The 230,686-nt window shown below is 33.8% G+C and carries 196 protein-coding genes, 1 tRNA gene and 1 pseudogene (2 of these 198 only partly in view); 97 read left to right on the top strand and 101 right to left on the bottom strand.

Translation table 11 applies throughout. The features are described 5' to 3' along the window. From porW to PQ463_RS18120, 3 genes are all read right to left on the bottom strand, one after another. Window positions 1-2,353 carry the 5' portion of a type IX secretion system periplasmic lipoprotein PorW/SprE gene (gene porW, locus PQ463_RS18130; protein ID WP_274254882.1) on the bottom strand. Its footprint begins 260 nt before the window's first position, so 2,353 of the gene's 2,613 nt are visible here — the first part of the coding sequence; its start codon is at window positions 2,351-2,353; its stop codon lies beyond the left edge, outside the window. Window positions 2,354-2,443: 90 nt separating this feature from the next. Then, window positions 2,444-3,139 (bottom strand): ABC transporter ATP-binding protein, encoded by a 696-nt coding sequence (locus PQ463_RS18125; protein WP_274254881.1) that lies wholly within the window; start codon window positions 3,137-3,139, stop codon window positions 2,444-2,446. A 45-nt stretch (window positions 3,140-3,184) separates the two neighbouring features. Next, complete coding sequence (locus tag PQ463_RS18120) at window positions 3,185-4,645, bottom strand: DUF5687 family protein (RefSeq protein WP_274254880.1); 1,461 nt, start codon at window positions 4,643-4,645, stop codon at window positions 3,185-3,187. Between the two features lie 128 nt (window positions 4,646-4,773). Here PQ463_RS18120 and PQ463_RS18115 point away from each other — a divergent pair, with 128 nt between their 5' ends. The 3 genes from PQ463_RS18115 to PQ463_RS18105 all read left to right on the top strand — a co-directional run bounded on the left by PQ463_RS18115 (window position 4,774) and on the right by PQ463_RS18105 (window position 6,885). After that, window positions 4,774-5,826, top strand: coding sequence for a 2Fe-2S iron-sulfur cluster-binding protein (locus PQ463_RS18115; RefSeq protein ID WP_274254879.1), 1,053 nt, complete (start codon window positions 4,774-4,776; stop codon window positions 5,824-5,826). A gap of 175 nt (window positions 5,827-6,001) precedes the next feature. After that, window positions 6,002-6,310 carry a hypothetical protein gene (locus PQ463_RS18110; RefSeq protein ID WP_111378759.1) on the top strand — a complete coding sequence of 103 codons (309 nt, stop codon included), beginning with the start codon at window positions 6,002-6,004 and terminating at the stop codon, window positions 6,308-6,310. Between the two features lie 140 nt (window positions 6,311-6,450). Then, window positions 6,451-6,885, top strand: coding sequence for a hypothetical protein (locus PQ463_RS18105; RefSeq protein ID WP_274254878.1), 435 nt, complete (start codon window positions 6,451-6,453; stop codon window positions 6,883-6,885). A gap of 42 nt (window positions 6,886-6,927) precedes the next feature. Here the strand turns inward: PQ463_RS18105 and PQ463_RS18100 are convergent, their stop codons facing one another. After that, window positions 6,928-7,938, bottom strand: a complete 1,011-nt coding sequence (locus tag PQ463_RS18100; RefSeq protein WP_274254877.1) for a glycosyltransferase family 9 protein — start codon at window positions 7,936-7,938, stop codon at window positions 6,928-6,930. Between the two features lie 43 nt (window positions 7,939-7,981). Continuing rightward, complete coding sequence (locus PQ463_RS18095; RefSeq protein WP_095930592.1) at window positions 7,982-8,587, bottom strand: DUF4254 domain-containing protein; 606 nt, start codon at window positions 8,585-8,587, stop codon at window positions 7,982-7,984. Window positions 8,588-8,697: 110 nt separating this feature from the next. Here PQ463_RS18095 and upp point away from each other — a divergent pair, with 110 nt between their 5' ends. Next, complete coding sequence (upp, locus tag PQ463_RS18090; protein WP_274254876.1) at window positions 8,698-9,351, top strand: uracil phosphoribosyltransferase; 654 nt, start codon at window positions 8,698-8,700, stop codon at window positions 9,349-9,351. Here upp and PQ463_RS18085 read toward each other — a convergent pair. Continuing rightward, entirely contained in the window at window positions 9,346-10,275 is a 930-nt protein-coding gene (locus PQ463_RS18085; protein ID WP_274254875.1) for a DUF6427 family protein, read from the bottom strand. The two genes, upp and PQ463_RS18085, sit on opposite strands and share 6 nt — an antisense overlap. Before the next feature lie 141 nt (window positions 10,276-10,416). Here PQ463_RS18085 and PQ463_RS18080 point away from each other — a divergent pair, with 141 nt between their 5' ends. Next, window positions 10,417-10,647 carry a DUF6341 family protein gene (locus tag PQ463_RS18080; RefSeq protein ID WP_029271378.1) on the top strand — a complete coding sequence of 77 codons (231 nt, stop codon included), beginning with the start codon at window positions 10,417-10,419 and terminating at the stop codon, window positions 10,645-10,647. A 42-nt stretch (window positions 10,648-10,689) separates the two neighbouring features. On the opposite strand, the gene purD is transcribed toward PQ463_RS18080, so the two are convergent. Then, complete coding sequence (gene purD / locus PQ463_RS18075; protein ID WP_274254873.1) at window positions 10,690-11,964, bottom strand: phosphoribosylamine--glycine ligase; 1,275 nt, start codon at window positions 11,962-11,964, stop codon at window positions 10,690-10,692. 135 nt (window positions 11,965-12,099) lie between these two features. On the opposite strand from purD, the gene PQ463_RS18070 reads away from it, so the two are divergent. Together PQ463_RS18070 and PQ463_RS18065 are read left to right on the top strand one after the other, a co-directional pair. After that, window positions 12,100-13,410, top strand: coding sequence for a phenylacetate--CoA ligase family protein (locus PQ463_RS18070; protein WP_274254871.1), 1,311 nt, complete (start codon window positions 12,100-12,102; stop codon window positions 13,408-13,410). A 43-nt stretch (window positions 13,411-13,453) separates the two neighbouring features. Next, entirely contained in the window at window positions 13,454-13,975 is a 522-nt protein-coding gene (locus PQ463_RS18065) for an ORF6N domain-containing protein (RefSeq protein ID WP_274254869.1), read from the top strand. Between the two features lie 199 nt (window positions 13,976-14,174). Here the strand turns inward: PQ463_RS18065 and PQ463_RS18060 are convergent, their stop codons facing one another. The 12 genes from PQ463_RS18060 to PQ463_RS18005 form a co-directional block, all read right to left on the bottom strand. After that, entirely contained in the window at window positions 14,175-14,942 is a 768-nt protein-coding gene (locus PQ463_RS18060) for a glycosyltransferase family 2 protein (RefSeq protein ID WP_274254868.1), read from the bottom strand. 26 nt (window positions 14,943-14,968) lie between these two features. Further along, window positions 14,969-15,952: a UDP-glucuronic acid decarboxylase family protein gene (locus PQ463_RS18055; protein ID WP_274254867.1), complete on the bottom strand. Its 984-nt coding sequence runs from the start codon at window positions 15,950-15,952 to the stop codon at window positions 14,969-14,971. Window position 15,953: 1 nt separating this feature from the next. Further along, window positions 15,954-17,078: a glycosyltransferase gene (locus PQ463_RS18050; RefSeq protein ID WP_274254866.1), complete on the bottom strand. Its 1,125-nt coding sequence runs from the start codon at window positions 17,076-17,078 to the stop codon at window positions 15,954-15,956. Continuing rightward, on the bottom strand, window positions 17,065-18,261 hold the full coding sequence (locus PQ463_RS18045; RefSeq protein ID WP_274254865.1) for an O-antigen ligase family protein: 1,197 nt from the start codon (window positions 18,259-18,261) through the stop codon (window positions 17,065-17,067). The genes PQ463_RS18050 and PQ463_RS18045 overlap by 14 nt, the downstream gene beginning before the upstream one ends. After that, a complete protein-coding gene (locus PQ463_RS18040) occupies window positions 18,254-19,051 on the bottom strand; it encodes a glycosyltransferase (RefSeq protein WP_274254864.1) in 798 nt (265 codons plus the stop codon). The genes PQ463_RS18045 and PQ463_RS18040 overlap by 8 nt, the downstream gene beginning before the upstream one ends. After that, window positions 19,044-20,435, bottom strand: a complete 1,392-nt coding sequence (locus tag PQ463_RS18035; RefSeq protein WP_274254862.1) for an O-antigen ligase family protein — start codon at window positions 20,433-20,435, stop codon at window positions 19,044-19,046. The genes PQ463_RS18040 and PQ463_RS18035 overlap by 8 nt, the downstream gene beginning before the upstream one ends. Continuing rightward, window positions 20,436-21,602 (bottom strand): hypothetical protein, encoded by a 1,167-nt coding sequence (locus tag PQ463_RS18030; RefSeq protein ID WP_274254861.1) that lies wholly within the window; start codon window positions 21,600-21,602, stop codon window positions 20,436-20,438. A gap of 135 nt (window positions 21,603-21,737) precedes the next feature. Continuing rightward, a complete protein-coding gene (locus PQ463_RS18025; protein WP_274254860.1) occupies window positions 21,738-22,274 on the bottom strand; it encodes a hypothetical protein in 537 nt (178 codons plus the stop codon). A 54-nt stretch (window positions 22,275-22,328) separates the two neighbouring features. After that, entirely contained in the window at window positions 22,329-23,312 is a 984-nt protein-coding gene (locus PQ463_RS18020; protein WP_274254859.1) for a hypothetical protein, read from the bottom strand. A gap of 8 nt (window positions 23,313-23,320) precedes the next feature. Further along, window positions 23,321-25,000, bottom strand: coding sequence for a DUF6909 family protein (locus PQ463_RS18015; RefSeq protein ID WP_274254857.1), 1,680 nt, complete (start codon window positions 24,998-25,000; stop codon window positions 23,321-23,323). Window positions 25,001-25,139: 139 nt separating this feature from the next. Then, complete coding sequence (locus PQ463_RS18010) at window positions 25,140-26,624, bottom strand: GH3 auxin-responsive promoter family protein (RefSeq protein ID WP_274254856.1); 1,485 nt, start codon at window positions 26,622-26,624, stop codon at window positions 25,140-25,142. An 11-nt stretch (window positions 26,625-26,635) separates the two neighbouring features. Further along, a complete protein-coding gene (locus PQ463_RS18005) occupies window positions 26,636-27,142 on the bottom strand; it encodes a peptidase (protein WP_274254855.1) in 507 nt (168 codons plus the stop codon). 213 nt (window positions 27,143-27,355) lie between these two features. On the opposite strand from PQ463_RS18005, the gene PQ463_RS18000 reads away from it, so the two are divergent. After that, a complete protein-coding gene (locus tag PQ463_RS18000; protein WP_008465789.1) occupies window positions 27,356-27,535 on the top strand; it encodes a Sec-independent protein translocase subunit TatA/TatB in 180 nt (59 codons plus the stop codon). Window positions 27,536-27,695: 160 nt separating this feature from the next. Here PQ463_RS18000 and PQ463_RS17995 read toward each other — a convergent pair whose 3' ends face one another. Next, window positions 27,696-29,819: a Tex family protein gene (locus tag PQ463_RS17995; protein WP_274254853.1), complete on the bottom strand. Its 2,124-nt coding sequence runs from the start codon at window positions 29,817-29,819 to the stop codon at window positions 27,696-27,698. A 116-nt stretch (window positions 29,820-29,935) separates the two neighbouring features. On the opposite strand from PQ463_RS17995, the gene PQ463_RS17990 reads away from it, so the two are divergent. Beyond that, window positions 29,936-30,205, top strand: coding sequence for a DUF1294 domain-containing protein (locus PQ463_RS17990; RefSeq protein ID WP_274254852.1), 270 nt, complete (start codon window positions 29,936-29,938; stop codon window positions 30,203-30,205). A gap of 139 nt (window positions 30,206-30,344) precedes the next feature. On the opposite strand, the gene rpiB is transcribed toward PQ463_RS17990, so the two are convergent. Beyond that, window positions 30,345-30,776 carry a ribose 5-phosphate isomerase B gene (rpiB, locus tag PQ463_RS17985; protein ID WP_132988251.1) on the bottom strand — a complete coding sequence of 144 codons (432 nt, stop codon included), beginning with the start codon at window positions 30,774-30,776 and terminating at the stop codon, window positions 30,345-30,347. A gap of 805 nt (window positions 30,777-31,581) precedes the next feature. Then, entirely contained in the window at window positions 31,582-31,815 is a 234-nt protein-coding gene (locus PQ463_RS17980) for a putative signal transducing protein (RefSeq protein ID WP_111378735.1), read from the bottom strand. 110 nt (window positions 31,816-31,925) lie between these two features. Here PQ463_RS17980 and rnr point away from each other — a divergent pair, with 110 nt between their 5' ends. Genes rnr through PQ463_RS17965 form a run of 3 tightly spaced genes read left to right on the top strand, consistent with a single transcriptional unit; the run spans window position 31,926 to window position 35,494 of the window. Then, the gene (gene rnr / locus PQ463_RS17975; protein ID WP_274254850.1) at window positions 31,926-34,109 is read left to right on the top strand and encodes a ribonuclease R; all 2,184 of its coding nucleotides are present in this window, start codon (window positions 31,926-31,928) and stop codon (window positions 34,107-34,109) included. A gap of 22 nt (window positions 34,110-34,131) precedes the next feature. Beyond that, complete coding sequence (locus PQ463_RS17970; protein ID WP_274254849.1) at window positions 34,132-34,800, top strand: head GIN domain-containing protein; 669 nt, start codon at window positions 34,132-34,134, stop codon at window positions 34,798-34,800. Window positions 34,801-34,813: 13 nt separating this feature from the next. Then, window positions 34,814-35,494 (top strand): LysE family translocator, encoded by a 681-nt coding sequence (locus PQ463_RS17965; RefSeq protein ID WP_111378732.1) that lies wholly within the window; start codon window positions 34,814-34,816, stop codon window positions 35,492-35,494. Window positions 35,495-35,759: 265 nt separating this feature from the next. Here PQ463_RS17965 and PQ463_RS17960 read toward each other — a convergent pair. The 4 genes from PQ463_RS17960 to PQ463_RS17945 form a co-directional block, all read right to left on the bottom strand. Further along, window positions 35,760-35,830, bottom strand: a tRNA-Cys gene (locus PQ463_RS17960). Between the two features lie 94 nt (window positions 35,831-35,924). Next, a complete protein-coding gene (gene folB / locus PQ463_RS17955; RefSeq protein ID WP_125718486.1) occupies window positions 35,925-36,284 on the bottom strand; it encodes a dihydroneopterin aldolase in 360 nt (119 codons plus the stop codon). A gap of 2 nt (window positions 36,285-36,286) precedes the next feature. Then, window positions 36,287-36,598, bottom strand: coding sequence for a hypothetical protein (locus PQ463_RS17950; RefSeq protein WP_111378730.1), 312 nt, complete (start codon window positions 36,596-36,598; stop codon window positions 36,287-36,289). Further along, window positions 36,589-36,804 (bottom strand): hypothetical protein, encoded by a 216-nt coding sequence (locus PQ463_RS17945; protein WP_274254848.1) that lies wholly within the window; start codon window positions 36,802-36,804, stop codon window positions 36,589-36,591. Before PQ463_RS17945 ends, PQ463_RS17950 begins: the two co-directional genes overlap by 10 nt. A gap of 151 nt (window positions 36,805-36,955) precedes the next feature. Here PQ463_RS17945 and PQ463_RS17940 point away from each other — a divergent pair, with 151 nt between their 5' ends. The 5 genes from PQ463_RS17940 (at window position 36,956) to PQ463_RS17920 (ending at window position 41,871) form a co-directional block, all read left to right on the top strand. Continuing rightward, entirely contained in the window at window positions 36,956-39,073 is a 2,118-nt protein-coding gene (locus PQ463_RS17940) for a glutamine--tRNA ligase/YqeY domain fusion protein (RefSeq protein WP_274254847.1), read from the top strand. A gap of 1,217 nt (window positions 39,074-40,290) precedes the next feature. Continuing rightward, window positions 40,291-40,770 carry a hypothetical protein gene (locus PQ463_RS17935; protein ID WP_111422887.1) on the top strand — a complete coding sequence of 160 codons (480 nt, stop codon included), beginning with the start codon at window positions 40,291-40,293 and terminating at the stop codon, window positions 40,768-40,770. Window positions 40,771-40,863: 93 nt separating this feature from the next. Further along, window positions 40,864-41,190 carry a YtxH domain-containing protein gene (locus tag PQ463_RS17930; protein WP_111422885.1) on the top strand — a complete coding sequence of 109 codons (327 nt, stop codon included), beginning with the start codon at window positions 40,864-40,866 and terminating at the stop codon, window positions 41,188-41,190. 73 nt (window positions 41,191-41,263) lie between these two features. Then, the gene (locus PQ463_RS17925; RefSeq protein WP_198855072.1) at window positions 41,264-41,614 is read left to right on the top strand and encodes a competence protein; all 351 of its coding nucleotides are present in this window, start codon (window positions 41,264-41,266) and stop codon (window positions 41,612-41,614) included. A gap of 2 nt (window positions 41,615-41,616) precedes the next feature. Next, window positions 41,617-41,871, top strand: a complete 255-nt coding sequence (locus PQ463_RS17920; RefSeq protein WP_111378724.1) for a DUF6327 family protein — start codon at window positions 41,617-41,619, stop codon at window positions 41,869-41,871. Between the two features lie 20 nt (window positions 41,872-41,891). Here the strand turns inward: PQ463_RS17920 and PQ463_RS17915 are convergent, their stop codons facing one another. Then, window positions 41,892-42,875, bottom strand: coding sequence for an SPFH domain-containing protein (locus PQ463_RS17915; protein WP_274254846.1), 984 nt, complete (start codon window positions 42,873-42,875; stop codon window positions 41,892-41,894). Window positions 42,876-43,130: 255 nt separating this feature from the next. After that, window positions 43,131-44,636 (bottom strand): glutamate--tRNA ligase, encoded by a 1,506-nt coding sequence (gene gltX, locus PQ463_RS17910; protein WP_274254845.1) that lies wholly within the window; start codon window positions 44,634-44,636, stop codon window positions 43,131-43,133. A gap of 162 nt (window positions 44,637-44,798) precedes the next feature. Between gltX and PQ463_RS17905 the strand changes: the two genes are divergently transcribed. The 7 genes from PQ463_RS17905 (at window position 44,799) to PQ463_RS17875 (ending at window position 56,578) form a co-directional block, all read left to right on the top strand. Continuing rightward, window positions 44,799-48,200 carry a DUF4175 family protein gene (locus PQ463_RS17905; protein WP_274254844.1) on the top strand — a complete coding sequence of 1,134 codons (3,402 nt, stop codon included), beginning with the start codon at window positions 44,799-44,801 and terminating at the stop codon, window positions 48,198-48,200. Further along, a complete protein-coding gene (ybeY, locus tag PQ463_RS17900) occupies window positions 48,197-48,616 on the top strand; it encodes an rRNA maturation RNase YbeY (RefSeq protein WP_274254843.1) in 420 nt (139 codons plus the stop codon). Before PQ463_RS17905 ends, ybeY begins: the two co-directional genes overlap by 4 nt. A 757-nt stretch (window positions 48,617-49,373) precedes the next feature. Beyond that, window positions 49,374-51,245, top strand: a complete 1,872-nt coding sequence (gene mnmG / locus PQ463_RS17895) for a tRNA uridine-5-carboxymethylaminomethyl(34) synthesis enzyme MnmG (protein ID WP_111377752.1) — start codon at window positions 49,374-49,376, stop codon at window positions 51,243-51,245. Between the two features lie 440 nt (window positions 51,246-51,685). Next, on the top strand, window positions 51,686-52,534 hold the full coding sequence (locus tag PQ463_RS17890) for a class I SAM-dependent methyltransferase (protein ID WP_274254841.1): 849 nt from the start codon (window positions 51,686-51,688) through the stop codon (window positions 52,532-52,534). 236 nt (window positions 52,535-52,770) lie between these two features. Next, window positions 52,771-53,355 (top strand): OmpH/Skp family outer membrane protein, encoded by a 585-nt coding sequence (locus tag PQ463_RS17885; RefSeq protein WP_066033199.1) that lies wholly within the window; start codon window positions 52,771-52,773, stop codon window positions 53,353-53,355. Window positions 53,356-53,458: 103 nt separating this feature from the next. Continuing rightward, the gene (locus PQ463_RS17880; protein ID WP_274254840.1) at window positions 53,459-55,738 is read left to right on the top strand and encodes a helix-turn-helix domain-containing protein; all 2,280 of its coding nucleotides are present in this window, start codon (window positions 53,459-53,461) and stop codon (window positions 55,736-55,738) included. Window positions 55,739-55,816: 78 nt separating this feature from the next. Continuing rightward, complete coding sequence (locus PQ463_RS17875) at window positions 55,817-56,578, top strand: hypothetical protein (RefSeq protein WP_274254839.1); 762 nt, start codon at window positions 55,817-55,819, stop codon at window positions 56,576-56,578. A gap of 248 nt (window positions 56,579-56,826) precedes the next feature. On the opposite strand, the gene PQ463_RS17870 is transcribed toward PQ463_RS17875, so the two are convergent. Next, window positions 56,827-57,264, bottom strand: coding sequence for a hypothetical protein (locus tag PQ463_RS17870; protein ID WP_274254838.1), 438 nt, complete (start codon window positions 57,262-57,264; stop codon window positions 56,827-56,829). A 121-nt stretch (window positions 57,265-57,385) separates the two neighbouring features. Next, complete coding sequence (locus PQ463_RS17865) at window positions 57,386-58,357, bottom strand: HU domain-containing protein (RefSeq protein WP_274254837.1); 972 nt, start codon at window positions 58,355-58,357, stop codon at window positions 57,386-57,388. Window positions 58,358-58,594: 237 nt separating this feature from the next. On the opposite strand from PQ463_RS17865, the gene dprA reads away from it, so the two are divergent. Beyond that, on the top strand, window positions 58,595-59,695 hold the full coding sequence (gene dprA / locus PQ463_RS17860; RefSeq protein WP_274254836.1) for a DNA-processing protein DprA: 1,101 nt from the start codon (window positions 58,595-58,597) through the stop codon (window positions 59,693-59,695). Window positions 59,696-59,946: 251 nt separating this feature from the next. On the opposite strand, the gene trpS is transcribed toward dprA, so the two are convergent. Then, window positions 59,947-60,921 carry a tryptophan--tRNA ligase gene (gene trpS, locus PQ463_RS17855; RefSeq protein WP_274254835.1) on the bottom strand — a complete coding sequence of 325 codons (975 nt, stop codon included), beginning with the start codon at window positions 60,919-60,921 and terminating at the stop codon, window positions 59,947-59,949. A 123-nt stretch (window positions 60,922-61,044) separates the two neighbouring features. Continuing rightward, window positions 61,045-61,422 carry a GxxExxY protein gene (locus PQ463_RS17850; protein ID WP_274254834.1) on the bottom strand — a complete coding sequence of 126 codons (378 nt, stop codon included), beginning with the start codon at window positions 61,420-61,422 and terminating at the stop codon, window positions 61,045-61,047. Between the two features lie 254 nt (window positions 61,423-61,676). Here PQ463_RS17850 and PQ463_RS17845 point away from each other — a divergent pair, with 254 nt between their 5' ends. Beyond that, window positions 61,677-62,420, top strand: coding sequence for a lysophospholipid acyltransferase family protein (locus tag PQ463_RS17845; protein WP_274254833.1), 744 nt, complete (start codon window positions 61,677-61,679; stop codon window positions 62,418-62,420). 566 nt (window positions 62,421-62,986) lie between these two features. On the opposite strand, the gene recA is transcribed toward PQ463_RS17845, so the two are convergent. The 4 genes from recA to PQ463_RS17825 form a co-directional block, all read right to left on the bottom strand. Further along, window positions 62,987-63,994: a recombinase RecA gene (recA, locus tag PQ463_RS17840; RefSeq protein ID WP_111368298.1), complete on the bottom strand. Its 1,008-nt coding sequence runs from the start codon at window positions 63,992-63,994 to the stop codon at window positions 62,987-62,989. Between the two features lie 145 nt (window positions 63,995-64,139). Next, entirely contained in the window at window positions 64,140-64,649 is a 510-nt protein-coding gene (locus PQ463_RS17835; protein ID WP_274254832.1) for an acyl-CoA thioesterase, read from the bottom strand. 32 nt (window positions 64,650-64,681) lie between these two features. After that, on the bottom strand, window positions 64,682-65,065 hold the full coding sequence (locus tag PQ463_RS17830; protein ID WP_111368295.1) for a DoxX family protein: 384 nt from the start codon (window positions 65,063-65,065) through the stop codon (window positions 64,682-64,684). Between the two features lie 6 nt (window positions 65,066-65,071). Further along, window positions 65,072-66,220 carry a DNA polymerase III subunit gene (locus tag PQ463_RS17825; RefSeq protein WP_274254831.1) on the bottom strand — a complete coding sequence of 383 codons (1,149 nt, stop codon included), beginning with the start codon at window positions 66,218-66,220 and terminating at the stop codon, window positions 65,072-65,074. A 449-nt stretch (window positions 66,221-66,669) separates the two neighbouring features. On the opposite strand from PQ463_RS17825, the gene PQ463_RS17820 reads away from it, so the two are divergent. The 12 genes from PQ463_RS17820 to PQ463_RS17765 all read left to right on the top strand — a co-directional run bounded on the left by PQ463_RS17820 (window position 66,670) and on the right by PQ463_RS17765 (window position 100,518). Next, the gene (locus PQ463_RS17820) at window positions 66,670-67,122 is read left to right on the top strand and encodes a hypothetical protein (protein ID WP_095930184.1); all 453 of its coding nucleotides are present in this window, start codon (window positions 66,670-66,672) and stop codon (window positions 67,120-67,122) included. Window positions 67,123-67,302: 180 nt separating this feature from the next. Then, window positions 67,303-68,595, top strand: a complete 1,293-nt coding sequence (locus PQ463_RS17815) for a beta-helix domain-containing protein (RefSeq protein ID WP_274254830.1) — start codon at window positions 67,303-67,305, stop codon at window positions 68,593-68,595. 100 nt (window positions 68,596-68,695) lie between these two features. Further along, window positions 68,696-69,103, top strand: a complete 408-nt coding sequence (locus tag PQ463_RS17810; protein WP_274254829.1) for a hypothetical protein — start codon at window positions 68,696-68,698, stop codon at window positions 69,101-69,103. Further along, window positions 69,100-70,566, top strand: a complete 1,467-nt coding sequence (gene sprC / locus PQ463_RS17805) for a gliding motility protein SprC (RefSeq protein ID WP_274254828.1) — start codon at window positions 69,100-69,102, stop codon at window positions 70,564-70,566. The genes PQ463_RS17810 and sprC overlap by 4 nt, the downstream gene beginning before the upstream one ends. 1 nt (window position 70,567) lies before the next feature. After that, on the top strand, window positions 70,568-75,256 hold the full coding sequence (locus tag PQ463_RS17800; protein ID WP_274254827.1) for a PorP/SprF family type IX secretion system membrane protein: 4,689 nt from the start codon (window positions 70,568-70,570) through the stop codon (window positions 75,254-75,256). 133 nt (window positions 75,257-75,389) lie between these two features. After that, the gene (locus PQ463_RS17795) at window positions 75,390-93,731 is read left to right on the top strand and encodes a T9SS type B sorting domain-containing protein (protein WP_274254826.1); all 18,342 of its coding nucleotides are present in this window, start codon (window positions 75,390-75,392) and stop codon (window positions 93,729-93,731) included. Window positions 93,732-93,774: 43 nt separating this feature from the next. Continuing rightward, window positions 93,775-94,755, top strand: coding sequence for a PorP/SprF family type IX secretion system membrane protein (locus PQ463_RS17790; RefSeq protein ID WP_274254825.1), 981 nt, complete (start codon window positions 93,775-93,777; stop codon window positions 94,753-94,755). Between the two features lie 158 nt (window positions 94,756-94,913). Continuing rightward, entirely contained in the window at window positions 94,914-96,101 is a 1,188-nt protein-coding gene (locus tag PQ463_RS17785; protein ID WP_274254824.1) for a phosphoglycerate kinase, read from the top strand. 110 nt (window positions 96,102-96,211) lie between these two features. Then, window positions 96,212-98,020: a LysM peptidoglycan-binding domain-containing protein gene (locus PQ463_RS17780; RefSeq protein ID WP_274254823.1), complete on the top strand. Its 1,809-nt coding sequence runs from the start codon at window positions 96,212-96,214 to the stop codon at window positions 98,018-98,020. Between the two features lie 46 nt (window positions 98,021-98,066). Then, window positions 98,067-99,032, top strand: a complete 966-nt coding sequence (locus PQ463_RS17775; protein WP_274254822.1) for a DUF4837 family protein — start codon at window positions 98,067-98,069, stop codon at window positions 99,030-99,032. A gap of 235 nt (window positions 99,033-99,267) precedes the next feature. Further along, window positions 99,268-99,909, top strand: coding sequence for a DUF1579 domain-containing protein (locus PQ463_RS17770; protein ID WP_274254821.1), 642 nt, complete (start codon window positions 99,268-99,270; stop codon window positions 99,907-99,909). Window positions 99,910-100,071: 162 nt separating this feature from the next. Next, window positions 100,072-100,518, top strand: coding sequence for a GNAT family N-acetyltransferase (locus PQ463_RS17765; protein WP_274254820.1), 447 nt, complete (start codon window positions 100,072-100,074; stop codon window positions 100,516-100,518). Between the two features lie 76 nt (window positions 100,519-100,594). Here the strand turns inward: PQ463_RS17765 and PQ463_RS17760 are convergent, their stop codons facing one another. From PQ463_RS17760 to rnpA, 4 genes are all read right to left on the bottom strand, one after another. Then, window positions 100,595-101,398, bottom strand: coding sequence for an OmpA family protein (locus PQ463_RS17760; RefSeq protein WP_274254819.1), 804 nt, complete (start codon window positions 101,396-101,398; stop codon window positions 100,595-100,597). Between the two features lie 3 nt (window positions 101,399-101,401). After that, entirely contained in the window at window positions 101,402-103,039 is a 1,638-nt protein-coding gene (locus PQ463_RS17755; RefSeq protein WP_274254818.1) for a S41 family peptidase, read from the bottom strand. A gap of 2 nt (window positions 103,040-103,041) precedes the next feature. Beyond that, window positions 103,042-103,887 carry a DUF4349 domain-containing protein gene (locus PQ463_RS17750; protein ID WP_274254817.1) on the bottom strand — a complete coding sequence of 282 codons (846 nt, stop codon included), beginning with the start codon at window positions 103,885-103,887 and terminating at the stop codon, window positions 103,042-103,044. Window positions 103,888-103,957: 70 nt separating this feature from the next. Beyond that, entirely contained in the window at window positions 103,958-104,362 is a 405-nt protein-coding gene (gene rnpA / locus PQ463_RS17745; RefSeq protein WP_274254816.1) for a ribonuclease P protein component, read from the bottom strand. A 125-nt stretch (window positions 104,363-104,487) separates the two neighbouring features. Here rnpA and PQ463_RS17740 point away from each other — a divergent pair, with 125 nt between their 5' ends. From PQ463_RS17740 to PQ463_RS17730, 3 genes are all read left to right on the top strand, one after another. Continuing rightward, a complete protein-coding gene (locus PQ463_RS17740; RefSeq protein ID WP_111377725.1) occupies window positions 104,488-105,234 on the top strand; it encodes a lysophospholipid acyltransferase family protein in 747 nt (248 codons plus the stop codon). A 45-nt stretch (window positions 105,235-105,279) separates the two neighbouring features. Then, window positions 105,280-106,275 (top strand): acyl-ACP desaturase, encoded by a 996-nt coding sequence (locus PQ463_RS17735; protein WP_111425406.1) that lies wholly within the window; start codon window positions 105,280-105,282, stop codon window positions 106,273-106,275. 168 nt (window positions 106,276-106,443) lie between these two features. After that, window positions 106,444-107,097 (top strand): HD domain-containing protein, encoded by a 654-nt coding sequence (locus PQ463_RS17730; RefSeq protein ID WP_274254815.1) that lies wholly within the window; start codon window positions 106,444-106,446, stop codon window positions 107,095-107,097. Between the two features lie 370 nt (window positions 107,098-107,467). On the opposite strand, the gene PQ463_RS17725 is transcribed toward PQ463_RS17730, so the two are convergent. The 5 genes from PQ463_RS17725 to PQ463_RS17705 form a co-directional block, all read right to left on the bottom strand. After that, window positions 107,468-108,388, bottom strand: a complete 921-nt coding sequence (locus tag PQ463_RS17725; RefSeq protein ID WP_274254814.1) for an alpha/beta fold hydrolase — start codon at window positions 108,386-108,388, stop codon at window positions 107,468-107,470. A 138-nt stretch (window positions 108,389-108,526) separates the two neighbouring features. Then, on the bottom strand, window positions 108,527-108,652 hold the full coding sequence (locus PQ463_RS17720; protein ID WP_111425403.1) for a FeoB-associated Cys-rich membrane protein: 126 nt from the start codon (window positions 108,650-108,652) through the stop codon (window positions 108,527-108,529). 6 nt (window positions 108,653-108,658) lie between these two features. Then, window positions 108,659-110,758 carry a ferrous iron transport protein B gene (gene feoB, locus PQ463_RS17715; RefSeq protein WP_274254813.1) on the bottom strand — a complete coding sequence of 700 codons (2,100 nt, stop codon included), beginning with the start codon at window positions 110,756-110,758 and terminating at the stop codon, window positions 108,659-108,661. After that, the gene (locus tag PQ463_RS17710; protein ID WP_111368256.1) at window positions 110,758-110,997 is read right to left on the bottom strand and encodes a FeoA family protein; all 240 of its coding nucleotides are present in this window, start codon (window positions 110,995-110,997) and stop codon (window positions 110,758-110,760) included. Before PQ463_RS17710 ends, feoB begins: the two co-directional genes overlap by 1 nt. Window positions 110,998-111,100: 103 nt before the next feature. Next, window positions 111,101-111,766, bottom strand: coding sequence for an SCO family protein (locus PQ463_RS17705; protein ID WP_111377720.1), 666 nt, complete (start codon window positions 111,764-111,766; stop codon window positions 111,101-111,103). A gap of 225 nt (window positions 111,767-111,991) precedes the next feature. On the opposite strand from PQ463_RS17705, the gene PQ463_RS17700 reads away from it, so the two are divergent. Further along, window positions 111,992-114,046 carry a M13 family metallopeptidase gene (locus PQ463_RS17700; RefSeq protein ID WP_274254812.1) on the top strand — a complete coding sequence of 685 codons (2,055 nt, stop codon included), beginning with the start codon at window positions 111,992-111,994 and terminating at the stop codon, window positions 114,044-114,046. A 106-nt stretch (window positions 114,047-114,152) separates the two neighbouring features. Here PQ463_RS17700 and PQ463_RS17695 read toward each other — a convergent pair whose 3' ends face one another. Together PQ463_RS17695 and hemB are read right to left on the bottom strand one after the other, a co-directional pair. Continuing rightward, on the bottom strand, window positions 114,153-114,551 hold the full coding sequence (locus PQ463_RS17695; protein WP_274254811.1) for a c-type cytochrome: 399 nt from the start codon (window positions 114,549-114,551) through the stop codon (window positions 114,153-114,155). A gap of 1 nt (window position 114,552) precedes the next feature. Next, window positions 114,553-115,548 carry a porphobilinogen synthase gene (hemB, locus tag PQ463_RS17690; RefSeq protein ID WP_274254810.1) on the bottom strand — a complete coding sequence of 332 codons (996 nt, stop codon included), beginning with the start codon at window positions 115,546-115,548 and terminating at the stop codon, window positions 114,553-114,555. Between the two features lie 267 nt (window positions 115,549-115,815). Between hemB and PQ463_RS17685 the strand changes: the two genes are divergently transcribed. Both PQ463_RS17685 and PQ463_RS17680 read left to right on the top strand, forming a co-directional pair. Continuing rightward, window positions 115,816-116,448 (top strand): hypothetical protein, encoded by a 633-nt coding sequence (locus PQ463_RS17685; RefSeq protein WP_274254809.1) that lies wholly within the window; start codon window positions 115,816-115,818, stop codon window positions 116,446-116,448. A 4-nt stretch (window positions 116,449-116,452) separates the two neighbouring features. Next, on the top strand, window positions 116,453-118,330 hold the full coding sequence (locus PQ463_RS17680) for a hypothetical protein (protein ID WP_274254808.1): 1,878 nt from the start codon (window positions 116,453-116,455) through the stop codon (window positions 118,328-118,330). Between the two features lie 151 nt (window positions 118,331-118,481). Here PQ463_RS17680 and PQ463_RS17675 read toward each other — a convergent pair whose 3' ends face one another. The 10 genes from PQ463_RS17675 to hemA form a co-directional block, all read right to left on the bottom strand. Continuing rightward, window positions 118,482-119,378: a fructose bisphosphate aldolase gene (locus tag PQ463_RS17675; RefSeq protein ID WP_274254807.1), complete on the bottom strand. Its 897-nt coding sequence runs from the start codon at window positions 119,376-119,378 to the stop codon at window positions 118,482-118,484. 82 nt (window positions 119,379-119,460) lie between these two features. Further along, window positions 119,461-120,399 (bottom strand): DUF4421 family protein, encoded by a 939-nt coding sequence (locus tag PQ463_RS17670; protein WP_274254806.1) that lies wholly within the window; start codon window positions 120,397-120,399, stop codon window positions 119,461-119,463. 143 nt (window positions 120,400-120,542) lie between these two features. Continuing rightward, window positions 120,543-121,448: an oxygen-dependent coproporphyrinogen oxidase gene (gene hemF / locus PQ463_RS17665; protein ID WP_274254805.1), complete on the bottom strand. Its 906-nt coding sequence runs from the start codon at window positions 121,446-121,448 to the stop codon at window positions 120,543-120,545. Beyond that, window positions 121,445-121,990, bottom strand: coding sequence for a GNAT family N-acetyltransferase (locus PQ463_RS17660; RefSeq protein ID WP_274254803.1), 546 nt, complete (start codon window positions 121,988-121,990; stop codon window positions 121,445-121,447). The genes hemF and PQ463_RS17660 overlap by 4 nt, the downstream gene beginning before the upstream one ends. Before the next feature lies 1 nt (window position 121,991). Continuing rightward, the gene (locus PQ463_RS17655) at window positions 121,992-122,369 is read right to left on the bottom strand and encodes a hypothetical protein (protein WP_274254802.1); all 378 of its coding nucleotides are present in this window, start codon (window positions 122,367-122,369) and stop codon (window positions 121,992-121,994) included. 76 nt (window positions 122,370-122,445) lie between these two features. After that, complete coding sequence (hemE, locus tag PQ463_RS17650; protein ID WP_229353715.1) at window positions 122,446-123,471, bottom strand: uroporphyrinogen decarboxylase; 1,026 nt, start codon at window positions 123,469-123,471, stop codon at window positions 122,446-122,448. A 54-nt stretch (window positions 123,472-123,525) separates the two neighbouring features. Beyond that, window positions 123,526-124,191, bottom strand: a complete 666-nt coding sequence (locus PQ463_RS17645) for a uroporphyrinogen-III synthase (protein ID WP_274254801.1) — start codon at window positions 124,189-124,191, stop codon at window positions 123,526-123,528. Continuing rightward, window positions 124,191-125,114, bottom strand: coding sequence for a hydroxymethylbilane synthase (gene hemC, locus PQ463_RS17640; RefSeq protein ID WP_274254800.1), 924 nt, complete (start codon window positions 125,112-125,114; stop codon window positions 124,191-124,193). Before hemC ends, PQ463_RS17645 begins: the two co-directional genes overlap by 1 nt. A 96-nt stretch (window positions 125,115-125,210) precedes the next feature. After that, window positions 125,211-125,615: a GxxExxY protein gene (locus PQ463_RS17635; protein WP_274254799.1), complete on the bottom strand. Its 405-nt coding sequence runs from the start codon at window positions 125,613-125,615 to the stop codon at window positions 125,211-125,213. 154 nt (window positions 125,616-125,769) lie between these two features. After that, window positions 125,770-127,020: a glutamyl-tRNA reductase gene (hemA, locus tag PQ463_RS17630; protein ID WP_274254798.1), complete on the bottom strand. Its 1,251-nt coding sequence runs from the start codon at window positions 127,018-127,020 to the stop codon at window positions 125,770-125,772. Between the two features lie 227 nt (window positions 127,021-127,247). Between hemA and PQ463_RS17625 the strand changes: the two genes are divergently transcribed. The 7 genes from PQ463_RS17625 (at window position 127,248) to PQ463_RS17595 (ending at window position 133,456) form a co-directional block, all read left to right on the top strand. Continuing rightward, window positions 127,248-128,123 carry an AraC family transcriptional regulator gene (locus PQ463_RS17625; RefSeq protein WP_111368228.1) on the top strand — a complete coding sequence of 292 codons (876 nt, stop codon included), beginning with the start codon at window positions 127,248-127,250 and terminating at the stop codon, window positions 128,121-128,123. Between the two features lie 204 nt (window positions 128,124-128,327). Further along, entirely contained in the window at window positions 128,328-129,347 is a 1,020-nt protein-coding gene (hemH, locus tag PQ463_RS17620) for a ferrochelatase (protein ID WP_274254797.1), read from the top strand. Window positions 129,348-129,353: 6 nt separating this feature from the next. Beyond that, complete coding sequence (locus tag PQ463_RS17615) at window positions 129,354-129,926, top strand: hypothetical protein (RefSeq protein WP_274254796.1); 573 nt, start codon at window positions 129,354-129,356, stop codon at window positions 129,924-129,926. Continuing rightward, the gene (locus PQ463_RS17610) at window positions 129,926-130,474 is read left to right on the top strand and encodes a CopD family protein (protein ID WP_274254795.1); all 549 of its coding nucleotides are present in this window, start codon (window positions 129,926-129,928) and stop codon (window positions 130,472-130,474) included. The genes PQ463_RS17615 and PQ463_RS17610 overlap by 1 nt, the downstream gene beginning before the upstream one ends. A 190-nt stretch (window positions 130,475-130,664) precedes the next feature. Then, window positions 130,665-132,080, top strand: coding sequence for a sensor histidine kinase (locus PQ463_RS17605; RefSeq protein ID WP_274257971.1), 1,416 nt, complete (start codon window positions 130,665-130,667; stop codon window positions 132,078-132,080). A gap of 11 nt (window positions 132,081-132,091) precedes the next feature. Beyond that, window positions 132,092-132,874: an enoyl-CoA hydratase/isomerase family protein gene (locus PQ463_RS17600; protein WP_274254794.1), complete on the top strand. Its 783-nt coding sequence runs from the start codon at window positions 132,092-132,094 to the stop codon at window positions 132,872-132,874. Between the two features lie 183 nt (window positions 132,875-133,057). Continuing rightward, window positions 133,058-133,456, top strand: a complete 399-nt coding sequence (locus PQ463_RS17595; RefSeq protein WP_274254793.1) for a hypothetical protein — start codon at window positions 133,058-133,060, stop codon at window positions 133,454-133,456. A 292-nt stretch (window positions 133,457-133,748) separates the two neighbouring features. Here the strand turns inward: PQ463_RS17595 and PQ463_RS17590 are convergent, their stop codons facing one another. The 3 genes from PQ463_RS17590 to PQ463_RS17580 all read right to left on the bottom strand — a co-directional run bounded on the left by PQ463_RS17590 (window position 133,749) and on the right by PQ463_RS17580 (window position 136,840). Continuing rightward, entirely contained in the window at window positions 133,749-134,402 is a 654-nt protein-coding gene (locus tag PQ463_RS17590) for a metal-dependent transcriptional regulator (RefSeq protein WP_274254791.1), read from the bottom strand. Window positions 134,403-134,504: 102 nt separating this feature from the next. After that, window positions 134,505-136,373, bottom strand: a complete 1,869-nt coding sequence (locus PQ463_RS17585; RefSeq protein ID WP_274254790.1) for an Nramp family divalent metal transporter — start codon at window positions 136,371-136,373, stop codon at window positions 134,505-134,507. Between the two features lie 74 nt (window positions 136,374-136,447). Then, window positions 136,448-136,840 (bottom strand): Fur family transcriptional regulator, encoded by a 393-nt coding sequence (locus PQ463_RS17580; RefSeq protein ID WP_274254789.1) that lies wholly within the window; start codon window positions 136,838-136,840, stop codon window positions 136,448-136,450. 93 nt (window positions 136,841-136,933) lie between these two features. Here PQ463_RS17580 and PQ463_RS17575 point away from each other — a divergent pair, with 93 nt between their 5' ends. From PQ463_RS17575 to PQ463_RS17540, 8 genes are all read left to right on the top strand, one after another. Next, window positions 136,934-137,287, top strand: coding sequence for a MerC domain-containing protein (locus PQ463_RS17575; RefSeq protein ID WP_274254788.1), 354 nt, complete (start codon window positions 136,934-136,936; stop codon window positions 137,285-137,287). Window positions 137,288-137,297: 10 nt separating this feature from the next. After that, a complete protein-coding gene (locus PQ463_RS17570; protein ID WP_274254787.1) occupies window positions 137,298-138,203 on the top strand; it encodes an NAD(P)/FAD-dependent oxidoreductase in 906 nt (301 codons plus the stop codon). A gap of 373 nt (window positions 138,204-138,576) precedes the next feature. After that, window positions 138,577-140,829 carry a TonB-dependent receptor gene (locus tag PQ463_RS17565; protein ID WP_274254786.1) on the top strand — a complete coding sequence of 751 codons (2,253 nt, stop codon included), beginning with the start codon at window positions 138,577-138,579 and terminating at the stop codon, window positions 140,827-140,829. A 287-nt stretch (window positions 140,830-141,116) separates the two neighbouring features. Next, the gene (locus tag PQ463_RS17560; protein ID WP_274254785.1) at window positions 141,117-141,578 is read left to right on the top strand and encodes a thioredoxin family protein; all 462 of its coding nucleotides are present in this window, start codon (window positions 141,117-141,119) and stop codon (window positions 141,576-141,578) included. An 18-nt stretch (window positions 141,579-141,596) separates the two neighbouring features. Further along, complete coding sequence (locus tag PQ463_RS17555) at window positions 141,597-142,781, top strand: lycopene cyclase family protein (protein ID WP_274254784.1); 1,185 nt, start codon at window positions 141,597-141,599, stop codon at window positions 142,779-142,781. A gap of 3 nt (window positions 142,782-142,784) precedes the next feature. After that, window positions 142,785-143,582: a tetratricopeptide repeat protein gene (locus tag PQ463_RS17550; RefSeq protein WP_274254783.1), complete on the top strand. Its 798-nt coding sequence runs from the start codon at window positions 142,785-142,787 to the stop codon at window positions 143,580-143,582. Window positions 143,583-143,746: 164 nt separating this feature from the next. Further along, window positions 143,747-144,178, top strand: coding sequence for an ArsR/SmtB family transcription factor (locus PQ463_RS17545; RefSeq protein ID WP_274254782.1), 432 nt, complete (start codon window positions 143,747-143,749; stop codon window positions 144,176-144,178). A 128-nt stretch (window positions 144,179-144,306) separates the two neighbouring features. Continuing rightward, complete coding sequence (locus PQ463_RS17540) at window positions 144,307-144,717, top strand: BrxA/BrxB family bacilliredoxin (RefSeq protein WP_111284876.1); 411 nt, start codon at window positions 144,307-144,309, stop codon at window positions 144,715-144,717. Between the two features lie 160 nt (window positions 144,718-144,877). On the opposite strand, the gene PQ463_RS17535 is transcribed toward PQ463_RS17540, so the two are convergent. Genes PQ463_RS17535 through PQ463_RS17525 form a run of 3 tightly spaced genes read right to left on the bottom strand, consistent with a single transcriptional unit; the run spans window position 144,878 to window position 150,575 of the window. Beyond that, a complete protein-coding gene (locus PQ463_RS17535) occupies window positions 144,878-146,245 on the bottom strand; it encodes an efflux transporter outer membrane subunit (protein ID WP_274254781.1) in 1,368 nt (455 codons plus the stop codon). Continuing rightward, window positions 146,238-149,411 (bottom strand): efflux RND transporter permease subunit, encoded by a 3,174-nt coding sequence (locus PQ463_RS17530; protein ID WP_274254780.1) that lies wholly within the window; start codon window positions 149,409-149,411, stop codon window positions 146,238-146,240. The genes PQ463_RS17535 and PQ463_RS17530 overlap by 8 nt, the downstream gene beginning before the upstream one ends. Window positions 149,412-149,429: 18 nt before the next feature. Further along, window positions 149,430-150,575, bottom strand: coding sequence for an efflux RND transporter periplasmic adaptor subunit (locus PQ463_RS17525; protein ID WP_111377688.1), 1,146 nt, complete (start codon window positions 150,573-150,575; stop codon window positions 149,430-149,432). A gap of 259 nt (window positions 150,576-150,834) precedes the next feature. Here PQ463_RS17525 and PQ463_RS17520 point away from each other — a divergent pair, with 259 nt between their 5' ends. From PQ463_RS17520 to PQ463_RS17495, 6 genes are all read left to right on the top strand, one after another. Next, window positions 150,835-151,797, top strand: a complete 963-nt coding sequence (locus tag PQ463_RS17520; protein ID WP_274254779.1) for a polyphosphate kinase 2 family protein — start codon at window positions 150,835-150,837, stop codon at window positions 151,795-151,797. 63 nt (window positions 151,798-151,860) lie between these two features. Further along, window positions 151,861-153,528, top strand: coding sequence for a SulP family inorganic anion transporter (locus tag PQ463_RS17515; protein WP_274254778.1), 1,668 nt, complete (start codon window positions 151,861-151,863; stop codon window positions 153,526-153,528). Between the two features lie 179 nt (window positions 153,529-153,707). Further along, window positions 153,708-155,066 carry an oxygen-dependent tRNA uridine(34) hydroxylase TrhO gene (gene trhO / locus PQ463_RS17510; RefSeq protein WP_274254777.1) on the top strand — a complete coding sequence of 453 codons (1,359 nt, stop codon included), beginning with the start codon at window positions 153,708-153,710 and terminating at the stop codon, window positions 155,064-155,066. A gap of 22 nt (window positions 155,067-155,088) precedes the next feature. Then, a complete protein-coding gene (gene tnpA / locus PQ463_RS17505; protein WP_274254776.1) occupies window positions 155,089-155,520 on the top strand; it encodes an IS200/IS605 family transposase in 432 nt (143 codons plus the stop codon). A 309-nt stretch (window positions 155,521-155,829) separates the two neighbouring features. Then, window positions 155,830-157,071 (top strand): peptidase U32 family protein, encoded by a 1,242-nt coding sequence (locus PQ463_RS17500; RefSeq protein ID WP_274254775.1) that lies wholly within the window; start codon window positions 155,830-155,832, stop codon window positions 157,069-157,071. Further along, complete coding sequence (locus tag PQ463_RS17495; protein ID WP_111377683.1) at window positions 157,071-157,301, top strand: ferredoxin; 231 nt, start codon at window positions 157,071-157,073, stop codon at window positions 157,299-157,301. The genes PQ463_RS17500 and PQ463_RS17495 overlap by 1 nt, the downstream gene beginning before the upstream one ends. Before the next feature lie 56 nt (window positions 157,302-157,357). Here PQ463_RS17495 and PQ463_RS17490 read toward each other — a convergent pair whose 3' ends face one another. From PQ463_RS17490 to PQ463_RS17470, 5 genes are all read right to left on the bottom strand, one after another. Then, window positions 157,358-158,110, bottom strand: a complete 753-nt coding sequence (locus tag PQ463_RS17490) for a hypothetical protein (protein WP_274254774.1) — start codon at window positions 158,108-158,110, stop codon at window positions 157,358-157,360. Window positions 158,111-158,171: 61 nt separating this feature from the next. After that, complete coding sequence (locus tag PQ463_RS17485; RefSeq protein ID WP_274254773.1) at window positions 158,172-159,236, bottom strand: ankyrin repeat domain-containing protein; 1,065 nt, start codon at window positions 159,234-159,236, stop codon at window positions 158,172-158,174. Window positions 159,237-159,279: 43 nt separating this feature from the next. Continuing rightward, the gene (locus PQ463_RS17480) at window positions 159,280-159,819 is read right to left on the bottom strand and encodes a hypothetical protein (RefSeq protein WP_274254772.1); all 540 of its coding nucleotides are present in this window, start codon (window positions 159,817-159,819) and stop codon (window positions 159,280-159,282) included. A gap of 17 nt (window positions 159,820-159,836) precedes the next feature. Beyond that, window positions 159,837-161,189 (bottom strand): ankyrin repeat domain-containing protein, encoded by a 1,353-nt coding sequence (locus PQ463_RS17475; RefSeq protein WP_274254771.1) that lies wholly within the window; start codon window positions 161,187-161,189, stop codon window positions 159,837-159,839. A gap of 28 nt (window positions 161,190-161,217) precedes the next feature. Further along, the gene (locus tag PQ463_RS17470) at window positions 161,218-162,399 is read right to left on the bottom strand and encodes an ankyrin repeat domain-containing protein (RefSeq protein WP_274254770.1); all 1,182 of its coding nucleotides are present in this window, start codon (window positions 162,397-162,399) and stop codon (window positions 161,218-161,220) included. Between the two features lie 357 nt (window positions 162,400-162,756). Here PQ463_RS17470 and PQ463_RS17465 point away from each other — a divergent pair, with 357 nt between their 5' ends. The 8 genes from PQ463_RS17465 (at window position 162,757) to PQ463_RS17430 (ending at window position 173,268) form a co-directional block, all read left to right on the top strand. Then, window positions 162,757-164,157 carry a PSP1 domain-containing protein gene (locus tag PQ463_RS17465; RefSeq protein ID WP_274254769.1) on the top strand — a complete coding sequence of 467 codons (1,401 nt, stop codon included), beginning with the start codon at window positions 162,757-162,759 and terminating at the stop codon, window positions 164,155-164,157. Beyond that, on the top strand, window positions 164,141-164,620 hold the full coding sequence (locus PQ463_RS17460) for a gliding motility lipoprotein GldH (RefSeq protein WP_111377678.1): 480 nt from the start codon (window positions 164,141-164,143) through the stop codon (window positions 164,618-164,620). Before PQ463_RS17465 ends, PQ463_RS17460 begins: the two co-directional genes overlap by 17 nt. A 10-nt stretch (window positions 164,621-164,630) precedes the next feature. Then, a complete protein-coding gene (locus PQ463_RS17455) occupies window positions 164,631-166,937 on the top strand; it encodes a penicillin-binding protein 1A (RefSeq protein WP_274254768.1) in 2,307 nt (768 codons plus the stop codon). Window positions 166,938-167,102: 165 nt separating this feature from the next. Further along, window positions 167,103-167,804 (top strand): CoA transferase subunit A, encoded by a 702-nt coding sequence (locus tag PQ463_RS17450; protein ID WP_274254767.1) that lies wholly within the window; start codon window positions 167,103-167,105, stop codon window positions 167,802-167,804. Window positions 167,805-167,875: 71 nt separating this feature from the next. Continuing rightward, window positions 167,876-168,757 carry a class A beta-lactamase, subclass A2 gene (bla, locus tag PQ463_RS17445; RefSeq protein ID WP_274254766.1) on the top strand — a complete coding sequence of 294 codons (882 nt, stop codon included), beginning with the start codon at window positions 167,876-167,878 and terminating at the stop codon, window positions 168,755-168,757. Window positions 168,758-168,858: 101 nt separating this feature from the next. Further along, entirely contained in the window at window positions 168,859-169,515 is a 657-nt protein-coding gene (locus PQ463_RS17440; RefSeq protein ID WP_274254765.1) for a CoA transferase subunit B, read from the top strand. A gap of 162 nt (window positions 169,516-169,677) precedes the next feature. After that, window positions 169,678-170,109 carry a hypothetical protein gene (locus PQ463_RS17435; RefSeq protein ID WP_274254764.1) on the top strand — a complete coding sequence of 144 codons (432 nt, stop codon included), beginning with the start codon at window positions 169,678-169,680 and terminating at the stop codon, window positions 170,107-170,109. Between the two features lie 375 nt (window positions 170,110-170,484). Then, entirely contained in the window at window positions 170,485-173,268 is a 2,784-nt protein-coding gene (locus PQ463_RS17430) for a M4 family metallopeptidase (protein WP_274254763.1), read from the top strand. Window positions 173,269-173,371: 103 nt separating this feature from the next. On the opposite strand, the gene PQ463_RS17425 is transcribed toward PQ463_RS17430, so the two are convergent. Both PQ463_RS17425 and PQ463_RS17420 read right to left on the bottom strand, forming a co-directional pair. Continuing rightward, a complete protein-coding gene (locus PQ463_RS17425; RefSeq protein WP_111425348.1) occupies window positions 173,372-173,899 on the bottom strand; it encodes a DUF6646 family protein in 528 nt (175 codons plus the stop codon). A gap of 50 nt (window positions 173,900-173,949) precedes the next feature. Beyond that, entirely contained in the window at window positions 173,950-174,684 is a 735-nt protein-coding gene (locus tag PQ463_RS17420; protein ID WP_274254762.1) for a metallophosphoesterase family protein, read from the bottom strand. Between the two features lie 140 nt (window positions 174,685-174,824). Between PQ463_RS17420 and dinB the strand changes: the two genes are divergently transcribed. Both dinB and PQ463_RS17410 read left to right on the top strand, forming a co-directional pair. Continuing rightward, the gene (gene dinB, locus PQ463_RS17415) at window positions 174,825-175,907 is read left to right on the top strand and encodes a DNA polymerase IV (protein ID WP_274254761.1); all 1,083 of its coding nucleotides are present in this window, start codon (window positions 174,825-174,827) and stop codon (window positions 175,905-175,907) included. Between the two features lie 101 nt (window positions 175,908-176,008). Beyond that, window positions 176,009-176,509: a PAS domain-containing protein gene (locus PQ463_RS17410; RefSeq protein WP_274254760.1), complete on the top strand. Its 501-nt coding sequence runs from the start codon at window positions 176,009-176,011 to the stop codon at window positions 176,507-176,509. A 146-nt stretch (window positions 176,510-176,655) separates the two neighbouring features. On the opposite strand, the gene PQ463_RS17405 is transcribed toward PQ463_RS17410, so the two are convergent. From PQ463_RS17405 to PQ463_RS17350, 12 genes are all read right to left on the bottom strand, one after another. Beyond that, window positions 176,656-178,260: a fumarate hydratase gene (locus PQ463_RS17405; protein WP_274254759.1), complete on the bottom strand. Its 1,605-nt coding sequence runs from the start codon at window positions 178,258-178,260 to the stop codon at window positions 176,656-176,658. A 79-nt stretch (window positions 178,261-178,339) separates the two neighbouring features. Then, window positions 178,340-179,083: a hypothetical protein gene (locus tag PQ463_RS17400; RefSeq protein ID WP_274254758.1), complete on the bottom strand. Its 744-nt coding sequence runs from the start codon at window positions 179,081-179,083 to the stop codon at window positions 178,340-178,342. Between the two features lie 21 nt (window positions 179,084-179,104). Next, entirely contained in the window at window positions 179,105-179,764 is a 660-nt protein-coding gene (locus tag PQ463_RS17395; RefSeq protein WP_274254757.1) for a hypothetical protein, read from the bottom strand. A 214-nt stretch (window positions 179,765-179,978) separates the two neighbouring features. Beyond that, entirely contained in the window at window positions 179,979-181,418 is a 1,440-nt protein-coding gene (locus tag PQ463_RS17390; RefSeq protein WP_111377754.1) for a spore maturation protein, read from the bottom strand. A gap of 342 nt (window positions 181,419-181,760) precedes the next feature. Next, complete coding sequence (locus tag PQ463_RS17385; protein ID WP_274254756.1) at window positions 181,761-182,834, bottom strand: winged helix DNA-binding domain-containing protein; 1,074 nt, start codon at window positions 182,832-182,834, stop codon at window positions 181,761-181,763. An 83-nt stretch (window positions 182,835-182,917) separates the two neighbouring features. Beyond that, window positions 182,918-183,631: a 3'-5' exonuclease gene (locus PQ463_RS17380; RefSeq protein ID WP_274254755.1), complete on the bottom strand. Its 714-nt coding sequence runs from the start codon at window positions 183,629-183,631 to the stop codon at window positions 182,918-182,920. 201 nt (window positions 183,632-183,832) lie between these two features. Next, a complete protein-coding gene (locus PQ463_RS17375) occupies window positions 183,833-184,309 on the bottom strand; it encodes a methylated-DNA--[protein]-cysteine S-methyltransferase (protein ID WP_274254754.1) in 477 nt (158 codons plus the stop codon). 92 nt (window positions 184,310-184,401) lie between these two features. After that, complete coding sequence (locus PQ463_RS17370) at window positions 184,402-186,270, bottom strand: DUF2207 domain-containing protein (RefSeq protein ID WP_274254753.1); 1,869 nt, start codon at window positions 186,268-186,270, stop codon at window positions 184,402-184,404. 98 nt (window positions 186,271-186,368) lie between these two features. Next, entirely contained in the window at window positions 186,369-186,944 is a 576-nt protein-coding gene (locus PQ463_RS17365) for a hypothetical protein (protein ID WP_274254752.1), read from the bottom strand. A gap of 125 nt (window positions 186,945-187,069) precedes the next feature. Beyond that, window positions 187,070-187,885: an SDR family oxidoreductase gene (locus PQ463_RS17360; protein WP_274254751.1), complete on the bottom strand. Its 816-nt coding sequence runs from the start codon at window positions 187,883-187,885 to the stop codon at window positions 187,070-187,072. A gap of 235 nt (window positions 187,886-188,120) precedes the next feature. Then, on the bottom strand, window positions 188,121-188,570 hold the full coding sequence (locus PQ463_RS17355; protein WP_274254750.1) for a GNAT family N-acetyltransferase: 450 nt from the start codon (window positions 188,568-188,570) through the stop codon (window positions 188,121-188,123). Next, window positions 188,555-189,457, bottom strand: coding sequence for a LysR family transcriptional regulator (locus PQ463_RS17350; RefSeq protein WP_274254749.1), 903 nt, complete (start codon window positions 189,455-189,457; stop codon window positions 188,555-188,557). Before PQ463_RS17350 ends, PQ463_RS17355 begins: the two co-directional genes overlap by 16 nt. A gap of 147 nt (window positions 189,458-189,604) precedes the next feature. Here PQ463_RS17350 and PQ463_RS17345 point away from each other — a divergent pair, with 147 nt between their 5' ends. Next, window positions 189,605-190,000, top strand: a complete 396-nt coding sequence (locus PQ463_RS17345) for a rhodanese-like domain-containing protein (protein ID WP_274254748.1) — start codon at window positions 189,605-189,607, stop codon at window positions 189,998-190,000. 126 nt (window positions 190,001-190,126) lie between these two features. Here the strand turns inward: PQ463_RS17345 and PQ463_RS17340 are convergent, their stop codons facing one another. From PQ463_RS17340 to PQ463_RS17325, 4 genes are read right to left on the bottom strand one after another with little or no spacing between them, the layout of a single operon-like run. After that, window positions 190,127-190,546 (bottom strand): SRPBCC family protein, encoded by a 420-nt coding sequence (locus tag PQ463_RS17340; protein WP_274254747.1) that lies wholly within the window; start codon window positions 190,544-190,546, stop codon window positions 190,127-190,129. Window positions 190,547-190,567: 21 nt separating this feature from the next. Further along, complete coding sequence (locus PQ463_RS17335; protein ID WP_274254746.1) at window positions 190,568-192,961, bottom strand: M28 family peptidase; 2,394 nt, start codon at window positions 192,959-192,961, stop codon at window positions 190,568-190,570. A 15-nt stretch (window positions 192,962-192,976) separates the two neighbouring features. Beyond that, entirely contained in the window at window positions 192,977-193,324 is a 348-nt protein-coding gene (locus tag PQ463_RS17330; RefSeq protein ID WP_008465546.1) for a hypothetical protein, read from the bottom strand. Next, the gene (locus tag PQ463_RS17325; protein ID WP_274254745.1) at window positions 193,324-194,850 is read right to left on the bottom strand and encodes a bifunctional GNAT family N-acetyltransferase/carbon-nitrogen hydrolase family protein; all 1,527 of its coding nucleotides are present in this window, start codon (window positions 194,848-194,850) and stop codon (window positions 193,324-193,326) included. Before PQ463_RS17325 ends, PQ463_RS17330 begins: the two co-directional genes overlap by 1 nt. A 177-nt stretch (window positions 194,851-195,027) precedes the next feature. On the opposite strand from PQ463_RS17325, the gene PQ463_RS17320 reads away from it, so the two are divergent. After that, complete coding sequence (locus PQ463_RS17320; RefSeq protein ID WP_274254744.1) at window positions 195,028-195,360, top strand: single-stranded DNA-binding protein; 333 nt, start codon at window positions 195,028-195,030, stop codon at window positions 195,358-195,360. 134 nt (window positions 195,361-195,494) lie between these two features. Here the strand turns inward: PQ463_RS17320 and PQ463_RS17315 are convergent, their stop codons facing one another. From PQ463_RS17315 to metG, 8 genes are all read right to left on the bottom strand, one after another. Continuing rightward, the gene (locus PQ463_RS17315; protein WP_274254743.1) at window positions 195,495-196,187 is read right to left on the bottom strand and encodes a DUF2461 domain-containing protein; all 693 of its coding nucleotides are present in this window, start codon (window positions 196,185-196,187) and stop codon (window positions 195,495-195,497) included. A 354-nt stretch (window positions 196,188-196,541) separates the two neighbouring features. Beyond that, window positions 196,542-197,060, bottom strand: a complete 519-nt coding sequence (locus PQ463_RS17310; RefSeq protein ID WP_008465537.1) for a ferritin — start codon at window positions 197,058-197,060, stop codon at window positions 196,542-196,544. 190 nt (window positions 197,061-197,250) lie between these two features. Next, the gene (locus PQ463_RS17305) at window positions 197,251-198,384 is read right to left on the bottom strand and encodes an OmpA family protein (RefSeq protein WP_274254742.1); all 1,134 of its coding nucleotides are present in this window, start codon (window positions 198,382-198,384) and stop codon (window positions 197,251-197,253) included. A gap of 174 nt (window positions 198,385-198,558) precedes the next feature. Beyond that, window positions 198,559-199,953, bottom strand: coding sequence for a hypothetical protein (locus tag PQ463_RS17300; RefSeq protein WP_274254741.1), 1,395 nt, complete (start codon window positions 199,951-199,953; stop codon window positions 198,559-198,561). Between the two features lie 33 nt (window positions 199,954-199,986). Continuing rightward, window positions 199,987-200,616: a chloramphenicol acetyltransferase gene (locus PQ463_RS17295; protein ID WP_274254740.1), complete on the bottom strand. Its 630-nt coding sequence runs from the start codon at window positions 200,614-200,616 to the stop codon at window positions 199,987-199,989. Next, complete coding sequence (locus tag PQ463_RS17290; protein WP_111425328.1) at window positions 200,616-201,323, bottom strand: HAD family hydrolase; 708 nt, start codon at window positions 201,321-201,323, stop codon at window positions 200,616-200,618. Before PQ463_RS17290 ends, PQ463_RS17295 begins: the two co-directional genes overlap by 1 nt. A 316-nt stretch (window positions 201,324-201,639) precedes the next feature. Next, on the bottom strand, window positions 201,640-202,527 hold the full coding sequence (locus PQ463_RS17285; protein WP_274254739.1) for a DMT family transporter: 888 nt from the start codon (window positions 202,525-202,527) through the stop codon (window positions 201,640-201,642). Between the two features lie 105 nt (window positions 202,528-202,632). Beyond that, complete coding sequence (metG, locus tag PQ463_RS17280; RefSeq protein WP_274254738.1) at window positions 202,633-204,768, bottom strand: methionine--tRNA ligase; 2,136 nt, start codon at window positions 204,766-204,768, stop codon at window positions 202,633-202,635. 378 nt (window positions 204,769-205,146) lie between these two features. On the opposite strand from metG, the gene PQ463_RS17275 reads away from it, so the two are divergent. Together PQ463_RS17275 and PQ463_RS17270 are read left to right on the top strand one after the other, a co-directional pair. Continuing rightward, window positions 205,147-206,649 carry a family 43 glycosylhydrolase gene (locus tag PQ463_RS17275; RefSeq protein ID WP_274254737.1) on the top strand — a complete coding sequence of 501 codons (1,503 nt, stop codon included), beginning with the start codon at window positions 205,147-205,149 and terminating at the stop codon, window positions 206,647-206,649. Between the two features lie 191 nt (window positions 206,650-206,840). Continuing rightward, entirely contained in the window at window positions 206,841-207,068 is a 228-nt protein-coding gene (locus PQ463_RS17270; RefSeq protein ID WP_111377641.1) for a CDGSH iron-sulfur domain-containing protein, read from the top strand. A gap of 65 nt (window positions 207,069-207,133) precedes the next feature. Here PQ463_RS17270 and PQ463_RS17265 read toward each other — a convergent pair whose 3' ends face one another. Both PQ463_RS17265 and PQ463_RS17260 read right to left on the bottom strand, forming a co-directional pair. Beyond that, window positions 207,134-207,769, bottom strand: coding sequence for a DUF4304 domain-containing protein (locus tag PQ463_RS17265; protein WP_274254736.1), 636 nt, complete (start codon window positions 207,767-207,769; stop codon window positions 207,134-207,136). A 57-nt stretch (window positions 207,770-207,826) separates the two neighbouring features. Continuing rightward, window positions 207,827-208,729: a PhzF family phenazine biosynthesis protein gene (locus PQ463_RS17260; RefSeq protein WP_274254735.1), complete on the bottom strand. Its 903-nt coding sequence runs from the start codon at window positions 208,727-208,729 to the stop codon at window positions 207,827-207,829. Window positions 208,730-208,973: 244 nt separating this feature from the next. Between PQ463_RS17260 and PQ463_RS17255 the strand changes: the two genes are divergently transcribed. Continuing rightward, window positions 208,974-209,540: a hypothetical protein gene (locus PQ463_RS17255; RefSeq protein ID WP_274254734.1), complete on the top strand. Its 567-nt coding sequence runs from the start codon at window positions 208,974-208,976 to the stop codon at window positions 209,538-209,540. Between the two features lie 19 nt (window positions 209,541-209,559). Here the strand turns inward: PQ463_RS17255 and PQ463_RS17250 are convergent, their stop codons facing one another. Continuing rightward, entirely contained in the window at window positions 209,560-210,009 is a 450-nt protein-coding gene (locus PQ463_RS17250; RefSeq protein WP_111425320.1) for a protease complex subunit PrcB family protein, read from the bottom strand. 308 nt (window positions 210,010-210,317) lie between these two features. Between PQ463_RS17250 and PQ463_RS17245 the strand changes: the two genes are divergently transcribed. The 9 genes from PQ463_RS17245 (at window position 210,318) to proC (ending at window position 219,642) form a co-directional block, all read left to right on the top strand. Further along, window positions 210,318-210,857: a DMP19 family protein gene (locus PQ463_RS17245; protein WP_274254733.1), complete on the top strand. Its 540-nt coding sequence runs from the start codon at window positions 210,318-210,320 to the stop codon at window positions 210,855-210,857. A 76-nt stretch (window positions 210,858-210,933) separates the two neighbouring features. After that, window positions 210,934-211,857 carry a hypothetical protein gene (locus PQ463_RS17240; protein WP_274254732.1) on the top strand — a complete coding sequence of 308 codons (924 nt, stop codon included), beginning with the start codon at window positions 210,934-210,936 and terminating at the stop codon, window positions 211,855-211,857. Between the two features lie 159 nt (window positions 211,858-212,016). Then, on the top strand, window positions 212,017-213,288 hold the full coding sequence (serS, locus tag PQ463_RS17235) for a serine--tRNA ligase (protein WP_008465517.1): 1,272 nt from the start codon (window positions 212,017-212,019) through the stop codon (window positions 213,286-213,288). Window positions 213,289-213,373: 85 nt separating this feature from the next. After that, entirely contained in the window at window positions 213,374-214,219 is an 846-nt protein-coding gene (lgt, locus tag PQ463_RS17230; RefSeq protein ID WP_274254731.1) for a prolipoprotein diacylglyceryl transferase, read from the top strand. Window positions 214,220-214,318: 99 nt separating this feature from the next. Continuing rightward, window positions 214,319-216,100 (top strand): tetratricopeptide repeat protein, encoded by a 1,782-nt coding sequence (locus PQ463_RS17225; RefSeq protein ID WP_274254730.1) that lies wholly within the window; start codon window positions 214,319-214,321, stop codon window positions 216,098-216,100. A gap of 100 nt (window positions 216,101-216,200) precedes the next feature. Then, window positions 216,201-216,512, top strand: coding sequence for a DUF4286 family protein (locus tag PQ463_RS17220; RefSeq protein WP_274254729.1), 312 nt, complete (start codon window positions 216,201-216,203; stop codon window positions 216,510-216,512). 123 nt (window positions 216,513-216,635) lie between these two features. Further along, entirely contained in the window at window positions 216,636-217,421 is a 786-nt protein-coding gene (rsmA, locus tag PQ463_RS17215; protein ID WP_111377753.1) for a 16S rRNA (adenine(1518)-N(6)/adenine(1519)-N(6))-dimethyltransferase RsmA, read from the top strand. Then, window positions 217,405-218,754: a magnesium transporter gene (gene mgtE, locus PQ463_RS17210; RefSeq protein ID WP_274254728.1), complete on the top strand. Its 1,350-nt coding sequence runs from the start codon at window positions 217,405-217,407 to the stop codon at window positions 218,752-218,754. Before rsmA ends, mgtE begins: the two co-directional genes overlap by 17 nt. 111 nt (window positions 218,755-218,865) lie before the next feature. Next, on the top strand, window positions 218,866-219,642 hold the full coding sequence (gene proC / locus PQ463_RS17205; RefSeq protein WP_008465511.1) for a pyrroline-5-carboxylate reductase: 777 nt from the start codon (window positions 218,866-218,868) through the stop codon (window positions 219,640-219,642). Window positions 219,643-219,800: 158 nt separating this feature from the next. On the opposite strand, the pseudogene PQ463_RS17200 reads toward proC, so the two are convergent. Then, window positions 219,801-220,052 (bottom strand): annotated as a pseudogene (locus PQ463_RS17200) (c-type cytochrome); the annotation flags it as partial. Window positions 220,053-220,295: 243 nt separating this feature from the next. After that, entirely contained in the window at window positions 220,296-221,453 is a 1,158-nt protein-coding gene (gene nhaA, locus PQ463_RS17195; RefSeq protein ID WP_274254727.1) for a Na+/H+ antiporter NhaA, read from the bottom strand. Between the two features lie 210 nt (window positions 221,454-221,663). Here nhaA and PQ463_RS17190 point away from each other — a divergent pair, with 210 nt between their 5' ends. From PQ463_RS17190 to PQ463_RS17170, 5 genes are all read left to right on the top strand, one after another. Then, entirely contained in the window at window positions 221,664-222,614 is a 951-nt protein-coding gene (locus PQ463_RS17190; protein WP_274254726.1) for a 2-hydroxyacid dehydrogenase, read from the top strand. 190 nt (window positions 222,615-222,804) lie between these two features. Further along, the gene (locus PQ463_RS17185) at window positions 222,805-223,182 is read left to right on the top strand and encodes a DUF4234 domain-containing protein (RefSeq protein ID WP_008465507.1); all 378 of its coding nucleotides are present in this window, start codon (window positions 222,805-222,807) and stop codon (window positions 223,180-223,182) included. Further along, a complete protein-coding gene (locus tag PQ463_RS17180) occupies window positions 223,157-223,621 on the top strand; it encodes a DUF2752 domain-containing protein (RefSeq protein WP_274254725.1) in 465 nt (154 codons plus the stop codon). The genes PQ463_RS17185 and PQ463_RS17180 overlap by 26 nt, the downstream gene beginning before the upstream one ends. 77 nt (window positions 223,622-223,698) lie before the next feature. Next, window positions 223,699-223,971, top strand: a complete 273-nt coding sequence (locus tag PQ463_RS17175) for a TM2 domain-containing protein (RefSeq protein WP_111377626.1) — start codon at window positions 223,699-223,701, stop codon at window positions 223,969-223,971. A 202-nt stretch (window positions 223,972-224,173) separates the two neighbouring features. Then, window positions 224,174-224,545 carry a DUF805 domain-containing protein gene (locus PQ463_RS17170; protein ID WP_274254724.1) on the top strand — a complete coding sequence of 124 codons (372 nt, stop codon included), beginning with the start codon at window positions 224,174-224,176 and terminating at the stop codon, window positions 224,543-224,545. 96 nt (window positions 224,546-224,641) lie between these two features. On the opposite strand, the gene PQ463_RS17165 is transcribed toward PQ463_RS17170, so the two are convergent. Continuing rightward, window positions 224,642-226,444 (bottom strand): GNAT family N-acyltransferase, encoded by a 1,803-nt coding sequence (locus PQ463_RS17165; protein ID WP_274254723.1) that lies wholly within the window; start codon window positions 226,442-226,444, stop codon window positions 224,642-224,644. 118 nt (window positions 226,445-226,562) lie between these two features. Here PQ463_RS17165 and PQ463_RS17160 point away from each other — a divergent pair, with 118 nt between their 5' ends. The 3 genes from PQ463_RS17160 (at window position 226,563) to PQ463_RS17150 (ending at window position 229,680) form a co-directional block, all read left to right on the top strand. Continuing rightward, entirely contained in the window at window positions 226,563-227,324 is a 762-nt protein-coding gene (locus PQ463_RS17160; protein WP_008465497.1) for an exodeoxyribonuclease III, read from the top strand. Window positions 227,325-227,434: 110 nt separating this feature from the next. Then, window positions 227,435-228,379, top strand: coding sequence for an OmpA family protein (locus tag PQ463_RS17155; protein WP_274254722.1), 945 nt, complete (start codon window positions 227,435-227,437; stop codon window positions 228,377-228,379). Window positions 228,380-228,642: 263 nt separating this feature from the next. Continuing rightward, a complete protein-coding gene (locus PQ463_RS17150) occupies window positions 228,643-229,680 on the top strand; it encodes an aldo/keto reductase (RefSeq protein WP_274254721.1) in 1,038 nt (345 codons plus the stop codon). Window positions 229,681-229,973: 293 nt separating this feature from the next. Here PQ463_RS17150 and PQ463_RS17145 read toward each other — a convergent pair whose 3' ends face one another. Continuing rightward, window positions 229,974-230,686, bottom strand: the 3' portion of a protein-coding gene (locus PQ463_RS17145; RefSeq protein ID WP_274254720.1) for a transglycosylase domain-containing protein. The gene runs 1,252 nt beyond the window's last position; the window shows 713 of its 1,965 coding nt (coding positions 1,253-1,965); its start codon lies off the right edge, out of view; its stop codon occupies window positions 229,974-229,976.

Below are 230,686 nucleotides of genomic sequence, written 5' to 3'. Positions count from 1 at the left end.
CAATTCTTTTAACTGCTTTTGTATCGCTGTTAGAAATACGATATAAGATTTTCCAGTTTTTAGTATCGGTTGTTGTGAAACTAAGTTTCTCCAAAACAGGAACTTGTTTCTCTAGAATTTCTCTGGCATTTTTACCTTCTTCACTGTTTGGATAATTATCTGCCACATTCTCAAGTCCTTTTTTATACGCTTCTAGACCATTTACTTTTCCTAAAGTATTGGCTTTTAATAATTCATATTTCGATACGATGTCATCTCCTGAATATTGATTAATCAGATTGTCAATATTGGCTAAGACTTCGTCGAATTTTTCTTCTTCAAAAAGTTTATACCATTTTTGATATTCTTTATCGGGACTAGAATTTGGATCGTCTTCTTTATTATTTAAAATGTGAGCATATCTCGAATCTGGATATTTCGTAGAAATCTCTGCCTTTATGGCTTCTGCTTTTGCCGGATTTGTAATCTGATAAATTTTGTACAAATTATACATAGACGGCAATACCAATTTTTCTTCAGGATTATTTTTAAGCAACTGTTCTAGTTTATCACTTGCTAAATTGTATTCTTTAAACTTCTCCTTATATATAAGTCCTAATTGATAGTATGAAAAATTGCGCTCTTTGCCAATACTATCCATAGCAGTTTGCGAAGTTGGAAGCTGTTCTACATAATATGCCACAGTATATTTTTCAGGAACAATTGTGTCTTTCAACGCATCGGCAACTTCTTTTGTATTAATGGTGTCTTTCATTGCAGCATCGTTTGCAGCTCGTACTCCTGCCAATCTCCAATTTCCGCCCAATGTTCTACTACCCCACATTTTTTTAAACTGAAGTTTTCCGTAAGCAACAGTTGTCGGATTGTAAAAATAAAATGTACTTGCATTATCATTTCCGCCTGGAGGCATGCCAATTCCTTCTGGTTCTACTGGCTTACCTAAAGAATTAGGATTAACAGCTCCGTTTCCTGAAAAATCTGCTTGAGAATTTCTATCAATATTGGCCAATCGCTCTTTTTCTTTTTCTTCTAAAAGACGTTTTGCTTCATCTTTCTTTTTAAGCTCGGCAATATAATTTTCGAAATAATCTTTCTTTTCATTCGGCGGCAAGTTATATACCTTAATAATACTGTCATTGCGTTTTGCAATGGCTTCGTATTTAATTACGTCGTCAAGATTTTTTCTGTTTTTTTCTATAAAAGCATATTCTCTGGTTTTAGGATCCAGTTTTACCAAAGTACTGTCATAATATTTGGCTGCCATTGTATAGTTTGTATTTTTAAAATACATGTTTCCAATATTTCTATAAGCCGAAGCCATCAAATACGGATCTTTAGATTTTCTGCCTAAAGATTTATTGTAGAAGAATAATGCATTTTCTTGATCTTTCTTTTTGTCGTAATAAACTCCCATTTCATAAAAAAGAACATCATAATAAGGACGATTTTCACGATCGGTTACCAGTTTATTAAATGTTTTTAAGAAAATCGTATCATTATCTTTCCCATAATCAAACATTTGTGCTTTTTTCGCGTAAGCGTGCATCATATACTTACGATCTGCCTTTCTGTTTAAATCGATAACAGCATCATAGAAATAAATGGCACTGTCACGTTTTCCTTCTGCCTGATACATTTGTCCAAGGATAAAACGATATCTTGCACGTTCTTCGTTGCTTTTTGTAAATTGCTCAGCAACTCTCAGTCTAGAGACAGCGCTATCTTTCTGTTCAAGATTAATAAAGGCTTCTGCCAAAAGCGCATTGGCATCAGCATAAGTCTGTTTATCTAAATCTGTTTTTTTAAGTAAGATTTTGATGTTTTTAAGAGCAATTGCATCATTGCCTAAACGCATGTTGGTTTTTTCGCGCCAGATTTTTGCGGTATAAATATTATTGCTTTCTGGATATTTGTATAAAATGTAATTGAATGCCTCAATTGCTGGAATAAAACGCTGATCATAATATCTTGCTTTTCCTAGCATAAGATACGCTTCGTCCATCTGCCAGTTTCTTTCCCTTCCGCCAATATTCATAGAGTGTTTCTGAATGGCTTTTGTAGCTTTAGTTTCTGCTTTTTCAAAATCAGGATTTTTAGCTTTTTCGCCTTCAGAAAAATTTTCATCAAACTGCATTTTTTCAATTGGCAGCTGTTTCCAAAAATTATCTTCATTATTGGCCTGAATAGACTTTAAACCTTTATCAAGGCCAATTCCTCCGTTATAAAGAATATTATATTTGGTCCCAATCGAGTGAGAACTTCGAGCCAAAAAGGTATTCTTTTTGGTAGAACAAGCTATCAAAAAGAATAAAAAAATCGGAATAAAACTATATTTAAGAGTATTCTTTTTCAATAGAAAAGAGTTTAAAACACATAACTACTAAAAACTAATTTTAGTATAATTACTTGTAAAAATACGGTTCTTTTTGAAATATAGAAATTCTTACACAGCAAAAAATAATTCTAATTCTTGTAAGGTTTCTTTTGAGGTCTGAATATCTTTAACAATTTCTCCTTTATTAAGAGCAACAATTCTATCACAAACCTCCACGGTATGCTGTAAATCATGGCTTGAGACCAAAACAGTTACATTTGGATCATCTGCTAATTCTCTGATTATTTTTTTTAATCGGCTAACTGTTGTTGGATCTAAATTTGCAAAAGGTTCGTCTAAAATTACAACTTCAGGATTACCAATAAGTGTGGCAATAATACCTACTTTTTTCTGATTTCCTTTAGAAAGGTCGCGTAGGTATTTTTTGTTCTTTAAAATTTCTCCATTAAAAAACTCTTCGTGTTTTGCTAACAATGCATCAATATCTGCTTTGTTTTGATTTCTTAAATCTCCAATAAAATAAAAATATTCTTCTGGAGTCAAATATCCAATAAGGAAGTTTTCATCTAAAAAAGAACCTGTAAAAGATTTCCAATTTTCACTTTTATTTACTTGAATATCATTGCTTTTTATATATCCTGTTGATGGTTGGATTAAATCTAAAAGCAAACTGAAGAAAGTTGTTTTTCCTGCTCCGTTATTTCCTACCAACCCAAAACTTTGCCCTTTTGGAATTTCTAGATCACTAATATTTAAAACTGTTGTTCCGTTGTATGTTTTTGAAAGCTGATTTACTTGTATCATAATAATTTTAGATTGTTGATTTCAGATTTTAAATTAATTATCCTATTAACCCTTTTGTTTATAAGCACTTATTGTACTGTATTTCTCAATTTTATATCTTCTTTCTATTAATGAAAACACTTTTTCTTTAAATATAAAACCCAAGATACCAGCTCCCGCAACCAAGCTTAAAGCCACTGTTTTATCTGCGAAACGTAATCCTATCCAATACAATACTAAAGGCAGAAATATTTTTGGCAAAGACAAAAGCATCGAATTCACATTAAAGGCTTTTTTGTCTCCAAAAGCTCCACCGGCGTTACTCAAATCAATTGGCGTTTTTGTAAAAGCTCCGCCTAAAAGTACCAAATGAGAATTGACTCCAATATTATAAATCGCTCCAACAACAATAGTTAAATATACTTCCCATCCATACAAAAGATAAAAAGAAGCCAAAATGGTAGAAATGAAAGTAGCAATTACAATAAGCCACCATTTTGCGGTAATATAACCTCTATACGGAATATTCTGGGTCATCATTAATTGATAATATGAACTGTCCCAGCTTGGTACAAACTGGCCAAAAACAAATAGAAATCCTCCTGAAACAAATATTCCAGCAAAAATTTGCATAGCAGGTGGCTGATGCGTATTTCCAAAGAAAATTAATCCGTAGAATAAAAAGATTACACTCATTACTATAGTGGTTTTTGACCTTTTATTTCTTTTAATGAGTTTAATGTCGTTTTTAAGAAAAGTTCCTAAAGTCCCAAATTGATTCAGCCAAGCCAGATTTTCTGTTGATGCCACATCGTGTTTTACAGAAAGACCTGTGTCTAGGTATAAATTCTTTTCGAAATATTTAAAAGTAAAAATATAAAGTCCTATTAGTATTAAAATCGGAACTAAGAACACTCCATCAGTATCGTAGAAATTTTGAAAAAATGGAGTTGTAAATATAGTGATATCAAATAATTTATAATATTGTGCACCTCCTAAAACTACTATCAATACTACAAATACAGCAAACAATTTGTCAATATTACTCAAGATAATATTCAGGAAATTATTGATGTATATCATCGCCATTATTCCTAAATGCCAAAAAATAATTTCGACAACATCATATCCATTCAAAATTAACACAACTGAAAATGGAATAAAAAATAAAGCATGTACCCAGTTAAAAAAAGACAAAGCCGTTTTGCCCAAAGAAAAATGAACAATTGTTGGTTTCTGAAAAGGGAGAACCAATAAAGGTTTAATATTCAAAACAGGAATTGACTGTAATAACAATCGAATTATTAAATCTAAAAGGAAATAGTAAAAAAGAAATTTGTTAACCGTTACTAATGGTTCCAATTTCATATCCTTTAGAACATAAAATGCTCCAACGCCCATACCAATAAAAATTAGTGAAAAATAGATCATCAGAAAACCTATTATAATTTTCATTGCCAGGTTTTTACCGAAGGATGCCGACCTAATAAAAGCCTTCCATTCGAGGTAAATAAACTTCTTAATCATGGTTTTTGGTTTTAATATTTTTGTAGTAAGAGACCAAATGTAGGAAAACGTTACAAAAAAAGTTAAAAAAAATAATTTCGTGCTAAAATTTTAATAGTGGTTTGCTACTTTTGCATAAAAATTCTATCATGCCTTCATTCTTAAAACTTATAATTAAAGAGGTTAAACGCGAAACTGCAGATGCTGTTTCTATCCTTTTTAATGTTCCCGAAGAACTAAAATCTGACTATAATTTTATAGCAGGTCAATATATAAATTTAAAACTAACTCTTGATAACCAAGAAATTAGACGTGCTTATTCTATTTGCTCTGCACCAGACAGCGGCGAATTAAGAATTGCTGTAAAAGCAGTAAAAAATGGTCTTTTTTCTCAGTTTGCCAATACTACATTAAAAGCTGGAGATGTTCTTGAAGTAGGTCATCCAGAAGGTAAATTTACTTTTGAACCAGATGCTGAAAGACAAAAAAACTATGCTGCATTTGCTGCAGGAAGCGGAATTACTCCAGTTCTTTCTATTATAAAGTCAGTTTTAAAAAATGAGCCAAAGAGTTCATTTGTATTGGTTTACGGGAACAAAACTCCTGAAAGTACAATCTTTCACCAAGAACTTCACGATTTACAATTACAATATGTGGGCAGATTTTTTGTGCATAATGTGTACAGCCAAGCAAAAGCCGAAAATGCTTTATTTGGAAGAATTGAAAAATCTGCTGTGAATTTTGTTTTAAACAACAAACACAAAGAACTTCAATTTGATAAGTTTTTCCTTTGCGGACCAGAAGACATGATTAACACTGTTTCTAATGTTTTGAAAGAGAAAAATGTAAAAGAATCTGCTATCAAATTTGAGTTGTTTACTTCTTCTTCTGAAGAACATGCAATCCAAGGTTCTCAAGAAGGACACACAAAAATTACTGTTTTGGTAGACGATGAAGAAACTACTTTTGAGATGTCTAAAAAACAAACAATTCTTGATGCAGCTCTAAAACAAGGTGTTGACGCTCCTTATTCTTGCCAAGGCGGAATCTGCAGCAGCTGTTTAGGACGCGTTACAAAAGGAAGTGCCGAAATGACGAAAAATTCTATTTTAACAGACGGCGAAATTGCTGAAGGATTAATTTTAACATGTCAAGCGCATCCAACATCAGAAACTATTTATGTTGATTACGACGACGTTTAGTCTATAAAATTCCAATATCAAAAAATTCCAAATTCCAACTTTACAATTGGGGTTTGGAATTTTTTTTTCTCCGATTCTTATTTTTAATTTTTGTTAAAGTTTAAATCCTTGATAAAGATAAAACTACATTTACATTCCTTTAAATTGGAATTTAAAAATTGAAAATTAATTGTTTATGAAATCGGTACGAGAAATTTTTAGAAACAAAGAATATCTTCTGGACGAACCTGAAGTTATGAAACTGGTTGATTACTGTGAAGAACTTCAGGATGATATTGTTGAACTTAAATTTCAAAAAACTGACAATAAAGAGCTTGCTTTGCTTGACATGATCAAAGAAGTTATAAAAGGATGTGATGCCATTGAAAGAGAGCAAATGGAACATGAACGATATGGTTATGACGCACCCAATTACCAAGAAACCATCGCAAATCTAAAAAGCTATATTTACCGTCGCTGCCGCGATGAGAAGATTTGGCTCTGATTGAAATAAAAGCAAAATTTTATCAAAATATTGCCGATTTTTCATTAAATTAGAGGTATAATTATGGCAATCTCAATCTAATGGTTTGAGATTTTTCAGAGCTAAATCAAATTTTGTCAAACATTTAAACATTAAATATCATGACAGCTCACGTTCACCACTTTCATTTATATCTATTTATTATGCTGGCTGTAACTGCTTCGCTATGCGTTCTGGCAGTTATTATAAAAATGAAAAACAAAAAAGGTCCTAAATTGCTCGAAAGAGAAAAATACAATTCAACTTTGACCGAAAAAATGGTAGAAATAAAAAAGACAGATTCGAATATTTTTAATATTTGGCCTTATGTAAGTAAACTTAAATCGGCGAAAGTCTTATCTAAAAAAATTAAAGATCATGACTTAATTTATAAAATTTACAGAGATTCATCCAATAAATTCGAACACATTCTATTGTCAACCGAAGACAAAAATAACTTTGTCTCCATTATAGTAAACAAAAAAAGAAGAAAAACGATAGGATATTCTTTCCTCGATTCTAATGAAAGATATGTTTTAAACAAAAATATTGCTTAAAGATTAAAAAAAAACTTCTCATAAAAAGAGAAGTTTTTTATTTTATGAAAGTTGCTCTACAACCTTGTCAACGACCTGTTGTGGTAAAATTGTCCTCATCGCATCCTCATAACCTTCAACAACTTTATTTCCATAAACAGAAGTCGGTAATTTTGGATATTGATTTCGGTCTGAAGTCAGTGCATTTTCTAAACTTTGATTAAAAGGCAAAAATCCTGAATAAGGATGCGTCGCACCCCAAAGTGTAATGACTTTTACACCCAACATTGCTGCGATATGCGCATTACCAGAATCCATAGAAAGCATGACATCAAGATTGCTGATCAATTGTAATTCCTGCTGAAATTTGATTTTTCCAGCCATATTTATTACATTTTTAAAAGGCTCAGAAATTGAGTCCAAAATTTCAATTTCTTTCTTTCCTCCGCCAAAAAGTAAAATTTTACAAGATGGATTTTCAGCCAATTTTGTAATTACCTCTTTCATTAAATCTAAAGGATAAACTTTAGAATCGTATTGAGCAAAAGGTGCAATTCCTATAAGTTTTTGATTTTCATTTCCGATAATTTGTACAATATCAGAACTTAAAACTGCTTTTTCAGGAAATGTTGGTTTTGATAAATCTAAAGGAAAACCAAGTGCTGAAAATACTTTTACATGTCTTTCAAACATCGTTGGCAATTGTTTGAAAATCTTGTTTTCTTCACGCGTTAATTCTTTTTTTCCTTCGCGACCTTTATCTACGGTTGCTCTTTTTTTTCCGCTTAAAGCGAAAAGCAAACTCACAACTTTAGATCGTAAAACATTATGAAGATCGGCAAAAGCATCAATCTTCAATTTTTTCACATCTTTAAACAAGCGTAAAAGCCCCAGAAATCCCTTATGTCTTTCTTTTTCATCAAAAGCAAAAAATTCCAGATTCGGAATTCCGTCAAAAAAGGGTTTGAAAAATGGACGAGAAATCACGGTTAGTTTTACCGTTGGATATTGTTTTACAAAAGCGCGTAAAACAGGAACCGTCATGGCGACATCTCCCATTGCGGATAGTCTCATGACGGCTATATGCTTAATTTTGCTAGACAAGTCTGCCAAATTATTATTTTTTATTTTGATATAAAACTGGGTTCAAATCGTCGTCGTTGTACATTTTCATTTGTTTGTACACTTTCATGAATTTATCTCCGTTTTCGATATCTGTCAATAATTCTTCAATTGCTGTAGATAAGTCTGTTCTTTGCTCTAAAAGGATATTTAATTTTTCCTGGCATTTATCTCTGTGTTCCTGAGAAGCTTCTGCACGATTTGCTTCCTCATGCATGTGATAAATTTTTAAAGCCAAAATCGATAATCTGTCAAAAGCCCAAGCTGGACTTTCAGAATTGATTTTTGCTCCGTCTTTTACTTTTACATTGCTGTATTTTTGTAAAAAATAACTATCTATATATTCCACCATATCAGTACGTTCCTGATTTGATGCATCAATTCTTCTTTTTAAAGTTAAAGCCGCTACAGGATCAATCTGCGGATCACGAATAATATCTTCAAAATGCCATTGAACTGTGTCAATCCAATTTTTTAGATATAACAAATGTTCGAATTTATCTTTTGGATATGGATTATTTATTGGCTGATCTACATTATCAAACTGGTGATAATCTTTAATGCTTTGTTCGAAAACAGAATATGCTAATTTTGAAAACATGTCTTTATTTTTTTATAGATACAAAGATACTTTTTATACTTTTATGCTGCGAAGAAAAGGAATTATTTTTCGTTTCATCATTATATCTCTAAATAAATTACAATTTCATCATGAAAATTCATTATATCTCTGAAAATAATAGCGTTTTAAATCATTTCTTAGGACAAATTAGAAATGTAAATGTTCAAAATGACAGTATGCGTTTTCGTAGAAATATTGAGCGTATCGGAGAAATTATGGCTTATGAACTGAGCAAAATTTTGCCATATAAAAATGTTGATATTCAAACACCTCTTGGAATTAAGAAAACAACAGAAATTGATGCAGATTTAGTTTTATGCCCTATTCTACGAGCTGGATTACCGCTTCATAATGGTTTTTTAAATTATTTTGATCATGCAGAAAACAGCTTTGTTTCTGCATGTAGATTTCACCCAAATAATGATGACGAATTTGAAATTCGGGTTGAATATCAAGCTATTTCAGACTTAAATAATAAAACGGTTTTATTACTTGATCCTATGCTGGCCACAGGACAATCGATTGTAGCAGTTCACAAAAAACTAATCGAGAATGCTACTCCAACAGAAATGCATATTGTTGTTGTTATTGCCGCTCCTGAAGGAATCAAACATCTAGAGGAAAACCTTCCTGAAAACTGTCATTTATGGGTAGCGTCTTTAGACGAAAAACTAAATGAGAAAAACTACATTGTTCCTGGTCTTGGCGATGCTGGCGATCTTGCTTACGGAAGCAAATTATAATTGAGAGAAAAAAGTAAATAAACTACACACAATCAGTGTATAATAAACAATTTCGTTATTAAGTTTCTGTTGCATATATTCTACATGGCTCGTTGCCATAATACTTAATGGTGCAATACTAAACAATAATAAATCGTTGCTTTTGTTTGGCGAAATGATGAAAACAAAGACTGCTATAAAAAAACAAGCCACTACTTTCTTATACGAAGAATGTACAATTTGAGGTCTATTTGACAGGGTCATTAACATCGAAGTAACAAAAAACAAGGCTACTGCTGTATATATCGAAAGTGCGGCATTTTCGTAATTATTCTTAAAATAATCAATTCTAAAATCGATTACAGCTCTTTCTTGAATAAAAGCTAGGGCATCAAAATTTAGAATTAATGATGTCATATAGAATAAAATTGTTACGCCCAAAAGTGCAATAAATGGCAAAACCCAGTTTCTATAATCTCTTGAGACGTGAAAAATAATCGAAATGTAAACCAATATTAAGAAGAGAATACTCCAAAATTGAAATAAAGAAGCTACAAAAATCCAAAACGCGGCATCAAATATTTTTTCTTTTGAAGCTTTTAGAGATTGCAGTGAAATTAATCTTCGAAGTGCCAATAAAATGAAAAAATTGGCATAGATAATATTTGAGTTATTAAATATGGTCGGAAAAAATAAAATAAACAACAAGTAAAAAAGTATCGCGTAACCATTGTCTTTACTGAGTCCATTCTTTTTTACAATGAAATTAATCATAAAAAAAGAAGCCAAAATAAAGCACAACAAACTCACTTTTTGAAAAGCCAAAAAATAAGAAGTAACCCAAGATGGGTCTTTAATTTGGAACATAAAAAAGAAAACCAGTATTAAAATTACAACCAATGAATAATTTAATGGCGTAGATTTTTTAAAAACACTTGTTATCATAAGGATATTTTATACTTTTGTGATTGTAAAGATAATACTTGTTTAAAAGGAAAAACCTAACAAGTTGAAAAAAGATTTGGTTTACCGAATTTTATCTTCAAGGCATTACACAACAATAAATAACATATAATTTTTAAAATTATGACAGCTTTTTTTGAAGGAATTCAATACCTATTTGTTAACATTTTGTTTGCTCCTCTTGACTTTTTACGTCGTTTAGAATTAATTACATGGTTTGGTGCAAACACTATTAACTGGATTTTTATGATCATCTGTGCATGCGCAATCGTTTATTGGATTAAACAATTACGTATTTTTGATGACGCTGGAACAGAAAACCAAGATACAACGGCTCATTCATTTTTAAAATAAAAAACCAAACCCTTTAATTAAAAAGGGCTTGTGTATTTATTTTTAGATTAAATCGAAACCGATATCTTTTCTAAAATACATCTTATCAAAGCTTAGTTTATCTATGTTTTGGTAAGATTTTTTTATGGCCTCTTGGAAATTATCTCCGTAAGATGTTACAGCAATTACACGTCCTCCATTAGTAACGACATTTTCGCCATCTAATTTTGTTCCCGCGTGAAAAACAATTGAATCTGTAATATTTTCTAAACCAGAAATTACTTTTCCTTTTTCAAAATCTTCAGGATATCCGCCAGAAACAACCATTACAGTTGTTGCACTTCTTGGATCAACTTCTAAATTAAAGTCGCCTAATTTCTGATCTGCAACAGACAAAAACAATTCTACTAAATCTGATTTTAATCTCGGAACCACAACTTCAGTTTCAGGATCACCCATTCTCACATTGTATTCAATAACAATTGGTTCTCCTTTTACATTGATCAGACCTATAAATACAAAACCTTTGTATTCAATTCCGTCTTTTTGGAAACCTTCGATTGTTGGTTTTACGATACGAGTTTCAATTTTTTCCATCAAAACTGCATCTACATAAGGAACTGGAGAAACCGCTCCCATTCCGCCTGTATTTAAACCTGTATCTCCTTCTCCAATTCTTTTATAATCTTTTGCAGTTGGAAGAATTTTATAACTTTTTCCGTCTGTTAAAACGAAACAGCTCAATTCGATTCCGTCCAAGAATTCTTCAATAACCACTTTTGCACTTGCTGTTCCAAATTTTGCATGAACCAACATGTTTCTTAATTCTGTTTTTGCTTCTTCAAGATCCTGAATAATCAAAACACCTTTTCCAGCTGCTAATCCATCTGCTTTTAAAACATATGGAGGTTGTAGTGTTTCAAGAAACTTACATCCTTCTTCAACTGTTTCGGCAGTAAAACTGTCATAAGCCGCTGTTGGAATATTATGTTTCATCAAGAATTCTTTTGCAAATTCTTTACTTCCTTCCAATTGCGCACCTAATTTTGATGGTCCGATAACTGGGATATTTTTTAAACTTTCGTCGTTTTTAAAATAATCATAAATACCTTTTACTAGTGGATCTTCAGGTCCTACGACTACTAAACTTATATTTTCTTTAAGTACTAATGCTTTTACCGCTTCAAAATCTGTCGCAGATATTGCAACATTTTCAGCAATTGCAGCAGTTCCCGCGTTTCCAGGTACTACAAAAAGTTTTTCGCAAAGCGGACTCTGTGTCATTTTCCATGCAAATGCATGCTCTCTTCCGCCTGATCCCAATAGTAAAATTGTCATGGTGTTGTTGTATTTTAGTTGTGGTGCAAAAATAATTGCTTTTGAACGTAAAAAATAATTAAATCTCAAAAACTTCGTGATTCTTGATTGTTAGTAATTGGTAAATACTATTTTTGACGAAAATTATCCCGAAAAATGATTCGCCTTTTTGATCTTTCACTCAAGCTAAATGGTTTTCCAATTAAGGAAGCCAAAGCTGAATTGGATAAAATTGTTCATTTTTCAGAAGAAGAATATGCTTCGTTTCTTCAAAACAAAAAAGCAGAAATTGTTGATTTTCATCTTAAAAAGAATTCTTTTTACAAAGAATTGGCTGGAAATGCAACCGCACAAAATTGGGAAAGTCTTCCAGTTTTAAACAAACAAAATCTACAAAAACCTCTGGAAGAAAGACTTTCAAAAGGCTATTCTAAAAAATCAGTTTACCTCAACAAAACATCTGGATCCAGCGGAACTCCTTTTGTTTTTGCAAAAGACAAATCTTCGCACGCCTTAACATGGGCTTCAAATATTATGCGTTTTGGCTGGTTTGGGATAGATTTTAATCATTCGTATCAAGCACGTTTTTATGGTATTCCGATGGATTTTATTGGATACCAAAAAGAACGTTTCAAAGATTTCCTGACGCATCGTTTTCGTTTTCCTGTTTTTGATTTATCTGATGAAGTTTTGGAGAAATTCCTAAAAAAATTCAAAACCAAAAAATTCGATTACATTAACGGTTATACCAGTTCTATTGTATTATTTGCCAAATATTTAGAACAGAAAAATATCATTTTAAAAGAAATTTGTCCAACTTTAAAAGCTTGTTTCGTAACCTCCGAAATGCTTTTTGAAACAGATAAAAAACTGTTGGAAAAACAATTTGAAATTCCAATTATCAGCGAATATGGCGCTTCTGAACTAGATTTAATTGCTTTTGAAAATCCTCAAGGAGAATGGCAGGTAAATGCTGAAACACTTTTTGTAGAAATTTTAGATGAAAACAATAATCTTGTTCCACATGGAACGGAAGGAAAAATTGTAATTACTTCCTTATTCAACAAAGCAAATCCATTTATTCGATATGAAATTGGCGACATTGGTATTTTAGACGAAAAAAGTACGCCTCAAAAACCAATTCTAAAAAAATTAATTGGAAGAACCAATGACGTTGCAATTCTTCCAAGTGGTAAAAAATCTCCAGGTTTGACATTTTATTATGTGACCAAAAGCATAATTGAAGATGATGGAAATGTAAAAGAATTTATCATCAAACAAAACAAAATTGATACTTTTGAAATTGAATATGTTGCTGAAAAAGAATTAGTTTCAGAACAAATTCAAAGAATAAAAGAAGCCATCAATTTGTATTTAGAACCCAATTTAAACTTCACTTTTACTAGAAAAACAGTTTTAGAAAGAACCAATCGTGGAAAACTAAAACAGTTTAAATCTTGTTTGTAAATATAAATAAAATCTTACATTTGTTTTGTTAAATTAAAAACTCATGAAAGATCAATCTTTACTTGCTGAAGAAACAATTTCTAATAAAATATATTTTATCCGTGGTCAAAAAGTGATGCTTGATCGTGATTTGGCTTTGCTTTATGGAATAGAAACCAAAGTTCTTAAACAATCTGTGAAAAGGAATATTTCAAGATTTCCTGATGATTTTATGTTTGAGTTGTCTCAAAATGAATTTGAAAACTTGAGGTCACAAATTGTGACCTCAAGTTGGGGAGGAACTCGAATATTTCCTTTTGCATTCACTGAACATGGAATTTTAATGCTTTCAAGTATCCTAAAAAGCGACAAAGCGATTCAGACAAACATTCAAATCATGAGGATTTTTACGAAAGTAAGACAAATGCTTCTAGATACAACTGAAATTAAAGTTGATATACTTCAGATTCAGAAGAAGTTAGAAAATCATGATAAAAATATTGAATTGGTATTTTCTTATTTGGATGAATTAACTGAAAAGAAAGAAAATGAGTCTGAACGAGCGAAGATTGGTTATAAAAAATGATTCTTTAAGATCACAAATTGTGATCTTAAATTCTAAATGAAATTCTTTAAGGCCGCAAATTTCGACCTTAGAAATCGAAACGTGCTTTAAAAAAATTGGAGGTCGCAAGTTGCGACCTCCAATTCTATACTAAATTCTTCAAGGTCACAAATTGTGACCTTGAAACTTGAAGTCGCAATTTGCGACTTCAAGTTGAATTTTAAATCTTCTTTATATACTTTGGTTTGATTATCAACTGAGTAAATAAGAACCTCATCATTAATAAAACAGAAAAAATGAGATTGTACCCGTGAAAATCGCGATAAACCCCAAAATTGTGTTTTATCAATTTAAATTTTGAAGATGAAATAGAATCTTTTCGAATTCTATAAAAAGCCAGACTTTCTGGAACCGCTTTTGCCGTTTTTATTTGTTTTAAAATGGTAAGCCATATTCTCCAATCTTGTCTCTTTTCTGAAGATTCTAATTTGATTTTTCCAAAATATTCAGCATCGTAAATAGCCGTAAGATTACCAACGTAATTACAGAAAAACAATTCTTTGTAAGTTAAAGGATTTGGTGATTCAACTCTTCTGTTTAAACTATTTCCTTCTTCATCAATAGAATCGTAATAACTAAAAGTAAATGGCTGATTATTTGCTTTTAAAAACTGAATCTGTTTTTCCAATTTATCCGAAAACCATATATCATCGGCATCGAGATAGGCAATGTATTTTCCGGAAGCTTTTTCTAAAGCTTCATTTCGGGCAAAACCATTTCCTGAATTTTTGGATAATTTGAATAATTTTATTCTGCTATCATTTTGGACAAATTCTTCTATAACAGAAACTGTTCCGTCTGTAGAAGCATCATCAATCAGAATCATTTCCCAATTTTGATAGGTCTGATTTTGAACTGATTCGATAGTCGCTCTAATGAACTTTTCAGTATTGTATGTTGGTGTTAAAATAGATACTAAATCGTTCATTAGATTTATTCTTTCAGAATCTTAATTTATTTTATATAGTTTGAAAAGTCTTTATGTTCTTCTTTTGCCAGTTCTTCTGGAGATAATGATTTGAAATACTCATACGTGATTTTCATACCTTCAGCACGGCTCACTTTAGCTTCCCAACCCAACAATTCTTTTGCTTTTGTTGTATCTGGCTGACGCTGCAATGGATCGTTTATTGGCAGCGGATGATAAACCACTTTCTGACTTGTTCCTGTCAGTTTTATGATTTCTTCCGCAAAATCTTTGATTGTGATTTCGTCTGGATTTCCAATATTTACTGGATAAACGTAATCTGAGTGCAGTAATCTGTAAATCCCCTCAACTTGATCGTCAACATAACAGAAAGAACGAGTTTGCATTCCGTCTCCGAAAATAGTTAAATCTTCTCCGCGTAATGCTTGTCCAATAAATGCAGGAATTACACGTCCGTCGTTTAATCGCATTCTTGGACCGTAAGTATTAAAAATACGCACGATTCTAGTTTCTACGCCATGAAAAGTATGATATGCCATTGTTATTGATTCCTGAAAACGTTTTGCTTCATCATAAACGCCTCGAGGACCAATTGTATTTACATTTCCGTAATATTCTTCTGTCTGTGGATGCACTAAAGGATCTCCATAAACTTCAGAAGTTGATGCAATCAAAATTCTTGCTTTTTTAACTCGCGCCAATCCTAATAAATTATGCGTTCCTAAAGATCCTACTTTAAGAGTTTGAATCGGGATTTTTAAATAATCGATCGGACTTGCCGGTGAAGCAAAATGCAGTATATAATCTAAATCACCAGGAACGTGAACAAATTTGGTAATATCATGATGATAAAACTCAAAATTTTCCAGTTTGAATAAATGCTCAATATTTTTAAGATCTCCTGTGATTAGATTATCCATTCCAATTACAAAATAACCTTCTTTAATAAATCTGTCACATAAATGCGATCCTAAAAATCCTGCAGCTCCAGTAATAAGTATTCTTTTCATGTTAATTTAATTGTGCTTTGTAAATACTTTCGAGATCATTTATTTTTTGATAAATATTATGGTTCTTTTCAAAAGTCTCCTTGGCATTTTTTGAGAATTCTAGATATTTATTTTCATTTTGAAGTAATTCAATTATTTTTTGACTGAATTCTTCCGTATTGTTTTCTTTAATACAGTAACCATTAAATCCATTTATGATTAGATCTCGGTTGCCGTCACAATCAGAAACTACGCCTGGAATTGATAATGCTAAACTTTCAATCACAGAATAAGGCAATCCCTCATATCGTGCAGTAGAAAGATATAGTTTTGATTCACTTATAATATTTAAAACATCTTCTCTTGAAGTCCAACTCAATAATGTCACTTTATTTTTTAAACCTAGTTTATCTATTAGATCTTCAACTTGTTTAATATGATCTGCATGATGTCCTAAACCTAAAATTACCAAATGAACATCTATTGACTTATTGACTTTATATAAAACTTCAATTAATTCTTCTATGTTTTTTTGATAACAAGGTCTTCCAACCGTACAAAGATATTGGTCTGGCCATGTTTTAGGTATTGATAAATCAAAAATCTTTTCAATTGGTTCTATAGCATTATTAAAAAGATTGGTTTTTGATTTTGGAAAACCAACTTCATTTATCGCTCTATTTAGCTCAGATTGAGAAGAGGCTAATAAAATTGTTCTCCCTTTTGAAAGCACTTTTTCAATTATTAAAAAAAATACTTTTTTAATTTTACTTTCCGCACTCAAAAAAGAAAACGCTTGTGGTGTGTGCAAAACTTTTGTTCCTGTTAAAAAACCAACTATTCTCCCTGTAACACCACCTTTTGTACTATGTGAATGTATCAAGTCTGGTTGTTCTTTACGAATGATTTTCCAGGTCTTTAAAATTGCCTGAAAATCACTTTTAAAAGATATTTCTCTGTAAATTGGAAGCTTATAATCTACAATTGGTTTAGCATCTTTATCTACAAACCCATTTATAGTGTCCGAATCCCCATGAATTACAATATTCTCAAAAGTCTTATTATCCAAATTGTGAAGTATCTGTCTCAAAGAGACATCAACTCCTCCAACTGAATGTAGAATATGAGCAATTTTAATTTTCTTCATTTATTTTATTATGGGCCAAAATTAGTATAAATATACCAAACAAATAACATCCAAATTGTCTATAAAATATATTTTCTACTATAAAAAAAAGTAAGAACGAAACTACTGTTGCTACTTTGAAAAAATCAGATTTAGATTCAGATATTAATTTTACAAAGAAAACAACAAACAATAAAAAAGTTGTAATTCCTCCAATTAAATAGAAATCGATAAACTGGTTATGCGAATTAAATTTCTCTGATAAAAAATATTCTCGTTTTGATTCATTTTCAATCTTTGAGGAATAACAATTCAAAAAAAGTTCTCCTATTCTTTGATAACCTTCAAATCCAATTAAAATTTTAAAATCACTTTCTTTTGTCATTTGATAGGCACAATCCCAAATCACGATTCTTGGTTCATAATCTGATGCTGTCTTCAAAGACTCTGAAAAATTACTTTTTATAAAAAAACGCTCAGATATATTTTTATTAATAAAAATTAAAAGTACAAATCCAATGGCTAAACTTATTAAAACAAGAGCCTTTTTCAATTTACTAATTTTAAAATAAAACATTAGATAAACTGTTGCTAATAGGAATATTGTTATAATGGAAATTCTTGCCGAAATTAAAACTATAAATAGAAATAATATTAATCCATTAATAATCCATACCTTTTTTAAAGGTGGATCTGAAATTGCTTTTTCAATAGCGAGAAAAATTCCCAAAACAGCAATAAATCCAATATAGGGACGCTCCAATAACAACAATTGATTAACCTCAGCTGTATTTGAAAAAGGAAGATTTTTGTTTTTAAAATAATACAAAGCAATTAAAAAAAGTGAGCTTACAACGACAAGAGTTATTGCACATAAAATAACTGTCTTTAACTTATCTGTAGATTTAATTCTCTGAAAAACGATTGAAAGCCAAAAGATTAATAATAATCCTTTATAAACTTTCAAATCATAAATTATAGTTCCGAAGAGAAGCGACTTAAAACTTAAAAAAATTAATATTGCTAATAAAAAATTGCTAGAAGAAAACCTAAATTTTGGTTTTTGAATTGATCTAAAATCAATAATTGTCCATAAAGATAAAACCGCTAAAATAATATTAGGAATCGCTTTTGAAAAAAAAAGCGACAATATTAAACCATAAGCAAGGTATTCAAAACCGTTCTTTTTTAATATATTAAGCATTTTTCTTCATTTTTTTAATCGCTAAAATTATATTATATGGCAAAATAAGGAGTATATAATTTCTAAAAAGACCATAGATTGGATACCATCCGAAATAAAAATTGTCTTTTATGATTTGAATTCTGCTTTTTACCTGCTGCTGTCTTTTTTGCAAAGAAATCCCTTTTTCATTAATTTCAATTTGGGTCAAGTACTCTTTTATATTTGCCATCTTATGCTTTTTTAGAATAGCAAAAAAGAAAGCATAATCTTCAGCAGATTTATAATGAGTAGGATAATATCCAATTGTTTCAATTATTGACGTGCAAAACATTACAGCAGGATGTATGAGCATCGAATTGAAGTACATTTTTTTTTCTATTTCTTCATGATGTAATGGAAGGTTAATTGCATATAAAAATTTGTCATCGCAATCTACAGCCAATACATTTGTACCAACAATTTTAATTTCGAGATTTTCTTTTAAAAATTGGTGCTGAATCTGAAATCTTTTTCCTAAACAAATATCACCACAATCTAATCTTGCAATATATTCATATTTTTTAGCTTGAGCTATTTCTAACCCTTGGTTTAATGCTGATTCTATTCCTCCATTTTTTTCTAAAATCTTAAAAAAAACTTTTCCCTTTGCTTTAAAACTTTCATAAACTAAATCTTCATTTAGCTTAATTGCACTTCCATCATCAACAATTAGCACATCTGATTCTTCATCAGGATCTATTGACCTTAAAGACTTTAATAATCCTTCTATATTATTATAATATGGAATTAAAACAAGAATTTTATTCATCTTTAAATTTTAATGGTTTGTATCTCATTCTTATCAAAATAGCCAAACTTAACCAAACACCATACATTCTAAAAGTATCTATTTGCAACCAGTTTACATATAGCCCTGAAAGAGATATCAAAATGATTATTAATAGAATTTTATCTTCATCTTTGGCAGTTTTCATTAGTTTTCTAACCTCAACCAAAGAGAAAAAAATAAGCATTAAAAATAAACTAAAGCCAATTAATCCTGTCTCTGCGAGCAATCTGGTGTAAATATTATAACCTGGCGGAAATGATTTTTCGTTTTTATTTTTATACAGTAATTCAAATTCATAATTATTTCTTGTTGCCCAACTTGGGTAATGTGTTCGAACATGATACCCTTGCTGTCCAAACCCAACACCAATAATCGGATTTTTACTAAAAACTTGTAAAGCAGCATATTGCATTCCAAATCGAGATTGATTGGATACGTTTTTAGTTAGATTTTTTCTAAAATCCAGCGAATCTATTTTATCTCCTATGGCGTTAACAATTTTAGTTCCATTCAAAAGAAGCAAAAAACAAAATACAATAGTAAACGCAAGGAATGATTTTAAAAGATAAGATTTAAAACGCGGATCTCGATATAAGAAAACACAAAATATACATACTTGAAAAAGAACAACTATAAGTCCTGTTCGTGATCCTGAAAAATAAGTAAGAAATAAAACAGCAAAAGCTGGCAAAAATTTTACTAGGCCTTTTTCTGTAAGTATATAACTAAACATCCAACCAGAAATAGTAATAAGGTAAATAGCTAAAAATGGCGGTTCATAAGCAATGGACGAAATCCTTCCTCCTGTTTGAAGAGACACTTCTAGAAAGGGGAAAAAATCGAATAGTTTTAAAACTGAATATAGTTTTCCGAAACCAAAAACTACAACTAAGACTTCAAAAAACCCGTATGTAAAAGCTATAATTAATGAAAGTAGAAATACCTTTCTTATTTTTAAAAGAATATCAATGGTCTTCATTTTATAGATTACATTCCAATAAAATAAAAAGAAAACAACGCAGGATAATATCATTGAAAAATATTGTCTCACAAAACGGTTAATTCCGCTAGTGTGTTTAAAATAATTTGAGACAACGGTATTTGCATTTAAAACAGTAGTTATGAAACACCATATTAAAAAAAAGACAAGTATTTGGAAGATAGTGCTTTTATAAGGAATTGAAATTTTACCTTTTGCAATAGATTCAATACCTAATAGTAAAAAACCTAAAAGAAAAAAAAGTGCTCCAGATTCTGTTTTAAATTCTCCCAAAAAAGAAAGCCCTTGATATTCATTAAATGAAAAAAAGAAAAGTCCGAGAAAGAAAAAAAACAGATATATTTTTGATAATGGTATTTTCATTTACTCATCATTTTTTATTTGATTAAGTAATAGCTTTTTACAAATAATGCTTCTTAGCAACCAAATGAGTGTCATATTAAGAATTATTATTTCTATAGCATTAACGAAAATAAAAGTAAACAATAAAATTACTATTGTTATCAAAACTATTATCAAGTTTGATTTTCTTAAAGTTTCTATTGATGTTTTTGCCTCAAAAGCAGAACTTATCGACGAAGAATATAATCTTATTATACCCGAAATTAAAAACATCGCAATTACGCTTAAATATTCGTCAAAAGGAAAACTTAGCCATTTGAAATAGCTCAGAAAAAAAGTAACACAACACAATGCTAAAGCCATTAAAAATCCCAATAAAATGACTTTCTTTCTAAATTTTAAAAAATAAGATATCGTGAAATTGTTTTTGAAAAAAATTAACTGTTTAAATCCAATATAATTCTGTAAAATAGAAAAAGGTGACAAAAAAAAGCTTGTTAAATAAAAGAAATTACCAAACTGCTCAAAACTATATTTATGTTCTACAATAAAGCGATCTGCAAAAACAATAAGTGAAAAAGATGAAATTGAAACAAAAAAATGAAAAGAAGATTCTAACATTCTATTGTTTGATATTATCGAATTAAACTCGAATTTTATTTTTTTTAAAATATAAAAAAGAAAGAAAAAAAAGCAGGATATAGTAATAAGAGAAACTAAAAGTAAAAATAAAGAAAGATCTGAGTATTTGTATATCAAAAAAAAGATTGCCAGCAAAAACATTGCAATCTTCCAAACATTTGATAATAACTGTGATAACACAAAATTTGAATTTAATCGAAATGTTGATACCAAAAAAGTAGAACCAATTATACTTAAACTTACTAAAATTAAAACAAAGAAATTAAGCTGTATTTCTGGATATAAATTTCTAAATAAAATTGTCCCCGTTACCGAAGAAAAAAGAGCAAAAAATAGAATTAAATAAAGTATTGATTTTTGAGTCAAAATCTCATTTTTGTTTTCGACTCTTGAAAAACGAATAAAAACTTGCTCAGTTCCAAAAATTCCGAAAACATATATAAATGAAAAATAAGTAACAAAAACAGATAAATATCCATACGTCTCAGCGCTCAGAATTTCCTTCATAATAATATTTGAAGCAAAAAAACTTAAAGCTCCAAACATTAGCACTATTAAAGAGGCATGCTGAAAAAAATATTTTCGTAAAATAAATATCAATACTTTCTTTATATTAAAAAGGTTAATTCATAAAAAATGAATTAACCTCTATATTTTAATTTATAATTATCTATCTAGAACTTATAACTGTTTCCCTTCAAGTTTTTCAAGCTCAACATATATTGCTGGCTTTGTATTAAAAATTGGATCATAATTACCTTCTTTTTCTGTAAAAGAAGCTGTTCCAGTTGCAGCATCAAAATTTATAAATTCATTTGGAGTAAAATATTTTAATAAATCTTGCTGTTCTACTTTAAAAATTTTACCATTATAACTTAAAGCAATTGAATTAATTTTGATTGGCTGTTGTTCTTTTTTTGAACTAATATCAAAACGAATATCATTTGGCAAAATTCCTTCAGGTATACTAAACGTAATTGTTTGCGCTTCTGCTTTTCCTTTTACACCATAATACACTGTGTTTTTTGCATCAAAATAAGCAATAGACGCATCTTTGTAAAAAAGAATCAATTCGTCATCTTTTTGAATATTCAAATCAACAATAACATTAAAAGTATTTGCTTTAACTTCCTCAACAGGCTCCTGCACCTCCTTATTTTTGCAAGAAATAAAACATACAATTGCAAGTAAGTTTATTAAAATGTTTTTCTTGTTCATTATCTTAAAATTTTGACAAATGTAATTTTTTTTGATTTAAATAATAGTAAAAAATTAATTACTCAAAAGACTGTTTTGCCTTCTATAAAATGACATAAAAGATCTATAAAATATAAAAAGTAAAACAAATAAAACTGGCAAGATAAATTTCAAATACTTTTCTGTAATTTTTTCATACTCTATATTAGTTGTAATACTGCTTTCTTTAATTATTTTGTCATAAGCGATCAATTCTATTTTATGATTTGCCTGCTCATTAATTAATGTTTCTTTTGTTTTAATAATATCATTTAATTGAGTATTTTCATTGTAATACACCAATTTATCATTTTTAGCACCGCTATTTGTTGATTTCGAAAAGTTATCTAAAAGACCATCAATTTGTTTAATAATCGTATCATTTTTTCTCATTTTTAGCTGAATATTTTCATACGACTCTTTTTGGATTTTACTATAATAATCAGATGCATTAAAATATTTCAAAAATGGTTTAACCAGCTTTTCTTCAGATGTTTTGTTTTTTGTTGTTAAAACTATAGTTTGATACGTATAATTTTTACTTGTTATATTTTCCTGAAGCACTTTTTTAATGTCCCCGTCTTCGGCCATTAATTTTATCAATTCAAAATTTTCTGGTTTATTGTTAATAAAATTGTATACATCTGCAATTGGTTCAATTTCGATCTTTTTCAAGTTATCAGGATTTTGGATTCCCACTATATTTTTTAAAAATAAAGTATCTCCTTCCTTAATCTTAGCATCAATTAACTCGATTTTAGAATACAGATAATCTGTACTCCCAAAATTTGGTGCCACAATAATTTGATGCTGATAGTTTTTTTTATAGCTTTCTAATAAAAATCCTGTCCCAAAACCCACAACAATTAAAATAAGGACAGTAACCCAATTCTTTACAAAAAATTGAATACTTTTAAAAATAGAAGTACTAACTCGGTCAAAAAAAATGCCGATTTTTTTTGAAATCTGAGCCAAATCAATCTCTTGATCTTCTGTATTCTGAGGTACTTTTGTACTCATTTAAAGTGTTATTTTATATTAAAAATCTGCTCTAAAATTTTAATAGTAATCAAATAAGTTGGTTTTACACCAGTTGTTCCTAATCCACCTGAAGCCAGCGTGCTTCCTGTTTCCAAAGGATTATCTGATGCATAATAAGCGTAACGAACTTTGATATCATGCGGAACGCTTTTTCTAATTTTTGATGCCGACTGAATCGCTTTTTGGTAATATGATCCTTCCATTTCAAGACCAATTACACCCCAAGTAGATTCGTGGAAGAATTTCAATAAATCTCTGTTTTGCAATGAAGTTCCTAAAACGGTAACCATTGCTCCTTCATAAATATCTATATCATTTCCTTCGAACATTGCGCCTGTTAGTTCGTTTTCGAAGAAATAATTATCTGCTGTTCCTTCGTTAATATGTGCCGTCGGAATCATGATATCTCCTTTTCCTCCTTCCAGAATTCCAGCTTTACCCATAATCGAAACCGATTTTACATTCAGTAAAGTTTCTTTTTTGAATGGTTTTAAAAGTTCGTCGATAGTCTCGTAAGCTTGTTCTCCAAAAGCATAATCCATTACGATTATAACTGGTTTATCTTCACCAACATTTGCATGCGAAAAAGCTGTTTTTGACCAGTCAATTTTAGCCGTATCAAAAATCTGAACATCGATATTGGTTCCTGAACAATCTGGCAACGAAATCATTCCATTTTTTAAAGCCAGTTCTTCAACCTGTCCTCTTATTTCTTTTGAACCAGAACCGCTTAATTCTTCATAAATAAAGAAATCTGTTTTTCCTTTATATTTTGTTTTCAGCAAAGGTGTTGCAAAAATCGAATTCATCACACTGTGCATATTGGCACTGATAACGTGAATTGGTCTTTTCAGCAAATCGTTTGCTTTTAAAACTTCTTTAATATTTGTTGCCCAAATTTCTCCGTGAATGTGATGTCCTAATCTTTCACGTAAAACAGGACTAAAAGTGATAGTTCGTTTATTGTTTTCAACAATTTCCTCGATTGCCAATTTTCCTAACCAGTAAATAACGTGCAAGAAACGATCTGGCGCTGATTCAGAACCAAAAGCATCATAAATATCTAAAACTTCTTCGAAGGTTCTAGCCAAAATGTTTGCTACGTGAGAAATCGCTTTTTCTTTCTCAATCTGCGTCAGCTTTTTGGTTTGCATTACAGATTGCTCTAATTTCTGCCAATCGCGCGAAACTTCTCCTCCATCGTCTATCAAAACTCTGTTTTTAATTTTATGAGATTCGATGAAAATGAAAGTCAAATGCGTCAAAATATCATAAATATCCGAACGTCCACGAGTGATTTCAACATTCATTTGTTCTTCATCGATTCTGTAGCAATTTCTTCTTCTTTTTGGAGGAACAATTGGCTGAAAATGCGATTTAGAATATCCTTCGTCTGATGTTAAATTAATAAAACGGCACTGCTCGATTCCAATTGGAAGACGTTCTATAACGTACAAAAGTCCGTTTAGTTCTACTTTCTCTTCGGCAATGTTTCCATAAATTTCTGGGCGTAAAGCCAATAATGATTCGCGTAAGCTATCGCCAGAAACTCCCATTGGTTTGTAAAAACCACGGTTGAATAAATGGCGCATTGTAATGTACATTTTTTCTATCGCCGCAGAAGATTCTTGCGCTCTAGATCTTGATATATGTTTAGTTTCTTTCATGTCTTTTTAATTTTAAAATCATCTTCTTTTGTAAAGAAGATGTCAATATTTCAATAAACGAAAGTAGGAATTATATATATAACTTTAATAAATTTCCATTTAACAAATTGTTAGACGGCGATTTTAAAAATGCTAAATCCTACTTCAAATTATCTGCAATATCTCTATTATTTGATAATCTCGGAATCTTATTCTGTCCTCCTAGTTTTCCTTGCGATTTCATGTAATCTTGAAATCCGTTTTTAGAAACTTTAGTGATTACTACCTTTCTTAAAACATTTCCGGTAATTAAATCATCGTAATAGATATTCTGCTTTCGCATTGAACTGTCAATCGTTTCAGCAAAAACTTCCATATTTTCAGGCTCTTTTTCAAATTCAATTAGCCATTCGTGGTACGGTAATCCGGTGGTAGGCGTGATTTGTGGAGCTACAGTAAATTCATTGATTACTATATTAGTTGAATTTACGGCTTCTTTCATCGCATTTTCAACCTCATTGGCAATAACATGCTCTCCAAACGCCGAAATATAATGTTTAATACGACCTGAAACTATAACACGATACGGCGCCAAAGATGTAAATTGAACGGTATCGCCAATATTATAACGCCAAAGCCCTGCGTTGGTAGAGATAATCAAAACATAGTTTACTCCTACCTCAACTTCACCAATCGTGTATACTTTCGGGTTTTCACTAAAAAATTCATCTGCTTTTATAAACTCATAGAAAATTCCTGAATTCAAAAGTAATAACATTCCTTTTTCTTTCTGCGAATCTTGGTACGCAAAAAATCCTTCAGAGGCAGGAAACAATTCAATGCTATCTACTTTTTTACCTATCATCTGTTCAAATTTCGCTCGATAAGGCTCGTAATTTACTCCGCCGTAAATAAACAGATTAAAATTTTTGAATATCTCGCTAATCTTTTTCCCTTCGCTTTTTTGCTGTAGACGTTCAAAATACATCTGTACCCAAGACGGAATTCCAGAGATAACCGACATGTCTTCTTTTATGGTTTCGTCTACAATGGCATCTACTTTGGTTTCCCAATCATCAATGCAATTGGTTTCCCAAGATGGCATTCTGTTTTTCTGCAGGTATTTAGGAACAAAATGCGCCACAATTCCAGAAAGTCTTCCAAATTTAATTCCGTATTTTTCTGTGAGGATTGGGCTACCTTGCAAAAAGATCATTTTTCCGTCAACAAAATCTGCTTTTCCAGTCTCGTTAATATAATGCAGAATGGCATTTCGGGCCGCTTCTATATGATAAGGCATCGATTCTTTGGTCAGCGGAATAAATTTCGCTCCCGAAGTTGTTCCCGAAGTTTTAGCAAAATATAATGGTTTTCCTTTCCATAAAATATCTGCTTCGCCTTTTACAACCTTTTCAACGTATGGTTTTAAGTCTTCGTAATCTCTTACAGGAACTTGTTTCTGAAAATCTTTAAAAGTTTTTATTTGATTAAAATAATGATCTTTTCCAAATTCGGTGTCTTGAGCATTTTCAATCAGACTTCTAAAAACCTTTTGTTGCGTTTCAACAGGTTTTTCAGCCCATCTAAGCGTTTGTTTATATATTTTTCGGGCAAAAATTTTCGCCGCAATTGACTTAATTGACATTTTCAGTGGTATTATTTTTTATCACTTTTCTTTTTGTCTTGAGATTTTGCCTTCAGTTCTTTTTCTGTTTCAGCGACATCTTCTCTCAGTTTCATTTCAGCATCAGATGCTTTCATATTTAAATCTGAAGCATCTTCAACCGATTCTGCTAATATAGAATCTTTATTAAATTTTGAATATTCTAATTCGCCTTTTAAAACTTTTTGAATTCCTTTTATATAAATTTCATTCTGTTTTAAAGCTGTTTCTAAAGAATCCGATTTAATTGCTAGTCTTGTAGCGTTTCGCTTCAGTTCTGTAGAAGAATATCCAGGAATAAATTCGCGAAGGGGCGTAAAAGCAATAATGAAAGTAGTAACCAAAATTAGAAATATTCCGCCTAAAGTAAACGTTACAAAGACATTCATTAAAGTAAGCCTAAAAGAAAATATCTCTTCAAAAGTGTCTTCATTTAAAATTACTAATCGGTTTTTAATGAACAGTTTTTTCCTAAAATTCCTTTTATTTGTTTTAGTCATTATGCTTCTTTATTCTAGCAAATATAGTAATTAATCGTCATGAAATTTGTTCGAAAAATTTCATGACGACCTATAATTTACGATTTTATAAAATATTTAACGCGGTCTAATCGAAATATTTTAAACTAAAAATACTTCTATTTCGTATATTTCTATATACCTTTGCGGAATAATTAAGAAAAACAATTTGCTTCGGCATTAAATATATTAGTCATGGGAAGATTAGGTCTTACAGAAATCCTTGTTATCGTAGGTATTGTGATATTACTTTTTGGAGGTAAAAAAATTCCAGAATTAATGAAAGGTTTAGGAAGTGGAATTAAGGAATTTAAAAACGCTGCTAAAGACGATCAACCTGCTGCTTCTAAAAAACAAGAGGAAGAAACGAAATAATAAATTCGAAAAAATTAAAATCCCAGATTACAATGTAGTCTGGGATTTTTTTATGGATTATAATGAAACTACTCTCAATAGTTTTGTGATTTCTCCCTTCGGTCGAAATGAAAAGATTACGGAAGTTTTTGGAATTTGGAATTTAAAAAAATTGGAATTTTTACAAAACCATCGTCAACTGAATTCTCTTTCTATCTTCATCAACCTCAGTTACTTTTACATCAACATGCTGATGTAATTTCACCACTTCGTTAACATCACTTACAAAACCAGCTTTCAATTGCGAAATGTGAACTAATCCGCTTTCTTTGATTCCAATGTCAACAAAACAGCCAAAGTTGGTGATGTTATTAACAATACCTGGTAAAATCATTCCGGTTTTCAAATCTTTGATTGATTTTACGTTGGCATCAAATTCAAAAACCTTAGCCGATTTTCTTGGATCTAATCCCGGCTTTTCAAGCTCTTTTATGATATCTTTTAGCGTAAGTAAACCAATTTCAGGTGTTACATACTTTTCAGCTTTAATAAGCGCTGTTTTCTCTTTATTTGCAATTAATTCATTTAAAGAAATGTTCAAATCCTTCGCCATCTTTTCAACAACCGGATAAGCCTCTGGATGCACTGCCGAATTATCCAACGGATTTTTAGCATTTGTAATTCTAATAAAAGCCGCTCCCTGCTGATACGCTTTGTCTCCTAAACGAGGCACTTTTTTCAACTGTTTTCTGTCTTCAAAAGGTCCGTTTTCAGAACGGTATTGTACAATATTTTCAGCAAGCTTCTCTCCGATTCCACTTACGTAACTTAGTAAATGTTTACTAGCAGTGTTGATATTAATTCCAACCGAGTTTACGCAACGAATTACGGTGCTATCCAATTCTTCTTTAAGTTTCGTCTGGTCAACATCGTGCTGATACTGTCCTACTCCAATCGCTTTAGGGTCGATTTTTACCAATTCGGCCAAAGGATCTGAAAGTCGTCTTCCGATAGAAACCGAACCACGAACAGTTACATCATAATTCGGAAATTCTTCCCTCGCAATTTTTGAAGCCGAATATACCGAAGCACCTGCCTCAGAAACCACAAATACTTGAATTGGTTTGTCAAACGCGATTTTTTTGATGAAAAATTCCGTTTCGCGCGAAGCTGTTCCGTTTCCGATAGAAATCGCATCAATTTGGTACGCATTTACCATCGAACGGATTTTCTTTATCGCCATAGTTTCCTCGTTTTGAGGTGCGTGCGGATAAATGGTTTCGTTGTATAATAAATCTCCTTTTTCGTCCAAGCAAACTACTTTACAACCACTTCTAAATCCTGGGTCAATTGCTAAAATACGTTTTTCTCCTAACGGCGGAGCCAATAACAACTGACCTAAATTATTAGCAAAAACCTGAATCGAGTTAGCATCAGCTTTTGCTTTTGCTTCTTGCAAAGTTTCGTTACCAATTGCAGGATTCAGTAAACGTTTATAACTGTCTTCAATTGCTAATTGCAAATGAGCTGTTGAATTATTTTGTTTTTTAATGATGATTTCGTCAATAACATCGTAGGCATCGTCGATATCAACATCAATTTTCATTTTGATAAAACCTTCGTTTTCTGCACGAAGCATTGCTAATAAACGGTGCGCTGGCGCTTTTGTCAAAGGCTCTTCCCAATCAAAATACTGATCGAATTTTTTTGCGCCTTCTTCTTCGGCTTTCTTTTTAACCACTTTTGTAGCAATGGTTGCTTTACGCTGAAACAATCTTCTTAATTGTTTACGAACATAAATATTCTCGTTAATCCATTCGGCTACAATATCTCTTGCACCTTGAATAGCCGCTTCTTCGTTAATAACATTCTCATTAATATATTGCGTCGAAATAAAATCGATATCGGCATCACTTTCAGATATAATCAGTTTAGCCAAAGGTTCTAAACCGAATTCACGCGCAACATCTGCCTTTGTTTTTTTCTTCTTTTTGTATGGAAGGTAAAAATCTTCAATTTCTTGTAAATCAAAACTGTCTTCAATTTTTTTCTTCAAATCGGGTGTAAGCGCTTTTTGCTCTTCTATAGATTTTAAAACCGCTTCTTTACGTTTTATAAGTGTATCATAATCTTTTTGAAGTTTCGCAATCTGCTCAATTACAGTTTCATCAAGGTTTCCTGTTGCGTCTTTTCGATATCGCGAAATAAACGGAATCGTACAGTCTTCCTCTAATAATTTTACTGTGTTTTGAATACTGACTGCGGGCGCCTGAACAGACTTGGCAATAAATTGAATATTAGTCATACTTTTAATGAAATGATTTTCTTACTTAAAAATGATATAATTTACTTGTTAAAACGTTTCTGCAAAATAGTAAATCATTCGGCTAAAATAATATCTTTGTTTCTAATTTTAAGCCTATGGAAATTTTATTATTATATTTTTTATTGATAAACATTCTCGTTTTTATTTTCGCGGGATATGACAAATCTCAAGCCCGAAAAAATAACCGACGTGTTCCTGAAAAAACATTGTTTCTCATGGCTTTAACCGGTGGATCTCCGGGGTTATTAACAGCAATGTTACTATTTAGACATAAAACGAGCAAAACTTCTTTTATTGTAAAGTTCGTTGTGATTTTAGCAATTCAAGCTGCACTTATAATTGCTTATTTAAACTATAAAAAGTAGATATTAACATTGTTGATAACTCAAAAAATACATTTTAAAACACTGAATAATAAATACTTAAATAAAAAACCGAGCAAATTAAAAATTGGCCCGGTGTGATTATGAATAGGTGCGAAGCACCGAATTTTTTTTTGACTTTTTATGCGCAAGCAATTTTATTCACTCTATTTTGATGTCTTCCGCCTTCAAAAGCTGTATCCAAGAAAGTTTCAACAATTTCAACAGCTTGATGAATCGATGTGAATCTCGCTGGAATACTCACAATATTTGCATCGTTGTGTAAACGCGTCAAATACGCGATTTCTTTAGTCCAGCATAAACCAGCTCTTACTTTCGGGTGTTTATTAACAGTCATTGCGATTCCGTTACCACTTCCGCAGATTACAATTCCAAAATCTGCTTTTCCTTCAGATATATCATTTGCCACTGGATGCCCAAAATCTGGATAATCAACAGAAGCATCAGTATCTGTACCGTAGTTAGTTACTTCATATCCTCTAGCTTTAAGCATTTCAACAATTGCTTTTTTATATTCTGGACCTGCGTGATCGTTTCCTATCGAAATTTTCATTTTTTTTATACTATTAAGTTGTGTTATGCAAATTTACTCAATTAATAAATGGATGCTACGAATTACACCAATTTTCACAAATTATTTTCTTTTTGAATACTATATCAACAAAACAATTATAATTAGTATACATTCGCAATATAACATAGCAAAAACGTTTGTTTTGCAACTATCTTACTGTCAAAATCTTATAGGTTATTAACAATTTTAATAAGTATATAACTATCTCACAATCAATGAAGAAAAAACAGAATATTTGTTAAAATTTTGAGGTGTTAATAGGAGTTTGTAATTGCTTGATATTCAATTAACTTTAAGTTAACAGAAAATGTTAATAAGTTCGAAAAGAAAATTAGAAGTTTTTTTTGGTTGTTTCGAAAAAATGCTTAATCCAAAACTGGATTTAAATATGCAAGAAAAGTTTCGTGAATTTTTGGAAAAGTTATCAATATCAAAAATACCATTTTCAACAGAAATCAACATATCAACTTATCTACAAAATCAATTCAATTTTGGTTGTCAACCGTTGTTAATTAAAATACAAAAAGTCTTATAAATTAATCATTTAACCAAAAATAACTATGTTGATAACTCAGAATAAATAAGTAAAACGAGATTTCAATGGCTTCAAAAAAAAAATTATTCGACATATTAACAAGCTATAATAACAACCAAATTTTTTTTAAATTTTAAAAATTCTTTTTTGTTGTATTTAATATATGTTGAAAACTAAAAAAGTTGAAATTGAAAAAATTTTATTTGAGTTTGAATTTTATTCTGATTTGAGTTTGTTTTGGATTTTGTTTTAGACGATTTTGAGAGGATTGTTGAGATTGTCCAGAATTTGCTGAACTTCTTCGAAATCGTTTGGATGGACTTTGAGCTTGATTCCGCCCAGCGCATTTGAGTAAAGGGGTATAACAGAGAGCGTCATTTCGTTTTCGAAAAAATAAGGAATTCCTTCTTGTTCTAGTAAGTGTTTGAGAACTACGGTTTCGTGCAGATAATTGAATACGGCGATCGTTTTAAAGCTTTCCATTTTAGGTCTTTTTGTAAATGTACGAAAAGTTATAATTTTAATAATTCTATTTGTTAAAATCTGTAATCTGATTTCTTATTCGTAATTTTAAACCTTATTAGAAAAGATATATGAGTAAGAAAATTAGAAAGCCGATAAAAAAAGAGAAAGATTTCTCTGGGAAGATCCTGAAGATTTTATCGCAAAATGCTAATAAGCCATTCAATTACAAACAGATAGGAGCAAAGCTAGAACTTGATGATACAAAAAGCAGAAATCAGATTATAAAAGATCTAAAGATTCTGGCAGCTCAGAAGAAAATCATAGAAACAGAACCTGGAAAATATTTAGTAAAAGCCATTAGCCAGGATTACTACGAAGGAACAATAGATATGACGAGCAGAAAAACGGCATATTTTATTTGTGACGAGTTTGAAGAAGATGTTTTTATTCCGACCAATAATTTGAATCGTGCTTTAGACAAAGACAAAGTAAAAGTTTACGTTTATAACAGAAGAAAAGGAAAAAGACCTGAAGGTGAAGTAATTGAAGTTATAGAAAGAGATAAAACAGAGTTTGTAGGTGTAATTGATATGCAGCCAAATTTTGCTTTTGTTTCTACCGCAAATCCTAAAATGTATACCGATATTTTTATCCCTAAAGATAAAATTGGTGAAGCAGAAAACGGTGATGTTGTTTTGGTTAAGATTGAAGACTGGCCAAAAAGGGCCGATAGTCCGTTTGGATCTGTAATTCGAGTTTTAGGAAAACCTGGAGAACATAATACTGAGATTCATGCTATTTTGGCTGAATATGGTTTGCCAGCAGATTTTCCTGTTGAAGTAGAAGTTTTTGCACAAAAACTAGATACTTCGATTCAGGAATCTGAGATTGAAAAACGTCGTGATATGCGTGATACGCTTACGTTTACGATAGATCCAAAAGATGCAAAAGATTTTGATGATGCCTTGTCTTTCAAAAAGTTAGAAAACGGAAACTTCGAAATTGGAATTCATATTGCCGATGTTTCGTATTATTTGGAAGAAGGAACAATCTTAGATGATGAAGCATACCAAAGAGCTACTTCGGTTTATTTGGTTGATAGAGTAGTGCCAATGCTTCCAGAAGTGTTGTCTAACTTTGCTTGTTCTCTTCGACCAAATGAAGAGAAATATACTTTCTCTGCCGTATTTGAAGTTTCTCCAACGGCACAGGTTATCAACCAATGGTTTGGAAGAACTGTGATTTATTCAGATCAGCGTTTTGCTTACGAAGAGGCTCAGCATATTATTGAAACAAAAGGAAATAATACGATTCCGGTTGATATTTCTATTACTGGAGAATCTTATGTGGTTTCAGATGAAATTGTTGAAGCTACTTTAAAACTAGATGAATTAGCTAAGATTTTAAGAAAGAAAAGAATGCAGCAAGGTGCTATTTCTTTTGATAAAGTGGAAGTGAAGTTCAATCTTAATGAAGAAGGAGAACCAGAAGGAGTATATTTCAAAATATCAAAAGATGCGAATCATTTGATCGAAGAATTCATGCTTTTAGCCAATAGAAAAGTGGCTGAATACATTGGTAAACAAAAGAAAACCTTTGTTTATCGTATTCACGATGAACCAAATGAAGATAAGTTAATTGCAATGCAAACTGTAATTGCTAAGTTTGGTTATAAAATTGATTTTAGAACAAAAGGCGATATAGCAAAATCTATTAATGCTTTGATGGAAGAAGTAAACGGTAAGAAAGAACAAAATCTTATTGATACTCTTGCTATTAGAAGTATGAGCAAAGCCAAATATTCGACTGATAATATTGGTCATTATGGTTTAGCTTTTGATTATTATAGCCATTTTACATCGCCAATTCGTCGTTATCCAGACGTTATGGTACACCGTTTGCTGCAGTATTATCTAGATGGAGGAGCTTCTGTAGACGAAGAAACTTATGAAACGAAATGTTTGCATTGTTCAAACATGGAAAACTTAGCAACAAATGCTGAGCGTGACAGTATTAAATACATGCAGGTTAAATACATGCAGGATCATCAAGACGAAGAATTCCTTGGAGTTATTTCTGGTGTTACTGAATGGGGAATTTATGTTGAAATCGTTTCTAATAAATGCGAAGGAATGGTAAGAATCAGAGAAATAAAAGAAGATTACTATACTTTTGATGAAAGACAATATGCATTGGTTGGTGCTAATTCAAACCGTTTATTGCAATTGGGAGATGAAATTTATGTGAAAGTAAAAAATGCCGACTTAGTGAAAAAACAATTGGATTTTCATTTTTTAAGACGAGCAGAATAAATATTAATTTAAAAATAAAAGTATGAAAAAGCTAATTATAGGAGCAGCAATTTTATTTGTACAAATGTCTTTTGGTCAGGTTACCAAACAGTTGGGAGATTTTGATACCGTAAAAGTATTTGATAAATTAAGTGTAAAATTAGTTCAAGGATCTGAGAATAAAATTGTAATAAAAGGAACAAGAGAGGCAGAAGTTGAAGCTGTTAATAAAAATGGTATTTTGAAACTAAGAATGCCTTTTCCAAAACTTCTTTCAGGAAATGATCTTGATATAACTCTGTATTACAAACATATAGAATTGATTGATGTTAATGAAGGAGCAGAAGTGAAGAGTAGTGAAGCCATCAAAGCAACTTCTTTTAAAGTGAGTGCTCAGGAAGGCGGTCTTATAAATGTTGATTTGGATGTTGATAAACTAAAAGTAAGTTCAGTTTCTGGAGGTAAAATTACATTAACAGGAAAAGCTGCGAATCAAGATGCAAGTTTAGGAGCTGGAGGATATTTACTAGCAAGTAAACTTAGCACGTCTCAGACTACTGTAAGCGTTTCTGCGGGAGGAAAAGCTGATGTTAATGCTTCTACCCTTGTCGATGCAAAAGTGAGCGCAGGAGGCTCTATTTACATTTATGGAAAACCAAAGCAAATAAACCAGAAAACTGTTTTTGGTGGTAAAATAGAAGAAGTAAAATAACAAGTAGTAATTGATGATTAATGATATTCTAGCGGGACTTCCCTGGGGACTTGTTCTTAGTTTTATGGTTGGCCCAGTATTTTTTGTTTTATTAGAAACCAGCATTACAAAAGGATTTAGAGCTGCAATTGTTTTTGATTTAGGCGTAGTTTTAGGAGATATTTTCTTTATTGCTATTGCTTATCTTGGAAGTTATAGACTCATTTCCAGTTTAAAAGACGATCCAGCGCTTTTTATTTTTGGAGGAATAATTATGCTTTCTTACGGTATTATTTCATTTGTAAAACTAAAGAAAGAAGAAAAAATAAACGATGAAGAAATTGATCGTGATATTCTAAAAAGAAACTATGGTAGTTTATTTGTAAAAGGCTTTTTACTGAACGTTATCAACATTGGAGTTCTCGGTTTTTGGCTTGCTGTTATTATTTCAGTAGGACCAAAATTAGATATGCAGACTCCAAGAATGATGACATTTTTTACTGCTGTAATTATCACTTATTTATTAATTGATTGCGCTAAGATTTTATTAGCCAAACAGTTAAAATCAAAAATGACTCCAACAAATATTCTTAAAATTAAAAAAGGAATTAGCGTTGTTTTAATGGTTTTCGGATTTGCTTTAGTAATTCAAGGATGGTTTCCTAAAGAAAAGGAAATGGTTAAAAATGCTTTTGAAAGAATAGAGAAGAAGTAGTTGTTAATAACTCAATATTATAAAATTAAACCTCTGAATTTCAGAGGTTTTTTTGTGTTTATAACTGTTAGTTTAGAACTTTGTCAAAGTTGATTGACAACAGCTTGTCATTTCGACGAAGGAGAAATCTCCACAATTAACTCCGCAACAATTATCCAATCTTTGTAGAGCTTCTCGTGGAGATTTCTCCTTCGTCGAAATGACAAGATTGTAGAAAATTAGATATATAAAAAAAAAAAGAGACACATTTCTGTATCTCTTTTTGAGGCATCGTCCGGATTCGAACCGGAGTAGGAGCTTTTGCAGAGCCCAGCCTAGCCGCTCGGCCACGACGCCATTACTTGAACGGTTGGCAAAAGTAACTAAAATCTTTAAATTTCAAAAGTTTCGAATGAACTATTTTAAAAAAATACAGATTTAATTGCAGTGATTACTTTCTAATTTCCGTCATTTTTATAGTAACTGACTCAACATCACCACCAATAGGAGGATTTATTTTAGAAACCCAAACAGTGGTTTTTTCTATCATTTCTATCTCTGCCAGCACACGAATATTGATTCTTTTGGCTACATGTTCCAATAAATGCGAACGAATTGCCATTTCTTCCGTCACAATTTTGTTCAAATGTACGTAGTCAACAGTGTCTAAAAGATGATCTGTTTCTGCTGATTTCTGTAAATTGGTTTTAATTTTTAGATCAACCGTATAATCAGATCCAATTTTTCCTTCTTCAATTAAACATCCGTGGTAAGAAAAAGTGCGGATATTTTTCAGTTTAATAACTCCCATTTTTATAATTTTATTCTTGTAGTATTTGGATCTTGGTAATTGGATGTTACAGCTTGGATAGAAACAATTTTTTCTATTTCATCAACTGTAAAGTGAATGGTATAAGGAAATTTCTTTAAAGGTAATGTACGGACAATATTGTATTTTTCCTCGAAAAAAGGTATAGTTTTTAACGTTAAAGCATAGTTTTTAAACTCTTTATAAAATAATTTGCCCAAGCCTTTTCTTATAGATTCATAATAAAAAGCTGTTTCATCTACTTCTAGTTTTGCTCTTTGAAGAATTATGGTTTTATAATTTTCTTCTAAAGCCATTTTTTATCTAACTCTTTTAAGGCATCTTCTATAGGAAGATAATCCTCTGGTTTAGCATTTTTTATACGATCTAAAACCATTTCTTGCTGCCAAAATGGAATTTCATTCTCAACATTTTCATCTATAGAAACATCTGGAATATGTTTAAAAAAACTAATAAAAGTTTCGTAAAAATCGTCTGGAATTGTAACAGTTAATTGTCTCATAATTCTGAATATTTATACAAAAGTACTAAATAAATTAATCTTAGGTTTTAGCTTTAACGTTTCATGTTTTCAGTAAGTTTCCAAAGAAAACCATAAACCATAAACTATAAACTATAAACTTTTTTATCTTTGCTAAAATTACTATAAAATAATGGCATCAGAAGAGAAATCACTCAATTTTATTGAACAAATCATAGAGGAAGACGTAAAATCGGGTCTTTCAAATACTAAACTTCGCTTTCGTTTTCCACCAGAACCTAATGGTTATTTACACATTGGGCATGCAAGTTCTATTGCGTTAAATTTTGGTTTAGGAATTGATTATCAATCTCCTGTGAATTTACGTTTTGATGATACAAACCCTGAAAAAGAAGAACAGGAATTTGTTGATGCTATTAAAAAAGATGTAGAATGGCTGGGTTACAAATGGGCAGAAGAATGTTATGCATCAGATTATTTCCAACAATTGTATGATTGGGCAGTTTTTTTAATTAAGAAAGATAAAGCTTATGTTGACAGTCAGACTTCTGAAGAAATGGCGATCCAGAAAGGAACTCCAACAACTCCAGGAACTGATAGTCCATACAGAAATCGTTCTGTTGAAGAAAACTTAGATTTATTCGAAAGAATGAAAAACGGTGAATTTGAGGCTGGTACACATATTCTTCGTGCAAAAATTGACATGAAATCAACAAACATGTTAATGCGTGATCCTATCATGTACAGAATTTTACACAAACATCACCACAGAACTGGAGATGCTTGGAAAATCTATCCAATGTACGATTGGGCACATGGACAAAGTGACTATTTAGAGCAAATTTCTCACTCATTTTGTACACTAGAATTCTTGCCTCACCGTGAATTATACGATTGGTTTTTAGATCAGATTTTAGATGAAAATAAACTTCGTCCAAAACAAAGAGAATTTGCTAGACGTAACTTATCACATACTGTTGTTAGTAAAAGAAAATTACAGCAACTGGTTAAAGAAAAGCATGTTAAAGGTTGGGATGATCCAAGAATGTCAACAATTTCTGGATTAAGAAGACGTGGTTATACAGCTGCTTCTTTGCGTAATTTTGCCAATACAATTGGTATTGCAAAACGTGATAATTTGATTAATGTATCGGTTTTAGAATTTTGTATTCGTGAAGATTTGAACAAAATTGCACCTCGTGTAATGGCTGTTTTAGATCCTGTAAAACTGGTAATTACAAATTATCCAGAAGGAAAAGAAGAGTGGTTGGAAGCTGAAAATAATCAAGAAGATGAAAATGCAGGTTTCAGAAAAGTACCTTTTTCTCGTGAATTATATATAGAAAGAGAAGACTTTTTGGAAGAAGCTCCAGCTAAATTTTTCCGTTTGACTTTAGGAAAAGAAGTTCGTCTTAAAAATGCTTATATCATTAAAGGTGAATCAGTTGTAAAAGATGAAAACGGAAATATTACAGAAATTCATGTAACGTATGATACAGATTCTTTAAGCGGAAGCGGAACTGAAGCAAGCCAAAGAAAAGTATCTGGAACCTTACATTGGGTTTCAATTCAGCATGCATTAGAAGCAGAAGTTCGTTTGTACGATCGTTTGTTTACAGATGAAGCACCGGACAGTTATAAAGAGAAAAATTTCTTAGATTTTGTGAATCCAAATTCATTAGAAATTGTTACTGGATATGTTGAACCAAGTTTATCAACAGCTCAAAATGAAGATAAATTCCAGTTTCAACGTTTAGGTTATTTTACTGTTGATAAAGACTCAACTCCTTCAAAATTAGTATTTAACAAGACTGTTGGATTGAAAGATGCTTGGGAAGAAAAAGGTAAAAAAGAAGAAAACAGCATCAATAATTCTTTGAAAGATATCAACAAATATTTTAAAGTTGAGACTAAAGCTGAAAGAATTGCAATTGAAAGTGCGATAGGAGAGAACATTAAAAACATCTCTACTTTTTCACTTTTGCAGAATTCTTTAAAGAAGAATATCAACAATAATAAGGCTTCGCTGTTGTTTTCTCAGTTTATTTTGAAATATTCAAATTGGAAATCTACAGATTTTGAAGAAGAAGATATTAAGAAATTATATTCAATGTCTCTAAAAAGTGAATCGACTTATGTTAGATCAAAAGCACTTTTGAATTTAAGAGATATTGAAAGTGAAGATTTGAGAAATCAGTTTTCAGATGAAATTTTAAAATTATATTCAAATCCACCAAAAAATGCTTCTGAAAGAGAAATTGAAATTCTTTCTGAAATGGTGAAGAAGTAATATCAACTTAATTTATGAAAAGCGCTTTTATAAGCGCTTTTTTTTATTATATAGATTAGCTATTAAAATTAGTAATTTTATAGTTTTTATAGATTAAAAGTGACTTTCATAAATTGATTTTAATAGAAAATAAAAATATGTTGGATAAGGAATTCATTTTTTTAGTTTTCGTCTGTTTAGAAGCTTTATTTTAATTTTAGTCTTTTTTTGGTCCCAATTTTTCCTATCAAACTTTATTATATAGTTTTAATTGATGTTTTTTATATGATTAATTATTTATATTTATTATTTATAAAATCTATTATTTTTATGATTTTAATTTATTTTATAAATTAAAATTGGCTTTCATAAATTATATTTAAGCTAATATAAAAAATAGTCGAGTAGAGAAGACCTTTTTTTGTTTTTCATTCCTTAAAATTCTTTATTTTAATTTTTTGCTTTTTTTAGTTCCAATTTTCTTCTAAAAAACTAAAATTAAAGTTTTTTCTTATTTTTTTAAATTTTTGACTTCAATTTTTATAATTATAAGTTTTAATTATTATTATAACTTAAAATTTAGATTATAATTATTATTTAGAAAACTGACTATAGAATTTAAAACTATAGTTTTTTATTATTTTTATAGCCTTTGATTTTAATATTGTAGTTATAAGTTTTTATTATTACTTTTTTAAAAGTTTAGTTTTTAATTATTATTTATATAATTGATTTAAAATATAAAAATAATAGTTTTTATAGATTGATTTTAACCTTCATAAATTGATTTTAAGACGTTTTTTTAATTGAATTGATAGATAACTCATTTTTTGAATTATTGTTTATTTATGGTCTTTATTTTAGTTTTTACTGTTATTTTAGTCAGTTTAACGGGTTGTTAACACACAATTGTTTATAAAACTGCTATTTTTAACTCAATACCAAAAGTCAGAGATGATTTTTGTAAAAAATTAAAATTTGCCGAAAAGAATCTAAGTTGAAATTTATTGTTTTTAGAAACTCGTAATTTTTATAATAATAGATTTTCAAAACTGATTTCCTAAAAAGACAATTTTATGTTCGCATTTTTATTATGATGGAATTCTGATAATATTTCCCGTAAAAGATATTTTTTCAAATTGTGTCATAATGTACAAAATACCATAATGTTGAATTTGAGTGAAAGTTTAGTTTTTAAATTTCAGGTCTGACAATTTTTAATTTAAATCTAATTTATCATGAAAATTTTATATTTCACACTAGCATTATTATTTGCAAATGTTGCAATTTCTCAAACTCATCAAATTACAAAACACAACGGAGAACAGCTTGATGTAAATTTTATTAAAAACGAAAATGGTTTTGTTTATTATTCTTTGAATGGAAGTTCTGAAGAAATCAAAATCAGTAAATATGCAGTTTCATCTATTACAAATAAAGAAACAAAACAAACTCAGAAAGTTTCTGATAAAATAGTAGTTGATTCAAAAGACGATTACAAAATGGTAACTGTTCTTCCGCAAGACAAAACAATAGGACTGAAACAAGCAGCTAGTTTTACAGGAGTCTCAACAAGGACAAAAGGTGAACCGCCAATTGCAAATCAGAACCAGACTGCTATGAGAATTAAATCTAAATCGGCTTCAAATGGTTACCCATTTGTTAGCATTGTTGAAAAAGCAGATGGTAAGTACGAAGCTGTAGCTTATGTGTATTAATAATATTGTTAATTTTTTGTAAATTACAATTAATCAAAGTTTTATCATTTTAAAAAAGAGTATCTTTATTAATAATTTAAAATTGTAACTATCATGTCTAAAAATTTAAATACAGCAGCAGCAATTTTAGCTGCAGCAGCTGCAGGAGCGGCAATCGGAATTTTATTTGCACCAGATAAAGGATCTAAAACTCGAGCAAAAATCAAAGAAGGTTTAGATGATGCGAAACATAATCTGAAAGATTCATTTGATGCAAGTTCAGAAGTTTTACGTGAAAAGTTTGCTCATGCAAAGAAAAACTTAGACGGAACGTATGAAGATTTACTTTCAAATATGAGTTACAAAACAGAAGAAGTGATCACTTTTTTAGAAAGTAAACTTGCTGAACTAAAAGCGAATAACGCTAAACTTCAGAAATAATATTTTTATAAAGCACATTACTTGCTTATTTTTATAAGAAAGTATTGTGCTTTTTTTATTTAAAATTTTAATTATGGCTTTTGAAGAATTAAAAGAAAACACTGAAAAAGTTCAGGATCAGGCTAAAGAATACATTGAAAGTCATTTAGCTTATTATAAACTTTGGGGTTTTAAGGTTGCAATGAAATCGACAACTTTAATCTTTAAGTTTACTTTGATTTTATTGTGTTTTAGTATGGTAATGATTTTTGGATCTTTTGCCGCAGCGTATGCTTTTGGTTCTTTGTTTGAAAGTAATGCTCTCGGATTTTTGACAGTAGGAGGAATCTATTTGGTAATAACTATTTTGCTTTTCTTTATAAAAGACAAATTTGTTGAAGGGCCAATCTTGGAGAAATTTTCAGAAATCTTTTTTAATGATTAATTATGGAAAGAAAAAAATACTCTTCGTATGCTGAGATTGAAAGAGATCTAGAAATTTTGAAATTGGAAAAAGAAATCAATTATCAGAAATTGGTTTTGAGTTTTCAGAAAACAAAGGAAAGTATCACACCGCAAAATATTGTAAATGGGTTCATTTCATCTTACACAGATTACTTTTCAAATTCTTATGTAAAAATTATCCAGACCATTTTACCGTATGTAATAGGTTGGTTCATAAATAGAAAAAGAGGCGATTAAGCCTCTTTTTTATTTTTAAATTATTGTTGAACATCTGGTTGAATATCATCTTCGTAGCCAGATTGTCTGTGAGTTGGTTTTGGTTTTTCAATTTTCTTGTTTCCTTTTTTCATCATTTCGCCAACTTGGTTTGAAGCTGTAAATGATGCAACCATGTTATTCAACATATCGCTTCCAGCTTGTGGAGAATTTGGAAGAAGAATTAAGTTTGAGTTTGTATCAGATCCAATAGATTGTAAAGTATCATAATGCTGAGTAACTACAATTAGGGCAGAAGCTTCTTGAGAGTTGATTCCAACTTGGTTCAAAACTTCAACACTTTCAACCAAACCTCTTGCAATTTCACGACGCTGATCTGCAATACCTTGTCCTTGTAAACGTTTACTTTCAGCTTCGGCTTTTGCTTTTGCAACGATTCTAATTCTTGAACTTTCAGCTTCAAATTCAGCAGCGGTTTTTTCTCTATCGGCAGCGTTGATTCTGTTCATTGCATTTTTTACCTGAATATCTGGATCAATATCAGTAACCAAAGTATTGATGATATCATATCCGTAAGTTGACATTGCCTCGTTCAATTCACGTTTTACTGCCACTGCAATATCATCTTTTCTTTCAAAAACGTCATCCAATTTTAGTTTCGGAACTTCAGCACGAACTACGTCAAATACATAAGAAGTAATCTGATCATGCGGATATTCTAATTTGTAAAATGCTTCATACACTTTATCTTGAATCACTTTGAACTGAACTGAGACTTTCATTTTAATGAAAACGTTGTCTCTAGTTTTAGTTTCGATGATAACATCTAATTGCTGAATTTTGAGATTCACTCTTCCGGCCAATCTATCTACCATCGGAATTTTAAGTTGCAATCCTGAATTTCTAACACTCTGGAATTTTCCAAATCGTTCGATAATAACAGACGATTGCTGTTTTACAGTAAAGAACGACGACATGAAAATGAAGAATGCCAATACTAAAAAGATAATAAATGCTGTACTCATGATTTTGTAATTTATATTTATGATTCTGGTAAATTACGAAAATTCTTCTAAAAAGAAATTATCAAACATTAAAAAAACGCTAAGAACATTTTGTAGATGTTACTTAGCGTTTAATTTTTTTGAACCATTAAAGGCATTAAGATAATTAAGTCAAAACTTTGTCAAGAGAATTAAGCTTTATGAACTTAAAAAACGTTCTTTTTTTACCATTAAGTTGAGCTTAATTTTCTTAATATCTTAATGGTAAAAATATTTTTATAAAGTAGAAATTGCTTTCTGAATTCTAGAAATAGTTTCTTCTTTTCCTATGATTTCAGCAATGTCAAATAGGTGAGGACCTTTAAGTGCTCCAACCAAACTTAAACGGAAAGGTTGCATTACTTTACCCATTCCGATTTCGTTTTTAGTTAACCAATCTTTCACGATTGCTTCAATATTTGCAGAAGTAAAATCTTCAATATTTTCTAAAACAGAAATCAGTTCCTGCATTAAAGTTGGAGTTTCTTCTTTCCAATTTTTACTTGCTTTCTCATCATAAGATGTTGGTGCTTGGAAAAAGAAATCAGTCAAATCCCAAAATTCAGAAACAAAGTTTGCTCTTTCTTTAATCAACGAAACAATTCTAGTTAGATCATATTTAGAAACATCAATGCCTTTTTCTTCCAAAATAGGAGAGAAGGTTTTCGCTAAATCTGCATCATTTTGTTTTATTAAATATTGGTGATTGAACCATTTGTTTTTCTCAGGATCAAATTTTGCTCCAGCTTTGTGAACTCTGTTCAAGTCAAAAGATTGAGCTAATTCCTCTAACGAGAATAATTCTTTGTCTGTTCCATCATTCCATCCTAAAAGAGCAAGGAAGTTTACAACCGCTTCTGGGAAAAATCCTTTTTCTCTATAACCAGATGAAACACCTTCTTCAGTTTTCCATTCTAAAGGAAATACAGGGAATCCCATTTTGTCTCCATCTCTTTTTGATAATTTACCATTTCCAACTGGTTTCAAAATCAAAGGTAAGTGTGCAAATTCTGGAGCTTCCCAACCAAATGCTTTGTATAATAAAACGTGAAGTGGCATAGAAGGCAACCATTCTTCTCCACGAATTACATGTGAAGTTTCCATCAAATGATCATCAACAATATTGGCTAAATGATACGTTGGCATTCCGTCACTTTTGAACAAAACTTTATCATCCAAAAGATTAGTTTCAAACTTAACATCACCACGAATAATATCTTTCAAATGCAAAGTTTCATCAACTGGAGTTTTAAAACGAATTACATAATGCTCGCCATTTGCAATTCTTTTAGAAACTTCATCAGCAGAAATTACTAAAGAAGTATCTAATTTTTCACGATTATGATGATTGTAAATAAATGTTTTTCCTTCAGCTTCGTGTTGTTTTCTATGTGCATCCAAAGCTTCTGGAGTATCAAAAGCATAATATGCCCAACCAGAATTTATCAGCTGATCTGCATATTGTTGGTATAAATCTTTACGTTCGCTTTGTCTGTATGGACCAAATTTTTCATTTTTTCCAACTGTTTCTTCAGGAGCAATTCCTAACCATTCAAGAGCTTCCATAATGTAAGCCTCTGCACCTGGAACAAAACGAGTCTGATCTGTATCTTCAATTCTCAGATAAAAAACACCATTATGTTTCTTTGCAAATAGATAATTAAATAGGGCAGTACGAACTCCGCCAATATGTAACGGTCCAGTCGGACTTGGTGCAAAACGCACACGAACTTGCTTTGACATTTGTTTAAAATTTTGTTGCAAAGATACAACTTTAGATAAATCCGAATTTTTTAAAATTCCAAATTCCAAACACAGTGAATACTTGGAATTTGGAATTTATTTTTTGGAATTTGAATCTTTATAATTACTACTTTTATAGGTTATAATTAAAACGGATTTATTTTGAAAACATCATCTGCAATATATCAAAAGTTAGAGGCTTTCATTAAGAAATATTATACCAACGAACTGATAAAAGGGATATTACTTTTTACCGGTTTTGGATTGTTATATTTTTTGTTTACGCTTTTTGTGGAGTACTTTCTTTGGTTAAAACCATTAGGAAGAACTTTTCTATTTTGGTTATTTATTGGAGTAGAAGTTTTCCTTTTAGTTCGTTTAATTCTTTTTCCATTGTTTAAGTTATTCAAACTTCAAAAGGGAATAGATTATACTGAGGCTTCAAAAATTATTGGAAATCATTTTACAGAAGTGAGTGATAAGCTTACCAACTTTTTGCAATTGTCTTCTGAAAATAATTCAGAAAGTTCAGAATTGGTTCTAGCTTCAATTGAGCAAAAAGCAAATTCACTGCAGCCAATTCCATTCGGAAATGCAATCAATTTTAAAGCTAACAAAAAATATTTGCCATTAGCTTTAGTACCAATTTTGCTTTTTGCTGTGTTTTATATTTCTGGAAATAGCAATATTATTTCTCAAAGTTTGAATAGAGTAGTGCATTTCAATTCTGCTTTTTTACCACCAGCTCCTTTCAAGTTTGTGGTTTTGAATTCGAATTTGCAAGCTGAACAAAACAAAGATTTTGTCATCAAAATGGAATCAGTTGGAAACGTAGTTCCAGAAAATGTGATGATTCATATTGGTGATGAAAGCTATTTTATGGAATCTTCTCAACCTGGAAAGTTTGAATTTAAAGTAGAGAAACCAGCTGATAATATTCAATTTTCTTTTGAAGGAAATTCAGTTGTTTCAGAAGAATATGAATTGAAAGTAATCACAGTTCCATCTATTGCAAACTTCGAAATGGTTTTAAATTTTCCTTCTTATCTAAAGAAAAAATCAGAGACAATTCAGGGAACTGGAAACGCAATTGTACCTGAAGGAACAACTGTAACTTGGAAAATGAATACTAAATCTACACAAGAAATTGAATGGAAAAGAGATAATGAAGTATTTAAGTTCAATAAGGTTGAAAATGACTTTAAATTGAGTAAAAGTATAAGTCAAAATACCGAATATCAAATACTTACGTCTAATGATAAGGTTAAAAACTACGAAAAACTAGATTATCAGCTGTCTGTAATCAAAGATCAGTTTCCAACTATAAATGTGGGGCCAGCGCCAGACAGTTTGAAGCTAGACAAGACCTATATTCTAGGAAGATTGGGTGACGATTATGGACTTTCTAAATTACAAATTGTATACTATGAACGTAACAAACCTCAGTCTGCTAAACGTGGAAACATTCCTGTGAAGGCTGGCGTATTTGATCAATTTGTTTTTAATTTTCCAAGTAACCTTCCGGTAGAAGAAGGAGTTTCATACGAATACTATTTTGAAGTTTTTGATAACGATGCACCACACGGATTTAAGTCTTCAAAGTCTTCTACATTTTCAGATCGCGTAGCTACAACAGATGAAATTCAGGATCAAGAATTACAACAGCAAAACAATAATATCAATAGTTTATCTAAATCTTTAAAGAACCAAACGAAGCAGATTTCAGAAATGGATAAGCTTCAGAATACTGGAAAAGAAAAAGATAATTTAGAGTTTAAAGATCAGCAGAAGATTAATGATTTTATCAAACGTCAGAAACAACAGGACGAAATGATGAAACAGTTTTCTGAAAAAATGAATCAGAATCTAGATAAGTTTAAAGACGATAAGAAAGATAAAACTGCTGAAGATTTACAAAAGCGCTTAGATAATGCGCAGAAAGATTTAGAAAAGAATCAGAAATTATTAGATGAGTTGAAGAACTTGAATGATAAATTAAACAGTGAAGAACTGTTTGATAAGATGGAAAAGTTCAAACAAATCAGTAAAAACCAATCTCGTAATTTAGAGCAATTAGTTGAGTTAACTAAGCGTTTTTATGTTTCGAAGAAAGCAGAACAAGTTGCAGAGAAACTAAATAAACTGTCAGAACAACAGGAACAGTTATCGAATAAAGAGAAAGAAAATACGAAAGAGAAGCAAGATGAAATCAATAAATCTTTTGATAAGATTCAGGAAGATTTAAAAGATTTGAAAGAGGAAAATAAGACTTTGAAGAAACCTTTGGATATCCCATCAGACGCTTCTAAAGAAAAAGATGTTGAGAACGATTTGAATAAAGCTTCTGAAGAATTGAGTAAAAAGAATACTTCTACTGCTAAAACAAAACAGAAAAGTGCAGCGAAGAAAATGAAGTCTATGTCTCAGGAAATGCAGAGTGAAATGGAAGGTGGTGAACAAGAACAATTGGAAGAAGATGTAGCAATGCTTCGTCAGATTCTGGATAATCTTTTAGCTTATTCTTTATCACAAGAAGATGTGATGAAACAGTTTAAAGCAATGAAATTAGGTTCTTCTACATTTACAAAAAACATCAAGATTCAGCAAAATTTAAAACAACAGTTTAGACATGTTGATGACAGTTTGTTTGCACTTTCATTACGTAATCCTAAAGTAGCAGAAGACGTTACTAAAGAAATTGGAAATGTACAATATAACATGGACAAGGCTATTGAAACTTTAACCGATGTACAGATTCCAAGAGGAGTTTCACACCAACAATACGCAGTTTCATCTGCCAATAAGTTAGCAGATTTCTTAAGTGATTTATTGAATAATATGCAGATGTCTATGTCTAAACCGGGAGCGGGGAAACCTAAACCAGGTGACGGACAAGGAATGCAATTGCCAGATATTATTCAGAAACAAAAAGGTCTTGCTGACAAGATGAAAGAAGGTATGAAACCTGGACAGCAACCCGGAGATAAACCTGGAGAGGGTAAAGATGGAAAGTCTGGACAAGGACAAAACGGACAGGGTAAAGATGGTCAGGGTAAAGAAGGACAAGGTAACAAAAGTGGAGATAAAGGTTCTTCGGGTAAGGATGGAAAGAATGGAAAAGGAGAGAAGAACGGTAATGAAGGTGAAGATGGAGAAGGAGATGCTGAAGCTATAATGGAGATTTACAAGGAGCAAGTTAAGCTTAGAGAAGCTCTTCAAAAAGAGTTAGCAAAGAAAGGTTTAGACTCTCAAGGTAAATCTGTAATAGATCAAATGAAGCAATCTGAAAAGCAGATTTTGAATAAGGGTTTTAAGAATGAGAACTTGCAACGTATATTAAATATTCAGCAAGAATTATGGAAATTAAACAATGCAGTTCAGCAACAAGGTCAAGATACACAAAGACAATCTGAAACTAATAAGGCTGAATTTACTAATCGTTCGAATGCTTTGCCAAGTTCGCTATTGGAATATTTAAACAGTGTAGAGATATTAAACAGACAATCACTACCTTTGCGCTCGAATTTTAATCAAAAAGTTCAAGAATACTTTAATACAAAATGATAAATTTTAATTACGAAACAGATTTTACTTTAGGAGACGAGCAGGCTTTTAGTGACTGGCTTAGTGCTGTTATTGTTTCTGAAAACAAGAATGAAGGAGAAATCAATTATATATTTTGTGATGATGAATATCTTCATAAAATCAATGTTGAATATCTAGATCATGATACTCTTACTGATATTATCAGTTTTGATTATACGGTTGGTAACGAGTTAAATGGAGATATTTTTGTTTCTGTAGAACGTGTTGCAGACAATGCAAAAGACTTCAATGTTTCATTTGCTGAAGAACTTAAAAGAGTGCTATCTCATGGTATACTACATTACTGTGGATACAAAGATAAGTCAGACGAAGAGGCTCAATTAATGAGACAGAAGGAGGAAGAGAAAATGAAGATGTTTCACGTGGAACAGTAATTAAACATCTTTTCAACGTATATGTTCCACGTGAAACGTTTTGGGTTTTTTAACTTTTCATAACGTTCCACGTGAAACATATCCGAAGAAAATAAAAGAATTTTAAAGCGTTCCACGTGGAACGTTTATGTAAAGAATTCGAATAGAAGATTAAATCGTTCCACGTGGAACGATTTTTTAAGTTTGAATTTAAAAGAAAATGGAATAGGATGTTTCACGTGGAACATGATTTTAAAATGTTTTTTGGAAGTTTAGAATGGAAGTTAAGAAATGTTTCACGTGAAACATTTATTGTAAAGATTCTGTTTCGGAGTTCTGATTTGAGAGTTCTGATTTGAAAGTTCTGATTTGAAAGTTCTGATTTGAAAGTTCTGATTTGAAAGTTCTGATTTGAAAGTTCTGATTTGAAAGTTCTGATTTGAAAGTTCTGATTTGAAAGTTCTGATTTGAGAGTTCTGATTTGAGAGTTCTGATTTGAGAGTTCTGATTTGAGAGTTCTGATTTGAGAGTTCTGATTTGAGAGTTCTGATTTGAGAGTTCTAGTTTGGAAGTTCTAGTTTGGAAGTTCTAGTTTGGAAGTTCTAGTTTGGAAGTTTAAAATGTTTCACGTGAAACATTTTGATTTAAAGGTTCCAGTTTTTGGAATTTGGAATTTTTAAAATTGAAGATTTAAAAAAAGCGTTCCACGTGGAACAAGAAAAATATAAAAGTAATTCTAGAAACCGCGTTAGCGGTTTTTGGAGAATAATAAAACAAAATGTTTTTAGAAGAATACGATGTTATTGTGGTTGGTGCAGGCCATGCTGGTTCTGAAGCTGCGGCTGCGGCTGCAAATTTGGGATCGAAAACTTTATTGGTTACAATGAGTTTGCAGAACATAGCACAGATGTCTTGTAATCCTGCGATGGGTGGAATTGCAAAAGGACAGATCGTTCGTGAAATTGATGCGCTTGGTGGATATTCAGGAATTGTTTCTGATAAGACTGCGATTCAGTTTAAGATGTTGAACAAATCAAAAGGACCAGCAATGTGGTCGCCAAGAGTTCAAAGTGACAGAATGCGTTTTGCAGAAGAATGGAGAATGATGTTGGAGGCTACTCCAAATCTTGATTTTTATCAAGAGATGGTAAAAGGGTTGATAATCGAAGACGGAAAGATAAAAGGAATTAGAACTTCACTTGGTGTGGAGATTCGTTCCAAATCTGTGGTTTTGACAAATGGTACTTTTTTGAATGGTTTAATTCATATCGGAGAAAAACAATTCGGAGGAGGTAGAGCAGGAGAAAGTGCTGCAACGGGAATTACCGAAGATTTGATCAAAGCAGGTTTTGAAGCTGGAAGAATGAAAACAGGAACGCCACCTCGAGTAGATGGACGTTCTTTAGATTATTCTAAAATGAACGAAGAAAAAGGAGATGCTAAGCCAGCTAAGTTTTCTTATTCAGATGTGACTTCTCCGTTAACGCATCAGCGTTCTTGTTACATGACGTACACTTCGTTGAATGTTCATGATATTTTGAGAGAAGGTTTTGATCGCTCTCCAATGTTCAACGGAAGAATTAAAAGTTTAGGGCCAAGATACTGTCCATCGATTGAAGATAAAATAAATCGTTTTGCAGATAAAGAACGTCACCAATTATTTGTTGAGCCAGAAGGATGGAATACTTGCGAAGTTTACGTAAACGGATTTTCAACTTCACTTCCAGAAGATATCCAGTTCAAAGCGCTTCGTTCGGTTGCAGGTTTTGAGAACGTGAAATTTTTTAGACCAGGTTATGCAATCGAATATGATTTCTTTCCTCCAACGCAATTGAAACATACGTTGGAAACAAAGTTAGTTGAAGGTTTATATTTCGCTGGACAAATTAATGGAACGACGGGTTATGAAGAAGCAGCTTCTCAAGGTTTGATGGCTGGAATAAATGCACACTTGAAAGTACACGAAAAAGATCCATTGATTTTAAAACGTGATGAAGCGTACATCGGAGTTCTAATTGATGACTTGATTACGAAAGGAACAGAAGAGCCGTATCGTATGTTTACATCGAGAGCAGAATATAGAACATTGTTGCGTCAAGATAATGCCGATTTCAGATTGACTCCAATGTCATATGAAATTGGTTTAGCTTCTGAAGACCGTTTACGAAGAATGGAAAAGAAATTGAACGAATCTGAAAAGATGGTTCAATTCTTCAAAGAAACTAGTGTAACGATTGCAGAAACAAATCCGATTTTAGAAGCAAAAGAATCTGCGCCAATTTCTCAGGGAGATAAAATGTTTAAGATTTTCTCTCGTCCGCAGATTGAATTAGAAGATATGTTGAAATTTGAAAAGGTTGAAGCATATATCAAAGAAAATGATTTGGATGAAGAAATTGTGGAGCAAGCCGTAATTCAGGTAAAATATTCTGGTTATATCGAAAAAGAAAGAAATAATGCAGATAAATTAAATCGTTTGGAAGAAGTAAAAATTCCAGACAATTTTGATTATAATAAAATTAAATCTATGTCTATTGAAGCAAAACAGAAATTAAGCAAGATCCGTCCTGTAACTATTTCTCAAGCTTCAAGAATAAGCGGAGTATCACCAAGTGATATTTCCGTGCTTTTGATTTATATGGGAAGGTAAAAAAGTTTGCAGTCTCAGTTTTCAGCTTCCAGTTTTTACTGAGACTGTAAACTGGGACTAAAAACTTTTGAATGTTCCACGTGAAACTATAGTGCTTTTAGGTTTTTATTTCAGAATTGAGAATAAATCTAAAATCTAAAGTTTGAAATCTAAAATTGTTTTCTGTTCCACGTGAAACCTTTTGCTGAAATAAGAGTGATTTTTTGAAATAATTTGAATTATCAATGGTTTCAGATGTAAAGAAAAATCAGATTTGAAAAGGATATTATTTTGTAAAGCGGATGAATAAAGTAGATTTACAATTGTATTGAATTATCAATTTTGAAGAAATCAAAAAGAGTTTAGAAAAATAAAAGAAAAAAACAAAAATCCTAAAAGCGATAAAATTTCGTTTTTAGGATTTGCTATAAATTAAACCCAAATATCTATAAAATTAAAAAATGAACGTTTTAAACAAAAAACACTTTCTTACGGTTAAAGACCATTCTGTTTCAAAAGAAATTTTTGATTTGTATTATGATGAAGAATTAGACATGCTAATTACTTCACCACAACCTGAACTTCAAAATTTGGGTAAATATTACGAAAGCGAAGATTATATTTCGCATACAGATAACAAACGTTCGTTATTTGAAAAAGCATATCATTTTGTAAAAAACATTGCGCTTAAGAATAAATTGAATCTAATCAATAGCCAGCAACCAAAAAAAGGAAAACTTTTGGATATTGGTGCTGGAACTGGAGATTTTCTTTTAACAGCAAAAAATGACGGTTGGGAAACCATTGGAGTAGAACCAAGCGATCGTGCTAAAAATATTGCTAAAGAAAAAGGAATTTCATTTGTAGAAGAAACTAGCGCTTTAGAAAGTAATTCTTTGGATGTAATTACCATGTGGCATGTTTTAGAACACGTTCCAAATTTAGAGGTTCAGATTCAAGAATTGAAGCGTTTATTAAAACCAACTGGAACATTAATTGTTGCGGTTCCAAACTACAAATCATTCGATGCGGGTCATTATGAAACTTTTTGGGCCGCTTATGACGTGCCAATTCACTTTTGGCATTTTTCTAAAAAATCTATTCAATTGCTATTCGAAAGAGTAGATATGAAATTAGAAAAGATACTTCCAATGAAGTTCGATTCATTTTACGTGAGCCTTTTATCCGAAAAATACAAAACAGGAAAGATGAATTACATCAAAGCATTTTTCATTGGATTAAAATCAAATTTAAAAGCGAAAAACACAAAAGAGTATTCATCGCATATTTACGTTTTGAAAAACAAATAAATTACAAAAAGCATCTAAAGCCATTTTGCCCCTAAAAGACAAGATGGCTTTTTTAGTTGATATAAAACAAGACAAAAAGTAACTAAAATATTGCGATAACATTGGTTTATGGCTATGTTTTTTTCTATAAATAAAAACAATATCATAAATTTTGCGCATTTTTTAAACTTTATGTTGATGCTATTGATTTTTTTATATTTTTGTCTTCAATACTTAAAAAATAGAATTTAAAAAAAATGAAAAAAGCATTAGTTATTATCGCACTTTCAGTTTTCGCAGTTTCTTGTAACAAAACAGCAGAGGTAAAGGAAGTAAAAACAGCTTACGTGGATACTTCGGTTTTGATGAAAGAATACACTGAGGCAAAAGATTTAGAGGCAAAGTACAAAGCTCAAGCGGAAGAAAAAGGTAGACAATTACAAGCTGAGATTTCACGTTTTAAACAAGACGCTGCTAATTTTCAAAGCCAAGCACAAGCAAATGGTCAGGCTTGGGCACAGCAAAGAGGTGCTGAATTGCAAAAAAGAGAGCAGCAATTAGGTTATGCACAACAAGCATTAGCTCAACAATTGCAACAAGAAAGTGGTGTTGAGATGGATTCTCTTGTTAGTGGAGTTAAAAAATTCATTAAAGATTACGGAAAGAAAAACGGTTACTCTTACATCTACGGAACAGGAGATGCTGCAACAATTTTGTATGCTGAAGAGAAATACGATATCACAAAAGAAATTATCAAAGCTTTAAATGATAAATACAAAGCAGAGCCAAAAGCAGATGCAAAACCAGCAGCTGAAACAAAAGAAGGCGAAGCAAAAAAATAAAAAACTACCAAACTAACTAAATTACTGAAAACCTAAATCCACTAAGATTTAGGTTTTTTCTTTTTATAAAAATGCGGTAATTTTATTATTTAATACAAGCCCAATGCAGAACGTTTCAGAAGCGGCAGCTTATACTTTGCAATTCATTAATCAGACCCAGAAATCTATTTTCCTTACAGGAAAAGCAGGTACTGGAAAAACTACGCTTTTACGCGAGATTATCGCGACAACGCATAAAAATACTGTGGTTGTTGCACCTACGGGAATTGCGGCTTTGAATGCTGGAGGTGTCACAATCCATTCCATGTTTCAACTTCCGTTTGCTGCATTTATTCCGTCGTACGAAGGAAGTGCTCAGTTTACCGAAACAGTGAAGTTTGAAAACAAAGAATCATTGCGACGTCATTTCAAGATGAATAACGTCAAGCGAAATGTAATCAAAAACATGGAGCTTCTTGTGATTGATGAAGTGAGTATGATGCGCGCCGATTTGTTGGACGCGGTCGATTTCATGATGCAGACTGTTCGAAGAAATACACAGCCTTTTGGAGGAGTCCAGGTTTTGTTTATTGGCGATTTGTTGCAATTGCCGCCGGTTATTCGTGATGAAGAATGGCGAACGCTGAAAAACTACTACCGCGGGAAATTCTTTTTTCATTCTCATGTTCTCCAAACGTATCCGCCAATTTACATTGAATTGTCAAAGATCTATCGCCAGACCGATGATGCTTTTATCTCGGTTTTGAATAATTTGCGAAATAATCAGATCACTCCCGAGGACATAGCTATTCTAAATCAGTATGTTAAGCCAGATTTTGACTTCAAAGAGAACAAAGGCTATATCACACTTACAACGCATAATGCCAAAGCTGATTCTATCAACTCACAGTCAATCAGTGATTTAGATGGTAAAGAATACGTTTATACGCCATTTGTGGTGGGAGATTTTCCAGAAAAGATATTTCCTGTCGAAGAAGAACTGAAATTGAAAGTCGGCGCGCAAATCATGTTCGTCAAAAACGATCTTTCTTTTGAAAAGAGATATTTCAACGGAAAGATGGGTGTAATCAAATCGCTTTCAGACGAAGAAATCTTTGTTCACTTTCCAGAAGAGAACATGACGCTTGAAGTAGAAAAGTACGAATGGAAAAATATCCGTTACAAAGTCAACGAACAAACCAAAGATATCGAAGAAGAGGTTTTGGGAACTTTTGCGCATTACCCGATTAAGTTGGCGTGGGCCATTACGGTGCACAAAAGCCAAGGTTTGACTTTTGACAAAGCAGCGCTCGATGTATCGCAAGTTTTTCTGCCTGGGCAGGCCTATGTAGCACTTTCGCGTTTGCGTTCTTTAAACGGGCTTATTTTGCTTTCTCCGATGCAGATGAATGGTATTTCGAATGATCAAGATGTGATGGATTACGCTTTGAATAGAGCGACAGAAGAAACTTTGGAGAAAGCGCTTCACTTCGAAACTAAAAATTTTATTCATAACTATTTGATAAACAGTTTTAATTGGGGAGAATTGGCGCAAGAATGGCGAAATCATCGTTTCAGTTATAACGAAAATGCGGCAGGTTCCGAAAAAACGAAACATGCGGTGTGGGCACATAAACGCATGGAAATTATCGAGCAGCTTTTAGATCCTTCGCAGAAATTCATTTCGCAACTCAATAAAATTTTCATCAAAGAAACGGTCGATTTGTTTTTTGTGAAAGAAAGGGTAGATGCGGCCTACGATTATTTTTTCAAAGCGATGGACAAATTGGTGGATGATTTGATTTATAAAATGGCTGAAATTCAAAAATTTAAAAAAGTAAAAGAGTTCTACGAAGAGCTTAACTTTTTGGAAGATCTTCAGACCAAAGCGGTTTTGAGATTGATGAAAGCCAAGTTATTGATCGAAGTGGTTGTTGCCGGTGAAGAAATCAGTAAAGAAAAGCTTTCGTCGCCAAATATTAAAAATTATAAAATCAACAAAGCAGATAGGATTAGAGAAGAGCTGAAAACGACAAATACAGACATTTTTAGAACAGAAGAACCCGTTGTTCGATACAAATCAGGTAAGACAGAGAAAAGTGAGCTTAAAACGGCTAAAAAAACGACAGTCGAAGAAACCTACGATTTGTGGATGGATAAAAATTCGGTTGAAGATATTGCGAGGATGCGTAAATTAAACGTTCAAACTATCGAAGGCCATTTGATAAGACTTATTCAGTCGAAGAAAATTGAGATCACCGATGTTCTGCCTTATGATAAAATTTTGGCTTTGCGAGAAGCTTTTCAGTTTTATCAAGAAGAATCTTTGAGCGGTTTGAAAGAAAAGCATGGTGATGAATTTACTTGGGACGAATTGAAAATGTTCAAAGCGAGCATCAATTAATTTTTAGAGCGTCCTACGTGAAACACTGTTTTCTGTATTTCAAAAATCTAATTTCTAACGCATTAAATTATTTATGACATGAAAACATTTAAAATATTGCTAACAATTTTGGTGTTTAATTCTTCATTTTTGATTGCTCAGGATTTGAAACCGGAATATCAAAAGTTCATTTCGAAATTTATTTTGGAAGTGAAAAACAGCGATAAAGAAGCAATTGCAAAGCGAATAAAATTTCCGTTCAAGCGTGAATATCCAATTCCGTTAGTAAAAGATAAAGCAGATTTTGTGAAAAGATATAATCAAATTTTTGATAAAGTTCTGATAGAAAAGATAACAAAATCTGATCCTGCAAAAGATTGGTCAGAAGTGGGCTGGCGTGGGATTATGCTCAATCAAGGTGATTTGTGGATAGACACTGATGGAAGAATTATCAGCATCAATCATCAATCTGATGAAGAAGTTAAAATAAAAAATTCGTTGATTGCTGCACAGAAGAAAAATGTAAATGCTTCAATTTCAAATTTTAAAGAACCTGTTGCTATTCTAGAAACTTCAAAATTCAGAATAAGAATTGATGATTTAGGAAATAACAATTATCGTTATGTTTCTTGGGGAATCAAAAATAAAATGACGGATACTCCAGATCTTGTAATAGAGAAGGGAGTTTTTGTCGCAGATGGAACAGGAGGGAATCATCATTACGAATTCAAAAAAGGTAATTTTAAGTACGAATGCCATTTTACTGTTTTGGGCGAAAAAAATTCGGCGCCTGCGGCGTTAATGGTATATCAATCTGGGAAAGAAATTTTATCTCAAGATGCAAAAATTGTTTCACGATAAACATTGGAGAGAAGTTGTTTTAAAAAGATATTTAATCTCAACATTGAAATATATGCTGAAACTCGGAGAGGTTAAATATCTAGAGAATTCAAATAAAACAAATGAATAAAAGCTCCAGCAGAGCGACATATTTATTATACAATTATGTCGCTCTGCTGGAGCTTTATATTGTAAATATTTATTCTTTGCTATAAATATTTCGCTTCTTCGTAGCTTAAAAAAGAATCTGTTCTTTTGAAACAGTTTTTTTATATGGCTGACATTGCTTTTTCTAGCTCCCTTTCTTGTGTAATCTGAGTTAATTTCAATTTCTGAATATTTAGCTCATTTTCTTTGGTCTTAATTTTCTGTTTTTGCATTTCTTCTTCAGAAATTGAAGATGTGGTTATTTTGTTTTCAATTTTCTGATTGACAAGTTCCAGTTTGCTGATTTTTTCTTTTGTCGATTTCAAATCGCTTTCAGATTTTGAGAGGTTCTTCTTTTTTGTTTCGAGATCTTTTTGCTCTTTTTTTAGCTGAGAGATCTTGTCATCCAACATTTTATAATTGTCATTCAATTTTTTTTGCATTTGAATTTCAGCTTGTTGGTGTTCCAATTCTTGTATAGTGTTTGTTGTTTGCTGAGCAAAAAAAGATTGTGAACTCAGCAATAATAAGAGAACTAATGTTTTTAAAATTTTGTCCATAATGTTTAATTTTTCAAGCGAATTTATTCGAAGAAACTTTGATAAAGTGCGAATCAAAGTCTTAAAAACAACAGAATAGGACAAAAAAAATCCCGTTTTTTCGAAACGGGATTTTTTAAATTTATAGATTTTCGACTAGAATCCAAGCATCAGGATTTTCGCCTTTCTGTATTTCTTTTTGAGCTTGTTCTGCTTCTTTCATCGTAGCATAACTTCCGTACAAAACTGGGAATAAACCATGTTTGTTTTCTTTCAGCATTCTTGCTTTGAAACCATCTTTAATTAACTGGTTATAAGCTTTTCTAGCATTAGCTTCGCTTCTGAAAGCACCAGCAATAATGTGATAAGGCATTGTTGTTTCAACAGTTTCAACTTTAGCAGAATCAACAGAAAGTGTTACAGCTGGAAGCGGACTTTTGATAAAGAAAGTAGCTTCTTGAATTTTGTTCTGTACTTTTTTCTGAACGGCTTGTTCTACAACAAGTGTTTGGTTATCAATTTGATTTTGATATAGTGGGTAACCAATGCTTCCTGTAATTCCAAGTCCTAAAACAAGAATGGCAGCATATCGCAAGAACGGATTTGAAGATTTGGTTTCTTCTTCATTTTCGTATAATAAAACAGCATCTTTTTCTTTTGCCGCGATCTTTTCGATTTTTTTCTCGAAAGCCTCTTTTTTCACCATTGGCGAAACAAAAGGACTCAAGCCAAATGAAGTAGATAGAAAATTGGTCTGATCGTTTGGTTTGAAAATAATATTGCTTTCAGAATTTAAACGCAGTTCTCCAATGTTCTTTAAAAGAATTACGCCTTCTTCTTCCAATGTTTTTTTCCAGTTCAAAACCTCAAAAGCAATGGCGCTAACTGCAAAACCATAAGATGTTTTTTCAGCTTGTGCAATATGATTTGCCAACAATCCGTCGTTATTTTTGATACGACTGTTGAAAGAAATGGTTTTTTTTGGAGGAAAAAACGAATTAGTGCTTTCATTTAGCTGCGCCGAATGTGTTTCGGTTAAAAATGCACCAAATCCTGGAACCGTTACACACTGATAACGATACAATAACTGTGAGATATATACTTCGATTTTCATATTAACAAAGTTAGCCAACGCGTATAGTTATCAAAATTTTATTCACAATTTTTATTAACAATTCAGAATTATTTTTATACAATTCGTTTTCAATTAATTAACCCTTTTGTTTTTCTTCTCTGAGAACGAACTTAAGATTTATTCTTTAAAATTATTAAGAAATTACTTTGTTTTATAGATATTTGCGACTCATAAAGAATAGATTTATCTTTTCTATTTTACATAATATTACAAACAATGAACGATCAGGAATTATTTAGTTTGCTTGCCTTACTGAAGGTTGATGGAGTGGGAGATATAATGGGAAAAAAATTGCTTAATTCCTTTGGCAATGCGAGTGCTATTTTTAAAGCTAAGAATTCTCAATTGGCTGCCATTGATGGAATTGGCTCTGTTTTATTAAAAAATCTTAAAGATAAAACTGTTTTTGAAAAGGCAGACAAAGAGCTTTCATTTATAAAAAACAACAATATTCAGGTTTCTTTTTTTCAGGACGAAAATTATCCTGATCGTCTTAAGCATTGCATTGATGCACCAATTTTGATTTTTACAGCAGGGAATATTGACTTCAAATGCAAAAAGATAATCAGTATCGTTGGAACAAGACAAATTACCTCTTACGGAACTGAATTTTGTAGAAAGTTGATTGAAGATTTGGCTCCGCTAGATCCAGTGATTGTAAGTGGATTTGCTTACGGTGTTGATATAGTGGCGCATCAGGCAGCGATGGATCATAACTTGCAAACTGTTGGAGTTTTGGCTCATGGACTTAATCAAATTTATCCGCGTACGCATAAAAAGTATATGGCAAAAATGGAAGAGAATGGTGGATTTATAACAGAGTTTTGGAGTGATTCTAATCCAGATAAAGAGAAGTTTGTACGTCGAAATCGAATTGTTGCCGGAATGACTGAAGCTACAATTGTTATTGAATCTGCTGATAAAGGTGGATCACTAATTACTGCAAATATGGCCAACGAGTACAATCGTGACGTATTTGCTGTGCCAGGAAGAGTGACAGATAAATACAGTCAAGGCTGTAATAATTTGATTAAAACACAGAAAGCGAATGTGTTGACAAGTGCAGCAGATCTAGTGTATATGTTGAATTGGGATATTAAGGAAAAACCGAAAAACATTCAAAAACAGCTTTTTGTAGAGTTAGATTCTGACGAACAAAAAATCTACTATTTTCTCCAAAAGAATGGAAAAGAATTACTCGATCTCATTGCTATTGAATGTGATATCCCAATTTTCAAATTATCAGGAATTTTGATAGGTATGGAACTAAAAGGAGTTATAAGACCTCTTCCTGGAAAACTTTTTGAGTCAATTTAACGCAGAAAATCCTATATATTATGTTGTGAAAAATTTATGCAATCTGTATAAAACTTAAATCAGCAAGAGTTCAAAAAGCATATTTAGAATTTGAAATACTTAATGGTGAAATATTGTAATCCTCAATATACTTGTCTATCTTTTTTATTTTTAAGAGGTTAATATATTTGAAGTTACGAGAATATATTCTAAAAGAAAAACGCTGACCAGTTTTAGTATGATCAGCGTTTCTATAAAGAGTTTGTTTTAAATTATTTCTGAAATCCTAAAACTTCTCTAACTTTTGCTAAAACACCATCAGCAATTACAGAAGCTTTTGTTGCGCCTTTTTTCAGTAATGCGTCTACTTCTTCAAGGTTGTTGATGTAGTAATTGTATTTTTCTCTCTCGGTTTTGAATTTCTCAGTTATTAACTCAAATAAAGCTTGTTTCGCGTGACCATAACCATAATTTCCGCCTAAATAATTTGCTCTCATTTGCGCAGTCTGTTCTTCGTTTGCTAAAAGAGAATAAATTGCAAAAGCATTACAAGTATCTGGATTTTTAGGTGCCTCAAGTGGAGTAGAATCTGTCTCAATGCTCATTACTTGTTTGCGTAATGTTTTGTCATCCAAGAAAATATTGATAATATTGTTAGCAGACTTACTCATTTTTCCTCCGTTAGTTCCTGGAATCAGCATGATATTTTCCTGAATTTTTGCTTCAGGAAGTACGAAAGTTTCTCCCATTTGGTGATTAAAACGAGCCGCAACATCACGAGTAATTTCTAAATGCTGCAACTGATCTTTTCCAACAGGAACAAATTCAGCATCATACAACAGAATATCAGCCGCCATTAGCATTGGGTATGTGAAAAGTCCAGCGTTAACATCGTCTAAACGATCTGCTTTATCTTTGAAAGAATGTGCCAGAGTCAATCTTTGAAATGGAAAAAAACAACTTAAATACCAAGTCAATTCAGTAGTTTGAACCACATCAGATTGTCTATAAAACGTCACTTTTTCAGGATTTAAACCACAAGCAAGCCAAGCTGCGGCAGTGCTATAAGTGTTTTCTCTTAAAGTTTTTCCGTCTTTAATCTGAGTGATTGAATGTAAATCGGCAATAAACAAATAAGATTCATTTGCTGGATCGTTTGATAATTCGATTGCCGGAATAATTGCGCCTAATAAATTTCCTAAATGCGGTGTTCCTGTACTTTGAACACCAGTAAGTATTTTTGCCATTCTCGTTTTTTCTTATACTTGATCTGCAAAGTTCGTTTTTTTAGCGCAGAGTTCACAGAGTTTTTCGCAGAGTTAAGAAGATTTTTTAAGTTTTTTGAAGTTCGCTGCACTTTTCTACTGTTTTTAGATATTATTTATGACTCTTCTTATACCGTTTTTCAAAAGAGCTTCATTAAAGTTGATTAGTAAACCTAGTTTATAGTTGCCGAGTTTGAGGTAAGTTAATGTTTGTGCTAAATGATTTACCGTTAAAGTTTCAACTGCTTTAATTTCAATTATGAATTTGTTTTCAATCAGCAAATCGATACGATAGCCACAATCTAGTTTTATTTCCTCAAAAAATAACGGCATTGGTTTTTCCTTTTCTATCATTAAGCCTTTTTGCTTAAGTTTATAGAATAGACATTCTTGATAAACATTTTCTAATAAACCTGGCCCGAGCTTTCTGTGTATTTCGATTGCTAGACCAATAACAATAGTCGAAATTTCATTTTCATTCATTTTTTATTTAATTTTAACGCAGAATTTCGTATAAATATAATAATTTTGTTATTGAGATTATAAAGTTTTTCTTTAAATCTCAAAAGTGTATTGAAATACAGCTTTGTGAACTTTTTAGCAAAGCATTTTCTCAAAAAAACTTTGTGTACTCAGCGAAAAAACTCAGCGATCTCTGCGTTACAAAAAATAAGAGGTGATTTTTATCAATATTAAAATATTAACAAAATTCATTTCTCTTTCTTACATTTGAAGCTATGAAAATATTTAAAATTGCTTTTTGGATTCTTTGGAGAGTTTGGTTTTATGTTTTGATGGCCATTCCAATACTCATTATGTTCCCTTTTTTGGTCGTTTCTATCCTTTCTGAGAAAGGATATCCGTACTTCTTTAAAATGGCCCGCATTTGGGCTAAATTTATCCTTTTCGGAATGGGTTTCTTTTATACCGTAAAACGCGAACAAAAGCTTATTAAAGGCAAAAGTTACATGATTGTAGCCAATCATACTTCTATGACCGATATTATGCTTACGTTGGCTTTAATTAAAAATCCGTTTGTTTTTGTTGGAAAGAAAGAATTGGTAAAGATTCCACTTTTTGGATTTTTCTATAAAAGAACTTGTATTCTAGTTGACAGAAGTTCGTCTAAAAGTAAAAATGAAGTTTTTAAAAGAGCGCAAAATAGATTAAATCAAGGTTTAAGTATTTGCATTTTCCCAGAGGGCGGAGTTCCAGATGACGAAAGCATTTTGCTGGATGAGTTTAAAGATGGAGCATTCAGATTGGCGATAGATCATCAGATTCCTATCGTACCTATTGTTTATCCAGATAGCAAAGAACGTTTTTCGTATACTTTTTTGAGTGGAAGTCCAGGAAGAATGCGTGCGCGAATTTTGCCATTTGTAGAAACAAAAGGATTGAGAAGCGACAACAGAAAAGAATTAAGAGATCGAGTTAGAAATATGATTTATAATGGTTTAATAGATTATCAGAAGGAATAACCGTAAAAACATTATGTAAAATACAAAAGCCGGTAGATTTAATCAGTCTACCGGCTTTTCTTTGAATTAAAAACCCCTATTTTTATTCAAAAGCTTATTATCTGTGAATTATCTTTTCTGAAATAAAACGCAATACTTTTTTAAACTTCAATTTGGTTTTTCTTCGGTTTTTACTGTACAACAATTCTATTTTTTCTTTCATGATTAAAAATATTAATAGTTGATAATAAAGAGTTTGGTTAATGACTCAAGTTAATTTCACATTATTATAGATGGAGAAAAATCAAAAAGGTTGCGTTGGAATTTTTATTAAAAGGGAAGATTTGATAAAAACCCGTTAGTTTGAACAACTAACGGATTTTTTTACTCAAATAACCAATCAACGTAAATTCTAAAAAAAACCGAAATTGATATATGGCAGTACCAATTACAAAACTGCTTTTTTATATAGATGAAGGTTTGGTAAAAAGGTTGCGTGAAATTTTTAATTTTATTTTAAAATAAAAAAAGCCAAGTGATTTTTGTGTAATCACTTGGCTTTTTAGAGGGTCTTTTAGACTTATTTTTTAGGCATTTGCCAGTTCTTTCATGTGTTCTTTAATTTTGATTTCCAGTTCTTCAGCAAGTTCTGGATTATCTTTAATTAAAGCTTTAACAGCGTCACGACCTTGACCTAATTTGGTGTCGCCATAGCTAAACCAAGATCCTGCTTTTTTAACAATGTCAAATTCAACAGCTAAGTCCAAGATTTCTCCTGTTTTAGAAACACCTTCTCCGTACATAATGTCAAATTCGGCAGTTTTAAAAGGCGGAGCCACTTTGTTTTTAACGATTTTTACTTTAGTTCTGTTCCCGATTACGTTTTCACCATCTTTAATTTGAGCAGAACGACGAATATCTAAACGTACAGAAGCGTAAAATTTAAGTGCGTTACCTCCAGTTGTAGTTTCTGGATTTCCGAACATAACACCAATTTTTTCACGAAGCTGGTTGATAAAGAAAACTGTACAGTTTGTTTTGCTGATAGTTCCGGTAAGTTTTCTCAAAGCTTGAGACATCAAACGTGCGTGAAGACCCATTTTTGAATCTCCCATTTCACCTTCGATCTCACTTTTTGGAGTTAAAGCCGCAACCGAGTCAATTACAACTATGTCGATAGCTCCAGAACGAATTAGGTTTTCAGCAATTTCTAAAGCTTGTTCCCCGTTATCTGGTTGAGAAATGATTAAGTTCTCAATATCAACATTTAATTTCTCTGCATAGTTTCTATCAAAAGCGTGCTCCGCATCGATAAAAGCGGCAATACCACCAGCTTTTTGAGCTTCTGCAATTGCATGAAGCGTCAAAGTTGTTTTTCCAGAAGATTCTGGACCATATATTTCGATAATTCTTCCTTTTGGATATCCGTTTACTCCAAGAGCTAAGTCTACACCTAGTGAGCCAGAAGAAATCGTTTCTACTTCTACAATGGCTCTGTCGCCCATTTTCATTACGGTTCCTTTTCCGTAGGTTTTGTCAAGTTTATCAAGCGTTAATTGTAGTGCTTTTAATTTGGCTTCTTTCTCTGAACTCATTTTTTTCTAAATATCTTAAATTATTATTTTGTCTTTCTGGATAAAAATAAGAAAATTCTGCTATATTTTTATTAGTCAGTTTTATAATTTGTAAAATTACTTCTTTTTTTGAAGTTTGATTGTTCCAAATTGTCACAAAATCGTTCTATACAAATAAAGCCTTTAATTCTGTTGCTTCAGTTGGTTTTATTTTGCCTGCAAGCAATAAACTCAATTGTTTACGACGAAGCGCAGCATCAAATCGTTGAATTTCCAATTCAGTTTCAGGTACAATTGCTGGAACTTCAACTGGTCTTCCAGTATCGTCTACGGCTACGAAAGTATAAATTGCTTCGTTGGCTTTTGTTCTATTTCCAGATTCGCGGTCTTCTACCCAAACATCGATAAAAACTTCCATCGAACTTTTGAATGATCTTGAAACTTTTGCCTCTACGGTTACAACGCTTCCAAGCGAAATAGCTCTGTTAAAAGCAACGTGATTTACAGATGCCGTTACTACAATTCGGCGCGAATGTCTGCGCGCTGCAATACTGGCTGCGCGATCCATTCTGGCTAATAACTCGCCGCCAAAAAGATTGTTTAAAGGATTTGTTTCGCTCGGTAAAACTAAATCAGTTAAAATAGTTAGGGATTCTGAAGGATGTTTTGGATTCATTTTTTTAATCTAAAATTTAAAAATTGTACTGGTTAATTTAACCAATAAACAGCCATTACAGCTGGTATAAAATATATAACAATGGTTCTCGCACCATCGTAATCTTTTGCAAGTCTTTGTCCGAAAAGCATCATTAGCAAACAGATACAAGAAAAGATAGCTCCATAAAAACCAAATTCTCTGCCATTATTTGTAAACAATTGAATTCCGCCCACGACACATAAAATTCCTGAAATCAATTCTAAAATCAATAAATGCATAAGAGCAAGCGGAACTTGATTTTTTAAAGGCGTTTTGGCAAAGTGCTCTTTAAGCCACGTAACATTATCTTTCCAGTAAAAAATTTTTTCGTAACCGGATTGTAGAAAAGTTAAAGCTAGAAAAGCCAAAAGTAAAATTGAGGCAACATTGTTCATTTTGAATTATTTTTTATGAATTAAACGAGTCAATTTGATCGATAAATCGGTAAGAATTATTTTTGCATTTCCATTTCTTTCAATGTGATACATAGCATCTGAAAGTTCTTTGAATATTTCGTGGATATTATTCCCATTTACGAAAGGAGCAAAATTCTCCAATTTAAATTTATCCACTTTCGGTTCGATGTAAACTAAGTCTTGAGCCTGATAATTTAGCATAAGAGCTTGTCGGAACATCTCGATGCAGTATTGGATAAATTTTTTCTGACTTTCGCGCCCCAATGCTGCAATCTGCTCACTCCAAGTAATTAAATCCTGAATTGCAGCAGCATTTCCTTTTGCTCTAAATGCCGCACGAACCCAATTGACAAACCATTGTTCAAACGGAAGATCGTCATCGTCTTCTTTTAACAAATGCAATGCTTTATTAAAGTTGCCTTGCGCCTGATGTGCAATTTTTTTGGCTAAACCTGCGTCTATGTTTTCTTGGCGAATCAAAGCATCGGCAATAACTTTTTCAGGTAGTCCACTAAAGTGAATCACCTGGCATCTTGAACGTATGGTTTGGATAATATCTTCTTCGTTTTCAGAAATCAGAATAAACATAGTTTTGTCTGATGGTTCTTCTAAAAGTTTCAAAAGTTTGTTGGATGCGGCGATGTTCATTTTATCGGCCATCCAGATAATCATGATTTTATATCCGCCTTCGTAAGATTTTAGCGAAAGCGATTTTAAAACCTCCTGTGCATCTTCTACACGAATTTCTCCTTGCTTGTTTTGAACACCAAGAATTTTGTACCAATCAAACAAACCGCCGTAAGGCATTTCTTGAATAAAGCTTCGCCAATCCTGAATGAAATCTAAACTTTTGGGTTTTGTCTTTACATCTTCGGTTGTAACGGTTGGGTAGATAAAATGCAGATCGGGATGAGATATGTGATCAAACTTAAGATTGCAAGAATCATTTCCGTTTGAATTTTCATCGCCAGTATTGCTACATAAAATATATTGGGCGTAAGCAATGGCGGTTATTAAAGTACCGCTTCCTTCTGGACCAACGAATAATTGAGCATGAGGTATTCTACCAGAAGCAGCACTTTTTATCAAGTGGCTTTTGATGTAATCTTGACCTAAAATTTGAGAAAATTGCATGGCGCAAAGATAGAAGAAAATGTGTAGTCTAAAATTTTCGGGAGTAAGATTATTTATGAGTTACGTTTTCCGAATTCAGTTTTGAAGTCTACCTTGAATGTTTTTGAAATTTTTTTGGTTCAGTTTCGACAGAATTTTGTTAATAAATATCCTCAAGTGAGTAAATATCAAGATCTTTTTGTTAATATTTTTTTTCGAAAATCGACAAACGTAGGTTTTTTTTGGTTATTTATTTGGATGTTTTTCCTTTTTTTATGACTAATATCTTACAGATTTTAAATTAACATTTTTAACAAAAAGCCCGTTAAAACGCACATTTTCTCGACATAAGGCTGATTTTTAAGGTTTTTTTAAGGAAATTTTTTGAAAAAAAAATCCATTACAGTTGTAATTTAAGTTAATTTCTATATTTTTGTTTTTATCAACAACCAATTATAAAATAAGAATCTATGAAAGGGAAAATTATTCTATTTAGTGCTTTTTTTATCTTAACTACTGCGGCTGTTTCAGCACAAGCTAAAAACGCACCGAGAAGTATTATCAGTACAACTGCTCTTATCCGAAAATACCATGATCAAAAAGAATTAAGTGGTATGCAAAAGGGTGAACTTTTGGAATTATACATCGAGCGTATCAAAGTATTAGTTAAAACTCTCCCTTACATTGCTTTGGTTACAAAACCTGGAGTTACTATGGCAGACCTTGGTATTCCAGACGATAGTGAACACAAAAAAGTTTTGGATGCTCAAGCAGTTGGTACAACAACATTCTTAGATACAACAGTAGAATTCCAAAGAAAAATGATGCCTTACTCTGATAAAGGAAATCTAATCGCGGCAATTTTATTCTACGAAAGTACATTGAAATCATTACACGAGTTCAACGATTTGAACGAAATGTAATAAAGCATTTTTTTAAAATCTTTTTGAGAAAGTCTAAGTGAATACCAGCTTTGACGTTCTCGAAAAACAAAATAAAAAAAACTCACTCTCGAGGGTTCTGAGAAATTTCAGAAAACCCGAGAGGAGTTTTTACATTTACGCATACCCAAATTTATTATTAACCGTAATACCCCCCTTATCATGAAAAAAATTACTCAATTGATCTGCGTTCTTTTGACAGTTGCGAGTATGAATGCTCAACAAGAGAAAGGAATTATGGGCTACACCAATTGGTTAAACAACTGGACTGAGTTTAAGCCTAACAAAGTTGATTATGGAGAAGCAAACCAAATTTTGGCAGGAAACATTTCTGTTAATACAAAATTGCTGAAAAGAAATATCTACGTTCTGCAAGGAAACGTTTATGTGACAAACAATGCTGTTTTAACTATCGAACCTGGAACTGTAATTATTGGTGATTTCGAAACAAAAGGAACATTAGTAATCACGAAAGGAGCACAATTAGTGGCCGATGGTTTAGAAACAGATCCAATTGTATTTACTTCAAACCGCAGCATGAAAAAAGCTGGAGACTGGGGAGGAATTGTAATCCTTGGTGATGCTCCAATCAATAAATTCGGAAACGTTGGTTCTTATAACCTAGATCTTGATCCTACAATGACTACTTATGGTGGTGACAATGTAGCTTCAAATTCAGGAGTTTTAAGATTCGTTAGAATCGAGTTTGCTGGTAAAAAAGTAAAAGGAGCTGATACTTTCAACGCTTTAACTTTAGCAGCTGTTGGTAACAAAACAGTTTTAGAAAATATTATGGTTAGTTACGCTGGAGGAGATTCTTTCGGAATCTTAGGTGGTGACTTAAATGCTACAAAATTCGTTTCTTATAAATCAGTTAACGATGACTTTAAATTCTCTCAAGGAGTTCAATGTCGTTTCTTCAACTCTTTAGCAGTTAGATCTTCTTACTTCTCAAGTACTAAAGATGGATCTCGTTGTATGGAGGTAAAATCTTATGAGAAGAAAAGTGAAACAGACTTCACTAAAAAACAAACTTTAGTTGTTGCAAGCAATATTACAATGGTTAATGACAGTGAAAACATTAACGCTGACATTCAAGCAGGTTTAGTAAAAGAGGCCGTATATGTAGCCGAAAATGCTTCTCTTGAAATGAAAAGAAGTGTAATCTCTGGATTCAACCCTGCCGTATTATTAGACAGCAAAACTGAAATCAATGATGCCAACCTTAAAAAAATCAAATTTGAGGAAATGTATTTCAACTTATGTAAAGGAAACATCTTTACTGAATACAATTCTAACAATGAAGATTTAGAGAGCTGGTATGGAAACAGTGTATTCTTTAACGTTTACTCACAAAGCGACAACAAAGAAACATTCATTGATATCTTCAATCCTAAAAAACCAGATTTCAGATTACAATTAGGAAAAATCACAGCTTCTAGCGGTAATAGATAAATAGTTTCGATTTTTATTTCCCACGCGTAAATTTTATTAATTAAGTCCCCAGACACAATTTATGTATCGTCTTACGGGCCAAAATAAAGATCAAGACATAATGGTATCTACGAAAAAATATTTTATATATATAATATTTTTGGTTTCGCCTATATCGTTAACTCTATATGCACAGAATACAGCAGAAAACCCTACTAAGGCTGCTGTTTCGGCGTGTGGTTTAACTTTGGCTAATAATAACCAAAACAACAATAATAATGCTGTTGTAAACGGCAAATTAAGTAATTTAAATCAGTCTATAGTAGGGATGTCCACCCCCAAGGATAGCCTTACTATGGCGGCTGAGTCAAATACTGTATCTAGCGATTGTGAGGAGAACTCAACACTTGCAGCAACTTCAATTCTTGCAAAAGAAGTAATTGAAAACTACAAGTATGATTTCTCTGAAACATTCATAGATATCTTGTTTTTTGAGCGTATAGATCTAGCAAGAACACGCACTATATGATTCAAAAAATTACTTTATCTTTTTTTAAAGTTTTTCTCTTATTTGGTATTATTATTTTTACTGAATCGCGTACCTATGCTCAAAGTATAACACCAGATATTTTGACTTTTGACCGAATTTGTGCTGGTGGTGCAAGTAATCCAACTTACAGAGCATCTTTCACCTACACGGGTTATCAAGCAGGTACTACATTTGAAGTTGAGTTGTCTGATAAGACAGGAAGTTTTACAAATCCAACTGCAACTACAACAATAAATGTAATAGATGATGCTGCTAATAAGAAAACAATAGTATTCAATGTTCCTTCGGATATAGTTGGATCGGATACCTATGCTTTAAGAATAAAAAGTTCTGGCGGTCAGCCTTCAAGTGGAAGTTTTTCTTCTTCTACAACAAAAAAATTATTCCCAATTTATTACAAAATACATGATCAGCAGTATACCATTAATAATTTTAATGGTTCTGCTGCTATCTGTTCTGGCGGGAGCTATACATTGTCGATAGATCCAGATTCTACTAATCCAGTAAATAATTCTCCTTTAAAATATCCAAATCTATCTTATAACTGGTATAGATATAATGGAGAAACAACATTGCCAACACTTGTTCAAGGTAACGGTGGTCCAAATTATACTGTTACAACAGCAGGGACTTATTATGTTGAAACAAATTATGGCACGTGTACATCACAATCTTATTCTAACCGTGTTGATGTAGTATCATCAAGTTCAGGATCGAGTGTAACTATTAATTCAAGTTTAGGAAACCCGTTTTGTGCTAGTGGTACAGGAACGGTTTTAACAGCAACTTCAGGAAATAGCTATCAATGGAAAAAAGATGGAGTTTTGATTGCAGGAGCCACTAATCGTACATATTCAACAAACGAATCTGGAGTTTATTCTGTGGATGTTGATTTTGGCGGATGTAAGGCTTCAGGATCAATTAATCTTCAGAGTAATAGTTTTAATGCAAGTATCGATGCTCAGGATGGATATAAATTAAACGAAGGTGAAACTATAACTGTAACTATTACAACAGATGCCACCGCACCGACTTATGAGTGGTATTTAAATGATAATTTAATTCCTAATGAAACATCAAGTTCTTATGTTGTAGCTGTAAAAGGTAATTATAAAGCAAAAGTTTCTCAGGCATCTGGATGTATAGCAAGCAAAGAATTTTCATTTAGAATAAATGGAGATTCTGGCCCATCAAGTGTTATTCCAAACATTATTAAATTAAGCGGAATGAATCCGTATTGGAATATTCCAGACGAGTATAAAAATGCAAATACAAAGGTAATGATCATTAGTTCAAACGGAGAAATGGTTTTGGACGTAGTGAATTACCAAGGCGATTGGCCTCAAAACAATATAGATTTTAAAAATGTAAATCCCGTTTATTACTATGTCATTCAAGGCGATGCAGGTGAAAAAAAAGGATCAATAACGGTTATAAAATAATATGAAGAAACTTTTACTATTCATCACGTTATTTTATGGTTTGTCAAATGTACTCTATTCTCAAGATGCTTCTGAGGATGGAGTTGTTTCGTTTTCATTACCCATTAGAAATTCTTTAAAGTTTAATAGATATTTAATTAACCCAACATTTAGTTTTGTTAGAGAATCAAATCCATACGTAAGTTTCTATAATAAAAGACAATGGGTGCAATTTGAAAATGCTCCGCAGACTTATTTAGCTAATTATTCTGGACGATTTAGAGAGAATGAAGCATTTGCTGTTGGTTTATTTCAACAGAATTACGGATTGATGACCGTTTTTGGAGGAGTTGCCAATTTCGCTCACAATATTGCTTTAGAAGAAACGAGTAATTTGACATTTGGTTTAAATGTTGGAATTTATCAGAGCGGTATCAATACAGGGAAAATCATATCAGACGATTCTACAATTTTGACTGGAGATTTTCCAAAAAGTACATTACTGACTGTAAATCCTGGGATCAATTATGGTACAGAATTTTTAGATTTCGGATTAGCAATTAACAATTTAGTGCTTTATAATTTCGGGTCTGGAATGGTAAAAGAAGATCCCGAAAGAGCCATTCAGTTACATGCTATGTATACGGGATATATTGACAGTTATGGTTTTTTTGACAGAAGTAAATTTTCTGGAATTGTTAGAACAGAAATCAAAAAAGATAAAACAGTTATTTCTGGACTTGCTATGCTTGCACTTCAGCAAGGAGTTTGGGCGCAAGCTGGATATAATACATTATATGGAGTTTCTGCAGGTCTTGGAGTAAATATTTCTCCGAGTATTGCTATTGAATACAATTACGAAAGGGGAATGGGTAATTTCTCAAATTTAGGAGGATCACACGAATTTGCGATTGCTTATAAATTTAAAAATAGAAATTACTATTACGGAGATGATGATGAAGGATCTCTTATTGATCCATCAAAATCAAAACCAGTACCAGCTAAACCACAATCTGAAGCAACTCAGGTTAACAGAGCAGAGATTGCAGAAAAGAATAGATTGGCCGCAGAAGCAAAAGCCAAAGCCGATGCAGAGGCAAAACAAGCAAGATTAGCCGCTGCCGAAAAAGTTAAGGCAGATGCCGAGGCTAAAGCGAAAGCCAAATTAGAAGCAGATAATAAAGCAAAAGCAGATGCAGAAGCCGCTGCAAAAGCAAAACTAGAAGCAGATAATAAAGCTAAGGCAGATGCAGAGGCTGTTAAAATAAGATTAGCTGCAGAGGCAAAAGCAAAAGCGGATGCCGCAGCTGCAGCAAGAGCACAAGTTGCAGCAGCGAACAAAGCGGTAGCTGAAACACAAAAAACACAAGCACAACTGGCTGCAGATAAGGCTAGAGCAGATGCTGAAGAGCGCAGGATAAAACTGGCTGCTGATAATAAAGCAAAAGTTGATGCTGCAGCTGCAGCAAGAGCGAAAGCAGCAGCAAATAAATCTGGAGAAGTTGCACAAAAAACGCCAGAACAGTTAGCAGCAGATAAAGCACAGGCGGATGCAGAAGCTTTAAAAATAAAATTAGCTGCTGATGCTAAAGCTAAAGCCGATGCAGAAGCTTTACAAGCAAAAGTTGCCTCAGCAGATAAAGCCAAAGCAGATGCAGAAGCGGCAAAAGCAAAAGCGGCTGCGGCAAATGCAGCAGCACCAACACAACAAAAAACAGCTGCGCAACTTGCTATAGAAAGAGCAAGAGCAAATTCAGAAGCTGCAGCAAAAATGAGATTAGCTGCTGCTGAAAAAGTAAAAGCAGACGCTGAAGCAGCAAGACAAGCAAGATTGGCCGCTGCGGAAAAAGTAAAAGCTGATGCAGAAGCTGCGAGATTAAAATTAATTGCTGATACTAAAGCAAAAGCAGATGCTGCTGAAGCAAAACGTAAAGCAGATGCTAAAGCAAAAGCGGAGGCCGCAGATATGCAGTCAATATTAGCTGCAGATGCAAAAGCAAAAGCAGATTCAGATGCATTGCAAGCAAGATTAGCTGCTGAAGCAAAAGCAAAAGCTGCAGCAGAATCTAAAACAAAATCTTCTATAGATGCTGCAAACAAAGCCAAATTGGCGGCAGATGCAAAAGCAAAAGCAGCAGCAGAAGCGGCACTTAAAGAAAAATTAGCTGCTGAAGCAAAAGTAAAAGCTGACGAAGAAGCAAGAAAAGCAATTATTGCTACAGAATTAAAAGCAAAAGCTGATGCAGAAGCATTGAAAATAAAACAAGCAGAAGAAGCTAGACAAGCACAACTAGCTGCCGAAGCAAAAGCGAAAGCCGATGCAGAAGCACTTCAAGCTAAACTAGTAGCGGATGCAAAAGCAAAAGCTGATGCAGAAGCCGCCGCAAAAGCAAAATTAGAAGCCGATGCAAAAGCAAAAGCTGATGCTGAAGCAGAAAAAGTGAGATTAGCTGCAGAAACTAAGGCTAAAGCCGATGCAGAAGCAGAAAAAGCAAGACTAGCTGCTGATGCAAAAGCAAAAGCTGATATGGAAGCTTTACAAGCTAAACTAATTGCAGATGCCAGAGTAAAAGCTGATGCAGAAGCTACTGCGAAAGCTAAAGCAGAAGCAGAAGCGAGAAAATTACAAGAAGAGGAAGATGCTCGTCAAGCAAAATTAGCAGCTGATGCAAAAGCTAAGGCGGATGCAGAAGCATTAAAAGCTAAACAAGCTGCTGAAGAAAAAGCTAGAGTAGAAGAAGAGACGCGTCAGGCTAAATTAGCTGCAGAGGCTAAGGCTAAAGCAGACGCAGAAGCACTTCAAGCTAAACTAGCAGCTGATGCAAAAGCAAAAGCTGATGCAGAGGCATTAAAAGCTAAACAAGCGGCCGAAGAAAAAGCTAGAGTAGAAGAAGAGGCACGTCAGGCTAAATTAGCTGCAGACGCTAAAGCTAAAGCAGACGCAGAAGCACTTCAAGCTAAACTAGCAGCCGATGCAAAAGCAAAAGCAGACGCAGAGGCATTAAAAGCTAAACAGGTTGCAGAAGAAAAAGCTAGAGTAGAAGAAGAGGCACGTCAAGCTAAATTGGCAGCAGATGCTAAGGCTAAAGCAGACGCAGAAGCGCTTCAAGCTAAACTAGCAGCTGATGCGAAAGCAAAAGCCGATATGGAAGCTCTACAAGCAAAACTGTTAGCTGATGCAAAAGTTAAAGCCGATGCAGAAGCTACTGCAAAAGCGAAAGCAGAAGCGGAAGCGAAAAAATTACAAGAAGAGGAAGATGCTCGTCAGGCGAAATTGGCAGCTGATGCTAAGGCAAAGGCAGATGCAGAAGCACTTCAAGCAAAACTTGCAGCAGATGCAAAAGCGAAAGCAGACGCAGAGGCATTAAAAGTTAAACAGGCTGCCGAAGAAAAGGCTAGAGTAGAAGAAGAGGCTCGTCAGGCGAAATTGGCAGCAGATGCGAAAGCAAAGGCAGATGCAGAAGCACTTCAAGCTAAACTAGCAGCAGATGCAAAAGCGAAAGCAGACGCAGAGGCATTAAAAGTTAAACAGGCTGCCGAAGAAAAGGCTAGAGTGGAAGAAGAAGCTCGTCAGGCGAAATTGGCCGCAGACGCTAAAGCAAAAGCCGATGCAGAAGCACTTCAAGCTAAACTAGCAGCCGATGCAAAAGCAAAAGCGGATATGGTAGCTGAACAAGCAAGACTTCTAGCAGAAGCAAAAGCAAAAGCTGATGCTGAAGCTACAGAGAAGATGAAAGCTGAAGAAGAAACAAGACGCTTAAGAGAAGAAGAAGAGCGTCAAGCGAGATTAGCAGCAGAACAGGCAAAAGCAGATGCAGCGGCAGCGGCACTAGCAGCAAAAGCGAAAGATGATACTGGAAAAGCAATCGAAAACTTGACTAAATCTGTTGAAGGTACAAGTAACATCCAAACGGATTTATTAAATCAGTTCAAAGCGACTGTTGCGAATAAACAGAAAGACTTAAGCGATTTGAAAGAGGAGAATGATTTAAGTGAAAAGGGTATTTATAGAGAGCCAAAACCATTCAAGAGTGTAGCGGCAGAAAATAGCCAGATTGAGTCATTGAAAGTTCAGATTGCTGATGCAAATAACAGCATGAAAAATGAGATTGCGAAACTGACTAATCTTTATAACGAAAGACTTAAAAAGTTCCCTAAAGATGATGCTTTGAATAAGGCTTATCTTGAAAAGATAAATGAATTGAAAGCGGCGCAATTAAAAATGGAAAGAGAAGGTGCTGCTTTGATTGCCGATTTAGAGCGTATCAAGACGGAGACTGAAATTGAACGTAAACGTAGAATTAAACGTGCGGCTTATGAAAATGATGAAGGAAGATATGCGCAGGATGTTGCTTCACTTAAGAGGATTAAAGAAACAACAAAATTGAGCAGTTCACCATTAAAAGCAAATGATTTTGATTTTGGTGAAGAGCAGTCAAATATGCAGATTATAAAGAATATTAAAAATTCTGATAGTGGATATTATTTGATTGTTGCAGTTCATAGCAGTGTAGAAAAACGAGATGAGTTTTTAACAAAAGCAGTTGCTGCAGGGCGTTCAGATATTAATTTCTTTTATAATGTGACAACAAGTAAATATTATATCTATTATGAAAAATACGACGGTTTACAAGAAGCTACAAAAGCTTTGGAAGCAAAAGGAAACAAGCCATATAACGGTAGAATGGCAGTCGTAAAAGTGGAGAATTAATATTAAGTAAATTGAGAAATCGTTCTTCCTGAAGCGCGGGAAGAACAAAAAGTATAAATATTTTAGAGTACTAATTGTTGTGTTCTCTAATGCCCCTTAGAGAATAATTTACAGGGTAAACAAAAAGATGATTATGAAAAAACCTACTATTTTTAAATCAGTTAAAAGTGTTTTTAGTTCTATCAAAAATGTTGTTTTTGATATACAAAAACAGTTTGAAAAATTGGTGGAATCATTTGACAGGAAGCAAGTGCTGCAGCCAATATTTGCGAAAGTAAACGGAAACCGAAAAGCAATTTTTGGATTTTTCTTATTTCTTTGTTTTGGATTTATTAATGCACAAGAAGGAACTAAATTTTCGGCTAGGCTTACAGGAGGTAATGTTAAGGTAAAAGGAGACATTATCTTAATTGGTAATACGGTTATTAATAAAGTAAATAATCGTGCTTATTCTGGTAATAAACCGCCAAATAATTATGTTGAAAATCCGGCTAATTTTAGCCCTTCAAGCCCTGTAAATGGTGTTAAATATACTGGAGATGTAACCAATTTAGCTGATTTAACAAAGGAGGCTAATAAAGATTTTAACGATCCTGGAAATAATAATGATTATTATGTTGAGTATATAGATATTGATAACGATAACAGTACTTTCAACTCAACTATGGCGAAATTAACCATAGACAATTCTTGTAAAAATATTGTTTTTGCAGGTTTGTATTGGTCAGCTATTTATCCTTATGAAAGAAGTACAAATACAGGTGCTAAATACGAGGGTTCTTTAAGAGAAGAAGATTGGAATACTATAAAATTTAAAGTACCAAACGGACAGTATCAAACAATTACAGCAAGTAAGACAGATACTAAAGAACTAATTTTTAACGGTTATAAAAAATACGGAAATAGAGTAGAAGATTCTTTTAAAGATTCTCCTTATGTATGTTTTAAAGATGTAACAAATATCTTACAAGCTTTACCAAACGCTAATGGTGACTACTATGTTGCCAACGTTAGAGCGGCAAGAGGTAAAAGAAATGGTGGGGGTGCAGGAGGTTGGACTTTGGTTGTCATTTACGAAAGTCCAAGTTTACCAAGTAAGTTTATTTCTGTTTTTGATGGTTATGTAGGAGTTGACCCAGGAAATGATAAAGATAAAATAGTTGATTATACCATCAATGGTTTTCAAACTTTACCTGTTGGTTTCCCTGTAAAAGCAAAAATTGGTGTTGCTGCTTTGGAAGGTGACAATAGATTAGAAGGGGATAATTTCTCAATTAAGGCGAACTCAAAAACTGCGTTTACTGTACTTAAGGATGATATAAATTTAGAGAATAACTTTTTTAATGCTTCAATCAGTAATGGGGGGATAAACAATTTGGCAAGAATGCCAAAGAGTGTAAATAATATGGGATTTGATATTGACCATCTTACTCTTCAGAATGATGTTAATGGAGTTAAAAATGCGGTTATCCCTAACGGAGAAACAGGCGCAACATTAAGATTGAGTACAACTAGTGACGGTTATGGAGCTTTTGTTACAACATTTGCTGTAGACGTAATTGAGCCTAAAATTGTATTGACAAAAGTTGTAAAAGGTGTTCGTAGAGAAAACAATACAGATGTCGAATATGATTTATCTGGTCAGACTGTTAACTTAGGTCAGGAAATTAGATATGAAATTGGTTTTACAAATCAAGGTAATGATAATGCTAAAGACTTTACCATTACAGACGTTCTTCCAAACAATGTTATTTTTAATCCTACAACGGATATTTTTAGACCGCTTCCAGATGGTGTATCAGAACCAACGTATGATGCTGCGACAAGAACTCTTGTTTTTAAAGTAGATAATGCTTTGGTTGTAGCTTCTGGAGGAACTTATGCATTCAAATTTAGAGTTAGAGTTATTAATGACTGTAACGAGTTAATGGATGCATGTTCTAACTTAATTAAGAATACTGCAGTATCAAGATATTTTGGAGACATAAATCCTACGAATAATGGTAAGCCGTATGGAGACGGAAGTTACTCTTTCAATACAGGTTGTATTGTTGGAGATCCAACTTCTACAAACTTCTTAGTAGGTGTTGATCAGTGTCGTTTTAGCAGAGATGTATCATTGTGCGGTAGCGCTGTACTGACAGCTGCATTAGGATATGGAAGTTATGCATGGACAGGGCCTGATGGAAAACCTGCAGGAAATACTAGATCTATTACGGTTACAAAAGAAGGAACTTATACTGTACAAACGGGAGATACTCCAGATTGTAAAGGTATCTTGCAGACATTTGTAGTTAAAGATCATATAGCAGGTGCCAATGTTAATCCTGTAAGCGAGTATGCTAACAATATTGTTGCAGCTACAGGCAGACCAGAAACTTGTACTCGAGATAATATTGAGTTTCCTAAAATCTTTTTGTGTGGTTTAAATGACACAAGATTTATAGACACTAAGATTTCGTCTGCAACTAGTATCGTTTGGCAAGAAACTACAGATGTTCCACCATCAGGATTTCCTTCAAGCTGTCCTTTTGATGAAGCACCAAATTGGACAACTATAGCTAATGGGCCAACATATACAGTTAATAGAGCGGGAGCTTTTAGAATTGTAGTTACCTATGGTAATAACTGTGTGAACACTTTTTACTTTAGTGTTTTCCAAAACCCATTAGATCCTAAAGCTTCTAAAACAGATATTACTTGTAGTAGTGTTGGTAGCATTACAGTAACAAATCCGCCAATTAATACTGGATACACTTATAGTTTGGATAATGGATCATTTCAAGCTTCAAATGTTTTCAATAATGTTACAGAAGGTGAACATAGAGTAGATATTAGACAAGCTCCAGCAAACGGACAAACGAGTACTTGTCCATTTTTTGTTAAGGTTACCATTTTAAAAGAAGTATTTTCTGGAACAATAACAAAAACAGACCCGCTATGTCCAGGAACAAGCGGAGCAATTCGTGCATTTGCAAATGGAATTAGTGGAGATTACAGATTTATTTTAAAAGTAGCAAATACAAATACAGTTGTTAGAGATTCAGGAAATAGAACTTTCCCAAATTATTTTGATTTTGATAATCTTACTCCAGGTTTATACGATGTAGAAATTTATGGACTTAAAGATAATTGTTTCAAGTTAATTGAAGATGTTGAAATCTTAGATAAGGAGTTAAAAGTTAGCGTTAGTACAAAACCACTTGCTTGTGAAGATGGAGAAATAAGAATTAGTGTGACAGGAGGAACTCCTATTGCTGGAACTCCACCTAGATATTACTATTCTGTTAATGGTGTAGATGCTGGAACAAATCCTGTTATACCAGTGACTAGAGCAACTTTGCCAGCAGATGGTAAATACAATATTATTGTAACTGATGATGCTGGTTGTAGTTTCACAATTCCAACCATTACATTTGAAGCGCCAATAAAACCAACAGTAACGGTTGATCATAAGAATGTAAGATGTTATAATAGTAAAGAGGGTGAAATTTCTCTTACTGTTACTCCACCAGATTCTGGTTTTGCAGTTTCATACAATGTAAATGGTGGTGCTTTTACTACTCTTCCAACAACAAACTTAGATCCAGGTGTTTATAAAGTTATTGTAAAATATACTTATAATGGTGCAGAATGTTTTGATGCAGAGCAAGATATAACAATTACAGGACCTACAGATACGCTAACAGCTTCTGGAGGTGTTGCCGAATTATCTGGCTGTGGACCAGCTGGACATGAGGACCAAGGTTTAGTAAGAATTACTAACGCTCAAGGAGGTGTTCAATTCCCTGCTCCAAATCCTTATAGATATAGTTTTGATGGTGGAAAAACTTGGCAAACAAGTAATCAGGCTTATGTTGATCCAAGTGCTACGCCATATACTTTATTAATTAAAGATGCAGCAGACTGTATTTTTGAAGTTAAAGGAATTGTTTTAGATCCAAAACCAGCAAAACCTACTTTTGATGTTTCAGATGCTGTTTACAACTGTAACGGACAAGGAACAGTAACGGTAACTGCTAACGTTTCTACAAGTGCAAGCTATACGTATTCATACTATATTGGTAAGCCAGACCCGGCAAATCCAGGTAGTTTTATTTATACACTAAATACAAATACTCCTGCCAACATTTTTAAAGATGTACCTGCAGGGGATTATAAAATTAAAGTAGAATATACTTTAGTACAAGTACCTACTTTTAGTAATTTATTAAAAGAAGATTTTGGAAGCGGACCTCCAACTACAACACCGGGTATTGCATCCGCTTATTGTTTTAATGATCAAAGAGTAAATCCACCGTATTTATGTAAATATCCTGATGGTAAGCCAAGTAGATCTGTAGAAGATAATGCTTACTCTGTAGCAAGTTTCTTCTGGAGAGACGACGACCCAAATAGTAATAATTCTGGAGCTTGGTTCCACTATAAAGATCATACTACAAACCCAAATAATTTGGATAATGTAGGTGACCCTAATGGTAGATATTTATTAGTTAACGTTGGTAATGCTGCTGGTAAATATGGTATTTTATATAGCAAACCAATTGTAGACGTTATTCCTAATCAGGATGTAATTGTAGATTTTTATGTAGGTAACTTATTAATGCCAAGCTACAACAGTGCTGCGCCAATTATTAGAATTGAATTGGTTGACGGAACTGGAAAAGTTGTAGCAAGAGATGATACAGGAGAAATTGCTCCTGGCTTTAATCACCCAGACAGAAAAAAATGGGTACCGATTAGTATAAAACTAAATCCAGGTGACAATAAAAATTTAACTTTTGTTGTTCGTTCTGGAAGTGAAGTATTTAATGGTAATGACTTAGTTATTGATGATATCTGGGTGCGTCAGTTGCCAAAATCATGTTTATCTGCTGAAACATTAGATTTAAAAGTAGAGGATGGTAAAGGATTTAAGGCAGAAGTTAAAGATATTAATGGAGTTTCTTGTAGTGGTGGAGTTGATGGTGGATTTAGCATCTACGTAGATAACTTTGACACAACAAATGGATTCTATTATACTTTAAACGGTGGTGCTCCATCTCCGACATGGATAAATTATAAATCTTCTCCTGTTGTAATTTCAGGAAAAGCTGCGGGGGATTACGATGTTCGCGTTCGTTATGCAAATAATGCTTCGTCTTGTAACTTTACTATTCCAACAAAAATCCCAACAAAAGATCCTTTTGTTGTAAATGCAATTGCTTCGGCAGCGACTTGTGACGGCGCAACAGTTACAGCTACTGCAGTTGGCGGTACACCTGCGTATACGTTAACGTTAAAAGATAAAAATTCATCATACACTAGAACTTTCCCTAGTGATGGGATTTTATATGGAGTTCCTGCGGGTACTTACATTGTTTCTGGAGTAGATTCTAAGACATGTACCGATGCTATGGATACAGAGCTGGTGATTAATCCACCATCTTTACCAAAAGCAGAGGTGGTTCAAAACACTGGTTTATGTTTCGATAACAATACTGGAGCAAAAATTACAGTTAATATCATTGGAGGCGTTGGCCCTTTCACTTATAGAGTAAGTACAGATGGAGGAACTACTTATGGATCTCCAAGTGCAACATTTAATACAACTTCGTTTGATTATGTAGCAACTGCCCCAGGCAATTATAGCTTCTTAATTAGAGACGCTAATAGTTGTGATGCTTTAGCGGTAAGCCAAACAATTGGTGAGCAATTATCAGCACGTTCATCTATTAGTGGCGCATTAACTTGTACAACAGGAAAAGCTACTATTGAAGTTACAATTGAAGGAGGAACTTCACCATTTAAGTATGTAGTAAAAAATAAAACAACTAATGCTGTTTTATTTACTAGCGGAGATATTGCTGGTCCTACATTTACTTATACAGATGTTCCAGGAACGTATGTTTTCACAATTACAGATAAAAACGGTTGTACAGCTGTTGAAGAAAAAGAAATTAAACCAGCAGAACCTGTAACTGCCAAAGAGAAAGTTGAAAATGTTACATGTTACAATGCTGCAAACGGTTATGTAGATATTACACCATTAACAGGTGTAGCTCCATTTACATATCAGTTTAATGGAACAGGTGCTTTTAGTGCAGCTACTCACTATGGTCCATTAGCAGGTTCAGTTGCAGGAATTACATATAGCTATATTGTAAAAGACAATTTAGGTTGTGAGCAATCGTACACATTTAAGGTTTTCCAACCAGATGATTTAGTTCCTTCTGCGTCGATCACAACAGCATATACTTGTCAGACAGCAGCAACAATTACTGCATCTGCTATGGGCGGTAACGGAGGTTACACTTTTGTATTAAAAAATACAACTACAAATACTGTAGTTGGAACTAATACTACAGGTCTTTTTGAGAATTTGACAACTCCAGGAAGTTATTCAGTTACGGTTACAGATAGTAAAAACTGTACTAAGACGATAGCAGTTCCGGGTCAAATCGTTGCGCCAAATCCTCCTGCAGGAATGACAATTAATAATTCAGCTGTAACATGTCCTTCAAATAAGGCAACAGTAACAATTACTAATGTTGTAAATGCTGCTGGAGTAGCAGTACCAACAGCAGGTTTAGAATATAGAATAAAAGCACCAGCTGCTTATGCAACAACTACATTCCAATCAAGCAATTCATTTGCTGGATTAGATGCTGGTGTAACGTATACTTTTGAAGTTAGAGATGCTAATAAATGTGTTTATGAAAAAGTATATGAAATAAAAGCATTGCCTGTTATTTCAGTGAGTGTAGCTTCTCAAAACAATATTTCATGTTCAGGTGCTACTGATGGAAGTGCCGTATTTACAGTTTCTGGATTAGGAAATAATGTAGCTTATAGCTATGTGGTTGATTCTCGTGCTGCTTCTACAGGAACATCTCCAGCTACAGGAGAATCATTTGATATTACAGTTTCGGGATTAGGTGCAGGTAGTCATTTATTCACGATTACAAATACAGCTACATCTTGTCCTGCGACGCAAACAGTTAATATAGATGCGCCAGCAACGACATTAACTAAAAATCCAGAATTTTTAACGCATGTTACTTGTAAGGATAATGGAACAGCTACAATTAATGTAGTTGGCGGATGGGGAACGTATACTTATGTATTAACTACTCCAACTGCATCAGTAATTACACAAACTACAAGTTTGTTTACTAACTTAGATAAAGGTAATTATACTTATACTGTTACTGATTTAAATAAATGTTCAGTAAGCGGAAGTTTTACGATTAACGATAAAGTTCCGCCAACAGCTAGTATAGATTCTGCAACAGATTTATGCGCTGGAGGAGCTGGAGCAACAATTAGAGTTACTCCTAATACTGCACCAAATTATGTATATAGTATTAATGGAGGTGCGACTCAAAATAATGGTACTTTCACAGGATTAATTCCTGATACTTATGTTGTAAAAGTTACCGATACATCAACAGGATGTTCTATCGATTTAACAAGTCAAGTAGTTGCTTCACCAGTTGAAGCGTCTATAGGATTAGATAAAGATTTGGATTGTGATGCTACTAATCCAAATGCTGTTATAAGAGTAACGGTTAAAAACGGTTATCCAGATTACAAATATAGAGTTAGCACAAACGGAAGCGGTTTCTCAGGAGCTTACATTCCTGTAGGTGCAGGTCAGACTGTATTTACGCATAAAACGACTACTGGATCAAATGCTGCAACTTATGAATTTGAAATCTTAGATAGCAAAAATTGTAGAACTACAGTAACGCAAAATATTATTGCTTTAGCTCCAGTTGATTTTTCTTTTGAGGTTGAAAACGTTAAATGTCATGGTGATAAAACAGGAACTATTACCGTAAATGGTATCCCTGCTAACGGAACTTACGAGTATAGTATTGATGGTGGTCCTTTCCAACCTACAAATGTATTTACTGGATTAGGTCAAGGAACTTACCAAGTTACTATTAGAGATGATAAAAAATGTGAGTTATCTAAACCAGTAACGATAAAAGAGCCTACAATTGCTCTATCTGCTTCTGCTTCTGCGACAAATTTAAAATGTGGACCTAATAATGCAGCGCAAACGTCTACAATTACAGTTACTGCTCAGAACGGAACACCATTTGCTGGAGCTAATAAATATAAATATTACTATAATGGATCGACTACTTTTGTATATTCTAATACGTATACAACAAGCACTTCTGGTGTAGTAGACATTATAGTAGAAGATGCGAACGGATGTACTACTACAGCTTCTGCAACAGTTAATACATTAAACCCGCCAAGTGCACTAGCTTTTTCAGCACCAGCAATTACTTGTGACCCTGCTAAATTGACTACTGATTTATTGGTGACGGTTACAAATGGTGTATTACCATTAAAATATGAAATTACTAGTACAACTGCAGCTGTTGCACCAGCAACTCCTGTAGCAACAAATGTAAATTCAAATACACACACTTTTACAGGTCTAGCACCAGGTACTTACAACTTTAAAGTTACAGATGCTAACGATTGTATTGTAACAGGTAGTTATGAAATAAAAGAAGTTGTTAAAATAGTGGCATCAAACCGCATTTTAAAGAATGTTTCTTGTGTTAACGGAAACGATGGAGAAATTGAATTTACAGTTTCTGGAAATGTAACAGGAGGATATACTCAAACCCTAACAGGAAGTGTTACAGGTGCAGTTACTGGAGGAACAAAAGTTGGAGACGTTATTACTTACACAGGATTAACACCTCAGACTTATACTTTTGTAGTTACAAATTCGGCTACAAAATGTACTGCAACTCAAGTAGTGACATTAGATAACCCAGCTATTATAACTATTGATAATGCGGTAGCTAGTAAAGTTTTCTGTGATCAGTCAATTACAACAATAAAAATTACTGCTTCTGGTGGAACTGGAACATTATACTATGCTGTAGTTGGAGCAACTGAAGCTGCACCGATTTTCCCTGCAGATTATAATACAACAGGAATTTTTACAAAGAATACGACTACCCTTGGTTTAAACTACAATGTTTATGTACAAGATAGTAAAGGTTGTCCTATTCAATCAACAATAAGCGTTGTTAGAGACAATGAACCAACAATAGATCCTGCGCCAACAACTTGTTTCACAGGTACTGCAAGCGTTACTATTACAGGAACTGTTTATGGTGGTACTGCTTTATATGGTATTGATGGAGTGTATAGTACAAATCCAACAAAAACTATTACAGGACCAGGTACTTATATTTTAAGTATTAAAGACGATAACAATTGTGAGAAAACAACAACTTTAATTGTAAATGACCAGCTGAAACTTACAGTAATACCAAATAAAGATGTTACCTGTTCAGTTGTCCCTCCATTTACAACAGTAGATGCACAAGTTACTTTAAGTGCAGCTGGAGGAAACGGTACTTATGTTTATGGATATAGTACTAGTAATGCAGGACCATTTACAACATTGCCAGGAAATGTATTTAATACATCGACAATTGGAACTTATTATTTCAATGTTACATCTGATGGATGTTCTGCTGTATCAGCTGTTTCTTTTGATGTTACTACACCTCAAAAACCTACAGCAACAGCTACAAGTACAAATCCAAAATGTTATAATGCTTCTGAGGGAACAATTACAGTTACTGGGCACGGAGGTGTTCCTGGTTACCAATATCGTGTTAATGGTGGTGCTTGGCAAGATTCGCCTGTCTTCACTGATTTATCTGCTGCTGTAGCACCAGGTACAGATTATACTTATGAAGTTAAAGATACAAAAGGATGTATAAGCGATCCAGAAACGATTACTTTAGTACAGCCATCTGCAATTGTTGTTGATAGAACATTAGTAGGTATTACTTGTAACAGTACAAATGGAGTATCTTTAGGATCAATTTCGATTAATACAGTTAGTGGTGGAACAGGTCCTTATGACTATTATGTAACAGGAAAAAACTATGCTAAATCATTCTCAAATGTTCCTGGAACAGCGCAAGTATTTGAAATAGTTGATTTTGGTATTTATGAAATAAGAATTATAGACGCAAATGATTGTCCTTATATAGAGGAGGTTACTATTACATCTCCACCGGAGGATCTTGATATTACAGTGACTGCACCACCTCCGGCAGATTGTACTGCTTTAGGTTCTGCAATTGTAGCGGTAGGAAGTGCTTCGTCAATTCCTGTAGGAAGTGGACCATTTTACTTTAGTTATTACACAGGGGTTAAACCTGTGTATCCAACTACTGGAACTTGGTATCCAGAAACTACGCCTTTACAAACAGTTATTCCTAATTTAATTCCTGGAGTAAGATATACTTTCATTGTTTATGATAAAGCGTCAGGATGTTATTATTATGAGATAGCAGACATGCCTATTCCATCAAATTCAACACTTAGTGTTGGAGCACCAACTGCACAAAACGTTACTTGTACAGGAAGCGGAGATGGTAAAGTTAGTTTTGTAGTTAGCAGTACTTATGGTACACCTACACCAATTACATACCAAGTTTATGACGCATTATCTTTAGCGCCATTACCAATTAATGGTTCAGGTACAGTTCCTGCTAATGGTTCATTAACAATTAGTGGTTTTGGAGCAATGGTTCACGGTGATTATTTTGTTTTAGTAAAAGAAGATACTGGAGCAACAAATGCTGGATGTAGTAAATCAACAGCAATGTTCTCTATTAGACAATCAGCTAAGTTATTAGTTGCGGATTATCAAATTATAAAAAATGACAACTGTAAAACAGGTGCTGGTATAATTAGAGTAAGCGGTAGTGAAGGAACGGCACCATACCAATATATGGTAACGACAACAGCTACTACGCCAAATGCATTAGATACTGCTTGGACAACTGTTCCAGTATTTAATAGAGATTCAAATAATTATTATGCTTGGGTAAAAGATGCTTACGGATGTATTCAAGGTACTCCTGTATTCTTGTTGCCGTTAGATCCTAGTCCTGCGATAAGCCTTAATGTAGCTAATTATTGTGCTAAAGAAGGAGCATTCGAAGTAAATGTTACCATAGACACGCCAGGTATTGCACCACATTATATTAGTGTAAATAATGGTAATTTTACTGAAGTTACAGGTTTAACATATACTGTTAAAAACTTAAATTCAGGACCAGTAAGTGTTGTTGTAAGAGATGCAAATGGTTGTGAATCGCCAGCAACCTCTACAGTTATTAATGCAACTCCAATAGCAAGTGCTTTAGTTACGAAGGTATTAGATTGTTCTGTTTCAGGAAATGCTGTAGCAAATGCTGAAATTACGGTTACAGTTTCGAACGGAACAACACCGTATGCTACTTATGAAGTTAAAAAAGGATCAGGAACGTATACTGCGATCAATCCAACAACAACTGTAGTAGGAGGTAAAACAACATTTGTTTATTCAGTGCCTGCTGCTGCTGCAGATACATATGTATTTAAAGTAACAGATGCTAATGCTTGTCCTGTTGAAACAAATGTGGTAAAAGTAGAAGCAATTGTTCCAATTGTGCCTTCTTCTAATCCAATTAAACCGCTTTGTAGTGGTGATAAAGGAACTGTAGAATTATCTGCAATTGGAGGTAAAGCACCATATAAATATTCATTTAATGGTTCTGGATTTACAGATCAAACTGTATATTCAGTTGCAGCTGGGCCTTACACATTTATTGTACAAGACAATTTAGGATGTGAGGTTGCTGGAAATGGTACTTTAACTGAACCAACTCCTTTAGCCGATAACGGAGCAACAATTCAAGGATTAAAATGTACTACAGGAAATGCAGCAGTATCAGCTACTGTAATATTAGCTGCAACTCCAGGTTCTGGTACAGCGCCTTATTTCTATAGCTTCAATGGAAGTGATTTTACGAAAGAGACGACGTACACAGTAGAAGATAAAGGTGTAGATCAGCATATTCTATATGTTATTCGTGATGCTAATGGATGTGTGGTTCCTGGATCGGTTGATATATTAAAATTAAACCCTCCAACAAACTTTACATTCACTCCAGGTCCGGTAATTACTTGTACAACATTAAATACTTCAGTTACTATTTCTGCAGTTCAAAATGGTGTTGGTGCATTAACTTACCAAATTATTTCTCCTGCTTCTGCAGCGGTTGATAATTTAGGTAACAATGTTTTCACAGGTCTTTTACCAGATGTTGATTATGTATTCCAGGTAACAGATGCAAATGGTTGTGCGGTTCAAAAACCATACAGAATTAATAATGTTATCAAAATTAATATTTTAGAGCAGTCTAAAACTCCAGTTACATGTTTAGGTACGCCAAATGGTAAAGCTTCGTTCTTTGTATCTGGTTTCGGAACAGGTGTTGGTACATATCATTATGTATTAGATGCTCCATCGCCAGTAGTTGGTGGTTTAACTTCATCAACTATCGATTTAACAGGATTGACTGCTGGAAGTCATACGATTACTGTATATGATGACGCAACAAATTGTTCTATGCCAATAACATTTACAATTGCGGAACCAACAGCAGCATTAGCTTTAGCACCGTTAAATGTGACACCTAAAGGATGTACAACTTTTGGAGGTGTAACCATGACAGCAAGCAATGGATGGGGAGACTACACTTATACCGTAGAACAACCTGACGGAACTACTTTGTCTAACAAAACTGGAGTTTTTGGAAACTTAATTCAGTTAGGAGCTTATAATGTTCATGTTGTAGATGCTAACAATTGTAGAATTGATGATTCATTTACATTAATTGCTCCAGTTGACCCAACAGCGACGATTGCTGCAACATCAGATTATTGTTATGTAAACGGAGGAAACACAACGACACTTGTTGTTACTGCGGCTTCAACATCTACGTTTGTTGTAACTCCTTTTAAATACAGTATCAATAACGGTCAGACATGGCAAGATTCGGATACATTCTCTAATTTAAGTCCAGGTAATTATACTGTTCTGGTTATGGATAAATTTGGATGTAAATCAGCTGTTGTCAATACAGAAATTAAAGGTCAATTGTATGCATCAGCAAACGAGGAGAAACCAATCTACTGTGCGGGAGCTCTTGCTGCTGATGGAACAATCAGAATTAAAGCTGTGGGTGGTTATGCTCCTTACAGATATACTGTTACTTACAATAGTGTAACGTCTGCACCAATTGCCTTTACAAATGCAACATACTCAGACTACACTGTTTCAAGCTCAGCAGATGGTTTATATGTATTCAACGTATATGATGCTCACGATTGCCCTGTTACAACTAATACGGTTAACATGGTAGCACCGACTCAAGTAACATTTACAGCAACTCCGACTTCGCCAAGTTGTTTGAGTCCGCAAGGAAACGTTGCTAATGGTTCTATATTGGTAACATTAGACCCAGGTAATAATGACCGTGATTATACATACACTATACAGCGTACAATTCCTGCAGGTGGTGTCTTGATTTCTCAAAGCACACCTTTATTTACAGGTTTAATTGCAGGATCTTATACAGTTAGAGTAATTTCAGGAAAACAATGTTCAAATAGTAAACCTATCGATATTGTGGTGCCTCCAGCAGTGGTGGCTACAGCTACACCATCAGCATTTACATGTTCTGGTACCAATACTACAAATTCTACTGTAGTAACTGTTACAGCAACAGGTGGTGCAGGAAGTGGTGCGGTAACAGACTATGTATACAGTGAAAATGGAACAAACTGGAAAACAGATAACAAATTCACAGTAAATAACGATGTAGCACAGACATTAACATTCTATGCTAAAGACTCAAATGGATGTATTGATGATGTGCAGATCCCAATTGCTGCATTCCCTAAATTAACTGCGGCTGTAGCAAGTTTAGGTGAGAAAGCTTCTTGTGATAACAACGGACATGAAACTATTCATGTAGAGATTACAGGTGGTGCATCTCCAGCTAATTTTGATTATGAAGTGTACCAAGATGGCCAGCTTTTACAAGCAGCGACTCCAGTTGGAGCAGGAAGCACTAGTTTCGATTATGTAGCTCCAACAGCAGGTCACTTCTATCAATTTAAGATAATTGATAAAACTACATTCTGTTCTATTACGACAAATGCTTATCAAGTACCGTTGTACAATACTGCAAAAGTTATTGCAACAGTTTCTTCAGAAGTATCTTGTAATGGTGGAACAAATGGTGAAATCACAATAGATGTGATTGATTACAAAGGAACTTACAAGTATCAAGTTTGGAATGCTGGAGTAGCTGTAACAGGTGTTTTAGGACCTGTTGATAGTAGAACAGATAATCCATTCGTGATTCCGGTTACAGTTGGTGCTGGAAGTGCTTATACTGTGGTTATTAAAGAAGATGATTATCCATTCTGTTCTGTAACTTCGAATACATTCGAAATTACTCAACCACCAGTATTAGATTTGATCAATTTCAATCCAGGTAAGAAAAATCAAAATTGTAATACAGCAGGTGCGGTTATTACAATCGATGAAACACAAATCGTTGGAGGTACAAAAGGATACAAATATGTTGTGGTATTGCCAACAGCAGGTGTTCCAGCTGATGGTTCATTCAAAGACGAAAAAATATTTACAATTCCAACTACAGCAATTGCTCCGGCATATGATACTTGGAATGTATATGTAATGGATGCGAAAGGCTGTAAAGCATTTGTACCAGTAAACATTTCAAAAGACCCAATGCCAGTTATTACAAATGTAAGTGTGGTTAGTCCATGTTATGATGTTAATGGCTACAGAATTGATATTACTGCTACAGGTGTTGGACCTTTGGAATATAGTTTAGATGGCAAAGAATATAAAAAAGATCCTTTCTATATTGTAAAAAATGCAGGTGATTATAATATATATGTAAGAGATGCTAATCAATGTGTAGTTCCGACTGCAACTGCATTTAACATCCCTGCGCCACTTACATTAAAAGCAGATGTTACAAAAGATCCAACTTGTATGACAGCTAATGGTGAGGTTACATTAACTGCAGGTGGAGGTAAAACACCAGCAAGTTATGTATATGCTAAAGATAATTGGTCTGCACCAAGCGTAAGCAATGTATTTACAGGTTTAGCACCTGGTTCTTATAAATTTTTCGTAAGAGATGTTGCTACAAACTGTGAGAAATTTGTAGATGTAAAAATCGAAACGCCAACTCCAGTTACCGGAATCACTGCAAAAGGATTTGATGTAACTTGTAATAATTATAAAGATGGTCGTATCGAGGTTAAACTTGATCCGTCAAATAATAACCCAGTTTACAGATACAGTCTTACTGCTGGTCCAGAACTTAGACCTCTTCAAGATTCGCCATACTTCTATGATTTACCAGCTGGTGATTATGAAGTAACTGTAATCTCTGGTAAAGGATGTCCTGGATACGCTTATCCAAAAGTTGGTGAGCCAGCTCCGATTGTGGTAGACGAGCCATTAGTTACACAATACCTTTGTAATGTTGGTAACACAGCTATTAGCGCTACAATTACTGTACCTGCTGGTTCTGTAAGAGGAGGTTCTAATGACTACATTAGATATAAATTCGTAAGAAATGGTACAACAGTTCAAGACGATGAAAGAAATGTTTACACTGAATCTGATTACTTAGGTGGAAGATATGATGTCTATGTATATGACAGTAAAGGATGTTCAGGTGGATATTCTTCAGTTACGATTAATATGTATGTAGATATTGCTCGTTTAGATCTTGCTACAACAAAAATCAACTGTAGAGATGATGAGTCAGTTCAGGTAACAGCTATTCCAACAAGAGGAACATTACCAACATTGACATACACAATTGAAGGTACAAATAATACAGTTTATCCTGTTACAAATAGCCCGACTGGATTATTCGCAGGATTAAAACCGGGTACTTATTTAATTAAAGTTACGAATACAGTAACAGGATGTAGTGTACAAAAACCATATGTTGTTAACGAACCAAACACGTTCCGTTTAATAGCATCAAATATCAAAAACGTAACATGTTTCACAGATACGAATGGTAGTATAACATTAACATTAATTGATGATATTCCAACACCAACAGATGAATCAGGTCCGTTTACATATGTATTGACACACGAATCTGGATCAAGCGTAAGCGGAAACTCAAATGGAGCAACAAAAGTTGACCTTTCTAGTCTTGCTGCTGGTAAGTATACATTTGTAGCAACATTGCAAGGAGTTCCATATTGCCCTGTTACGACTAACTTCACTATTGAAGGTCCAACAGCGGCATTAGAAATTGCTGTACAACATAAACCAATTAGTTGTGCTAGTAATTCAGATGGAGAAATTGTAGCAACTGCAACAGGAGGATGGATTGGAAATTACCAATACAGACTTGATGGACCAGTTACTAAACCATATTCTGCTGAGAATAAATTTACAGATTTGCCTGCTGGATTATATACAGTTTACGTAATGGATGCAAATGGATGTGAGGATTCTGAACCAGTTCAATTGTCAATTCCAACACCAATAACTGTAGCAATTAGTGCAGACAGAACGTCATTATCATGTTATGGTGATAATAATGCGGTTGTAACTGTAAACACTATTACTGGAGGTTCTCGTAATTATACATACACATTGCATGGTACTTTAACAGATGGTACAGAAATGACAAGAGCAGCTCAACAAGGTAAAGTATTTGATGGACTAGCTGCAGGAACATATTATGTTACAGTTTCTGATGATTGGACTTGTATCGGTACTTCAAACACTGTTACAATTGCACAGCCAAGAAAAGTTAAGGCAACATTATCACTAAAATCAAGAGAGACTTGTGATACTACGCCAGTAATTACTTTAAGTGCTGAAGGAGGAACTGCACCATATTACTATAGTACAGATGGAATTAACTTCTCAACGAGTTTCACGACTCCGCAAGACTTTAACGTTCCAAAAACTACTGCGCCAGTTAAGTACAGATATTACGTGAAAGATGCAAATGGTTGTCCAGCAGAGTATGTTGAGATTCCATTATTACCGGTTCCAGAATTGGTGTTTGATGTATTCGAACATACAAATGTACCTTGTAGAGGTGGTGCGACAGGAAGTATTTATGTTGAAGCTAAAGGAGGTTTAGGCAATTATGTTTACACTTTAATTAATGCTGTTACAAATACACCAATAACACCAGCGCCAACACAAGTAACACCTGGAACGTTTACGCAGCTTCCAATTGGTAAATATCGTGTGAATGTTAATAGTGTAGATTGTGATAAACTTTCTGAAATAATTGACATTACAGAACCGCCTCTTGATTTATCAGCTGAGGTTACGCATACAAATGTAACGTGTGCAGGATACAACAACGGAACAATTAGTCTTGTTGCTACAGGTGGAGCTATTGAAGGTAATTACTCTTATGCAATTACACCAAATCTTATGCAATTCTTTGATAGACCATATTTTGAAAACTTGAAGCCTGGAAATTATACAGTAAGAGTTCAAAAAGGTATTTGTAGTGAAGATTACCCTGTTACAATTGACGATGCTATTCCATTAGTTGTTACAGAACTTGTTGATCAAAGAATTCCAGAATATTGTTATGATGATAAAAATGGAGTTGCATTTGTTGAAGTTGAAGGTGGTAAAGGACCTTATACAGCTAGTATAACTGGAAATGGAGTAACAGTTGATTTCAGAGCTCCAGATGTAGATCCAAATACATTCAGTTTTACAGGTCTAGTAGGAGGTGTTGAATATGTTGTCAGTGTAAAAGATGCTAACTTATGTGATCAAGACACTAGATTTACATTGCCAGAACCAGTTAAATTGAAGCCAATTGCAGAGGCAGGTTATGATTGTGAAAACAACCAACCTATTAATTATATTAAGGTTGAAGTAGATCCAAGCATTGATCAAACAAGAAAAGATAAGATTGTTTACACATTAAAGTCAAATGGAGCTGCTGTAGGACCGGTACAAACTGGTAACCCAATATTTAAAAACCTTCCAACTGGTACTTATAGCGTAGAAGCTTCACTTGAAGGTTGTGTAAAAGAATCTAATACAGTTGATATTGAAGCTGTTCAGGAACTTACGATGTTAGACTTAACAAACCAAAGCAAAGACATCAATACAATTGTTGTTCAGGGTGTTGGTGGAGTTGCTCCTTATGAGTATAGTTTCAACGACGAACCATTTACATCATCTAACAGTTATAGAATCTATAAAACGGGTGAGTATAAAGTTGTCGTAAAAGATAAAAATGATTGTAGATTTGAAAGAATCATTCCAGGTACATTCTATGACTTCTGTATGCCAAACTACTTCACACCAAACGGTAGTACAGGTACAACAATTGGTCCAGACTGTGGAGCATTAGCATACAAAGAGCTAACGTTTGATATTTATGACAGATATGGTAGAGTAGTTGCGAAATACCGTGTAGGTGGAAAATGGGACGGAAGATATCATGGACAGGAATTGCCAACAGGAGATTACTGGTATGTTCTTAAATTAAATGATCCGAAAGATCCAAGAGAATTTGTTGGACATTTCACACTATACAGATAACAAAATTATAGCCCCAATGATGTTATCTAAAAAAATTAATACAATGAAAAAGTTTATTTTATCCTTAGTACTCATGGCTGTAACAACAAGTTACAGCCAAGAGTTAAACCTACCAGTGTTTACCCAGTATTTAGCTGATAACCCTTTTATTCTTTCTCCTGCTTATGCTGGTATTGGAGATAATCTTCGTATTAGAGCCAATGGTTTAACACAGTGGGTCGGAATTAAAGATGCGCCAGACAACCAATCATTGTATGCAGATTTTCGTCTTTTAGATCGTTCGGGAGTTGGTATTTCATTGTATAATGACAGCAACGGTAATACAAGGCAAACTGGAGCAAAAGTTTCTTTTGCCCACCACTTGATTTTAGATTATCGTACAGAACAGTATTTATCTTTTGGTATCTCTTACAACTTTAATAGTTTCCGTATTGAGACAGGAAATTTTGATGATGGAAGTAATGGAAATCCGCCTGTTGGTGGGCCAGCACCTACAGATAATCGTTACAGTGCCAATAATAACTTTGATATTAGTGCTTTGTATCGTAACAGAGGATTTTATTTCAGTTTCAATGCCAACAACGTATTGAAAAAGAATATTAGCCTTGAAAGAGTGAACGAACCAGATCTTTTATCAAACTTCCAAGTATACTCAGGATTTACTTTTAAAGATGCAGAGAATAGACGTATAGAATACGAACCATCGGTTTTCTTGCAATACTTTGCAAGTGACCAGCGTTCTACAACCGATTTTAACTTCAAATACAGACGTTACAATCGTTACGAAGATTATTATTGGATTGGAGTTTCATATCGTTTCTTAAACGACCAGTTCCCAAAACCTTTAGCAATGGGACCAATGGCTGGTTTTATGAAATCTAAATTCTATTTTGCATACTCTTACCAATTGATGTTTAATGGTCTTGGAAGTTACAATTCAGGAACGCACTCAATCACAATTGGATTTGACTTCTTGCAATCTATCAGTAACTGTCCTTGTACGCAAAGTCCTGTTCGAGATTAAACAAAAAATTTTTATCATCTTTAAGAATTATTTTGTTTGTTTTCATAATTTACAACGTTTTCGTTTTTATTAATAGATTATTTATGCTTTTTTGAAATTTAGACTTCGTTAAAAGTTCTATATTTGTTATTCTTTCAAAAAATTAAAAAAATTAGCAGATGAAAACTTTAAACGATTTCGATTTTAAAAATAAAAAAGCAATTATCCGTGTTGACTTCAACGTGCCATTGGATGAAAATTTTAATGTGACAGATACGACACGTATTGAGGCTGCAAAACCAACAATCGATACTATTTTAGCACAAGGCGGAAGTGTGATTTTAATGTCGCACTTAGGAAGACCAAAAGGAGCAGAAGAGAAATATTCTCTAAAACATATCTTAAAAACAGCTTCTGAAATTTTAGGAGTTCAAGTAAAATTTGCTGAAAACTGTGTTGGTGAACCAGCTCAAACTGCAGCAAAAGATTTAAAGCCAGGTGAAGTTCTTTTATTAGAAAACTTACGTTTTCATGCTGAAGAAGAAGCAGGAGATGTAGCTTTCGCTAAAGAATTAGCTTCTCTTGGAGATATTTATGTAAACGATGCATTTGGTACGGCTCACAGAGCACACGCATCGACTACAATTATTGCACAATTTTTTCCAAACGATAAATGTTTCGGAACATTATTGGCAAAAGAAATTGACAGTTTAAATAAAGTTCTTAAAAACAGTGAAAAACCTGTAACTGCTGTTCTTGGTGGTTCTAAAGTTTCTTCTAAAATCACCGTAATCGAAAATATCTTAGATAAAGTAGATCACATGATTATTGGAGGTGGAATGACTTTTACTTTCGTTAAAGCTCAAGGCGGAAAAATCGGTGAGTCTATCTGTGAAGATGACAAATTAGATCTAGCTCTTGAAATTTTGAGATTAGCAAAAGAAAAAGGCGTTCAGGTTCATATTCCTGTTGATGTTATTGCTGCAGACGATTTCTCAAACAATGCAAATACTCAGGTTGTAGACGTAACTGCAATTCCTGACGGATGGCAAGGTTTAGATGCAGGTCCAAAATCTTTAGAGAACTTCAAGAAAGTAATCTTAGAATCAAAAACTATTCTTTGGAATGGTCCATTAGGAGTTTTTGAAATGGAAACGTTCTCTAAAGGAACAATTGCATTGGGAGATTATATCGCAGAAGCTACAGAAAATGGAGCATTTTCATTAGTTGGTGGTGGAGATTCTGTTGCAGCAGTAAAACAGTTCGGATTTGAAGATAAAATGAGCTACGTTTCCACTGGTGGCGGGGCTATGCTTGAAATGTTAGAAGGAAGAATTTTACCTGGAATCGCAGCGATTTTAGACTAAAAAATCACAATTAACATTTTTTTAAACAGTTTTCTTCAATAAAGGGCTTAGATTTGCAAAAATACAACTCTTGTAATTGTTTGAATTACAGAATTTTAAAATAATGTTATATGATTGTAAAAAAATTATCATTAGTGGTTTCTGCTTTCTTTTCGTTGGCTGTCTGTGCACAGGAAACGGCAAAGACTGATGTAGAGCTGAAGCCAGAGATTAAACTTTCATATTTAGATTCTATTAAAAGCACATTCAAAAGAGACCATTTAGCTTCAAAAGTTGATAGTCTATGGATGAACGAGTTAGTAAGTCTAGATATTTATGATGATCTGACCAAAGACATTCAAACCATTAACAAAGATGTTACTGTTGATGAAGAACTCCCAACCGAACTGCTAAAACAGCGTTTGGCTGCGATGAATCAGAAATCACCTTTTGAGATACAATACAATCAAGGTTTAGAAAATATAATAAAGTCATTTCTTAAGAACCGAAAAAAATCGTTTTCTCGATTAATGGCTTTATCAGAATATTATTTCCCAATGTTTGAGGACGCTTTTGCCAAACAAAACGTTCCTTTGGAAATAAAATATTTAGCCGTTGTAGAATCTGCTTTAAATCCTAAAGCAGTTTCTAAAATGGGCGCTACGGGTCTTTGGCAATTTATGTACGGAACCGGAAAACAATACGCTTTGAAAATAGATTCTTATATCGACGAAAGAAGCGACCCTCTTAAAGCTACAGCCGCAGCATCTGAGTACATGACCAAAATGTACAATATTTTTGGTGACTGGGAACTGGTTTTAGCTTCTTATAATTCAGGCCCAGGAAATGTTACCAAAGCTATTCGTCGTTCTGGCGGAAAAACTAAATACTGGGATATCCGTAATTATCTTCCAAAAGAAACTCAAGGTTATGTGCCAGCTTTCTTAGCAACAATGTATCTTTTTGAATACCACAAAGAGCACGGAATTAATCCAGAAAGAGCTGTAGTTAAAAACTTTGAAACTGATACTGTAGCAGTAAAAAATCAAATGTCTTTCAAACAGATTGCCGATTTATTAGATATGCCTCAATCTCAGATTCAGCTTTTAAATCCTTCATATAAAATGGGTGTTGTACCTTTCTATCAAGGAGAACAGCATTTTATCAGACTTCCAAAAGATAAAGTAGCAACATTCGTTTCAAACGAAGAACAAATTTATGCATACGTAAAATATGATAAAGAGTTTAGAGCTACATCTTCTAGACTAGCAGTAAAATATGCACCAAAAGCTAAACCAGCAGCTGTAAAACCAGCAGCAGTTGATAATGGTGACTTTGAATTTTATAAAGTTAGAAAAGGAGATAATTTAGGAGCAATTGCTGCTAAGTATGATGTAAGTATTTCGGATATTAAGAAATGGAATAACTTAAAAACAAATGCTGTCGCAATCGGTAGAAGCTTAAAAATTAAGGGAGAAGAAGAGACTCCTGTTAAAACAACTGCTGTTGTAGATAAAGAACAAGCCATTGCATCTGCAGAAAATAAAGAGAAAACAGCTGTTGATATGGACTATGTTGTGGTGGCTGGAGATAATTTAGGTAGCATTGCAAAGAAATTCGGTACGACTATTGCGGAGTTAAAAGAACTTAACAATTTAACTTCAAATAACATTGGTTTAGGAAAAACATTGATTATTTCTAAAGCAGCGATCGTTATAGAAGAGCCAACTTCAACAGCAATTGCATCAAACTCGGTTGATTCATTCAAGAAAAAAGCACCTTCTAAAAACGTTAGTGAAGATTATTACGTTAAAAAAGGAGATTCTTTATATAGCATTTCTAAAAAATATCCTGGAGTAACAATTTCAGATATTAAAAAATGGAATGGTATTAAAGATGAAGATATTAAACCGGGAATGAAACTTAAAATAAACGGATAATAGAAAAATCTTATTAAATTTGGGTTTTATTTCATAAATTTAAAAAATGAATAAAACCCATTTTTTATTGCTATTAATTCCATTTTTCCTGACTTCTTGTTTTAAAAGTGAAAAACAAGAAACAGTCTCTGGAAAAACCAATACCATTTCGGTCATTATCGATGATCAGTTGTGGTATGGAGAAGTGGGTGATAGCATCAGAAATAAATTTGCCTCACCAGTTCTTGGACTTACCCAAGAAGAACCACTTTTTACCATAAATCAATATCCTGCCAGACTGCTAGAAGGTTTTGTTACTGATAGCCGAAGCATTATTGTAGTCAAAAAAGCACCTGCAGATAAATTCGAAATCATTCGAAGTAAAGCATTACCTCACAATACTTTTCGTATTTACGGAAAATCAGTAGACGATATTATTTGTAGTCTTGAGCTGAATGCTCCACAAATAATAAAAATTATTCACGATGCTGAAATTCAAAAAATTCAAGAAGACAATAGTACATCGCTGTTAAATAAAGCAATCTTAAAGAACAAATTTCACATCAATATTCAGATACCTACAGGATATGAATACATGTTGCATAAAAAGAAATTCATCTGGCTCAAAAAAGAAATCATAAGCGGTAATACGAGTTTATTAATTTACCAGATTCCGCTTTATAATTTCAAGAAGAAAAAAGACGTAGTAAATGCTATTGTCAAAATGCGTGACTCAATTGGCAAATACATTCAAGGACGTGAACCCAACACACAAATGATTACCAGTGAAGCATACGCGCCCTATTTTTCAAAAGTGACATTAGACAATAAAAATGCCTTCGAAACAAAAGGAACATGGGAATTGAAGAATGATTTCATGACTGGACCTTTTATTAATTATGCGATTATTGATGAAACTTTTAATCGTGTTTTGGTTATCGAAGGATTCTCTTATTCGCCCTCACATCAAGAACGTGATTTGATGCTAGAACTGGAAGCGATCATAAAAACAGTGAGAATCGACAAACGATAAGGAGTTTTGTTTCAGGTTTCAGGTTTCAGGTTTGATGTTTGAGGTTTCAAAATCTCACGATTAAATGTGCGCATTTCTTAGAAAACTTCACCTTCTCAATACAATTTAGCGTCCTTTGCGAACTTTGCAATTGAATTGCCAAAGTATATCAACTTGAAACATGAAACCTGAAACAAAATAAAACAAACAAATTTTTTCGTACTTTTATTCATAACAAACATAAAAACAAATAGTTATGAAAAAATTAACCGCAACCTTAGCAATAATAACTTTGTGTTTTATTTCTTGTAAAAAAGAAGTGAAAGAAGAAGCTGCAACTCCAGCAGCAACAGATTCTGTTAAAACTGAAGAGCCTGTTACCGAAGCACCATTAGATTCTGCAGCACAGATGAAAGCTTGGCAGGAATATGCAGCGCCCGGAAATCCTCATAAAATACTAGCTGATGAAGTGGGGACATGGAATTGCGATATGACATTTTGGTCTGATGCAAATGCAAAACCTGAAAAGGAAACTTCTGTAGCCGAAATCAAAATGATTTTAGGCGGACGCTTTCAAGAAGCAACTTATAAAGGTACCATGATGGGGCAGCCCTTTGAAGGTAAAGCCACTGTAGGTTATAATAATGCAACTAAAGAATACATCTCCACATTTATTGATAATATGGGAACTGGAATGATGATTAGTAAAGGTAAGTATAATGAAAGCACCAAGAGTATAGATTTTAATGGAGAAATGGCTGATCCAGTAACGGCAAAAAATACCAAGTATAGAGAAGTCTACACTATTGTGGACGCTAAAACTCGAAAAATGGAAATGTTCGATACAAAAAACGGAACTGAATATAAAAGTATGGAAATCGTAATGACGAAAAAATAATTTTCTATTTAGGTTTAAAGAAACAAAGATGCAAAGGCACAAAGGTTTATTTCTGCGAGATATAACTTTGTGTCTTTTGCAATTTCTACAAGAAACTTTAGCGCAACTAAAAAATAATATAACTTAGCACTTTCGTGCCTTTGTGGCAAAAAATAAGCAAGAATGGAATTAAAATGGAAAATAAAGCCTTTTGAGGCATTAACTGTTCATGAGTTATACGATTTGCTCAAACTGAGAAGTGAAATCTTTGTAGTAGAGCAAAACTGCGTCTATTTAGACCTTGATGGCAAAGACAAGAAAGCTTTACACCTAATTGGAGAGTTTGAAGGTAAAATTGTAGCCTATTCGCGTTTATTTGATGCCGGAATTAGTTTTGATAACGCTTCGATCGGAAGAGTTACTGTAGATGCCAATTACAGAGATAGAAAATGGGGCCATGAATTAATGCGTGAAGCCATAGCTGGAATTAAATCTAATTTTGGAAAAGATAAAATTACCATTGGAGCACAGTTGTATCTAAAGAAATTTTACGAAAGCCACGGTTTTGTTCAAACCAGCGAAATGTATTTAGAAGATGATATTGAGCATATAGAAATGGTGAAAGAATAATTAAAAATGAAGTAAAGCTACAATAAGTAAAACCTTAGAATCTTAGTAACTCAGCATCTTAGAAGCTTAGAAAAAACTAAATTTTAGTAATCACAAACTCCACTCGTCGATCGTAGTTATCACCTTTTCCTAACGGATATCGATTGCCGCATCCAATATAGGTCATGCGGCTTTTGGATACTTTTTTGGATATTAAATAATGAAAAACAGTTTTGGCGCGGTTCCAGGAAAGCCTTCTTTCTTTGGTGTCTCTATCAATTCCGTCACTGTAAATTTCGGGAGTGCAGCAGACATGCCCTCTAATTTCAAAATTCAGACTTCTGTGTTTTTGGAGTATGAGTGCAATTTTATCCAGTTCTTTTTTAGAATTGCTGGTAAGTTTAGCGCTTCCAATATCAAATAAAATAGACTCGAGATATACTTTGTCGCCTACTTTTAAATTGTCTTTGAAGGAAGTATAAACTCCTTTTCCGAAACTATTTTTCTTAACGACAATTAAGTCAACCCGCCGATTTCGCAGACGTGTCTCATATAGATTCTCTACCGTATCTGTTTTTACGACAACACGTCCTTTTCCTTCAAGAATAACGATTTTACTTTGTTTGAATCCTTTATTAATCAATAGATTCTGAATCGTATTGGCCCGATTGTTAGACAATCTAAAGTTATACTCATCATTTCCGCGATCATCACAATAGCCATAAATCTGTATAGACTCTACCTTACTAGTGTCTATGCTTTTTACAAAGTTCGAAACAACATTGATTTGCTTTTCTGTCAAATCATACTTGTCAAACTCAAAATAAATAGTTTCAACAGGTTTTTGCTGTGCTGTTACTGTATAAAATGAAAAAAGAGTCAGGGCTAGTGTTATCTTCATTCACTACATTTTTAAAATCGTCTTATATTCTGTCTGGTTATTTAATACGCTAACTGCTCTTTTAATTTCTGAATTGTTTTTTAAATAATACTGATACAAACCTTCCTGATACTGATATCTTTTGATCAATTCTTCTAAAATCATGTTTTTGATTTCTTTTTGGTTTTTGTCCAGTAAAGTAGTTTCGCTTTTTTCTAAAGCATTCAACAATTGCTGATATTCGGCAGTAATGGTCTCGTCTATTTTTTCTTTTTTAGCTGCAGCTAAAGTATTTTTCAAAGCCACTTCGGTTTCAGTATCAAAAGTGAGTTTGTTCGTTTTCAGATATTGTTTGAAAGCCGTATAATCAGCATCGGTCAAAGTCGGAATTTTATCTCCTAAATTTGGATTTTTGTAATAATACGTTGTTGCATAGTCAAAAACACCATCGTTTTTAATTAAAGCAGTGGCAATAGCACTTGTTTTAGTTTCTTCCAATTCAATATCTGGTAAAACTCCTCCGCCATCATAAACTGTTCTGCCTTTTCTGGTTTTAAAAGCATTGAAGTTTTTAGCATCAGTTTTCTGAGCCACACCATTTTTGTCTTTATGCGCATAATCCAAAGCCTGAATACATCTTCCAGAAGGTGTGTAATATCTAGAAATTGTTACTTTCAGCTGAGTTCCGTAGGTTAAATCAACAGAACGCTGAACCAAACCTTTTCCAAAACTTCTGCTTCCTAAAATCACCGCACGATCCAAATCTTGTAAAGCACCAGAAACAATTTCAGAAGCCGAAGCACTTCTTCCGTTCACTAAAATCGCTAACGGAATTTCAGTATCAACTGGTTCTTTCTGCGTTTTATAAGTATTGTTGTGTTTTTCAATTCTAGATTTAGTCGTAACAATTACTTCATTCTTCGGAACAAACAAATTACAGATATCAATGGCTTCATTTAATAAACCTCCAGGATTGCCTCTCAAATCCAAAACGATTTGTTTGGCACCGTCAGCTTTCAATTTTTCTAATGCATCTTTAACTTCAGCAGAAGCTTTTCTGCTGAAATGGGCTAAAACAATATAGCCTGTTTTTTCATCAATTTTTCCGTAAAAAGGAACCGATTTGATATCTACTTCATCCAAAACTAGAACCGTAGTATTTGGTTTTCCTTGACGAAGATATTTGATGTTGATTTTCGTGTTTTTTGTTCCTTTCAATAATTGAGAAGCATCATCCTTAAAATCGGCAATCAAAACATCTCCAATCTGAATGATTTCGTCTCCAGCTTTTAATCCAGCTTTATCCGCAGGATAATTTTTATAAGGTTCACGAACAACTAAACGGTCATTTTTTCTAGAAATCAGAGCACCGATTCCAGTATATTCTCCAGTATTGTTGATTTTAAAGTTGACAACATCTTGTTCGTTAAAATAAACCGTGTACGGGTCTAAACTTCCCAACATACTTTTAATGGCTTTATCCATCAAATCGCCAGGATTTGTTTCGTCTACATAATTGGTGTTTACGGCTTTAAACAAAGTCGTAAAAATTTCGATCTGTTTGGCAATTTCAAAAAAATCTTCTCTAAAACTGGTTCCAACAAACAACATTCCCGCCGCAGCGACTGGTATAATAAATTTCTTTTTGAAATACGGATACATGATTATTCTTTTTTTCTTCTTTTTAATCTTTTTCTAATAAAATAGGCAAGTACAACAAATAAAATTACAAACGGCCAAGCGCTTAATAATGAAAGCAATAAATCGGACAAAGTATAGAATCCGGATTTAACGGCGTTCCAAAGCTTGGAGCCATAAGATATTTTAACACCTTCTTTTTCAGGTATTATTTTATAAAATGAAATAGTAATTGTGCTTTCAGAAACGCGGCTTTCTAGATATTTCAATTGGCCTTCTTTGGCTTCAATTTCTTCTCGTATAGTTGAAATTTGTTGTTCAATTTCTAAAATCTCACTGACTTTGTTCGCTTTCTTTAAAATTTCAAGATAGCGTTCTTCAAGTTTTTTCTTCGTTTTCAATCTTGAAGTAAGATCGATATATTCAGCTGTTACGTCTTCTGCAGATATATTTTTAACTTCAAAATATGAAACTCCTTTTGAAACGCCACTTATAAAACGGTCAAAATTTTGGCTTGGAACTTTTACTATTAAATTTCTAGAAATAGTCCCATAATCTTTTTCCTGTGAATCGTTAATAATTCTAGCTTTATTATTGGCAACAGCTAGTTGAATTTGATTGAAAGTGTTTTCAAGATTGTCGGTTTCAAATCGTAAAGTCGCTTCCTTTATAATTTTCTGTTCTATTTCTTGTTTGATTTTTACAGGAGGTGCCGCTACTGGATCAGAATCTTTATCATAAGAACTAGCTTCTGCCTTTTTTGGAGGCAATTTTACTGCTTCAATAGAGATTGCGCTTGTTTCTGCTTCATAAGATTTGCTGCAACCACAAAGAATCAAAACGAAAAAAGATAAAAAGAAAAGTTGACGCATAAAATTTCAATTTAGAGCTAAAACTACGATTTTTTTGTCTAATTTGAATAATAATCTTACGTTTTGAAATTTACGCTTCTGTTTTTGTGTCAGAATCTTGAGGTTTGTTGATTTGGGCCGAAAATTTCTCAAACAATTGAATCATTTTAGTATTGATTTCCTCGTAAGATAAACGGTCTTTCGTCTGATAAAAAAGCATTATCGAATACTGCTGATCCAAGTTATCTAAAAGCAAATGTTTGTTCAAACGATAGGTTTCTCTCAGAACTCTTTTGAAGTAATTTCGATCTACAGCTTTCTTGAAATATTTTTTAGAAACCGATACGCCAATCTTGGTTTGTTCTTCAGAATTTGCTTCCGCTTGACGGTAAACTAAACGAAGCGGATATTTGGATACTGATTTTCCTTCAGAAAACAGTAATCCAATTGTGGTTTTGCTTTTTAAACGCTCGTTTTTAGGGTAAGTAAAGTTCATTTAATTCAGAAAAAATTTGCAAATTCTGTTGCAAAGGTACAATTAAACCAGAAAAACGGTTATTGTTTTCAATTTTAATAAGTCTAAAAATATATTTACTACTTTTGCGCATTAATTTTTGAAGCATGGAAAAAATTATTTCTTATCCGCTATCGGTAATTTACTATTTATTATTTGGTTTATGTTTGGCTGTTTTTCATCCAATTCAGTGGATTTGTTTAAATGTTTTTGGTTACCAGGCTCATAAAAAAAGTGTTGATTATTTAAATTTCTGCCTTTTAAAATGTACTAATCTTGTTGGAACAAGGTATACAATTGAAGGGGTAGACACGGTTCCGAAGGGTGCGCCAATTATTTTTGTGGCAAATCACCAAAGTATGTACGATATCGTGGCAATGATTTGGTACTTTAGACGTTTTCATTGTAAATTTGTAAGTAAGAAGGAGTTAGGCAGCGGAATTCCGAGTGTTTCTTATAATTTGAAATACGGAGGATCTGTCCTAATTGACCGTAAAGACCCTAAACAAGCAATACCCGTTATTAAAGGCTTGTCTGAATATATCGAAAAAAACACAAGATCTGCCGTAATCTTTCCAGAAGGAACAAGAAGTAAGACAGGAGTACCAAAAGAATTTGCGCAAAGCGGTTTAAAAATTTTATGCAAATATGCACCATCTGCATACGTTGTACCCGTGAGTATCAATAATTCTTGGAAAATGGTAAAATTTGGTTTTTTTCCTGTTGGTTTAGGAAATCATCTGAAGTTTACAGCCCACAAAGCTTTGGCTGTTAAAGATTACAAGTTTGAAGAACTGATGGAGATTACTGAAAAAGCAGTTAAAGAAGGAATAAATGAATATAAACAGGTTTAAGTTTTAGTCCGAGCTAAAATGTAAAACCCAAATCTATAATAAGTAATGTCTATAAAAAACATTAGATTAGAAGTAATGCAGTTTTTGGAGAAAAACGTGGATAGCTTCGTTGAACAGTATTTAATTCCAGTGGAAAAAATTTGGCAGCCGTCGGATTTCTTACCAGATTCTCAAGGAGAAAACTTCTTTGAAGAGGTAAAAGAATTGCGCGAGATTGCTAAAGAACTTCCGTACGATTTCTGGGTTACTCTTGTTGGAGATACCATTACAGAAGAAGCTTTGCCTACATATGAGTCATGGTTAATGGATGTAGAAGGAATAGATCAGCAAGAAGGAAATCAAGGAAACGGTTGGGCTAAGTGGGTAAAACAATGGACTGGAGAAGAAAACCGTCACGGAGATCTTTTAAATAAATACTTGTATTTGTCTGGTCGTGTAAACATGCGTGAAATCGAAATGACAACACAGCATTTAATCAACGACGGTTTTGATATTGGAACTGGAACTGACCCATACAAAAACTTTGTATACACTAGTTTTCAGGAATTAGCAACTTATGTTTCGCACAATAGAGTAGCTCAGATAGCTAAGAAATTTGGCGATAACAAATTGTCTAAAATGTGTAAAATGATTGCAGGTGATGAAATGCGTCACCACCATGCATACAGCGAATTTGTTACTAGAATTTTCCAAGTTGATCCAAGTGAAATGATGCTTGCTTTTCAATACATGATGAAGCAGAAAATCGTTATGCCAGCTCACTTCTTGAGAGAATCTGGACAAAAAATCAGTACAGCTTTCGAACAGTTTTCTGATTCAGCACAACGTATTGGAGTTTATACTGCAAATGACTATGTTGAAATCATGCAGAAATTAATCAACAAATGGGAGATTGATAAAATTGGCAATCTTTCAGACGAAGCAGAGAAAGCACGTGATTATTTAATGAAATTGCCTGCAAGAATGGCTAAAATCTCAGAGAGAATTGTTATTCCACAAGAATCACATATCTTCAAATGGGTTGAACCAGCTAGACTTTAGAATTTTAGATTTTATAATGTAGATTTCAGATTCTTGATTGAAATTTGGAATTTATAATATTTGGAATTTGAAAATAGCAACATTGTTGCTTTAAAACATATTTGTTGATTGTTGAAGGTTTAAAATCTTTGGCAATCAACATTTTTTATAAACCGTAAAAACTTCTGTATGAGCGACGCAGCATTAATTATTAAAACCATTGCTTTTGTAAAAGAAAAACTAAATGATGCCGAGGGCGGACATGATTGGTTTCATATTGAGCGTGTTTACAAAAATGCACTGCTGATTGCAAAAGAAACAGAATGCAATCTTACGATTGTACAATTGGGAGCTTTATTGCATGACATAGCCGATAGTAAATTCCACAATGGAGATGAAACTATTGGACCGAAAACAGCAAGAGCGTTTTTAGAAGCTGAAAATGTTTCTGAGGACATAATTGCTCATGTTGTCAATATCATTGAAAATATCTCTTATAAAGGCGGAAATTTCGAAAAGAAATTCTCTTCGGTCGAATTGGATGTTGTTCAAGATGCCGATCGTTTGGATGCAATTGGTGCCATTGGCGTTGCAAGAGCGTTTAATTACGGAGGATTTAAGAATAGAGCTTTATACAATCCAGAAATTGCTCCTGTAACGAATATGACAAAAGAGGAGTACAAAAAGAACAGTGCTCCAACTATTAACCATTTCTACGAAAAGCTTTTACTTTTAAGAGACAAGATGAATACAGAAAAAGGAAAAGAAATCGCTACTGAAAGACATCGTTTCATGGAAACTTTCCTTGCTCAGTTTTATGCAGAATGGGAAGGGGTTAAATAATTTTTTGGATGAATGTTCTTCAATAAAAACAAAAGGTGGTTTCAAATTCTGAAACCACCTTTTGTTTTTAATCGATCAATGGAAGTTACAAAAACTTTTATGCTCGTTTATGATTTAAATTTTATGAGGCACATTATTCCGAAAGCGCATAAAAAGCCAAAAGAAAACCATAGTAATCTGCTAACTAAATTGTCTCTTACAATTTCATTTTTTTCGAAGTCTGTCATTATGATGTAGTTTTAATTATGCAAAATTAAATTTAATGAGCATGATAACAGTGCCTTTAAAAGCTTTTAAACCATCACAATAAGACATTTTTTTCTAATCGAAATCTGAAGAAATTAAATTTAAAAATAGCTTTCTTTAATCGTTATTTTCTGGCAAGAACAAATTCTTCAACAGCATTTTTAAATGCTTTATTCTGCTCGTAATATAAAATATGTCCGCCATTAATAATCTTAACTTCCTGATTCGGGAACTTAAACAAACGATAATGTTCTGGACCAATGTTATTATCTTTTGTTCCTGAAATTATAAGCGTTGGAACTTTAATGGAAGCTGTTTCTTTAGTAAAATCACTAAAATATAACGTACCACTTAACGCATGTTGTGCAAATGAAGAGTTTCTTTTTTCGCTATTGTCAATACTATCTAGTTTTTCGACATTTGCTCTATTGTCAGAAAGCATTTTATAATCTAAATCTGCTTTTTTAATTTCCTGTTTGGCTTCAAAAAAAGTATTTAGTATTGAATCCTTGCTTTTTACAGGGAAATCTTTTCCAAGAGTTTTGCCCATAAAAGCGATTTGATTGAGAAGTGAATCGTTTATGTCAAGAGTACAATTCAATAGAATTAAACCTTTTATGTGTTGTGGGTATTTCTCAGCATATTTAGTGACTAAAATTCCTCCGAAAGAATGTCCAATTATGAATGCCTTATCAGTTTTAAGATGAACTCGAATTTCTTCAATATCATCAATCATTCTATCCATACCGTAATTGTTATCTGTAGGAGATCCAGACCTACCACATCCTCTTTGGTCAAAATAGCACATCGTTAATTTATCTTCCAGTACATTTCCGCCAAATTCTTCAAAAGATTTGCTCCATGCGCCAGGACCTCCGTGTACAAAAATGCAGACGTCGCCTTTTCCTGAAACTTTCAGAAACAAAGGAACTCCATCTGAAGTGGTGAATGAATTGATTTTGTTTTGTTTTGAATTTGTACTTTGACAATATCCATTGAAACTTAAACATAAAAAGAAAAATAGAAAAGAGGCTTTTTGTATCATTTTTTAATAATTTGAAGAGCTAAAATTATCAAATTTTAATGAAACTGCAGAGAAAAGAAAAAGCTTCAAATAGAATTTAAATTCTACTTGAAGCTTTTCACTTTGTAACTATGTACCATTGCGCCTTAGTTCCTTTAATCAAGAACATCCACAATCAGTTCCGCCTCCGCAGTCTTTTTTCTTTTTCGATTTTAAGAAAAACTTTTTGATCAAAAAAGCAACTGCAAATCCTAATATGGCAAAGGCTATTATTTCTTGAAACATAACTTTTTATTTTAAAAGTTGATACGCAATTAATGCGGTAAAATAAGCTAGACCACTCATAAAGACCAACTGCATTGCTGGCCATTTCCATGAATTGGTTTCTTTTTTAGTAATCGCCAATGTACTGGCGCATTGCATTGCAAAAGCATAAAACAGTAGTAACGATATTCCGGTGGCAAAATCAAATACTTTCTTTCCGGTATCTGGACGAACTTCTGCCTGCATTTTGCTTTTTATGGTCGATTCGTTATCCGTATCTCCAACACTATAGATGGTTGCTAATGTCCCTACGAAAACTTCACGGGCAGCAAACGAACTGATTAATGCAATTCCGATTTTCCAATCATAACCTAAAGGCTGAATTACAGGTTCAATTGCTCTTCCCATTAATCCGATATATGAATTCTCTAGTTTTTGAGAATTAACTTCATTTTCAAATTGTGTTTCATCTAGAGTTGTGTTGGCAAATCTTTCTTTAACAATAGTCTCAGCATCATTAAATTCTTTTCCAGGGCCATAAGAAGCCAAGAACCATAAAATAACCGATATAGCCAAGATGATTTTACCTGCACCAACAACGAAGGCTTTCGTTTTTTCTACCACATTGATTCCAACATTTTTCAAAAGTGGCATTTTATAACTTGGCATCTCAACAACGAAATATGTTTTTGATTGCAGTTTTAAAACTTTATTCAAAATGTAAGCCGATAAAATGGCCATAAAGAACCCTAAAACATAAAGTGACATAAGCGTTAACCCTTGAAGATTTAGTACTCCAAAAACTCTTTTACTCGGAATAACCAATGAGATAATAATGGCATAAACAGGTAACCTTGCCGAACAAGTCGTGAATGGCGTTACTAAGATCGTAATAAGGCGTTCTTTCCAGTTTTCGATATTTCTTGTTGCCATAATTGCTGGAATCGCGCAGGCAGTTCCTGAAATTAAAGGCACAACACTTTTTCCTGAAAGTCCAAATCGACGCATGATTTTATCCATTAAGAATACGACACGGCTCATATAACCGCTTTCTTCCAAAATAGAAATGAACAAAAACAAGAACGCAATCTGCGGAATAAAAATAATAACTCCGCCAATACCTGGAATAATTCCTTGCGAAAGCAAATCGGTCAAAATACCGCTTGGCAATTCTGCTGCAACCCAACTGCTTAAAGATGCAAAAGTGCTGTCAATGAAATCCATAGGAATAGTTGACCAGCTGAAAATAGATTGAAAAATCAAGAATAAAATCGCAAAGAAAATCACATAACCCAAAACCTTATGGGTTAAAACACGGTCTAGTTTTGCTCGGATATCTTTTGCGATTGAAGCATCAATTTTTAAACCTTCTTTTAAAACATCATTGATAAACTGATATCTTTTGATGGTTTCTTTCTGCTGTAAACGTTTTAATTCTGAATGCGATTTGGTAAAAGTGCTTCTTATTTCATTTCGGTCCAAATTCAAGAAATTGACATCTTGTGTGATTACCAGCCACAATTTATACATTAATTGATTGGGAAACGCCTTTTGTAATTTTGCAAAATATTCAGGATCAATTACCGAAGCATTTAAACAAGGTTCGTGGGGAATTGTTTTATAAGAAACAATAAGTTCCTTTAATTGCTCGATTCCTATGCCTTTTCTAGAACTTACTAAAGCAATTTTTGTTTTTAGTTTTTCTTCTAAATACGGAATATCCAAAGAAATTCCTTTGCGTTCCATACGGTCAGACATGTTGATGACCAAAATCGTCGGAATTTCAAGATCTTTTATCTGTGTGTAAATCAGTAAATTTCGTTTCAGATTTTCAACATCTGTTACGACAACTGCTACATCTGGGTATAATTTATCGTTTTTGTTTAATAAAAGTTCGATTACTACACTCTCATCCATCGAACTGGCATTCAAACTATATGTTCCTGGTAAATCTAGAATATTGGCTTTAACATTATTAGGCAGCTTGCAAAAGCCCATTTTTTTCTCAACCGTGATTCCAGGATAATTTCCAACTTGCTGATTAAGGCCTGTTAATTGATTGAAAACAGAAGTTTTTCCAGTATTTGGATTTCCAATAAGGGCAACATTGATATTCTGAACACTCATTACAAATTGGTTTTGATAAGTTCAACTTCAATTTCACGAGCTGTTTCAATGCGTATTGCAACATGAGAACCATTAATGTCTAAATATAACGGATCACCAAAAGGAGCAACCTGCAATAATTCAACTAAGCTGCCAGGCAGACAACCCATTTCTAGTAATTTTAGTGGAACAAGATCGATATCAAAATCTTTGATAATGGCTTTTTCGCCTTTTTTCAGAGTGTGTATTGTGTTTTGCAAGCTTATTTAGATTGAATTTAGATTGCAAAAGTAGGCAATTATTCTTTATTTCAAGGCATTTAACACTTCCAGAAATGCTAAAAGTTTCTAAAAATAAGGAATTTTACTCCTGAGACAGGAATTCGATGTCTTCCAAAAGACGTTTTACGTCTTCTTTGTTTGTTCCGTCATAAAAACCTCTAACGCGACGCTTTTGATCAACCAAAACAAAATTCTCTGTATGCACCATGTCATATAGCTGATCTGGTCGTCCCATTTTTACAGCCAAATAAGATTTTCTGGCCATTTTGTAGATTTCTTTTTTATCGCCAGTAACCAGATTCCATTTACTGTCTACAACGCCATATTTAATAGCATAGGCTTTTAAAACAGAAACGCTATCTACTTCAGGAAAAACAGTATGAGAAAGCAACATTACTTTGGGATTATTTAAAACTGCTTTTTGAACGTCAACTAAATTTGTTGACATTTTTGGGCAGATCGATCCACAGGTTGTGAAGAAGAAATCGGCAACGTAGATTTTTCCTTCATAATTTTTTTGGGTAATCGTATCGCCATTTTGGTTGATGAAAGAAAAATCGGCAATTGTGTGGTATTTGCTTTTATATTGGACTGTACTGTCAACCAATTCAGGATTTACATCAGCGGGATTGTAAATCGGAAGTGTCTTTTTAGGTTTCAACGCAGAGTAAAACAAAGATATAGTAACAACCGAAAACACTATTAAGACAATAAAGAATTTGCGGTATTTATATAAAAGCGATTTCATAAAAATAATTTGGCGCAAAAATACAAAAAGCAGATTTTAAAAACTTTACTGTGTTATTTTTTTAACAGGCTTTTGTAACTTTTACAAATGCTTGTAGACAAATATCCAGTGTTTAATTTCTATTTGTGACATTTAGACGTCTTTTTGACTTTACAGTTAGAATTTTAACACAATTTTTAAAATAATAACAATACGTTTGTATTTTCCATTAAACTATAACTTTTTATGAAAAAACAATTTGCTAAACCTGTGTTTGGTGTTATATCTGCAATGTTTGCAGTAACTGCTGCTCAAGCTCAAGCGCCAAAGGAACCAGGTATCAATGTATCGTATATGGATACGAAAATCAGCCCAAGTCAGGATTTTTTCAAATATGTAAACGGAGCTTGGCTGGAAAAAACAGAAATTCCGAGTGATCGTACAACATGGGGAAGTTTTAATGAACTAATTAAAAGAACCGACAAAGATGTGATGGAGGTTTTAAAAGAAGCTTCTAAAAATCCGAAATACAAATCGAATACAGATCAGGGAAAAGCGGTTAATTTATTCAACACTTACTTAGATTCTATCGGAAGAAATAAGAAAGGAATTGAACCTTTAAAACCATATCTGAAAAAAATCGATGCAATTAAAAGTATTGCTGATGTTCAGAAATATTTGGTTGAGATGGAAAAAGAAAGCAATGCTGGATTTTTCGGAATTTACATTGGAGCTGATGATAAAGACAGTTCTATAAACTCTGTAAATTTAGGCCCAAGCCAATTAGGACTTCCGGATAAAGACTATTATACTTCTGATGACAAAGATTCTAAAGAAAAACGTGCGAAGTATGAATTGCATGTGGCAAGAATGCTTCAGTTTATTGGAGAATCTCCAGAAAAAGCAAAACGAAGCGCAGCTGAGGTTTTGGCCCTTGAAACAGAATTATCAAAGCCAAGATTAAACAGAGTTGAAAGAAGAGACAGCCGTTTGCAATACAACCCAATGACAATTGCTGAACTTCAAAAATTAACTCCAGCTATTAAATGGAATGAATATTTTGCTGGTTTAGGAATTACTAAATTAGAGACAGTAATTGTAAACGAGCCTAAATATATGACTGCCTTAGAAACTGTTTTTAAGGAAAATAAAGTCGCTCAATGGAAAGAATATCTGAAATGGGATTTGATTAACGGTAATGCAGGTAAGCTGACAACTGAAATTGATAATGCTAATTTTGATTTTTATAGCAAAACATTAAGAGGTGCAATAAAACAGCTTCCAGCTGAAGAAAGAGCACTTAATGTAGTTAACGGAAATGTTGGTGAAGCTCTTGGGAAACTGTATGTAGAAAAAGTTTTTCCTGCTGAAGCTAAAACCAAAGCGGTTGATATGATTCATAATGTTATTGCGGCTTACCAAAATCGTATTAACAATTTAAGCTGGATGTCTAAAGACACTAAGGCAAAAGCAATCGAAAAGCTAAACAAAATAACCATTAAAGTTGGATATCCTGATAAATGGAAAGATTACTCGGCTTTAGAAATTAAAAGCATCGCAGAAGGTGGAAGCTATTTTGAGAACTCTAAGAACTTAGCGTTATGGAGATTTAAGAAAAGCGTAGACAAATTGTCTAAACCTGTTGACAAAACAGAATGGCATATGTCTCCGCAAACTGTAAATGCGTATTATAACCCATCTTATAACGAAATTGTATTTCCAGCAGCAATCTTACAGCCGCCTTTCTACAATTACCAAGCTGACGAAGCGGTTAATTATGGTGGAATTGGTGCCGTAATCGGACACGAGATTTCTCACGGATTTGATGATTCTGGAGCACGTTACAATGCTGAAGGAAATTTAGTGGATTGGTGGACAGAAGATGATTTGAAACAATTTACAACTTTAGGAAATGATTTAGCAAATCAATACAGCGCTCTTGAGCCATTGCCAGGAGTTCATGTTGATGGTCATTTTACATTGGGTGAAAATATTGGAGATTTAGGCGGAATTAATGCTGCATTTGATGGTCTGCAATTGTATTTGAAACAACACGGAAATCCAGGTTTAATTGACGGATTTACACCAGAACAGCGTTTCTTTATTTCTTGGGCTACAGTTTGGAGAACAAAATCTAGAGATGAAGCGATCAAAAATCAAGTAAAAACAGATCCACACTCTCCTGGAATGTATAGAGCTTATGTGCCAATTCAAAACGTTGATGCTTTCTACAAAGCATTTGATATTAAGAAAGGTGATAAGATGTATGTTGAACCAGAAAAACGAGTTAAAATCTGGTAATATATTTTAATGATAAAAAAAGGCGGTTCCGATAGTCGGAACCGCCTTTTTTGCTTTACTATTTTTAGATAATCAAACGATGTTCCTATGGAACATCATTGTGCTGTTATTTCAAATTACTATAAATGTAAGCTTCAATAGCTTTCAATTCTTCATCAGACATTGACTGCGTAATGGCAAAATTGGTTTTCATAACCTCAAACTGACTTGGATCAACAATTGGATCTGCATTTCCCTTTAAGAAAGTAACAATATTGCCATTTTTGTCCTTATAGATTTTAGCAATTTCTTTAATGCTTGGCCCAACTACTTTTTGATCTGGCTGATGGCAAGCAAAACAGTTTCCAGCTCCTTCAAAAAGCTGTTTTCCTAGTTCTTCAGGACTTTTGGCCTTCGCCGATTCGCCTTCAGAAACAGATTCGGTAGCTGTGTTTGTAGATTCAGAACCTTCTTTTTTACAAGAAGCAAAAGCTAAAACAGCAGATAAAAATAAAACCTTTTTCATCTTATTTCTTTAAAAGTATTGCCGCCTCTTTAGCAAAATAAGTAGAAATAAGATTAGCACCCGAACGTTTAATGCACATTAATTGTTCCATCATAATCTTGTCGTGATCTAGCCAGCCTCTTTCAGATGCCGCTTTTATCATGGCATATTCTCCAGAAACCTGATAAACGGTTACAGGAACGTGAACAGTATTTTTAATTTCGCGAACAATATCCAAATAAGCAATTCCTGGTTTTACCATAACCATATCTGCACCTTCTTCTACATCTGATAAAGCTTCTTTGATCGCTTCGATACGGTTAGCATAATCCATTTGGTATGTTTTTTTGTCCTTTGGAACAACCACATCAGCTTCTTTTGGAGCAGAATCTAAAGCATCTCTAAACGGACCATAAAAAGCTGAAGCATATTTAGCAGAATAACTCATGATTCCAACATTCTGAAATCCGGCAGCATCTAAACCTTCGCGAAGGCGTAAAACGCGTCCGTCCATCATATCGCTTGGCGCAACAAAATCGGCACCAGCTTCTGCGTGAGAAACGGCCATTTTTACTAATGCATCAACCGTACTGTCGTTTTCTACATCGCCATCTTTTATAATTCCGTCATGACCGTAAATAGAATAAGGGTCTAAAGCCACATCTGGCATAACGATCATTTCTGGACAAGCTGCTTTTATGGCGCGAATGGCTTGCTGCATTAATCCGTTAGAATTCCAAGCTTCTTTTCCAGTATTGTCTTTAAGGTTTTCGCTAACTTTTACATAAATATTTACGGCGCGAATTCCTAAATCAAAAAGTTCTTTTACTTCTTCAACTGTTAAATCTATTGATCTTCTGAAAATTCCCGGCATCGACGGAATTTCGACTTTTACATTTTCGCCTTCAGCTACAAACATTGGAAACATAAAATCCGATGGACTTAAACTGGTTTCACGTACTAAAGAACGAATGGATTCATTTACTCTTAATCTTCTGCCTCTTTGTAATGGGAACATATAAATTTAGATTTTAGATTTTAGATTTTAGATTTTTTAGTTGATTTCTCTGAAATCAGACTGAGAATCTATTTCTAAAACTGCAGTTGTTTTTATTTTTTTTGAAGTTTATCTCACTTTTTAATGAGTGGCGCAAAGTTAAAGAAAAAGGAATAAAATAAGGTGTTTAGCTTGCTGTAGAATGAGTTAATATTATCTAAAAATTTAGATTTTTTATTGTTTGAGCCAAAGCATGGTTTTTCAGAATATTCCATCTAAATTTGCAAAATGAAGAAAATTCTCGCTTTATTTTGCTGTTTGCTCTTAACGAGTTGTTTTGAGATTACAGAAAGAATCAAACATCACGATGATCAGAGTGGCGAATATACGTTGATGATCGACTTTTCGAAATCTTGGTTCAAGACCAAATCTGCCATTTGGTTGGAAGAAGTCGATGGCGTAAAAATTCCGAACGAACAGGAAATTACACAGAAACTGGAAGATTTTAAATCTAAAGCTGTAAAAATTGACGGAATCTCAAATGTAACAACCAAAACAGATTTTCAGAATTACGTTTTCATTATCAAACTTAATTACGCGAACCTAAAAGCGTTAAATGCTGTTGTCAATACGATAAACAATCAGCGTGATCAGATTCACTTTAGCGGAAGCGGCAAAACTTTTGAAAGAATTGCATCTTATCCAGTTCCTGAAAAAGTGGTAAATGACCCAAAGAAAAAGAAAGATCTAGAAGAAGCTAATATCATCGCCATTTATAGTTTTGATAAAGATATTGTGGCTGTAGATAATGCAAACAGCAAAATTTCAAAAAATAAAAAAACGGTTTTTTTAAAGCAAAGTATGTACAGCGTATTTAAGAAATCGACTTTAATGAATAATACCATCCAATTAACGCCTTGATTTTATGAAGCATTTTTACACTCTAATTTTTCTATTTGCCACGTATTTTACTTTTGGACAGACTAGTTCAGACAAATACGATTATTTTGTTCAGTTTAACGGAAATCAGCTTTCTAAAAAAGTCAGCATAGATGAGGTGCTGAATCATCCGATTATTACGAAGTACACGAGTAAAAAACCTGATTTTGATCTTCGTCAATATACTTCTATCATTCAATTGGACCAAAAAATCACGGTTCATGGAAATTTCTTAGATAGCGTTCCGTTTTATCAAGTTACCATTCCGATAAAAAACAAAGAAGCAGTTAGACAATATCTGATTGAAAAACAAGGAGCAAATGACAAGAATGGCACAATTGAAGAATTTGGCAAATATGCTGTTTTTACACCAAGCGGTGTAAAGAGATCATTTGTTTGGAATGATAATTATTTGGTCATATTTGAATTGACAAAAAGACTTCCGAATAAATTTTATGCGACCCCAGATGGTCCTCCAGTTTTAAATGATTCCATAGGAATTTCAGAGGCTTATGAAGAAACGGTAATTGTAGATACACCGAAAGTATACGGAGTAGAAGAAGCGCCAAATCCGCCAAAAATAGCAGAACCGTCTGTAATGCGTGATGAGCCGATAGCAGTTGATGCACCAGCTGGATCAGCAGAAACGGTGGAACAAGATTACTTGTACGATGGAAATCCTTATGAAGAATATACAGCAGAACAGGCAGAATTTGATAAAAAATTGGCCGAGCAGCAAAGAGAAATTATAAAAGGCTTGTTTGAAAATGGTTTTACAGCACCAAGTTTTTCAAAAATAAATGCTTCGGCAGATATTTCGTCTTGGGTAAATTACAGCGGACTTATGTCTAGTTTTTATTCGTTGTATAATTATCCCATGGCATTATTTGGTGGTTATGATAAATATCTGCCATTTCAGAAGAATTTCGGAAATTTTGTAAAAGGCATTAATCTGGATTTTTATTTTGATAATGATAATTCCAGAATTGAAGAAGTGGTTGAATACGCGCCAGAGATTGCTGCTGTTGTAAGCAAGATCAGCGATAGAAAAATCAACAAAAACATCTTTACTTATTTTCCTGCAGAAAAACCTTTAGGTTACGTTTCATATCATGCGAATACAAAAGCGGCACTTGAAAACTTTCCGTCATTAATGACGGAGATATTTCAAAATCCAAAATTCGCGAAGGAAGATATTACCCTAATTACAGATCTTATTTCTACAATTGTTGATGAAGAAGCAACAGCAAAGCTTTTTGATGGTGATTTAAGCGCTTTTTTATACGATACGAAAGAAGTTGAGGTTATGACCAAAAAGTATGATTATGATGAGAATTATGAAGAAAAAATAACTGAAGAAAAAGTCAAAAAAGATATTCCGCTGTTTTCTGTGATTTTTACTTCAACTCATCCAACTTTTGGAGATAAATTACTGCAATTGGGAGTTCGCAAAAAAGTATTGATTCCAAATGGAAATTCATACATGATTGCAGGCACGCAAGAGTATGGCGATATTTTTATAATGAAAGAGAAAGATGTAGTAATTGTTGCCAATACGAGAGATTATTTTGCAACAGGAAAAGGTTCTTTTGCCAAAGATGCTAAGAAAGACTTGAGCAAAAATTACATTTCTGGAAAATTGGATATTGCGCAAACGGTGAAAACATTTGGAAAAAATGCAAAAGATTCAGAATTGGATCGAATGACTAAAATTTCATCTCAGTTTTCAGATATTTCTATAGAATCTGCTAAAAAGCTAATTGACAATAAATTGAAATTTGTTTTTAAACTAAACTCTTTTAAGTCTGATAAAAACATTATTCTACAGACATTAGATCTGGCAGAAGAAATGACTTCTAAATAATCGAAAAAAGAAAAATCCCTGATATGAGGAGTATCAGGGATTTTTTTATTCAAAAAAACAATTCATTCCGTAGGAATGTTTCATCGGTAGAAAAAAAATTGACGGTATCATTTATTTACGTTTCGTAGGAACGTTTGGTTATCTCGGTTTGCTAAGTAATTGAAGCCAGATAAATACCTTTGATGGTTTCTTTTAATTCAGCATTAAAATCTTCATCAGATTGCCCAGCGGTAAGTCCCTCAGACAATGCCCGTGAAAAACTGGCAATCAATCCGTGGTTTTGAGAAAGTTTTTGATTTGCTTCTTCACGAGAGTATCCGCCAGAAAGTGCTACGACACGAACTACATGTGGATCTGAAATAAGATCGTTGTAAAAATCGTTTACGGTCGGAATCGAAAGTTTCAGCATTACTTTTACCTCTTTATCCAATAAATGAAGCTGTTTTTGAATTTCTTCTTTCAGAATCTCTTCCGATTTTTCTTTATCAGGACTGTAAATATCAACTTCAGGTTCTATAATTGGGATTAAACCTTTGCTGAAAATTTGTTTTCCTACTTCAAATTGCTGGGCAACAATATCTCGTATTCCGTCAGGATTCGCTTCTTTAACTACAGAACGCATTTTAGTTCCAAAAATATTTCGTTCTACAGCACGATCTAGCAATTCATCTAAACCAGAAATAGGTTTCATTAATTGTACACCGTTTGCAAGGTCTGCAAGTCCTTTATCTACTTTCAAGAACGGAATAATATGTTTTTTCTCCCATAAATAATCGGCTGTCCATTGGCCGTCGATTTTGCGGTCCATTGTATTTTCAAACAAAATAGCACCTAGAATATATTGGCTGTCAAAAGCAGGACTTTTAATAATTCTAGTTCTCATCTCATGTACAAGAGTGTACATTTCTTCATCATTTGAATATTGATTTTCTTCAACGCCATATTGCGATAATGCTTTTGGTGTGCTGCCACCACTTTGATCAAGTGCTGCGATAAACCCTTTTCCAAAATGCATGAGATTTAATTGTTCTGTGTTCCTATTTCTCATAATAATGAATTTTAGTTTTTCATAAATCTCTGTAATTTAAGCATTTTTATTGTGCTTGCGGTTTATTTCAGATTAAGATTTCCTACAGTCCGATTTTTTCATTGACCTTATCGTAAACTTCTTTTACTTTTTTCGGAGGGTCAAATCGGTAACCAATAGACAATTTTAGAGTAGAAATATTATCATTCAATCGCGGATCGACTTTATCATCTTGTGCAAAACCTATTGTGTTAAGACTTGCAAAACCAAAAAAACGATCTTTGTTATAAGCCAGTTTCAAATTGAAGTCGGCCTGATATAAAGCGGAGGTTTCTTTATCAATAATATTAAGTCCGCCTCCCAAAGCAAGTCCGGCACCAATTAAAATCCGATCACTGATTACGAAATTGTAAAAATAGGAGGGCGCCAGCGTTATAACATAAATATCTCCAGGAGACGAGTCGGGAGTGTTTAGGTCTAAATTGGTGTAATAAAACGAGAAAGTCGGGATAAAACTACCAGAACTTTTGGTCTGCCATTCATTTTGACTTACCAATGTTCTAAAAGAGAATTTTTCATTGAAAACGTAAGAAGTCGATCCGCCAATTTTTGTTGTTCGCATGTTAGGAAGCTGGGCCGTAATGTTGTCATCACTAATATAAAACCCTTTCTGATTGATAAAAGTCAAAGACTGCATCCATTTTTTTAAGTAAAAACGGGTATTGAAATTAAAGTTCTTGGAATGAGAATCACCTTTGTTCTGACTTAAAAATTTGGGAGCAAAACCAATTGTAATATCAATGATTTTATAGTTTAGTGTAAAACCTATTTGTTCTCTTCGATTTGGAATTAGATTTACATACGTTTTCGTATCGGTATTATCTGAAGCAATCTGAAAACTATTGGAAGTATCTAGATAATAAATACTAGCAGTAATTTTATCATTATATGATTTAAAATACGGATTTTGCAGGGAATCATTTTGGGCAAAACACCCAAAAATGCTGATAAAGAATGTGGCGTAAATTAGTGCTAAACGCATAGAAACATAGTTTTAGATAATTTGAAAAGACGTTTAATTTAAATAATCCACACATCTAGCTATGTGAAAAAATACAATTTTCTAAAATCACCTCTAAGATAGGTCTTTAAATCTATGTTTCTATGTGTTAATTAAATTTTAGGTTACGAAATCCACTCACGCGGATTTGCCAACACATTACTCAATTTCTCTTCTTCGCTTCCTGTTTCTGGATGATGATCATAAACCCATTGAACATGCGGAGGCAAACTCATCAAAATACTTTCGATTCTTCCGTTTGTTTTTAAACCAAACAAAGTTCCTTTGTCATGAACCAAATTGAATTCAACATAACGGCCGCGACGGATTTCTTGCCAAGTTCTTTGTTCTGACGTATACTCTAGATTTTTCCTTCTTTCCACAATTGGCACATAAGCTTCAAGGAAACTATTTCCAACTTCGGTTACAAAATCGTACCAGTTTTCCATTGACATTTGTTCATTTGCTTTGCAATAATCAAAGAACAAACCTCCAAGTCCGCGGGCTTCATTTCGGTGTGCGTTCCAAAAATACGAATCGCATTGTTTTTTGTATTTTGGATAAAACTCTGGATTATGTTTGTCGCAAGCTATTTTACAAGTTTGGTGAAAGTGTTTTGCATCTTCTTCAAACAAATAATAAGGCGTCAAATCCTGTCCGCCACCAAACCATTGTTCGATTACTTTTCCAGATTCGTCGTACATTTCAAAATATCGCCAATTGGCATGCACGGTAGGAACCATTGGGTTTTTCGGATGAATCACTAAGCTTAATCCGCAAGCGAAGAAATCTGCTTCGCCAACGCCAAACATTTTTTGCATTGTTTCAGGAAGTTTTCCATGAACGGCAGAAATGTTGACACCGCCTTTTTCAAAAACATTTCCGTTTTCAATAACGCGTGTTCTTCCGCCTCCGCCTTCTGGACGTTTCCATAAATCTTCACGGAATTTTGCAGTTCCATCAACAGCTTCTAATCCAGCGCAGATCTGGTCTTGTAAATTTTGTATGTATGCGTAAAATTTGTCTTTCATGGTTTAATATATTCCGATTTAAGAAGTCCGAAGTAAACAGAATTTTGCAAAGTGCCATCACCGTTTCTAAATTCGTCTCTTAAAATTCCTTCTTGTTTAAAATTATGTTTTAATGCAATTCGCTGACTTGCCAAATTAACTTCTGATGTACAGATGAAAACTTTATTAAGCTCCAATTCATTGAAACAAAAATCAAGGGCATCAGAAACCATTTTTGAGGTAATTCCTTTTCCTTGATAATCTTCATCAATAAAATATCCGAATTCACATTTAGAAATGCGATAATCGATCGTTTTTACACACAAATAACCAATCAAATCGTTGGTTTTAATATCTCGGGCATAAAAATGAAAACCTTCTTTGTTTCTCTCTTTATCGACGCTTAGCGATATGAAATTTTGAGCTTTTTCAGGAGAATCTGAATTGGCAAGAGTGACAGGAAATGTCTTTCCTATGTGAGTTTTATTTTTATCAATCAGTTTGTAGAATTCTTCGGGAAGAATAGCATCGATTCGGTCTGTTTTCCAATCTGTAAAACTCATTTTATTTGTTTTTAATTGATGAAATTTTCGAGTTTATTCCGAAAGAAAAAACTTTGCTTTCTTGCTGAATATATTGATAAATCGCTAATGCTTTTTCTGAAAAATTATAACTTTCTGTTTTAGAAAATTCAATTAAAATATCTGTAAACTGCTCTAATTGATCCCAATCAAAATGAAGACGCATTAATAATGTGATTAAATTGTCATTGGAATAATCGACTAAAGTTTCAATGTTTAAACCAAATTCTTTCAGCTGATTTTCAATATCAGTTACTTGCAAGTGACTCAGAGGATAAGGTACAAAAACAAGAGTTCGTAACGTTTTGAGAACGTTATCGATTCTAATTTTTTCTTCGTCTCGTAAACCTTTGTTGAGCATGGTTTTAAGTTTTTGGTTTATGGTTGATGGTTTTTGGACGCTTAACTATCAACCAAAAACCATCAACCATCAACTACTATTGCCCGTATTCTTTCACAGCATCAATAAACGCTTTGGCGTGATCTACAGGGATATTTGGTAAAATTCCGTGACCTAAATTTACAATATATTTATCTTTTCCGAACTCGTCGATCATTTCGTGAACCATTTTCTTGATAGTCGGAATTGGAGAAAGCAATCTTGACGGATCAAAGTTTCCTTGTAAAGTGATGTTTCCACCAGACAGATAACGAGCATTTCTAGCCGAACAAGTCCAGTCAACTCCTAAAGCCGAAGCTTTACTTTTACCCATTTCGCCTAGAGCAAACCAACATCCTTTTCCGAAAACAATAACAGGCGTAATATCTGCTAAAGCGTCAACAATCTGGTTAATGTATTTCCATGAAAATTCTTGATAGTCAACAGGAGAAAGCATTCCTCCCCAAGAATCAAAAATCTGAACGGCATTTACACCCGATTTTACTTTTTCTTTTAAGTATAAAATAGTTGTATCTGTGATTTTTTGCAATAATGTATGTGCCGCAGCTGGATTTGAGAAACAGAATCCTTTTGCAGTATCAAAACTTTTAGAACCTTTTCCTTCAACAGCATAACAGAAAATTGTCCAAGGAGAACCAGCGAAACCAATTAAAGGCACTTCATCGTTCAACATTTCTTTAGTCAATTTTACTGCATCAAAAACGTAACCTAACGTTTCATTTACATCTGGAACATAAACTTTGTGAACATCAGCCAAAGAACGAATAGGATTTGGAATAATCGGACCTAAATTATCTTTCAATTCAACATGGATTCCCATTGCACGAGGCACAACTAAAATATCCGAAAATAAAATCGCAGCATCTGGAGCAATTCGGCGAATTGGTTGAACTGTAATTTCAGCAGCTAATTCTGGAGTTTCGCAACGCGTAAAGAAATCATATTTATCACGAAGTTCTCTAAATTCTGGTAAATATCTTCCTGCCTGACGCATCATCCATACTGGCGGACGCTGAACTGTTTCTCCTTTTAATGCTCTTAAAAATAGGTCGTTTTTTAACATGAGTTTCTATATTTAAACCCGACAGGTTTTAAAAACCTGTCGGGTTTGTTGTTGTTATTTATATTCGTGAATTACATCTTCAATCACATCTTCAATTGTGGGCTGATCTGCGATGATGATATTCTTTGTTATTTTTGATAAAGCTTCTGCGGTGGTATCTCCAATGCAAAAGCAGATTTGTTTATTGATGGTATTATGTTTTAAATAACTTTTAACTCCAGACGGACTAAAAAACAAAATCGCTTCAGGATTTGCTTTTATTTTCTGTGGCTGAAGTGTAGTTTCGTAAACCTGAATTTCATTGAATTTAATTCCGTTTTCTTTGAAAGCTTCAGGCAAAGTGTCTCTTCTAAGATTTCCGCTGAAAAAAGTGTAGCTTTCATTCGCATAAATCAAAGTGATAATTTCTGCTAAATCTGCAGCGTAACCTGTGTAAGCCACAACATTAAAGCCATTATCGCTTAAAAGCGTTTTGGTTTTAATTCCAACACAATACACGTTTTTCTTTTTTAACTGTTCTGAATTAGGATGAGATAAAACACTGTGAACAGCATTTTGACTTGTAAAAATCAGGCTTTCGTTGAGGTCTTTTAATTCGAAAGATTTGTTTTCGGTTTTAATGAAATCGGCTTCGATCAAGTCAACGCCATATTTCATTAACTCTTGTTTATGAAGAGGAGATAATATTTTGGTAGATAATATCTGAACTGGTTTCGCCATTATTTTTTTAGGGATTCTTTGATTTTCTGCATTAATTCCGTTCCTCCATTATTCAAAATCTCTTGTGCAGAGTTGAAACCTAGTTTTTTCCATTCTGAAATATCAACCGTTTTATTGATTTCCAGTTTCTGTTTTCCGTCAATAGAAAGTAAAACACCTTGAAAATGTAAAGTATCTTCGTCTTCGTTATAAGTTACTAAAGCTCCAATTGGTGCCGTACATCCGCCTTCAAGTGTTCTTAAAAACTGACGTTCGATATAGGTACAAATTTCGGTTTCGATATCATTTAACTGCGAAAGCGCATCCAAAGTATAATTATCATTTTCCATTGCCACCACAAGCATTGCTCCTTGAGCCGGCGCTGGAATCATCCAATCTAAATTGATGTAGTTTTCAGGTTTTAAGTTAATTCGCTCTAAACCTGCAGCAGCGAAAACAGCTCCGTCCCAATTGTTATCTTGTAACTTCTGCATGCGCGTATTCACATTTCCGCGTAAATCAACCACAGTATGATTTGGGTATTTATTGAACCATTGTGCCTGACGACGCAGACTTCCGGTTGCTATTGTACTTGGATTTGTAAAATCAGGATTTCCTTTATGAACTAAAATATCCAAAACATTGGCTCTTGGTAGAACAGCCGCTTGAACAATTCCTTTAGGTAAAGCCGTTGGAACATCTTTCATAGAGTGAACAGCAATGTCACAATCTCCATTGATCATGGCAATGTCTAGCGTTTTGGTGAAGATTCCTGTGATTCCTAATTCGTAAAGCGGCTTATCAAGAATAATGTCACCTTGAGATTTAACCGCCACAATTGAGGTTTTGTAACCTAAATCATTTAGTTTTTTCTCAACAGTATGTGCTTGCCAAAGTGCTAATTCGCTGTCACGCGTTCCTATTCTGATTGTTTTTTCTGCCATTTTTTGTTTTTTACCATTAAGGGCATTAAGAGAATTAAGTCAATCTTTGTCGAAGAAAATTAAGCTTAACTTTCTTAATATCTTAATGGTTTAAATTTAATCTATTAATCTTGCGAAATGATCATTCACAAGAGGTTTCATTGATTTTGCAATGTTTGTTGTGTTGAAATTTATTAATAGTCCTTGAGGTCTTTGTAATAATTTCATATATGTCAATAATTGTGCTTCGTGAATCGGTAATAGGTTTTCTATTGCTTTTAATTCAACAACAACACAATCGTTAACCAATAGATCTATTCTTAGATCTGATTCAAATTCAAGATCGTAATAATCAATTTTAACAGATAATTGTTGTTTTACATCATATCCGTTTCGTTCTAATTCATATTTGAGGCACTTCTCATATATGCTTTCTAAAAGTCCAGGTCCCAAAGCTTTGTGCACTTTTATAGCAAAACCTGTAATTTCATAAGCCAATTGTGTAACCTCTTTTTTTGTCATAGAACTTTTTTATTTTTTACCATTAAGGGCATTAAGAGAATTAAGCTTTTTGTGTAGAATTTAAGATTATTAAGCTCGTGTTATAGCTTGGCTTAATTCTCTTGACAAAGATTGGTCTTAATTTCCTTAATATCTTAATGGTTTAAATTAAAAACTAAGATGCTTTTATTTTGAAGACTTTTTCGATCCATTCGATGCTTTCATCAACCATGGTGTCGTCGTCTTTTAAATGATTTGCGAAATGTGTAGTGATTTTTTGAATGATTCGGTTACTGATGATTTCAGCTTGTTCTTCATTAAAATCGGCGATTTTTTTACTTTGAAAATCTAGTTCAGAAGCTTTAATAGCGTTTAATTTTTCTTTTAAAGCATTGATTGTCGGAGCAAATTTTCGACCTTTCATCCAAGTAACAAATTCTTCTTTGATTTCTTCGATGATCGCTTCTGCAGCCGGAATGTGTAATTTTCTGTTTTCTAGAGTTTCATCTGTCAATTGAGACAAATAATCCATGTGGATTAAAGTTACACCTTCTAATTCCTCTACGTTTTCATGAACGTTTTTCGGAATAGACAAGTCCAGAATCAACAAAGGTTTTTTAAGATTCAAAATCGCTTTGTCAACCGTTGGGTTTTGAGCGCCTGTTGCAACAACTACAACATCGGCTTTTTGAAGCTCTAAATGCAATTCAGAGTAATCTTTAACAATCAGATTTAGTTTTCCAGCTAATTTCTCTGCTTTATCTTTAGTACGGTTTATTAAAGTGATATGCTCGTTTTTAGTATGTTTTACTAAATTCTCGCAAGTGTTTCTTCCGATTTTTCCAGTTCCAAAAAGTAAAATGTTTTTGTTGCTGATATCTTCAACATTCTTCAAAATATATTGTACAGATGCAAAAGAAACTGAAGTAGCGCCAGAGCTTATCTCCGTTTCGTTTTTAATTCTTTTGCTCGCCTGAATTACTGCATTTACCAATCTTTCCATAAAAGCGTTGGCCAATCCCATTGATTTTGAATGCGTAAAACTGGTTTTTATTTGAGATATAATTTCAAAATCGCCTAAGATCTGACTATCTAAACCAGTTCCTACACGAAATAAGTGATTGATTGCTTCTTGATTTTTGTAAACGAAACCAACTTTTTGAAAAGCATCTACAGATCCGTTACTATTATCGCAAATAAGTTTTATTAATTGAAATGGGTGTTCAGCAAAACCGTAGATTTCGGTTCTGTTGCAAGTTGAAGTAACTAGTAAACTTTCGATTCCCTCGTTTTTAGCTTGTTCCAGCAATCGCGTTTTAGCAACAGCATCCAAACTAAATTGACCTCTAACCTCAGCATCAGCTTTTTTATAACTCAGACCAACTGAGTAAAAATATAGGTGTTTCGGTACGTTATTGTTTTCCATAAATTCACTTTCATAAAAGTGCAACAAAATTATTACTATACCATCGATAAAAATAACGCTAAAAGTACTTTTTATGTCGCTGTATGTTTTTTTGAACCTAAATAGGTGTTTTTGAGTAAAAAGGACTACTTTTGTAGCAAAATCAACTCGTTTGAAGTGATTAGTTTAGAGTCGTTCTAAATAACATTTTGAGTTTGTTTTGATTTTCGTTTCAAAAAAATATCGCTATGAGTTCTCAAGAAGTTATAAAAATTGAAGACGACTTTACGCTGATCCGTTTTCAAAATGATGGTTCTGAACCTTTCTACGCACAGCATGAAATAATAGGTACTGGCCTGATACAGTTTCACTTCGGGATAAAAGGAAATGCAAAATTTTTATTCAATCAGGGCAATTACGCCTTAGAATTGAAAGAAGAGAAATCGTTGCTTTTATACAATCCACAGAAAGAATTGCCGCTAAATTTAGAGTTGGCTCCAAATTCGTGGGCGATTTCAGTAATTGTGTCGATCAAGAAATTTCACGCGTTATTTTCTGCCGAAGCCGATTATATTACTTTTCTAAGTCCTGATAATAAGGATAAAAAGTATTATAACGAAGGAAATATCAGTCCGTCAATGGCAATTGTTTTGAGTCAGTTGTTTCATTACAATCTTCATCCGTCTATAAAAAACCTTTATTATAAAGGAAAAGGATACGAATTGTTGAGTTTATATTTCAACAGGACCGAAGATCCAAATGCAGAACAATGTCCGTTTTTGATTGATGAAGACAATGTTTTGAAAATCAGAAAAGCCAAAGAAATTGTAATCGCTAATATGGCCGAACCGCCAGGGCTGCAAGAACTAGCAGATGAAATTGGTTTGAATTTGAAAAAACTCAAAATGGGTTTCAAACAGATTTATGGCGATACAGTTTATGGTTTCTTGTTTGATTACAAAATGGATTTCGCTAGAAAACTTTTAGACAGTGGTTCTTATAATGTAAACGAAGTAGGGTTGAAGATTGGCTACAGCACGGGAAGTCATTTTATTGCTGCATTCAAGAAGAAATTTGGAACAACACCAAAAAAATATTTGATGTCGATTAATGCGAATGTTTAAATTTTTTTTCGCCACGAATTCACGAATTAATCTGCTTTAATCTGTGTAAATCTGCGTGAAAAAATTTCTCGAATTAGCTAAATCAATTTTGAATATTCAATAATAAAGAAAAAGTAATAAATATCATATTTCGAATAAAGTACAGCGATTACTTTTGCCGAAATTTTTAAAAACAAATAAAAAGCTTAAAGCAAAAAATACATAATGAAAGGCGCACTTTTAATAAACTTAGGATCACCAGACAGTCCAACACCAAAAGATGTAAAACCCTATTTAGATGAATTTTTAATGGATAAATACGTGATCGACGTTCCGTATTTATTGAGAGCATTATTAGTTCGCGGTATTATTTTAAGAAAAAGACCAGAAGAATCGGCTCACGCTTACGCGAAAATCTGGTGGAAAGAAGGTTCTCCGCTAATCGTTCTTTCTGAAAGAATGCACAAAAAAGTACAGCCATTATCAAATATTCCAGTTTCGCTTGCCATGCGTTACGGATCTATGACAATCGAAAAAGGTCTACAGGAATTGAGCGATCAAGGTGTTACCGATGTATTGCTTTTCCCTTTATATCCTCAATATGCAATGGCTTCTACTTTGACCATTTTGGTTTTGGCAGAAGAAATCCGCAAGAAGAAATTCCCTCACATGAAATTCTCAGATGTTCCTGCGTTTTATAATAAACCAGATTACATCAAAAACGTTGCAGATTCAATCAAAAAACATTTGCGTGATTTCGATTATGACCAATTGGTGTTTTCATACCATGGAATTCCAGAGCGTCATGTTCGTAAAACAGATAAAACAAAATCGCATAAAAAATTCGTAACCAACGAAATGTGTTGTGAAGTTGGAACTCCAGAAGCTGAATTCTGCTACAGAACACATTGTTACGAAACAACGCGTTTGGTTGTAGAGCAATTAGGAATTCCGAAAGACAAATATTGCGTTACTTTCCAGTCAAGATTGGCAGGAGATAAATGGTTGGAGCCTTATACAGATGTCGAAATCGATAATATGCCAGCAAGAGGAATTAAGAAAATTGCGGTTGTAACTCCAGCTTTTGTCACTGATTGTTTAGAAACTTTAGAGGAAATCGCGATGCGTGCTAAAGAAGATTTTGAAGCAAATGGAGGAGAAGAATTTTTAGCAATACCGTGTTTAAATGACGATGAAGAATGGTGCGAGACTGTTGCAAATTGGATTAATAACTGGGCTAAATAAAAATCAATGAATAGATTAAAATATAGTGCGATTTTATTTTTTGTTTTAGTAACTCTTTCAGGTTGCAAAAAGAATAATTCTCTTGCAGACAATAACTTTCACGATAAAACATTCGATTGGAAAATTTCTGTTCCAGATGATTACGAAAAGGTAGATTTAAAGCAGAAAATAGATATTAAAGGAGATACGACTTTAGCTAAAAAGAAACATTCAATTGTTGTTTTTAAGAAAGACGAAGCCAATTATTTTTCAGTGAATTACGAAGATTTTTTTGGAAATGATGTTCGAGCTCTTGATCTAAATATGAGATTAAAAGATTTTCTTCTTTTGAAGGATGTTGGCAAAATTTATCCAAAAGGTAAAATGGGAGATTATTCGGTAAGTACTGAAAATATTTCGGGTTTGCCATTTAGAAGAGCTAAAATAGAAATAACTGAGGATGGGAAAAAAGTAGTAACATTAGTGATTTTTTCTCGAGGTTTTAACGATAAGATCTTTGTCAATTCGATTGTTTATGAAGATGAAGATGATGGTAAAGAAATGATTGATCTTTTTAAAAAATCTACATTTAAGAAATAATGGAATATTACAATTATCTCAAATCACTGCATCTTATATTCGTAATCACTTGGTTTGCGGGTCTGTTTTATATTGTACGTTTATTTGTGTACCAAATTGAAGCCAATGAGAAACCTTCGCCAGAAAAAGAAATTCTGCAGGCACAATACAAAATTATGGCCTACCGTTTGTGGTACATTATCACATGGCCGTCAGCGGTTTTGGCGAGTATTTTTGCTTTTTGGATGCTGTTTTTTACAGATGCAGGTCATGTTTGGATTACAATGCCTTGGATGCATGTAAAACTGTGTTTCGTTTTCCTTTTGTATTTATACCACGGAAAATGCCATCAGATTTTTAAACAATTGCAAAATGACGAGGTAAAATATTCTAACAATTTCATGCGTTTATGGAACGAAGGCGCAACGATTATTTTGTTTGCTGTTGTATTTTTAGTAGTTTTAAAAAGTGCCATCAACTGGATTTTCGGCGTAATCGGAATTATTTTATTCTCGGTTTTAATTATGCTGGGATTCAGGTTTTATAAAAGAATAAGAGAAAAGAAATAGTTGGCAGTGGTCAGTTTTAGTGATCAGTTTACAATTATTGTCTTTTAATTTTTTATATATTTTATAACTTTAAAATAAAGTTACACGTCTGTAAAATAACTGAACACTAACAATCTGAACACTGAATACTAAAACTATGCTCAACTTCAAAATGTCAATGCTATCGCTTCGTACCAGGATTTTCCTGTCGATGATTGTATTGATTGTGGTGGCGTCTTTTTTATTGGCTTCGATTTCGATTATTCAGTTTAAAACCGAGGCCAAAGAATATCATCAGGAACGTTTAGAACGCAAAGAAAATGCGGTAAAGGAACACATCAATTACGTTCTGGCAACTACAACTTATCCGCTAAAAACTCAGAATTTAGATTTAATTTTTAAAGATAAAATCCACGAGCTGGCGCAGATTCATAAAATTGAAATTAATATCTACAGTTTGGATGGAAAACTGCTTAAATCATCCAAAGAGTCTTTTGCCGTTGATAAAATTGCACCGCCAATTCCAGAATATATTCTAAAATTGGTTCGTTCTTCTATCGAAAAACGATTCGTGGATATCAAAACTATTGATGGAGTTAAGAACAGATCTTCATATAGTTTAATTAAAGACGAAAAATTCAAACCGCTCGGAATTTTAAATCTTCCTTATCTGGAAGACGATGGTTATTACGATAACGAATTGAATACTTTCTTGATTCGTTTAAGCCAAGTATATTCATTTATGCTGATTGTGGCTTTTGCTTTGGCTTATTTCCTTTCGACTTATATCACAAAATCATTAAAAACGATTTCAGAAAGATTAGAAGAAACCAATCTAGATCAGAAAAATGAAAAGATTGTTTTGGAAGCTAACAGCAAAGAAGTCAATTTCTTGATTACGGCGTATAATGGAATGGTGGATAAACTGGAAAAAAGTGCGATCAAACTAGCGCAAAGCGAACGTGAAGAAGCTTGGCGCGAAATGGCGAAACAAGTAGCGCACGAAATTAAAAATCCGCTTACACCAATGCGTTTGACGGTTCAGAGTTTTCAGCGAAAGTTTGATCCTAATGACCCTGATGTGAAGCAGAAAATGAATGATTACTCCGAAACTTTAATCCAGCAAATCGATACCATGACGGCTGTGGCTTCGGCATTTTCAAACTTTGCTTCGATGCCTGCACAGCAAAATGAAACCTTAAATGTGGTTGAGGTTGTAGAATTGGCGTTAGATATTTTCAACGAAGATTATATTTCTTTTGAAAAGGAAGAAGAAGAAATCATTTCCAAAATGGATCGTACACAATTGATTCGTGTGATTACCAATTTGGTTAAAAATGCAACTCAGGCCATTCCTGAAAGTCAGTTTCAGAAATCGATCCTGGTGACAGTAAAAAGACAGGATAACAATGTCGAAATTGCGGTAAAAGACAACGGAATCGGAATTCAAAAACAAGATATAGGAAGAATTTTCGAACCAAAATTTACTACCAAAACCAGTGGTATGGGACTTGGACTTGGAATTATCAAAAACATTATCGAAAATTACAAAGGAACAATTACCTTTGAATCAACTTACGGAAAAGGAACTACGTTTACAGTTTCTCTCCCTATCACCAACTCATAAAATATAGCGTCATGAATTACGAAAATATCTTAGTTTCAATCGAAGAAAAAGTTGCTACAATTACGATTAACAGACCAACGAAATTGAATGCCTTAAATAAAGCAACAATTAGTGATCTGAGTGATGCCATTCAATCATTGGCTAAAAATGATGATGTTCGCGTTGTTATTTTAACCGGAAGCGGAGAAAAAGCTTTTGTAGCTGGAGCAGATATTTCGGAATTTGCAAATTATACCACTGTTGAAGGCGCGCAATTAGCGGCTGAAGGGCAGGAATCTTTATTTGATTTTATTGAAAACCTTAAAAAACCGGTAATTGCTGCGGTGAATGGTTTCGCTCTTGGAGGCGGTCTAGAATTAGCAATGGCTTGTCATTTTAGAATTGCTTCTGATAATGCAAAAATGGGACTTCCAGAAGTAACTTTAGGATTAATTCCAGGCTACGGAGGAACACAGCGTTTACCACAATTAATCGGAAAAGGCCGTGCAATGGAATTGATTATGACTGCCGCGATGATCACTGCTGAACAGGCAAAAGAGTACGGTTTGGTAAATCATGTCGTGCCTCAAGAAGAGCTTCTGTCATTTACCAACGTAATTGCTCAGAAAATCATCAAAAATGCACCATTTGCAATCGGAAAAGCGATAAAAGCCATTAATGCTAATTTTAAAGATGGTAAAAATGGTTTTGATACCGAAATAAAATCATTCGGAGAATGTTTCGGGACACAGGATTTTAAAGAAGGAACAACAGCTTTCTTAGAAAAACGTAAAGCAGAATTTACAGGAAAATAAAGTTATTCCGCAAAGTTACACTGAGATAACACGGAGATTCACAAAGAAAAATTTTATGTGAATCTTTGTGTAACTTTGCGAAATCTTTGTGCAACTTTGTGGTAAAACACTAGGCAAAGTTTAAAACCCTAGTCCCGATAGCTATCGGGATAGCATCTCAGAACCTTAGCAACTTAAGAAAAAATGTACGAACCAATATTTGCCCTTTTTTGTGAACGAGTTAAAGAAAGCATCCAAAGCGGAACTTTCGCAAAACTGACTTTGGCCAAAACGATGGGGGATACAGAACTTAAGAATGTATATTTCAGATTGGTTCTCAATGAAGATAATACATTCTCAGTTTCTCTGACTTTTAGATATAAAACGGAAGAAATTGAAAGCATTCATACTTTAGATGAAGCCTTATTGATTTTGGGCACTCACATTAAAAATCCTTTTTTAACCGCACTTTTATTCACAACCGATGAAGATGTTACATTCAAAGTAAATAAAAAGAACGCAGGAAGTATTATTGAGCAAGCGCCGACTTTTAAAAATGCTTCGCCAGTTATGTTGGAAATGATTGAGAAGGGAATTGTTTAGTTTTAGGAGCTAATCCCGCTATCCGTTTCAATCTTTTGTGGCGAACCCGCCACAAAAGGATTTTCACTACTATCGGGGCTAGGAATCCCGCCCTCAAAAGTAAGTTTTTCGACTAGTTTGTCATTTCGACGAAGGAGAAATCTTCGCGAGAAGCTCGACAAAGATTTGACAGCCGTTGAGGAGTTACTTGTGAAGATTTCTCCTTCGTCGAAATGACAATATTATGTGTTTTTGAATTATTTGTTCTCATCAAAAAGCTAAAAAGTCTTCGCGTATTTCCATGAAACATAACCTAAACCAGCTTCACAAACAAATTAGAAGCAATCTTATTCGAAATCGACAATTCTCTTTCATTCACTTTAATTTTTACTGATAAATCAAAAGATTCTTTAGAAAGAAATTCAATTTTAGAACCCAAAGCAATTCCTTGTTTGTCTAGATATTTCAAAAACTCCGAAGAAGTATCTTTTACACCAACACAAACACCAGTTTGATTTTCTTCTAATTCAGATAAAAGATGTTTTTCGATTTTAATAATTCGTCCGTTTGCATCTGGAATTGGATCGCCGTGTGGATCTTCAGTCGGATTTCCTAGAAAATCGTCCAAACGATTAATCAATTGTTCCGATTTGATATGTTCCAATTGTTCTGCAATATCGTGAACCTCATCCCAGCTAAAGTTTAGTTTTTCAACCAGAAACACTTCCCAAAGACGATGTTTTCTCACAATCATTTTGGCTGCCAGTTTTCCGTTTTCAGTCAAAGAAACTCCTTGGTATTTTTTATAATTAACCAAATCTTTCTCTGCTAGCTTTTTAAGCATATCGGTTACAGAGGAAGCTTTTGTTTCCATAATTTCTGCAATAGCATTGGTGCTGACTTCTGTTTCCAAAGCGGCTGTCAGATGATAGATCGATTTTAAGTAGTTTTCTTCTGAAAAGGTCATTTTTTTAAGCTTCTAAGTTTCTAAGATGCTGAGTTGCTAAGTTTTCTTTTAGGCTTTTTAATAAAAAGCTTAGAATCTTAGTAGCTCAGCATCTTAGAAACTTTATTTAACAATCAACAAAGGTATCGAAATTTTATGTCTCAATTTATCTACCGTTGTGCCGAAAAGAATATCTTTTAATCCAGTGTGGCCGTGGGTTCCCATAACGAGAATATCGAAGTTTCCTTCGTTTATAATTTTCGAAATTACTTTGGTCGGTTTTCCAAAACCAAGTTCTGTTTTGATCTTAAATCCTTTTTCTGAAAGCATGTCTTTGTATTTCAGCAATAACTTTTCATCTATTGTGGTTTCATAATCTTGTATATTAACTCCGTACATTAAGGCTCCGACCGTTTCTACAATGTGAATGAGCGTATATTCGGTGTCAATGCCACCCAATTCAAAGGCTTTGTTTAAAGCGGCTTCGTCGGCATTTGAGAAATCGACAGAAACAGCAATGTTTTTAATGCTCTTACTTTCTCTTGGCGAAAACTTCAGTTTAAGATTGTGAGGCGAATGATTTATAGCTTTTGATTTGAATTTGGCAATAAATGGTTTGAAAACAATGTACAGCAATAAAACAGAGAATGCGATAGCTAATGGAACAACCGTAAGCCAAAGAACCATTGGATTGTCTGAATTTGCTAACCACGAAGTGATTTCGTCATAAACCAATTTGGCATTCAAAGAAACAATAATAGATGCAATGATCCAGGAAACAACCTGAGTGGTTCTGGAAATATGAAAACCTTTCATTTTTGACTTATCACTTACAAAATGAATCAGCGGAATAATGGCAAATCCGAGTTGTAAACTCAAAATAACCTGACTTAGAATTAAAAGCTTCCCTGTTACGCTTTCGCCATAAATTAAAATTACGATTACGGCAGGTATAATGGCAATCAAACGCGTTATAATTCTACGAACCCAAGGCTGAATTCTGAAATGCAGATAACCTTCCATTACGATTTGTCCTGCAAGTGTTCCTGTAACGGTCGAACTTTGTCCAGCAGCGATTAAAGCAACGGCAAATAATATTGGTGCCCATTTGGTTCCTAAAAGCGGTTCAAGAAATTGATGTGCATCTTGAATTTCGGCAACTTCAAACATTCCATTTTTATGGAAAGTCGCTGCAGCAAGAATTAAAATGGCAGCATTTACAAAGAAAGCAAGATTCAAAGCAATCGTAGAATCGATCAAATTGTATTTTAAAGCTTGTTTGATTCCCGCTGGAGTTCTGTCAAATTTTCTGGTTTGCACCAAAGAGGAATGCAAATATAAATTGTGAGGCATTACAGTTGCACCGATAATTCCGATAGCGATATACAAAGCTGCTGAGTTGGGAATCGAAGGAATAAGTCCTGCCAGAACTTTGTGAACTTCCGGTTCTGCAAAAATCATTTCGAAAATAAAAGAGAAGCCAATAATCGCCACTAAAGCAATAATGAAGGCTTCCATCTTACGAATTCCTTTATTGATCAGGAAAAGCAGTAAAAAGGTGTCTAAAACAGTAATTAGAACCGCTTCGATTAGCGGAATTCCGAAAAGCAGATTAATCCCGATTGCCATTCCGAGAACTTCGGCAAGATCGCAGGCTGCAATGGCAATTTCGGCAAGGAAATATAGAATGTAATTGATGTATTTGGAATAGGTTTCTCGAGAGGCTTGCGCAAGATCGCGCTGGGTTACAATTCCGAGGCGCGCACTTAAGCTCTGCAAAAGCAAAGCCATTAAATTACTCATCAATAAAACCCAGACTAAAGTGTATCCGAATTGGCTTCCGCCAGCAATATCGGTTGCCCAGTTTCCAGGATCCATATAGCCAACACTTACCAAATAAGCGGGACCTAGGAAGGCTAAAATTTTTCTAAAACCTTTTTTTTTATTTTCTGTGGAAACCGATTCGTGGACTTCTTCTAAAGATTTGGTCATTGTAAAAGTATTGTTTTCACAAATATAGAGAAAAATTATATTCGCGAAACAATATTTTTAGACGAGTCTAAAAGTTAAATGTTAGAATTTAAACAATTCGGACACAATCCTGACAGTGTAAAATTGATCTCATTTACTTTATAATTATGTGGCATAATGTAACTCGGTTTTACAGTTTCAAGACAAGTAATCTCGTGACAATTCTCGCAGCTAAAATGCGCATGATTATGAATGTGCACGCGCTGATGCGAATGATTGCATTTTGCATACTTTACCGTTCCATCCAAATTTGAAATTTTATGAATAACATCTTCATTAATTAATCGGTCTAGAATTCGGTAAATGGTAACGCGGTCGCACAAATCATTTAATTGTTTGTGAATTTCAGTGTGCGAAAGAGCCGTTTTAGATTTTTCAAAGACCTCTAAAACAGCCGTTTTTGCTGCGGTATTACGTGTAGCTTTCATTTTTTATGAAGTTAAAAATTAAACGCAACAATGTTGCAATTGATAAAATTGTATATATTTGCAACAAAATTGCATTAAGCAAAAGTACACATAATGAAGAAAATAAGCACACCTTTTTACGATATTTTAGGAATTTCAAGCGCAACCATCTGTTTGGTTCATTGTTTGGTTTTTCCTCTTCTCACAATCCTTCCTTTAGGGTTGAGTCACAATCCAATTATAGATTTACTATTTGCTTCGATAGGTTTATTTGCAATTCTCAAAATTATAAAAAAATCATCTCTTTTGGTATCGTCCATTTTGGTTGTTTCCATGGCGCTGATTTGGATCAGTATTTTGATTGATTTGTTTTTCGAAATTCATCTTGATTTGATCTATTTTGGAGGAATTGGAATGATTATCGGGCATTTAATCAATTACAAATTACATAGGAAACAAAATCATTAAAAATAGAAATATGGAACAGAAGCATTTTGAAGTGATTATCATTGGCGGCAGTTACAGCGGATTGTCTGCAGCAATGAGTTTAGGGCGCTCCTTGCGTCAGGTTTTGGTTATCGACAGCGGCTTGCCTTGCAATAGACAAACACCACATTCTCATAATTTCCTTACGCAAGATGGCGAAAAGCCAGCAGTTATTTCGGCGAAAGCCAAACTGCAAGTAGACATTTATAAAACGGTTCAATTCTATAACGGACTTGCTGTGAAAGCGCTTAAAACAGAAAACGGTTTCGAAATTGCAACCGAATCTGGAGCTGTTTTTACTTCAAGAAAAGTATTGTTTGCAACGGGAGTTAAAGACCTGATTCCTGAAATTGAAGGTTTTGCCGCGTGTTGGGGAATTTCGGTTTTGCATTGTCCGTATTGTCATGGCTATGAAGTTAAAAACGAAAAAACGGCGATTATAGCCAATGGAGAAATGGGATTTGAATATGCCAAACTGATTTCGAATTGGACAAAAGACTTGAGATTATGTACGAACGGAAAATTGGAATTGACTTTAGAGCAACTAAAAATTCTTAAAAATCATGGAGTTCAGATTTTTGAACAAGAAATAGATTCTTTTGAGCATAATGCAGGATATATTAAAAAGATCATTTTTAAGAACGGAGAAAAAGTTGAGGTAAAAGCGATTTATGCCAAACCACCTTTTGAACAGCATTGTCCAATACCTGAAATTTTGGGATGTGATATTAGCGAACAAGGATTGCTGAAAGTAGATGCGATGCAAAAAACAAATATCAAAAGCGTTTTTGCAAGTGGAGATTGTACAACTCAAATGCGATCAGTGGCAATTGCAGTTTCTACAGGTTCTTTCGCTGGAGCGGTAATTAATAAAGAACTTATTGACGAAGAGTTCTGATGTTTTAAATCCGACAGGTTTTAAAAACCTGTCGGATTTTATAGAAAGAATTGCATAGCCCCTAGCTTTAGCTAGGGGAATAAGGATTTGAATTAGAAAAGGCTTTAGCCAAAAATAATAGGTTTGGCTAAAGCCTTTTTCGTGTTTTTTATGTTTCATCCAGCTAAAGCTGGACGCTATTGAAATTAGAGCATATAGCTATGTGTGAAAGCTAGCTTTTTCTATTTCTCTTTCCATAAGTAATATAAATCTATATTTCTATGTGTTTAAACATTTTTAACGGATTGAAATAGAAATGTTTTAAAAAAAATATTTCTAAATAATTATTTGTCAAATTTAATTTTTAGATTTGTCTAAATTTAATTTTATAATAATGAAATATTTATTTTTGGTAATATTGATAATTTTAACGAAAAGCATTTTTTCTCAAAATATCTCTGGAAAAGTAGAAAGTATACTTCCTATTGATCAAGAAATTACCATCCGTTTATTGAGTACAAACTTTAAAACGCAAACCGATTCTCTAGGGTTTTATAAATTCGAAAGTATCCCGAATGGGAATTATAAAATAAATGTAACCTCGACTGGATTCAAACCCATAACCCAAAGAATTTCAGTTTTAGAAAATGAAAACTTGAATTTAGATTTTGAATTAGAAGAAGATCAAAATGAATTGAATGAAGTTGTGGTTTCGGGAACTTTAAAACCTGTAAAAAGATTAGAAAGCGCTGTTCCGGTTGAGGTTTATTCGCCTGTTTTCTTCAAGAAAAATCCAACGCCAAGTATTTATGATGCGCTTCAGAATATAAATGGAGTTCGTCCACAACTTAATTGTGGCGTTTGTAATACAGGAGATATTCATATAAATGGATTGGAAGGTCCGTATACTTTGGTGATGATTGACGGAATGCCAATTGTGAGCAGTCTTTCGACGGTTTATGGCTTGTCTGGAATTCCAAATTCTTTGGTGGAACGAATTGAAATTGTAAAAGGCCCAGCTTCGTCTCTTTATGGTAGTGAAGCGGTTGGAGGTTTAATCAACATTATAACTAAAAGCCCGACTAACGCACCCGTCTTTTCTGCCGATTATTTTACGACTTCTTATTTTGAAAGCAATCTCGATTTGGGAATGAAGTTTAATGCGGGCAAAAAAGCAATTTCTCTTATTGGTGTTAATTACTTCAACTACGATCAGGTTATCGATAAAGACAATGACAATTTTACCGATGTAACGCTTTCTGAACGAATTTCGGTTTTTAATAAATGGAGTTTTCAACGAAACCATAATCGTCTTTTTACGATCGCTGCTCGTGGAATGTATGAAGATCGTTGGGGTGGAGATATTCGTTGGGAGAAAAAATATCGCGGTGGAGACGAAATTTACGGTGAAAGCATTTATACCAAAAGAGCCGAATTAATTGGAAGCTATCAATTGCCGTTTGAAGAAAAACTGATGCTTTCGTTCTCTGGAAATGTCCATTATCAAGACAGCCGTTATGGAACAACATCTTATATTGCCAATCAGAAAATTGGATTTTTACAGCTGACTTGGGATAAAAAAATCGGACGAAATGATTTACTGGCAGGAATTGCCAGTCGATATACGTATTACGACGATAATACAACCGCAACTAAAGAAGCTGAAAATACTTGGCTTCCTGGAATTTTTGTTCAGGACGAAATTACTTTTTCTCCAAAAAGTCAGGTTTTGTTAGGAATGCGTTATGATTACAATTCGATTCACGGCTCAATTTTCACACCGCGATTTGCTTATAGATTTAAGGCAAGCGAAAACACGATTTTTAGATTAAATGCTGGAACGGGATTCAGAGTTGTGAATTTGTTTACAGAAGATCATGCGGCTTTGACAGGCTCGAGAGATGTCATTATTAAAAACGACTTAAAACCCGAACAATCTGTAAATGTGAATTTAAACTACATTCAGAAAATCAATTTCGGAAACGGAACTTTTATGGGAATTGAAACAACTGCTTTTTATACCAGATTCAGTAATAAAATCATTTCAGATTATGAGACTAATCCAAACGAGATTATCTACGACAATATTGATGGTTACGCTTTGAGTCAAGGAATTAGCACAAATATTGATCTTAATTTTCCCTCTGGATTAAAATTTATTGTCGGAGCGACAGTTTTAGATAATAAAAATGTGGAAAATGGTATTTCAGAAAGACCTTTTTTGACTGAGAATTTCACTGCAACATGGAGTATTTCGTATAAAATACAACCTTGGGATTTGTCGATGGATTACACAGGAAATGTTTATAGTCCGATGAAATTACCTTTGCTGAGTGAAACCGATCCGAGAAGCCCAAATTCGCCTTGGTATAGTATTCAGAATATTCAGTTTACCTATTCAGGATGGAAAGATTTTGAAGTTTATGGCGGAATCAAAAATCTGCTGAATTTTACACCAATGCAAAATAATCCGTTTTTGATTTCTAGAACAAACGATCCTTTCGACAAAAATGTGCAATACGATTCAGCCGGAAAAGTATTGGTAACGCCTGACAATCCATACGGATTGACATTTGATACAACTTATGTTTATGGTCAAAACCAAACTATTCGCGGATTTTTGGGATTGCGATATACTTTTAGGTGATTTTTTTAAACACATAGAAACATAGTGTAACTTTGTGTAAAAAGGCGTTTCACTTGCATCAATTCACATAGCTATGTGTGGAAGCTAGCTTCTTTTGTAATCTTTAAAAGCAAAGAAATCTATGTTTCTATGTGTTAAAATTTTTAGAAAGATTGTTTTTCTCCGTCAGGCTGAGCGAAGTCGAAGCCCCGTTCCAATTGGAGCGCCCTTCGACTTCGCTCAGGGAGGCAAAAGAAGTGAAAAAATCTTTTCTAATCCTTTTAATCTGTGGCAAAAAAAACAAAAAAATGAAAAAGCTGTTTCTCTTAATTCTCTTCGGAATAACTTCAACGGGATTCTGCCAATTGAAAAGCAGAACTTTTGAAGAAGTAGACAGCTTACAACAAATTAAAAAAAGAAAAATTATTGTTTTTATACATACCGATTGGTGTCAGTTTTGCCAACGAATGAAAGCTACAACTTTTAAAGATCAAGAAATTATTGAAAAACTAAACTCCGATTTCTATTTTGTTGATTTTAATGCAGAGGAAAAACGAGACATTAGATTTAATAATCACACTTTTAAATACAAACCTTCTGGAAATAATATCGGAGTTCACGAACTGGCATTGCAGCTGGGAACAATTAATAATCAAATCGCATATCCGACTTTGTGCGTTTTAAATGAGAAAAACGAAATCATTTTTCAGTACAATATCTATTTGGGCACAAAAGATTTTAAAATTCTTTTGGAGAAACTTGAAAAATAAATTTTCTTATTTTTGAGAATGAATTCTTCGCAAATCCCACATTTCGATTACATTTTTACAGGAACTGGACTCGCATCTCTGATGACGGTTTACAAAATGGTGCTATCTGGAAAATTCTCTGACAAGTCGATTTTACTACTCGATCAGGATTCAAAGAAAAGCAACGATAGAACTTGGTGCTTTTGGGAAAAGGAAGAAAGCGTTTGGGATTCGGTTATTTCTAAAAAATGGGATTTTGCTTTATTTGCTAATGAAAAGTTTGAACGACATTTAGCGTTGAAGCCTTATAAATACAATAAAATTAACGGAATCGATTTTTACAATTTTGTTTTTGAGGAACTTTTCAAACATTCAAATATTACTTTTCTAAATGAAAAAGTAACCGATATCAACGAATTAGAAACTCACGTTTTCGTTGGCACAGAAGAAAATAGATTTACCTGTAATTATTTATTTAACAGCATTTATACTAAGGTTTTCGCCGAAAGGCAAAACAAATATGCCGTTTTGCAACAGCATTTTGTGGGTTGGTTTGTGAAAACGAAAGAGGAAGTTTTCAATCCAGAAGAAGTTACTTTCATGGATTTTTCTATTGAGCAAAAGGGAAATACACGCTTTATGTATGTTTTGCCGACTTCAAAAACAGAAGCTTTGGTTGAATATACTTTATTTTCGGAAAAATTGCTTCCAAAAGAAGAGTACGAAACTGAAATTCAAATTTATCTGAAGAAGCTCGGCGCAAGCCAATATCAAATTCTCGAAAAAGAGGAGGGAAGCATTCCAATGACCTGTTATCCTTTTTGGGAAAAAAATACCAAACGGGTTTTGAATATCGGCACAGCAGGAGGCTGGACAAAAGCGAGCACAGGTTATACGTTTAAGAGCTCGGATAAAAAATCATCAGATTTAGTTGATTTTATTCAAAACAAAGATTTTAGAATGAAAGACTTTCATAAAAAATCTAAGTTTTGGTTTTACGATTTATTGCTTTTGGATATTCTGTATCGCTATAACGAATTGGGAAGTTCCATTTTTTCTTCTTTGTTTAAAAAAGGAAATCCAAAGTTGATTTTTAAGTTTTTGGACGAAGAAACTACTTTTTTAGAAGATGTTAAAGTTATTTTAAAGTGTCCAAAACTTCCATTTATTAAAGCGTTATTTAGAGTGATTTTTCTTTCAAATAAATCTAACTCAAAAACGTAACCATTGAAAACCATTACTTTATTATCTAGTTTCTTTTTTACTGTATTATCGTTCGGACAAGTTTCGACAAATAAGGCACATGATGCTATTGTGGAAGAATTTTTAAGCAATTGCGCCGAAAAACACAATTATATTTTTGAAATGACTGAATGGCAAGATTGTCTTGATCAGGGTTTGAAAAAAGACAGTACTGTTGCCTATTTATGGCAGCAGAAAGCAATGCCTTATTTTAAATGTAAAAAGTACGAAGTTGGTATGCCTTTTCTAGATAAAGCTGTCTTCTATAATAAAGAACGCTGGTTGTCGTATCGCGCTTTTATGAAATGCATTTTTTCGCACGAGTATAAAGAGGCTATCATAGACTTTGATGAAGCCATAAAACTGTATGGAAATAGTTATGTTATGGACCATTCGTTCAATTTTTATAAAGGACTTTGCTATCTTCAGCTGAATGAATATGAAAAAGCAGAAAAGCTTTTTGACGATTATGTAAATGATATTTACAAAAATCGTCAGCAGTTAGAGCATCCTACGGCATATTTTTATCAAGGAATTGCCAAATATGAACTTAAAAAATGGGATGAAGCGATTGCTATTTTTGATAAGGCATTGAAAATCTATCCTGAATTTTCAGATGCGAAGTATTATAAAGCAATTTGCTGGCTGAAACAAGGAAAGCCAAGAGAAGAAGCTGTTGCATTGGTTGGCATTGCAAGAGAAGATGCAGCTAAAGGTTTTTCAATTAATGAAGACAATACGATTTATGAGACTTACCCTTACCAGAAGAAGTTTGGTAAATAATAATCAGCAAAATCTATTTTTTTAAAGAAAAATGTTTTTGTACTAAAAATACCTTATTCTTTTGTTTTTATAACTTTTTAAGGTTTTTGTGAGAAAGTTCTCTGTATAAATTTGCGATCCAAAACAACATCGGCTTTTTGCGATAATGAATGAATTGACAAGTTATGGGAATCACAAAACAATTGAATTTTGATATAGAAACAGAAGCAATAGGAAAAATTTGCAAAGCTCTTGGACATCCTACACGAATCCAGATTATGACACTTCTGTGGAAAAGAGATAGCAGAACTTGTGGCGAAATTGTCGAATTAATTCCACTAGCACAGTCTACAATATCCAAACATCTTTTAGAACTGAAAAAAGCTAGTCTGGTTGATGTAAAATATGAAGGGAAAAAAACAATTTATTCTATAACAGTTGATAATATAGAAGTTCTTAAAAAATATGTCAGCAATTACCTTTCAACTATTGAAATTTCAGAGCAGGATAAATCAACAGTTTTAGCTACGAGACATAAAATGAGAGGCAGAAACAGACATTTGAAGCAGTATAATTATCAATTTCCCCATAAAATTATTAAAGAGGAAGCTCTTTAAGTATTTGTAAAATCTCTGTTTTAAAATTTGATATTGAACTATAACAAAACTTTATACTTCAAAGTAACTAGTTGCGAGTAAACTTTGTAACTTTGCAGTTCAAAAAGTACAATTTAAAAAACAAGAATATGTATCCACTAGACATGGTAAAACCAATGGAAGCTGAATTAACAGCTGCAGGTTTTCAAGATTTACATAGTGCTGAAGCTGTTGAGAATGCGATCAAAGCTGAAGGTACCACTTTAGTTGTTGTGAACTCTGTTTGCGGGTGCGCTGCAAGAAATGCACGTCCGGGAGCAAAAATGAGTTTGGATAATGCTAAAAAACCAGATCATTTAATTACTGTTTTTGCAGGTGTTGACAAAGAAGCTGTTGATGCTGCAAGACAACATATGTTCCCATTTCCTCCATCTTCGCCATCTATGGCTTTGTTTAAAAACGGAGAATTGGTTCACATGTTAGAGCGTCACCACATCGAAGGACGCCCAGCTGAATTAATTGCTGAGAATTTGCAAGACGCGTTTAACGAGTTCTGTTAATTTTTAAGATACTAAGTTGCTAAGATTCTGAGATGCTAAGTTTAGAATTAAAGCGACAAAGATTTACAACAAAAAAGCACTATGAAAATAGTGCTTTTTTGTTTTTTATAAGTATCGGATCAAAAAACTTAGAACCTTAGCAACTTAGAATCTCAGAATCTTAGAGATTCCATCCCCCGCCAAGTGCTTTGTACAATTCAACCATTGAGCTCAATTGTCTTTCTGATAATTGTGCCAGACTTAACTGTGCATTGAAAAGGTTGGTTTCGACATCTAAAACTTCTAAGTAAGAAACGTAACCACTGTCATATCTTTCGTGAGATAGTTTGTAGTTTATTAAAGCCGCTTGCACTTGTCTGTTGCGTGCTTTCCATTCTTCTTGATAAGTTCTAACGTTTTGTATAGATTGTTCTACTTCAGAAACGGCATCAATATATTTTTGTTGATAAAGAAATTTGAACTGTTCTGCTTGTTGTCTGTTTATTTCAACTCTTCTTTTGTTTTTTCCGAAAGCGAATATTGGCCCTGCAATTCCACCAGAAGCATTTTGCATATAAGAACTTCCTAAAAAGAGATTACTCAAATCGGCACTGGCAAATCCTGCAATGGCAGCTAGATTAATAGACGGAAAACGCATTGCTTGAGCTACACCAATTCTTTCGTTGGCAGCGGCATATCTTAATTCGGCCGCTTTTACATCTGGTCTGTTTTCTAATAAGGCAGACGGAATTGACAATGGAATTTGACTGACTATTTGTAACTCGGTATTGCTTTTTCCTCGAGGAATTTCAGTAGGAAGCTGACCTGTAAGGAGTGCAATGGTATTTTCTTGATAGGTTATTTGTCTTTCAATATTAGGAATTGCAGCTTCGGCAATCGCAACCTGCTGTTCAATCTGTACTTTATCAACTTCGGAGATATACCCTTTTTCAAATCTCTCGCTTATAATTTGATAATACTTCTCTCTAGTTTCAAGAGTATGTTTGGTTATTTCCAGCTGATCATCAAAATTTCGCATCTGAAAGTACGCTATTGCAATATTGGCTACGATATCAGACAAGATTACTTTACGAGCTTCTTCTGTAGCAAGAAGTTCATTTTTAACAGCATTATTTTCATGGCGAAATTTTCCCCAGAAATCAAGTTCCCAAGACATGCTGGCTCCTGCTGTTGAAGGAGTAATATACTTTTCGTTGCTGTTTATAGTAGCTCCATATTGTATACTTGGAAATAAATCGGCTTTGGTATAGCCTAATTGAGCGCGAAACTGCTCAATTCTTGAAACCGCAATTTTTAAATCGTAATTATTCTCAAGGCCTTTTTGGATAAGACCTTTTAAAACATCATCATTAAACAAATCAAACCATTTTAAATTGGTTACCGAAGCGAGACTGTCTAAATTTCTTTCGTTTCTATAAGAATCTGATTTTAACTGCTCAGGTTTTTTATATTTTGGTCCAACCATACATCCTGCAGGAAATAAGGAAAGAACCAATACAATAACGATTATTTTATATTTCTTACTCATGGTCTGTAGTATTTGATTCTACATTGTTTTCTCCAGCTACGATTGTTTCTTCTTTCTTGTGTCCAATTTTTTCAATCATAACAAATAGACCTGGTACAATTAATACACCTAAAACCGTAGCGATTAACATACCGCTAAATACAGCCATTCCCATTACAATACGGGCTTGAGAACCTGCACCAGTGGCAGTCAATAATGGAACTACTCCAAGAATGAAAGCAAAAGCAGTCATCAAGATCGGTCGAAAACGAAGTCTTGCCGCATACATTGCCGATTCGTAAAGAGGTTTTCCTTTTTCATATTCTTCTTTGGCAAACTCAACGATCAGAATGGCATTTTTTGCTACTAATCCGATAAGTAAAACGAGTCCGATTTGCGCAAAAACGTTGTTGACATAAGCATCACTTCCAAATCTTGCCAAAAGAAGTCCTAAAAAGGCTCCAAACACTGCAAAAGGCGCTCCAAGAAGTACACTAAATGGCAGTTTCCAGCTTTCGTATTGTGCAGCTAGGATTAAGAACACAAAAACCAATGCCATAATAAATACAGAAGATCCTCCTGGCGAATGCTTTTCCTGATACGATAAGTTGATGTAATCATAACTCATGTCTGCAGGCAAAGTCTCTTTGGCGACTTCCTCCAATGCAGTTAAAGCCTGCGCACTACTATAACCATCGTTTGGACTTCCTCCAATTTCAGCAGATCGGAATAAATTTAAACGATTCGTAAAATCGGGACCTGAAACTTTAGTTGCTGTAACTAATGTCGAAACTGGGAGCATATCACCTTTGTTGTTTTTGACATAAATCATGTTTAAATCTTCTGGTTTTACACGATTAAAAGCTTCTCCTTGCACATACACTTTATATTGACGTCCGAAACGGTTAAAGTCATTTACATAACTTCCTCCCAAAAAGGCTCCAAGCGCTTCGGTTACTTTAGAAACAGGTATTCCTAATTTCATTGCCTTGTCGTTGTCGATATCCAGTTTAATTTGTGGAGTACCAGCATTAAAAGTGGTATAAATTCGTTTTATTTCTGGACGCTGCTGTGCCGCGGCAATAAATTTTTGCGTCTGTTCTGCTAAATATTGCGGCGTATTTCCTCCACGATCTTGCAGCATTAAACTAAATCCTGCAGAGGCACCTAAACCTTGAATTGCGGGTGGACCAAATGAAAAACAAGTCGCAGTCGTAATTTGAGTGGCCAGTTTTTTATTGAATCGGTCTACAAACTGTTTAGCCGTTTCAGCTCTTTCTTCCCAAGGTTTTAGAGAAATAAAGATGAAAGCATTATTTGGCTGATAAGAGTTTGTAAGCATACTAAATCCGTTTATCGTGGTATAAGACAGAATAGATTTTTCTTCTTTAAGGAAACTGTCTACTTTTTTAGATATTTCATCCGTACGCTGTAAAGATGATGCAGGTGGCAAGGCAATATTTACCAAAACATATCCTTGATCTTCTTCAGGAATAAATCCTAACGGAATCTTTTTGCCTAAAAGCACAATTGAAACTAGTATAACAGCCAGTAAAACTACAATACGCATTGCTTTTTTGGCAAAGAATGTTGCTCCGCCAATATACTTTCCGGTCACATTTTCGAAAACCCTATTGAACCAAGAAAAGAATTTGGCAAGCCATCCTTTTTGCTGATCAAGAGGTTTTGTTGGTTTTAAAAGCATAGCACAAAGTGCGGGACTTAAAGACAAAGCACTAAATGCCGAAAAGGCGACCGAGACGGCAATGGTTATGGCAAATTGCTGATAGAAACGTCCTGTAATTCCAGGCGTCATAGCTACTGGAATAAAAACGGCACATAGAATTAATGCGATGGCAATTACTGGTCCAGAAACCTCTTTCATCGCTTGAACGGTAGCCTCTTTAGGAGTTTTTCCATGTTCGATATGATGTATTACGGCTTCTACAACCACAATCGCATCATCGACCACAATACCAATTGCCAATACTAATCCTAAAAGCGAAAGTGTATTGATCGAAAATCCCAACATTGGGAAAACCGCAATAGTGCCTATCAGCGAAACTGGAACTGTAATTAACGGAATTAAAGTCGCGCGCCAGTTTTGCAGGAATATAAATACCACCAAAATAACCAATATAATAGCCTCAAAAAGAGTGTGAACAATATCATCAACCCCTGCAGTAATGGCAAGTGTAGTATCTAAAGATTCTTGATATACAATGTCCTGCGGAAATCTCTCAGACAATTGTTTCATTGTTGCTTTTGCAGTTTCTGCCACGTCAAGAGCATTACTTCCTGGCATTTGGTATAAAGCAACAACCGCACTTGGAGAACTATTTCTTCTGGCTGTTGAGCTGTAATTTTCAGTTCCTAATTCGATTCGGGCAATATCGGCAAGTAAAACTTGCGCTCCATCTTCTTTGCTTCGAACTACGATATTTCCAAATTCTTTTTCAGTTACCAATCGGTCTTGAAGTGTTACACCGTAGGTGAATTCAGTATTGGGAGGTGCTGGTTCAGCTCCAAATTTTCCTCCTGGACTAATCATATTTTGTGCGTTCAGAGCATTTTTGACATCTTCAACCGTTATGCCAAGCTTGCTCATCATGTCGGCCTTCAACCAAATACGCATCGAGTAATCACTACCTCCAAAAAGAGCAACCTCTCCAACTCCTTTAATACGAGCCAGCTGGTCAACAACATTTATACTGGCGTAGTTATTTAAAAATTTAGCATCATATTTAGGATTGGTAGAAGTAATCGTAAAAAGCATCATCGGGAACGAAAGAGACTTTTTTACCACAACACCTTGTTGTTTTACACTCGAAGGCATAAAGGGAGCAGACTGGTTTTGTCTGTTTTGCGTAAGCATATTGGCGTTGTCCAGATTGGTTCCTACGTCGAAAGTTACCTCAATGGTACAAGCACCATCAGAAGTATTGATCGATTTCATGTACAACATATTTTCGACACCATTCACTTTTTGCTCGATCGGAGTAGCTACTGCTTGCTCCACATTCAGCGCATTTGCTCCTGTAAAAGAAGTAGTAATTTTTACAACAGGCGGATTAATATCCGGATATTGCGAAATAGGTGTTTTTTGTAATGCCAGTAATCCAAGTATCACAATGATAATACTAATTACAATGGCAACAATCGGTCTTCGGACGAAAAATTCTCCCATAATAGTATGTGATTTAGATTACTTTGCAGCTACAGTTTCTGGATCGCCCAATTGCCATTGAACGATTTTAGGAGTAATGACACTTCCGTTTTTCAATAACGAAGTACCTCCCATGGCTATCTTGTCGCCAGGTTTTAATCCTTCTTCAATAATATAACCGTTTTTAACAGAAGGGCCTGGTTTTACAATTTGCATTTGTACTTTGTTATCATTGCCTACTACATATACTTGATAGATTCCTTGAACTTCAATGACTGCGCGTTGCGGAATCACAATTGCGTCTTTGCGAATGTCTGTAAGCAATGCCACTTTTACATATTGCCCCGGACGGAGTAATTTGTCAGGATTAGGAAATGTAGCTTCAAATGTGATTGCTCCTGTAGAAGGATCGATCTGTCTGTCGGCAAAACTTACTTTTCCTTTCTCAGGATAGATAGAACCGTCAGATAATTTTATAGTTACAGTAGCGCCAGAGCCTTTTAAAGCAGAATTTGGTTTGCTAAACTCTCTAAAAAGACGAAGAAATTCCTGTTCGCTAATTGTAAATCGTACTCTTACATCACCAAGATCAGAAATAGTGTTTAAAATAGACATGGCGCCAGGTCTTACATAATCACCAACGCGGACTTTAGAAATACCGATTAATCCTGAAATTGGTGCTAAAATTTGACAATAACCCAATTCTATCTGAGCATTTTGAACCGAAGCGTCTGAAGCTTTTATTTGGGCTAAAGAAGCGTTATATGCAGCTTTTGCAGAAACCAATTCTCGTTGGCTGACAGCATTCATTTTGGCTAAAGGAGTAATCATGTCCAAATCTGATTTGGTTTTAGATAATCTCGCCTGCGATTCTGCAGCCACACCCTGAGCTTCGTTAAGTTTGGCTCTGTATGGTAAAGGATCAATTGTATAAAGAACCTGTCCTTTCTTGACAAAACTTCCTTCTTTAAAATTCATACTTTCGATAATACCATCAACTCGGGGGTTAATTTGTATATCAGATTGACCAAAAGTCTGCCCCGTATATTCAGATTCTAAATCTACATCTTGCTGTAAAACTGAAGTAACTGAAATTTCTAAAGGTTTGGGCGCTGGCGGGGTTTCTTTTTTGCAAGAAAAAAATAAGAAACTTAATAAAATTGCTGAAGAATAGATTTTGTTCATTGTTAAATTCTTTAGATAAAATTCATTAAATACAACTGACTAAAAACCAATAAAGTGCAATAGCTAAGTTAGCATTTTTTTGGTTAGATGATTAAATATTGTACGAATTTTGTTAATTTTAGTTAAAATTTTATCTGTCTGTATATCAATTAATAGTGAAAAGTCGGATGAAATGCCATTTAATGCCGATAAACTGCAATTTTGTAAGAATAAATTATTCAATGAAGAAGGAATAATAATTTAAAAAACTTATGTAATCATGTCAAAAAATAACAAGAAAAAGCATAAAAAGGATGGAGAGGATGATAATGATTTAAAAAAATTAAATAAAAAGGAATTATTACATCGGGCAAAAAAATTTTCTGAGCAATATTGTGTTGGAGACGATAAGAACTTCACATTAAAGGACAAACCAACAACTTATTCTGGTGAAGCCGAAAAAGTCTCGGTTCAAAAAACATTAAAGATGGGAGTGAAGGCTCTCGCCGCCATGCAGGATATTTTGTACGCACAAGATAAATGGTCGGTTCTTATTATTTTTCAAGCTATGGATGCTGCTGGAAAAGATGGTGCAATCAAACATGTTATGTCTGGGATAAATCCGCAGGGTTGCCAAGTTTCTTCTTTTAAAGGGCCAAGTTCAGAAGAATTAGACCATGATTATTTATGGCGTTGTCAAAAACATTTGCCAGAGCGAGGGCGAATAGGGATTTTCAATCGTTCTTATTATGAAGAAGTGTTGGTGGTTCGCGTTCATGAACAAATATTAAAGAGTCAAAAAATCCCTGAAAAATTGATAAAGGAAAATATTTGGGACAATCGTTTTGAAGACATTCGAAACTTTGAAAAATATCTAAACAGAAATGGGACTGTTGTTATTAAGTTTTTTCTAAATGTTTCTAAAGATGAACAAAAGAGAAGATTTATTGAAAGGGTGGACAATCCTGATAAAAATTGGAAATTTAGCGCTGCCGATGCCAAAGAACGAGGTTATTGGGACGATTATATGCACGCGTATGAAGAATTAATTAAAAACACCTCTACCAAAAAATCACCTTGGTATGTCATTCCGGCCGATGATAAGTCTTATGCTCGAATTGCGATTGCTTCTGCAATCATTCATGCTTTAGACGAAATGGATTTGGAATATCCTAAAGTGAGTCCAGAAAAAATAGCAGAACTCAATGAGGTTAAAAAAGCATTGTTGGAAGAGAAAGAGTAACCTTTTGCAGCTATAAACATTGATTTGTAATTGTGAATTACTACTATCTTAATCTTCTTCACTATGATTTCTAAACTTTTGCCTTCACTAGATTGGATTAAAAATTATGAAAAGCAGAATTTCAAAAGAGACTTTATTGCAGGGGTAACTCTTGCGGCTTACGGAATTCCTGTTTCTCTCGCCTACGCAACGCTTGCAGGTTTGCCACCTCAATACGGAATTTATGGATACCTCATTGGTGGAATATTTTATGCTTTGTTGGGTTCTAGCAAGCAACTTGCAATTGGGCCAACCTCCGCCATTTCTTTATTAGTAGGCACAACTATAGCTGGTATGGCAAATGGCGACGTACAGCGCTGGTCAGAAATTGCTTCGCTTACGGCGTTAGTATTTGCAGGAATGGCAATTATAGCTTATCTGCTAAGATTAAGTGGAATTATAAACTTTATAAGCGAAACCGTTTTGGTTGGGTTCAAAGCGGGAGCTGCGATTACTATTGGTTTAACTCAATTGCCAAAATTATTTGGAGTTAAAGGAGGAGGTGATAATTTCCTTGAACGAATTACCATTCTTTTTCATCAAATTCCAGAAATGAATACGGCTATTTTTATTTTCGGAATAATTGCAATTCTAATATTAATAATAGGAGAAAAAGTGGCTCCGCAGTTTCCTGTAGCAATATTGATTGTCATTTTATCTATTATCCTTATTTCAACTACATCTTTAAAATATGCAGAATTTAATACAGTTGGAATTATTCCCACAGGACTTCCTGAATTTCATGTACCTTCTTTGAGAATTCGAGATGTCGAGGGAGTTTTGCCTCTTGCAATGGCTTGTTTCCTATTGTCTTATATTGAGAGCGTTTCAGCTGGGAGAACATTAGCACAAAAAAACGGATATGTTATTGATCCGCGCCAGGAACTTCTGGCACTTGGAGTCGCTAATGCTGCCGTTTCACTCGGACACGGCTATCCTGTTGCGGGTGGTTTGTCGCAATCAGCTGTAAATGATGCAGCAGGTGCCAAAACACCATTGTCACTTTTGCTTGCTTCGGGTACAATTGCTTGCTGTCTCTTGTTTTTGACAGGATATCTTCAAAATCTGCCGACCGTAATTTTGGCTGCTATTGTTCTAGTAGCGATCAGAGGGCTTTTTGATTGGAAAGAAATGAGGCATCTTTATAAAATAAACAAACAAGAATTTGCTGTTGTAATGATTGCGCTTGCAGGAGTATTGATCTGGGGAATTCTCGCTGGAGTTTTGCTTGCAACTCTTGTAACTTTATTGTTATTATTAAAAGCTGCGTCAAAACCGCATGTAGCTTTTTTAGGAAGGGTTCCAGGAACGAGAATTTATACAGATCTGAAAAGACATCCCGATAACGAGGAAATAGATCATATATTGATTGTTAGAGTAGAATCTTCCATATTTTATTTTAATGCAGAATATATTAAAGAACGAATTTTAGAAAAAATCTACGGCGAGCAAGGTTCTTTAAAAACAGTAATATTAGACCTCAATTCGTCACCCCGAGTTGATATTGCAGGCGCGCGTTTCTTAAAGAATTTGTTTATTGATTTGCAGGCCAAAAATATTACTCTAAAAATTGCAGAAGCTCGTTCTGATGTTAGAGATAGTCTGCGGGCAGAAAATCTTGAAATTCTCTTCGGACATATTAGCCGTTCTGTTTCCGTAGATGATTTGGTGCAGCGTTCAAAACACGAATAATCTTGTATATCAGTGCAAAAGAGCTAAAATTACAATGTTGCATTAATGTTTTAAGATGTTAAAAAAACAGATAATTAAGTTAAGATCATTTTTAATCTCAAAATAAACTTTAAATTTGCCGCAGATTTTAAAGAAAATCTAAAAAAACATATATTTCTTAACTTAAAACTGTTTATAGCATGCAACTGTATAACACTTTAAGCGCAGAAGAAAGAGCTATCATGATCGATGATGCAGGACAACAACGACTTACGTTGTCTTTCTATGCGTATGCCAAAATTCAAGATCCACAAAAATTTCGTAATGATTTATTCGTAGCCTGGAATGCCCTTGATGCATTAGGTCGAATTTATGTTGCCAGCGAGGGAATAAATGCTCAAATGAGTGTTCCTGCTGAAAATTTTGAAGCTTTTAGAGAAACTCTAGAAGCTTACGATTTCATGAAAGGCATTCGATTGAATGTTGCTGTAGAACACGATGACCATTCATTTTTGAAATTGACGATCAAAGTACGCCACAAAATTGTTGCCGACGGTTTAAACGATGATACTTTTGATGTTACTAATATTGGCGTTCACTTGAAAGCCAAAGAATTCAACGAAATCCTTGATGACCCAAACACAATTGTGGTTGATTTTAGAAATCATTACGAAAGTGAAGTTGGACATTTTAAAAATGCTATTACTCCAGATGTTGAAACTTTCAGAGAGAGTTTGCCAATCATCAACGAACAGCTTAAAGATCACAAAGACGATAAAAATCTAGTAATGTATTGTACTGGAGGTATTCGTTGCGAAAAAGCGAGTGCTTACTTCAAACACCAAGGTTTCAAAAACGTTTATCAGTTAGAAGGCGGAATTATTAATTACGCTAAACAATTGAAAGAAGAAGGTTTAGAAAGCAAATTCATTGGTAAAAACTTCGTATTTGATAATCGTCTAGGCGAAAGAATCACGGATGATATTATTTCACAATGCCACCAATGCGGAAAACCTTGCGATAATCACACCAACTGCGAGAATGACGGTTGTCATTTATTATTTATTCAGTGTGATGAATGTAAAGCAGCAATGGAAAACTGCTGTTCTACAGAATGTCTAGAGATTATCCACATGCCATTAGTTGACCAAGTTCGTTTAAGAACTGGAAAACAAGTTGGAAACAAAGTGTTCAGAAAAGGAAAATCTGAAAATTTGAAATTCAAACATTCAGGAGAATTGCCAGAGACAGCTTTGGCTACAGCACAAAAACCAGCTGATATTCGTCAGAAAATAAAAGTAAAGAAAGTACTTCTTGGAAAAGCAGAACATTATTATGTAAAAGCTCAAGTTGGACAATTTACTATCGAAAATCAAGAGTTAAACAGCGGTGATAAAATCTTAATTTCTGGTCCAACTACTGGAGATCAGGAATTGGTTTTGAATAGAATTATTGTTAATGGTGCAGAAACTCAAACTGCTAAGATTGGTGATAAAGTTACTTTTGAGGTTCCGTTTCGTATTCGTTTGTCAGATAAATTGTATAAAATTGTAAATTAGCGGTTTTTAACGCTACTTTACAATGTCACATTCTTTTGCCAAATTATGGATTCACGCCATTTGGTCAACCAAAAACCGTAAGGAATTAATTGACTTTTCAATTGAAAAAAAGGTACACGATTATATTCACAATGAGTTAATTGAATTGGGTTGTCCTGTTAGAATCATAAACGGAATGCCTGATCATGTACATGTTTTATTTTTATTGAATCCCCAAAAATCTATTTCGGATGTAATTCGTCAAGCGAAAGGAGTTTCATCTCATTGTATAAATGGAGAAAATCTAATTCTTGAAAAATTCGCATGGCAAAAGGGCTATGCGGCTTTTGCTGTAAGCGAGTCTCAGCTTGATCTTGTTTTTAATTACATTAAAAAACAAAAGCAGCATCATCTCAAAAAGGATGGACAGCAGGAATTTGATGAATTTGTAAAACTGCATGGGTTTGAAAATTAGATCGATCTCAAAACATAAAAAATATCACAATATAGAACATAGCCCACGGTTTCAACCGTGGGAAACGTATTGTTGCGTAACGTTAAGGATGTCCATTGTGTTTCCACGGTTGAAACCGTGGGCTATATTTGATAAAGATTGCGTTACAATTATGGACATAGCAAATGATTTATTATTGGGCTACTGCGAATAATTTTTAAAACATAAACTATGATATAAATCATAGAAATCTAATCTACACCCACAGTATTTTTGCAAATTGTTAGATGACTGATTAAAAATCATTTCATTGAAATAATAAAATCAAAAATGACAATTAACAATACAATTGAACTCATGGCTCCTGCAGGAGATTTTGAGTCACTTCAGGCTGCTTTAGACAATGGCTGTGATTCAGTATATTTTGGAGTTGAACAGCTTAATATGCGTGCACGTTCAACAGTGAACTTTACGATTGACGATTTAAAAGAAATTGCCAATCGATGCGAAGCCAAAAACGTTCGAAGCTATCTTACTCTAAATACGATTATTTACGATCACGATTTATCAGTCGTAAAAACATTATTGACGAAAGCTAAAGAAGCCAATATTACATCTGTAATTGCTTCTGATCAAGCCGTAATTGCGATGGCAAGATCAATCGGAATAGAAGTTCATATTTCAACACAATTGAATGTAACGAATATTGAAACCATTAAATTCTACAGCTTATTTGCTGATACAATGGTTTTAAGCCGAGAATTGAGTTTGCGTCAAGTAAAGAACATTACAGACCAAATTGAGAAAGAACAGATAACAGGACCAAACGGAAATTTAGTTGAAATCGAAATCTTTGGTCACGGCGCTTTGTGTATGGCTGTTTCGGGAAAATGTTATTTGAGTCTGCATTCGCATAATTCATCTGCAAATCGTGGCGCATGCAAACAAAACTGCCGAAAAAAATATACGGTTATCGATCAGGAAACAGGTTTTGAAATCGAATTGGATAACGAATATATGATGTCGCCTAAAGATTTATGTACATTGGATTTCTTAGATCAGGTTATCGATTCTGGAATCAAGGTGTTGAAAATAGAAGGTCGAGGCCGTGCGCCAGAATATGTGGCAACAGTAACAAAAACCTATCGTGAAGCAATTGATGCCTATTACGAAGGAACTTTCTCTAAAGAAAAAACAGCAGTCTGGATGAAAGCTTTAGAAACGGTTTACAATCGCGGATTCTGGTCTGGTTATTACCTCGGACAGGAATTAGGAGAGTGGAGCGAGATTCCTGGATCTGCAGCAACGCAGAAAAAGGTTTATGTTGGTAAAGGAACGCATTATTTCCCAAAAGCTGAGGTTGGACAGTTTAAGATTGAAGCTTATGATATTAAAATCGGTGATAAAATTTTAGTAACGGGACCAAGCACGGGCGCTCAGGAAATGATTATCGATGAAATGTTTGTGAATGACGTTGCAGGAGAAAAAGCTACAAAAGGGGATGATTGCAGTTTCAAACTGCCGTTTAGAATCAGAATGTCGGACAAACTATATAAAATTGTTGAGGCGTAATGGTTATTATAACTTTACAAAGAGACAAATGCATTGGCTGCAACTATTGCGTCGAAATGGATCCTGTTCATTTTCAAATGTCAAAAAAAGATGGGAAATCGGTTCTCATTCATTCGCAGAATGCAAAAGGCTTTTTTACTTTAAAATCCCCCAATCATGCGATTGTTGAAAGCTGTGAACTGGCAGCAAAGGCTTGTCCGGTGAAGATTATTACGGTTAAAGAGACCTGAGAAACTTGTTTTAAAATATAACCCCTATTTGTAGTAATACAAAATAGGGGGTTTTATTATTCATCGTAAAGATGCAGCTCATCAAAATCTTTGATTTCAGATAATTTAATCAATTTTGATCTTTTTATTTTCGTCTCGGTTTTCTCAAAGACTTCTTCGCTGTCTTCCACATTTCTGTTTATGTTTTCACTTTCTATTTTCATTTTGGTTAAAAAGTTTATACTGGTTTTATAAAGAACTATCGGGCCATGGTTTTCGCTAGAATCGTAGCCAATCATTTCTAAATCATTGTTTTGATATCTGAAGGTGTAACTCCAATAACCGTATCTTCCATGAGCATAGTTTATGTACAATTTTCCGTTTTTTATTTCAAGGTCAAGTTCTGGGGCATAATAAACACCACCTTCTTCATTTTCGGAAGAAAAACAGCTGTAATTTTTAGCAGCTAATTCATAACCACCATTTTTATTTAATAATGCTATAATTCCTCTTCGATTTCTATCTAATTCTCCACGATATTCATGCTGAATTATTTTACTCTTATCTGTCCCTTTAATAATTAATATGCAGTCTTCCAGTCCGTCTTTATTAAAATCGCCTTTAATTGTATCAAATGGGACGTATCCTTTTGGAATAAAATCTTCAGGCTTTTTCTTTATTTCGATTGAAGTTGTGTCTCCTTCAAAAACTTCTGGAACAGTCGGAATTTCTGAAACCTGACCAGATTCGGTTTTTTCTTTGGTTTTGTTACAACTTGAAAATCCAATAAGGATTAAGATATTGATTGTAAAAAGTAGGTTTCTAATCATAATAGGTTTTTTAAATTTCATCAAGACAAACATTTTGTGTCATTCAAAGCGTTTGATGATTTTATCTTTTATAATTTGGTTCGCTTAGCAAAATGGGCGTCGTATTTGCAAGAACCCATTTAGTTGCGAGTTCACATAGAAAATTAAGTTCGTCGATTTCTCCATCTCCATTTTTTCGAACATCTTTTATAACTAAATCTGCTTTTGCAAGTTCTTTAGTAGACAGTGAATTATTTGAAGACAAATGGATAAAAAAGGCATCTAACATTTTTTTAAAATCGATATTCCAATTTCCACCGCCATTTCTATATATTTCATCTCGCACTTTTCCTGCAATGCGCACGACTTCGCCTTGTATGGTTTTTGAACTGCCCTTTGACGGTATTAAGAGTTCCCATAGTTCTTCGAATTGTTTCTCCCAAGTTGTGCCAGTTACAGAAATGGGAGACACACCGTTATGTAGAATGCGTCTTTTTACAGGCGGAACATGAAACATTTCATAAAGTTCGTTTAATGCATTGTCTGTCTCTTCTAAATAATCTTTGTTGAAATTTTCTCTATGAAATTCAAAATCCTCTCCTTTTCGAATGACAGCATCTTTCATGGTTTGAGTTATTTCGCCGTTAGATTTTAAAAGTATTTTAGATATTTCGGCCAAATTTGGAAGATCAATGTTGTTTGCTCTAATCAAAGCCCTTTCTAATGGAGTTTGTTTGTAGTTATTCAACGCACTGATCTCTGCTCCATATTCAATAAGTTTTTTAACTGCATCTGTATTAAAACCGCTTCCAGCAGCAAAATGTAAAGGAGTATCTCCATAATTGTCCCTTGCATGTATATTTGCACCGAGTTCTAATAAAGTTGAAACCTTACCAGTGCGCATAATCGCGTTTTGATGTAATGCAGTACGGTTATAAGTATCAACAGCTTCTAAATCTGCACCATTTTGCACTAGCCAATGTATAAGCTCATCAGGAATACCCCAAAAGCTTAATGCTGTTGTTTTTCCGTAGCCGCCTCTTGCATCCAATTCACAAGTTTCAAATACTGTTTTTAACGCTTCAATGTCTTTTTTTTCAATTAATTCGTTAAAATTTTTGGGAAGTGTTTTCTTTTTCTTTGCCATTATTCTTATTGCTTTTTAAAATCATTGATCAAGATATTTGATTTCAAATACCTATTTTAGCATTGATATCATGTTTGTCTACATATGCTTGTGCAACATTCATTAATTTGGTAAACTTTGCATCAATTTCGCTTTGTGTTGATGCGTCAAAATCGGTAATTGCTTTTTGTATTTGTTCAGGCGAAGCTTTTTCATCTTTTAGCTTTGCAATTGGTAAATAACCTTCTTTTTGTTTGGCAATCGCATAAGCAAATAAATCTTTTGATGCTTGAAGAAGTTCTTTATTGTCATCATCTTCTGGTATATCTTTAATAGTTTGAAAACGTGTTTCCAGATTCGTAATGTCATATTTAAATGCATCGTAGTAAGAAGAAGGAACCATCTTTTTTTGGCTTTCATCATAAACTTGTGCTTCAGATTGCAGTTTTTCATTAATTTCTTTACTTCCAAAACGAGATAATAAATTCGAATTTAAAGCAGCAATTTCGAAGGTTTTTTCTGGTGAAAGGTTGGTGCAAGATGTAACGATGCTTCCGGCAATTATTACTAAAAAAAAAGTTGTGGCATTTAAGATTTTTTTCATTTTGTGTTTATTTATATTTATCCTTTTAAAATTTTACTTTTCTCAGCATCAAATTCCTCCGAAGTTAAGATTCCAGCATCTAGAAGTTCCTTTAAATCTAATAATGCTTTTTTCTTTGCTTCCATCGAATTTGAAACTTCGGCTTTTGGTGCTTCGGGTTGTTGTGGAGTATTTATTGGATTTACAACAGTTCCTGATGGAGCATATTTCAGAATAAGTTCCGTAATTTCATTAAAACCTTTTACATTCGAATAATCTATCGCTTTTTGTTCTTTTACGTTTACGATTGAAGCATCGGCTTTGTTGTCCAATAGATACTTTACAACATCCTTTTTTCCATTTGCGGCGCTGTAGTGCAAAGGCGTGTTTCCAGATTCGTCTTGAATGTTGATGTTCGCCCCAGCTTCAATCAGCAGTTTAACCATGCTTAAATTTCCCTTTTTGGTTGCCACATGTAATAGGCTTTCTCCGCCATAGTTGTATGAACTGTTTAAGGTAAAGCTCGATTCGTTCGAAATATTTGTGGCGCTTACAATCCAATCCAAATAATCATTCATTGAAGAAGTGTCCTCAGCCATTGGTTTGCTATAATTCACATCAACTCCGTTTTCTAAAAATAAGGCCACAATCTCCTTCTGATTATTCGCGCAAGCGTACCAAATCGGAGAATATCCATTATTGCTTGAAGTAAATACATCTGAGCCTCTTTCAATCAATAATTTAGCTAACATTCTATTGGTTTCATAGCAAGCAATTAAAAGTGCATTTTCACCCGAATGATTCGTATGGTTTATATCGGCACCGTTATCTAAAAGCAAAGTCACCATCGGAATCGATTTGGTATAACAAGCATAAATAAGCGGTGTATTTCCCTGTTTATCGGTTACATTAATATCGGCGCCATTATCTAAAAGCAGTTGTATGATTTCTCTATTTAGTTTTGCAGAAGCCAATAATAGCGGAGTTTCTCCATTGTTATTCAGTAAATTAACATCGACTCCAGCTTGAAGCAACTTTGTTGCAATTTCAATTTGAGCCGTCTGAACTACTAAATGCAACAGGCTATTTCCGTATTTGTCGTTTTTGGTAATTTCTGCTCCATTTTCTAAAAGATATAATGCAGTTTGTTTTTGTTTTTGAAGGCAGGCAAAGTACAAAGGCGTTTCTCCCTGATGATCTTCGTAGTTAATATCGGCACCTTCTTCGTGTAGAATTTTTACAATATCGAGATAACCGCGATGCGCGGCGTAATGAATTGCAGTTCTTCCTTTTTCATCGGTATATTTTACATCTACTTCTTTATTTTGAAGCAGCAATTCGGCTATTTTTCGATTCCCGTTTTCGCAGGCAACTATAAATGACATTGACATGTATGTGGTATTTTAGTAAATGATTGTTTTATTGTTTCATTAAAAGTTCAACCGTTTTAATTTTCAGGTTGTCTCCAGAGGCAAGCATCAAAGCCGTTTCGTCTTTGTCGTTTGTAATCGAAATGTCGGCGCCTTGATCCAAAAGTAATTTTACTTTTCTATAGGTTTCTTTTGCCATTTCTGCGTCGTAGTTCACATTATAAGCGCAGACTTTATGCAAAATAGTATTTCCTTGATTGTCTTGTTCGTTCACATCTAAAGAAACATTCTCTAAAACCGATTTCAAGATGTCTGATTTCTTTTCAACAATAAAATCAATTCCTGATTTCGGCTGTCCGTAATATTGCGCATAGAAATTCACGTCAGCGCCATCAGACAATAATCTTTCTAAGAATGAAATATCATTTGGGGAGCCAGAAACAGAACTGATGAAATTAGTAAACAGAGTTCGTCCGTCTTTATTCACAATATTAAAATCAGGGGAAGAAAAAGTTGCTAGAGCATCGTACATATCATACGAGTGTTGCTCTGCCACAGCGTAATAAAAAGCAGTATTGTTCTGATTGTCAGTTTCGCTAGAATCGGCACCGTTTTCGAGTAAAAATGGTAAAAGCTCTTTTCGAGTTCTTTTAACGGCACACATCAAAGGCGTAGTGCCAACAATATTTTTCTCGTTAATGTCAACACCATTGTTCAGAAGAATCGTGATATATTCTTTCACTTTTGCAGGATCTAGGCCATATGTATTCAAGACGGCATAAATGAAATTTTCTCCTGCATTGTTCTTATACTGTGTGTTAGCTCCAAAATCATCAACCAAAACTTTAACTATTTTTGGTGAAATGCCTTTTTCAAGAAAATAACCAAGAAGAGTTTTATCACTGATTTCGTCGTTAAGGTTATCCATTTTCGACATCAATTCTTTGAAAAAAGTAATTGATTCTTCGTCATCTTTTAAATATAAAGTTAGTGGCTTAAAAATGGATTGGTCAAAACTGTCTAATTCGTAAATGTCGGTTTCAATAAAACCTGCTTTTATTAATTTTTCAATGAAATCAATTTCTTTAGCATCAATAATTTTGGCAGTAATCTGAGAAAAATTGTTTTTTAGATATTGTTCATTAAATTTTTCTCCGTTATTTAGACATTCTCTGGCCTCGTCAAATTTTCCCTGAAAAAGGAAATTTTCAATCTGGTTTTGTGTTTGCATTTGAAATATATTTAAAAATGATGATAAGTTTTAATTGTAATTTGGCTTGTAGTTGTTGACTTCGCAAACTCTGCTGTAAGATAAAACATAAAAATCGTAAATATATTTTAGGATTAAAAATTAAAAAGATCTTTTGCGATTTATAACAGACAGAAAACGTTGTTTGCAGGCTTTTTTGTAAATAAGTAAGAATAAACTCCTTTTTTTTGAATCGAATTTTATTTATAAATCAATTCATTTTTTATTTAACAAACCATTAGTTTTAATCCATAAAAAGCAAAATAAAAAAAATACTATCTTTACCGATCAAACGTTTATGAACTTAAGCTGCATTCTGGCAGCACTACATATATAATTATGGCATGTACAAGTTGTTCAACCTCAGACGGTGGCGCACCAAAAGGTTGTAAAAATAATGGGACTTGCGGCACCGATAGCTGCAATAAATTGACGGTTTTTGACTGGCTTTCTAATATGAGTCCGTCTAATGGAGAGGCGATTTTTGATTGTGTTGAGGTTCGTTTTAAGAACGGACGCAAGGAATTTTTTAGAAATTCAGAGAAATTAACTTTAAGTATTGGCGATATTGTAGCAACTGTTGCTTCGCCAGGACATGATATTGGAATTGTGACTCTTACAGGAGAATTGGTAAAGATTCAAATGAAGAAAAAAGGAGTCAATTACGAAAGTAATGACGTTCCAAAAATTTACAGAAAAGCATCTCAAAAAGATATCGATATCTGGTCTGTTGCCCGTGATCGTGAAGAACCAATGAAAGTTCGCGCACGTGAATTGGCAATTCAGCATAAGCTGGAAATGAAAATTTCGGATATCGAATTTCAAGGAGACGGATCTAAAGCAACTTTTTACTACACAGCAAATGATCGTGTCGATTTTAGAATGCTTATTAAAGATTTTGCTAAAGAATTTAGCACTAGAGTAGAAATGAAACAAGTTGGTTTCCGTCAGGAAGCAGCTCGTTTGGGTGGAGTTGGTTCTTGCGGACGTGAACTTTGCTGTTCGACTTGGTTAACAGATTTTAGAAGTGTAAATACTTCCGCAGCTCGTTACCAGCAGTTGTCATTGAATCCACAGAAATTAGCGGGGCAATGCGGAAAATTAAAATGCTGTCTAAACTATGAGTTAGACACTTACATGGATGCATTAAAGGATTTTCCTGATTACGATACAAAATTGATCACGGAAAAAGGAGATGCAGTTTGCCAAAAACAAGATATTTTTAAAGGATTAATGTGGTTTGCTTACACCAATAATTTCGCAAACTGGCACGTTTTAAAAATTGATCAGGTAAAAGAAATTATTGCCGAAAACAAGCTGAAAAACAAAGTTTCTTCTTTAGAAGATTTTGCTGTTGAGGTAGTTGCAGAACCAGAAAAAGATTTCAATAATGCAATGGGACAAGAGAGTTTAACTCGTTTTGACCAGCCAAAAAGAAAGAAAAAACCAAACCGTAAACGCAAACAAAATGCAGAAGCGGCTGGTGTTGTAGCTCCTGTAAAACCACAGCAAGAGAAAAACACTAATACAGCAAAACCAGCAGGGAATAATAATCCAAACAACGCTGGAAATGCGAATAATGGTAATCCTGGGACTAAACCAAACAATTCAAATAAGCCAAATCATAAGAAAAAGCATAATTCGAATAAAAACAATCCGAATAAGCAAAATTCAAATGAAAATAAACCTGCTGAACCTAGAAAACCAATAACGAATACTAAAAATGAGAATAAAAAATAGCGGAATTCTTCTCTTGGCAGCAATACTTCTTTTTTCTTGTGATAAAAAAAGAGTATTTGATGAGTATAAATCTGTTGGAAGTGCGTGGCATAAAGACAGTATTATAAGCTTTGATCTACCGGTTTTAGATTCTACAAAAAAATACAATGCCTTTGTAAACATACGAGACAACAACAATTATCCGTTTAATAATTTGTTTTTGATTGTAGCTTTAGAAACCCCAAGCGGTTTCACAAAAGTAGATACGTTAGAATATCAAATGGCAGCGCCAGACGGGACTTTATTAGGAAACGGATTTTCGGATATAAAAGAAAGTAAGCTCTTTTACAAAGAAGATGTAAAATTTACAGGAAAATATAAAGTTCATATCAAACAAGCTGTTAGACAATCAGGTAAAATTCCTGGTGTTGAAGCTTTACAAGGAATTACAGACGTTGGTTTTAGAATAGAACAAAAAGATTAGAAAAATAGTTATGGCTGCTAAAAAAAACAATCCATCAAATAAAACTAAGGATATTAATTATTACAAGAAGAAATTCTGGAGGGTATTTGCTTACTCTTTATTAGGAGTTTTAGCTTTCTTCTTATTTGCTTCATGGGGTTTATTTGGCTCTATGCCTTCGTTTGAAGATTTAGAAAATCCAGATTCAAACCTTGCGACAGAGATTATTTCTTCTGACGGAGTAGTATTAGGTAAATATTTCAAAACCAATAGATCTCAGCTTAAATATTCAGATTTACCAAAAAATCTGGTTGAAGCGCTTGTTGCAACTGAAGATGCACGTTTCTATGAACATTCAGGAATTGATGGACGCGGAACTTTAAGAGCCGTTTTTAGTTTAGGAACAAACGGAGGTGCAAGTACATTGACGCAACAGCTTGCAAAACAGTTGTTTCATGGTGAAGGATCTAAATTTCTTCCTTTTAGGATTGTACAAAAAATTAAAGAATGGATTATTGCCATTCGTCTGGAAAGACAATATACCAAGAATGAAATCCTAGCAATGTACTGTAATGTCTATGACTTCGGAAATTATTCTGTCGGAGTAAGTTCTGCGGCGCAAACTTATTTTTCTAAAGATCCAAAAGATTTGACAGTTGACGAATCTGCTATTTTGGTTGGAATGTTCAAAAACTCAGGTTTATACAATCCCGTTAGAAATCCAGAGGGAGTAAAGAACCGCCGTAATGTGGTTTTATCTCAAATGGCAAAAGCAAAAATGATTTCGGAAGCTGAAAAAGAAAGACTTCAAGCTTTGCCAATTACTTTGAAATTTAAGCTAGAAAGCCACCGTGAAGGTATAGCGACTTATTTTAGAGAATATCTTCGTGATTACATGAAGAAATGGGTAGCAGAAAACAAAAAACCAGACGGATCTGACTACGATATTTACAAAGACGGTCTTAAAATCTATACTACGATAGATTCTAGAATGCAAACTTATGCTGAAGAAGCGGTTGCAGCACACATGCAAAATCTTCAGCAACAGTTTTATATTGATCAAAAAAACAATAAAAATGCTCCTTTTGTAAACATTACACAAGCTGAGACAGATAGAATCATGATGCAGGCGATGAAGAATTCTGTTCGCTGGGCTCAGATGAAAGAAATGGATAAAAGCGAAGATGATATTATTGCTTCATTTAAAGTAAAAACAAAGATGCGTGTCTTTACTTGGAAAGGAGAAAGAGATACAGTAATGACGCCGTTAGATTCTATTCGTTACTACAAGCACTTTTTACAATCTGGTTTAATGTCGATGGAGCCTCAAACGGGTGCAATTAAAGCTTGGGTTGGAGGAATCAACTATAAATATTTCCAATACGATCACGTAGGACAAGGAGCAAGACAGGTTGGTTCTACTTTCAAGCCTTTCGTTTATGCAACAGCAATCGAAGAATTGAATATGTCTCCTTGTGATTCTATTTTGGACGGACCGTTTATGATTCATAAAGGGCGTCACCACGTAACAGAAGATTGGGAGCCAAGAAACTCAAACCATACTTACCGTGGTATGGTAACTTTAAAACAAGCTTTGGCTGGTTCTATTAATACTGTTTCTGCTAAATTAATTGATAGAACAGGTCCAGAAGCTGTTGTAGAATTGACGAAGAAATTAGGAGTAAAAACAGAAATTCCAGTACAGCCTTCAATTGCCTTAGGCGCGGTTGATATTACGGTTGAAGATATGGTTGCGGCGTATAGCACATTTGCAAACCAAGGAGTTTATGTAAAGCCACAGTTTTTAAGCAGAATTGAGAATAAAAGCGGTGAGGTTATTTATGAGCCGATTCCTGAGTCTCACGACGTTTTAAATAAAGATATTGCTTTTGCAGTAATCAAATTGCTTCAAGGGGTAACAGAAAGTGGTTCTGGTGTGCGTTTACGTACGCAAGGCGGTGGAAGCGGAGATAACCGTTGGACAGGATATCCATACATGTTTACAAACCCAATTGCTGGTAAAACAGGAACAACACAAAACCAGTCTGATGGTTGGTTTATGGGAATGGTTCCGAATTTAGTAACGGGAGTTTGGGTTGGATGCGAGGATCGTTCAGCGCGTTTCAAAAGCTTGACTTACGGACAAGGAGCTACAGCAGCTTTACCAGTTTGGGGTTATTATATGAAAAAGTGCTACGCCGATAAAGATCTTCAGATTTCAAAATCTGAATTTGAGCGTCCAGCAAACCTTTCTATTAAAGTAGATTGCTATCAAAGACCAGCCGTCGTAAAAGACACTACGCAAACTGAACAAAATACTGACGAGTTTGAATTGTAACATTGTTGCGATAACACTTATCTAGTTGTATATCAATCCCTTTACTAGTCTTTTGAAAGATTTGTAAAGGGATTTTTCTTTTGGTTTTATTTTTACGAAATCGTTATAATTTAATCTAAAAATCTTATTTTTATCAAAAATATTCAGCAATAAAGATAGTTTGTTATGATAACAAAAAAAGTAAATAGCGTTCAGGATGCTATTGAAGGAATTCAAAACGGCATGACCATCATGTTTGGCGGTTTCGGATTATGTGGTATTCCTGAAAATACAATTGCAGCGTTGGTAAATACATCAATTTCAGATTTAACCTGTATTTCAAATAATGCGGGAGTCGATGATTTTGGTTTAGGATTGTTGTTGCAGAAAAAACAGATCAAAAAAATGATTTCTTCGTATGTGGGAGAAAATGCGGAATTCGAGCGTCAGATGCTTTCGGGAGAATTAGAAGTTGAATTGACACCGCAAGGAACTCTTGCAGAACGCTGTCGTGCAGCTCAAGCAGGAATACCTGCATTCTTTACTCCAGCAGGTTATGGAACTGAAGTGGCAGAAGGAAAAGAAGCACGTGAATTCAACGGAAAAATGCACATTATGGAAGAAGCTTTCAAAGCCGATTTTGCAATCGTAAAAGCTTGGAAAGGAGACGAAGCTGGAAATCTAATTTTTAAAGGAACAGCCAGAAATTTCAATGCTTGTATGGCTGGAGCTGGGAAAATTACAATTGCAGAAGTAGAAGAATTGGTTCCAGTTGGGACTTTAGATCCAAATCAGATTCATATTCCGGGAATCATGGTACAGCGTATCTTTCAAGGAGAAAAATTTGAGAAACGAATTGAACAACGAACTGTAAGAGCTAGAAATTAGATAATTAGAAAATGAGGCAATTAGATAATTGTTTTGGCATTATCTAATTATCAAATTGACACATTAAAAATATGACTAAATTTAGCATAGTTCTTTTTTCGTTCTTATCGTTTCAAGTTTTTTCTCAAGGTACAAATGAACTTCGAAATCAATTACATCAAATTATTTCGAATAAAAGTGCAACTTTAGGTCTTTCTATGAAAGGTATTGAAGATAAGGATACTTTGAGCATCAATGGAAATTTAAAAATGCCAATGATGAGTGTGTTTAAATTTCATATTGCTTTGGCAGTTTTGCATAAAGTCGATGAAGGAAAACTTAATCTTACTCAGGAAATCTTTATAAAAAAGAAAGATTTAAAAGAAGATACGTGGAGTCCGATGAAAGTAGATTATCCAGAGGGAAATGTAAATTTGACTTTAGATAAAATACTTCGCTACACGGTTTCGCATAGTGACAATAACGGATGCGACATTTTGATCAATTTAGTCGGAGGTACAAAGTACATTCAAAAGTTTATAAATGAGCAAGGTATCAAGGATTTCGTTATTAAGATGAACGAAGACCAAATGAAGACGTGGAAAAATCTTTATGTCAATACCACAACTCCGATAGCAACAACAGAATTGCTTGAAAAGTTTTTTAAAGGCGAAATTTTAAAACAAGAAACGACAAAGTATTTGTATCAAATAATGTTTGAAACTTCAAGAGGTCTTACTTGGATGAAAGCTGGACTTCCTGAAAACACCGAATTAGCACATAGAACTGGAATTTCGGGCACTAATGATGCGAATCTGAGAGTAGCAATGAATGACATTGGAATTGTAAAGCTTCCAAACGGAAAACATTTCATTCTGTCGGTTTACTTGAAAGATATTACAGAGAAAAGAGGGGATACAGAAAAAATAATAGCGGACCTAACAAAAGCAGTTTGGGATTATTTTATTAGATAATTAGACAATGTGCCAATTAGATAATTAATTTAGATCGTGTTAAGCATTTTCTAATTATCAAATTGACTAATTGGCACATTAAAAAGACACATTAAAAAATTATGGCACTTAGTAAAGAAGATATAGCAAAGCGAATTGCAAAAGAGGTAAAAGACCGTTATTTCGTGAATCTAGGTATTGGGATTCCAACTTTGGTAGCGAATTATGTTCGAGAAGATATTGCAGTAGAATTTCAAAGTGAAAATGGAGTTCTTGGAATGGGGCCTTTTCCTTTTGAAGGAGAAGAAGATGCTGATATTATTAATGCGGGAAAACAAACCATTACGACACTTCCGGGAGCAAGTTTCTTTGATTCGGCTTTCAGTTTCGGAATGATCAGAAGCCAGAAAGTAGATTTGACGATTCTAGGAGCAATGGAGGTTTCTGAAAACGGAGACATCGCCAACTGGAAAATTCCAGGCAAAATGGTAAAAGGAATGGGAGGCGCAATGGATTTGGTAGCTTCTGCCGAAAATATCATTGTTGCCATGATGCATGTAAACAAAGCCGGTGAGTCAAAAATCTTAAAAAGATGTACTTTGCCATTAACGGGCGTAGAATGCGTTAAAAAGGTTGTAACTGAGCTTGCAGTTCTGGAAGTAACAGAAAAAGGTTTTAAGCTCTTAGAACGCGCGCCAGGTGTCTCAGTCGAGCACATCATCGCTTCAACTGAAGCTGATTTGATTATTGAAGGTGAAATTCCTGAGATGGTTTTTTAAGGTTCAAAGGCTCAAAGGTGCAGAGGCTCAAAGTTGAAGTGCTAAAAATAAATTTAGATAAGAGAACTTTCTTAAGGGAAGGTTCTCTTTTTATTTTAATCAATCTCGAAGAATTTAAATAGTCTTTTATTTACATTTGCTATGATTTAAAAAAATACGCCTTTGGAAAAGTTTGAAATTGATGTTAAATGGGGAAGTTATTTGTTTATAATAAATGCAGCAACCTCAATTTTAATTGCGCTACTCATGTTTTTGATAGACATTCGGAGTTTATTATATCTTTCTAATGTTCTTATACCAGTTTTTATAGTTCAATTATTATATTTTTCTATTAGAGATTTCAAAGAAAATAGAAAATATGGTTTAAGTAAAGGTTTTCGAAAGTTCTTTGCTTTTGTTAGAGTTTTGGCAATGTATTTCATCTTAGTCTCATTTTCAGACGGAAGAGGAAATATGTGGTGTTTTTCTTTATTGCTTCCTTATAGAAAAAAAGACGTTTCAGAGTTATCGGCAGACGTTGATTCAATAGAAGATGATGGAATCACACTTAATGAGTTTATGGCTACTTTAAAAAGAAAGTTCAGCAGATCATAAACTCCAAATCAAGTATAAAAAGAAAAAACCGCTCAAGGCCAGCTTTTAAAAGAGCTGGCTTTTTTTGTAGGAATTAATTAAAGGATTTGTAGCTGTTGGTTTTAATAAATTATATAAGGTTTAATACGTGGTTTTATATGTAAGTATTTATTAATCAATCAAATAATTGGTTTTATAGCTGTTTTATTACAAGATTATTACAGTTTGTTAAATAAAAATGGAATTAATGTAAAAAATGTTGCTTTTTATCGATTAAAGGCAAATTTCATCGATAATATAACACAAATAAAATATTTTTACATTAAAATAAAGTATTTACTTACATTAAATATTTTGTTTGTAATCCATTTAACCAAATTTAAATACCACATTATTATGGAAAGAAAATTACCTAAAATTATGGCGTCAGCCGTTATTATTCTTACATTTTCAGCGCCTGTATTTGCTCAGAATACAGACAAGCGCGTAAGTCAGAAAAATTTATCAGAAAATGGACAACCAAGTCTAATCACTTTTAGTGATAAATCTACCTACAAGGGAACAGATTACAATACTGTTTTTAAAGAGCAACTTGGATTAAAAGAGAACCAGTCTTTTTTGAAAGTTAAAACCGAATCAGACAGAGAGGGTTTTACTCATGAAAAGTTTCAGTTGTATGAACAGGGAATCAAAGTAGAATTTGCCAATTATTCATTACATTCTAAAGAAGGCAAATTAGTTTCTATGAATGGCGAGTTTTATGCTTTTAAAAATGTAAAAACGACTCCTAAATTATCAAGTCAGGATGCCTTTGCTCAAGCGATCGCTTACACGGGAGCAAAAGAATACTTATGGGAAAAGCCTGAAGATGCTGCGGCAATGGACTATGAAAAACCAAAAGGAGAATTGGTTTTATTGCCAGATATGGAAGAGCAGGGAGAGGATAGAAAATCAGATAAGGTTAGATTGGCTTATAAGTTTGATATCTATGCTACAAATCCGTTAAGCAGAGGTGATCTCTATATCGACGCTGAAAATGGAAAAGTCTTGTTTTATAACGCTACTATAAAACACCTTGGAGAACATAGTCACGGAGGAAAATTGGAATCTGCTAATGCAAATCAAAAGGAAATGGCTAACGCAAAAGCTGCAATTGTTTCTGCAAATGCAGCGACACGTTATAGCGGAACTCAGACCATTCAGACTACTCTAAGTGGATCTTCTTATATTTTATCTGATGGAACTCGAGGAAATGGAATTCAAACCTATAATTCTGCAAGAACAGCGACATATCCCACAACCAATTTTACAGACGCTGATAATAATTGGACAGCTGCAGAATATAATAATACGAATAAAGATAATGGAGCATTAGATGCACATTGGGGGGCTGAAATGACTTATGATTATTGGTCTGCTGTTCATGGAAGAAACAGTTATGACAATGCCGGAGCAAAAATTAAAAGTTATGTTCACTACAATTTAGTGGCCGCTGGATATCCAAATAATAATAATGCATTCTGGAACGGAAGCGTTATGACTTATGGTGACGGAACTGGAACTGGAGGATTTGATATCTTGACGGCACTTGATGTTGCTGGACATGAAATAGGACATGCAGTTTGTACTTATACGGCAAATCTTGCTTATCAAAAAGAATCAGGAGCAATGAATGAAGGTTTCTCGGATATTTGGGGAGCTTGTATTGAATATCGCGCTGCACCAACAAAATCTACATGGTTAGTGGGGGAAGATATCGAAAGAAGAACAGGACATCTTGCTTTGCGTTCTATGAGTAATCCAAAATCAGAAGGGCAACCAGATACTTATGGAGGAACCAATTGGGTGAGCCAAAGCTGTACACCAACTAGCAGTAATGATTATTGTGGTGTTCATACCAATTCAGGAGTTCTGAATCACTGGTTTTATATTTTATCAGTTGGTAAATCAGGTACAAATGATATTGGAAGCGCATATAATGTGACAGGTATAACTATCGATAAAGCGGCAAAAATTGCTTTTCGTTTAGAGAGCGTGTATTTAACCGCAAATTCTACTTATGCAAATGCAAGAACATCAGGAATACAATCTGCAATTGATCTATATGGTGCAGGTTCGGCTGAAGTTATAGCGACAACCAATGCATTTTATGCAGTAGGTGTTGGTGCTGCTTATGTAGGATCTAGTGATACTGTTGTACCTACAACTCCAACAAGTCTTGCTGCTTCTGGTACTACAGGGACAACGACTAATTTAACGTGGACAGCATCAACAGATAATGTAGCTGTTACAGGGTATGATATTTACCAAGGAACAACATTAAAAGGTTCGTCTACAACAACAAGTTATACCGTAACTGGTTTAACAGCATTAACAGCTTATAGTTTTAGTGTAAAAGCTAAAGATGCTGCAGGAAATGTTTCAGCGGCAAGTAACACAGTAAATGTTACAACTACTTCTGCGGCACTAACATATTGTACATCTCAGGGTAATAGTACTGCAGACGAAAGAATTGGTAAAGTTGTATTCGGCACAATCAATAATACATCTACTGGAACAGCAGGCTATGAAAATTATACTTCAATTTCGACAAATGCCACAAGAGGAACTGCATATACAATTACGATCACGCCGAGCTGGACATCTACAGTTTATAGTGAAGGATATGCTGTGTTTATAGATTATAATCAAGATGGTGATTTTGCAGATTCTGGCGAAACGGTTTGGACAAAAGCTACATCAACAGCAACTTCAGCATCGGGAAGTATAACAATTCCTGCAACAGCAACTCTTGGAACAACAAGACTTAGAGTTTCTATGAAATATAATGGAATTCCAACATCTTGCGAAAGTTTTTCTTATGGACAAGTTGAAGATTATTCTATAAATATAACGGCATCGGGAGCAATTGCTAATGAGAACATCACGGCTGGTTTGCTTGAAACCACAGAAATATCAAGTTTAGCATTGTATCCAAATCCAGTAAAGGACGAACTTAATGTTTCATTATCGGATAGTGCAGGATTTACATTTAGAATCACAAATACATTGGGTCAGCAAATTAGCACAGGACAAATTTCTGGAAACCCAATAAATGTTAGTGCATTAAGTACTGGAGTTTACATTATAGAATTAAATAACGGCAGTAAAAGAGTCGCTAAGAAATTTATTAAGAAATAAGAAGCTAGACCTTTCTATAACAAAAAAACCGCTCAAATGAGCGGTTTTTACTTTTTTTAAATCTTAGCAACTTAGAATCTTAGTGTCTCAGTAACTTTAAGAATTATAAATTAAACGAAGCTCCTAAACTAAAAGTCGCTTGATTATTCAAATGATAAAAAGGATCATTGTTTGAACCGTATTTTGCAATTGGGAATCCGATTTCTGTGAAAACACCAAATCCGTCAGTGAAGAAATAACGACCTCCAACATGACCTCCGAAATTATGCAAACCTAAGCTTAATCCAGGATAAACGTCTAATTCTTTTACGCCAATTACGCTAGATAAGTTAGCATTGATTCTTGCTTTTGCATCAAAACGATCTGAGAAATCTGGGTCAGCATCGTGATAAAGATCTGAACTTCCGTGGTAGTAACCATTAAAATTATCAAATCCTAGGATATAATTAGCAACAAAACCAAAAGAGAAATTTTCTCCTAAACCAAAATCAACAGAACCTTGAATTCCAGAACCACCATCTTGTAAATTAGCACCTACGTTTACTTTAATATCTCCCTTTCCTTTGAAAGCTTCTTGAGCATTAACAAATCCGAATGTCACTAAAAACAAAAGTGTAATAACCTTTTTCATAAAAATTTAATATTAATTATTGTGGCAGCAAATGTAATGTTTTAAATAAACTAATTCCTACCTTTTTCGTTAAAATAGAGTTCGTTTAAGGGTTCACTTTGCCAGTATTCTTTTGTGTCAACGTTTAAAATTGTAAGCGGACCTCTGAATGCTGCTCCAGTATCTACATTCCAAACACAAGCTCTATTCACAGGAACCGTTTCGCCGATTCGGGTAACTGGGGTGTGACCAATATAAACTTCCTTATAAACGGTAAATCTTTTAGGATAGTGTATGTCGTCTTCCTTTAATTTTGGGTCTAATGAAAGAGCTGTTTCCCAAAGTGTTCTGTCCCAATAGAATAGTTTCGAAAAATATTCCCATTTCACACCATTTAAATTGGTAAAACCAGCATGCACAAATAAGCGGTTCTGGTCGTCAAGATAATAATCCTGAAGATTTTCTAGAAATTCGATATGAGTTTTCTTTTTCTCTTCCGAGATTTTAGCGTAGCCTTCAACCGTAGCTTTTCCGCCATGTTTAAACCATGTTTCTTCATCTAGATCATCGTGTCTGTTTTCTAGCCACTCTAAAGCAAGCTGGTCATGGTTTCCTCTTATGCAGATGATATTTTGTTTGCTTTTTAAATCAATCAAATAGTCAATCACTTCAACAGACTGACTCCAGCCGTCAACGTAATCGCCCAAAAAAATTAGAGTATCTTCAGTAGTAACTTCGGCTCTTGCTAATACTTGCTCAAGTGCAAGTAATCCGCCATGAATGTCACCTATAACAAATGTTCGCATTATTTAATTTTTCGAGTAGAAGAACAAAAATAGAAAGAATAATTGGTTTGGACTCATCGAATTCACATTCTTTAAAATTTGATATGATTTATAACTATTTACGGCGTTTTTTTATTGGTTTTCCTCTGTAAATTTGCAATATGTCTGAAACACCAACATATCGTAAAATTATTCATATTGATATGGATGCTTTTTATGCATCGGTAGAGCAGATGGACAACCCTGAGCTAAGAGGTAAGCCAGTTGCAGTTGGCGGTTCAGAGAATCGAGGCGTGGTTTCGGCGGCAAGCTACGAAGCTAGGAAGTTTGGTGTGCGAAGTGCTCTTAGCGGAGTTTTAGCCAAAAAATACTGTCCAGAAATTATCTTCGTCAGACCAAGATTTGACCGTTACAAAGAGATTTCATCCAAAATCCATAAAATTTTTCATGAATATACCGACTTGGTTGAGCCTCTTTCGCTTGACGAAGCTTATTTGGATGTCACTAAAAACAAAAAAGGAAATCCAAGCGCAAGTCTTCTCGCTCAGGAAATTAGGACAAGAATTTTTAATGAAGTGGGACTAACGGCATCTGCAGGTATTTCAGTCAATAAATTTGTGGCCAAAATTGCTAGTGATTATAACAAGCCAAACGGGCAAAAAACGGTTAATCCTGACGAAGTAGAAGCTTTTTTGGAAGATTTGCCTATTCGTAAGTTTTATGGAGTCGGTAAAGTTACTACAGAAAAAATGTATCAGCTCGGGATTTTTACTGGAACCGATTTGAAAAGTAAGTCTTTAGAGTTTTTAGAGAAACATTTCGGAAAATCAGGAGCATTTTATTATCATGTCGTGAGAGGAATTCACAATAGTGAAGTAAAATCTTCCCGAATTGCTAAATCTGTAGCAGCAGAACACACTTTTGATGTAAATCTGTCTTCTGAAATTTTTATGATGGAACAATTGGAACGAATTGCTGGTTCGTTGGAAAAACGTTTAAAACGGCATAATGTTTCGGGGAAAACCATTACACTCAAAATTAAATACAGCGATTTTACGCAGCAGACAAGAAGTAAAACCTTGCCTTATTTTATTTCTGATAAAAGTTTGATAATGGAAAATGTTGAAGAGCTATTGTATCAGGAAAAAATGAAAGATTCTGTTAGATTGCTTGGAATTTCACTGAGTAATTTGAATACCGAAGTAAAAAAAGCAGTTGTCGTTCAGTTAAAATTTATATTTTGATAACGCTTATTAAGCGTATATTAAGATTCTAAGATTTTTATAACAGGATTTTTCTTGTATCTTTGAGTAAAAGGATCTATCAATCTCTTGAATTATTTGATATGAAAAATAAAAATTCTGATGATTCACTGCAACGAAATTCAGTTCCAATTCTATCTTGGGATTTTCATTACGAATATCTAAATGAGCTAAAAGGATTAAGTGATGACTTGAAAAGAGTAAGCAAAATTTCGAATGAATTTATCTGGGACGAAAAAAAGCTTAACATTCAGGAAAGAATCAAAAATGAAGTGGTTCTGGTGACAGATCTTGATTTGAAAATTGTTTTCGCGTCAAGCGGAATAAAAAAAATGACAGGTTACAAAGAGGAAGAAGTCTTAGGGAAAACCCCAAAAATGTTTCAAGGCCCAGCAACTTCCAAAAAAGATTTAAAAGATATAAGAGAAGCCGTAAAAAAGCAGATTCCTTTTGCAAAAACTCTTGAAAATTATCGAAAAAATGGACAGACTTATAAATGCAAAATTGATGCTTCGCCAATATTTAATCTAAAAGGCGAGATATCACATTTTATAGCTTTTGAAAAACAAGATTTAAGCGCATGATGGTATTTTAACCGCAAAGAGCGCAAGGATTTACGCAAGGCGCGCTATAGATTAAAAACAAAAACCGCCTATTTTGGCGGTTTTTGTTTTATATAATTCTTTGTGAACTTTGTGTAAATCCTTGCGCTCTTAGCGGTTAAGAAAAATTACAAGTTTGCAAAGAAGTCATTTCCTTTATCATCAGTAATAATGAATGCAGGGAAATCTTTAACTGTAATTTTACGAACTGCTTCCATTCCTAATTCTTCAAAGTCAACAACTTCTACTTTTAAGATATTATCTTGAGCCAAAATAGCAGCAGGACCTCCAATAGAACCTAAATAGAATCCGCCGTATTTGTTACAAGCGTCAGTAACTTGTTTAGTTCGGTTTCCTTTAGCCAGCATAATCATACTTCCGCCATTTTTCTGGAATTCATCCACATAAACGTCCATACGGCCAGCAGTTGTTGGTCCGAAACTTCCAGAAGCCATTCCGTCTGGAGTTTTTGCTGGACCAGCATAATATACTGGATGATTTTTGAAATAGTCAGGCATTGGTTTTCCAGCGTCTAACAATTCTTTGATTTTTGCGTGAGCAATATCTCGAGCAACAATTACAGTTCCGTTTAGCTTTAAACGAGTTTTAACTGGATATTGAGACAGTTTTGCCAAAATATCTGCCATTGGCTGATCTAAATCAATTTCTACAGGAGCTTCTAAATGTGGAGCCGTTTCTGGTAAAAATTGTTTTGGGTTTACCTCTAACTGCTCAACAAAGATTCCGTCTTTTGTAATTTTTCCTTTAATGTTTCTGTCTGCAGAACAAGAAACTCCTAATCCAACTGGACAAGAAGCCGCGTGACGAGGCAAACGGATTACACGCACGTCGTGTGTGAAATATTTTCCTCCAAATTGTGCTCCAATGGCACTTTCCTGGCAGATTTTCTGAACTCTTTCTTCCCATTCGTGATCACGGAAAGCCTGACCAGCCATGTTTCCAGAAGTTGGAAGATGATCATAATATCCAGCAGAAGCTTTTTTAACAGCGCTTAAGTTGGCTTCCGCAGAAGTTCCGCCAATAACCAAAGCTAAGTGGTATGGAGGACAAGCAGAAGTTCCTAAATCTTTGATTTTGGTGCGAATGAATTCGTCAAGCGATTTCTCATTTAATAAAGATTTTGTCTGTTGGTATAAATAAGTTTTGTTTGCAGATCCTCCACCTTTTGCCATAAACAAAAAGTCATAAGAAATTCCTTTTTTAGCATAAATATCAATCTGAGCCGGAAGATTCGATCCTGAATTCTTTTCTTCAAACATCGAAATCGGAACAATCTGAGAATAACGTAAATTTCTTTTCTGGTAAGTATTGAAAATACCACGGCTTAACCATTCTGCATCGTCAACACCAGTAAAAATGCTTTCTCCTTTTTTGGCCATTACAATTGCAGTTCCCGTATCTTGACAGCTTGGTAACTGACCTTCGGCAGCTACAGATGCGTTTTGAAGCAAATTGTAAGCTACAAATCGGTCATTGTCTGTTGCTTCTGGATCGTCTAGAATTTTTCTCAATTTTTGCAAATGAGAAGTTCTCAGCATAAACGAAACATCAGTCAAAGCTTCTTCAGCCAATAACTCCAAACCTTTTGGATCAACGGTTAAAACTTCACGTTCTCCAAATTTTTCAACTTTTACAAAATCAGAAGTGATTTTGCGGTACTGCGTATCATCCTTTAAGATCGGATAAGGATCTTGGTATATAAAATCAATCATTGTTTTGTTTTTTTACAAATTTAGAAATTATTTACCTAAGAAAGAATTTGAATTAACACTCTTCGACAGTTTTATGATTTTATTCGACGCTATTGAATTGATCAAACGTCATCTTTTTTTCGAAGTATGGTTTGTCTTTTACAGATAGCAGCATCTTTTTCCATTTACTGTCTTTTAATTCGAAAGATATTGAATCTGAGTGTGTAAGAATTCCCATGTCTACATTCTCATCTTCATCTGCAGGCACAAACGCAACAGTTTTGCAATAAAAGGATTTCGGATCAGAATTGGTTGAAGGATTTTCAATTTCTACCCAGCTTCCCCAGCCGCTATCAGTCATTGTGCTCCATTGGTGCACCAATTGTAATGCGCTGTTTTTTAGGTAGTACAGATAGTGGTCATGAGAATAACCGCATGCAGGATATCCAAGAGAGATTTGTATAAATGGAGAATTTTTTGAACTTTCAGATGTCAAGCCATAAGACGCCATCCATTCAGAACCTTTCTGAAAACCTTTAATTGCAATTTTTGAAGAAGCAGTTTTGGCTTTATTTTGGTAAAAATCTAAACGGTATTTTACGGTAACAATACTGTCTTTGTCTGCCTCTTGATCTACCAAATGTGCTAGAATATAATCTGTGGATGATTCTGTTCCGTCAGTATAAATAGATACAGTGTCGGTTTTGATGATCTTTTCATCATTTGTGACCTCCAATGTTTCTTGCGGTTCAATAATTTCTGCAATAGGGGCTGCAGCATCTGTAGGTTTAGTTTTTTGGCATCCTATTAAAATAAGCAGGAAAAAAAGAGTGTGGATTTTCATAATTATAATTCAAAAGTGATTTTATTCAACAGATAGAACTAAAAGTTTCTTTTTTTGATAAAGTTCAGCTAGCGAGATTTTTTCACCATTAAGATAAAAAAGCTGGTCTTCGTATTTCACTTCATAAGGATCAATCAAAAAGCAATAATTATCCCTATCGTTTAAAACACTCAGATTATCTTGATTCAATTCCACAATTTCAACATAATTGATAATATTGAGTTTGTGGGCTTCTTCTAAAGTTACGGGTGTAGTCTCATCATACCTGAAAAAGAATTTTTCTCCACCACCAGGCATTCCAAACCAAGGCATCGCTTTTCCTGAAACTAGCGAAATATAATCTGGCACTTCGTTGATAAGAAATAACCTCTGGTCCATAGTTCCAAAAAACTCAGGGAGCGATTTGTTTTCAAAAGCTTCTTTTTCTTTCCAAAAATACAGTCCTTGATTTTGCCAGGAAGGATCCTGAGGATCTGGTGCGGTGTTAGAATCAGAATAGTGCATAAATAATTCGCGAGGCATGAAAGCAAGAAGCGAGTCATTAATGAGCCAGTCCATTTTGTTGGTGTCGAATTTGTTTTGTGCTGATACAGTTTTTTCTGTAGGTTTTGGCTCTTCAGCGCATTCGATTTTCTCGGAATTCTTAGATTCCTTTTTTTTACTTAAAAACCATTTAAACATATTTGGGGGAATATTTAATTGTTTTATTTATGTTAGAAGGCTAAAGTATAAAATTATAAGAGGTTTTTTATAAAAAATATGAAAATAATGTAGGATAATGCGTCCGATTCATACCGGTAACTTATATCAAAACTTTAAAACAACAAATGTTATCTGTTGTTTTAAAGTTGTTTATGAAAAATAGGAAATGACCAATTTTATACTTTAGATTGTCTTAGAAAAACCAAGTTGCCACAAAAATAGCAGTAATAACGCAGACTAAATCAACCAAAAGCATCGTGCCTAGCGCATAACGAGTATTTTTAATGTTTACAGAACCAAAATAAACTGCAATAACATAAAATGTGCTTTCGGCACTGCATTGGAAAATACTGCTCAATCTAGCAGTCAAAGAATCTGCTCCAAAAGTATTCATAGAATCAATTAAGAAACCTCTTGAACCTGCAGAACTAAACGGACGCAACATGGCAACGGGAAGTGCATTGGTAATTTCTTTGCTTACGCCAAGATTCGAAAAGATAAATCCGATGGCATCACTAATGATTTCGAATAAACCACTGTTTCTAAATAGAGAAATTGCAACTAACATTCCTAAAACATAAGGGAAAATCGTAACTCCGGTTTTAACTCCGTTATTGGCACCAACAACAAAAGTATCGAAAACAGTAGTGTCTGCTTCTCTGAACTTTTTCTCATGTCTGAAAGAAAAAATCAGCGTAAATACAATAATTGCCAATAATATTAATCCAGAAAGGTTAGAAGTGAAATAGTTTTTTCCAATTAAATCTAAATGATTTACATACATCAACAAACCAACAATTGCAGCAATTAATCCCATCAAACCAATTAAAAGAGAAGCGCTTTTGAAATTGATTTTCTGTTTGATTCCCACAATTAAAAAAGCGGCAATAGTTCCGATAAAAGAAGTAATGATACATGGCAGCATTACATCGGCAGGATTGCTAGCATTTGCAGCCGCACGATAACCGATAATCGAAGTTGCGATTAAAGTTAGTCCAGAAGCGTGAAGACACATAAACATGATTTGTGCATCACTGGCTTTATCTTTTTCAGGGTTTATTTCCTGTAAACTTTCCATGGCTTTCAATCCAAATGGTGTTGCGGCAGAATCCAATCCCAAGAAATTGGCAGCAAAGTTTAAGGTCATGTAGGATATTGAAGGGTGATTTTTAGGAATGCTTGGAAATACCTTTACAAACACTGGACTTAAAGCTTTGGCTAGGTTTCCAGAAGCTCCAGAAACGATTAAAAGTTCCATTAATCCGCAGAAAAAGGCTAAATAAGCTATAAGTGGCAAAATCAAATCGACTAAAGTGCTTTTACAAGTCGGCAGTAAACCATCAGATTTTTGAAGTCCGCTGTAAATTTTTACAGTTTTGTTTTTGTAAACATAAGTCGTGTCAGCATTTAGCGTATCACGATTGATGATCATGGTCTGATCTGGCGCTTTTTTTATGCTGTCTTTTAAGAAGGCGGGAAGCTCCTCGATGTATTTTTCAGAAACTAAAACAGGATCGTCTTTTTTTCCATTTAAAACAGAATCAATGGTATAAGTATTGGCAGTAAATAGACTGACTACAATAAAAAGAATCGAAGAAATAAAAATAACTAACCAAAATCTGCTTAATACCATAATTGTAATTTTTTGTAAATGTAATTATTTAGCAATAAAATGCATAAATATTTTGGCTAATAGCGGTATTTATGATTATGATTGATACTAATGTTTGCGTATTTGTATTTTTAAGCTGTCTCAAAATATTTACATGTCGCTCCGCTGGAGCTTTTTGATAATGGGAAAATTAGATTTGCTACAAATATTTAGCTCTTCCAGAGCTTTTTTTAAATTTTATAAAATAAAATATAAGCAAATCAAGATGCTCTGGAAGAGCAAAATATTTATAGAAACCATTCAAGTTATAATTAAAGAGCCCCAGCGGGGCGAAATCTAAATTGTCTGTTTTTTGAAAATTAATTACTCAATCACAACTTTGGTTTCCAAATAAGTTTCAAAAGCTTTAATTCCTTCAAACAAAATCTCTTTTTTCGAACGGGCAGTTTCATTAAAAAACTCCGTTTCAATTTTTACATGATCTTTTTTAATGGTTCGTTTCCAGATTCCAATTACTTTTCCATTTTCTAAAATGACAGGTTTAAAAATACCATTATTGGTAAAAGTTTTCGATTGATGATTTCCGGTAAATGAAACTTCACGCGTTTTGTATGAAATCAAAATTTCGTCGAATGCTGGCAGAAAATGTACGCTTTCGGGAAAGTTATCCTCGATCGAACGGTTTTTAGAGAACAAATAAGTCTGATTATCAATGGTAATTGAGCTCAATTGCAACTCAATTGCGTTAATTGCTTTCTGGCAAATTGTTGGCGCAAAACCAGACCACCACGAAAAATCCAGTAAAGTTGCTGGGCCGTGACTTTCAAAATAACGCAGAGCGAGTTTGGCTAAACTTTCTTCTTTACTCATTTTGGCTTTTGGCTTTTGAACCCTTTCTTCGAGTAAAGCATAAGTGATTTGTTTGCCTTTCATTCTTCCATTACAAACTAAACCATCCAGTTCTGCATTCATCATAATGGCAGCGCTCAAAAAGTCTTCACTTGAAGTTTTCTTTATGCCAAGTTCTTGCATGATTTCGTCCCGAGTCAAATGATTATTTCCAGCCAATAATTTCTCGATGGCCGCATTGGTTTGATTTAACTTTTTCTCATCATAATCAAATTTTTTCGCAGCAGAAGCAGTAAAGCGTTTCACTTGTGGAGCCGAAAGATCAAGCATCCAATAAATATCATCAGAAGATACGAAGTGCCAAGTTGGACGAAGAATATGAGTTCGGATGATTTTTCCCGAATTAACAGCTTCTTCAATTTCTTTTTCAGAAGAATTGCAGCGAGAACCAATTGCCCATTTTGCCATGGCATAATCTTGAGCTTGCATAGCACCAAAATGATGTACGATTTCCTCAGGAGAACATTGATTTTCCTGATAAAGCTTCTGAGAAGCCATACGATGATGTGAAATCTCGGAATGAATCATTTTTTTAAACCATATAAGTTATATAAGTTCATGCAAAAGAATCTTAGAATCTTAGTAACTCAGAACCTTAGCATCTAAAGAAGTTATACATGAATAATCTCATCTTCAATCAATAAATCTTCCCGACGTAAACGCAAGAAAATCTGAGCTACAGCAATTGTATCTTTTTCGCAATAGGTAATGATTCGGTCAATATCTTTTTCGACATAATAGACATGAGCTACCTGGCTTCCGTCAATATCGCCTTTTGGCGATGGAACGCCGAGAATCTTGGTTAGCAATTTTAAAGATGTATAATGTTTATAATCGCCAAACTTCCATAATTCTAAAGTATCTAAATGCGGAATTTCCCAAGGTTTTTTACCAAATAAATTCAGTTTGTCTGGAATTGGCATCTGATTGATGATCATTCTTCGGGCAATGAACGGAATGTCAAATTCTTTTGAATTATGTCCGCACATCAAATGTTGAGGTTGATTAAAATGATTGTTGACTAGATTAGAAAAGTCTTTTAGAATTTTCTTTTCTTCACCAAAAAATGAAGTCACTCTAAAATTGCGCACATCGCCTTTGATGGTAAAAAAACCAACCGAAATGCAGATTATCTTTCCGAATTCGGCCCAAATTCCTGCTCGTTCGTAAAATTCTTCTGGAGAAAACTCGTCTTTTCGCTGGTATTGTGTTTTCAAATCCCAAAGCGATTGCATTTCCGCGTCAAGCGAATTGAAGTTTTCTTCTTCGGGAACGGTTTCAATATCTAGAAAGAGAATATTGTTGAGATTAATTTTTTCAATCATATTTTTTGCTATGTGTCTGCCACGAATTTCAAGAATTGCACTAATTTTTTGCCGATATAAATATACGCAAATTTGATTTTTTATAAATGACGAAATGTTTAATTGAGTGAATTTTCTTATTTTAAATATTGAGATTTAAAAATAAAAAGATCAAAGGGAAAAAAAATTAGCGTAATTCGTGAAATTCGTGGCAAAAAAATACTAAAACAAACTTTGCTGTAAAGACGGACTTTCATGTTCTAAAAGCCATTTTTTGCGTGATAATCCGCCAGCGTAACCGGTCAAAGATCCGTTTGTGCCAATAACGCGATGACAAGGAACTACAATCCAAAGCGGATTTTTGCCATTTGCTGAGGCTACAGCACGAATTGCTTTTACATCTCCGAGTTTTTTGGTCTGATCCATGTAGCTTACCGTTTTTCCGTACGGAATTTCCAGAAGTGATTTCCAGACTTTCTGCTGAAATTCGGTTCCTTGTGGATTCAGTGTTAAGTCAAAATCGGTTCTTTTGCCTTCAAAATATTCGTTTAGTTGCAAAACGGCATCTTGCAAAACTTCTGGAATTTCCTTAGAAACTTCATTCGTGCCAACATCAGAAACAGAAATTACGGCAATACCATTTTCGTCTCCAATGATTTTGGTGATTCCTAAAGGCGAATTGATGAAAACTGTTTCCATAATTTTTAACCGCAAGGGCGCAAAAGTTTATCGCTAAGTTCGCAAAGTTTTTTTAAATCGATAAATTATATAAGTTAAATCTGAGAAGGATTTTACCAGCCACCGCCTCCTCCGCCACCGCCTCCTCCTCCAGAGCTGCCTCCACCAGAGCTTCCGCTGCTGGAAGATGTCGAATAAGTAGTGTACGAGGTGCGAAAACTCATGAAAAACGCTGGAGAAGAAACATAGTTGCTACTATCTGTTTTAATCCATTTATTGGTATAATTTAGTTTTTTAAGAATATCAATAAATTTTAGATTCCATTCATCTTCAATTCCTAATGCAAAGGCATAAGGTAGATTTTCTTCGTAAACACTAATTGCGGAACTTTCTTCTGGTTTATAATTTAATAGATATTCTTTCAGCTTTTCGATTTCAGTTTTTGTTTCAAGTCCAAGTTCTGTATAAGCGCCTATTAGACTTAAATAGATGCTAAATCCGATAATTATTAAAAAAAGCACTAGCAAAGTTAGAACCGAATAACTTTTGTCAACATTGCTCGCAAGATACCAGCTAGAAGAAAGAAAGCCTGTAAATAGGGATAAGAAAAGACAAAAAGCAGTTGATTTATAATCTTTTTGAACAAATGTTTGTACAGCGCCTTTAAGCAATAAATAAGTAAATACGAGCATTGTAAATCCGAAAATAACAGCCCAATAAATAGTACCTTTTGAATATTGGCAATAGCCCAATAAAGCACCAATTGTAATTATAAAACCAATTGACATTTGTTTAAAATTAATAGAATGATAATCTTCTAAATTATACTGCTTTTGCAATGGTTTTTCAAGTGCTATTTTTGCTTCGTTAAAGATCTTGTACGTTTCTTTATCTAATTCAAAAGAATCTTTTTCGCTAAATAAAGTATTTAGAACTGCATTTTCTTCTTTGGAAAGACCTTCTGTTTTATTTCCAATTTTAAGCGAATATTTAAAATCATCTGCCCAAGTTTCTTTTCCATTATCTGAAATTTCGAGAGCGCCTTTTAAAGAAAGGCTGATTATGGTAACTAAAAGCGTTTGAGAATTAATGCTTTGATCGAGTATGTGTTGTAAAGACGTTGGCGAATAGAGGCTTTTTAAATCAATAGTTCTGCGTTCGCTTTTTAACTTTGGATCTTTGCCATATCTCTTCCATGAAAAATAGTAAAATGCGAAGCATGCAAAAACAACAGCAATTGCAAACCCTATTTTATCAGCGTCTAAAAATTCTTCCATTTTATAGTGAGGCCTAAAAAACGGCTGATTAACAATGCTTTTAGGAAAACCTGCGGCAATAGTAAAACCTTCTTCTTTTTTTAGATTTTTGGAAGTGAAATAGACAGTGTTATCTATAATTTTTGAATCGCATTCGTGCGCTTTCGAACCCAAAACGCCAGTATAACAAGCTGTTTGGAATGCTTTTGCAGATTTTGGTAAGATCAGTTTTGCTGTAACATTGTCAATTTCAAAATCCCAATAATTACCCGTTACGTTCCAGTAAACTTCATCAAAGTCGTTGTAAGAATGCAATTGGGCTTCTACTTCGTAAGTTATTTTGTAAGTGTGATTTCCTTTTGCAATAGGATATTTTTTGTCACCAATATAGATTTTAAATTTTTCAAATCCCGAAGACGCGCGATATGGCTCATTAAAGCCGTTTCGGGTAACACTTAAAACCGTGTAGTAATTGTTTTGGGACGCTTTTGGAGAAGTGCTCTTTATGGGAAGTTCCCTAAAGATGCCTCGCTGTATTTGTGTGCCATTAGCATAAACTTTAATAGTTTCGGTAACAATTAGATTTCCATTTTCCTTAACAACGATATCGGCGTGAAATTGTTTTATTTTTTCTGCTTCCTCGGGAATAGAATCGTTTTGGGAGTAACTTTGGAAAAAAGTAAACAGTAAAATACTGATTGAAAATAGAAACCTGAATTTTTTCATCTGGGAAAACACTTATTTTTTATGAAGGAAAAATAGTGTTTTTATTTAATTTTTTAGCTTGATATTTTTTTAAAGACTTTAATTTTTTAAGCAAACGATTAGAAAGTCATTAATAGTCCACAATTTGATTCTTTTGCGTCCTGGTAAATCATAATTAGCTCTTCATATACATTTATGATTTTTTCATCAAAGTTTTCGGTTTCGCAGATTTCTTCAAAATTTTCTTTTAAACTTACGAGTTCTCTATGAATATCAGTAACATGTTCAGAATTTACAAAACCAAGTCCCATTTTGTTTGGATCTAGGATAAAGTTTTTAAAATTTAGCGATTCCCCTAATATGTAATATTCACGGTTATATTTCAAATCGAGGTCATCGAATAATTCTAATAATGATTCCCAAACATAAGACAACCCCAATTCTTCATCAGGATTATAATATTTTGTCATTGCAAAATCTGCTAATTCTTGAATATCTTCGGTTTCTAATTCTTCGACCCATTCAGATGTAAGTTCTTCTCCTGAATAAGGTGATTTTAGATGATCCAAATTTTGGTTTATGAAAGAAATTAGCAATTCTTCGTTATCTGTTTCTCCGGCAGTAAGAATGATTTCTGATAATTCTTTTGTGAAGGCAGACGTGTTAAACAAAAATGATTTGTGTTCTATTGACATAGCGTTTGCTTTAAAATTTTTGCAAAACTATTTTAAGAATCAATCTTTAACAGCCCAAAAAAGACATAATTATGTTGTTTTAAGCTTAACAGGACTTACAATGAATGGTTTAATTTTAAAATGGGTTAATAGTTTTCTAAAGCGAATTTATAATTCAGATGATTTTCAATCTTTTCGCTTGAGATTACTTTTTGAATGTTTGATTTTTCAGAACTGAATTTCGGTAAAACCAAATCCATTTCAACAGCTTTAGAAGTATAATATTTTTCTCGTGTTGGATGATAAGGAGCAACAGCATTAAAAGTCTCATTCCATTTTGACTGGTTTATGATGGCTTCAATAATGCCAGTGCAGTCTTTCTGATGAATTAAATTTATTGGAGCATCTGGATTTTCTAGGTTTTCTTTTCCGGCAAGAAATTTTACAGGATGACGATCTTCTCCAATTAATCCGCCAAATCGTAAAATTGTACTTTCGAAATTTTGATTTTCAAGGAGAAGATTTTCGGCTAAAACTAATTGTTTGCCACTCTCGGTGTCTGGATTTGGAATGGTTTCTTCTGTTACAAGACCATTGTCATCTCCGTAAACAGAAGTTGAACTTACAAAAAGCACCTTTTTAACCGTCGATTTTTCTATAAACGGAATTAGGTTTTCGATTTTTTCGACAAAAATTTTCTTCTCCGAACTTGAATCGACTGTTCTCAATTTTGGCGGAATGTCTATTATTAAGATTTCGCTTTCTGCTAAAAAAGCAGTAATGTTTTCAGAAACATTTTCGCTTTCGATAGTCACTAAAAAAGGATTTATTCCCGCATCTTTCAAAATAGAAAGTTTGTTTTCTGAAGTTGTTGATCCGTTTACTGAATGGCCTTTTGCTGTTAAGTTTTTTGCTAAAGGAAGTCCTAACCAACCACAGCCGAGTATACTTATTTTTGTCATTTTTCTCTTTTAAGGTTCAAAGGAACAAAGCGGCAGAGGTTCAAAGGTTTTTGTTGAATTGTGTCCAGCTTTAGCTGGATGAAATTATGAGTTGCTTTAAATTGGCTTTAGCCGAAATCCACTTTTAGGCTAAAGCCTCGCTAATCACCTTATAAAATCTCCAGCTAAAGCTGGAGGCAACTAATCTTCTTGAATCAAAAACTTTGCGTCTTAGCGACTTTGCGAGATTAAATTTTTACAAAGTTAACGTAAATCTCACTTTGTCTTTTCCTTTTGCACCCATTCTGTTATAGAATTTAATAGCTCTTGTATTAAATTCGGGTGTTTGCCATTGAATATTGACGCAGTTATTTTCGGTTCCGATTTCTTTTAGCTTTTCTATTAATTTTTCGCCAATTCCTAAACCTCTTGTTTCTTCTTCTAAAAATAGGCAATCCATATAGAGAAATGTTTGTGCGTTCCAAGTAGAAAAATCAAAAGTATAAGATGCGTAACCAACAATAGTTTCTTCTGTGGCAACAACCAGGCAGAATAATTTAGGATTTTGGCTAAATAAAGCGTTTTTCAAACCTTCTTCTTTTCCTTTGGGAGAAAATTCGGCCTTTTCAAATTCAGCATGTTTTTGAAGTAAAACAATGAGTTTGGGTAAATCGGTTATTTTGCAGTTTCTTATTGAATATTCCATTGTAAATTGATTTCGTTTTGTAAAAAACTAATAAAATGATGAAAATAATCGGGGTAATTTTCGTTGGCACGCGTTGCAATAAAGTGTTTTCGTTTCAAACCACTCTTTCCAATTTTTACTGCTTTAATTGGGTTATTTTTTAAATGTGGTTGCAGTGCCCATTTTGCCATTGACATAACACCCATATCTGCTTTTACCATTTCTAGAGAAGCTTCCGTTAAAGGCATCGGAGTTATCTTTTTCGGATTTACTTTGGCTGGAGCCAAAAGAAACTGATGAATGGTAACGGTTTCCAACGGAAGCGAATGGATAATTAAATGTTCGCTGATGAAATCCTCAGCAATTACATATTTTTTATCGGCCCAAGAATGATTTTCAGAAACGACCATTACCATTTCGTCTTGAAAAAGTTCGGTGTATTTTATATGATTGTCTTTAATGGTATCGCTTACAATGGCAATATCTATGGTATTCTCTAATAATTTCTGCAACGGAATATGTGTTGCTTCGGCTACTATTTTTAATTCTACATTGGGATATAAGAGATGAAATTGTTTTAAAACCGAAGGAAGCCAGTGATAACTCGAGAAACATTCGGTACTTATCCTGATTTCGCCAGATTCGCCAAAAACCATTTGTTTGATCTGTGTTTCAGTTTCAGCAAGTTTAGTAAGGATTTCATTGGCTACGCCATAAACTTTTTCGCCCGCTTTTGTGAGAACCAATTTTTTATTGACTCTCAAAAAAATAGCAGTACCCAATTGATATTCGGCCTCTTTGAGCTGATGACTCAAAGCAGATTGTGTCAAATGAAGTTTATCGATCGCTTTCGTGATGCTTCCTTCTTCTACGATTGCTTTTATCAATTTTAAGTGGCGTATTTCCATTTTTTGACGAATTAATACACAAAGAAACAAAATTTTAGATTGGCTTTTGTATGAAAAAAAGTAATGCTTTTTATGAATTCTTTTCGTTTTTATGGTATGAAATCATCTGCTACTTTTGGAAAACAAAATCAATAAAACACAATCAAAATGGAAGCACAAATTAAACATTACGAAAACAAGTTAGCTTATGAAATGGATCCTTCAGATTTGTTTGAAGCATTAAACGATGGTGAAAAAATTATTGTAATCGATGCTAGAAGAGCTTTTGGTTATGAAGAAGAACATATTCCAAATGCTATCAATATTCCGCATCGCGAAATGAATGAAGAAACGACCAAACATTTAGACAAAGAGGTGTTGTATGTGACGTATTGCACCGGAATTGGCTGCAATGCTTCAACAAAAGGCGCTTTGAATATGACAAAACTTGGATTTAAAGTAAAAGAATTGATTGGTGGTCTAGAATGGTGGAAAATTGATGGTTTTGCAACTGAAGGCACAAAAAGTGTGAAACAAGGCTTAAAAATAGAATGCGCCTGCTAATTTTTTGGTGTAAAGGAACATAGGTTCAAAGGTTTTTCAACATATCTAAAAAGCAAAAAGCACTATAAAATAGTGCTTTTTTTAATCTTTGTACCTCTGTACCTTTGCTTCTTTGAACCTAGATTTTTAAGATTCTACTATGGTTTTTAATGCCTGCAGAATTGGATTTTCTTCTCCTTGCGGTTTCTCTTGAACTGCTCCAGGACGATTATCCTCCTGAATTATTTCGAGTTTTGTTTTCTGATTTTCTTCCGTTAGAACATAATTCATTATGAAATAATTCTCAGGTTTATCTTCTAATCCTGGTCTTGGAAAAAACAAAGAATATTTGATTTTCTGATTTTGGACAACTTCTAAAACTGTTCCCCATTGCTCAAAAACTTGGCCTTCCCATTCATTCCTAAATCTTATTTCATTGCCGATTTTCCAATCAGTAATTAAATCACTTCCATATTGCCACTGTTTGACTAATTCTGGTTTTGTCAGTACACTCCAGACTTTTTCAACTTGGGCATTCAAAACGATTGTAGAAATATTTGTTGCCATAGTATTAGTTTTTAGCTTTGATTAAGGTTGCGGTTGTGTAACAGGTTTGATGCTGTCTTTTGGAACAGCTAAGCTATCTACAGGAACAACAGGTTCAATCGGTTTTACGGGCGGTGTATATCGTTTGATCTTCTGCTGAATCAGAACAGCATCGTTTAATACAAATGGAGTTGGCATCATCCAATTTTCTCTTGGTTTAACATTTAATAATGGATTGCTCATTAAATCGAAAGAACTTTCAATTAAATCCATATCAAAAACAGTCGATTTGTTGATGTAAAATTCCATTTCAAGTGGCTCGTTGCCTACAACATAATAACATAAAATTTTGCTGTCTGCTCTTTCCAGACGATTTCCTTTTTCGCCAGAAGTCGATACTCCGTTTGCTTTAAAATTATAGAAGGTCATTTTTGGATTTGCATAGATATCGTAGCGGTTTACTTTTCTGTTTGGAGTAATTTTGATTTTTAAGTATCTATTATTTCCAATAACGCTATCTCTCAAAAACTGAATTGTAGGTTTCTGAACATCAATAACAGGTGCAATAGCGCTGTATGTAAAAGTAGTATTGTATTTGCTTGAAAGAGGAAGTGTGTTTAAACCAACAGCTTTTTGATTTTTTTCGCCTAAATACGATTTAGTCCAATCGTCTAAATTAGTGTCGTAAGTCGTCCAGACAGCAGAATTGTTGTCGGCATTGTAAACGTATAGTAAGCTGTTCGATTTGGCTTTACCATATTCGTAACCCGAATTATATCCTGCGTAAGCGAAAAATGAAATTGAAGTAATAAAAAACACTACAATCCAAACTCCTTTTTTAGCGAAAGCGCCAAATATCGGAAGTAATAATCCGAATAATAAAACAGTCAAAATAGCACTTCCGTATAATATTTTAAGCCCAAGACCAATTGGGAACATTACGATAAAAGGCGCAACAATGGCCAGAGCAGGAATAGAGAATATTAAATTCATTCCTAAACTGTAATGTTGCGTGAAGACAAATATTCCAAATAACAATATTCCGAAATAAACAGGAATAATTAAGAAACCTGCACCTGTTAAGCTATTGGCTAAAAATGCGTTAATGATAATCCAAAGCAGCAAAGGAGCCACAAAATGGTTCATAGTAGTTTTTGCTTCAGAGAAATGATGGTAGAAAGCAAAACAGATAGCAATGCTCAATGTAACAAAAGCACCAATATAGGCATGTCCATTATAAGTAAATCCGTTTAGAAGATCAGAGTACTGTGGATAAATTTCAAGGATAAGCTTCCATCCCAAAAATGTAACCAATCCAGCAATTATAATAGATCCTAAAAGTGGAACAAACCCTTTGAAGATTTCTGTGAAAGTGATAATTCTTTTTACTCTTCCGACAAAAATGAACAAAACCAATAATCCAAAAGCAATAAGTGTCATTGGCATTACCCAAGTAAACGGGTAACTAATGAATGAAAAAGGTGCACTGAAATAAACATTATCTTCTGTAGATTCTGTTTGATTTAAATCAATGTTTGTAAAGTATTTTAGCAAAGGCATAATGTAAGTGCCCTGGTGCGCTAATGTAGTTTTGTTTAAATGCTGAATATCGTCTTGCTGTGTGTGATAGTTAAAATGGCCATCAATGAAAGCAAAATTGAATCCTTGAATATTTCCTTGCTCTCTAAAAACAGTCAGATCGGTATCATTTGGAAGCATTTTGTAGATGCTGTACATCAAAGAATTTGAAACAGGATGAGAAGGTTTTGCTTTAGTAAATTCCTCAACCAAAGCCTGATTTCCTTTATTGGTTTCCATCAGCATATAGCTTGGTCCAGAAGTTCCTCTTGCTTCAAAATTTAAAACCAAACCAACGTCTTTTGCCCAAGGGTGTTGGTTTACAAATAAAGCAGCTCCGTTTAATCCTAATTCTTCTGCATCAGAGAATAATATGATAATATCGTTTTTTTGAGGCTGTTTTGAGTATAAAAAGGCACGTACACCTTCTAAAATTGTTGCGACTCCAGAAGCATCGTCGCTTGCACCTTTTGAGAAAGAATGTGGTGCACTGTCGTAATGAGAAAGAAGTAAAAGTGCTTTTGTATTATTTGTTCCTTTAATGCGGGCCAAAATATTTTTTGACTTTACCAAAAGACCTTTATCATTTAGAGTAAAACCTTCCTGAACACTCGTCTCTAATCCGATTCTGTTTAATTCTAGTTTAAGATAATTTGCAACAAGTTCGTGATTGGTAGATCCTACATAGTGTGGTTTCTGTGCTATAATCTCAACTTGGTTAAAAGCTCTTTCGGTCGAAAATTCAGCAAGCGCTTCATCGTCCTTAGAGATTCCTTGCGGCATCATCGTGGCGTATATAATGCCAAGTAAAGCGAGAACGCAGACTATGGCTAGAATTGAGGTGGGGTTTTTTCTCATGGTGAATAATACTAACTATATTTCTTTTTTAACAAGCATAAAATAATCATTGTCCAAGGAACGATAACCTTGATCGTACAAGAAATAATATGTATTTCCTGTCTTGGTCTGTAAAATGTTTGTAAAGAACTCAAAATCAAAGCCTTTTGTTAATAATTTGTCTCGAGAAGCTTTCGATTTTCCGTCTACATTTAACTCTGCCAAAATACGGTAATTTTTGCGTAACTTGTTGTTTATATTTCGCATGAAATTCGTACTATCTTTATTTATTTTATTATTGTAGGCATTTCGACAGCTGTCTGAGCAGAATTTCTTGTCTTCTCGGCCGAAAATTTTGGCTGAGCATTCGAGGCATGTTTTCATTAATTCAATTTTTTAATTTCGTAAAGGTCAGATCTTCTGTCTTTTAATGTTTTTACACTTCCATGTTCATGAAGTTCCTTTAGTAAGGTTAAATCGACATCCACAATAAGCGTCATTTCTGTGTTTGGAGTAGCCTCAGCTTTGATTCCGTTACTTGGAAAAGCAAAATCAGATGGCGTAAATACAGAAGCTTGCGCATATTGAATATCCATATTGTTTACTTTCGGAAGATTTCCAACGCAACCTGCTATGGCTACATAACACTCATTTTCGATGGCACGGGCTTGCGAACAATGTTTTACACGAGTGTAACCATTTTGTGTATCGGTCAAAAATGGCACAAACAAAATATCCATTCCTTCATCTGCCAGAAGCCTCGAAAGTTCTGGAAACTCGACATCATAGCAAATTAGAATTCCAATTTTACCACAATCAGTATCAAAGGTTTTAAATTGAGATCCGCCTTTCATTCCCCAATGTATAACTTCGTTTGGCGTGATATGAATTTTGGTATACATTTCTGAAGTTCCGTCTCTTTTGCATAAGAAACCAACATTGTAAAGATTCCCGCCTTCCAAATAAGGCATACTTCCCGTAATAATATTGATGTTGTATGAAATGGCAAATTCCTGGAAACGCTTGCGAATTGGATCAGAGTGGCGTGCCAATTCTCGAATGGCTTCAGCTTCAGATAAATGATTATAATCGGCCATTAAAGGCGCAATAAATAATTCCGGAAAAAGAGCAAAATCAGAGCCATAACCCGAAACGGCATCAATAAAAAATTCGGCTTGTTCAAAAAGGGCTTCGACATTATTAAGCGGACGCATCTGCCATTGAATCAATCCCAAACGTATAATTTCTTTCTTCAAATTAATCAGTTTCGGACTATCATCATAGTATATATTATTCCATTCTAATAAAACCGCAAATTCTTTTGATTCTTCGTCGCCTTCCAAATAATTTTTGATGACTCTCAATACGTGAAAATCATTGCTCAGCTGAAAAGAAAGAACAGGATCGTATAATTCTTTGTTTCGCACTTTTTCTATATATGCTTTTGGAGACAGTTTTTTGGCGTGTTCTCTGTAGTTCGGAATTCTTCCAGCAAAAACAATTGCTTTTAAATTTAGCTGTTCGCAAAGTTCTTTTCTAGCATCGTATAATCGGCGTCCTAAACGTAAACCTCTATAATTAGGGTGAATAAAAACATCTATTCCGTATAAAATTTCTGCATTTGGATTATGAGTAGAGAAGGTGTAGTTACCACTAATCTGCTGATAATTATGTCTTTTTTCTACCAGTTTTTCATCGACAATAAGAGATAGGGCAGAGCCGACCACTTTTCCATCAACCAAAATCACAAGCTGGCCTTCTGGAAAAATAGAAAGCAGTCTTTCTATATCATCAGATCCCCAATACGAATCGGCCATTTCTGGATACGATTCAATCATTGATTTCTTTAATTGTCTATAGTCCTCAATTTCAAGGTTTCTTAACTCTACTTTTTTGATTTTTGCCTGCATATCGTAAGATTTATCTCAAATATACAAAAAACAATTTCCATTTACAAACGCTTACAAATAGTTACAGTCGATAGTAAATAGTTAACAACCGACTGTCAGTGTTGGAGTTTCTCATCTTTGCAGTGTTGAATTCGATAAACGATTCAAATGAATAGTAACATTAAAATAGTATACGCCATGAGTGCAATTAGAAACAAAGTACAGTTAATTGGGAATGTTGGTAATGACCCAGAAATTAAAACATTAGAAAGCGGTAGAAAAGTTGCTCATCTAACAATCGCAACAAATGAGATTTACAGAAATGATAAAGGCGAAAAAGTAGAGCAAACCGAATGGCATCGCATAACAGCTTGGGGAAAAACAGCAGAAATTATAGAAAAGTTTGTAGTGAAAGGAAAAGAAATTGCCGTTGAAGGAAAGCTAACTCATAGAAGCTACGATGATAAAAACGGCGAAAAACGCTATATAACTGAAGTGGTTGTAAATGAAATTTTATTGTTGAGTAAATAATACTTTTCTGAGAATAGTTAAATCCCACAGGTTTTATCTCGAAGCTCAAGTTAAACCCGACAGGTTTCAAAAACCTGTCGGGTTTGTTATAAAGAATAATATTCCGTTAGGAAAATCTCATCGGTATATTGTTTTTATAAAATTGAAACACCATTTGCATCAGTAGTAAGAACTTCGCTCATGTAATCAAAGAACGGTCTCATGTTTTTAAAAGCATCAAGAGCCAGTTCTAAAAATTGCGGACTTAATACTTCTTCGTCCGTAAAACGTTTTATGACCAAAAATTGTTTGAAACGAAGCAAGTCAATAGCAGGATGATCAACATCAAAACCTTTTGGCTTTGTTTTGAGCTGCTCTCCTTGCAAAGTGCCAAAATTGCTTTTGAAAGATTCAGAATTCAATATTTCTTGAAAAGTCTCTGGATCGTGGGCAAATTCGGTTCTTATTCTTTTTAAATCTGTGGCATTTGGTCCCCAGAATCCACCAGCGAAAAAACTGTTCCCTTTTTCCAGATGAAAGTAGTAACCGCCTCGTCTTGCTGCAGTTGCTCGTGTATAGCTTCCGCCCCAAAATGTTTTGAAAGGAGTTTTGTCTTTAGAAAATCGAATGTCGCGATAAATTCTGTAAACACTTTTTTTGCCCGAAGCATTTTCTAAAACATCAGTTTTGGAAAGTTCCTTGAGTAAAGCACCTGCAAAGTTTTCAATATGATTGAGTTCTATTAAATATTGCGGTTTATGTTCTTCAAACCATGGTTTATTGTTGTTCATTTTCAGCTCAGCTAAAAAATCAAGACTAGATTTGGGAATTGTAATAGTGTTTTCCATAATTGAATTTAAAAATCGAAAAATAGACTGCAATTTAAAACTAAAAAACCCACCAGAGAAATCTGATGGGTTTTTCTATATCGCGTTAAGCAGTTTTTTTGAATAAGTCAAACATAGGACAGCGGGAGCAGCGTTTCTTTTCGCTCTTTTTATATTTCTCGCAACAAGAAGATTTACAGTTCTCAATCTTCTTAATTTTATCAAGGATATCTTTGTTTTTCTTTTTCTTTTTATCCTTTTTTTTGTCCTTGTCTTTTTCTTTCTTGCTCACTTTTTCCTCTGAATTTTAAAAACAGAGACAAATATAAACCAAAAAAGTTATTTTTAAATATTCTAAATAAACTTTAACTTTTTTTATTTAGGATTGATTGCGATTGAACTTGTAACGGTTAATTGCTGAATATCACGATCAAACAAATAAAGTCCGCCTTTATCATCTCCAATCAAGTTGATTTTATCCAAGATAGATTTAGCTGTAGCTTCTTCTTCAATTTGTTCAGAAACGTACCATTGTAAGAAATTGTGTGTTGCATAATCTCTTTCTTCAAAAGTAATGTGCACTAATTCGTTGATAGATTTTGAAACAAAAAGTTCGTGATTATAAAGCTCTTCAAACATTTCTTTGAAAGTGGTGTAAGTTGTTTTTGGTGCTTTAAGATCTGTTACTTGAGCATGTCCTCCGCGTTCGTTTACATACTTAACCAATTTAAGCATGTGTGCACGCTCTTCGTCTGACTGTGTGTACATAAATTGAGAAATTCCCTCTAATCCTTGTACTTCAGCCCAACAAGCCATAGAAAGATAAGTTTGCGAAGATTCTGCTTCTATGCGGATTTGCTTATTTAAGGCCGATTCGATATTTTTTGCTAACATAATAAGTGTCTTTTTGGTAAAATTAAGAAAAATTATTCATTAGACTTTTGAGAAACCTCTAAAACATTAGACTTATGGATTAGTTCTTAATAAAATTTTGCTAAGCCGACCATTTATAGAATTATTTTTTAAACGAAAAAAGCCCTTAAGAAAAAATCTTAAGGACTTTTAATCAAGTCTTAAAAAGAAATTATTTTACAATAAAAGTAACTCTTCTAGCTAATCTTCTAGCTTCTTCAGAATCTTTTTGGATTGATGTATCTGCACCATTTGCCACAACATTTAAACGAGAAGAAGCAATTCCAGCTTTTTCAAAAATTGTTTTTACGTTTGTTGCTCTAGTGTTAGATAGTTTTTCATTGTACTCCGCTTTTCCAACTTGGTCAGCATAACCTACAAGGTCAAGAGAAGCAGAAGGGTTTCTTCTTAAATAGTTTAAAACCACATCAATCGCAGCAGTTGAGTTCTCTATTGGAGTTGTTTTGTTGAAATCAAAATACACACTGTAATACTTGTCATTAATCATTCTTTTGATTAATTCATTATCACTTGGTTGTGTTCCTACTTGTTTTTCGACAACTACTTCTTTTTGCGTAGGTCTGTTTTTGATTTGTGTTTCAAGATCAGCTACTTTGCTTTCTAAAGCAGAAATGTCAGCATTGTTACCATCACTTGACATTACTGTCCAGTCTGCATGTTTTGCATTTTTACCTAAGTAAATGTTTAAACCAACAGTTCCGTTAAAAATCAATCCAGAAAAACCTCTGTTTTCAGCAACATATACTCCATTAAAAGTATGATCTTGTGATGCATTTAGAATAGTTGAGAAATCTCCAGTTAAAGCGATTCTGTCTGATAATCTTATCTGTCCAGTTACACCAGCAATAAAGTTACCTACTTCGTCTGCTCCTTTAAAATTATCACTTCTTAGTTGACCATAACCAAAACCAGCATGTCCTAATAAACCAATAGTCTTAGTCCAAGTTTCGAAATTCATGATTCGTCCTAAGTTGGCAACAGCTTGTAAATCTACTCTATAGTATCTTGAATCAAAATCGATAGAGTTTCCTTTTGGATCAAAACTGTTGTACCCAAAGTCTGCCTTCAAACCAAACTTGTTGTTAAACATATAGCGCACTCCTAAATCTCCAGTCCATGGACTTGCAGTGTTAGTCGTATAACCACTATTAAATGGTCGTTGCGGTTTGTTAAAACCAGCACCTAAATCAATAGACCATTTATTAAAATTGTTATTGCTTTCTGTTTGAGCATGTACTCCAGTTAACGCTAGGGCAAATGCAAGAGTCATTACAATTTTTTTCATTATTTTTTGATTTTAAATTTGGTTCAAAACAACGACAAATTGTAGGTAAAAACTTTCCTTAAAAGTCAAAAAAGTATTAAAATAAGACAATAGCCTAAAAATCAAGGCTTAAAATAAAAAGGATGATAAAAATAAACGCGCGTTTATTTTTGTAAGCTACTGATAAAGACTTGTTTAGTTGAATCCGTCAGTAAATTTGCGCAGAACCAGTTGTTTTGCAACAATGTCATAATAGCTTAAAATAGTATAATTACTAAGTTTAAGGGTATTTGGAAGGGCAGCTTCCTTATGTGAATCTAGAAAATAGTAGACTTTATCAGCAGCAAAAGGCTCGTGCATTTCTTGGGTTAATTCTAGCTTTTTGGTCCAAATGCTTTCAAAAAAAGCAGAATAGTTTGTTTCAATATTGTAATAATTGTTTGAAGGGAAATCTCCAAAAGAGTCATTAAAATTGAAACCGTTCAGAGAAATCGATTTTAAATCGCTGCCCGAACCTCCTAAAGTGATAAAGAGATTTTTTTGATTTTTATAAACCGAAATCCCGGCATCAAGAGAAGACAATACGTTTAAAAACTTGGCTGTATTTTTTAACTGTTTAGGCTCACGATCTTCAATCTGCATTAGTAAAGGTGAATTAGCAAAACGGATAGTGTCTTTTTTGGTAACGGCAAATGATTTTATAGATTCACCAGATTCATAATTTTTTATATCAAACAAAAGTTCGTCAGCGTTAACATTAATCTGATATAATTTGTTTTCATGGTAATAAGAGTTAGATGATTTTGGATTTTTATCTCCAACAGGCTTCATAAACGTCTTCTCTATTATTTCCTGACTTTCTAAATTAATATCAAACAATTGTGTCTTTCTAAAACTTTGATCCAAAGTCAGAATCAAACGGTTTGGGAGAGTGTAGATTTTGCTTTTGGCACTAACCTTATACAGCGGATTATATTCGCCAGAATCCATTTTTTCAATCGGGTTTTCATTCAAAATCTGGTTAAATGTTCTAGGCTGTGTTTTTCTATCTATGAATTTGAAAGAGCTGAAATCGAGAAATCTTTCCTCAGCCATTCCGTTTTTAAAAACAAAAGCAGTCAATGCCTGTTTTGTTTTGCTTTGCATCAATAAATAAAAATTGTTGTCTTTTTGATATTGGGTTATGAGATAGTTTTCGTCAAACGGAATTTGAAATTTTAATGCTCTTGAAGTTTTGTTTTCCAGATAATATTTAATTAGAATAATTGTTTTTTCTTCTTTAGAAAACCAATACAAAGTCGGATTTCCGTCTTCGCTAAAACTATAACCCATCAAAGATCTGTTTTCAGTGTACTGACGGTTTGTGACAAATTTGTCTCTTAAAAATAAAGCGCTATTGTATTTTAATATCGAAAGACTGTCTGCGCTTGCGGCAAAAACAAATACGTCATGAGTAGCGGTATTTTCACCAACCATGATTTCAGATTGTCCTAGTTTATTTTTTAAATCGATTGAATAAGAGGTCAGCACTGTCTGACTTAACAGGACAGTACTGGAGATTAAAAACAGAAAAAGGAAAATTCGTTTCATATGTTTTTGGGCGCAAAAATCGTTCCGCTTATTTTATTGATTCATAAGCTCTTGAAAAAGATCTACAAACTGACCAACATGCATTCCATCCATCAAACCATGATGAACATAAACCGCCATTGACATCGTTCTTTTTCCAGTTTCTGAAACCATCATTTTGCCAAATGAAATTTTTGGACAGCTGTCTGGATATGTAAAACTGCGTGCATGAGTTATCGAACTAAAATTCAGCCACGGAATTGCCGAAAAATGAATCAGATTATCATCATCAAAAGATCTTGTGAAAAGTCCAGTTGTGTTTTGAATGCGCTCGATTTCGGTTAATGCAATTTGTTCGAATGTTTTAAAATCTGGGTGATATTCAATTAAAGAAAACCCAAAAGTGCCATCTTCACGACCAATTGTTGCCGATGCATCAATTTGGTCGTTAATGTATATTTTGTCTTCTGAAATTCGATATCTAAAATTTTCAATGGCATTTACTGCAACCAAAGTTTTATGCAAATAGAAATTGAAGAAAGAAGCGTTGATGCTTTTTGCAGTTTGATACGCTTTTGTGCAGTCAATTTCTACGGTGACACCAAAAAAAGGCTCTTCCATTTGTTTAAAATGGGCAAAATGCTCTTTTCTATTCCAATTTTCTAGGTCTAAAAGTGTTTTCATTATAATAAATTCGGAACGACTTCTGCAATAGTTTCAAATGAACTAAAATGCTCGTGTTCTATAGTGTGATTAATTTTTTCGTGTTCCCAAGTAGTGTGAAATGGAATATGAACGGCATAACCGCCAATTCCTAAAACTGGAAGAACATCTGATTTTAATGAATTTCCGATCATCAAAAATTCGTGCGGTTCAATATCTAAACGGCCTAAAAGTTTCTGATAATCGATTTCTTGTTTGTCTGACATTACTTCGATATGGTGAAAATAATGTCCCAAACCAGAACGGTGCAATTTACTGTGCTGATCTTTTAAATCGCCTTTTGTAGCAACAACCAATTTATATTTTCCTTTTAAGGCAGCGAGAGTTTCTTCAATTCCGTCTAAAAGCTCGATTGGTTTTTCTAGTAATTCTTTTCCGTATTGAATAATCTTTTCAATGACTTCCATCGGAATGGTATTATTTGAAATATTCATTGCGGCTTCAATCATCGAAAGGATATAGCCTTTGATTCCGTAACCATATAATGGCAGATTGGCAATTTCTATTTTGAATAATTCCTGCGAAATGCCTTGATGCGAAAGATAATCTTCCATCAAAGCGCAAAATTTATGTTCGGTTTCTTGAAAATAAGGTTCGTTTACAAACAAAGTATCATCGGCATCAAATGCGATTACTTTAAGATTTGGTATTTTAGTTTTATGTAACATGGTGTTTTTGTTTCAAGTTTAAAGTTTTCTTTGTTTCAGGTTTTTTAGCCACGACCCGAGCGATAGCGAACAGGCGAAGCAATTCACGAATTAAACTAATTTTTTGCCACAGATTATTAGGATTAAAAAGATTTTGATCTGCCTAATCTGCTAAATCTGCGTGAGATTTTTTTTCGCCACGAATTCACGAATTAAAATAAATTTTTAGCTACTTCTGATAACTAATTGTGAATTACACTAATTTTTTTTAATGATTTTCTGTTAAGATAAAAAAATATTCTGCTCAAATCTGTGTTATCTGCGTGAAACCTTTTTCTTAATCCTTAGAAAAAAGCCCTTTCAAAGAAATTGTTTTATCGTAAAATGTAATTCGGATTCCGAAAAGCAGAATGATTCCGCCGAAAACCATCTGTAAAGTTATTTGTTCTTCCAAAAACAACCAAGCTAAAATTGAGGTAATTACAGCTTGACTCAATAAACTTAGCGAAACCCTCGTTGCACGCATGTGCTGAGTCGCATAACTAATCGAAAGCCAAGCGCATAATTGGCAAATAACGGCCTGAAGCACGAGAACAAACCAGCCAGCATTTGAAAATCCGGTGAAAGGTTCGCCCAATGCATAACATAAAATTCCTAAATAGATGCTTGAAGCAAATAAACTAATCGTCATAAAGGAAAGAACATCAACTTCTGAAAGCACATTTTTGCTGACCAAAAGATAAATGGAATACAGAATTCCAGATAAAACGGCAAATAGAAATGCTTTGTCGAAGTTTAAATCGATAAAAAACTCAAAACCGACCAAAGTTACCATTCCGAATAAAGCGACCAATGTTCCAATCCAGAAATTCGTTGCAGGTTTTGCTTTCAGAAAAAAGAAAGAACCAACACCAACCCAAACGGGAGATAAATTGGTCAGCAACGAAGCCTGAGTCGCACTTGATTCCTGAATGGCGATATTCCAAACGGCAACATCAGATGAGAATAAAACACCGCATAGTATTGCCAAAAGAGCAAATTTTAATTTTGGAAGTTTGAAATTACCGCTGAAAATAACGTAAGGCAAAAGCAGCACCACGGCAAAAAACATTCGGTAAAAAGCCGAAATTAATCCTGGTGTTAAACGTAATTTTACCAATATCGGGAAAATAGATATGCAGAGTATACCGCAGATTAGGGCTAATCTTGGTTTTGTGAGTTTCATTTTTAGTTTATTTTTTCAAGTTTTTTTGGTGCATAGTTTAAAAAGAAAATTGCGTGAATCAATTAAAGTTTAATCGACTCACGCAATTTATAAATATATAAATATTTAGTTTACAGTCGCTCCATTCGGCGCATCAGCATCTGGATTTACAAAAATCAGTTTTCCTTCAGCGTTTGTTGTCATCAATATCATTCCTTGGCTTTCAACACCGCGTAAAGCTCTTGGCGCAAGGTTTGCTAATACAGAAACACGTTTTCCGATGATTTCTTCTGGCGAAAAACTCTCAGCAATTCCTGAAACAATGGTACGAACATCGATTCCTGTATCTACTTTTAGAACCAAAAGTTTGTTTGCTTTTGGCATTTTTTCAGCCTCTAAAATAGTTCCGATACGGATATCCATTTTCGCAAAATCCTCAAACTGAATTAAATCTTTTTGTGGTTCTGCTTGTTTGTTTTCAGCAATATTTGCGGTTTTTGTCGCTTCCAATTTATCTATTTGTTTTTGTATTTCTTCGTCCTCAATTTTAGCGAAAAGCAATTCTGCTTCACCAATTTTATGTCCTGCAGGCAATAAATCTGAGTTTTCAGAAATGTCATTCCAACCTAAAGTTTTATCAATAATGATGTCTTTTGCATCACGATTTTTCTCTTTTAGGAATTTACTGAAACCCGCAAAATGTTCTTTAAGGTCAGCTAAATTCAAGATTTTAGAAAGTTTTGCAGCAGTAAAAGGTAAAAACGGTTCAGCCAAAACGCTCAACGCAGCAGCAATTTGCAACGCCACATACATTTGAGTTTTTACACGCTCTGGATTGTCTTTCATAACTTTCCAAGGCTCTTCGTCTGCAAGGTATTTATTTCCTAAACGAGCCACATTCATCAATTCGCCCAAAGCTTCACGGAATCTGTAACGCTCCACCGAACTTGAAATCACGGCTGGATACGCTTTTAATTCAGCTAAAGTTTGTTCGTCAACTTCTGTAAATTCGTTTGGAGTTGGGATAATTCCATCGTAATATTTGTTGGTTAAAACCACAACACGGTTTACGAAGTTTCCGAAAACAGCAACTAATTCGTTGTTATTTCTCGCTTGGAAATCTTTCCAAGTAAAATCGTTATCTTTTGTTTCAGGAGCGTTAGATGTCAATGCGTAACGCAAAACATCTTGCTTATCTGGAAATTCTTCTAAATATTCGTGTAACCAAACCGCCCAGTTTTTAGAAGTCGAAAGTTTATTTCCTTCCAAATTCAAGAATTCATTTGCTGGAACGTTGTCTGGTAAAATATAGCTTCCTTCAGCCTTAAGCATCGCTGGGAAAATGATACAGTGAAAAACGATATTGTCTTTTCCGATAAAGTGTACCAATTTCGTTTCTTCATCTTTCCAATATGGTTCCCAATCTTTTCCTTCGCGCGCTGCCCATTCTTTAGTAGAAGAAATGTAACCGATCGGCGCATCAAACCAAACGTATAGTTTTTTACCTTCAGCACCTTCAACAGGAACATCAATTCCCCAATCCAAATCACGCGTTACGGCACGAGGTTCTAAACCTGCATCGATCCAAGATTTTACTTGTCCGTAAACGTTCGTTTTCCAATCGTTTTTATGTCCGACTAAAATCCATTCAGTTAAGAAATCAGAGTATCTATCTAAAGGTAAAAACCAGTGTTTTGTTTCTTTAAGAATCGGAGTTTCTCCCGTAATTGTCGATTTTGGGTTGATCAAATCAGTCGCGTTCAAAGTCGATCCGCATTTTTCGCACTGATCTCCGTAAGCTTCTGGATTGTCACATTTCGGACAAGTTCCAACCACAAAACGGTCTGCTAAAAACTGATTTGCTTTTGCATCGTACAATTGCTCAGTAACTTCTTCAATAAAATCTCCTTTATCATACAAAGTCCTAAAGAATTCTGAAGCCGTATCATGATGGATTTTAGCAGAAGTTCTAGAATAATTATTGAATGAAATTCCGAAATCTTCAAACGATTTACGAATAATTCCATCATATTTATCAATAACTTCTTGCGGTGTAACTCCTTCTTTCTTGGCTTTCATCGAAATTGCAACTCCGTGTTCATCGCTTCCGCAGATAAATGCTACATCTTTTCCTTGCAATCTTAAATATCTCGAATATATATCTGCAGGTACGTAAACCCCAGCCAAGTGACCAATATGAATAGGTCCGTTGGTATAAGGTAATGCCGCTGTGATCGTATATCTCTTTGGATCTTGTATCATAATTCAATTTTATTGAGTGCAAAAATAAGCAATAGAATTGAGATTTTAATATTACACAGAGATTCACAAAGAAAAAGCGCTGAGATTCGCCAAGATTTTATTGAATTTGGTTCTCGCAAAGTCGCAAGGGCGCAAAGTTTTTTGTTTTTAAGTTAAGGATTAACCATGAAGTTTGTCATTTCTCGTTCCTCGAAATGACAAAATAAATCGAAAACTTTGCGTCTCTGTGACTTTGCGAGATTAATTTAACTTCTTTCATAAAAAAATTGCGAACCTCTGCGAAAATCCTCCGCGCATCTCTGCGTAACAATCACAAAAAATCTCCTCAATACAAACCTTATAGTCTTTTTGACTATATTTGAAAAAAAATATCAAAACATGAGAAAAATATATCTAACCTTTTTAGTACTGTTTTCGTTTTACGGTTATTCTCAATCACAATCGGAAAAGAATTTAAAGCAGAGACAATATTCAAACCCAATTTTTGCTGGAGATTATCCAGATCCGAGTTTATTGAGAGACGGGAAAGATTATTATGTCGTTCATTCTTCGTTCGATTATTATCCAGGGCTTTTAATTTGGCATTCGACCGATTTAATGAATTGGGAACCTGTTACAAATGCGCTTCATAAATATGTAGGAGCCGTTTGGGCGCCCGATTTAATAAAGTACAATAACAAATATTACATCTATTTCCCTGCGAATAATACCAATTTTGTCGTTACAGCAGATTCTATAAACGGTCCGTGGAGCGAACCAGTAGATTTGAAAATCGGGAATATTGATCCAGGACATGTTACTGATGATAATGGAAACCGTTTTTTATATTTCAGCAACGGAGGTTACGTTGCCTTATCAAAAGACGGACTTTCGGTAACAAGCGAATTGAAACATGTTTACGATGGATGGAAAATTCCGCGTGAATGGAGTATTGAATGTTTTTGTATGGAAGGGCCGAAACTTTTCAAGCGAGGCGAATATTATTATTTAACGGTTGCTGAAGGTGGAACCGCTGGGCCAGCAACAAGTCATATGGTGATTTCCGCAAGATCAAAATCACCTTTTGGACCTTGGGAAAACTCGCCTCATAATCCGATTGTGAGAACCAACAGCAGTTCTGAAACTTGGTGGTCAAAAGGACATAGTACCATTTTTGAAGATGTAAACGGAAAATGGTGGATGATTTTTCATGGTTACGAAAAGGATTATTACAACTTAGGGCGTCAGACTTTACTTCAGCCAGTAGAATGGACAAAAGATGGTTGGTATAAAATTCCAGATCATATCGAGACTGATAAACCAATTGCAAAACCAGAAGGGAAAACACTTCCTGAATTTTCTTTGAGCGACAATTTTGAAGGTTCGGCTCTTAAACCGCAATGGAAATTTTACAACGGAGTAGAAGCTTCAAGATTTAAAGTTGCTAATAATACTTTGACTATTGAAGGAAAAGGCGATGGAGTAGGAAACAGTTCGCCTCTTGTAATTGTTCCGGGTGGACATTCTTATTCAGCTGAGGTTGAAATGGAAATAGAAGGCAATGCAGTAGGCGGATTAACGCTTTTTTACGATAATAAATATTACTCGGGAATATTGGCTGATCAAAACAATATCTTGGCGAATTTGAGAGGTTGGCAGTTTCCAACAGAAAAAAATACGCATACGCGAAAAGTCTTTCTCAAACTTAAAAACATTAAAAACACAGTTGATATGTTTTACAGTATTGATGGAAAAGATTGGAAGAAAATCGAGAATTCAGTTGAAGTTTCAGGATACAATCATAATGTCTTAAGTGGATTTTTAGGATTAAGAATTGGTCTTTGTTCGATTGGAAAAGGAAGTGTGAAGTTTAAGAATTTTGTTTACAAAACCTTAGAGTAAGTTAAGCTAATCTTTGCGGGACTTCGACTTCGCTCAGTCTGACAAAAGAATAAAAAACTTTGCGAATCTTTGTGTAAAATCTTTGTGTTTCTCTGCGGAATTCCAAATAAAATAGAACCAGTTTAAACTACGTTTCGAGTTTATAAATAAGAATATAATTCGCAATCTTTGCGCTCGAAAAAAACAAGTTTATGAGCAAGACAAAATTAATCATCAATAAAAACGGATCAATCAAAATTGAAGGCGATTTTGAAATCATGGATCCAGAAGGAACACTTTACGGTTTACAAGGAAGACAAGCATTAGGACTTTGCCGTTGCGGACATTCTGCAAACAAACCATTTTGCGACGGGGCACACCGTAATAATTTCGAACACGATTCAAAAGCGTTCGATTTACCGCCAATGAAAACAAACTAAATCTTTGTTTAGTTTTGAATATAAAAAAAGCTGTATCTTGAAAAATGCAGCTTTTTTTATTTGATTTATCTTCCAAAATATTTTGATAATCGAATCTGAATTTTTTCTTTGTCTTCTGGAAAGGATGCTTTTGGATTTTTGCTCCAATAATCGATTCCTTGTTGTAAAGCCCAAAATGCTTTTTCATTATTTCCAGCAATTAGAAAAAAATCACAAGCTTTGTAGTGAAACCATTTTTCTTCAACCAATTTATTTGCAGCATTTTCCCAATTTGAAAGATTATCTAAAAATGGAACTCCTATATTTAAAACATTATTCTTTAGTGTTTGAAGTACATTTTCTCTTTCTTTTTCACTTATGATTTGAAAATGAGATTCTTTTTTATCGTTGATGACTGGAAATTCCCAATTTTTAATATTCCAATCCATTGAACTACTTAAAATGCTATTTATTGGATTTTCGTTAAAGTTAGTTTTATGCCATTTAGAATATAAATTTGAAGAAATTCCAAATGATGTCCAAAATTCTGCAGACACATTTTCTTGGTTATGTCTGTTTAATTGAAAATGAATCGTTTGGACAAATTCGTCGACTTTTCTTTTAAAAGTTAAAGTGCTTTTTGAAAAAGTAAAGCCAATTTGAGTTAAAGGTTTGAGTAAAGTTTTTTCGATACTTGTAGTTATGAGATCTTTTGGATTCATGATATAAAATATTCTATAAAACGCAAAAGTAATAAAAAGATTACGTTTTTTTTAAAATTATATATAAAGCTCTCCCTTCATCGTAATAATCGAAGAACCACCTACTAAAATATCTTCTTCCCGATTCATCACTTCAATCATTGACGGCTGTTTTAATTTTACACCTTGAAGAATTTTATATTCTTTATCAGATTTAGTGAATTTCTTTTGCGTTAAAAAACCAATTAAAGGTCCCGCTGCGGTTCCTGTTGCTGGATCTTCGATAATTCCTATTATAGGATTAAAAAATCTAGTTTCCACTATGTGATCTAGACCTTCTTCAGCTGGGGTGAAACAATAAAAGCCTTCAAAATCATACTCTTTTGAGATTTCTATCAAAAGTTGGTTGTCGGGAGTAAAACTGTTAAGTATCTCACTGTTTTTTATAGGAACCATTGTATGTGCAACTTCTGTTTTAACGATTGTTGGCACAAAAGCATTTACATCCAAATCTTCAATTTTTAAGCCCAGCGCTACTGCAATTTTGTACGTTGGGATTTCTTGTTTAATAACTGCCGATTTTTGATGCATTTGAACAACTGGAGAAAAATTATCCAAATCAAAATTTACCGTTACTGGAATTGCCGAATGTTTCATAATTACAAAAGGCTCACTTTCATTTTGCTCATCAAAAATAGGAAGCCCTTTTAGAAGAGCACCGCAGACTGCGCCTAATAAATTATGGCCTGCACCATCGATTTCGATTCCCGTTGGAGTAAACGAACGCACTACAAGCGATTTTTCTCTTGTAGAATAATAGACAAAGGAGGTTTCAGAATAGCGAAATTCTCTAGAAATATTCTGATAGGTTTCTAGTTTTAGATTTCCATCTGTAAAAACTACAGAAAGCGGGTTTCCTTTGTAGCTCTCGTTTGAGAATACGTCTAAAACGTAATATTCTAATACTTTTCTTTGACTCATACTTTTCTGTTTTTACTGCTAAACGGAGTTTGAATGGACTAAAATTACTGTTTATTATTGTATTTCATGAATAGGTTTTGCTTTTCGTGGTTATTTTAATATTACTTTTTTATTAAAAGTTCGTTCGTAAAATCAAAAAGCAAGTCGAGATTAGAATTGTAAAAAGTTAAAAATCAATATCTAGATGTTTTATTTTGAAGGAAATCAAGTAATTTTAGTTCATTGTAAATAAAATAATTTATTTATGGAAGAACTTACACATGTCAAATCAATTATCGGGATTATTTTGGGTTTGAGTCTAACGCATCTCATAAAAGGTTCTGTAATTTTTATCCAGCATCCTGGGCGCAAGAAGTTTTATTTTGTGCATGCTTTATGGGTATTTTATGTGTTCTTGATGCTTATTCACTTTTGGTGGTGGGAGTTTAATTTAAAACTAATTCACGAGTGGTATTTTGCAGATTATTTCTTTATTATCTGCTATATCTTGATTTATTATTTGCTATGTGCGATTCTTTATCCCGACGATTTAGTAGATTACACGGGATACGAAGATTATTTTTATTCCAGAAAAAAATGGTTTTTTTCGGTTTTGGCAATAAGTTTTGGAGCAGATATAATCGATACTGCGATTAAAGGTGGAGACTATTTTCTATACAACCAAAACGAATACTTTGTTCGGGTTATAAGCCATATTGTTTTATGTTTGATAGCAATAAAAATAGATAATAAAAAGTTTCACGCTGTTCTAGCGGTGCTTTTTATAATTTATGAACTCTCTTATATTTTGAGATTGTTTAACATTGAATAGTTAGAAAACTTGCAAAAGATTATTGCTCAAAAACCACTTTTTTGTCTGTTTTTGCTGTTTTTACAATATCGTAAGGTTTGGATGATTTCTTGGTAAGATTACCATTTTCCAGCTTTTCGACTTTTACAATTATAGTATTGCGGTTTTCGGTCATTTCTACAATATCGATAGAATGTCCGTCGTTGGGTTGTGTTTTATCAATTACAGCGATAACTTGATATTGGGTAAAATCAATATTCGTTTCTTTAAAATCTTTTGCTACATCGCTAGTGATGTTCATTTCTTTCTTAAAGTTATTCCAGGTTTTAGCGTCTTTAATCACCAAATGTCTTTGCGCAATGCTTTGGCCATTAGAAAAAGAATCTCCTTTACCCACCAATGCAAACGGAACATCAGACTGTGGCAATTCATCATTGTCGCAGCTGGCCAGCAAAAGCAGGATGCTAAATAGTAGTAAGATCTGTTTCATGTTTTTGGTTTTAGCTAGGAAAACTTTGTTGTAAAGTCTTATTTCTTAAACAGATATGATTTTTTATAAATGGTTGCTTAAAGGTAGTCAATTTTTGGCCAACTTTTTAATTTAAATTGATAACGTTGATTTTTGTTAAAGATTGTAAGGTCAAACGTAGAAATACTAGAAAAATTGTATTTCACGTCAAAAAGACTATATTGTAGGTTAAACAGCATAAAAAATAACGCAAATTAAACAAGTTTGAAAAGGAACATTCAATTATTTCCCGCAACTTTGCAAAACAATCTTTTAAATAAAAACTCAAAATGGAATTCGGTAAAATCATTATTTCAGAAACGGCGGCCAATAGCGAAAATCCTCAGGATGTTGTAAATTCGAATATTTCGGTAATCAATTTAATGCGCGAAGAAAAAATAGACGATGATTTAATTCATGAAGATGCTTTAATGAGTTATTATTTAGATTTTTATGCTTCAAAATATGCAGAAGGAAATTTTTCGAAATTTGTTCATGATTCAGGATGGAATAAAGAACTTAATGAACTAATAGAAGAAGGTTTAGCTTTGATTGGTGCCGAAAAGCATTTGGAATTGTTTAAAGAACAATGCCGCAAACTGCGCTTGCAGAGTAATATCAAACTCGGAAAATTTCTAAAAGAGAAATATGATGCTCCGAACGCTTTCAAGGACTTGCTGAATAATAACGCTTATTTTGAATTGGACGAAAATCTGGCCGAATTGAATGCCACTTTTTTAAAATCGCATCCCGATACAGAAGTGCTTTCGGTTGAAGAAATGTTTAAAGCATTGGAAGAGTTTGTAGGTCACGAAATTAAGAGAGATTAATTTTTTATTTTCCTGCTGAGGTTTGTAAGAAAATTATATATTTGAAATGCCCTAAATTTCTAACAAATCAAAGCCTATGAAAAAAACGATTCTTTTATGTGGCGTTTTGATGTTTTTGTTTTCCTGCGGGAAGAATGAAAAAGCTCAAGACACTGCTGAGGTTCAGGATCAAGAACTTCTTTCGCAAGCCGATACCGAACTTGGCTTTAACAAGAAACAAGTAAAAAAACTCATTTTTAAAAATCTGGATGAAATTGAAGATTCAAAAGAAATGAATCTTCAGCTGCTTTCTAAAGTGGCGGCAAATCTCAAAATCAAATATTCAGATATTAAAATTAATGAAACAAGTTCTATCAATTATGACGACCAAATCGCTTTTTTTGTCTTGACAACTGTTTCGCACGATAAAAAAGCATTCACAACCAATGATAATGATAATGAGCTGGGAAACTATTTTCAGCGTAAATACTTATTTGTAAATCGGGAAGATGGAAGTGTAATTGCTGAAGAATTTGACGATAATTTAGGTTATTATGATAATGAAGCCATTCAGTTTTCGAAATCGCATATTTTGAAAGATCTAGTTTTTCTCAACGAAACTACTCCAGCAATTGCTTTTTATACCGAAGCCAGTGCGAGCAGTCGAATTGTTTTGTATTCGGAGAAGAAATTCACATTAATAACTCTGGCCGATAAGGAAATAAAAAAGGTTTTATACGAATACCCAATTCGATTGACCAATGGAGATTCTAACGGAAGCGGTACTTTTCAAATCGAAACTTTAGAAACAGGTATGAGTTTTTCTAATGATAAAACAAACGGTTATTTTGATTTAATTATTAGCAAAAACTTTTCTTATGAAGAAGCTGTAGAAAATGATGTAGAAAATGGTATTGAAGAAAAAAGTGATTTGAAAATTAAAAAAGAATTAGAAAAAATAAAGTATAACGGACGAGAATACGCTTTTCATAGAGATGACAGACTTCGTTTTTTGGAATAAAATCCAAAAAAATCCAAATAACATCAAGGGCACTTTTATAGTGCTTTTGCTGTTTATAGGAGATTTCGGTTTTACTGCAAAACTTTGACCTAATGTTAACAAACATTTCCTTAAATTTGCTTCCGTTATAAAAAATACAATAGTTATAAAAATCAAGCTATGTTACAAATTGCATTTATTAGAGAAAATCAAGAGAAAGTAATCAAAGCTTTAGCAAAACGAAATATCGATGCTAAAAGCGTTGTTGAAGAGGTGGTTCAATTAGACGAAAATCGTCGTGCTGCACAGGTGGAATTAGACAATACTTTATCAGAATCTAATAAATTGTCCAAAGATATTGGTGAATTGATGAAAGCTGGTGAGAAAGCTAAAGCGGCAATCTTAAAAGAGAAAACAGTTTCACTAAAAGAAAAAAGCAAAGAACTGAGCGAAAAAGCAGAAGCTTTGGCTGTTGAGTTAACCAATAAATTATACACATTACCAAACCTTCCGGCAGATATTGTTCCTGAAGGAAAAACCCCAGATGACAATTTGAATGTTTTCCAAGAAGGAGATATTCCAGCTTTACACGAAGGCGCACAGCCTCACTGGGAATTGGTAAAGAAATACGACATCATCGATTTTGAATTGGGTGTAAAAATTACTGGAGCGGGATTTCCTGTTTACAAAGGAAAAGGAGCAAAGCTTCAACGTGCTTTGATCAACTACTTTTTAGACAAAAACACCGCTGCAGGATACAATGAAGTTCAGGTGCCGCATTTGGTAAACGAAGCTTCTGGTTACGGAACAGGTCAATTGCCAGATAAAGAAGGACAGATGTACCACGCTGGAATTGACGATTTGTATTTAATTCCGACGGCTGAGGTTCCGGTAACCAATTTATTTCGTGATGTTATCTTGAACGAAAGCGAATTGCCAGTTTTACAGACAGCGTATACGCCATGTTTCCGTCGTGAGGCAGGTTCTTACGGAGCACACGTTCGCGGATTAAACCGTTTGCATCAATTTGATAAAGTAGAAATCGTTCGTATCGAGCATCCAGACAATTCTTATGCGGCGCTTGACGGAATGGTAGAACATGTAAAAGGTATTTTAAAAGAATTAAAATTACCTTACAGAGTTTTACGTCTTTGCGGAGGAGATATGGGATTCACATCTGCTTTGACTTACGATTTTGAAGTATTTTCTACTGCTCAAGATCGTTGGTTAGAAATCAGTTCTGTTTCTAACTTTGAAACTTTCCAGGCAAATCGCTTGAAATTACGTTTCAAAGACAAAGACGGAAAAAATCAGCTGGCGCATACACTTAACGGAAGTTCATTAGCGCTTCCACGTGTTTTAGCTGGAATTATTGAAAATTACCAAACTCCAGAAGGAATCGTAATACCAGAAGTTTTACGTCCTTACTGTGGATTTGATATTATAAACTAAAAAAATATAGTTTTTAAGATACAAACCTAACAGACGTTAAAAACCTGTTAGGTTTTCTTAATTTATAGAAATTAAAAAACGGAGCATGATGAATGGAATTTTAAACTGGAACGTAGATCCTGTTATTTTCTGGATTACAGATAGTTTTCCTTTAAAATATTACGGAGCTCTTTTTGCCTGCGGACTTCTTTTGGGCTTTTATATTGTTAGAAATATTTACAAAAAGGAGAATCTTTCTCTGGATAACCTCGACACTTTATTGATTTATGTCATCGTCGGAACCGTTTTAGGCGCCAGACTTGGACATTGTTTCTTTTACGAGCCTGATTATTTTTTCAAACATCCGATAGAAATTCTTTTGCCAATCCAGAAGATTAAAGGAGTTTATCAGTTTGTAGGTTATCAAGGTTTGGCAAGTCACGGAGGATCGATTGGTGTAATTACAGCAATGATTTTGTACTGCCGTAAATACAAAGTGCAATTTTTGGGACTTCTAGATAAAATGGCTGTTGCGGTTCCTGTAACGGGGACATTTATCAGATTGGGAAATTTTATGAATTCTGAAATCTATGGAAAACCAACCAACGGAAATTGGGGAGTAGTTTTTGAAAGAGATGATTTGATTCCGCGACATCCAACGCAATTGTATGAAGCATTTGCTTATTTGCTTATTTTCGGAATACTGTTTTATATGTACAAATCAGAAAAAATTAGAAATGCGCAGGGATTAATCTTTGGAACTTTCTTAACTTTATTATTTACAGCTCGTTTTATAATTGAATTTTTTAAAGAAAATCAAGAAGCTTTTGAAAATAATATGCTGATTAATATGGGACAGATTTTAAGTATCCCATTTATTTTAATTGGTTTAGCTTTGATTTTTTGGAAAACTAAGAAAGTCTCAGTGGACAGTAACAGTTTGCAGTTTTAAAAAGACTGAAAACCGCGACTGCGACTGAAAACTAAAAAAAGTGACAGTTTACAGGTTGTAAGACTGAAAACTGCGATTGCGACTGAAAACTTAAAAAATATGAGAAACATATTGATTGGTATCGTTTTGTTATGTTCTGGTTTTGCGTTTGCACAAAACGAGCAGCTTGCACAATATTATTACGATAAAGGAGACTTTGATAAAGCAAAAATCAGTTATGAAGAGCTTTTGAGAGGTGCGCCATCTAATACGCAGTATTTTTTAAGAACGGTTGATTGCTATCAGCAGTTACAGCAGTTTGCCAATGCAGAAAAAGCAATTCAAGATCGTTACAACCGATACAAACAAGGGGTTTTCTTGGTGGAGTTAGGATATAATTTCCAATTGCAGAAAAACGATTCAAAAGCTAAAAATTATTACGAACAGGCAATCGAAAAAATAAAGGTCAATCCAAACGATGTTTATGGAGTTGCAAGTTCGTTTGAGAAAAAAGTATTGTTAGAATATGCTTTAAAAGCGTATCAGACTGCAATGCAGGTTCAACCCAATTTCAATTTCAATTTTCAAATCGGAATGCTGTATGGACAGTTGGGGAAAACCGATTTAATGATTGATTTGTTGTTGACTGAGTCTTTCACAAATCCGCAAAACACGAATCTGATTCAGACACAATTGTCAAGATTCATGAATGGTGAAACCGATAATACGGCTTTTAAAGATGCCATGCGAAAAGCCTTAATCTTAAGAACTCAAAAAGATCAAGATGTTTTCTGGAATCATTATCTAAGTTGGTTTTATGTACAGCAGAAAGAATTCGGTAAAGCGTTTATTCAGGAAAAAGCCATTTACAAGCGTGAGCCAGAATCGCTGATGAGCATTGTCAATTTGAGTCAGTTTGCGATGAATGAAAACGACGACGAAACAGCTGTTGAAATCCTGAATTTCATTCTTCAAAACACCAAAGATTTAGGTTTGCTGATTCAGTCGAATGCTTATTTAATGCAAATAAAGATCGATAATGCACAGGAAAAAGACTATCCGTTAATCGATCAGGAATTGAAGCAATTGCTGGCTACTTACGAAATCAGTCCTTTTACCTTATCTTTGCAAATCATTCAAGCGCATTTTCTGGCTTTTAATTTGAAAAAAACAGAAGAAGGAAAGGCAGTAATCAAAAAGGCTTTAGAATTAAATCTAAACGAATATCAAAAAGCCGATGCCAAAATGGAATTGGCTGATATTTTGCTTTTAGAAGAAAAGTACAATCAGGCGCTTATTTATTATTCGCAAATTCAATTGGATTTAAAGAATGATGTAATGGCGCACGAAGCAAGTTTGAAAGCGGCAAAAACAAGTTATTACAAAGGCGATTTTGAATGGGCAAATAAGCAATTCAAAGAATTAAAAGCGGCAAACACCCAATTAATCGCTAATGATGCTTTAGAGTATTTCCTTTTAATTAATGATAACACCGCTGCAGACTCGACTCAAGTTGCTTTAAAAGCATTTGCAAAAGGTGATTTTTTGATTTATCAGAATAAAAAACAGGAAGCGATTACACAGTTTCAGAATATTTTAAAGACTTATAAAGGTCAGGAAATAGAAGCGGTAACATTGCTTCGTTTAGGAAAAGTGTACGAAAGCCAGAAAGATTTTGCTTCGGCTTTAAGCCAATATCAGCAGATTATTGACAATCACAGCGACGGAATTTATGTTGATGAAGCACTATTTTTCTCAGCAGAAATTTACAATGATGAGCTGAAAGACATAGAAAAAGCAAAACCGCTATATGAAAAGGTAATTTTTAATCATCAAGACAGTATTTACTTTGTTGATGCCAGAAAAAAATACCGAGAGTTAAGAGGGGATAAGAATTTATAAATGAGATTTTTAGATTGTTAGATCTTTAGACTTCTTAGATGAAAGAAGAAAGTCTAAAGATCTAAGATGTCTAAGGAATCTAAGAAAGTCTAAAAGAAAAATGATTATTTACAACGTTACCACAAACATACACGAAAGCGTTCATGACCAATGGTTAAAATGGATGCAGGAAAAACACATACCAGAAATTCTGGCTACTAATAAATTTTCTTCAGCACGAATAGTAAAAGTTCTAGTTGAAGAAGAAATGGGCGGAATTACATATTCTGTACAATACGTTACAGATAGCAAGGAAACTCTAGAGAAGTTTTATATCGAAGACGAACCAGAATTTCACAGAGAAGCTTTAGGTTTATTTGCCGATAAAATGCTTTCTTTCAGAACAGAATTGGAGGTTATTTCGGAGCATTAATATTTAGTGTTCAGTTTTCAGTAATTAGTATTCAGTCAAAAGAAATTAAATCTTTGTGTCTTTGAGCCTTTGTGGCAAAAAAAGAATACTTTTGCAGCCTCGTCGTGGCAAACAAGAAATGAAATGGAAAAAGTAAAAGCAAAAAAACATTTAGGACAGCACTTTCTTAAAGACGAAAGCGTCGCAAAAGCTATTGCGGATACTTTGACTCTTAAAGGATATGAGGAGGTTCTGGAAATAGGGCCAGGAATGGGTGTGCTTACTAAATATTTACTTGAAAAGCCAATTACCACACACGTTATTGAGATCGATACTGAATCGGTAGCGTATTTGGATGCGCATTATCCAAAATTAAAAGACAAGATTATCTCTCAGGATTTCCTGAAGTATAATATAAATGAAGTTTACCAAGACAAACAGTTTGCCATAATAGGCAACTTTCCGTATAATATTTCTTCGCAGATTGTTTTTAGGACATTAGAACTTAGAGACCAGATTCCGGAATTTTCTGGAATGTTTCAGAAAGAAGTTGCCGAGCGCATCTGCGAAAAGAAAGGCTCAAAAACCTACGGAATACTATCAGTTTTAGCTCAGGCTTTCTATGATACAGAGTATCTGTTTACGGTTAATGAAAACGTTTTTATTCCTCCGCCCAAGGTGAAATCGGGTGTGATGAGAATGACCCGAAAGGAAGATTATAGTCTTCCTTGCAGTGAAAAGTTATTTTTTACAGTTGTAAAAACAGCTTTTCAACAGAGACGAAAAACATTACGTAACAGTTTGAAAACATTAAATTTATCAGACAATTTGCGAGAAGACACTATCTTTGATAAACGTCCGGAGCAGCTTAGCGTCGATGAATTTATTGAACTAACTCTAAAAATAGAAACCGATGGAGTTCAAAGTTAGTAAAGAATTTATACACCAGCTAGAAGAGCTGATCAACAAGAAAAACGACAACGAATTAGAAGTTTTACTTAATGATCTGCACCACGCTGATATTGCCGAAATTTTAGACGAATTAGATTTCGACGAGGCAACCTATATCTTCAAGGTCTTAGATAGTGATAAAACAGCCGAAATTCTTCTTGAATTGGAAGAAGATCTGCGTGAAAACATCTTAAGCCGACTTTCACCAAAGGAAATTGCAGAAGAGCTTGATGAGCTTGAAACCAATGACGCTGCCGATATCATCGCCGAACTTTCGCAGGAAATCAAAGCGGAAGTAATCTCTGAAATTTTAGACGTTGAACACGCCAAAGACATTGTTGATCTTTTGCGTTATGACGAAAACACTGCCGGTGGTTTGATGGGAAAAGAGCTTGTAAAAGTGAATGAAAACTGGAACGTTTTGACCTGCGTTAAAGAAATGCGAATTCAGGCAGAGAATGTTTCTAGAGTACATTCTATTTATGTAGTTGATGATGAAAACCGACTAAAAGGAAGACTTTCTCTTAAAGATTTATTGACTTCTTCGACCAAAACTCAAATTGGCGATGTTTATATCCGAAAATTAAATTTTGTAAAAGTAGATACCGAGGATGTTGAAGTTGCTCGTATCATGCAGAAGTACGATTTAGAGGCAATTCCAGTTGTTGATGAGTTAGGACGATTAGTCGGGAGAATTACCATCGACGACATTGTAGACGTAATTAAGGAGGAAGCTGATAAAGATTACCAGTTAGCTGCCGGTATTACGCAAGACGTTGAATCGAATGACAGCGTTTATGAATTGACAAAAGCGCGTCTGCCTTGGCTTTTAATTGGAATGGTAATCGAAATTGTAGCGTCTTTTGTTTTAAAAGGCAACGAAGCAACTTTCCAAAAATATTCTACACTAATCATATTTGTGCCTTTGCTTTCTGCAACTGCAGGTAATATTGGCGTTCAGGCTTCGGCAATCGTTGTACAAGGTTTGGCAAATGGAACACTGAAAGATTTCAGCCGTGGTTATTTTACCAAAGAAATTACCGTTTCGATGATTTCTGGAAGTATCATCTCATTTCTTTTATTGTGTTATCATTCTATCATGTATCAGCAGTATTTAGTTGGGTTTGCCATATCGATTTCAATGATTGTTGTAATTCTTTTTGCTGCGACTTTAGGGACTTTAGTGCCACTTTTCTTGAACAAAAACAAAATTGACCCCGCAATTGCGACTGGTCCGTTTATCACAACGACCAATGACGTATTCGGAATCATGTTATACTTTGGAGTAGCAAATTTGATTCTCGGATTCTAGATTTTTGCCACAAATTACCTTTTTACAGTGATTTAAAATCTCTAAAATCTGCGTAATTTGCACGCGGAAAATGCTGTTTACCAATCAGAAATAAATTAAAGCCAAACCAAAATGAAAGTACACATTATTGGAGGAGGAAACCTAGGGGTTTCTATTGCCTTGGGAATTGCGAAATTCTCGAAAAACAACCAAGTTACTGTCACAAGAAGAAACACTGCAAGTATTCAATATTTATCAGAATACGGAATTACGGTTTCTAACGATAATAAACATAACATCCAGGAAGCTGATGTTGTAATCTTAACCATCAAACCGTATCAGGTTGATACGGTATTGGCTGAAATCCTGCCAGTTATCCAAAATAAAACCATTGCTTCTGCTGTAAGCGGATTGTCTTTGGATATGCTTCAGACCAAAACAAATTTTGAATATCCAGTTGTTCGCATTATGCCAAATATTGCTGCACAGTTTGGAGAATCGGCAACTTGTATTTCTTTCCCTGAAAAATATGCAGCAAATGCTTCGCCAGTTGTTGATTTGTTTCAAGATTTAGGAACTGCTCCTGTTATTGATGAAAAATTAATGGATGCAGCAACTGTTTTAGGCGCGTGTGGAACTGCGTATGCATTGCGTTATATTCGCGCTTCTATGCAAGCAGGAATCGAAATTGGATTTGATTCTAATACTGCTCTTGCAATTGCGGCTCAAACAGTAAAAGGAGCAGCAAAAATGCTTCTGGAAGAACGAGTGCACCCAGAACAATTAATCGACCGTGTAACAACGCCACAAGGCTGTACAATTGTTGGTTTAAATGAAATGGAGCATAATGGTTTCAGTTCATCTTTAATAAAAGGAATCAAAACTTCTTTGAAACAGATTAAAGGTTAGGTTTTAAAGAAATTCCAATATTTTAAATTCCAAATTCCAATTTTAAAAGTGGGGTTTGGAATTTTTTGTTTTGAGATTAAAAAGTTCAGTTTGTCATTTCGAGGAACGAGAAATCTCCGCAAGAAGCTCTACAAAGTATTTAAGTTTTATTTTGGAAATTAATAATTACGTTCTGTGGAGCAATATTCGATTATTGATTGCAGGTCTTTTGTGTTTACATATTCAGTAAACATTGTTCGATGATAATCTATTCCTAAATCTTCAATTTTTGTAGTGTCAATTTTGTGGTTTTTTTTGGTCATCCATTTTACAAAAACAAGGGAATCGACACCACGTAATGCTGGTCCAGTACTTCTGGCATCTAACTTATGACAAGCGGCACAATTCGAATTGAACACTTCTCTTCCTTTTTCTTGAGTTTCTGATAAGTTTGGTGTACCACAGAAGTTTGGAACCGGAGTATTGCAATACCAGTTTGTAGGAGGTTCGTATGTTTTTATTTCATATAAAATTACTCCAACTAACACAATTATTGAAGAAATTGAGTAAAGCAGTATTTGACGAATTCTTTTCATTTAAAGAATTTAAAGTTGGAATTTTTACTTTTTTGAAATTTGCTTTACTCAGATTAATAAAATAGACGGTTCAATTTTTTATAATTGATCAAACTTAACTGGCTTTTTATTCAAAATATATTTCAAGTATAAGAAACCTGCTAAACCTGCTACGAAGGAAGCTATAAGAATGGCTATCTTAGAAAAAACTATAACTTCAGGATTTTTAAAGGCAAGAACGGTAATGAAAATCGACATTGTAAAACCAATTCCACCGAGCATTCCTGCACCTAAAATATGCGTCCATTTTAAATTTTTCGGCAAAGTGCATAAACCTGCAGTTACGCCGACAGAAGAGAAAAGTAAAATTCCGAGAGGTTTCCCAATTACTAGTCCAAGAATGATTCCGTACGTGTTAACATGATTAAGACCTTCGTGCCAGTTTTCTGTAATAGTTATAGCGGTATTTGCAATTGCAAACAGCGGCAAAATAAAAAAAGCAACCGGCTGATGTAAAAAATGCTGTAATCTATACGATGAGGTTTTTTCTCCGCCATCTCCAAACGGAATTACAAATGCTAAAATAACTCCCGTAATGGTTGCATGAACTCCCGAATTAAGCATAAAATACCACATTACTGCTCCGCCAATTAAATACGGAATCAGATTATGAATCTTCATTCGGTTTAAGATAAATAATAAGCCCCAAATTCCAAGTGCGATTCCTAGATTCAAAAAAGAAATTGATGTGGTGTAGAAAACGGCAATAACAATTATGGCTCCCAGATCATCGATAACCGCCAAAGCAGTTAAAAAGACTTTTAATGAAGTAGGAACTCTATTCCCAAGAAGCGATAAAATTCCAATTGCGAAAGCAATATCGGTAGCCATTGGAATTCCAGCTCCATTTTGTGTGGTTGTTCCGTAATTTAAAACCAGAAAGATTGCGGCAGGAACCAGCATTCCGCCAAAAGCAGCCATAATTGGTAGAGAAGCATTTTTAATATTAGATAATTCACCATGATAAATCTCGCGTTCTAGCTCCAATCCGATCAAAAGGAAGAAAATAGTCATCAGTCCGTCATTGATCCAATGGGTTATAGAATGACCCGCAACTTCTTTTTCCCAAAAAGCAACGTACGGAATTTGAATAGAAGAGTTGGCAAGGGCAAGGGATAAAATCGTGACTAAGAGCAAGATAATTCCCCCCGATTTTTCGTTTTCAAAAAAGGCTTTAAAAGTCTTGGTAAGTTTCATTAGGGAAGATTTTCTGAAGATTTATATGATGGATTGTGAAATCCTTGATTCTTTCAAAGTTAAAAAAAAATCTCAGCAATAAAAAGTTTAGGAGCAAAGGCGCAATGATTCAAAGGTTCAAAATTTATTGCAATAGGAAAAACTTTGCGGCTTTGTGACTTTGCGAGATTAAATTAACCGTATTTTTGTTTTTTATAAATTCAATACAAAATGAGTATAAAAATTCTTCATATCGACAGCAATAATCCAATTCTTTGGAATCAATTGGAGGAAGCTGGTTTCGAAAATCACGCTGATTTCAAATCTTCAAAAGAAGAAATTGAGGCTAAAATCCAAGACTATAACGGAATCGTAATTAGAAGCCGATTCAAGATTGACAAGACATTTTTAGATAAAGCAACTAAGTTGCAATTTATTGCAAGAGTTGGTGCGGGTCTAGAAAGTATTGATTGTGAGTATGCTTCTTCAAAAGGAATTCATCTTATTGCTGCACCCGAAGGAAATCGCAATGCTGTTGCAGAACATTCTTTAGGAATGATTTTGTCGTTATTTAATAATCTGAACCAAGCCGATGCAGAAATAAAATCAGGGCAATGGAATCGTGAAAGCAATCGAGGACATGAACTGGATTTAAAAACAGTGGGAATTATTGGTTATGGAAATATGGGAAAAGCTTTCGCTAAAAAACTAAGAGGTTTTGATACTGAAGTTTTATGCTACGATATTTTGGATAATGTTGGAGATGAAAATGCCAAACAAGTTTCCTTGGAAGAATTACGCGAAAAAGCAGATGTTTTAAGTCTTCACCTACCTTGGACACCAGAAACTGATAAAATGGTGAACAAAGGCTTTATAAATGCCTTTAAAAAGCCATTTTGGATTATAAACACTTCACGTGGTAAAAATATCGTTACAGCCGATTTGGTTGAAGCTATGAAAGAGAAAAAAGTTTTAGGAGCAGGTTTGGATGTTCTCGAATATGAAAAACTTTCATTTGAAACACTTTTTCAAGATAAAAACACGCCAGAAGCTTTTCAATATCTTTTGGAAGCCAAAAATGTTTTGCTGACGCCTCATATTGCGGGTTGGACTTTTGAAAGTCATGAGCGCCTAGCGCAGGTAATTGTTGACAAAATTAAAGCAGTGTATGGCAAAAACTAGCCTACAGCCTTTAGAATTTAATAACGAGTTTTTTCTTGTAAATTTTATTTAGTGAGATTAGTTTTATTTGTTAATTTTTAATAATATTGTTTCCGAATTTTAAAAGAATGAGTCTAAATAGGTTCGTTTTTGAAGTTTGGAGAAAGCCGAAAATCCGAAGAGTAGGAATTAATAAATTTTTTAAACGAAGATGGAATTACAAGAAACATCGAATAATTTTGAAGAACAAATCCCAGTATTTAAAGTAGATCCTATTATGGTTTTGCTATTTGGATTTTTAACTTGCGGATTGTATTTAATTTATTGGAACATTAAAGTAGCTGAGGTTTTTAACGCTGTAGCGAAAAGAGAAGTTATTTCGCAGCCAGTTGCAATTTTTGCAGGTTGTTGTATGCCGGTTAATATTTATTTCTACTACTTGGCAGGTAAAGATGCGTTGCCAAAAGTATATGAGAAAACTGGTGAGCTTCAAAAAGATCAATCTACTTTATTAATTGTTTTAGGATTCTTTTTTCCTATTGCGGCTGCAATGATTGTACAAGGTGATATCAACAGATTATATAAATAATACGCAAACAAGACGTAAAATTTACGGAATTATCGGTGCAGCAATTACACTGATAGTTCCGTTTTTTTTAATGCTTCACAACCATAATGATCATCTGGAAACAGATCAGTCATTATGCCCTTTTAAGATGCTGACAGGTTTTCCGTGTCCAGGATGCGGAATTACAAAGTCTCTAGTTTATTTTTACCAGGGAGATCTATACAAATCAATTTCTTATCACATTTTAGGTCCTTTTGTTATTGCTTTTTGTGCCGTAACGATTGTTGTTTTGGTTACAGAGTTAATTACCAAAAAAGAATATTTTACCGCACTTTTATACAACCGAAAGTTGGCTTACATATTGGCTGTTTTTCTGGGCGTCTATCATTTTATAAGATTGGTTTTATTTGTGAGAAACAACTCTTTCGATGATATCTTGCATCAGTCAATCTGGTTTTAATAAATCTAGTAATCTGATTTCGGAACAATCAGGTTTTTTGTTTAAGTACTGTTTTAAGAATAATAAAAATTAAGATCATGGAAAATACAAAGAGAGAAGATTGGAATAATCCACGTTATGGGCAGGAAAATAAAAGAGTGTTAGCAGGAATTTTAGCTATTTTATTAGGATATCTAGGAATCCATAAGTTTTATTTAGGTTATACCAAAGAAGGAATAATTCAGCTTCTTCTAGGTTTGGCCTTTGGAATTGGCGGTATAATTGGACTTATTGAAGGTATAATATATCTAACCAGAGACGATGAGGAGTTTTATCAAACCTATCAGATTGGTTATAAAGGCTGGTTTTAAATAACAGTAAATCATATTTAAAAATCCCATTCATTTCTGAATGGGATTTTTTATATATAAAAGAATGTCTTTTTATGATATAATAAAAACTTTTAGTTCCTATTGAGGATTTGCAAAGTCAGTAATCTTGCACTCTGTTAAAAAGAAGTAATGGAGTAACTGAAAATCCTTAAGAGTAAGACAATTAAAAAGATTTTTTATTATGTTAGAAATGTACAAAAACACACTTTTAAACAACTATGCAAATTTTAAAGGTAGAGCTAGAAGAAAAGAATATTGGATGTTTGGTCCTTTAAGTATCTTAATTTATTTTGCGCTTATTGTTTTAGGTTTTATTCCTATAATAGGAACTGTGTTTTTTATTTTAGCAGGAATATTTATTTTAGGTATTATGGTGCCATTATTTGCTGTAGCCGTTAGAAGAATGCATGATGTTGGTAAAAGCGGTTGGTATATGTTTATTCCTATTTACAGCTTAATTTTAGCTTGTACAGAAGGTGAAAAAGGACCAAATCAATACGGTGCAGATCCTAAGAATCAATTGGAAGACATTAATGAAATTGGAAAAGAGTAATTCCAATTTGGTTTTTAGATAACTGTTGTAACTAAAAAATCCCATTTACTAATTAAGCAAATGGGATTTTATGTTTGTTATATATCAAAAGAAACTTTAATCTTCTTTCTCAGATAATTTTTTTTCCAATTCAATCTGAAACTCTTCGATAACAGGTTTCATTGTGCTTTCAGGAATATCTGCGATTCTAATGTACATTAAACCGTCAATTGCATTGTTGAATAATGGATCAACGTTGAAAGCGACAACTCTTGCATTTTGTTTGATGTATTTCTTAATTAAAACTGGTAAACGTAAGTTTCCTGGTTCCAATTCGTCAATGATTTTATCAAACTTATTCAAATCAGATTCTGCTTCGTCAAAGATAAAATCTTTGTCAGCGTCTTTCAGTTTTACTTTATACGCTTTTTTCGGATGAATATATTGTGCAATATACGGATCGTAATAGTTAGACTTCATAAACTCAATCATCAATGATTTAGAGAAGTCTGAAAACTGATTGCTGATACTTACTCCTCCAACCAAATATTTATGTTCAGGATGACGTAAAGTAGTATGAATAATACCTTTCCATAACAGGAATAAAGGCATTGGTTTTTGCTGATATTCTTTTACGATAAAAGCACGTCCCATTTCGATCGATTTATGCATCATATCGTGCAATTCTGGCTCGAATCTGAAAAGATCAGTCAGATAAAAACCTTCAATTCCGTATTTTGGATAGATTTCAGAACCTAACCCCATGCGATACGCGCCGGCGATTTTGTTGGTTTCATCATCCCATAAAAACATGTGGTGATAATATTGATCGTATTCGTCTATATCAATAGATTCGTTTGTTCCTTCACCAACTTCACGGAAAGTGATTTCGCGTAAGCGTCCAATTTCGTGCAAAATGTTCGGAATCTCTTTTGCGCTTGCAAAGAAAACCTCATAGTTTTTACTTTGTAAAAATCTGCTGTCGCTATCGCGTAATGCCTGAACTTCGTCAATCAATTTTGATTCGCTTGCAGGCGTTACAATTTTTTTAGGAGCTTTTGGAATTTTTAAGCTTGCTGTATCAATAAGTTTGGTGTCTTTCTCAAACGGATTTGCCAGCATATAGGTTTTCTTTCTTAAGAATTCTGAGTATTCTTCAAAAGATTCAATTTCATTTTGTTCGCTCACAGAAATTGGTTTTCCAATACGCACTTTAATCACACGATCTTTCTGCGTAAGCAATTCAGAAGGTAATTTTGCAGTTCTTAAAGTATCGTCAATTTTAGAAAGCCAGTAGAATAATTTACTGTTTTTGGCATGAAAATAAATCGGAACTACAGGAACTTTAGCTTTTCTGATTAGTTTCAGAGCGCCTTCTTCCCAAGGTTTGTCTACTACCAATTTGCCGTCTTTGTAAGTTGAAACTTCACCTGCAGGGAAAATACCCAAAGGTTTTCCGTCGCTCAAATGACGCAATGTTTCTTTAATACCAATTACGCTCGATTTTGCATCCTTATGATTTTCAAAAGGATTAACCGGCATAATGTATTTTTTCATCGGAACAATTCTATGTAACAAGAAATTGGCAATGATTTTGAAATTTGGCTCTCTTTCAAGCATCAATTTCAAAAGCAAAATTCCATCAATTCCACCAAGCGGATGATTAGAAATGGTTATATATGCACCATCTTTTGGCAGACGCTTTAAATCTTCTTCAGGGATTTCGAACTTAATTTCCATTTCGTCCAAAATTCCATTCAAAAAGTCAAGGTCTTCCAAATGTTTATTACGATCGTAAATTTTATTAAGGGTCGAGATCTTAAGAACCTTCATAAGAATCCAGCCAGAAAAGGTACCGAAAACTCCGTACTTTTCAACATTTATTGCCTTTGCAACTTCTTTCGCGGTAACTAAACCCATCTACTACTTTTAAATTATTAGAACAGCGAACAAAGATAACAAAAAAGTCTACTTTTCGCTGTTTCCAAGACAAACTTTGCACTTTTTTATTACATTTGGAATCCTAAAAAAATCACTGATGAAAATTATTTCTTATAATGTAAACGGAATTAGAGCGGCAATAAACAAAGGGTTTATCGAGTGGCTACAGCAAGCAAATCCTGATGTAATATGCCTTCAGGAAATAAAAGCGACACAGGATCAAATTCCAGTTGATGATATTACAGCGGCAGGCTATCCGTTTCAGTATTATTATCCTGCAACCAAAAAAGGATATAGCGGAGTAGCGATTCTTTCTAAAACAAAGCCGAACAATATTGTTTACGGAACAGGAATTCATCATATGGATTTTGAAGGAAGAAATCTTCGTGCAGATTTTGATGATGTTTCGGTAATGAGTTTATATCTTCCGTCTGGAACAAATATTGAAAGGCTGGATCATAAATTCATGTTCATGGATGATTTTCAAAATTATATCAATGAATTGAAACTTACGGTTCCGAATCTGATTATATGTGGAGATTATAATATCTGTCACGAAGCGATAGATATTCATGATCCTGTTCGTAATAAGACCGTTTCAGGATTTCTTCCTGCAGAACGAGCTTGGCTGGATGCGTTTATGAAATCTGGTTTTATTGATAGTTTCCGTCATTTCAACAAAGAACCGCATCATTATTCTTGGTGGAGTTACCGCGCGGGAGCAAGAGGAAATAACAAAGGTTGGCGTATCGATTATAATTTAGTTAGTAATGTGTTAGAAGACAGATTAAAAAGAGCTGTTATACTTCCAGATGCTATGCACTCAGATCATTGCCCTATTTTAGTCGAAATTGACTAATTTTTGGTATTGTTCTTGTTGAGAGAAAGGTGGTTTAAATTCAAGAATTGATTTTGAATTTTGAAATTGTGAGATTTTAAACGCCTAAAATAAAAACCAATTAAAGTAAGATGATTAAAAAAGCCTCCATCGGATTATTGGCATTAGCCTTGTCCACAACGTCATGTGTTTCTAAGAAAATTTACAATGATCTGGAAACAAAGTATTCAGATTTAAAAAAAGAAAACCGTTCTATCGCTGATGAAAACGAAAGTTTAAAGAAAGCGAAGAATCAGTTAGAAACCGATCGCGATAAATTGACTAAAGATTTAGCAAATGCGAATGATGATTTGGCAAAACAAAAAGCTGATCTTGCTGGGGAACAAAAGAAATATAAAGTGCTTCAGGATTCTTATAATGCATTGGAGAAAAATAGCAATGATGCATTAGAGAAAAACATGGCTAAAAACCGTGAACTGTTAGCGCAATTAGAAGCAAAAGGTAAAGCTCTTGCAGACGAACAAGCTCGTTTGGATAAAACGGCTAATCGTTTGAAAGAATTGGAAGATATGATTGCGGCAAAAGAGGAATCAATGCGCAAACTGAAAGAAACTTTATCTAAAGCCTTAAATGGTTTTGAAGGCAAAGGTTTAACGGTGGAACAGAAAAATGGAAAAGTATATGTTTCTATGGAAAACAAATTGCTTTTCAATTCAGGAAGCTGGGCTGTTGGTGTTGAAGGACGAAAAGCGGTTGTCGAACTTGGAAAAGTTTTAGGTGATAATCCTGATCTTTCTGTTTTAATCGAAGGACATACAGACGATGATCCGTATGCAGGTTCTGGACCAATTGCAAACAACTGGGATTTATCGACCAAAAGAGCAACAGCAATCGTAGCGATTTTGAGTGAAAACCCAAAAATCAATAAACAAAAATTAACCGCAGCAGGAAGAAGCGAGTTTTCTCCTTTGGCAAGTAACGCAACTCCAGAAGGAAAAGCTAAAAACCGTAGAATTGAGATTATCTTGACTCCAAGATTAGATGAGATTGCGGAGATGCTTAATAGTATTAATTAAAGATGCTAAGGTTCTGAGATACTAAGTTTCTAAGATTTTAAAAAAGGGTTCAAAGTTTTTGCTTTGAACCTTTTTTATTAATTGGAATCTAAGCTTAGCATCTTAGTGTCTCAGAACCTTAGCCGCTCAAGAATAAATCTTGTACTTTTTTTAACCTTTCTCGTTTTTAGATTTGAGAAATCCGTTTGTATCTTTGAAACTTATATTTAAAAAGAAAAAAAACTTAGAATCTTAGCCACTTAGAACCTTAGAATCTCAAAAGAATGAAATACACTACATTACCCAACACCGATATAAAAGTTAGTAAAATATGCCTTGGAACAATGACTTTTGGGCAGCAGAATACAGAAGCTGAAGGGCACGAACAAATGGATTATGCTCTTGAAAGAGGCGTAAATTTCTTTGATACAGCCGAAATGTATTCGGTTCCAGCAAGTGAAGCGACTTACGGAAGCACAGAAAAAATTATTGGAACCTGGTTTAAAAAATCTGGGAATAGAGACAAAGTGATTTTAGCATCTAAAATTGCAGGTCCAAATCCTAATTTTGGTTATATGCGTGAGAAATTGGATTTTTCTCCAGCAAGTATCAAATTTGCTGTTGAGCAAAGTTTAAAAAGACTGCAAACCGATTATATTGATTTGTACCAAATGCATTGGCCAGAAAGAAAAACGAATAATTTTGGGACACGTGCTTTTCACGGACATGATGATGTTTGGGAAGATAACTTTAGAGAAATATTAGAAACTTTCGACGGATTAATTAAAGAAGGAAAAATCAAGCATATCGGAGTTTCTAATGAAAATGCGTGGGGAATGATGCGCCTTTTAGAAGAAAGCAAATACAATAATCTGCCAAGAATCAAAACCGTTCAGAATCCGTATTCTTTGTTGAACCGTTTGTTTGAAGTAAATTCTGCAGAAGTTTCAAAATATGAAAATGTTGGTTTATTAGGATATTCGCCTTTAGCTTTTGGTGTTTTGACTGGAAAATTCTTAATTGGAGAAAGTCACCCGAAAGCGAGAATTAATCTTTTCCCGCAATATAAACGTTACAATAGCGATCAATGTACCGAAGCAACAAAATTGTATCAGGAAATCGCCAAAAAACATGGTTTAACGTTAACGCAATTGGCAATGGGGTTTGTGTTGCAACAGCCATTTTTGACAAGTGCGATTATTGGTGCTACAACTATGGAGCAATTAAAAGAAAATATCGATACAATTGATGTAGTTCTTTCTAAGCAAATCTTAGCTGAGATTGATGCGGTTCAGGCTATTATTCCTGATCCTGCTCCGTAAGTTTTTTTGCTGCGAAGGCATTGGCTCTAAGACTTATTTAATCTCGCAAAGACTCAGAGTCGCAAAGTTAAATTTTTAAGTTCAATTGCGTCCAGCTTTAGCTGGATGAGAAGATAAACACAAATAAAAGGGCTTTAGCCAAACTAGTAAAGTTTGGCTAAAGCCCTTTTCTATTTCAACCTTATTCCACTAGCTTAAGCTAGTGGCTATTCAAAAAAAAATGCGACTCTGCGTCTTTGCGAGATTAAAAATAAAAAAACTTTGCGACTTAGAGCCTTCGTGGCAAAACCCTCTTATAAATCAAATTCATCATCAACAGCCAAAGAATCAGTTTTGATTGCTGTAGAATCTGGAACTTTAATTTTGATTAAAGAACGTGCATTTCCAGAAATATAAACCGGCAATAATCCGATCGTGTCTTCTGGAACTAAAAGCCCTCTTCTAAACATTAAATTCTTCAAGAATTTCTGGTTTTTAATGGCGTAGTCTTTCAAGTTTCCTTCATCATTAAACTGATACATGAATTTTCTTGGTTTCGGAATAATCGTTGCCAAGTACAAACATTCGTCTACATTTAAAGCTGAAGGACTTTTTTGGAAGTAAAAATGACTCGCTTCACCAATTCCGTAAACATTTGGACCCCATTCGATAATGTTGAAATATACTTCCAGCATTCTTTCTTTGCTTACAATTCGGTTATTTTCTAAAATGTAAACTAGTAGGATTTCTTCGAGCTTTCGCGAAAGCGTTTTTTCACGAGTTAGAAAGACGTTTTTAATTAATTGCATGCTAATTGTGCTGGCGCCGCGAGAGAATTTTTTAGTTCTAATATTCTTTAGAATCGACTGTTTGAAAGCTTCATTGATGAATCCGCGATGCGAGAAGAAAGAAGGATCTTCGGTCGTTAAAACACATTTTCTCAAATAAGGAGAAATTTGGTCTAAAGGCGTGTAATTTGGATTCGCATTTCCAACCAAAACAGGTCTTTGCAATACATTTTGAATAA

Origin of the sequence: Flavobacterium sp. KACC 22763 (assembly GCF_028736155.1) — a bacterium.
GTDB lineage: Bacteria > Bacteroidota > Bacteroidia > Flavobacteriales > Flavobacteriaceae > Flavobacterium.
Note: the sequence above shows the minus strand (reverse complement) of the source record. Positions and strands in the feature narration are given on the sequence as shown.

Excerpts from the sequence above, each read along its gene's own strand:
- PQ463_RS18125 (WP_274254881.1), bottom strand. The coding sequence starts at position 3,139 with ATGATACAAGTAAATCAGCTTTCAAAAACATACAACGGAACAACAGTT.
- PQ463_RS18120 (WP_274254880.1), bottom strand. The coding sequence starts at position 4,645 with ATGATTAAGAAGTTTATTTACCTCGAATGGAAGGCTTTTATTAGGTCG.
- PQ463_RS18115 (WP_274254879.1), top strand. The coding sequence starts at position 4,774 with ATGCCTTCATTCTTAAAACTTATAATTAAAGAGGTTAAACGCGAAACT.
- PQ463_RS18110 (WP_111378759.1), top strand. The coding sequence starts at position 6,002 with ATGAAATCGGTACGAGAAATTTTTAGAAACAAAGAATATCTTCTGGAC.
- PQ463_RS18105 (WP_274254878.1), top strand. The coding sequence starts at position 6,451 with ATGACAGCTCACGTTCACCACTTTCATTTATATCTATTTATTATGCTG.
- PQ463_RS18100 (WP_274254877.1), bottom strand. The coding sequence starts at position 7,938 with ATGAGACTATCCGCAATGGGAGATGTCGCCATGACGGTTCCTGTTTTA.
- PQ463_RS18095 (WP_095930592.1), bottom strand. The coding sequence starts at position 8,587 with ATGTTTTCAAAATTAGCATATTCTGTTTTCGAACAAAGCATTAAAGAT.
- upp (WP_274254876.1), top strand. The coding sequence starts at position 8,698 with ATGAAAATTCATTATATCTCTGAAAATAATAGCGTTTTAAATCATTTC.
- PQ463_RS18085 (WP_274254875.1), bottom strand. The coding sequence starts at position 10,275 with ATGATAACAAGTGTTTTTAAAAAATCTACGCCATTAAATTATTCATTG.
- PQ463_RS18080 (WP_029271378.1), top strand. The coding sequence starts at position 10,417 with ATGACAGCTTTTTTTGAAGGAATTCAATACCTATTTGTTAACATTTTG.
- purD (WP_274254873.1), bottom strand. The coding sequence starts at position 11,964 with ATGACAATTTTACTATTGGGATCAGGCGGAAGAGAGCATGCATTTGCA.
- PQ463_RS18070 (WP_274254871.1), top strand. The coding sequence starts at position 12,100 with ATGATTCGCCTTTTTGATCTTTCACTCAAGCTAAATGGTTTTCCAATT.
- PQ463_RS18065 (WP_274254869.1), top strand. The coding sequence starts at position 13,454 with ATGAAAGATCAATCTTTACTTGCTGAAGAAACAATTTCTAATAAAATA.
- PQ463_RS18060 (WP_274254868.1), bottom strand. The coding sequence starts at position 14,942 with ATGAACGATTTAGTATCTATTTTAACACCAACATACAATACTGAAAAG.
- PQ463_RS18055 (WP_274254867.1), bottom strand. The coding sequence starts at position 15,952 with ATGAAAAGAATACTTATTACTGGAGCTGCAGGATTTTTAGGATCGCAT.
- PQ463_RS18050 (WP_274254866.1), bottom strand. The coding sequence starts at position 17,078 with ATGAAGAAAATTAAAATTGCTCATATTCTACATTCAGTTGGAGGAGTT.
- PQ463_RS18045 (WP_274254865.1), bottom strand. The coding sequence starts at position 18,261 with ATGCTTAATATATTAAAAAAGAACGGTTTTGAATACCTTGCTTATGGT.
- PQ463_RS18040 (WP_274254864.1), bottom strand. The coding sequence starts at position 19,051 with ATGAATAAAATTCTTGTTTTAATTCCATATTATAATAATATAGAAGGA.
- PQ463_RS18035 (WP_274254862.1), bottom strand. The coding sequence starts at position 20,435 with ATGAAAATACCATTATCAAAAATATATCTGTTTTTTTTCTTTCTCGGA.
- PQ463_RS18030 (WP_274254861.1), bottom strand. The coding sequence starts at position 21,602 with ATGTTTGGAGCTTTAAGTTTTTTTGCTTCAAATATTATTATGAAGGAA.
- PQ463_RS18025 (WP_274254860.1), bottom strand. The coding sequence starts at position 22,274 with ATGAACAAGAAAAACATTTTAATAAACTTACTTGCAATTGTATGTTTT.
- PQ463_RS18020 (WP_274254859.1), bottom strand. The coding sequence starts at position 23,312 with ATGAGTACAAAAGTACCTCAGAATACAGAAGATCAAGAGATTGATTTG.
- PQ463_RS18015 (WP_274254857.1), bottom strand. The coding sequence starts at position 25,000 with ATGAAAGAAACTAAACATATATCAAGATCTAGAGCGCAAGAATCTTCT.
- PQ463_RS18010 (WP_274254856.1), bottom strand. The coding sequence starts at position 26,624 with ATGTCAATTAAGTCAATTGCGGCGAAAATTTTTGCCCGAAAAATATAT.
- PQ463_RS18005 (WP_274254855.1), bottom strand. The coding sequence starts at position 27,142 with ATGACTAAAACAAATAAAAGGAATTTTAGGAAAAAACTGTTCATTAAA.
- PQ463_RS18000 (WP_008465789.1), top strand. The coding sequence starts at position 27,356 with ATGGGAAGATTAGGTCTTACAGAAATCCTTGTTATCGTAGGTATTGTG.
- PQ463_RS17995 (WP_274254853.1), bottom strand. The coding sequence starts at position 29,819 with ATGACTAATATTCAATTTATTGCCAAGTCTGTTCAGGCGCCCGCAGTC.
- PQ463_RS17990 (WP_274254852.1), top strand. The coding sequence starts at position 29,936 with ATGGAAATTTTATTATTATATTTTTTATTGATAAACATTCTCGTTTTT.
- rpiB (WP_132988251.1), bottom strand. The coding sequence starts at position 30,776 with ATGAAAATTTCGATAGGAAACGATCACGCAGGTCCAGAATATAAAAAA.
- PQ463_RS17980 (WP_111378735.1), bottom strand. The coding sequence starts at position 31,815 with ATGGAAAGCTTTAAAACGATCGCCGTATTCAATTATCTGCACGAAACC.
- rnr (WP_274254850.1), top strand. The coding sequence starts at position 31,926 with ATGAGTAAGAAAATTAGAAAGCCGATAAAAAAAGAGAAAGATTTCTCT.
- PQ463_RS17970 (WP_274254849.1), top strand. The coding sequence starts at position 34,132 with ATGAAAAAGCTAATTATAGGAGCAGCAATTTTATTTGTACAAATGTCT.
- PQ463_RS17965 (WP_111378732.1), top strand. The coding sequence starts at position 34,814 with ATGATTAATGATATTCTAGCGGGACTTCCCTGGGGACTTGTTCTTAGT.
- folB (WP_125718486.1), bottom strand. The coding sequence starts at position 36,284 with ATGGGAGTTATTAAACTGAAAAATATCCGCACTTTTTCTTACCACGGA.
- PQ463_RS17950 (WP_111378730.1), bottom strand. The coding sequence starts at position 36,598 with ATGGCTTTAGAAGAAAATTATAAAACCATAATTCTTCAAAGAGCAAAA.
- PQ463_RS17945 (WP_274254848.1), bottom strand. The coding sequence starts at position 36,804 with ATGAGACAATTAACTGTTACAATTCCAGACGATTTTTACGAAACTTTT.
- PQ463_RS17940 (WP_274254847.1), top strand. The coding sequence starts at position 36,956 with ATGGCATCAGAAGAGAAATCACTCAATTTTATTGAACAAATCATAGAG.
- PQ463_RS17935 (WP_111422887.1), top strand. The coding sequence starts at position 40,291 with ATGAAAATTTTATATTTCACACTAGCATTATTATTTGCAAATGTTGCA.
- PQ463_RS17930 (WP_111422885.1), top strand. The coding sequence starts at position 40,864 with ATGTCTAAAAATTTAAATACAGCAGCAGCAATTTTAGCTGCAGCAGCT.
- PQ463_RS17925 (WP_198855072.1), top strand. The coding sequence starts at position 41,264 with ATGGCTTTTGAAGAATTAAAAGAAAACACTGAAAAAGTTCAGGATCAG.
- PQ463_RS17920 (WP_111378724.1), top strand. The coding sequence starts at position 41,617 with ATGGAAAGAAAAAAATACTCTTCGTATGCTGAGATTGAAAGAGATCTA.
- PQ463_RS17915 (WP_274254846.1), bottom strand. The coding sequence starts at position 42,875 with ATGAGTACAGCATTTATTATCTTTTTAGTATTGGCATTCTTCATTTTC.
- gltX (WP_274254845.1), bottom strand. The coding sequence starts at position 44,636 with ATGTCAAAGCAAGTTCGTGTGCGTTTTGCACCAAGTCCGACTGGACCG.
- ybeY (WP_274254843.1), top strand. The coding sequence starts at position 48,197 with ATGATAAATTTTAATTACGAAACAGATTTTACTTTAGGAGACGAGCAG.
- mnmG (WP_111377752.1), top strand. The coding sequence starts at position 49,374 with ATGTTTTTAGAAGAATACGATGTTATTGTGGTTGGTGCAGGCCATGCT.
- PQ463_RS17890 (WP_274254841.1), top strand. The coding sequence starts at position 51,686 with ATGAACGTTTTAAACAAAAAACACTTTCTTACGGTTAAAGACCATTCT.
- PQ463_RS17885 (WP_066033199.1), top strand. The coding sequence starts at position 52,771 with ATGAAAAAAGCATTAGTTATTATCGCACTTTCAGTTTTCGCAGTTTCT.
- PQ463_RS17880 (WP_274254840.1), top strand. The coding sequence starts at position 53,459 with ATGCAGAACGTTTCAGAAGCGGCAGCTTATACTTTGCAATTCATTAAT.
- PQ463_RS17875 (WP_274254839.1), top strand. The coding sequence starts at position 55,817 with ATGAAAACATTTAAAATATTGCTAACAATTTTGGTGTTTAATTCTTCA.
- PQ463_RS17870 (WP_274254838.1), bottom strand. The coding sequence starts at position 57,264 with ATGGACAAAATTTTAAAAACATTAGTTCTCTTATTATTGCTGAGTTCA.
- PQ463_RS17865 (WP_274254837.1), bottom strand. The coding sequence starts at position 58,357 with ATGAAAATCGAAGTATATATCTCACAGTTATTGTATCGTTATCAGTGT.
- dprA (WP_274254836.1), top strand. The coding sequence starts at position 58,595 with ATGAACGATCAGGAATTATTTAGTTTGCTTGCCTTACTGAAGGTTGAT.
- trpS (WP_274254835.1), bottom strand. The coding sequence starts at position 60,921 with ATGGCAAAAATACTTACTGGTGTTCAAAGTACAGGAACACCGCATTTA.
- PQ463_RS17850 (WP_274254834.1), bottom strand. The coding sequence starts at position 61,422 with ATGAATGAAAATGAAATTTCGACTATTGTTATTGGTCTAGCAATCGAA.
- PQ463_RS17845 (WP_274254833.1), top strand. The coding sequence starts at position 61,677 with ATGAAAATATTTAAAATTGCTTTTTGGATTCTTTGGAGAGTTTGGTTT.
- recA (WP_111368298.1), bottom strand. The coding sequence starts at position 63,994 with ATGAGTTCAGAGAAAGAAGCCAAATTAAAAGCACTACAATTAACGCTT.
- PQ463_RS17835 (WP_274254832.1), bottom strand. The coding sequence starts at position 64,649 with ATGAATCCAAAACATCCTTCAGAATCCCTAACTATTTTAACTGATTTA.
- PQ463_RS17830 (WP_111368295.1), bottom strand. The coding sequence starts at position 65,065 with ATGAACAATGTTGCCTCAATTTTACTTTTGGCTTTTCTAGCTTTAACT.
- PQ463_RS17825 (WP_274254831.1), bottom strand. The coding sequence starts at position 66,220 with ATGCAATTTTCTCAAATTTTAGGTCAAGATTACATCAAAAGCCACTTG.
- PQ463_RS17820 (WP_095930184.1), top strand. The coding sequence starts at position 66,670 with ATGAAAGGGAAAATTATTCTATTTAGTGCTTTTTTTATCTTAACTACT.
- PQ463_RS17815 (WP_274254830.1), top strand. The coding sequence starts at position 67,303 with ATGAAAAAAATTACTCAATTGATCTGCGTTCTTTTGACAGTTGCGAGT.
- PQ463_RS17810 (WP_274254829.1), top strand. The coding sequence starts at position 68,696 with ATGGTATCTACGAAAAAATATTTTATATATATAATATTTTTGGTTTCG.
- sprC (WP_274254828.1), top strand. The coding sequence starts at position 69,100 with ATGATTCAAAAAATTACTTTATCTTTTTTTAAAGTTTTTCTCTTATTT.
- PQ463_RS17800 (WP_274254827.1), top strand. The coding sequence starts at position 70,568 with ATGAAGAAACTTTTACTATTCATCACGTTATTTTATGGTTTGTCAAAT.
- PQ463_RS17795 (WP_274254826.1), top strand. The coding sequence starts at position 75,390 with ATGAAAAAACCTACTATTTTTAAATCAGTTAAAAGTGTTTTTAGTTCT.
- PQ463_RS17790 (WP_274254825.1), top strand. The coding sequence starts at position 93,775 with ATGAAAAAGTTTATTTTATCCTTAGTACTCATGGCTGTAACAACAAGT.
- PQ463_RS17785 (WP_274254824.1), top strand. The coding sequence starts at position 94,914 with ATGAAAACTTTAAACGATTTCGATTTTAAAAATAAAAAAGCAATTATC.
- PQ463_RS17780 (WP_274254823.1), top strand. The coding sequence starts at position 96,212 with ATGATTGTAAAAAAATTATCATTAGTGGTTTCTGCTTTCTTTTCGTTG.
- PQ463_RS17775 (WP_274254822.1), top strand. The coding sequence starts at position 98,067 with ATGAATAAAACCCATTTTTTATTGCTATTAATTCCATTTTTCCTGACT.
- PQ463_RS17770 (WP_274254821.1), top strand. The coding sequence starts at position 99,268 with ATGAAAAAATTAACCGCAACCTTAGCAATAATAACTTTGTGTTTTATT.
- PQ463_RS17765 (WP_274254820.1), top strand. The coding sequence starts at position 100,072 with ATGGAATTAAAATGGAAAATAAAGCCTTTTGAGGCATTAACTGTTCAT.
- PQ463_RS17760 (WP_274254819.1), bottom strand. The coding sequence starts at position 101,398 with ATGAAGATAACACTAGCCCTGACTCTTTTTTCATTTTATACAGTAACA.
- PQ463_RS17755 (WP_274254818.1), bottom strand. The coding sequence starts at position 103,039 with ATGTATCCGTATTTCAAAAAGAAATTTATTATACCAGTCGCTGCGGCG.
- PQ463_RS17750 (WP_274254817.1), bottom strand. The coding sequence starts at position 103,887 with ATGCGTCAACTTTTCTTTTTATCTTTTTTCGTTTTGATTCTTTGTGGT.
- rnpA (WP_274254816.1), bottom strand. The coding sequence starts at position 104,362 with ATGAACTTTACTTACCCTAAAAACGAGCGTTTAAAAAGCAAAACCACA.
- PQ463_RS17740 (WP_111377725.1), top strand. The coding sequence starts at position 104,488 with ATGGAAAAAATTATTTCTTATCCGCTATCGGTAATTTACTATTTATTA.
- PQ463_RS17735 (WP_111425406.1), top strand. The coding sequence starts at position 105,280 with ATGTCTATAAAAAACATTAGATTAGAAGTAATGCAGTTTTTGGAGAAA.
- PQ463_RS17730 (WP_274254815.1), top strand. The coding sequence starts at position 106,444 with ATGAGCGACGCAGCATTAATTATTAAAACCATTGCTTTTGTAAAAGAA.
- PQ463_RS17725 (WP_274254814.1), bottom strand. The coding sequence starts at position 108,388 with ATGATACAAAAAGCCTCTTTTCTATTTTTCTTTTTATGTTTAAGTTTC.
- PQ463_RS17720 (WP_111425403.1), bottom strand. The coding sequence starts at position 108,652 with ATGTTTCAAGAAATAATAGCCTTTGCCATATTAGGATTTGCAGTTGCT.
- feoB (WP_274254813.1), bottom strand. The coding sequence starts at position 110,758 with ATGAGTGTTCAGAATATCAATGTTGCCCTTATTGGAAATCCAAATACT.
- PQ463_RS17705 (WP_111377720.1), bottom strand. The coding sequence starts at position 111,766 with ATGAAATCGCTTTTATATAAATACCGCAAATTCTTTATTGTCTTAATA.
- PQ463_RS17700 (WP_274254812.1), top strand. The coding sequence starts at position 111,992 with ATGAAAAAACAATTTGCTAAACCTGTGTTTGGTGTTATATCTGCAATG.
- PQ463_RS17695 (WP_274254811.1), bottom strand. The coding sequence starts at position 114,551 with ATGAAAAAGGTTTTATTTTTATCTGCTGTTTTAGCTTTTGCTTCTTGT.
- hemB (WP_274254810.1), bottom strand. The coding sequence starts at position 115,548 with ATGTTCCCATTACAAAGAGGCAGAAGATTAAGAGTAAATGAATCCATT.
- PQ463_RS17685 (WP_274254809.1), top strand. The coding sequence starts at position 115,816 with ATGAAGAAAATTCTCGCTTTATTTTGCTGTTTGCTCTTAACGAGTTGT.
- PQ463_RS17680 (WP_274254808.1), top strand. The coding sequence starts at position 116,453 with ATGAAGCATTTTTACACTCTAATTTTTCTATTTGCCACGTATTTTACT.
- PQ463_RS17675 (WP_274254807.1), bottom strand. The coding sequence starts at position 119,378 with ATGAGAAATAGGAACACAGAACAATTAAATCTCATGCATTTTGGAAAA.
- PQ463_RS17670 (WP_274254806.1), bottom strand. The coding sequence starts at position 120,399 with ATGCGTTTAGCACTAATTTACGCCACATTCTTTATCAGCATTTTTGGG.
- hemF (WP_274254805.1), bottom strand. The coding sequence starts at position 121,448 with ATGAAAGACAAATTTTACGCATACATACAAAATTTACAAGACCAGATC.
- PQ463_RS17660 (WP_274254803.1), bottom strand. The coding sequence starts at position 121,990 with ATGAGTTTTACAGATTGGAAAACAGACCGAATCGATGCTATTCTTCCC.
- PQ463_RS17655 (WP_274254802.1), bottom strand. The coding sequence starts at position 122,369 with ATGCTCAACAAAGGTTTACGAGACGAAGAAAAAATTAGAATCGATAAC.
- hemE (WP_229353715.1), bottom strand. The coding sequence starts at position 123,471 with ATGTTAAAAAACGACCTATTTTTAAGAGCATTAAAAGGAGAAACAGTT.
- PQ463_RS17645 (WP_274254801.1), bottom strand. The coding sequence starts at position 124,191 with ATGGCGAAACCAGTTCAGATATTATCTACCAAAATATTATCTCCTCTT.
- hemC (WP_274254800.1), bottom strand. The coding sequence starts at position 125,114 with ATGGCAGAAAAAACAATCAGAATAGGAACGCGTGACAGCGAATTAGCA.
- PQ463_RS17635 (WP_274254799.1), bottom strand. The coding sequence starts at position 125,615 with ATGACAAAAAAAGAGGTTACACAATTGGCTTATGAAATTACAGGTTTT.
- hemA (WP_274254798.1), bottom strand. The coding sequence starts at position 127,020 with ATGGAAAACAATAACGTACCGAAACACCTATATTTTTACTCAGTTGGT.
- PQ463_RS17625 (WP_111368228.1), top strand. The coding sequence starts at position 127,248 with ATGAGTTCTCAAGAAGTTATAAAAATTGAAGACGACTTTACGCTGATC.
- hemH (WP_274254797.1), top strand. The coding sequence starts at position 128,328 with ATGAAAGGCGCACTTTTAATAAACTTAGGATCACCAGACAGTCCAACA.
- PQ463_RS17615 (WP_274254796.1), top strand. The coding sequence starts at position 129,354 with ATGAATAGATTAAAATATAGTGCGATTTTATTTTTTGTTTTAGTAACT.
- PQ463_RS17610 (WP_274254795.1), top strand. The coding sequence starts at position 129,926 with ATGGAATATTACAATTATCTCAAATCACTGCATCTTATATTCGTAATC.
- PQ463_RS17605 (WP_274257971.1), top strand. The coding sequence starts at position 130,665 with ATGATTGTATTGATTGTGGTGGCGTCTTTTTTATTGGCTTCGATTTCG.
- PQ463_RS17600 (WP_274254794.1), top strand. The coding sequence starts at position 132,092 with ATGAATTACGAAAATATCTTAGTTTCAATCGAAGAAAAAGTTGCTACA.
- PQ463_RS17595 (WP_274254793.1), top strand. The coding sequence starts at position 133,058 with ATGTACGAACCAATATTTGCCCTTTTTTGTGAACGAGTTAAAGAAAGC.
- PQ463_RS17590 (WP_274254791.1), bottom strand. The coding sequence starts at position 134,402 with ATGACCTTTTCAGAAGAAAACTACTTAAAATCGATCTATCATCTGACA.
- PQ463_RS17585 (WP_274254790.1), bottom strand. The coding sequence starts at position 136,373 with ATGACCAAATCTTTAGAAGAAGTCCACGAATCGGTTTCCACAGAAAAT.
- PQ463_RS17580 (WP_274254789.1), bottom strand. The coding sequence starts at position 136,840 with ATGAAAGCTACACGTAATACCGCAGCAAAAACGGCTGTTTTAGAGGTC.
- PQ463_RS17575 (WP_274254788.1), top strand. The coding sequence starts at position 136,934 with ATGAAGAAAATAAGCACACCTTTTTACGATATTTTAGGAATTTCAAGC.
- PQ463_RS17570 (WP_274254787.1), top strand. The coding sequence starts at position 137,298 with ATGGAACAGAAGCATTTTGAAGTGATTATCATTGGCGGCAGTTACAGC.
- PQ463_RS17565 (WP_274254786.1), top strand. The coding sequence starts at position 138,577 with ATGAAATATTTATTTTTGGTAATATTGATAATTTTAACGAAAAGCATT.
- PQ463_RS17560 (WP_274254785.1), top strand. The coding sequence starts at position 141,117 with ATGAAAAAGCTGTTTCTCTTAATTCTCTTCGGAATAACTTCAACGGGA.
- PQ463_RS17555 (WP_274254784.1), top strand. The coding sequence starts at position 141,597 with ATGAATTCTTCGCAAATCCCACATTTCGATTACATTTTTACAGGAACT.
- PQ463_RS17545 (WP_274254782.1), top strand. The coding sequence starts at position 143,747 with ATGGGAATCACAAAACAATTGAATTTTGATATAGAAACAGAAGCAATA.
- PQ463_RS17540 (WP_111284876.1), top strand. The coding sequence starts at position 144,307 with ATGTATCCACTAGACATGGTAAAACCAATGGAAGCTGAATTAACAGCT.
- PQ463_RS17535 (WP_274254781.1), bottom strand. The coding sequence starts at position 146,245 with ATGAGTAAGAAATATAAAATAATCGTTATTGTATTGGTTCTTTCCTTA.
- PQ463_RS17530 (WP_274254780.1), bottom strand. The coding sequence starts at position 149,411 with ATGGGAGAATTTTTCGTCCGAAGACCGATTGTTGCCATTGTAATTAGT.
- PQ463_RS17525 (WP_111377688.1), bottom strand. The coding sequence starts at position 150,575 with ATGAACAAAATCTATTCTTCAGCAATTTTATTAAGTTTCTTATTTTTT.
- PQ463_RS17520 (WP_274254779.1), top strand. The coding sequence starts at position 150,835 with ATGTCAAAAAATAACAAGAAAAAGCATAAAAAGGATGGAGAGGATGAT.
- PQ463_RS17515 (WP_274254778.1), top strand. The coding sequence starts at position 151,861 with ATGATTTCTAAACTTTTGCCTTCACTAGATTGGATTAAAAATTATGAA.
- trhO (WP_274254777.1), top strand. The coding sequence starts at position 153,708 with ATGCAACTGTATAACACTTTAAGCGCAGAAGAAAGAGCTATCATGATC.
- tnpA (WP_274254776.1), top strand. The coding sequence starts at position 155,089 with ATGTCACATTCTTTTGCCAAATTATGGATTCACGCCATTTGGTCAACC.
- PQ463_RS17500 (WP_274254775.1), top strand. The coding sequence starts at position 155,830 with ATGACAATTAACAATACAATTGAACTCATGGCTCCTGCAGGAGATTTT.
- PQ463_RS17495 (WP_111377683.1), top strand. The coding sequence starts at position 157,071 with ATGGTTATTATAACTTTACAAAGAGACAAATGCATTGGCTGCAACTAT.
- PQ463_RS17490 (WP_274254774.1), bottom strand. The coding sequence starts at position 158,110 with ATGATTAGAAACCTACTTTTTACAATCAATATCTTAATCCTTATTGGA.
- PQ463_RS17485 (WP_274254773.1), bottom strand. The coding sequence starts at position 159,236 with ATGGCAAAGAAAAAGAAAACACTTCCCAAAAATTTTAACGAATTAATT.
- PQ463_RS17480 (WP_274254772.1), bottom strand. The coding sequence starts at position 159,819 with ATGAAAAAAATCTTAAATGCCACAACTTTTTTTTTAGTAATAATTGCC.
- PQ463_RS17475 (WP_274254771.1), bottom strand. The coding sequence starts at position 161,189 with ATGTCAATGTCATTTATAGTTGCCTGCGAAAACGGGAATCGAAAAATA.
- PQ463_RS17470 (WP_274254770.1), bottom strand. The coding sequence starts at position 162,399 with ATGCAAACACAAAACCAGATTGAAAATTTCCTTTTTCAGGGAAAATTT.
- PQ463_RS17465 (WP_274254769.1), top strand. The coding sequence starts at position 162,757 with ATGGCATGTACAAGTTGTTCAACCTCAGACGGTGGCGCACCAAAAGGT.
- PQ463_RS17460 (WP_111377678.1), top strand. The coding sequence starts at position 164,141 with ATGAGAATAAAAAATAGCGGAATTCTTCTCTTGGCAGCAATACTTCTT.
- PQ463_RS17455 (WP_274254768.1), top strand. The coding sequence starts at position 164,631 with ATGGCTGCTAAAAAAAACAATCCATCAAATAAAACTAAGGATATTAAT.
- PQ463_RS17450 (WP_274254767.1), top strand. The coding sequence starts at position 167,103 with ATGATAACAAAAAAAGTAAATAGCGTTCAGGATGCTATTGAAGGAATT.
- bla (WP_274254766.1), top strand. The coding sequence starts at position 167,876 with ATGACTAAATTTAGCATAGTTCTTTTTTCGTTCTTATCGTTTCAAGTT.
- PQ463_RS17440 (WP_274254765.1), top strand. The coding sequence starts at position 168,859 with ATGGCACTTAGTAAAGAAGATATAGCAAAGCGAATTGCAAAAGAGGTA.
- PQ463_RS17430 (WP_274254763.1), top strand. The coding sequence starts at position 170,485 with ATGGAAAGAAAATTACCTAAAATTATGGCGTCAGCCGTTATTATTCTT.
- PQ463_RS17425 (WP_111425348.1), bottom strand. The coding sequence starts at position 173,899 with ATGAAAAAGGTTATTACACTTTTGTTTTTAGTGACATTCGGATTTGTT.
- PQ463_RS17420 (WP_274254762.1), bottom strand. The coding sequence starts at position 174,684 with ATGCGAACATTTGTTATAGGTGACATTCATGGCGGATTACTTGCACTT.
- dinB (WP_274254761.1), top strand. The coding sequence starts at position 174,825 with ATGTCTGAAACACCAACATATCGTAAAATTATTCATATTGATATGGAT.
- PQ463_RS17410 (WP_274254760.1), top strand. The coding sequence starts at position 176,009 with ATGAAAAATAAAAATTCTGATGATTCACTGCAACGAAATTCAGTTCCA.
- PQ463_RS17405 (WP_274254759.1), bottom strand. The coding sequence starts at position 178,260 with ATGATTGATTTTATATACCAAGATCCTTATCCGATCTTAAAGGATGAT.
- PQ463_RS17400 (WP_274254758.1), bottom strand. The coding sequence starts at position 179,083 with ATGAAAATCCACACTCTTTTTTTCCTGCTTATTTTAATAGGATGCCAA.
- PQ463_RS17395 (WP_274254757.1), bottom strand. The coding sequence starts at position 179,764 with ATGTTTAAATGGTTTTTAAGTAAAAAAAAGGAATCTAAGAATTCCGAG.
- PQ463_RS17390 (WP_111377754.1), bottom strand. The coding sequence starts at position 181,418 with ATGGTATTAAGCAGATTTTGGTTAGTTATTTTTATTTCTTCGATTCTT.
- PQ463_RS17385 (WP_274254756.1), bottom strand. The coding sequence starts at position 182,834 with ATGATTCATTCCGAGATTTCACATCATCGTATGGCTTCTCAGAAGCTT.
- PQ463_RS17380 (WP_274254755.1), bottom strand. The coding sequence starts at position 183,631 with ATGATTGAAAAAATTAATCTCAACAATATTCTCTTTCTAGATATTGAA.
- PQ463_RS17375 (WP_274254754.1), bottom strand. The coding sequence starts at position 184,309 with ATGGAAACAGTTTTCATCAATTCGCCTTTAGGAATCACCAAAATCATT.
- PQ463_RS17370 (WP_274254753.1), bottom strand. The coding sequence starts at position 186,270 with ATGAAAAAATTCAGGTTTCTATTTTCAATCAGTATTTTACTGTTTACT.
- PQ463_RS17365 (WP_274254752.1), bottom strand. The coding sequence starts at position 186,944 with ATGTCAATAGAACACAAATCATTTTTGTTTAACACGTCTGCCTTCACA.
- PQ463_RS17360 (WP_274254751.1), bottom strand. The coding sequence starts at position 187,885 with ATGACAAAAATAAGTATACTCGGCTGTGGTTGGTTAGGACTTCCTTTA.
- PQ463_RS17355 (WP_274254750.1), bottom strand. The coding sequence starts at position 188,570 with ATGGAATATTCAATAAGAAACTGCAAAATAACCGATTTACCCAAACTC.
- PQ463_RS17350 (WP_274254749.1), bottom strand. The coding sequence starts at position 189,457 with ATGGAAATACGCCACTTAAAATTGATAAAAGCAATCGTAGAAGAAGGA.
- PQ463_RS17345 (WP_274254748.1), top strand. The coding sequence starts at position 189,605 with ATGGAAGCACAAATTAAACATTACGAAAACAAGTTAGCTTATGAAATG.
- PQ463_RS17340 (WP_274254747.1), bottom strand. The coding sequence starts at position 190,546 with ATGGCAACAAATATTTCTACAATCGTTTTGAATGCCCAAGTTGAAAAA.
- PQ463_RS17335 (WP_274254746.1), bottom strand. The coding sequence starts at position 192,961 with ATGAGAAAAAACCCCACCTCAATTCTAGCCATAGTCTGCGTTCTCGCT.
- PQ463_RS17330 (WP_008465546.1), bottom strand. The coding sequence starts at position 193,324 with ATGAAAACATGCCTCGAATGCTCAGCCAAAATTTTCGGCCGAGAAGAC.
- PQ463_RS17325 (WP_274254745.1), bottom strand. The coding sequence starts at position 194,850 with ATGCAGGCAAAAATCAAAAAAGTAGAGTTAAGAAACCTTGAAATTGAG.
- PQ463_RS17320 (WP_274254744.1), top strand. The coding sequence starts at position 195,028 with ATGAGTGCAATTAGAAACAAAGTACAGTTAATTGGGAATGTTGGTAAT.
- PQ463_RS17315 (WP_274254743.1), bottom strand. The coding sequence starts at position 196,187 with ATGGAAAACACTATTACAATTCCCAAATCTAGTCTTGATTTTTTAGCT.
- PQ463_RS17310 (WP_008465537.1), bottom strand. The coding sequence starts at position 197,060 with ATGTTAGCAAAAAATATCGAATCGGCCTTAAATAAGCAAATCCGCATA.
- PQ463_RS17305 (WP_274254742.1), bottom strand. The coding sequence starts at position 198,384 with ATGAAAAAAATTGTAATGACTCTTGCATTTGCCCTAGCGTTAACTGGA.
- PQ463_RS17300 (WP_274254741.1), bottom strand. The coding sequence starts at position 199,953 with ATGAAACGAATTTTCCTTTTTCTGTTTTTAATCTCCAGTACTGTCCTG.
- PQ463_RS17295 (WP_274254740.1), bottom strand. The coding sequence starts at position 200,616 with ATGAAAACACTTTTAGACCTAGAAAATTGGAATAGAAAAGAGCATTTT.
- PQ463_RS17290 (WP_111425328.1), bottom strand. The coding sequence starts at position 201,323 with ATGTTACATAAAACTAAAATACCAAATCTTAAAGTAATCGCATTTGAT.
- PQ463_RS17285 (WP_274254739.1), bottom strand. The coding sequence starts at position 202,527 with ATGAAACTCACAAAACCAAGATTAGCCCTAATCTGCGGTATACTCTGC.
- metG (WP_274254738.1), bottom strand. The coding sequence starts at position 204,768 with ATGATACAAGATCCAAAGAGATATACGATCACAGCGGCATTACCTTAT.
- PQ463_RS17275 (WP_274254737.1), top strand. The coding sequence starts at position 205,147 with ATGAGAAAAATATATCTAACCTTTTTAGTACTGTTTTCGTTTTACGGT.
- PQ463_RS17270 (WP_111377641.1), top strand. The coding sequence starts at position 206,841 with ATGAGCAAGACAAAATTAATCATCAATAAAAACGGATCAATCAAAATT.
- PQ463_RS17265 (WP_274254736.1), bottom strand. The coding sequence starts at position 207,769 with ATGAATCCAAAAGATCTCATAACTACAAGTATCGAAAAAACTTTACTC.
- PQ463_RS17260 (WP_274254735.1), bottom strand. The coding sequence starts at position 208,729 with ATGAGTCAAAGAAAAGTATTAGAATATTACGTTTTAGACGTATTCTCA.
- PQ463_RS17255 (WP_274254734.1), top strand. The coding sequence starts at position 208,974 with ATGGAAGAACTTACACATGTCAAATCAATTATCGGGATTATTTTGGGT.
- PQ463_RS17250 (WP_111425320.1), bottom strand. The coding sequence starts at position 210,009 with ATGAAACAGATCTTACTACTATTTAGCATCCTGCTTTTGCTGGCCAGC.
- PQ463_RS17245 (WP_274254733.1), top strand. The coding sequence starts at position 210,318 with ATGGAATTCGGTAAAATCATTATTTCAGAAACGGCGGCCAATAGCGAA.
- PQ463_RS17240 (WP_274254732.1), top strand. The coding sequence starts at position 210,934 with ATGAAAAAAACGATTCTTTTATGTGGCGTTTTGATGTTTTTGTTTTCC.
- serS (WP_008465517.1), top strand. The coding sequence starts at position 212,017 with ATGTTACAAATTGCATTTATTAGAGAAAATCAAGAGAAAGTAATCAAA.
- lgt (WP_274254731.1), top strand. The coding sequence starts at position 213,374 with ATGATGAATGGAATTTTAAACTGGAACGTAGATCCTGTTATTTTCTGG.
- PQ463_RS17225 (WP_274254730.1), top strand. The coding sequence starts at position 214,319 with ATGAGAAACATATTGATTGGTATCGTTTTGTTATGTTCTGGTTTTGCG.
- PQ463_RS17220 (WP_274254729.1), top strand. The coding sequence starts at position 216,201 with ATGATTATTTACAACGTTACCACAAACATACACGAAAGCGTTCATGAC.
- rsmA (WP_111377753.1), top strand. The coding sequence starts at position 216,636 with ATGGAAAAAGTAAAAGCAAAAAAACATTTAGGACAGCACTTTCTTAAA.
- mgtE (WP_274254728.1), top strand. The coding sequence starts at position 217,405 with ATGGAGTTCAAAGTTAGTAAAGAATTTATACACCAGCTAGAAGAGCTG.
- proC (WP_008465511.1), top strand. The coding sequence starts at position 218,866 with ATGAAAGTACACATTATTGGAGGAGGAAACCTAGGGGTTTCTATTGCC.
- nhaA (WP_274254727.1), bottom strand. The coding sequence starts at position 221,453 with ATGAAACTTACCAAGACTTTTAAAGCCTTTTTTGAAAACGAAAAATCG.
- PQ463_RS17190 (WP_274254726.1), top strand. The coding sequence starts at position 221,664 with ATGAGTATAAAAATTCTTCATATCGACAGCAATAATCCAATTCTTTGG.
- PQ463_RS17185 (WP_008465507.1), top strand. The coding sequence starts at position 222,805 with ATGGAATTACAAGAAACATCGAATAATTTTGAAGAACAAATCCCAGTA.
- PQ463_RS17175 (WP_111377626.1), top strand. The coding sequence starts at position 223,699 with ATGGAAAATACAAAGAGAGAAGATTGGAATAATCCACGTTATGGGCAG.
- PQ463_RS17170 (WP_274254724.1), top strand. The coding sequence starts at position 224,174 with ATGTTAGAAATGTACAAAAACACACTTTTAAACAACTATGCAAATTTT.
- PQ463_RS17165 (WP_274254723.1), bottom strand. The coding sequence starts at position 226,444 with ATGGGTTTAGTTACCGCGAAAGAAGTTGCAAAGGCAATAAATGTTGAA.
- PQ463_RS17160 (WP_008465497.1), top strand. The coding sequence starts at position 226,563 with ATGAAAATTATTTCTTATAATGTAAACGGAATTAGAGCGGCAATAAAC.
- PQ463_RS17155 (WP_274254722.1), top strand. The coding sequence starts at position 227,435 with ATGATTAAAAAAGCCTCCATCGGATTATTGGCATTAGCCTTGTCCACA.
- PQ463_RS17150 (WP_274254721.1), top strand. The coding sequence starts at position 228,643 with ATGAAATACACTACATTACCCAACACCGATATAAAAGTTAGTAAAATA.